General features: G+C 70.9%; 212 protein-coding genes, 2 tRNA genes and 2 pseudogenes (2 of these 216 cut by a window edge). 126 read left to right on the top strand and 90 right to left on the bottom strand.

Annotated elements, in window-relative coordinates; genetic code table 11:
• The 5 genes from J3A75_RS19820 to J3A75_RS19800 all read right to left on the bottom strand — a co-directional run.
• Positions 1–239, bottom strand: partial view of an urease accessory protein UreF gene (locus J3A75_RS19820; RefSeq protein WP_234740626.1) — the start only. The gene continues 472 nt to the left of window position 1, outside the view; only the first 239 of its 711 coding nucleotides appear in the window; it begins with the start codon at positions 237–239; its stop codon lies off the left edge, out of view.
• Positions 205–699, bottom strand: coding sequence for an urease accessory protein UreE (locus tag J3A75_RS19815; protein WP_070999755.1), 495 nt, complete (start codon positions 697–699; stop codon positions 205–207). Before J3A75_RS19815 ends, J3A75_RS19820 begins: the two co-directional genes overlap by 35 nt.
• 12 nt (positions 700–711) lie before the next feature.
• Positions 712–2439 carry an urease subunit alpha gene (ureC, locus tag J3A75_RS19810; RefSeq protein WP_070999754.1) on the bottom strand — a complete coding sequence of 576 codons (1728 nt, stop codon included), beginning with the start codon at positions 2437–2439 and terminating at the stop codon, positions 712–714.
• Positions 2440–2441: 2 nt separating this feature from the next.
• Entirely contained in the window at positions 2442–3062 is a 621-nt protein-coding gene (locus tag J3A75_RS19805; protein WP_042673510.1) for an urease subunit gamma, read from the bottom strand.
• A gap of 148 nt (positions 3063–3210) precedes the next feature.
• Positions 3211–4224, bottom strand: coding sequence for a LysR family transcriptional regulator (locus J3A75_RS19800; protein ID WP_070999753.1), 1014 nt, complete (start codon positions 4222–4224; stop codon positions 3211–3213).
• 97 nt (positions 4225–4321) lie between these two features.
• Between J3A75_RS19800 and J3A75_RS37265 the strand changes: the two genes are divergently transcribed.
• The 3 genes from J3A75_RS37265 to J3A75_RS19785 are packed head-to-tail and all read left to right on the top strand — an operon-like array spanning position 4322 to position 6394.
• Positions 4322–5575, top strand: coding sequence for a GNAT family N-acetyltransferase (locus tag J3A75_RS37265; protein ID WP_012319814.1), 1254 nt, complete (start codon positions 4322–4324; stop codon positions 5573–5575).
• Positions 5572–6186 carry a cysteine hydrolase family protein gene (locus J3A75_RS19790; protein WP_024829671.1) on the top strand — a complete coding sequence of 205 codons (615 nt, stop codon included), beginning with the start codon at positions 5572–5574 and terminating at the stop codon, positions 6184–6186. Before J3A75_RS37265 ends, J3A75_RS19790 begins: the two co-directional genes overlap by 4 nt.
• Entirely contained in the window at positions 6179–6394 is a 216-nt protein-coding gene (locus J3A75_RS19785; protein ID WP_012319812.1) for a hypothetical protein, read from the top strand. The genes J3A75_RS19790 and J3A75_RS19785 overlap by 8 nt, the downstream gene beginning before the upstream one ends.
• Here the strand turns inward: J3A75_RS19785 and J3A75_RS19780 are convergent, their stop codons facing one another.
• From J3A75_RS19780 to J3A75_RS19770, 3 genes are all read right to left on the bottom strand, one after another.
• On the bottom strand, positions 6395–6574 hold the full coding sequence (locus J3A75_RS19780; RefSeq protein ID WP_012319811.1) for a hypothetical protein: 180 nt from the start codon (positions 6572–6574) through the stop codon (positions 6395–6397).
• Positions 6575–6806: 232 nt separating this feature from the next.
• A complete protein-coding gene (locus J3A75_RS19775; protein WP_159392758.1) occupies positions 6807–6959 on the bottom strand; it encodes a hypothetical protein in 153 nt (50 codons plus the stop codon).
• 65 nt (positions 6960–7024) lie between these two features.
• Complete coding sequence (locus tag J3A75_RS19770) at positions 7025–7252, bottom strand: hypothetical protein (RefSeq protein ID WP_029357482.1); 228 nt, start codon at positions 7250–7252, stop codon at positions 7025–7027.
• A gap of 254 nt (positions 7253–7506) precedes the next feature.
• Here J3A75_RS19770 and J3A75_RS19765 point away from each other — a divergent pair, with 254 nt between their 5' ends.
• From J3A75_RS19765 to J3A75_RS19740, 6 genes are all read left to right on the top strand, one after another.
• Positions 7507–8760, top strand: a complete 1254-nt coding sequence (locus J3A75_RS19765) for an efflux RND transporter periplasmic adaptor subunit (RefSeq protein ID WP_070999751.1) — start codon at positions 7507–7509, stop codon at positions 8758–8760.
• 49 nt (positions 8761–8809) lie between these two features.
• Entirely contained in the window at positions 8810–11974 is a 3165-nt protein-coding gene (locus J3A75_RS19760) for an efflux RND transporter permease subunit (protein WP_070999749.1), read from the top strand.
• Between the two features lie 158 nt (positions 11975–12132).
• On the top strand, positions 12133–13269 hold the full coding sequence (locus J3A75_RS19755; RefSeq protein ID WP_209650699.1) for a CaiB/BaiF CoA-transferase family protein: 1137 nt from the start codon (positions 12133–12135) through the stop codon (positions 13267–13269).
• A 43-nt stretch (positions 13270–13312) separates the two neighbouring features.
• Entirely contained in the window at positions 13313–14062 is a 750-nt protein-coding gene (locus J3A75_RS19750; RefSeq protein ID WP_070999745.1) for an SDR family oxidoreductase, read from the top strand.
• A 10-nt stretch (positions 14063–14072) separates the two neighbouring features.
• Complete coding sequence (locus J3A75_RS19745) at positions 14073–15221, top strand: acyl-CoA dehydrogenase family protein (protein ID WP_012319805.1); 1149 nt, start codon at positions 14073–14075, stop codon at positions 15219–15221.
• A 1-nt stretch (position 15222) separates the two neighbouring features.
• Entirely contained in the window at positions 15223–16056 is an 834-nt protein-coding gene (locus J3A75_RS19740) for a MaoC family dehydratase N-terminal domain-containing protein (RefSeq protein ID WP_070999742.1), read from the top strand.
• Between the two features lie 154 nt (positions 16057–16210).
• On the opposite strand, the gene J3A75_RS19735 is transcribed toward J3A75_RS19740, so the two are convergent.
• Together J3A75_RS19735 and ade are read right to left on the bottom strand one after the other, a co-directional pair.
• On the bottom strand, positions 16211–16636 hold the full coding sequence (locus tag J3A75_RS19735; RefSeq protein WP_053620953.1) for an organic hydroperoxide resistance protein: 426 nt from the start codon (positions 16634–16636) through the stop codon (positions 16211–16213).
• A gap of 86 nt (positions 16637–16722) precedes the next feature.
• Entirely contained in the window at positions 16723–18444 is a 1722-nt protein-coding gene (ade, locus tag J3A75_RS19730) for an adenine deaminase (protein WP_070999738.1), read from the bottom strand.
• Positions 18445–18571: 127 nt separating this feature from the next.
• Between ade and ilvD the strand changes: the two genes are divergently transcribed.
• A complete protein-coding gene (gene ilvD / locus J3A75_RS19725; RefSeq protein ID WP_012319801.1) occupies positions 18572–20401 on the top strand; it encodes a dihydroxy-acid dehydratase in 1830 nt (609 codons plus the stop codon).
• Here the strand turns inward: ilvD and J3A75_RS19720 are convergent, their stop codons facing one another.
• The 3 genes from J3A75_RS19720 to J3A75_RS19710 all read right to left on the bottom strand — a co-directional run bounded on the left by J3A75_RS19720 (position 20402) and on the right by J3A75_RS19710 (position 23169).
• Complete coding sequence (locus tag J3A75_RS19720) at positions 20402–21094, bottom strand: GDSL-type esterase/lipase family protein (protein WP_209650698.1); 693 nt, start codon at positions 21092–21094, stop codon at positions 20402–20404. It lies immediately after the preceding gene.
• 3 nt (positions 21095–21097) lie between these two features.
• Positions 21098–22120, bottom strand: a complete 1023-nt coding sequence (locus J3A75_RS19715; protein ID WP_063110850.1) for a lipase — start codon at positions 22118–22120, stop codon at positions 21098–21100.
• 77 nt (positions 22121–22197) lie between these two features.
• Positions 22198–23169, bottom strand: coding sequence for a GDP-L-fucose synthase family protein (locus tag J3A75_RS19710; RefSeq protein WP_116655615.1), 972 nt, complete (start codon positions 23167–23169; stop codon positions 22198–22200).
• 320 nt (positions 23170–23489) lie between these two features.
• On the opposite strand from J3A75_RS19710, the gene J3A75_RS19705 reads away from it, so the two are divergent.
• From J3A75_RS19705 to J3A75_RS19690, 4 genes are all read left to right on the top strand, one after another.
• Positions 23490–24974 carry a hypothetical protein gene (locus J3A75_RS19705; protein WP_245364411.1) on the top strand — a complete coding sequence of 495 codons (1485 nt, stop codon included), beginning with the start codon at positions 23490–23492 and terminating at the stop codon, positions 24972–24974.
• A gap of 74 nt (positions 24975–25048) precedes the next feature.
• The gene (locus tag J3A75_RS19700; protein WP_070999735.1) at positions 25049–26572 is read left to right on the top strand and encodes a phytoene desaturase; all 1524 of its coding nucleotides are present in this window, start codon (positions 25049–25051) and stop codon (positions 26570–26572) included.
• Entirely contained in the window at positions 26553–27623 is a 1071-nt protein-coding gene (locus J3A75_RS19695; protein ID WP_209650696.1) for a phytoene/squalene synthase family protein, read from the top strand. Before J3A75_RS19700 ends, J3A75_RS19695 begins: the two co-directional genes overlap by 20 nt.
• Before the next feature lie 22 nt (positions 27624–27645).
• A complete protein-coding gene (locus tag J3A75_RS19690) occupies positions 27646–27906 on the top strand; it encodes a hypothetical protein (RefSeq protein ID WP_209650967.1) in 261 nt (86 codons plus the stop codon).
• Between the two features lie 145 nt (positions 27907–28051).
• Here J3A75_RS19690 and J3A75_RS19685 read toward each other — a convergent pair whose 3' ends face one another.
• Positions 28052–28924 carry a PhzF family phenazine biosynthesis protein gene (locus J3A75_RS19685; RefSeq protein WP_209650695.1) on the bottom strand — a complete coding sequence of 291 codons (873 nt, stop codon included), beginning with the start codon at positions 28922–28924 and terminating at the stop codon, positions 28052–28054.
• A gap of 10 nt (positions 28925–28934) precedes the next feature.
• Entirely contained in the window at positions 28935–29858 is a 924-nt protein-coding gene (gene hemC / locus J3A75_RS19680) for a hydroxymethylbilane synthase (protein ID WP_053622164.1), read from the bottom strand.
• 184 nt (positions 29859–30042) lie between these two features.
• On the opposite strand from hemC, the gene J3A75_RS19675 reads away from it, so the two are divergent.
• The 3 genes from J3A75_RS19675 (at position 30043) to J3A75_RS19665 (ending at position 32246) form a co-directional block, all read left to right on the top strand.
• The gene (locus J3A75_RS19675; RefSeq protein ID WP_024829683.1) at positions 30043–30963 is read left to right on the top strand and encodes a metallophosphoesterase; all 921 of its coding nucleotides are present in this window, start codon (positions 30043–30045) and stop codon (positions 30961–30963) included.
• A gap of 189 nt (positions 30964–31152) precedes the next feature.
• Entirely contained in the window at positions 31153–31707 is a 555-nt protein-coding gene (locus J3A75_RS19670; RefSeq protein WP_024829684.1) for a TerB family tellurite resistance protein, read from the top strand.
• A gap of 77 nt (positions 31708–31784) precedes the next feature.
• Positions 31785–32246: a hypothetical protein gene (locus J3A75_RS19665; protein WP_024829685.1), complete on the top strand. Its 462-nt coding sequence runs from the start codon at positions 31785–31787 to the stop codon at positions 32244–32246.
• 36 nt (positions 32247–32282) lie between these two features.
• Here J3A75_RS19665 and J3A75_RS19660 read toward each other — a convergent pair whose 3' ends face one another.
• Positions 32283–33815, bottom strand: a complete 1533-nt coding sequence (locus tag J3A75_RS19660) for an acyl-CoA carboxylase subunit beta (RefSeq protein ID WP_012319788.1) — start codon at positions 33813–33815, stop codon at positions 32283–32285.
• A gap of 157 nt (positions 33816–33972) precedes the next feature.
• Positions 33973–34047: transfer RNA gene (locus tag J3A75_RS19655), tRNA-Val, on the bottom strand.
• 258 nt (positions 34048–34305) lie between these two features.
• Here J3A75_RS19655 and J3A75_RS19650 point away from each other — a divergent pair.
• Together J3A75_RS19650 and J3A75_RS19645 are read left to right on the top strand one after the other, a co-directional pair.
• Positions 34306–34647 (top strand): SelT/SelW/SelH family protein, encoded by a 342-nt coding sequence (locus tag J3A75_RS19650; protein WP_245295785.1) that lies wholly within the window; start codon positions 34306–34308, stop codon positions 34645–34647.
• A 55-nt stretch (positions 34648–34702) separates the two neighbouring features.
• Entirely contained in the window at positions 34703–36919 is a 2217-nt protein-coding gene (locus J3A75_RS19645) for a sensor histidine kinase (protein ID WP_012319786.1), read from the top strand.
• 24 nt (positions 36920–36943) lie between these two features.
• Here J3A75_RS19645 and J3A75_RS19640 read toward each other — a convergent pair whose 3' ends face one another.
• Genes J3A75_RS19640 through J3A75_RS19605 form a run of 8 tightly spaced genes read right to left on the bottom strand, consistent with a single transcriptional unit; the run spans position 36944 to position 48252 of the window.
• Complete coding sequence (locus tag J3A75_RS19640; RefSeq protein WP_024829687.1) at positions 36944–38092, bottom strand: ABC transporter permease; 1149 nt, start codon at positions 38090–38092, stop codon at positions 36944–36946.
• An 11-nt stretch (positions 38093–38103) separates the two neighbouring features.
• The gene (locus J3A75_RS19635; RefSeq protein ID WP_012319784.1) at positions 38104–39120 is read right to left on the bottom strand and encodes an ABC transporter permease; all 1017 of its coding nucleotides are present in this window, start codon (positions 39118–39120) and stop codon (positions 38104–38106) included.
• Positions 39117–41084 carry an ABC transporter substrate-binding protein gene (locus tag J3A75_RS19630; RefSeq protein ID WP_070999729.1) on the bottom strand — a complete coding sequence of 656 codons (1968 nt, stop codon included), beginning with the start codon at positions 41082–41084 and terminating at the stop codon, positions 39117–39119. The genes J3A75_RS19635 and J3A75_RS19630 overlap by 4 nt, the downstream gene beginning before the upstream one ends.
• Complete coding sequence (locus J3A75_RS19625; protein WP_209650694.1) at positions 41081–41947, bottom strand: hypothetical protein; 867 nt, start codon at positions 41945–41947, stop codon at positions 41081–41083. Before J3A75_RS19625 ends, J3A75_RS19630 begins: the two co-directional genes overlap by 4 nt.
• On the bottom strand, positions 41947–43788 hold the full coding sequence (locus tag J3A75_RS19620) for an ABC transporter ATP-binding protein (RefSeq protein ID WP_070999727.1): 1842 nt from the start codon (positions 43786–43788) through the stop codon (positions 41947–41949). Before J3A75_RS19620 ends, J3A75_RS19625 begins: the two co-directional genes overlap by 1 nt.
• The gene (locus J3A75_RS19615) at positions 43785–45737 is read right to left on the bottom strand and encodes a glycosyltransferase (protein WP_070999725.1); all 1953 of its coding nucleotides are present in this window, start codon (positions 45735–45737) and stop codon (positions 43785–43787) included. The genes J3A75_RS19620 and J3A75_RS19615 overlap by 4 nt, the downstream gene beginning before the upstream one ends.
• Complete coding sequence (locus J3A75_RS19610) at positions 45725–47005, bottom strand: glycosyltransferase family 4 protein (RefSeq protein WP_076729732.1); 1281 nt, start codon at positions 47003–47005, stop codon at positions 45725–45727. The genes J3A75_RS19615 and J3A75_RS19610 overlap by 13 nt, the downstream gene beginning before the upstream one ends.
• Positions 47002–48252 (bottom strand): glycosyltransferase family protein, encoded by a 1251-nt coding sequence (locus J3A75_RS19605; RefSeq protein WP_012319778.1) that lies wholly within the window; start codon positions 48250–48252, stop codon positions 47002–47004. The genes J3A75_RS19610 and J3A75_RS19605 overlap by 4 nt, the downstream gene beginning before the upstream one ends.
• 147 nt (positions 48253–48399) lie before the next feature.
• On the opposite strand from J3A75_RS19605, the gene J3A75_RS19600 reads away from it, so the two are divergent.
• Positions 48400–49734 (top strand): glycosyltransferase family 87 protein, encoded by a 1335-nt coding sequence (locus J3A75_RS19600; RefSeq protein WP_070999721.1) that lies wholly within the window; start codon positions 48400–48402, stop codon positions 49732–49734.
• Here the strand turns inward: J3A75_RS19600 and J3A75_RS19595 are convergent.
• Positions 49694–50554, bottom strand: coding sequence for a carotenoid 1,2-hydratase (locus tag J3A75_RS19595; RefSeq protein WP_029357447.1), 861 nt, complete (start codon positions 50552–50554; stop codon positions 49694–49696). The two genes, J3A75_RS19600 and J3A75_RS19595, sit on opposite strands and share 41 nt — an antisense overlap.
• The gene (crtD, locus tag J3A75_RS19590) at positions 50551–52086 is read right to left on the bottom strand and encodes a 1-hydroxycarotenoid 3,4-desaturase CrtD (protein ID WP_209650693.1); all 1536 of its coding nucleotides are present in this window, start codon (positions 52084–52086) and stop codon (positions 50551–50553) included. The genes J3A75_RS19595 and crtD overlap by 4 nt, the downstream gene beginning before the upstream one ends.
• A 107-nt stretch (positions 52087–52193) precedes the next feature.
• On the opposite strand from crtD, the gene J3A75_RS19585 reads away from it, so the two are divergent.
• The 15 genes from J3A75_RS19585 (at position 52194) to J3A75_RS19515 (ending at position 66709) form a co-directional block, all read left to right on the top strand.
• Positions 52194–53063, top strand: coding sequence for a polyprenyl synthetase family protein (locus J3A75_RS19585; protein ID WP_012319774.1), 870 nt, complete (start codon positions 52194–52196; stop codon positions 53061–53063).
• Between the two features lie 29 nt (positions 53064–53092).
• Positions 53093–54220, top strand: a complete 1128-nt coding sequence (locus J3A75_RS19580; protein ID WP_083374362.1) for a methyltransferase — start codon at positions 53093–53095, stop codon at positions 54218–54220.
• A gap of 94 nt (positions 54221–54314) precedes the next feature.
• Positions 54315–55253, top strand: coding sequence for a chlorophyll synthesis pathway protein BchC (gene bchC / locus J3A75_RS19575; protein ID WP_070999714.1), 939 nt, complete (start codon positions 54315–54317; stop codon positions 55251–55253).
• Positions 55250–56254: a chlorophyllide a reductase iron protein subunit X gene (locus J3A75_RS19570; protein ID WP_024829698.1), complete on the top strand. Its 1005-nt coding sequence runs from the start codon at positions 55250–55252 to the stop codon at positions 56252–56254. The genes bchC and J3A75_RS19570 overlap by 4 nt, the downstream gene beginning before the upstream one ends.
• 5 nt (positions 56255–56259) lie before the next feature.
• Positions 56260–57789: a chlorophyllide a reductase subunit Y gene (gene bchY, locus J3A75_RS19565; protein ID WP_012319770.1), complete on the top strand. Its 1530-nt coding sequence runs from the start codon at positions 56260–56262 to the stop codon at positions 57787–57789.
• Positions 57789–59255 carry a chlorophyllide a reductase subunit Z gene (gene bchZ, locus J3A75_RS19560; protein WP_209650692.1) on the top strand — a complete coding sequence of 489 codons (1467 nt, stop codon included), beginning with the start codon at positions 57789–57791 and terminating at the stop codon, positions 59253–59255. The genes bchY and bchZ overlap by 1 nt, the downstream gene beginning before the upstream one ends.
• Before the next feature lie 35 nt (positions 59256–59290).
• On the top strand, positions 59291–59512 hold the full coding sequence (locus J3A75_RS19555; protein WP_012319768.1) for a hypothetical protein: 222 nt from the start codon (positions 59291–59293) through the stop codon (positions 59510–59512).
• Between the two features lie 127 nt (positions 59513–59639).
• Positions 59640–59876, top strand: a complete 237-nt coding sequence (pufB, locus tag J3A75_RS19550; protein WP_012319767.1) for a light-harvesting antenna LH1, beta subunit — start codon at positions 59640–59642, stop codon at positions 59874–59876.
• A 10-nt stretch (positions 59877–59886) separates the two neighbouring features.
• The gene (gene pufA, locus J3A75_RS19545) at positions 59887–60078 is read left to right on the top strand and encodes a light-harvesting antenna LH1, alpha subunit (RefSeq protein WP_012319766.1); all 192 of its coding nucleotides are present in this window, start codon (positions 59887–59889) and stop codon (positions 60076–60078) included.
• 80 nt (positions 60079–60158) lie between these two features.
• The gene (gene pufL / locus J3A75_RS19540) at positions 60159–60983 is read left to right on the top strand and encodes a photosynthetic reaction center subunit L (protein WP_012319765.1); all 825 of its coding nucleotides are present in this window, start codon (positions 60159–60161) and stop codon (positions 60981–60983) included.
• Between the two features lie 80 nt (positions 60984–61063).
• Positions 61064–62044 (top strand): photosynthetic reaction center subunit M, encoded by a 981-nt coding sequence (pufM, locus tag J3A75_RS19535; protein WP_012319764.1) that lies wholly within the window; start codon positions 61064–61066, stop codon positions 62042–62044.
• Positions 62045–62054: 10 nt separating this feature from the next.
• Positions 62055–63158: a photosynthetic reaction center cytochrome PufC gene (gene pufC, locus J3A75_RS19530; protein WP_043073917.1), complete on the top strand. Its 1104-nt coding sequence runs from the start codon at positions 62055–62057 to the stop codon at positions 63156–63158.
• A gap of 110 nt (positions 63159–63268) precedes the next feature.
• Entirely contained in the window at positions 63269–63412 is a 144-nt protein-coding gene (locus tag J3A75_RS19525) for a DUF3096 domain-containing protein (RefSeq protein ID WP_012319762.1), read from the top strand.
• A 165-nt stretch (positions 63413–63577) separates the two neighbouring features.
• Positions 63578–66268 carry a pyruvate, phosphate dikinase gene (gene ppdK, locus J3A75_RS19520; RefSeq protein ID WP_209650691.1) on the top strand — a complete coding sequence of 897 codons (2691 nt, stop codon included), beginning with the start codon at positions 63578–63580 and terminating at the stop codon, positions 66266–66268.
• A gap of 189 nt (positions 66269–66457) precedes the next feature.
• Entirely contained in the window at positions 66458–66709 is a 252-nt protein-coding gene (locus tag J3A75_RS19515; RefSeq protein ID WP_012319760.1) for a hypothetical protein, read from the top strand.
• A 90-nt stretch (positions 66710–66799) separates the two neighbouring features.
• On the opposite strand, the gene J3A75_RS19510 is transcribed toward J3A75_RS19515, so the two are convergent.
• From J3A75_RS19510 to J3A75_RS19500, 3 genes are all read right to left on the bottom strand, one after another.
• On the bottom strand, positions 66800–68299 hold the full coding sequence (locus J3A75_RS19510; protein ID WP_209650690.1) for a DUF882 domain-containing protein: 1500 nt from the start codon (positions 68297–68299) through the stop codon (positions 66800–66802).
• 142 nt (positions 68300–68441) lie between these two features.
• Positions 68442–70466, bottom strand: coding sequence for a murein L,D-transpeptidase (locus J3A75_RS19505; protein ID WP_058606810.1), 2025 nt, complete (start codon positions 70464–70466; stop codon positions 68442–68444).
• A 246-nt stretch (positions 70467–70712) separates the two neighbouring features.
• Positions 70713–72197 carry a sigma-54-dependent transcriptional regulator gene (locus J3A75_RS19500; protein ID WP_012319757.1) on the bottom strand — a complete coding sequence of 495 codons (1485 nt, stop codon included), beginning with the start codon at positions 72195–72197 and terminating at the stop codon, positions 70713–70715.
• A 249-nt stretch (positions 72198–72446) separates the two neighbouring features.
• Between J3A75_RS19500 and J3A75_RS19495 the strand changes: the two genes are divergently transcribed.
• The 7 genes from J3A75_RS19495 to recJ all read left to right on the top strand — a co-directional run bounded on the left by J3A75_RS19495 (position 72447) and on the right by recJ (position 81473).
• On the top strand, positions 72447–74318 hold the full coding sequence (locus tag J3A75_RS19495; RefSeq protein WP_012319756.1) for a M3 family oligoendopeptidase: 1872 nt from the start codon (positions 72447–72449) through the stop codon (positions 74316–74318).
• Between the two features lie 109 nt (positions 74319–74427).
• Positions 74428–75789, top strand: a complete 1362-nt coding sequence (locus J3A75_RS19490) for an ABC1 kinase family protein (RefSeq protein WP_012319755.1) — start codon at positions 74428–74430, stop codon at positions 75787–75789.
• A 122-nt stretch (positions 75790–75911) separates the two neighbouring features.
• Complete coding sequence (locus J3A75_RS19485; protein ID WP_012319754.1) at positions 75912–76205, top strand: aa3-type cytochrome c oxidase subunit IV; 294 nt, start codon at positions 75912–75914, stop codon at positions 76203–76205.
• A 206-nt stretch (positions 76206–76411) separates the two neighbouring features.
• Entirely contained in the window at positions 76412–77641 is a 1230-nt protein-coding gene (locus J3A75_RS19480; protein WP_070999705.1) for a Re/Si-specific NAD(P)(+) transhydrogenase subunit alpha, read from the top strand.
• Between the two features lie 24 nt (positions 77642–77665).
• Complete coding sequence (locus tag J3A75_RS19475) at positions 77666–78121, top strand: proton-translocating transhydrogenase family protein (protein WP_012319752.1); 456 nt, start codon at positions 77666–77668, stop codon at positions 78119–78121.
• A gap of 4 nt (positions 78122–78125) precedes the next feature.
• Positions 78126–79523: an NAD(P)(+) transhydrogenase (Re/Si-specific) subunit beta gene (locus J3A75_RS19470; RefSeq protein WP_012319751.1), complete on the top strand. Its 1398-nt coding sequence runs from the start codon at positions 78126–78128 to the stop codon at positions 79521–79523.
• 132 nt (positions 79524–79655) lie between these two features.
• Positions 79656–81473, top strand: coding sequence for a single-stranded-DNA-specific exonuclease RecJ (recJ, locus tag J3A75_RS19465; protein WP_083374488.1), 1818 nt, complete (start codon positions 79656–79658; stop codon positions 81471–81473).
• Between the two features lie 11 nt (positions 81474–81484).
• Here the strand turns inward: recJ and J3A75_RS19460 are convergent, their stop codons facing one another.
• The 4 genes from J3A75_RS19460 to J3A75_RS19445 form a co-directional block, all read right to left on the bottom strand.
• Positions 81485–81979 (bottom strand): CAP domain-containing protein, encoded by a 495-nt coding sequence (locus tag J3A75_RS19460; protein ID WP_012319749.1) that lies wholly within the window; start codon positions 81977–81979, stop codon positions 81485–81487.
• 126 nt (positions 81980–82105) lie between these two features.
• A complete protein-coding gene (locus tag J3A75_RS19455; RefSeq protein ID WP_245295961.1) occupies positions 82106–83074 on the bottom strand; it encodes an HD-GYP domain-containing protein in 969 nt (322 codons plus the stop codon).
• A gap of 213 nt (positions 83075–83287) precedes the next feature.
• Positions 83288–83437 (bottom strand): hypothetical protein, encoded by a 150-nt coding sequence (locus J3A75_RS19450; protein ID WP_164891374.1) that lies wholly within the window; start codon positions 83435–83437, stop codon positions 83288–83290.
• Between the two features lie 394 nt (positions 83438–83831).
• Entirely contained in the window at positions 83832–84524 is a 693-nt protein-coding gene (locus tag J3A75_RS19445) for a GntR family transcriptional regulator (protein WP_012319746.1), read from the bottom strand.
• 488 nt (positions 84525–85012) lie between these two features.
• On the opposite strand from J3A75_RS19445, the gene oxlT reads away from it, so the two are divergent.
• Together oxlT and J3A75_RS19435 are read left to right on the top strand one after the other, a co-directional pair.
• Positions 85013–86290, top strand: a complete 1278-nt coding sequence (gene oxlT, locus J3A75_RS19440; RefSeq protein ID WP_012319745.1) for an oxalate/formate MFS antiporter — start codon at positions 85013–85015, stop codon at positions 86288–86290.
• Positions 86291–86405: 115 nt separating this feature from the next.
• Positions 86406–87077 (top strand): class II aldolase/adducin family protein, encoded by a 672-nt coding sequence (locus J3A75_RS19435; RefSeq protein ID WP_029357432.1) that lies wholly within the window; start codon positions 86406–86408, stop codon positions 87075–87077.
• Positions 87078–87089: 12 nt separating this feature from the next.
• Here the strand turns inward: J3A75_RS19435 and J3A75_RS19430 are convergent, their stop codons facing one another.
• Both J3A75_RS19430 and frc read right to left on the bottom strand, forming a co-directional pair.
• Positions 87090–88022, bottom strand: coding sequence for a methionyl-tRNA formyltransferase (locus J3A75_RS19430; protein WP_029357431.1), 933 nt, complete (start codon positions 88020–88022; stop codon positions 87090–87092).
• 189 nt (positions 88023–88211) lie between these two features.
• Positions 88212–89489, bottom strand: coding sequence for a formyl-CoA transferase (frc, locus tag J3A75_RS19425; RefSeq protein ID WP_012319742.1), 1278 nt, complete (start codon positions 89487–89489; stop codon positions 88212–88214).
• A 473-nt stretch (positions 89490–89962) separates the two neighbouring features.
• Between frc and J3A75_RS19420 the strand changes: the two genes are divergently transcribed.
• Positions 89963–90241: a hypothetical protein gene (locus tag J3A75_RS19420; protein ID WP_012319741.1), complete on the top strand. Its 279-nt coding sequence runs from the start codon at positions 89963–89965 to the stop codon at positions 90239–90241.
• A 5-nt stretch (positions 90242–90246) separates the two neighbouring features.
• Here J3A75_RS19420 and J3A75_RS19415 read toward each other — a convergent pair whose 3' ends face one another.
• A complete protein-coding gene (locus tag J3A75_RS19415) occupies positions 90247–90939 on the bottom strand; it encodes a hypothetical protein (RefSeq protein ID WP_053622150.1) in 693 nt (230 codons plus the stop codon).
• Between the two features lie 440 nt (positions 90940–91379).
• Here J3A75_RS19415 and J3A75_RS19410 point away from each other — a divergent pair, with 440 nt between their 5' ends.
• The 3 genes from J3A75_RS19410 to J3A75_RS19400 are packed head-to-tail and all read left to right on the top strand — an operon-like array spanning position 91380 to position 94773.
• Positions 91380–93263 (top strand): MHYT domain-containing protein, encoded by a 1884-nt coding sequence (locus J3A75_RS19410; protein ID WP_209650689.1) that lies wholly within the window; start codon positions 91380–91382, stop codon positions 93261–93263.
• Entirely contained in the window at positions 93260–93712 is a 453-nt protein-coding gene (locus tag J3A75_RS19405) for a response regulator (protein WP_012319738.1), read from the top strand. The genes J3A75_RS19410 and J3A75_RS19405 overlap by 4 nt, the downstream gene beginning before the upstream one ends.
• Positions 93709–94773, top strand: a complete 1065-nt coding sequence (locus tag J3A75_RS19400) for a sensor histidine kinase (RefSeq protein WP_012319737.1) — start codon at positions 93709–93711, stop codon at positions 94771–94773. Before J3A75_RS19405 ends, J3A75_RS19400 begins: the two co-directional genes overlap by 4 nt.
• A gap of 22 nt (positions 94774–94795) precedes the next feature.
• Here J3A75_RS19400 and J3A75_RS19395 read toward each other — a convergent pair whose 3' ends face one another.
• Positions 94796–95359 (bottom strand): TetR/AcrR family transcriptional regulator, encoded by a 564-nt coding sequence (locus J3A75_RS19395; RefSeq protein WP_012319736.1) that lies wholly within the window; start codon positions 95357–95359, stop codon positions 94796–94798.
• 97 nt (positions 95360–95456) lie between these two features.
• Between J3A75_RS19395 and J3A75_RS19390 the strand changes: the two genes are divergently transcribed.
• From J3A75_RS19390 to J3A75_RS19375, 4 genes are all read left to right on the top strand, one after another.
• Complete coding sequence (locus J3A75_RS19390; RefSeq protein ID WP_053622148.1) at positions 95457–96560, top strand: efflux RND transporter periplasmic adaptor subunit; 1104 nt, start codon at positions 95457–95459, stop codon at positions 96558–96560.
• Positions 96557–97651: an efflux RND transporter periplasmic adaptor subunit gene (locus J3A75_RS19385; protein ID WP_209650688.1), complete on the top strand. Its 1095-nt coding sequence runs from the start codon at positions 96557–96559 to the stop codon at positions 97649–97651. Before J3A75_RS19390 ends, J3A75_RS19385 begins: the two co-directional genes overlap by 4 nt.
• 22 nt (positions 97652–97673) lie before the next feature.
• Positions 97674–100739, top strand: a complete 3066-nt coding sequence (locus J3A75_RS19380) for an efflux RND transporter permease subunit (protein ID WP_012319733.1) — start codon at positions 97674–97676, stop codon at positions 100737–100739.
• 178 nt (positions 100740–100917) lie between these two features.
• On the top strand, positions 100918–101139 hold the full coding sequence (locus J3A75_RS19375; RefSeq protein WP_012319732.1) for a hypothetical protein: 222 nt from the start codon (positions 100918–100920) through the stop codon (positions 101137–101139).
• A 13-nt stretch (positions 101140–101152) separates the two neighbouring features.
• On the opposite strand, the gene J3A75_RS19370 is transcribed toward J3A75_RS19375, so the two are convergent.
• A complete protein-coding gene (locus J3A75_RS19370) occupies positions 101153–101530 on the bottom strand; it encodes a 4a-hydroxytetrahydrobiopterin dehydratase (RefSeq protein ID WP_012319731.1) in 378 nt (125 codons plus the stop codon).
• A gap of 185 nt (positions 101531–101715) precedes the next feature.
• Here J3A75_RS19370 and J3A75_RS19365 point away from each other — a divergent pair, with 185 nt between their 5' ends.
• From J3A75_RS19365 to J3A75_RS19345, 5 genes and pseudogenes are all read left to right on the top strand, one after another.
• Positions 101716–102696, top strand: a complete 981-nt coding sequence (locus J3A75_RS19365) for an ABC transporter substrate-binding protein (protein ID WP_024829714.1) — start codon at positions 101716–101718, stop codon at positions 102694–102696.
• 51 nt (positions 102697–102747) lie between these two features.
• A complete protein-coding gene (locus tag J3A75_RS19360; protein ID WP_012319729.1) occupies positions 102748–103485 on the top strand; it encodes an ABC transporter permease in 738 nt (245 codons plus the stop codon).
• On the top strand, positions 103466–104200 hold the full coding sequence (locus J3A75_RS19355; protein WP_209650687.1) for an ABC transporter ATP-binding protein: 735 nt from the start codon (positions 103466–103468) through the stop codon (positions 104198–104200). The genes J3A75_RS19360 and J3A75_RS19355 overlap by 20 nt, the downstream gene beginning before the upstream one ends.
• 177 nt (positions 104201–104377) lie before the next feature.
• A complete protein-coding gene (locus J3A75_RS19350) occupies positions 104378–105208 on the top strand; it encodes an isocitrate lyase/phosphoenolpyruvate mutase family protein (protein WP_209650686.1) in 831 nt (276 codons plus the stop codon).
• Positions 105209–105460: 252 nt separating this feature from the next.
• Positions 105461–106691 (top strand): annotated as a pseudogene (locus tag J3A75_RS19345) (MFS transporter).
• A 76-nt stretch (positions 106692–106767) separates the two neighbouring features.
• On the opposite strand, the gene J3A75_RS19340 reads toward J3A75_RS19345, so the two are convergent.
• The 3 genes from J3A75_RS19340 to J3A75_RS19330 form a co-directional block, all read right to left on the bottom strand.
• A complete protein-coding gene (locus tag J3A75_RS19340) occupies positions 106768–107283 on the bottom strand; it encodes a DUF2165 family protein (RefSeq protein ID WP_116655635.1) in 516 nt (171 codons plus the stop codon).
• Positions 107284–107352: 69 nt separating this feature from the next.
• Entirely contained in the window at positions 107353–109269 is a 1917-nt protein-coding gene (locus J3A75_RS19335; protein WP_209650685.1) for a hypothetical protein, read from the bottom strand.
• 145 nt (positions 109270–109414) lie between these two features.
• Positions 109415–109741 carry a HesB/IscA family protein gene (locus J3A75_RS19330; RefSeq protein WP_012319723.1) on the bottom strand — a complete coding sequence of 109 codons (327 nt, stop codon included), beginning with the start codon at positions 109739–109741 and terminating at the stop codon, positions 109415–109417.
• A gap of 153 nt (positions 109742–109894) precedes the next feature.
• Between J3A75_RS19330 and J3A75_RS19325 the strand changes: the two genes are divergently transcribed.
• On the top strand, positions 109895–111142 hold the full coding sequence (locus tag J3A75_RS19325) for a deoxyguanosinetriphosphate triphosphohydrolase (RefSeq protein WP_012319722.1): 1248 nt from the start codon (positions 109895–109897) through the stop codon (positions 111140–111142).
• Positions 111143–111166: 24 nt separating this feature from the next.
• Here the strand turns inward: J3A75_RS19325 and J3A75_RS19320 are convergent, their stop codons facing one another.
• Complete coding sequence (locus J3A75_RS19320) at positions 111167–111598, bottom strand: hypothetical protein (protein WP_029357420.1); 432 nt, start codon at positions 111596–111598, stop codon at positions 111167–111169.
• Positions 111599–111877: 279 nt separating this feature from the next.
• Between J3A75_RS19320 and argS the strand changes: the two genes are divergently transcribed.
• From argS to tatC, 6 genes are all read left to right on the top strand, one after another.
• Positions 111878–113629: an arginine--tRNA ligase gene (argS, locus tag J3A75_RS19315; protein WP_070999687.1), complete on the top strand. Its 1752-nt coding sequence runs from the start codon at positions 111878–111880 to the stop codon at positions 113627–113629.
• Between the two features lie 48 nt (positions 113630–113677).
• A complete protein-coding gene (locus tag J3A75_RS19310; protein ID WP_070999685.1) occupies positions 113678–115057 on the top strand; it encodes an SPOR domain-containing protein in 1380 nt (459 codons plus the stop codon).
• A 249-nt stretch (positions 115058–115306) separates the two neighbouring features.
• A complete protein-coding gene (gene nagZ / locus J3A75_RS19305) occupies positions 115307–116311 on the top strand; it encodes a beta-N-acetylhexosaminidase (RefSeq protein WP_043073955.1) in 1005 nt (334 codons plus the stop codon).
• Between the two features lie 157 nt (positions 116312–116468).
• Positions 116469–116741, top strand: a complete 273-nt coding sequence (locus J3A75_RS19300) for a twin-arginine translocase TatA/TatE family subunit (RefSeq protein ID WP_012319717.1) — start codon at positions 116469–116471, stop codon at positions 116739–116741.
• 103 nt (positions 116742–116844) lie between these two features.
• Positions 116845–117441, top strand: a complete 597-nt coding sequence (gene tatB, locus J3A75_RS19295; protein WP_029357415.1) for a Sec-independent protein translocase protein TatB — start codon at positions 116845–116847, stop codon at positions 117439–117441.
• Complete coding sequence (tatC, locus tag J3A75_RS19290) at positions 117438–118238, top strand: twin-arginine translocase subunit TatC (protein ID WP_012319715.1); 801 nt, start codon at positions 117438–117440, stop codon at positions 118236–118238. The genes tatB and tatC overlap by 4 nt, the downstream gene beginning before the upstream one ends.
• A gap of 19 nt (positions 118239–118257) precedes the next feature.
• Here the strand turns inward: tatC and J3A75_RS19285 are convergent, their stop codons facing one another.
• Both J3A75_RS19285 and tyrS read right to left on the bottom strand, forming a co-directional pair.
• The gene (locus tag J3A75_RS19285) at positions 118258–118941 is read right to left on the bottom strand and encodes a response regulator (RefSeq protein WP_012319714.1); all 684 of its coding nucleotides are present in this window, start codon (positions 118939–118941) and stop codon (positions 118258–118260) included.
• Between the two features lie 40 nt (positions 118942–118981).
• Positions 118982–120253: a tyrosine--tRNA ligase gene (tyrS, locus tag J3A75_RS19280; protein WP_070999683.1), complete on the bottom strand. Its 1272-nt coding sequence runs from the start codon at positions 120251–120253 to the stop codon at positions 118982–118984.
• A gap of 123 nt (positions 120254–120376) precedes the next feature.
• Between tyrS and J3A75_RS19275 the strand changes: the two genes are divergently transcribed.
• The 4 genes from J3A75_RS19275 to ribB all read left to right on the top strand — a co-directional run bounded on the left by J3A75_RS19275 (position 120377) and on the right by ribB (position 124449).
• On the top strand, positions 120377–121510 hold the full coding sequence (locus J3A75_RS19275) for an anhydro-N-acetylmuramic acid kinase (RefSeq protein WP_024829728.1): 1134 nt from the start codon (positions 120377–120379) through the stop codon (positions 121508–121510).
• Entirely contained in the window at positions 121507–122124 is a 618-nt protein-coding gene (locus tag J3A75_RS19270; protein ID WP_043073903.1) for a DUF3578 domain-containing protein, read from the top strand. Before J3A75_RS19275 ends, J3A75_RS19270 begins: the two co-directional genes overlap by 4 nt.
• Positions 122125–122239: 115 nt before the next feature.
• Positions 122240–123340, top strand: coding sequence for a chorismate synthase (gene aroC / locus J3A75_RS19265; protein ID WP_029357410.1), 1101 nt, complete (start codon positions 122240–122242; stop codon positions 123338–123340).
• A gap of 32 nt (positions 123341–123372) precedes the next feature.
• Entirely contained in the window at positions 123373–124449 is a 1077-nt protein-coding gene (ribB, locus tag J3A75_RS19260) for a 3,4-dihydroxy-2-butanone-4-phosphate synthase (RefSeq protein ID WP_012319708.1), read from the top strand.
• 20 nt (positions 124450–124469) lie between these two features.
• Here ribB and J3A75_RS19255 read toward each other — a convergent pair whose 3' ends face one another.
• Positions 124470–125087, bottom strand: a complete 618-nt coding sequence (locus tag J3A75_RS19255) for a LysE family translocator (protein ID WP_024829731.1) — start codon at positions 125085–125087, stop codon at positions 124470–124472.
• A gap of 132 nt (positions 125088–125219) precedes the next feature.
• Positions 125220–126149 carry a histone deacetylase family protein gene (locus tag J3A75_RS19250; protein ID WP_012319706.1) on the bottom strand — a complete coding sequence of 310 codons (930 nt, stop codon included), beginning with the start codon at positions 126147–126149 and terminating at the stop codon, positions 125220–125222.
• 183 nt (positions 126150–126332) lie between these two features.
• On the opposite strand from J3A75_RS19250, the gene J3A75_RS19245 reads away from it, so the two are divergent.
• The 8 genes from J3A75_RS19245 (at position 126333) to J3A75_RS19210 (ending at position 132968) form a co-directional block, all read left to right on the top strand.
• Positions 126333–126911, top strand: coding sequence for a L,D-transpeptidase (locus J3A75_RS19245; protein WP_024829733.1), 579 nt, complete (start codon positions 126333–126335; stop codon positions 126909–126911).
• 162 nt (positions 126912–127073) lie between these two features.
• Positions 127074–127514: a hypothetical protein gene (locus tag J3A75_RS19240; protein WP_012319704.1), complete on the top strand. Its 441-nt coding sequence runs from the start codon at positions 127074–127076 to the stop codon at positions 127512–127514.
• A 100-nt stretch (positions 127515–127614) separates the two neighbouring features.
• Positions 127615–129618: an acetyl/propionyl/methylcrotonyl-CoA carboxylase subunit alpha gene (locus J3A75_RS19235; RefSeq protein ID WP_059408885.1), complete on the top strand. Its 2004-nt coding sequence runs from the start codon at positions 127615–127617 to the stop codon at positions 129616–129618.
• Positions 129619–130024: 406 nt separating this feature from the next.
• Positions 130025–130456 carry a gamma-glutamylcyclotransferase family protein gene (locus tag J3A75_RS19230; RefSeq protein WP_012319701.1) on the top strand — a complete coding sequence of 144 codons (432 nt, stop codon included), beginning with the start codon at positions 130025–130027 and terminating at the stop codon, positions 130454–130456.
• A 146-nt stretch (positions 130457–130602) separates the two neighbouring features.
• On the top strand, positions 130603–131451 hold the full coding sequence (locus tag J3A75_RS19225; protein WP_012319700.1) for a formate/nitrite transporter family protein: 849 nt from the start codon (positions 130603–130605) through the stop codon (positions 131449–131451).
• Between the two features lie 56 nt (positions 131452–131507).
• Complete coding sequence (locus J3A75_RS19220; RefSeq protein ID WP_012319699.1) at positions 131508–131792, top strand: acylphosphatase; 285 nt, start codon at positions 131508–131510, stop codon at positions 131790–131792.
• A 79-nt stretch (positions 131793–131871) separates the two neighbouring features.
• Entirely contained in the window at positions 131872–132645 is a 774-nt protein-coding gene (locus tag J3A75_RS19215; protein WP_012319698.1) for a DUF599 domain-containing protein, read from the top strand.
• On the top strand, positions 132642–132968 hold the full coding sequence (locus tag J3A75_RS19210) for a DUF3253 domain-containing protein (protein WP_012319697.1): 327 nt from the start codon (positions 132642–132644) through the stop codon (positions 132966–132968). Before J3A75_RS19215 ends, J3A75_RS19210 begins: the two co-directional genes overlap by 4 nt.
• Here J3A75_RS19210 and J3A75_RS19205 read toward each other — a convergent pair.
• The 5 genes from J3A75_RS19205 to epmA all read right to left on the bottom strand — a co-directional run bounded on the left by J3A75_RS19205 (position 132887) and on the right by epmA (position 137211).
• Positions 132887–133732: a YdcF family protein gene (locus J3A75_RS19205; protein ID WP_012319696.1), complete on the bottom strand. Its 846-nt coding sequence runs from the start codon at positions 133730–133732 to the stop codon at positions 132887–132889. The two genes, J3A75_RS19210 and J3A75_RS19205, sit on opposite strands and share 82 nt — an antisense overlap.
• A gap of 5 nt (positions 133733–133737) precedes the next feature.
• Positions 133738–134388, bottom strand: coding sequence for a dimethylmenaquinone methyltransferase (locus J3A75_RS19200; protein WP_053622133.1), 651 nt, complete (start codon positions 134386–134388; stop codon positions 133738–133740).
• 99 nt (positions 134389–134487) lie between these two features.
• Positions 134488–135099 (bottom strand): glutathione S-transferase family protein, encoded by a 612-nt coding sequence (locus J3A75_RS19195; protein ID WP_070999679.1) that lies wholly within the window; start codon positions 135097–135099, stop codon positions 134488–134490.
• A gap of 16 nt (positions 135100–135115) precedes the next feature.
• A complete protein-coding gene (locus J3A75_RS19190; RefSeq protein WP_012319693.1) occupies positions 135116–136159 on the bottom strand; it encodes a lysine-2,3-aminomutase-like protein in 1044 nt (347 codons plus the stop codon).
• Positions 136156–137211: an EF-P lysine aminoacylase EpmA gene (gene epmA, locus J3A75_RS19185; protein ID WP_209650684.1), complete on the bottom strand. Its 1056-nt coding sequence runs from the start codon at positions 137209–137211 to the stop codon at positions 136156–136158. The genes J3A75_RS19190 and epmA overlap by 4 nt, the downstream gene beginning before the upstream one ends.
• Positions 137212–137402: 191 nt before the next feature.
• Between epmA and efp the strand changes: the two genes are divergently transcribed.
• Entirely contained in the window at positions 137403–138026 is a 624-nt protein-coding gene (gene efp, locus J3A75_RS19180) for an elongation factor P (protein ID WP_197739341.1), read from the top strand.
• Between the two features lie 46 nt (positions 138027–138072).
• Here efp and J3A75_RS19175 read toward each other — a convergent pair whose 3' ends face one another.
• A complete protein-coding gene (locus J3A75_RS19175; RefSeq protein ID WP_059408889.1) occupies positions 138073–139092 on the bottom strand; it encodes a heparan-alpha-glucosaminide N-acetyltransferase in 1020 nt (339 codons plus the stop codon).
• A gap of 398 nt (positions 139093–139490) precedes the next feature.
• On the opposite strand from J3A75_RS19175, the gene J3A75_RS19170 reads away from it, so the two are divergent.
• The 8 genes from J3A75_RS19170 to J3A75_RS19135 all read left to right on the top strand — a co-directional run bounded on the left by J3A75_RS19170 (position 139491) and on the right by J3A75_RS19135 (position 144665).
• Entirely contained in the window at positions 139491–140051 is a 561-nt protein-coding gene (locus tag J3A75_RS19170; protein WP_085985313.1) for a cold-shock protein, read from the top strand.
• Between the two features lie 149 nt (positions 140052–140200).
• Positions 140201–140695 carry a DUF192 domain-containing protein gene (locus J3A75_RS19165; RefSeq protein ID WP_209650683.1) on the top strand — a complete coding sequence of 165 codons (495 nt, stop codon included), beginning with the start codon at positions 140201–140203 and terminating at the stop codon, positions 140693–140695.
• Between the two features lie 122 nt (positions 140696–140817).
• Entirely contained in the window at positions 140818–141222 is a 405-nt protein-coding gene (locus J3A75_RS19160) for a hypothetical protein (RefSeq protein WP_012319687.1), read from the top strand.
• A gap of 80 nt (positions 141223–141302) precedes the next feature.
• The gene (locus J3A75_RS19155; protein WP_012319686.1) at positions 141303–142175 is read left to right on the top strand and encodes a dienelactone hydrolase family protein; all 873 of its coding nucleotides are present in this window, start codon (positions 141303–141305) and stop codon (positions 142173–142175) included.
• Between the two features lie 190 nt (positions 142176–142365).
• Positions 142366–142821, top strand: a complete 456-nt coding sequence (locus J3A75_RS19150; protein WP_012319685.1) for a response regulator — start codon at positions 142366–142368, stop codon at positions 142819–142821.
• A 78-nt stretch (positions 142822–142899) separates the two neighbouring features.
• Positions 142900–143100: a hypothetical protein gene (locus tag J3A75_RS19145; protein WP_070999676.1), complete on the top strand. Its 201-nt coding sequence runs from the start codon at positions 142900–142902 to the stop codon at positions 143098–143100.
• 114 nt (positions 143101–143214) lie between these two features.
• Positions 143215–144390, top strand: coding sequence for a chlorophyllase/cutinase-like alpha/beta fold protein (locus tag J3A75_RS19140; RefSeq protein WP_012319683.1), 1176 nt, complete (start codon positions 143215–143217; stop codon positions 144388–144390).
• A gap of 74 nt (positions 144391–144464) precedes the next feature.
• On the top strand, positions 144465–144665 hold the full coding sequence (locus J3A75_RS19135) for a hypothetical protein (protein WP_012319682.1): 201 nt from the start codon (positions 144465–144467) through the stop codon (positions 144663–144665).
• A gap of 3 nt (positions 144666–144668) precedes the next feature.
• Here J3A75_RS19135 and J3A75_RS19130 read toward each other — a convergent pair whose 3' ends face one another.
• Genes J3A75_RS19130 through J3A75_RS19100 form a run of 7 tightly spaced genes read right to left on the bottom strand, consistent with a single transcriptional unit; the run spans position 144669 to position 150159 of the window.
• On the bottom strand, positions 144669–145625 hold the full coding sequence (locus J3A75_RS19130; protein WP_209650682.1) for a YncE family protein: 957 nt from the start codon (positions 145623–145625) through the stop codon (positions 144669–144671).
• Positions 145622–146155 carry an SRPBCC family protein gene (locus tag J3A75_RS19125; RefSeq protein WP_012319680.1) on the bottom strand — a complete coding sequence of 178 codons (534 nt, stop codon included), beginning with the start codon at positions 146153–146155 and terminating at the stop codon, positions 145622–145624. The genes J3A75_RS19130 and J3A75_RS19125 overlap by 4 nt, the downstream gene beginning before the upstream one ends.
• A gap of 21 nt (positions 146156–146176) precedes the next feature.
• Complete coding sequence (locus tag J3A75_RS19120) at positions 146177–146767, bottom strand: DUF447 domain-containing protein (RefSeq protein ID WP_209650681.1); 591 nt, start codon at positions 146765–146767, stop codon at positions 146177–146179.
• Positions 146768–146771: 4 nt separating this feature from the next.
• Positions 146772–148334, bottom strand: a complete 1563-nt coding sequence (locus tag J3A75_RS19115; protein WP_029361497.1) for a DUF6513 domain-containing protein — start codon at positions 148332–148334, stop codon at positions 146772–146774.
• Complete coding sequence (locus tag J3A75_RS19110) at positions 148331–148906, bottom strand: uridylate kinase (RefSeq protein ID WP_012319677.1); 576 nt, start codon at positions 148904–148906, stop codon at positions 148331–148333. Before J3A75_RS19110 ends, J3A75_RS19115 begins: the two co-directional genes overlap by 4 nt.
• Positions 148903–149604 carry a (5-formylfuran-3-yl)methyl phosphate synthase gene (locus J3A75_RS19105; protein WP_012319676.1) on the bottom strand — a complete coding sequence of 234 codons (702 nt, stop codon included), beginning with the start codon at positions 149602–149604 and terminating at the stop codon, positions 148903–148905. The genes J3A75_RS19110 and J3A75_RS19105 overlap by 4 nt, the downstream gene beginning before the upstream one ends.
• A 27-nt stretch (positions 149605–149631) precedes the next feature.
• Entirely contained in the window at positions 149632–150159 is a 528-nt protein-coding gene (locus tag J3A75_RS19100) for a DUF3280 domain-containing protein (RefSeq protein WP_043073953.1), read from the bottom strand.
• Between the two features lie 186 nt (positions 150160–150345).
• Between J3A75_RS19100 and J3A75_RS19095 the strand changes: the two genes are divergently transcribed.
• The 9 genes from J3A75_RS19095 to J3A75_RS19055 all read left to right on the top strand — a co-directional run bounded on the left by J3A75_RS19095 (position 150346) and on the right by J3A75_RS19055 (position 159137).
• A complete protein-coding gene (locus J3A75_RS19095; RefSeq protein WP_209650680.1) occupies positions 150346–151617 on the top strand; it encodes an ABC transporter substrate-binding protein in 1272 nt (423 codons plus the stop codon).
• Between the two features lie 121 nt (positions 151618–151738).
• Positions 151739–152722 carry a YVTN family beta-propeller repeat protein gene (locus J3A75_RS19090; RefSeq protein WP_012319673.1) on the top strand — a complete coding sequence of 328 codons (984 nt, stop codon included), beginning with the start codon at positions 151739–151741 and terminating at the stop codon, positions 152720–152722.
• Between the two features lie 67 nt (positions 152723–152789).
• On the top strand, positions 152790–153224 hold the full coding sequence (locus J3A75_RS19085) for a hypothetical protein (protein ID WP_012319672.1): 435 nt from the start codon (positions 152790–152792) through the stop codon (positions 153222–153224).
• Complete coding sequence (locus J3A75_RS19080; RefSeq protein WP_012319671.1) at positions 153224–153466, top strand: hypothetical protein; 243 nt, start codon at positions 153224–153226, stop codon at positions 153464–153466. The genes J3A75_RS19085 and J3A75_RS19080 overlap by 1 nt, the downstream gene beginning before the upstream one ends.
• Positions 153463–154212, top strand: coding sequence for an ABC transporter ATP-binding protein (locus tag J3A75_RS19075; RefSeq protein WP_012319670.1), 750 nt, complete (start codon positions 153463–153465; stop codon positions 154210–154212). Before J3A75_RS19080 ends, J3A75_RS19075 begins: the two co-directional genes overlap by 4 nt.
• Positions 154209–155102 carry an ABC transporter permease gene (locus J3A75_RS19070; RefSeq protein ID WP_012319669.1) on the top strand — a complete coding sequence of 298 codons (894 nt, stop codon included), beginning with the start codon at positions 154209–154211 and terminating at the stop codon, positions 155100–155102. Before J3A75_RS19075 ends, J3A75_RS19070 begins: the two co-directional genes overlap by 4 nt.
• Positions 155103–155115: 13 nt before the next feature.
• Positions 155116–155754 (top strand): hypothetical protein, encoded by a 639-nt coding sequence (locus J3A75_RS19065; protein ID WP_070999672.1) that lies wholly within the window; start codon positions 155116–155118, stop codon positions 155752–155754.
• 246 nt (positions 155755–156000) lie between these two features.
• Positions 156001–158571 (top strand): TonB-dependent receptor, encoded by a 2571-nt coding sequence (locus tag J3A75_RS19060; RefSeq protein WP_070999670.1) that lies wholly within the window; start codon positions 156001–156003, stop codon positions 158569–158571.
• A 212-nt stretch (positions 158572–158783) separates the two neighbouring features.
• Positions 158784–159137 carry a hypothetical protein gene (locus J3A75_RS19055; protein ID WP_012319666.1) on the top strand — a complete coding sequence of 118 codons (354 nt, stop codon included), beginning with the start codon at positions 158784–158786 and terminating at the stop codon, positions 159135–159137.
• A 42-nt stretch (positions 159138–159179) separates the two neighbouring features.
• On the opposite strand, the gene J3A75_RS19050 is transcribed toward J3A75_RS19055, so the two are convergent.
• The 4 genes from J3A75_RS19050 to J3A75_RS19035 all read right to left on the bottom strand — a co-directional run bounded on the left by J3A75_RS19050 (position 159180) and on the right by J3A75_RS19035 (position 164143).
• Positions 159180–160697, bottom strand: a complete 1518-nt coding sequence (locus J3A75_RS19050; RefSeq protein WP_070999668.1) for an undecaprenyl-phosphate glucose phosphotransferase — start codon at positions 160695–160697, stop codon at positions 159180–159182.
• Positions 160698–160840: 143 nt separating this feature from the next.
• Entirely contained in the window at positions 160841–162040 is a 1200-nt protein-coding gene (locus J3A75_RS19045; protein WP_058606789.1) for a glycosyltransferase family 4 protein, read from the bottom strand.
• 141 nt (positions 162041–162181) lie between these two features.
• Positions 162182–162865, bottom strand: a complete 684-nt coding sequence (gene trhA, locus J3A75_RS19040) for a PAQR family membrane homeostasis protein TrhA (protein ID WP_012319663.1) — start codon at positions 162863–162865, stop codon at positions 162182–162184.
• Between the two features lie 150 nt (positions 162866–163015).
• Positions 163016–164143 carry a COX15/CtaA family protein gene (locus tag J3A75_RS19035; protein ID WP_373866304.1) on the bottom strand — a complete coding sequence of 376 codons (1128 nt, stop codon included), beginning with the start codon at positions 164141–164143 and terminating at the stop codon, positions 163016–163018.
• A gap of 185 nt (positions 164144–164328) precedes the next feature.
• Here J3A75_RS19035 and J3A75_RS19030 point away from each other — a divergent pair, with 185 nt between their 5' ends.
• Both J3A75_RS19030 and J3A75_RS19025 read left to right on the top strand, forming a co-directional pair.
• A complete protein-coding gene (locus tag J3A75_RS19030) occupies positions 164329–164535 on the top strand; it encodes a DUF2842 domain-containing protein (RefSeq protein WP_012319661.1) in 207 nt (68 codons plus the stop codon).
• A 65-nt stretch (positions 164536–164600) separates the two neighbouring features.
• Positions 164601–164966, top strand: coding sequence for a hypothetical protein (locus J3A75_RS19025; RefSeq protein ID WP_012319660.1), 366 nt, complete (start codon positions 164601–164603; stop codon positions 164964–164966).
• Positions 164967–164990: 24 nt separating this feature from the next.
• Here J3A75_RS19025 and aat read toward each other — a convergent pair whose 3' ends face one another.
• From aat to J3A75_RS19005, 4 genes are all read right to left on the bottom strand, one after another.
• Positions 164991–165674: a leucyl/phenylalanyl-tRNA--protein transferase gene (gene aat / locus J3A75_RS19020; RefSeq protein ID WP_012319659.1), complete on the bottom strand. Its 684-nt coding sequence runs from the start codon at positions 165672–165674 to the stop codon at positions 164991–164993.
• Positions 165675–165753: 79 nt separating this feature from the next.
• Positions 165754–167106: an acetyl-CoA carboxylase biotin carboxylase subunit gene (gene accC / locus J3A75_RS19015; RefSeq protein WP_012319658.1), complete on the bottom strand. Its 1353-nt coding sequence runs from the start codon at positions 167104–167106 to the stop codon at positions 165754–165756.
• Positions 167107–167210: 104 nt separating this feature from the next.
• Positions 167211–167684, bottom strand: coding sequence for an acetyl-CoA carboxylase biotin carboxyl carrier protein (gene accB, locus J3A75_RS19010; RefSeq protein ID WP_058606788.1), 474 nt, complete (start codon positions 167682–167684; stop codon positions 167211–167213).
• Positions 167685–167841: 157 nt separating this feature from the next.
• Positions 167842–168624: a DsbA family protein gene (locus J3A75_RS19005; RefSeq protein ID WP_012319656.1), complete on the bottom strand. Its 783-nt coding sequence runs from the start codon at positions 168622–168624 to the stop codon at positions 167842–167844.
• 284 nt (positions 168625–168908) lie between these two features.
• Here J3A75_RS19005 and J3A75_RS19000 point away from each other — a divergent pair, with 284 nt between their 5' ends.
• Entirely contained in the window at positions 168909–170063 is a 1155-nt protein-coding gene (locus J3A75_RS19000) for a pyridoxal phosphate-dependent aminotransferase (protein ID WP_053622121.1), read from the top strand.
• 4 nt (positions 170064–170067) lie between these two features.
• Here the strand turns inward: J3A75_RS19000 and gph are convergent, their stop codons facing one another.
• A complete protein-coding gene (gph, locus tag J3A75_RS18995) occupies positions 170068–170760 on the bottom strand; it encodes a phosphoglycolate phosphatase (protein WP_012319654.1) in 693 nt (230 codons plus the stop codon).
• Between the two features lie 171 nt (positions 170761–170931).
• Between gph and J3A75_RS18990 the strand changes: the two genes are divergently transcribed.
• The 7 genes from J3A75_RS18990 to J3A75_RS18960 all read left to right on the top strand — a co-directional run bounded on the left by J3A75_RS18990 (position 170932) and on the right by J3A75_RS18960 (position 177412).
• Complete coding sequence (locus J3A75_RS18990) at positions 170932–171408, top strand: hypothetical protein (RefSeq protein ID WP_070999666.1); 477 nt, start codon at positions 170932–170934, stop codon at positions 171406–171408.
• Positions 171409–171538: 130 nt separating this feature from the next.
• Entirely contained in the window at positions 171539–172252 is a 714-nt protein-coding gene (gene rpiA, locus J3A75_RS18985; protein WP_012319652.1) for a ribose-5-phosphate isomerase RpiA, read from the top strand.
• Between the two features lie 44 nt (positions 172253–172296).
• On the top strand, positions 172297–172887 hold the full coding sequence (locus J3A75_RS18980; RefSeq protein WP_012319651.1) for a DUF2059 domain-containing protein: 591 nt from the start codon (positions 172297–172299) through the stop codon (positions 172885–172887).
• A 60-nt stretch (positions 172888–172947) separates the two neighbouring features.
• A complete protein-coding gene (locus tag J3A75_RS18975; RefSeq protein ID WP_071000691.1) occupies positions 172948–174150 on the top strand; it encodes an O-antigen ligase family protein in 1203 nt (400 codons plus the stop codon).
• Positions 174147–175529, top strand: a complete 1383-nt coding sequence (gene gor, locus J3A75_RS18970; RefSeq protein WP_209650679.1) for a glutathione-disulfide reductase — start codon at positions 174147–174149, stop codon at positions 175527–175529. Before J3A75_RS18975 ends, gor begins: the two co-directional genes overlap by 4 nt.
• Before the next feature lie 55 nt (positions 175530–175584).
• Positions 175585–175902, top strand: coding sequence for an RNA polymerase sigma factor region1.1 domain-containing protein (locus J3A75_RS18965; RefSeq protein WP_012319648.1), 318 nt, complete (start codon positions 175585–175587; stop codon positions 175900–175902).
• A 127-nt stretch (positions 175903–176029) separates the two neighbouring features.
• On the top strand, positions 176030–177412 hold the full coding sequence (locus J3A75_RS18960) for a class II 3-deoxy-7-phosphoheptulonate synthase (RefSeq protein ID WP_012319647.1): 1383 nt from the start codon (positions 176030–176032) through the stop codon (positions 177410–177412).
• 86 nt (positions 177413–177498) lie between these two features.
• Here J3A75_RS18960 and J3A75_RS18955 read toward each other — a convergent pair whose 3' ends face one another.
• From J3A75_RS18955 to J3A75_RS18945, 3 genes are all read right to left on the bottom strand, one after another.
• A complete protein-coding gene (locus J3A75_RS18955) occupies positions 177499–180381 on the bottom strand; it encodes an EAL domain-containing protein (RefSeq protein ID WP_070999664.1) in 2883 nt (960 codons plus the stop codon).
• A gap of 357 nt (positions 180382–180738) precedes the next feature.
• The gene (locus J3A75_RS18950) at positions 180739–182013 is read right to left on the bottom strand and encodes an efflux RND transporter periplasmic adaptor subunit (protein ID WP_058606785.1); all 1275 of its coding nucleotides are present in this window, start codon (positions 182011–182013) and stop codon (positions 180739–180741) included.
• A gap of 101 nt (positions 182014–182114) precedes the next feature.
• Positions 182115–182816: a sulfate transporter family protein gene (locus J3A75_RS18945; protein ID WP_012319644.1), complete on the bottom strand. Its 702-nt coding sequence runs from the start codon at positions 182814–182816 to the stop codon at positions 182115–182117.
• A 230-nt stretch (positions 182817–183046) separates the two neighbouring features.
• Between J3A75_RS18945 and J3A75_RS18940 the strand changes: the two genes are divergently transcribed.
• Both J3A75_RS18940 and J3A75_RS18935 read left to right on the top strand, forming a co-directional pair.
• On the top strand, positions 183047–184306 hold the full coding sequence (locus J3A75_RS18940; RefSeq protein ID WP_245295974.1) for a flavin monoamine oxidase family protein: 1260 nt from the start codon (positions 183047–183049) through the stop codon (positions 184304–184306).
• A gap of 87 nt (positions 184307–184393) precedes the next feature.
• Positions 184394–185020 carry a Crp/Fnr family transcriptional regulator gene (locus J3A75_RS18935; protein WP_012319642.1) on the top strand — a complete coding sequence of 209 codons (627 nt, stop codon included), beginning with the start codon at positions 184394–184396 and terminating at the stop codon, positions 185018–185020.
• An 18-nt stretch (positions 185021–185038) separates the two neighbouring features.
• On the opposite strand, the gene J3A75_RS18930 is transcribed toward J3A75_RS18935, so the two are convergent.
• Positions 185039–186037 carry a 2-hydroxyacid dehydrogenase gene (locus J3A75_RS18930; protein WP_012319641.1) on the bottom strand — a complete coding sequence of 333 codons (999 nt, stop codon included), beginning with the start codon at positions 186035–186037 and terminating at the stop codon, positions 185039–185041.
• Positions 186038–186307: 270 nt separating this feature from the next.
• Here J3A75_RS18930 and J3A75_RS18925 point away from each other — a divergent pair, with 270 nt between their 5' ends.
• A complete protein-coding gene (locus tag J3A75_RS18925; protein WP_012319640.1) occupies positions 186308–186871 on the top strand; it encodes an SH3 domain-containing protein in 564 nt (187 codons plus the stop codon).
• Between the two features lie 106 nt (positions 186872–186977).
• Here J3A75_RS18925 and irr read toward each other — a convergent pair whose 3' ends face one another.
• Complete coding sequence (gene irr, locus J3A75_RS18920; protein ID WP_012319639.1) at positions 186978–187493, bottom strand: Fur family transcriptional regulator Irr; 516 nt, start codon at positions 187491–187493, stop codon at positions 186978–186980.
• Between the two features lie 215 nt (positions 187494–187708).
• Here irr and fabA point away from each other — a divergent pair, with 215 nt between their 5' ends.
• From fabA to fabI, 3 genes are all read left to right on the top strand, one after another.
• Positions 187709–188245 (top strand): 3-hydroxyacyl-[acyl-carrier-protein] dehydratase FabA, encoded by a 537-nt coding sequence (gene fabA / locus J3A75_RS18915; protein ID WP_012319638.1) that lies wholly within the window; start codon positions 187709–187711, stop codon positions 188243–188245.
• Positions 188246–188384: 139 nt separating this feature from the next.
• A complete protein-coding gene (fabB, locus tag J3A75_RS18910) occupies positions 188385–189611 on the top strand; it encodes a beta-ketoacyl-ACP synthase I (RefSeq protein ID WP_012319637.1) in 1227 nt (408 codons plus the stop codon).
• Positions 189612–189977: 366 nt separating this feature from the next.
• Entirely contained in the window at positions 189978–190808 is an 831-nt protein-coding gene (gene fabI / locus J3A75_RS18905) for an enoyl-ACP reductase FabI (protein WP_012319635.1), read from the top strand.
• A gap of 6 nt (positions 190809–190814) precedes the next feature.
• On the opposite strand, the gene J3A75_RS18900 is transcribed toward fabI, so the two are convergent.
• Positions 190815–191066 carry a hypothetical protein gene (locus J3A75_RS18900; protein ID WP_053622117.1) on the bottom strand — a complete coding sequence of 84 codons (252 nt, stop codon included), beginning with the start codon at positions 191064–191066 and terminating at the stop codon, positions 190815–190817.
• Between the two features lie 138 nt (positions 191067–191204).
• Here J3A75_RS18900 and J3A75_RS18895 point away from each other — a divergent pair, with 138 nt between their 5' ends.
• Together J3A75_RS18895 and J3A75_RS18890 are read left to right on the top strand one after the other, a co-directional pair.
• Positions 191205–191444, top strand: coding sequence for a hypothetical protein (locus J3A75_RS18895; protein WP_012319633.1), 240 nt, complete (start codon positions 191205–191207; stop codon positions 191442–191444).
• A gap of 52 nt (positions 191445–191496) precedes the next feature.
• Positions 191497–193008, top strand: coding sequence for a DUF6880 family protein (locus tag J3A75_RS18890; RefSeq protein WP_070999662.1), 1512 nt, complete (start codon positions 191497–191499; stop codon positions 193006–193008).
• Positions 193009–193033: 25 nt separating this feature from the next.
• Here J3A75_RS18890 and J3A75_RS18885 read toward each other — a convergent pair whose 3' ends face one another.
• Both J3A75_RS18885 and J3A75_RS18880 read right to left on the bottom strand, forming a co-directional pair.
• The gene (locus tag J3A75_RS18885; protein WP_070999660.1) at positions 193034–193396 is read right to left on the bottom strand and encodes a DUF427 domain-containing protein; all 363 of its coding nucleotides are present in this window, start codon (positions 193394–193396) and stop codon (positions 193034–193036) included.
• The gene (locus J3A75_RS18880) at positions 193393–194283 is read right to left on the bottom strand and encodes a methyltransferase domain-containing protein (RefSeq protein ID WP_029360596.1); all 891 of its coding nucleotides are present in this window, start codon (positions 194281–194283) and stop codon (positions 193393–193395) included. The genes J3A75_RS18885 and J3A75_RS18880 overlap by 4 nt, the downstream gene beginning before the upstream one ends.
• A 149-nt stretch (positions 194284–194432) precedes the next feature.
• Here J3A75_RS18880 and J3A75_RS18875 point away from each other — a divergent pair, with 149 nt between their 5' ends.
• Positions 194433–194678, top strand: a complete 246-nt coding sequence (locus tag J3A75_RS18875; RefSeq protein WP_012319629.1) for a hypothetical protein — start codon at positions 194433–194435, stop codon at positions 194676–194678.
• Positions 194679–194706: 28 nt separating this feature from the next.
• Positions 194707–195468, top strand: a complete 762-nt coding sequence (locus J3A75_RS18870) for a ComF family protein (RefSeq protein WP_012319628.1) — start codon at positions 194707–194709, stop codon at positions 195466–195468.
• A 64-nt stretch (positions 195469–195532) separates the two neighbouring features.
• Here J3A75_RS18870 and J3A75_RS18865 read toward each other — a convergent pair whose 3' ends face one another.
• Positions 195533–196126, bottom strand: a complete 594-nt coding sequence (locus J3A75_RS18865; protein WP_012319627.1) for a GNAT family N-acetyltransferase — start codon at positions 196124–196126, stop codon at positions 195533–195535.
• 321 nt (positions 196127–196447) lie between these two features.
• On the opposite strand from J3A75_RS18865, the gene zapE reads away from it, so the two are divergent.
• A complete protein-coding gene (gene zapE / locus J3A75_RS18860; RefSeq protein WP_024829764.1) occupies positions 196448–197680 on the top strand; it encodes a cell division protein ZapE in 1233 nt (410 codons plus the stop codon).
• Positions 197677–200652 (top strand): response regulator, encoded by a 2976-nt coding sequence (locus tag J3A75_RS18855; protein WP_199825844.1) that lies wholly within the window; start codon positions 197677–197679, stop codon positions 200650–200652. The genes zapE and J3A75_RS18855 overlap by 4 nt, the downstream gene beginning before the upstream one ends.
• A gap of 52 nt (positions 200653–200704) precedes the next feature.
• Here the strand turns inward: J3A75_RS18855 and ubiB are convergent, their stop codons facing one another.
• From ubiB to J3A75_RS18835, 4 genes are all read right to left on the bottom strand, one after another.
• On the bottom strand, positions 200705–202267 hold the full coding sequence (gene ubiB, locus J3A75_RS18850) for a 2-polyprenylphenol 6-hydroxylase (RefSeq protein ID WP_043073869.1): 1563 nt from the start codon (positions 202265–202267) through the stop codon (positions 200705–200707).
• Positions 202268–202298: 31 nt separating this feature from the next.
• Positions 202299–203084: a bifunctional demethylmenaquinone methyltransferase/2-methoxy-6-polyprenyl-1,4-benzoquinol methylase UbiE gene (gene ubiE, locus J3A75_RS18845; protein ID WP_012319623.1), complete on the bottom strand. Its 786-nt coding sequence runs from the start codon at positions 203082–203084 to the stop codon at positions 202299–202301.
• A 113-nt stretch (positions 203085–203197) separates the two neighbouring features.
• Positions 203198–204307: a 3-isopropylmalate dehydrogenase gene (leuB, locus tag J3A75_RS18840; protein WP_070999658.1), complete on the bottom strand. Its 1110-nt coding sequence runs from the start codon at positions 204305–204307 to the stop codon at positions 203198–203200.
• 141 nt (positions 204308–204448) lie between these two features.
• Positions 204449–205186 (bottom strand): carbonic anhydrase, encoded by a 738-nt coding sequence (locus tag J3A75_RS18835; protein ID WP_012319621.1) that lies wholly within the window; start codon positions 205184–205186, stop codon positions 204449–204451.
• Positions 205187–205446: 260 nt separating this feature from the next.
• Between J3A75_RS18835 and J3A75_RS18830 the strand changes: the two genes are divergently transcribed.
• The 5 genes from J3A75_RS18830 to J3A75_RS18805 all read left to right on the top strand — a co-directional run bounded on the left by J3A75_RS18830 (position 205447) and on the right by J3A75_RS18805 (position 211021).
• Positions 205447–206238, top strand: a complete 792-nt coding sequence (locus J3A75_RS18830; RefSeq protein ID WP_029360599.1) for a hypothetical protein — start codon at positions 205447–205449, stop codon at positions 206236–206238.
• Between the two features lie 330 nt (positions 206239–206568).
• The gene (locus tag J3A75_RS18825; protein ID WP_012319619.1) at positions 206569–208134 is read left to right on the top strand and encodes a 2-isopropylmalate synthase; all 1566 of its coding nucleotides are present in this window, start codon (positions 206569–206571) and stop codon (positions 208132–208134) included.
• Between the two features lie 100 nt (positions 208135–208234).
• Positions 208235–208310: transfer RNA gene (locus J3A75_RS18820), tRNA-Lys, on the top strand.
• A 603-nt stretch (positions 208311–208913) separates the two neighbouring features.
• Positions 208914–209117, top strand: coding sequence for a hypothetical protein (locus tag J3A75_RS18810; protein WP_012319471.1), 204 nt, complete (start codon positions 208914–208916; stop codon positions 209115–209117).
• A 686-nt stretch (positions 209118–209803) separates the two neighbouring features.
• A complete protein-coding gene (locus J3A75_RS18805; protein ID WP_070999578.1) occupies positions 209804–211021 on the top strand; it encodes a flagellin in 1218 nt (405 codons plus the stop codon).
• A gap of 1284 nt (positions 211022–212305) precedes the next feature.
• Here the strand turns inward: J3A75_RS18805 and J3A75_RS18800 are convergent.
• The 6 genes and pseudogenes from J3A75_RS18800 to J3A75_RS18780 form a co-directional block, all read right to left on the bottom strand.
• Positions 212306–213523, bottom strand: a complete 1218-nt coding sequence (locus J3A75_RS18800; RefSeq protein ID WP_209650678.1) for a flagellin — start codon at positions 213521–213523, stop codon at positions 212306–212308.
• A gap of 503 nt (positions 213524–214026) precedes the next feature.
• A pseudogene (locus J3A75_RS36595) lies at positions 214027–214181 on the bottom strand (MucR family transcriptional regulator); the annotation flags it as partial.
• 2 nt (positions 214182–214183) lie between these two features.
• Entirely contained in the window at positions 214184–214594 is a 411-nt protein-coding gene (locus tag J3A75_RS18795; RefSeq protein WP_043073785.1) for a response regulator, read from the bottom strand.
• 1260 nt (positions 214595–215854) lie between these two features.
• Entirely contained in the window at positions 215855–216058 is a 204-nt protein-coding gene (locus J3A75_RS18790) for a hypothetical protein (RefSeq protein ID WP_053621627.1), read from the bottom strand.
• 275 nt (positions 216059–216333) lie between these two features.
• Entirely contained in the window at positions 216334–217008 is a 675-nt protein-coding gene (locus J3A75_RS18785; protein WP_127991022.1) for a hypothetical protein, read from the bottom strand.
• Between the two features lie 323 nt (positions 217009–217331).
• Positions 217332–217565 (bottom strand): integrase arm-type DNA-binding domain-containing protein, encoded by a 234-nt coding sequence (locus tag J3A75_RS18780; RefSeq protein ID WP_070999576.1) that lies wholly within the window; start codon positions 217563–217565, stop codon positions 217332–217334.
• Positions 217566–218135: 570 nt separating this feature from the next.
• Here J3A75_RS18780 and J3A75_RS18775 point away from each other — a divergent pair.
• Entirely contained in the window at positions 218136–218408 is a 273-nt protein-coding gene (locus tag J3A75_RS18775; protein WP_012319463.1) for a hypothetical protein, read from the top strand.
• A 242-nt stretch (positions 218409–218650) separates the two neighbouring features.
• On the opposite strand, the gene J3A75_RS18770 is transcribed toward J3A75_RS18775, so the two are convergent.
• Positions 218651–218944, bottom strand: a complete 294-nt coding sequence (locus J3A75_RS18770; protein WP_012319462.1) for a hypothetical protein — start codon at positions 218942–218944, stop codon at positions 218651–218653.
• A 584-nt stretch (positions 218945–219528) separates the two neighbouring features.
• Positions 219529–220041: a CYTH domain-containing protein gene (locus J3A75_RS18765; protein WP_012319461.1), complete on the bottom strand. Its 513-nt coding sequence runs from the start codon at positions 220039–220041 to the stop codon at positions 219529–219531.
• A gap of 640 nt (positions 220042–220681) precedes the next feature.
• On the opposite strand from J3A75_RS18765, the gene J3A75_RS18760 reads away from it, so the two are divergent.
• The 4 genes from J3A75_RS18760 to J3A75_RS18745 all read left to right on the top strand — a co-directional run.
• Complete coding sequence (locus tag J3A75_RS18760) at positions 220682–221998, top strand: glycine betaine/L-proline ABC transporter ATP-binding protein (protein ID WP_070999574.1); 1317 nt, start codon at positions 220682–220684, stop codon at positions 221996–221998.
• Positions 221914–222765 (top strand): ABC transporter permease, encoded by an 852-nt coding sequence (locus J3A75_RS18755; protein WP_059410067.1) that lies wholly within the window; start codon positions 221914–221916, stop codon positions 222763–222765. The genes J3A75_RS18760 and J3A75_RS18755 overlap by 85 nt, the downstream gene beginning before the upstream one ends.
• 122 nt (positions 222766–222887) lie before the next feature.
• Positions 222888–223724 carry a glycine betaine ABC transporter substrate-binding protein gene (locus tag J3A75_RS18750; RefSeq protein WP_058607008.1) on the top strand — a complete coding sequence of 279 codons (837 nt, stop codon included), beginning with the start codon at positions 222888–222890 and terminating at the stop codon, positions 223722–223724.
• Between the two features lie 129 nt (positions 223725–223853).
• A protein-coding gene (locus tag J3A75_RS18745) for a hypothetical protein (RefSeq protein WP_058607009.1) crosses the window boundary here: on the top strand, positions 223854–223919 show its start. Its footprint extends 1227 nt past the window's final position; 66 of the gene's 1293 nt are visible here — the first part of the coding sequence; the start codon lies at positions 223854–223856; its stop codon lies beyond the right edge, outside the window.

Raw genomic sequence — 223919 nt, 5'->3', positions numbered from 1 at the left:
GCCGCCGCGTGGGCCTGGGCTGCCAGGATCAGGTCGTTGCGCAGGGCGCCGCGCTCGCAGACGTCGCGGAGCCACGCCGTCAGGCTCGCCTCGTCGCGGACATCGCCCGCTTCGACCGCCCATTCCAGCCCGTGCGAGTAGGCGTAGGCGCCGACCGGGTAGCCGGGCGACAGCCACGCCATCAGGCGCAGCGCCTCCAGGGCCTCAGCCGGCGGCATGGTCGTGATGGTGGCCGCCATGCGGGTGCGCGTGGTCGTGCCCGTGCCCGCCGGAATAGGCGCCGCCCTCCGGCCGGAACGGGCGTTCCACCGGCTCGGCGGTGCCGCCGAGGCCCCGGACCATCTCGGCGAGGACGTGGTCTTGCGCGATCCAGACCGCGTCCGACCCGATCTCGGCGGCGATGTGCCGGTTGCCGATGTGCCAGATCAGGCGCTTGAGGGCGTGATCGCTGGGGGCCCGGATCTCGAGCAGGCGCTCCGGTGCGGCCTCGACCCAGACGAGGCGGCCGTCCTGCAGGACCAGGGCATCGCCGTCCTCCAGCACGGCCGGCTCCGGCAGATCCAGCAGGAATCCCAGCCCCCCGGCGCCGCGCATGGCGACGCGGCGGCGGTGGCGGTCGCCGTGATCGAGGACGACGCGGTCAACGATCTCGCCGCCCGACAGGGCGTCGCGGCGGACAATGCGGGTGGCGCGGATCATGGATGGCCGCGCTCAGAACAGGAAGTAGCGCTGCGCCATCGGCAGGACCTCGGCCGGCTCGCAGACCAGCAGCTCGCCGTCGGCGCGCACGTCGTAGGTCTCCGGATCGACCTCGATGACCGGCGTCGCGTCATTCAGCACCATGCTCTTCTTCGAGATGCCGCCGCGGACGTTCTCCACCGCGACCAGTTCCTTCTGCACGCCCAGCCGCTCCCGAAGGCCGTCCTCCACCGCCGCCCGGGAGACGAAGGTGAGGGCGGTGGCGAAGGGCGCCCGTCCGTAGGCGCCGAACATCGGCCGGTAATGCACCGGCTGCGGCGTCGGGATCGAGGCGTTCGGGTCGCCCATGGGCGCGGCCGCGATGCTGCCGCCCTTCAGCACGAGGTCGGGCTTCACGCCGAAGAAGGCCGGCGTCCACAGCACGAGGTCGGCGAGCTTGCCGGGCTCCACCGAGCCGATGTGCCGGGAGATGCCGTGCGCGATCGCCGGGTTGATCGTGTACTTGGCGACGTAGCGGCGCGCCCGCAGGTTGTCGGTGCCGGACGTGTCTCCGGGCAGGGCGCCCCGCTGGCGCTTCATCTTGTCGGCCGTCTGCCACGTGCGGATGATGACCTCGCCGACGCGGCCCATGGCTTGGCTGTCGGAGGACATCATCGAGAGCGCGCCGATATCGTGCAGGATGTCCTCGGCCGCGATGGTCTCGCGCCGGATCCGGCTCTCCGCGAAGGCGAGGTCCTCGGGGATCGACGGGTCGAGGTGGTGGCATACCATGAGCATGTCGAGATGCTCGTCGATCGTGTTCCACGTGTAGGGCCGCGTCGGGTTCGTGGACGACGGCAGCACGTTCGGCAGCCCGGCCACCTTGATGATGTCCGGCGCGTGGCCGCCGCCCGCGCCCTCGGTGTGGAAGGCGTGAATGGTCCGGCCCTTGAAGGCCGCGATCGTGTCCTCGACGAAGCCCGACTCGTTGAGCGTGTCGGTGTGGATCATGACCTGGATGTCGTGGGCGTCCGCCACCGACAGGCAGGTGTCGATCGCCGCGGGCGTGGTGCCCCAGTCCTCGTGCAGCTTCAGCGCGCAGGCGCCCGCCCGGACCATCTCGACGAGGCTCTCCGGCCGGGACGCGTTGCCCTTGCCGGCGAAGGCGAGGTTCATCGGGAACGCGTCCGCCGCCTCGATCATCCGGGCGATGTGCCAGGGGCCCGGCGTGCAGGTGGTGGCGAAGGTGCCGTGCGCCGGCCCCGTGCCGCCGCCGAGCATCGTGGTGATGCCCGAGCAGAGCGCCTCCTCGATCTGCTGCGGGCAGATGAAGTGGATGTGGCTGTCGAAGCCGCCCGCCGTCAGGATCTTGCCCTCGCCGGCGATGACCTCGGTGCCCGGCCCGACCACGATGTCGACCCCGGGCTGCACGTCCGGGTTGCCGGCCTTGCCGAGCCGGAAGATCCGGCCGCGCACGATGCCGACATCGCACTTCACGATGCCCCAGTGGTCGAGGACCACCGCGTTGGTGATCACCGTGTCGACGGCGCCGTCGGCGTTCGTGGCCTGGCTCTGGCCCATGCCGTCGCGGATGACCTTGCCGCCTCCGAACTTCACCTCCTCGCCGTAGGTGGTGAAGTCGCGCTCGACCGTGATCTCAAGGCCGGTATCGGCGAGGCGGACGCGGTCGCCGACCGTCGGGCCGAACATGTCGGCGTAGGCCGAACGCGGCAGGCTGGCGGGCTTGGGCGTGTTGGCCATGGTCAGAGCTTGCCCATCACGTCGCCGCGGAACCCGTAGACGGTGCGCCCGCCGGAGAGCGGCACCAGCGCCACCTCCCGCGTCGATCCCGGCTCGAACCGCACGGCGGTGCCGGGCGCGATGTCGAGGCGCTTGCCGCGGGCCTGCTCGCGCGGGAATACGAGGCCCGGATTGACCTCGAAGAAGTGATAGTGCGATCCGACCTGGATCGGCCGGTCGCCGACGTTGGCGACCTCGATCACGGTCCGCTCGGCGCCGGGGTTGAACACGATCTCGCCCGGCAGCGTCGTCACCGCGCCGGGAATGTCGGAAGAGGCCGCGCCGCGGATCGGATGGTGCACGGTGACGAGCTTCGTGCCGTCCGGGAAGGTCGCCTCGACCTGGATGTCGTGGATCATCTCGGGCACGCCCTCCATGACCTGATCGGCGGTCAGCACGGTGGCGCCGGCCTGCATCAGGTCGGCCACGGTGCGGCCGTCCCGCGCGCCCTCGACCACGAAGTCGGTGATCAGCGCCACCGATTCCGGATGGTTGAGCTTCACGCCGCGGGCGAGGCGATTCCGCGCCACCTGCGCCGCCATGGCGATGAGCAACTTGTCCTTCTCTCGGGGCGTCAGCAGCACGGGCAACCTCGTCGTCGCGGCGGCCGGAGCAAGGATCATGCGCGCGGCGCGGTCAAGGGCGGGCTTCGGCCGTTGCAGGACCCGGACCACCGACGGTCGGCGCCCGCGCGCGGAGGCGCGCCGGGATCACGGCGCAGTCACGGCGCAGTCACGGCGCCATGGCGATGAAGCCGGCGAATAGGTCCGACAGGGCCTCGCCCTTCACGGCACCCGGCAGATCGCGGGGGTGGATGAACTCGTCGCGGAACCAGGGATAGCGCTTCGGATCGAAGGAGGCCCGCAGCCAGTCGATCGTCCGCCGCACGCGGGTGATCCGCTCGGCGTCCGGGTGATAGGTCAGCCAGATGTCGATGCTGAATCGGCCGAGATTGTCCACCGGGACGACCTGGGCGCCGATCGCGCTGGCATAGGTCGGCAGCAGGCCGATTCCGGCCCCCTTGGCGATGGCCCAGTAATACGCGCTGCTGACGTTGACCCTCAGCGTGATCGGGACCTTCGCGGGGAAGCCCGGGACCGACCGCACGTAGTCCTCGAGGGCGACGGTCTGGCCGCCGTCCTGCACCACGATCCGGTGACGCTCGAGATCCTCCGGGCGCGCCGGGAGCCCGTAGGTCTCCTCGTAGCTCCGCGCGGCGTACGGCACCATGTGGATCCGGCCGATCTTGACGATGCGCAGGTCCGGGCTGGTCGGCCGCGTCAGCTGGATGGCGACGTCGGCCTCCAGCCTGAGGACGTCGGCGGATTCCATCGCGCAGCGCAGGTCGACGGTCAGGCGCGGGTTGGCGCGCTGGAACTCGACGAGGCGCGGCGCGAGCCAGAAGGCCCCCAGCCCCTCCGTCACGGCGATCCGCACCTCGCCGGTCTCGGCGAAGGGCGCGCCCTCGCCGGTGCGCACGAGGCTGAAGGCGGCCGCCTCCATGCGGCCGGCGGCCTCGAGGATCGCGTGGCCCTCGGCGGTGAGGCGGATGCCGTCGACGTGGCGGGTCAGCAACGGCGCGCCGATCAGCGCCTCGAGATCGTCGATCCGGCGCCGCACCGAGTTCACCGACAGGCCGAGCTTCGTGGCCGCCGAGCGGAAGCTGCCGGACCGCTGGAGCGCCAGGAAGACCCGGATGCTCTGCCAGTCGGGCATCGGATCCCGGCTCGCCTCCGCCTGTTCCATCGACGGAACACCCCTGTTTCAAATTTTGCACATACAGCCAGAGCGCTAGATGCGAAGTGCTTAACCGTCAATCCGTACCCGAATGACAGGTCATCCGATGACGGTACACATTGCTCGCGCGCAGTTCGTCGCCAAGGACGCCGATCAACTCGGTACAGCGCTAGTCTCTCCCGAGCCGCGGCACGCGCTGAATGCGCTCGAGGTCGGCCGAATTGCCCGGCACCTCGTCATCTTCACGCCGACCCCGGACGATCTGGCGCGGCTGATCGCGGCGGCGCGCGCGGATCTACCCGATCTCGCGCCCCTGCGCACCGTTCAGCGGGTGATGTCGATCAATCCCGACAGCGTCCTGGCGATCGCCCAGCGCCACCGGTTCGACGCCGCGGATCCGCGGGGCGAGGGGTTCGTGGCCTGCCTGATGCTGAACGCCGACGGCATGGCGGCGCTCAAGGCCGGGACGCTCGACGCGTCCGATCCGCCCGCCGCGATGCTGGCCGGCCAGCACGAACGTCCGGCCGGGATCTACGTCTGGGCCGTCTACGCGCGGCGGCGCCTCTCCGGCGGAGTCGGCCTCGTCTTCGATCGTCTGTCGAGCCCGACCTACCGGGGCGTGGACTTCTACGCCCGCGCGGCCACACCCGAGGGGGCCGATCTCCTGTCGGCCCTCGGCTTCGCGGCACGGACCTCCGCCGGCGGGACCCTGTACCATTTCGCCCGCGGTCCGAAGGCGGAGCCGGCGCCCCCGTACGACAGTCACCGGCCGGGCGCGACCGGCATCAGCGTCGCGGTCGCGCGGAACATGGAGGACCTGTCCCGGGTGATCGCCCTGCGCGCCGCCGTCTACATGGCGGAGCAGGCCTGCCCGTACGAGGAGGAGTTCGACGGCAACGACCTCTCGGCGACGCACCTGATCGGCTATGTCGGCGACGAGCCGGCGGGCTGCCTGCGCATCCGGTTCTTCGCCGATTTCGCCAAGATCGAGCGCCTCGCGGTCCGGGCCGAGTTCCGCAACACGCGCCTGTCCTTCGCGCTGGTCCGCGCCGGGATCGAGCTCGCCCGGGTGAAGGGCTACCGCCGGCTCTACGGCCACGCCCAGAAACGCCTCGTCGGCTTCTGGAGCCGCTTCGGCTTCCGGGTCTTCGAGGGCGCGCAGGAGCTGGTCTTCTCGGATTTCGACTACGTCGAGATGCTGATGGAGGCGGAGCCGCACCCGCAGGCCATCGCGCTCGGCGCCGACCCCTACGTCATCATCCGGCCGGAGGGCCGCTGGCACCGGGCGGGCGCCCTCGACCGTTCGCGCAGCCGCGCCGTGACCCGCCCCTCCGTCGACCGCGCGGTCGCGGCGCGATGAACAGGCCGATCAACCCGGCGCTGTATCGCCGGCCGCGCAGCGTCCCGGTCCTGGTGCTGGTGGACATGCAGCAGGAATACGAGGTCGCCGGGCGCCCGCTCGCCCTGGCGGGGATCGAGCCCGCCCTCTCGAACTGCCGCCGCGCGCTCGCGCATGCCCGCGCGAGCGGCATGCAGGTGGTCTATGTCCGCTGGGTCGGCGCGCCGCTGTTCCAGGCGGGCAGCCGCTTCGTGCGCTGGATCGAGGGCTTCGAGCCCCACGGCTGCGACATGATCTTCGACCGGGATCGCCCGTCCTGCTACGCCAGCCCCGCCTTCGCGGACGCGATGGAGCGCGGCTCCCCGCCGCTGGTCATCGCGGGCTTCGCCGGCGAGTCGTCCTGCCTCGCGACCGCGATCGACGGCTTCCACCGCGGACAGGACGTGACCTTCCTGTCCGATGCCTCCGCCAGCCACGACCTCGACGGCATCTCCGCCGACGAGATCCACCGGTCGGTGAGCGCGGTGATGCGGGTGTTCGGCGACGTCACGGACACGCAGTCCTGGATCGCGGCCTCCGCGCCGTTCAAGCCCCTGCCCACAGCGTCGAGCCCCACGCACGCCAATGACTGACCGAAGCCAGAACGACGGGATTCCGGACGGGGGCCGGGGCGGCGACGAGGATGTGGACCTGCGTCTCGGCCGCCACGTGATCGAGCTGCTGCAGGCGGCGCGGGACGCCGGCGAGCCGACGCTGATCGCGCAGGCCGAGGCCATGGCGATGGCGGTCGGGTTCGTGCTGGCGAGCCGGTTGCCGGGCGCAGAGCCGGAGACCGCGTGATCAGTCGGCCGCGTCCTCGCCGCCGATGAGGCGCATGGCCCGCAGGCGCGCGGTCCGCTCGTCGCGCGCGCCCCTGTCGGCGTCGAGGGCACGCCACAAGGCGAGGAGGTCGCTCGCGTGTGTCGTATCGATGGTTTCGTCGGCGTCGTGCGCCATCTCGGCGTGATCGAAGGCGTCCATGTTCAAAGTCCCGCGCCTTGAGATGCGGTGCGCTAACAGGACATCCGCGCGATCGTCCAGCCCGAAAGATAGGCAGATCTTGTACAAGCCGGCGCGATCGTCACGCCCGGCACGATTCACTGCCGGCAAACTGATCCTCGGGCCGGCGCGAGGCGCGGCACGGATCCTCGACCGTGTCCGCGTCACAGGAGCGGCGCGTCGAATGCCCAAGACCCCACGGCAGGGCGGCATTTCAATCGAGGATCAGCCCTTGGGCGAAGTCGAAATCTGACAATTCAACAGTCGAGCGGCGCTCTTCTCCCGATTCGAACTGTTTGGAAAGAGCCCGATCCCGCGCAAGCCCGGTGATACCCTCAGAAACATCTCGGACACCGAACTGTGCCAATCCCGATCGGCAGAGGCCTGCGCCGGCTGCCGGGTCGGCTCTCCCGCGAGCCGAGACCGGCCGCGTCAGGCCCGGGATTGCGTCAGCGCGGCGATGATGGATTCGACCACCTCGATCTGCCCCTGTACGGCGACCAGCCGCGGCCCGGCCTCCGCGCCGTCGCCCAGCACGAAGGTGCCCTTCTGCCGGCGCGTGTCGCGCAGCTTGCGCACCGACGCGACGATGATCTGCCGCTCCTCGATCAGCGCGTCGCGCAGCTCGTTCAGGCCGTCCAGTTCCAGTGTCGGGGTCATGCGGCGTCCCGGTCCTACATCCCCGACGCGACCGCGGCGGGCACTCCGCGCCTCAGCGCCGGGCGCGAATCATCCGGACAGGGCGTCCGGCGGAGCGACGCGGCGCTCGGTCCGCGGCGGTAGCACGGTTTCCACTCACGGAACATTGCGGCGATCCGGGACGTGCCGCGATGTCTGGAGCGCGCATTGTATGCTATTGAATGCAAAATTATCCCGGCAGGCGAAGCGCGGGATCATCGGGCGGACAGCGGCGCATGCTGAGTGAGGACGTGCACGACCGCGGCGGGTCCCGCGCGGACCGGACGGTCGCGGACCGGGGCCTCGGCGACGCGGATCGCGCCGGGACCGGACCGGCGAAGAAGCGCTCCGGCGCGGCCGGCCTGATCCTGCTGCTGCTCGCCGTCGCAGGCGGCGGCGCCTACGGCTACACGCGCCTGAACCAGCCCGCGGTGAAGACCGGGACGGCCGCCCCGCTGCCGGTACCCGTCACCCTCGGCACGGTGGAGCAGGGACCGTTCGCCCTCGTGTCGAACGGCCTCGGCACCGTCCAGGCGTACAACACGGTCCAGGTGCGCACGCGCGTCGACGGCGAGATCCACCAGGTGGCGTTCCGCGAGGGTCAGACCGTCCACAAGGGCGACGTGCTGGTGCAGATCGATCCGCGGCCCTACCAGGCGGCGCTCGATCAGGCGAAGGCCAAGAAGGAGCAGGACACGGCCAATCTCGGCAACGCGAAGGCGGACCTCGTCCGCTACACCGGGCTCGGCGCCTACGCCTCCCGGCAGCAGACCGAGACGCAGACAGCCCTGGTCGCCCAGCTCACCGCGCAGGTGGCGTCCGACCAGGCCGCCATCGACAACGCCACCACGCAGCTCGGCTACGCCACGATCCGCGCGCCGATCGACGGCGTCACGGGGTTCCGGCAGGTCGATATCGGCAACATCGTCAACGCGGCCGGACAGACCCCGATCGTGACGATCACGCAGGTCGAGCCGATCTTCGTGGTGTTCACGGCCCCGGAGGACCAGCTGCCCGCGATCACCGCGGCCCTGAAGGCCGGCGACGTGCCGGTGGAGGCGTGGACCTCGGACGGGCTGACCAAGCTCGCGGACGGCAAGCTCGCCCTGTTCAACAACCAAGTCGACACCGCCACCGGCACGATCCGCCTCAAGGCCGTCTTCGAGAACAGGACTCACGCGCTGTGGCCGGGCCTGTCGGTCTCGACCAAGATGCGGATCGGCACCGTCGCGGTCGCCACGACGGTGCCGGACAACGCGATCCAGCACGGGCCCGACGGCCTGTTCGCCTTCGTGGTGGACGATGCCAGCCGGGCGCACCAGCGCGCGCTGAAGGCGGGCCGCTCGGATTCGGGACGGACGCGCGTTCTCAGCGGCGACCTCCGGCCCGGCGAGCGGGTGATCGTCGCCGGCCAGTACAAGGTGCAGGACGGCAGCCTCGTGGCCGACCCGCACGCGGCCCACACCGCGCAGGCGGAGGCGGTCCAGTGACGCGCGCGGCACGCCTCACGGCGGGCGCGTCCCAGCGCGGGGCGCGGCCATGAAGGGCGGCATCTCGGCGCCGTTCATCCGGTTCCCGGTGGCGACCACGCTGATCATGGTCGGCATCCTGTTCCTCGGGATCGTGGCCTACCCGCTGCTGGGCGTCGCGCCGCTGCCGCAGGTGGATTTCCCGACGATCCAGGTGACCGCGCAGCTGCCCGGGGCCAGCCCGGAGACGATGGCCTCGTCGGTGGCGCAGCCCCTGGAGCGGCAGTTCTCGCAGATCCCGGGCGTGTCGCAGATGACCTCGACGAGCTCCCTCGGGATCTCGACGGTCACGGTCCAGTTCGACCTCAACCGCAACATCGACGGCGCGGCGAGCGACATCCAGGCGGCGATCAACGCCGCCAGCGGCCAGCTCCCGAAGAACCTCCCGACCCCGCCGACCTACCGCAAGGTCAACCCGGCCGATTCGCCGATCCTGCTGCTCTCGGCCACCTCCGACAGCATGCCGCTGATCGACGTCGACGACGCGGTCGACGTCCAGCTCGCCCAGCGGATCAGCCAGATCTCGGGCGTCGCCCAGGTCTTCATCGGCGGCCAGCAGAAGCCCGCCGTGCGGATCCAGATCGACCCGGCCAAGCTCGTCGCCAAGGGGCTGTCGCTGGAGGACGTGCGCGCGCAGCTCACCCTCACCACCGTCAACAACCCGAAGGGCAGCATCGACGGCGGCAGCCACAGCTACACCATCTACGCCAACGACCAGCTCACCGCGGCGCAGAACTGGAACGACGTGATCGTGGCCTATCGCGACGGCGCGCCGCTGCGCGTGCGCGACATCGGCCGGGCCGTCGCCGGTCCCGAGGACACCAAGCAGGCCGGCTGGACCAACGGCAAGCGCGGCATCTTCCTGGTCGTGTTCAAGCAGCCCGGCGCCAACGTGATCGACACGGTGGACAGCATCAAGGCCCAGCTGCCGCGCCTGACCGCCACCCTCCCGGCCGCCATCAAGGTCGGCATCCTGAGCGACCGCACGCAGACGATTCGCGCCTCGGTCGAGGACGTGCAGTTCACCCTGCTGCTGACCATCGTGCTGGTCGTCGGGGTGATCTTCGTCTTCCTGCGCAGCTTCTGGGCGACCGTGATCCCGAGCGTGACTGTGCCGCTCGCGCTGCTCGGCGCCTGCGCGCTGATGTGGATGGCGGGCTACACCCTCGACAACCTCTCGCTGATGGCCCTGACCATCTCGGTGGGCTTCGTGGTCGACGACGCCATCGTCGTGCTGGAGAACATCAGCCGCTACGTCGAGGAGGGGATGCGGCCCATGGAGGCCGCGTTCAAGGGCGCGGGCGAGATCGGCTTCACCATCGTGTCGATCTCGGTGTCGCTGATCGCCGTGCTGATCCCGCTCCTGCTGATGGGGGGCATCATCGGCCGGCTGTTCCGCGAGTTCGCCGTGGTGCTGTCGATGACCATCGCGGTCTCGGCCTTCGTGTCCCTGACTCTGACCCCGATGATGGCCTCGCGGTTGCTGAAGGCCCACGATGCCGAGCGTCACGGCCGCCTCTACCGGATGAGCGAGGCCGCCTTCGACTGGCTGCTCGCGGTCTACGCCGACGCCCTCGACGTCGCCCTGCGCTTCCGCCGCGTCACGCTGCTGGTCTTCTTCGCCACCCTGGCGCTGACCGGCTACCTGTTCGTGGCGATCCCGAAGGGCTTCTTCCCGCAGCAGGACACCGGTTTCATGATCGGCGTCACCGAGGCGGGCCAGGACATCTCCTTCTCGGCGATGAAGGCGCTGCAGGAGAAGGTCGGCGCGATCGTCCAGGCCGATCCGGCGGTGGCCACGGTCGGCATGTCGCTCGGCGGCAACGGCCAGGCGCTCAATTCCGGGCGCATGTACATCACGCTCAAGCCGCGCGAGGAGCGCGACGTCAACGCCTTCCAGGTGATCGGCCGTCTGCGCCCGAAGCTGGAGCGCGTCGAGGGCATCCGGACCTTCATCCAGGCGACGCAGGACGTGCGCACCGGCGGCCGCACCTCGCGGACGCAGTTCGAGTACACCCTCCAGGACCCGGACCTCGCCGAGCTGAACACCTGGGCGCCGCGCATCCTCGACAAGATGAAGACGCTGCCGGAGCTGCGCGACGTCGCCACCGACCAGCAGACCCGGGGCACGACGCTGACGCTGTCGATCGACCGCGACGCCGCCTCGCGCTACGGCATCACGCCCCAGCTCATCGATGACACGCTCTACGACGCGTTCGGCCAGCGCCAGATCGCGCAGTACTTCACGCAGCTGAACAGCTACCACGTGGTGCTGGAGGTGCTGCCGGCGCTCCAGGGCAGCGTCGAGAGCCTGGACAAGATCTACATCAAGGCGCCGATCGGCGGCGGGCAGGTGCCGCTCGCGGCCTTCGCCCACTGGTCGACGGACCCGGTGGCGCCCCTGGCGGTGAACCACCAGGGCCAGTTCCCGGCGGTGACGATCAGCTTCAACCTCGCCCCCGACGTCGCCCTGGGGCAGGCCACGGAGGCGATCGGCCGGGCGATGCGGGAGCTGCAGGTGCCGCCGACCGTGGTGAGCGGCTTCCAGGGCACCGCCCAGGCCTTCCAGCAGTCGCTCTCGACGGTGCCGCTGCTGATCCTGGCGGCCCTGTTCGTCGTCTACCTGATCCTCGGCATCCTCTACGAGAGCTTCATCCACCCGCTCACGATCCTCTCGACCCTGCCGTCGGCCGGCGTCGGCGCCCTGGCGGTGCTGATGTGGGCGGGGTTCGATTTCAGCCTGATCGCGCTCATCGGCATCATCCTCCTGATCGGCATCGTGAAGAAGAACGGCATCATGCTAGTCGACTTCGCGATCGTGGCCGAGCGCGAGGAGGGTCTCTCGCCCGAGGTCGCGATCCGGAAGGCGGCGCTGCTGCGCTTCCGGCCGATCCTGATGACCACGATGGCGGCCCTGCTCGGCGGCATCCCGCTGATGGTCGCCACCGGGACCGGCTCGGAGATCCGGCAGCCGCTCGGCTTCGCCATGGTCGGCGGCCTCGCGGTCAGCCAGGTGCTGACGCTGTTCACCACGCCGGTGATCTACATCTACCTGGACCGGCTGGCGCACCGCTTCTCGTTCCGCGACAAGCCGCGGGCGGTGGACGCGGCGCTCGAGGACCCCGAGCCGGTGGAGGAGGTTCGTGGGCCGCCGGCGCTGCGCGCGGCGGAGTGAGGCCGACCGCCGCCTCCGGGCGCTGAGCGTCGCGGGACAGGCGCCGCGAAGCCGACGGCCGGGCGGCCCTGTCACCGCAACACGCTTGGCGGGGGAGCTCGCCGTTCCAGTTCATTCGCTGCCGGCCCTATGAGACCGCGCGACGCCGAAGGATCCGGATGAGCCAGAACCTGCCGCTGCGAGGGCTCACCGTGCTCGCCCTGGAGCAGGCGGTCGCCGCGCCCTACTGCACCTCGCGGCTCGCCGATGCCGGGGCCCGGGTCATCAAGATCGAGCGGCCGGAGGGTGATTTCGCCCGCGGCTACGACTCGGCGGTCAACGGGCTGGCGAGCTACTTCGTCTGGCTCAACCGCGGCAAGGAGAGCCTCGTCGCCGACATCAAGGATCCGGCCGATGCCCGCCTGCTGCACGCGATCCTCGCGCAGGCCGACGTGTTCGTGCAGAATCTCGCCCCCGGCGCGGCCGCCCGGGCGGGCTTCGGCACGGCGGAGCTGCGGGCGCGCTATCCGCGGCTGATCACCGTCGACATCTCCGGTTACGGCACCGGCAACGCCTACAGCGACATGAAGGCCTACGACCTGCTGGTCCAGGCCGAGAGCGGGCTCGCCGGGATCACCGGACATCCGGCCGGACCCGGGCGCGTCGGCGTCTCCGTCTGCGACGTCGCCTGCGGGATGGACGCCCACGCCGCCGTTCTCGAGGCGCTGATCGCCCGCGGGATCACCGGACAGGGCTGCGCCCTGGAGGTCAGCCTGTTCAGCGGCGCCGCCGACTGGATGAACGTGCCGCTGCTCTACTTCGAGGGGACGGGGCAGGTCCCGCGGCGGGTCGGCCTCGCGCATCCCTCGATCTGCCCCTACGGCGCCTTCCCCACGGCCGACGGCAGCCTGGTGCTGATCTCGATCCAGAACGAGCGCGAGTGGGCGAGTTTCTGCGCCGGCGTCCTCGGGGAGCCCGACCTCGCCCGGGCCGAGGGCTTCGCGTCCAACAATGCCCGGGTGGCCAACCGCGCCGCGGTCGACCTGCGCGTCGGCGCCGAGCTGGTGCGGCTCAGCCGCGACGCGGCCGCCGCCCGGCTGAAGGCGGCGGGCACCGCCTACGGCTTCGTCAACACGCTGGCGGATCTCGCCGCGCACCCGGCGCTGATCCACGCGGAGGTCCGGACGCCTTCGGGGCCGGCCCGGATCGTGGCGCCGCCGGTGCTGATCGACGGCGAGGTCCGCGCCCTCGGCCCGGTTCCGGCGATCGACGAGCACGGGGCGCGGATCCGGGAGGAATTCGGTCGCCGCGACTGAGGACTGCGATACGACGGCAGAACATGAACGGCGGGAGGAGACGATGAGACTGGACGGCAAGATCGCGCTCGTGACGGGGGCTGGCAGCGGCTTCGGTGCCGGGATCGCCCAGCGCTTCGCCGCGGAGGGCGCCAAGGTCGCCTGCGTCGACATCGACGGCGCGGCGGCCGAGCGTGTCGCCGCGGCACTCGGCGACAATGCCATCGCGATCGCCGCCGATGTCGGCTTGGCCGCCGACGTCGCCGCCAGCGTCGCCGAGACGCGGCAGCGCTTCGGCGTGCCGAACGTTCTCGTCAACAACGCCGGCACCACCCATCGCAACAAGCCGCTGATGGAGGTGACCGAGGAGGACTTCGACCGGGTCTTCCGGGTCAACGTGAAGTCGATCTTCCACTACGTCCGGGAAGTCGCCCCGCTGATGCGCGACGCCGGCGGCGGCGCGATCCTGAATGTCAGCTCGACGGCGGCGCTGCGGCCGCGCCCGGGGCTGACGTGGTACAACGCCTCCAAGGGGGCGGCGAGCCTCGCCTCGAAATCCCTCGCCCTGGAACTGGCGCCCTGGAAGATCCGGGTGAACGCCCTCTGCCCGGTCATGGGCGCCACGGGGCTCCTCGAGCACTTCATGGGCGTCCTCGACACGCCCGAGAATCGCGACCGCTTCATCGCCACGATCCCGCTCGGGCGCCTGTCGGAGGCGAGCGACATCGCGGCGGCGGCCCTGTTCCTCGCCTCCGACGAGGCGGCGTTCATCACCGGCGTCGATCTGCCGGTCGACGGCGGTCGCACGGCCTGAGGAGTTCCCGATGGAATCCTATACCGAGATCCGCGAGGCGGTCGCCAAGCTCTGCGCCGGCTTCCCGGGACCGTACTGGCGGGCCCTCGACCGTGAGATGGCCTACCCGACCGCGTTCGTGAACGCGCTGACCGAGAGCGGCTACCTGTCGGTGCTGATCCCCGAGGCGTACGGCGGCTCCGGCCTGCCGCTCTCGGCCGCCGCCGCGATCCTCGAGGAGGTGCAGCGGGCGGGTTGCAACGGCGGCGCCTGCCACGCTCAGATGTACACGATGGGGACGCTGCTTCGGCACGGCTCGGAGGCGCAGAAGGCCGAGTACCTGCCGGCCATCGCGGAGGGCCGCCTGCGGCTCCAGGCCTTCGGCGTGACCGAGCCGACCTCCGGCACCGACACCGGCAGCCTGAAGACGACGGCGCGCCTGGAGGGCGACCACTACGTCGTCAACGGCCAGAAGATCTGGACCAGCCGCGCCGAGCACTCGGACCTGATGCTGCTCCTCGCCCGCACCACGCCGAAGGCCGAGGGCATGAAGCGCACGGACGGGCTGTCGGTGCTCCTCGTCGACATGCGCGCGGCGAAGGGCAACGGCCTCACGATCCGGCCGATCCGCACCATGATGAACCACGCCACCACCGAGGTCTTCTTCGACAATCTCCGGGTGCCGGCGCAGAACCTCATCGGCGAGGAGGGCAGGGGCTTCCGCTACATCCTGTCCGGCATGAATGCCGAGCGGATCCTGATCGCCGCCGAGTGCGTCGGCGACGCCAAGTGGTTCATCGACAGGGCCCGCGCCTATGCCGGAGAGCGGTCCGTGTTCGGCCGGCCGATCGGCGCCAACCAGGGTGTGCAGTTCCCGATCGCGAAGGCCTACGCGAACATGCGCGCGGCCGAACTCATGGTCCGCGAGGCGCTGACCCTCTACGAGGGCGGCGCCAATCCCGGGGCCGAGGCTAACATGGCCAAGATGCTCGCCGCCGACGCCTCCTTCGAGGCGGCCAACGCCTGCATCCAGACCCATGGCGGCTTCGGATTCGCCGAGGAGTACGACGTGGAGCGCAAGTTCCGCGAGACGCGCCTCTATCAGGTCGCCCCGATCTCCACGAACCTGATCCTCGCCTACCTGTCCGAGCACGTCCTCGGCCTGCCGCGGTCGTACTGAGATGACCGATCTCACTGCCTGGATCGGCCGGACGCGAGAGGCGTCCGACCTCGTCACCCCGCGCCTCCTCGCGGAGTTCCGCGCGACCTTCGCGCCTCACCTGGCGCCGGTCTCCGACGGGATCGCGCCACCGGCGCTGCACTGGTGCCTCGCGCCCGAGACGCCACCGGCCGATGCCCTCGGTCCGGACGGCCACGCCGCCAAGGGCGGCTTCCTGCCGCCCGTGCCGCTGCCCCGGCGGATGTGGGCGGGGGGCGAGATCGAGACGGGCTCGGGCCTGCGCGCGGGGGACGCGGTGACGCGCACCGAGACCGTGCGGGACGTCGCCTTCAAGAGCGGTCGGAGCGGGAGCCTGTGCTTCGTCACCGTCGACCACACGGTGGCGACAGGACGGGGCGTCGCGATCCGCGAGCGGCAGGACATCGTCTACCGCGAGGCGGCGGGTGCGCAGACCGGAACAAGTGCTGCGCCCGAGCGCGACGATCCCGAAGCATACGCGGCGATCTGGGACGTATCGGCGACGCCGACGCTGCTGTTCCGCTACTCGGCGATGACTTTCAACGGCCACCGCTTCCACTACGATCAGCCCTACGCGACGCGGGTGGAGGGCTACGCCGACCTCGTCGTTCACGGCCCGATGCAGGCCACGCTGCTGATGAACCTCGCCGCGACGCTCCTGGGACACGGGCCGCGGAAATTCGTGTATCGCGGGGTGTCGCCGATGACCGCCAACCAAATCTTCCGGGTCTGCGGGCGAGTCTGCGGGACGGTGTTCGAGGGCGTGACGCTCGACGCGGCGGGCCATGTCTGCATGCGGGCCCGGGGCGACGCGTGAGAGGCCGGACCGCTCGGTCCGCGCCTGGGATCAGCCGGGGATCAGTGCCGTCGGCGCGCCGCGCGTGGCCGGCGGCGTCGCATCGGCCCGCGGATGCGTCGACGGGCCGAGTGGGGCGCGGGCCGCGCGGACGCGCGGCCCGCGCCGAGCGGGCTCAGGCCAGCTTCAGACCGACGTTGACGTTGCCGCGGGTCGCGTTGGAGTACGGGCAGACCTGGTGAGCGGCGTCGACGAGCTTCTGCGCGTCGGCGCGGTCGAGGCCCGGCAGGCTGATCGTCAGGTCGGCGGTGATGCCGAAGCCGCCCTCGGAGCGCGGGCCGATGCCGACTTCTGCGGTGACGCTGGTGTCGGCCGGGACCTTCAGCTGCAGCGACGGCGCGACGGCCTTCATGGCGCCCAGGAAGCAGGCCGAGTAGCCGGACGCGAAGAGCTGCTCCGGATTCGCGCCCGGACCGCCCGCGCCGCCGAGCTCCTTCGGGGTCGAGAGCTTGACCTCGAAGCTGCCGTCGGCCGTCCGAGCGGCGCCGTCGCGGCCGCCGGTGGCAGTGGCGGAGGTGCGGTACTTCACGTCTACGGGCATGGGACTCTCCGGTTTGGGGGATGCCGCCGGCATGTAGGTGCCGACTCGCTTCCGCACAGCCCAGTTAGATTGCGCGCAATCTAATTTCAAGGGTCGATCAGCGCGAAGCGGTCGACATCCACGAGACCCCGGTCGGTGATCTTGAGGTGAGGAATGACGGGCAGGGGCAGGAACGCGACCTGCAGGAAGGGCTCGGGGAGGACGACATCGAGGCTTCGCGCCGCGTCGCGCAGGGTTACGAGGGATCGCCGGATGGTTTCGAACGGCATCAGGCTCATCAGGCCGGCCACCGGCAGCGCGATCTCGGCCAGCACGCGGCCGCCCTCGACCACCACGAAGCCGCCCTCGATCTCTCCGAGCCGGTTCACCGCCACGGCCATGTCGGCATCGTCCGCCCCGACCACCGTGATGTTGTGGCTGTCGTGCCCGACCGACGAGGCGATGGCCCCGCGCCGGAGGCCGAATCCTTTGACGAACGCGACGCCGATGCCGCGCCCGCCCGGTGCCGTGCGGCCGTGGCGCTCGACGACGGCGACCTTGATGACGTCCTGACCCAGGTCGATCCGGCGCTCGCCGCCGGAATAGGGCAAGGTGAGGTCGTGGCGCAGAGTGATGATCTTGCCGGGCACCACCCCGATCACCGGCGTCGACGGACCGGAGCCCGGCGCGGCAAAGTCCGCCGCCGTCACGCGCCGCGCCCGCACGCTCCGGCGACCGATTGGCTCGACCGGCGCGCGCGCGTCGAAGAGCGCTGCGTCGACCGGGCGCCCCGCGCTGAGCACCCGCGACACCGCGCAGGCGGCGAGATCGTCGAGGACCACGAGATCGGCGCGCTGGCCGGGCGCGACGAGGCCCCGGTCGTGCAGCCCGAAGGCGCGGGCCGCCGACCAGGACGCCGCGCGGTAGGCGGCCAGCGGCGGCACGCCGAGGGCGATGGCCGTGCGGACGACGAAGTCGAGATGGCCCTCCTCGGCGATGTCGAGGGGATTCCGGTCATCGGTGCAGAAGGCCAGGAACGGCGCCGTCCGCTCGGTCAGGATCGGCGCGAGGGCGTGCAGGTCCTTGCAGACCGAGCCCTCCCGGATCAGCACGGTCATGCCCTTCGAGAGCTTCTCGCGGGCCTCCTCGGGCGAGGTTGCCTCGTGCTCGGTGCGGATGCCGGCGGCGATGTAGCCGTTGAGCCCGAGGCCGCGCAGGAGCGGCGCGTGCCCGTCGATGTGCCGCCCTTGGAAGGCGGCGAGCTTGTCCAGCACGCCCGGATCCGCCGCCAGCACGCCCGGGAAGTTCATGAACTCGGCGAGGCCGATCACCCTCGGATGGGCCGCGAAGGGGGCGAGATCCTGCGCCTCGATCCGGGCGCCGGAGGTCTCCAGATGGTCGGTGGCGGGGACGCAGGAGGAGAGCTGCACGCGCAGGTCCATCGCCAGGGTCTCGGCGGATCTCAGGAACCACGTGAAGGCGTCGGTGCCGAGCACGTTGGCCATCTCGTGCGGGTCGCAGATCCCGGTGGTGACGCCGTGCGGCAGGACGCACCGCTCATATTCCTGCGGCGGCATCAGCGACGATTCGACGTGGAAATGGGTGTCGATGAAGCCCGGCACCACGACCTTGCCGGACACGTCGATCTCCCGGGCGCCGCGGTACTGCCCGAAGGTCCCGACGATCCGGTCGCCGCAGATCGCGATGTCGGAGGCGACGAGGTCGCCCGTGACGAGGTCGAGGAAGCGGCCGCCCTTCAGGACGAGGTCGGCGTCGACGCGGCCCTGACCCTGCGCGATGGCCCGCCGGAGGAAATCCACCTGTGTCATCGCGAGTCGCCCCTCCGCCCTGCCATCCGCCAGAAGCATGCCACGGGTGCCAGCCCCTCCGCGACGCTTGCGGATGCGCGGGCGCGGGCGCAGAAGCCGCTCACCTTTGAACTGGTCGAAGCTCTCGATGCCCGCCTATCGCTCACGCACCACCACCCACGGCCGCAACATGGCCGGCGCCCGCGGCCTCTGGCGCGCCACCGGCATGAAGGACTCGGACTTCGGCAAGCCGATCATCGCCGTGGTGAACTCCTTCACGCAGTTCGTGCCGGGCCACGTCCACCTCAAGGATCTCGGCCAGCTCGTCGCGCGGGAGATCGAGGCGGCCGGCGGCGTCGCCAAGGAGTTCAACACCATCGCGGTCGATGACGGCATCGCGATGGGCCACGACGGGATGCTGTACTCGCTGCCGTCCCGCGAATTGATCGCCGATTCCGTCGAGTACATGGTCAACGCGCACTGCGCCGACGCGATGGTGTGCATCTCGAACTGCGACAAGATCACCCCCGGCATGCTGATGGCGACTTTGCGCCTCAACATCCCGACCGTGTTCGTCTCCGGCGGCCCGATGGAGGCCGGCAAGGTCCAGCTGCCGGGCATCGCCAAGAAGGTCGACCTCGTCGACGCGATGATCGCCGCCGCCGACGACCGGATCTCCGACGAGGACGTCGCCGTCATCGAGCGCTCCGCCTGCCCGACCTGCGGCTCCTGCTCGGGCATGTTCACGGCGAACTCGATGAACTGCCTCACCGAGGCCCTCGGGCTGGCGCTGCCGGGCAACGGCTCGGTGCTCGCCACCCACGCCGACCGCAAGCGCCTCTTCGTCGAGGCCGGCCACCTGATCGTCGATCTGGCCCGCCGCCACTACGAGCAGGACGACGCCGGCGTGCTGCCGCGCGCGGTCGCGAGCTTCCGGGCGTTCGAGAACGCCATGACCCTCGACATCGCCATGGGCGGGTCGACCAACACGGTGCTGCACCTGCTGGCCGCCGCCCACGAGGGCGAGGTGCCCTTCACCATGGCGGACATCGACCGGCTGTCGCGGCGTGTGCCGGTGCTGTGCAAGGTCGCCCCGGCAGTGGCCAACGTCCACATGGAGGACGTGCATCGCGCCGGCGGGATCATGGGCATCCTGGGCGAGCTCGACCGGGCCGGCCTGATCGACACCAGCGTCGGCAACGTCTCGGCCGGGACGCTCGGCGCCGCGCTCGCCCGCTGGGACGTGCGCGGCGAACCGGCCGCCTCGGTGAAGACCTTCTACCAAGCGGCGCCGGGCGGCGTGCCGACCCAGGTGGCGTTCAGTCAGGAATCCCGGTTCGACGCGCTCGATCTCGACCGCGAGGGCGGCGTCATCCGCGACGCGGCACACGCCTATTCGCAGGATGGCGGCCTCGCCGTGCTCTACGGCAACCTCGCCGAGCAGGGCTGTATCGTGAAGACCGCGGGCGTCGACGCCTCGATTCTGACCTTCACGGGCACCGCCCGCGTGTTCGAGAGCCAGGACGCGGCCGTCGACGGCATCCTCAACGGCAAGGTGACGGCGGGCGAGGTCGTGCTGATCCGCTACGAGGGTCCCCGCGGCGGTCCCGGCATGCAGGAGATGCTCTACCCGACGAGCTACCTGAAATCGAAGGGGCTCGGGAAGGCCTGCGCCCTCGTCACCGACGGGCGGTTCTCCGGCGGGTCGTCGGGCCTCTCCATCGGGCACGTCTCGCCGGAGGCCGCCGAGGGCGGCCTGATCGGCCTCGTGCGCGACGGCGACCGGATCGCCATCGACATCCCGAACCGGCGAATCCAGCTCGAGGTCGACCAGGCAGAACTGGATCAGCGGCGCAGCGCCCAGGAGGCTGCGGGCTGGCAGCCGGCGAAGCCGCGCAAGCGCAAGGTCAGCGCGGCGCTGCGCGCCTACGCTCTGCTCACGACGAGCGCGGCGCACGGCGCGGTTCGCCGGGTCTGATCAGCGGAGTTCGAGAACCAGGGCGGTGATGGCGGCCAGCAGCGCCGCCGCTGCCACCGCGAGGCCGGTGAGGCGCGCGCGAAGGGACCCTGTCGTCTCGGCGGGCGGTTCTCTCGCGGGCAGGACGGGCCCGGCATCCGGGATCCGCCCCAGGGCTCGGAGCATCAGCGGCTCGATCGCCGCGTAGCCCGCCGGGCTCAGGTGAAGCCCGTCCGTCCCGTAGTCGGGCCGGAGCCCACCGGTCTCCGTCGCCAGCACGGCGTGATAGTCGATGAACGTCGCGCCATGCTCGTGGGCATGGTCGCGGAGCCACGCGTTGACCGCCGCGATCATGGCGGGTGCGTCCCGCACCTCCGGGTTCCACGGGATCCCGTCCACCGGCGTCAGCGAGCCGATCCAGGCCTTCACGCCCAGGGCGCGGGCCTCGTCGAGCATGCCGGCGAGCGTCCGGCAGATCTCCTCGACCGGGACGAAGACGCCCTCGTTGCGGCCGATATCGTTGACACCGCACAGGAGATGCACGCCCCAGGCTTCGGTCTCCGCGAGGTCGCGGGCGAACCGCATGGTGATCCAGCGCGCCGTCTGGCCGGAGCCACCGCAGGGGATGAGGTCGTAAGCCTCGAAGGTGCCGGCTCGATGGAAGCCCCAGAGCTCCGTGATCGAGTCCCCGACGAAGACGATCGGTCCGGCCATGGCTCAGGCAGGCGTCGCCATGCCGATTGTCTCGATCACCTCCGCCTGGAGGCGGTCCGCCATCATCTGGCGCCCCTCCGAGGTCACGTGGACGATGTCGGTGAACAGGGGACGGGTCTCGGCCTCGAACAGCCGGCTCAGATCCCGCGCCGCGAAGACCCGATCGGCCGCGTCCAGTCGCCCGAGGACGCTCTCGAAGCGCTCGTACTGGCGGTCGAGATAGGCGAGGAACGCGCCGGACGCGACGCCGGCCTCCGCGGCCGCGTGCGTCTCCTTGCGGACGACCGTCGGCTGCAGGAGAAACCGCACGGGTGCGCCGATCCCCGGCGCGAGCCGCGCGAGGCGCTTCAGCGCCAGCTCGAACTGCCGCACCACCTCCCATTCCCAGATGTCGGACTGCCAGTTCGTCAGCGCGCGCAGGTTCTCGAGGCGGTTGAAGATCATCGCCTGCAGGCCGTCATACGACAGGGCCCCCGCGTCGTCGGCGGACTTCCTCGGATCGAAGAAGTAATCGTACAGGCTCTCGTTCGCGAAGTGATTGTATGGGACGCCTGCCCGCGGATCGAAGCTCCAGGGCTGGAAGATGTCGGTCGCGCCGCCGACGATCAGGATGACGTCGGGCTGCAGGTCCATCAGCCGCGTCGTGATCAGGGCGATCATCTGGTTCAGGCAGGCCGAGACCGCGCCGAAATTGTACACCCGCGCGCCCGGCCCGTGCGCCTGGTTCAGCCCGGTCTCCAGCCGCCCGGGCACGGTGTCGGCGAAGACCTGGCCGTCGATCAGGGTGCTGTCGCCGACCACGAAGACCCGCAGCGTCTCGGAGGGCGGCCGCGCGTCCGCGTGCGCGTCGTTGCGGTACCCGAGGGCGTCGTAGCGCCATCCCTGACCGGACGCCTCCGTCAGCGGCTTGCCGGCGAAATGCGCGTAGGGTGCGGGAAACCGGCTGTTGGCGTCGAAGTTCTGGAAGCTCTGCAGGAACTTCCGCCGTCGCGCGTCCGCGCTGTCGTCGGGCGGCCGGTGGGCCATGGTCCGTCTCCTCCCCGGGCGGGGACCCGGTGGCTGTGCGATCATCGGTGAACCGAGCGGCGGGGCGGAGGGCCCGCTCAGCTCCGCAGGGTCGCGTGGTTCTCCAGGAACCAGCCGTAGGTCTGGCGCAGGCCGTCCTCGAGGGCGATCTCCGGTTGCCAGCCCATCGCCCGCAGCCGCGACACGTCCATCAGCTTGCGCGGCGTGCCGTCCGGCTTGGTCGCGTCGAACGCCAGTTCGCCCGCGTAGCCGATCACCCGCGCGAGCGCCTCGGCGAGCTGACGGATGGTGCAATCCTCGCCGGTCCCGACGTTGATGTGCGACAGGTCGGGGCGGGTGTTCGCGGCGTAGACCGCGTCGTCCATCTCCATCACGTAGACGCTGGCCCGCGCCATGTCGTCGACGTGCAGGAACTCGCGCATGGCGCGGCCGGTGCCCCAGACCGTGACCTTCGCCAGACCCTCCTGCTTCGCCTCGTGGAAGCGGCGCATCAGCGCCGGCAGCACGTGGGCGTTCTCGGGATGGAAGTTGTCGTTCGGCCCGTAGAGGTTGGTCGGCATGACGCTGCGATAGCGGCGCCCGTACTGGCGATTGTAGCTCTCGCACATCTTGATCCCCGCGATCTTGGCGATCGCGTAGGGTTCGTTGGTCGGCTCGAGCAGCCCGGTGAGCAGGGCGTCCTCGCGCATCGGCTGCGGGGCGAGCTTCGGGTAGATGCAGGACGAGCCGAGGAACAGCAGCCGGTCGACATCGTGCGTGTGCGCGGCGTCGATCAGGTTCGACTGGATCAGCAGGTTCTCGTGGATGAACTCGGCCGGGTAGGTGTTGTTGGCGTGGATGCCGCCGACGCGGGCGGCGGCGAGGTAGACCTGATCGATGCGGTTCTCGGCGAAGAAGCGCCGGACCGCCGCCTGATCCAGGAGGTCGAGGGTCCGGCGGTCGGCCGTGAGGATCCGCTCGTGACCGAGCTCACGCAGGCGACGCACGATCGCCGAGCCCACCATCCCCCGATGGCCCGCCACGAAAATGGTCTGACCTCGACCGTCCATCACGCAACCGTTCCCTGCCGAAAGCTCGGAATTCCAAGCCCCTATAGCCCCTTTGCGGCGCGATATCGCCGCGCAAACACGCGTTTTCTGAGGCGGGCCGCGGCGCCCGCGCGGGCGCTCGCGGACAGCGTCACTGTACGCGAAACGACGGATCCAAATACAACCGAAAGTTAGCGTTAATCATTCTACCAGAAGCTGCATCTCGTACCTGCTCACCGACCAGCGGATGGCAGGGCCGGTTCGGAAACGCCCCCGGCCGCGCAGCAATGGAGTTCCAGATGCGTCCCTTGACCGTCGTCCCGGCTGTGCCGCGGACTGCGATGCTCTCTGCCATCCGTCCGGGCGCCGCCCGCGCGATCCCGATCGCAACCGGCCTCCTCCTCTGCACCGCCCTGGCGACGCCCGCCCGGGCACAGCTCCTCCGCGGCACGCTCGATACAACCACGAATGGCATCCTCGGCACCGGGCTGACCGTCGGCACGAGCAGCCCCGGTAGCGGGGTCCTCGGGACTGGCCTCAATGTCGGGACCACGACCGGCGGCAGTGTTCTCGGCACCGGCGTGACGGTGGGCACCACCGCTCCCGGAAGCGGAGTACTCGGAACGGGGCTCAACGTCGGGACCACCGGCGGGGGCGTGCTCGGGACCGGCGTGCTCGTCGGCACGACCGGTCCGGGAGATGGGCTGCTCGGCACCGGGCTCACTCTGGGAACCGCGGGCGGGACCGGGACCGGAGGCTGCGGCACCTGCGGCGGCGGTGGTGCGACTCCCGGAGGCGGTGGTGGGACTGGCGGAGGCGGAACCGGTGGTGGGGGAACCGGAGGCGGCTCCAATCAGGGCATCTACATCATCACCGGCAACGTGACGCAGTCCCAAGGTCAGACTGTCATCAACGAGCTGAGGCTCTCGCAGCTCACCAGCGTCACGGGCGTCGCCGCCAACAACACCAGCAACCAGGCCGCGCCGATCGCCGTCGGCAGCGACGCGCTGGCCGTGGGCTACGGCTCGAGCGCGGCCGGGACCGCCTCGACCGCCGTCGGCACGGGCGCCAGCGCGGCCAACACCGGCAGCGTCGCCCTCGGCTACGCGGCGAGCGCCCAGGGGCTCGGCGGAACGGCGATCGGCACGGCGTCCGCGGCGTCCGGGGCCGGGAGCACCGCCCTGGGCTTCGTCGCCGGCGCGACCGGAACCGGCTCGACCGCCGTCGGTGCGGCCGCCTCGGCGGCCGGCAACAACAGCGTGGCGCTCGGCAACGGGGCGGCCGCCAATCAGGCCAACACGATCGCCATCGGCGCCAACGTGAAGACGACCCAGGCCAATCAAGTGGCGATCGGCAATTCCGCCAACACCTACAGGCTGGCCGGCATTGCCTCGCAGGCGAGCGCCGCTGCGCAGAGCGGAGCGACGGCCTTCGTGACCACGGACGCGAACGGCAACCTCGCGGCCTCGGCCTACGGACCCTCGACGATCGCCGGCCTCGGCAACCGGATCGACTCGGTGCAGGCGCAGGTCAACAACCTGGAAGCCAAGACCGACTCGGTCCAGCGCTACGCGATCCAGACCCGCAAGGAGGCCCGGCAGGGCGTCGCCATGGCGATCGCGATGGCGACCGCACCCATGCCGTCGGCGCCCGGCAAGACGACATGGGCCACCAACGGCGCGACCTACCGGGGCGAATGGGCCGGTGGCCTCGCGGTGGCGCACCGGTTGCCGACCTGCTGCGTCCCGATCGCCGTGACCGCGGGCGTGGCCTACGGCGGCGACAACGCTGTCGGCGTTCGCGCCGGTCTCGCGGGCGAGTTCTGAACGGTCTGCGCAGAGATAGGTCGCGCACGTTTCCGGCCTTGCGCGCCGGGAAAGGACCGCGATAGTGTCAACCGATGCTGACACTCGCGGTCGACCACCGGGTTGCGCAAGAGATCGATCGGCGCCCGCACGCCGTCATGGTCGGCTCGGGCTTCGGCGGTCTCGCCGCGGCGGTCCGGCTGGGCGCCCGCGGCTACCGCGTGACCGTGCTCGAGCGCCTCGTGCAGCCGGGGGGACGCGCCCGCGTCCACCGGCAGGACGGCTTCACCTTCGACGCCGGTCCGACCATCGTCACCGCGCCGCAGCTGTTCGAGGAACTCTGGCAGCTCGCCGGTCGCAGGCTCGCCGACGACGTGACGCTAGTGCCGATGGATCCGTTCTACCGGATCCGCTTCGCCGACGGGACGTCCTTCGCCTACAGCGGCGACGTGGACCGGATGCGCGCCGAGGTGGCACGCTTCGCGCCCGACGATGTCGCGGGCTACGAGCGCTTCATGGCACACAGCCGCGCCGTGTGCCGGATCGGGTTCGAGCAGCTCGGTCACGTGCCCTTCGGCAGCGTCGGCGCGATGCTGAAGATCGCGCCGGACCTGCTGCGCCTCTCGGGCCACCGCTCGGTGCACGACGTGGTGGCGCGTTTCATCCGCGACGAGCGGCTGCGGACGGTGTTCAGCTTCCATCCGCTCCTGATCGGGGGAAACCCGTTCCGGGCCAGCGCCATCTACTGCCTGATCGCCGACCTCGAGCGGCGCTGGGGCGTCCACTTCGCGATGGGCGGAACCGGCCAGCTGGTCGACGGTCTGGTGCGGCTGATCCGGTCGCAGGGCGGTCGCCTGCGCCTCGGCGTCGAGGTCGCGCGCATCCGGGTGGAGGAGGGGGCGGCGACGGGCGTGGACCTGACGAGCGGCGAGACGATCGCCGCCGACGTCGTGGTGTCCAACGCCGACTCGGCCGTGACGCACGCGCGTCTGCTGCCGGAGGCGCAGCGATGGAGCCCGGGGCGGTTCCAGCGCGCCCGCTCGTCGATGGGGCTGTTCGTCTGGTACTTCGGCACCGCGCGGCGCTACCCGGAGGTGGATCACCACACGATCCTGCTCGGGCCGCGATACCGCGGCCTGCTCGCGGACATCTTCGATCGCAAGGTGCTGGCCGAGGATGCGAGCCTGTACCTGCACCGGCCGACCGCGACCGATCCGAGCCTCGCCCCGCCGGGATGCGACGCCTTCTACGTGCTGGCCCCGGTTCCCAACCTCGCCGGCGGCCAGGATTGGCAGACCCTCGCCGAACCGTATCGGCGCCGGATCGCCGCGATGCTGGAGGCGAGCGTGATGCCCGGCCTGTCGGAGGCCATCGTGACCTCGAAGGTGACGACGCCGCTGGATTTCCAGGACGACTTCCTGAGCTACCGCGGATCGGGCTTCGGCCTGGAGCCGGTGCTGACGCAATCGGCCTGGTTCCGTCCGCACAACCGGTCGAGCGCGGTCCGCAATCTCTACCTCGTCGGGGCCGGCACGCATCCGGGTGCGGGCCTCCCCGGGGTGCTCTCCTCCGCCCGCATCCTCGACAGCGTGGTCCCCGATGCCCGCGTTACCGCCTGAATTCGCCGCCGCAGCCGACCGGACCGCCTGCCGGATGGCGATCCGGGCCGGCTCGAAGAGCTTCTTCGCGGCCGGCCGATTGCTGCCGGCGGATATGCGCGAGGCGGCCTACGGCCTCTACGCCTTCTGCCGGCTGTCGGACGACCTCGTCGACGATGCGGCGAGCCCGGCCGAGAGGCGCAGCGCCGTGGCGCGGCTCGAGAGCAGGATCGGCCAAGCCTATGCCGGCCGCCCCGCCGACGCCCCGGCTGACCGCGCCTTCGCGGAGATCGTCACGGCCCACGCGATCCCGGAGGCGCTTCCGCGCGCGCTGATCGAAGGCTTCGCGTGGGATGCCGAGGGCCGGCGCTACGCCGATCTCGGGGCGCTCCACGCTTACGCCGCCCGGGTGGCGGGCTCTGTCGGGGCGATGATGGCCCTGATCATGGCAACCCGCGATCCCGACGCGCTCGCCCGCGCCTGCGATCTCGGCGCAGCGATGCAGCTCACCAACATCGCGCGCGACGTCGGCGAGGACGCGCGGATGGGCCGCCTCTACCTGCCGCTGGACTGGATGCGGGAGGCCGGACTCGATCCGGACGCCTTCCTCGCCGATCCGCGGCCGAGCCCGGCGCTGGCCGGCACCGTGGCCCGTCTCCTCGCCGAGGCGGACAACCTCTACGCCCGCGCGGAGGCCGGGATCGCGGTGCTGCCCAGCGGCTGCCGGCCCTCGATCCGGGCGGCGGGGCTGATCTATGCCGAGATCGGCAAGGTCGTGGCGGCGCAAGGCTACGATTCGGTTCGCCACCGCGCCCGCGTCACGACGGGGCGGAAGCTCGCGCTGATCGCCCGCGCGCTCCGCACGCCCGCGGACGCGGCCGGCCTCGGCGCGCCGCCGCTTCCCGAGACGGCGTTCCTGATCGAGGCGGTAACGGCGCAGCCGTTCCTGCCGATGCGCGGGCGAACGCCGCTGCGGCCCTGGTACGACGTCAGCGGCCGGGTCGTGCACGTCCTCGACCTGATCGAGCGGATGCGCGAGCGCGAGGCGTTCGGCCGCTCCGCATCGTCCTGATCGGCGCGGCGGAGGCTCCCGGGTGAGCGATGGAGCGTTCGCCGCCCACGATATCGGCCTCGTCTTCGCCCCCGCGCTGGGCGTCGGGGTCTGGCAGCAAATCGCGGTCCGCTCCAGCATCCGCCGCGATCTGGACGGCGAAGCGGATCGAAGCGACCGCGACGGACGCCGGCCCCTCCAAGGTGTGACGGCTCGGCGCAAACCTCCCCGCGATCCGGCCGCGCTCATCCACCGCGATCTCGCCCTTTCCGGCCGGATACCGCGCCAGGCACGGGCGGATTAGGCCTTCCACGAGGCCCAGGGCGCCTCGACGTTGATGATGTCGCGCCGGCTCACGTCCGACGGCGTCGCCGCCTCGCGAACGTCGACGATGTGCTACGTCGTCGAGCCCTCCGATCTTCCCGAGACGGGCGCGGGTCGTCCCCGTCCTAGTGGCTGGACCTGTCGAGAGCGACGTCGCCCTCCAGCAGACACCCGACCGGGCGCCCGTCCGCGAAGCCGAGCCGCACCCGGATTTCGGACAGGCGGCGCATGGCCCGGCCCTGCAGGATCCGGATCGGACGGTCGTCCGGCTCGATGAGGCCGTCCTGCAGCAGCCCGAAGGCCAGGGCCGCGGCGGCGATGCCCGTGGCGGCATCCTCGGGATAGCCGGACGCGCGGGGGAATTGCCGCGCCTCGAACAGCCGGGCCGGCCCGTCGAGCACGGCGTAGGGATACAGCCCGGTCGAGCCGATCCGCGCGCAGGCGGCCTCGACGGCGTCGCTCGCGGGCGCCAGGGCGTTGAGTGCGGCCGCATCGCGCATCGGCACGAGCGTCTTGACCCGCGAGGTCACGGCGTTGTGGACCGGCCGCGCGGCGAGGGCATCGCGCCCGGACCCGAGCGCCGCCTGGACGTCGGCGCTCTGCTCGTCCGTCAGCGGCCGCACGCGGCCGACCGGCTGCGTGATCGCGACGCTCCAGAGATCCGCGCCGCGCGAGCTCACGAACCCCGTCACGGAGCCGCTGCCGGTCGCGATCCGGACCGACGCTTCCGGAATCCGCCCCTCGCGAGCGAGCACCCACAGGACGCCGATGGTGGCGTGGGCACACATCTCCATCTCGTGGTTCGGCACGAAGAAGCGCAGGCGCAGATCATGGGCGGCATCCTCCGCCGGCAGCGCGAAGCCCGATTCGTGGCCGTAGCGCCGCGCGACGTCGCGCATGACGGACGCGTCGAGGTCCCGCGCGTCGGTCACGACGGGGCAGGGATTGCCGCCCGCGCCCGCGTGCGTGAAGACGTCGACCAGGGTCACGGGCGGCATCGGCCGGATCTCACTGGAGGTGGCGGGTGTAGGTGTCGCCGGCCGCCGCCTTGAGCGCGGCCCCCGCCTCGCGGCCGATGCGCTCTGCCTCCGCGACGAGCCCCTGCCGGGACGCGGCCCAGTGGCGGCTGCCGTCGGGCAGGAACAGAAGCCCGTCGATCCGCAGGCTATCCCCGTCGATCTGCGCGAGGGCCGCGATGGGGGTCCGGCAGGACCCGTCGAGTTCCGCGAGCAGCGCCCGCTCGGCCGAGACCGCGACGGTGGTCCGCTCGCACGCGATCGGCGCCAGGAGGTCGCGGATCACCGCGTCGTCCGCGCGACACTCGATCCCCAGGGCACCCTGCGCCACGGCCGGCAGCATCTCCTCGACCGAGAGGACGCTGCGCGCCATGCTTTCCAGGCCGAGACGCTGCAGGCCCGCCAGGGCGAGGAGCGTCGCGTCGCACTCGCTGGCCTCGAGCTTGCGCATCCGCGTGTTGGCGTTGCCCCGCAGCGGCACGACTCGGAGATCGGGCCGCCGCATCAGCACCTGCGCGCCGCGGCGGAGCGACGAGGTCCCGACCCGCGCGCCCGGCGCCAGCCCCGCCAGACCGTCGGCGTGCGGCGACAGGAACGCGTCCCGCGGGTCGTCGCGCTCGAGGATGCAGGCGATGGTGAGGCCGTCGGGGAGCCAGGTCTCCACGTCCTTCATGGAATGCACGGCGACGTCGACCTCGCCGGCGAACAGGGCCTGCTCCAACTCCTTGGTGAACAGGCCCTTGCCGCCGATCTCGGACAGGGGCCGGTCCAGGATCTTGTCGGCCACGGTGGTCACGACCACCAGCTCGGTCTCCAAGCCCGGATTGGCCGCCACGATCCGGTCACGCACCATCCCGGTCTGCGCGAGCGCCATCGGAGAGCCGCGGGTGCCGATGCGCAGGGGGCGGTTCAACATCTGGTTCCGGATCACTTCGCTGGACGGGACACCGCCTTATAGACCGAGCGCGGCGGCAGGCCACATTCCGTCAACCGGTTTCGGGCCAGGGTCCCGCGGCCGTTCAGTCGGTCCCGCCCCGCTTTCGCCGGACTGCGCGCCTAGCGGGACACGGCGGGTTATCGAGTCAACAGGTCGTATCGCGATGCTGATCATGCCGAGCCGACGGCAGTTCCTGGGCGGGCTCGGCGTGGGGGCCGGCCTGACCGCCGCGACGGGCGTCTACGCCTTCGACGTCGAGCCGCTGCACCGGCTGGTGGTGACGTCCTACGCGCCGACCCTGCCGCGCTGGGATCCGGCGCTGCGCCTGCGGGTGGCGGTGCTGGCGGATTTTCACATCTGCGAGCCGTACATGCCGTTCGACCGGGTGGCGGAGATCGTCGCGGCCACCAACGCCCTCGAGCCGGATCTGGTCCTGCTGCTCGGCGACTACCCGGCCGGGCGAATCGCGTGGCGCAAGCTGCCGCTCGATCAGTTCGCCCGGATGATGACCGAGCTCAAGGCGCCCCTCGGCACGCACGCGATCCTCGGCAACCACGATTGGTGGGACGACCACGCGGTCCAGCGGGCCGGCCGGGGCGTGCCGGCGGTCCGGCGCCTGCTGGAGGCGCAGGGCATTCCGGTGCTGGAGAATCAGGCCGTGCGCCTCGTGAAGGACGGGCGGCCGTTCTGGCTGGCCGGGCTCGGCGACCAGCAGCCGTTCTTGAACGCTTGGAGCACCTTCAGCCTCGCGGACCTGCCGCGAACCTTGCAGGCGGTCACGGACTCGGCGCCCGTGATCCTGATGGCCCACGAGCCCGACATCTTCGTCTCGGTGCCCGACCGCGTGTCGCTGACCCTCGCCGGCCACACTCACGGCGGCCAGGTCCGCCTGTTCGGCCACGCGCCCGCCATCCGCAAGGTGCGCGGGCACGACTATTCCTACGGCCACGTCGTCCAGGACGGCCGCCACATGATCGTCTCGGGCGGCTTCGGGATGAGCCGCATCCCCGTCCGGATGGGCGTTCCGCCGGAGATCGTTCTCCTCGAACTCGGCAAGGCGGACACGTCCGCGGCGGCCAGCTGAGCGGCGGGCGCAACGAACTTCACTGTTGACCCATGTATCAGTGAAGTACACCTCGGTCGCGCGCAATAAATTCTTTTCCTGTGTCCACGTATCCGCGATGCATTCCGGTAATCGTCAGGCATTGACGCTGGTTTGACACGCCGAGATGCCCGTGAGACCGTCCCGCGTCGATTCGATCTGGGGACGCCCATGCCGATTTTGCTCGGCCTCATCGGGATCATCGTTGCGGGACTGTTCTGGATCTTGCGGACGCACGGGACCGTGAAGGGCCTGCAGGAGGTCAACCGGGACACGAAGGGCCTCCAGCGCCGCGCTGTCTCGACCTTCGAGAACCTCGTGGGGACGCCGTTGCAGCGCGTCCGCGATCCGCGCCTGGCGGCGGTCATCCTGATGATCCAGCTGGTCCGAACGGGCAGCCCCCTGACCGCCAGCGAGAAGACACGGATCCTCGAATACATGGAGACGCCGCTGGCGGTGGATCGGATCTCCGCGACCTTCGAGCGGGCCTGGGGCTATACGCAGGCGCGGCTACCGTTCTCGCAGGTCGCCGACACCCTGGCGCCGCTGCTGCGCGACGCGCTGACGCCGGCCGAGCGGGGCGAGCTGATCGCGATGCTGACCCAGGTGGCCGGCGCGCATTCCCCGCCCAGCGAGTTGCAGCGCGAGGGCATCGCCCGCCTCAAGCGGCGCCTCCTCGTCGGAGAGGGACCCGTCCTGGTCCAGAGGCGGGGCGAATCCGCCTGATCCGGATCGGAGCGGGGCCAGGCGCGCCGGAACGCCGCGCCGCTCGCCTTTCCGGATCGCCGCGCTACCTCGCGGGCATGCGCGCGCTCCTGCCTCTCATCGTCTTCACCGCCCTCTCGGCCGGCGCCGGCGCCGCTCGGGCACAATCCTGCGACGCGCTGGTCGACAAGGTCACGGCCGAGACGGAGGCCAAGACGGCCGAGCGCCGGAGCGATTATGCCAGCTTCACCGCCGGTCCGGACATGACCCTGACGCTGGCCTGTGGCGGGCCGGACCTGTCCTCGGTGGGCGCGCAGTTTCGCGGCGCCAACCCGCCGGACCGCTACTACGACCTGTTCGGGCACGCCGGGCACGCGGTGACCGGCATCGACGCCGCCGTGATCACCGAGGCCGCGCATCGTGCCCAGGCGACGGCCACGAAGCTCCGGCACAGCAACGTCGACCTCGGCGGTGCCCGGGTCACCTGTTCGGCGATGGTCTCGCCCGACAAGGGTCCGCTGACGCTGTGCGCGGTGATCGAGAACAGCAACCGGAGCTGAGGCCGGCGGCCACAGCCGCCGGCCCGGGCACCCGCCTCAGAGCGGGATGTTGTCGTGCTTCTTCCAGGGCTGCTCCATCTTCTTGGTGCGGAGCATGCCGAGGGCCTTGGCGATCCGGCGACGGGTCGAGTGCGGCATGATCACCTCGTCGATATAGCCGCGCTCGGCCGCGACGAAGGGTGAGAGGAACCGGTCCTCGTACTCGCCGGTGCGCGCCGCGATCTTCTCCGGATCACCGATCTCGCTCCGGAAGATGATCTCGACCGCGCCCTTCGCGCCCATCACGGCGATCTGCGCCGTCGGCCACGCGTAGTTCACGTCCGCGCCGACGTGCTTCGACGCCATGACGTCGTAGGCGCCGCCGAAGGCCTTGCGGGTGATGATGGTGACCAGCGGCACCGTCGCCTGCGAGTAGGCGAAGAGCAGCTTGGCGCCGTGCTTGATCAGGCCGCCGTACTCCTGCGCCGTGCCCGGCAGGAAGCCCGGCACGTCCACGAAGGTGACGATCGGGATGCCGAAGGCGTCGCAGTAGCGCACGAAGCGCGCGGCCTTCCGCGAGGCGTCCGAATCGAGCACGCCCGCGAGCACCAGCGGCTGGTTGGCCACGAAGCCGACCGTGCGGCCCTCGATCCGGCCGAACCCGGTGATGATGTTGCGCGCGTAGGCGGACTGGATCTCGAAAAAGTCACCCTCGTCCACGACGCGGCGGATCAGCTCGCCCATGTCGTAGGGCTTGTTCGGGTTGTCCGGGATCAGCGTGTCGAGGGACGCGTCGATCCGGCTGACGTCGTCGAAGCTCTCCAGCTCCGGCACGCCGTCGATGTTGTTGGCCGGCAGGAAGTCGAGGAGGCGACGGATCTGCAGGATCGCCTCGACGTCGTTCTCGAAGGAACCGTCCGCGATCGACGACTTGGTCGTGTGAACCTTGGCACCGCCGAGTTCCTCGGCGGTCACGACCTCGTTGGTGACGGTCTTCACCACGTCGGGGCCGGTCACGAACATGTAGCTCGTGTCGCGGACCATGAAGATGAAGTCGGTCATGGCCGGCGAGTAGACGTCGCCGCCCGCGCACGGCCCCATGATCACCGAGATCTGCGGGATGACGCCCGAGGCCATGACGTTGCGGCGGAACACCTCGCCGTAGCCGCCGAGCGCCGCGACGCCTTCCTGGATGCGCGCGCCGCCGGCATCGAAGATGCCGATGATCGGGGCGCGCATCTTCAGCGCCATGTCCTGCACCTTCACGATCTTCTGGGCATGCGCCTCCGAGAGGGAGCCGCCGAACACCGTGAAGTCCTTCGAGAAGAGGAAGACCGTGCGGCCGTTGATCGTGCCCCAGCCGGTGACGACGCCGTCACCCGGGATCTTCTGCTTCTCCATGCCGAAATCGGTGGAGCGATGCTGCACGAACATGTCGAACTCTTCGAACGACCCGTGGTCGAGGAGGAGTTCGATCCGCTCGCGCGCCGTCAGCTTGCCGCGCTTGTGCTGCGCCTCGACGCGCTTCTCTCCGCCGCCGAGCCGGGCCTGCGCCCGACGCTCTTCGAGCTTGTCGAGGATATCCTTCATGGCTGTTCCCGCCCTTCCCCTGCCCGTGGCCTGCGACCCGGATCGGGCCGGGTCCAAGCTTATGCGTTCACCGATCGAGCGCCCTTAGCACGCGGTTTTCGGGTGGCAAACCGACGCGGGGCGCGGCGGGATCAGACCTTCGGGGGATGGGGGATAATGGTGGACGGTGCAGGGATCGAACCTGCGACCTTTCCCGTGTGAAGGGAACGCACTACCGCTGTGCTAACCGTCCGTACCGGCGAGTCGCCTGAGCGCACGCCATCGTCGCTCGCCCTCGGGGGCGCCGCGACCCGGTGGCGGGCCTTCTAGTGCGCGGCAGGCCGCGCCGTCAAGCGCGGCCGGCGATGTTTGGCGACAACCGGACGAGCGCCCGGAAGGCCTGTCAGAACCCGGTTCGCCCGGGCGCGGCGCAGCCGAAGCCGGCCTGGGGCTCGCCATCGTGTGCGCGGGCGAGGTTGACAAGGCCGCCGTGCCGGTGCGCTCTGCGGGCATGCACGATGGCCCAGCGGGCGCGGAGCCCGGCAGCGACGTGACGGCGGAGGGCGCGGCGGGGCCGGGCCGGCCGCGCGTCGCGATCATTTACTGCACGCAGTGCAACTGGCTGCTGCGCGCGGCCTGGATGGCGCAGGAACTCCTCTCGACCTTCCGGGACGACCTCGGCGAGGTCGCCCTGGTGCCGGCCACCGGCGGCACCTTCCGCATCGAGCTGGGCGCGGCCCTCCTGTGGGAACGGGTGCGCGACGGCGGCTTTCCGGACGTGAAGGCGCTGAAGCAGCGGGTGCGCGACCACCTCGACCCGGCGCGCGATCTCGGTCATATCGACCGGTCATGAGGCGAGGGAACGGCGACGAGCCCGCGGGGCGCGGCGGGCCGGGGACGGACCCCGCTTGAGTCCGGACCATCATGCCGAGGGCGCGGGCGTCCCCGCGGTGATCCCCGCGCGCCGTTCCTGGCTGTCGCGGCGGCTGCACCGCTTCGGGCGCAACGGCTTCTCGACCCAGGTCTACCTGATCGCGCTGGTGATCGCGCTGATCGGTCCCGGCCTGCTGTTCACCAGCATCCTGCTGATGCGCTACGCCTCCGCGGAACGGGCGCGGTTCGAGCAGGACGCCCGCGAGAACGTGCGCGGCATCGGCCTGTCTCTGGACCGCGACACCGCCGGCCTCGTGTCGGTGCTGCAGACGCTGGCGACCTCGCCGCGGATCCGGCAGGGCGAGTTCGAGGCGTTCGACGCCCAGGCGCGCCTCGTCCGCGAATCGATCGACCTGGACGTGCTCCTGCGCCGGCCGAACGGTCAGGAGGTGGTCAACACCGGCGTGCCGCGCGGCGCGCCGATGCCGATCGTCACGCTTCCCTTCGACCAGGATCTGGCCCGCGGCACGCAGCGCGCCATGGTGAGCGGCTACGTGCCCGGACCGATGCCGGGCGAGGCCACCTACGCGGTCGGCGTGCCGGTGATGGTCGACGGCGAGGTCGGGTACATCCTGAGCTTCACCGTGCCCCTGTCCCGCCTGCAGGGCATCCTGTCCCGCGAGGTCGTCCCGGGCTGGACGACGGGGATCAGCGACCGGTCCGGCATCGTCCTGGCGCGCCTGCCGGATCCCGAGGCGGTGGTCGGCAAGCAGCGCCTCGCCAGCCTCCGCCAGGTGCAGTCGTCGACGCCCGGCGTCTGGGAGGGCCAGGACCGCCAGCACAAGCCGGTGGTGGTGATCGAGGCGCGCTCGCGGCTGACCGGCTGGATGGTCGCGACCAGCATCCCGCAGGCCCTCGTCGACGCGCGGGTGCGGCGCTGGATCTGGGCCTTCGCGGGGTTCGGCCTGCTGGTGCTCGCCACCTCGTCGCTCCTGGCGGTGAACCTCTGGTCGCGAGTCTCGCGCCCCCTCCGGTTGTTGGCGGCGTCCGGGCCGGCCCTGGCCCGGGGCGAGGCGATCCCGCGCGTGTCGTCGCCGGTGCACGAGATCCAGCGGCTCGGGGTCGTGCTGTCGGAGGCGTCGCTGCGGCTGCGCACGCGGGAGGAGGAGCGCGACCGGGCGCTGGCCGAGACCAAGCGCGGCCTGAGCGCCCTCAGCGAGAGCGAGGCGCGCTTCAGGCACATGGCCGATTCGGCCCCGGCCCTGATCTGGATGACCGACGAGACCGGCGCAGTCAGCTTCGCCAACCTTCATTTCGAGCACCTGTTCGGGCTGCCGGCCGCGCAGTTCAACGATGACGGCTGGCACCAGATCGTGCATCCCGACGACCTGGAGAACTTCCGGACGGCCTTCACCGAGGCGTTCGAGGCCCGGATCCCGTTCCGCACCGAGGCGCGGGTGATCGACCGGACGGGCGCGGTGCGCTGGCTCCAGTGCGAGGGCGTGCCGCGGCTCGACGACGCCCAGAATTTCCTGGGCTACACCGGCTGCAACATCGACATCACCGACACGAAGAACGCCGAGGAGCACCTGCTGCTCCTGATCCACGAGCTGAACCACCGGGTGAAGAACACCCTCGCGACGGTGCAGTCGATCGCGGCCCAGTCCCTGCGCGGGCTGGAGGGCGCGGAGGCCGACGCGGCGCGCGCCGCCTTCGAGGCGCGCCTCCTCGCCCTGGCGCGGGTGCACGACGTCCTCACCCGGGAGAGCTGGGAGGGTGCGGAACTCTCCGCCGTCGTGGCGGACGCGATCCGGCCGCTGGAGGCCGGCGACGGCCGGACCTCGCGGTTCCAGGTCTCGGGACCGGCCCTGCGTCTGCCGCCGCGGCTGGCGCTGTCCATCGCCATGGCCCTGCACGAGCTCGGCACGAACGCCGTCAAGTACGGCGCGCTCTCGACTGAGGGCGGCACGGTCGAGATCTCCTGGACGGTGCGGCGCCTGGAGGAGATGCAGCTCTCGCTCCGCTGGTCCGAACGCGGCGGCCCGCCGGTCAAGAAGCCGACACGGACCGGATTCGGCTCGCGCCTGATCGAGCGCAGCTTGGCGCGCGAGCTCGCCGGCGAGGTCGTGCTGAGCTACGAGCCGACCGGCGTGGTCTGCACCATCGACGCCCCCGTGCCGCCGCCGGGTCTCTTGGAGCGCAAGGGCGTCGCCGCCCCGACGCGGATCGCGCCGCTGCCGCTCGCCGGGTAGGCCGGCCCAGCGCGGCGCCTCCCGTCAGTGATACGGATCCGCCGCGTCGCGCAGACCGTCACCCATGAAGTTGAACGCGAGCACGGTCACCAGCACGGGCAGGACCGGCAGGAGCAGCCAGGGATAGAGCTGCACCGCCGCGAGATTCTGCGCCTCGTTGAGCAGCACGCCCCAGCTGGTCACCGGCGGTCTGAGGCCGAGGCCCAGGAATGACAGGGCTGTCTCGCCGAGGATCATGGTCGGGATCGACAGGGTCGCCGAGGCGATCAGGTGACTCATGAAGTTGGGGATCAGGTGCCGGCCGATCACACGGGTGGGCGAGGCGCCCATCAACTCGGCGGCCTGGACGAAATCCTCCTCGCGCAGGGCCAGGAGCTTGCCGCGCACCGCCCGCGCCAGCCCCGGCCAGTCGAGCAGGCCGAGGATCACCGTGATACCGAAGAAGATCAGCAGCGGACTCCAGTTCGGCGGCAGCGCCGCCGAGAGGGCGAGCCAGAGCGGCAGCTCCGGCAGGGAGCGCACCACCTCGATCAGCCGCTGCACCCCGGCATCGACGATACCGCCGAAATAGCCCGCGATGCCGCCGAAGAAGAGCCCCAGCGCGAATGAGATGGCGACGCCCACGAGGCCGATGGTGAGCGAGATCCGCGCCCCGTAGATCATGCGCGAGAACAGGTCACGCCCGAGCTTGTCGGTGCCGAGGAGGAACAGCGTGCCGTTCTCCGGCGGGCAGACGAGATGTAGATCGGTGTGGACGAGCCCGAGCCAGTCGTAGCCGTCGCCCCGGCAGAGGAAGCGCAATGGCTGCGGGGCGGACGCGTCCACCTTGTAGTCCCGGCGGAACGTGTCGAGGTCCAGGTGGGCCCGGTAGGGGTAGACGAACGGCCCGACGAAGCGGCCCTCGTGGAACAGGTGGACGCCCTGCGGCGGCGCGTAGAGGAAATCGCCGTTGCGGCGGGCCTGCCCGTAGGGCGCCAGCTGCTCGACGAACGGTACCGTGGCGTAGAGCGCGAGCAGGATCAGGGCCGAGGCCACGGCGAGGCGGTGGCGCAGGAACTTCCGGAGGATGAGCCGCCACGCGGAGGCCGTGGCGACCGTGCTCTCGGCCCGGGCCTCGGGCTCGAAGGGTGCCGGATCGACGAAATGTCCGGATGCGGGAAGCGCGTCGGTCATCGCGGGGCGGGTCATCGCAGGCCCATGCGGATGCGCGGATCGAGCCAGACCAGGATCAGGTCCGAGATCAGCATGCCGACGAGGGTCAGGGCCGCGACGAACATCAGGATGAACCCGGCCATGAACTGGTCCTGGCTGCGCAGGGCCTCGAGGAGCAGCGGCCCGACGGTCGGCAGGCTGAGCACCAGGGAGACCAGCACCGAACCCGAGACGAGGTGCGGCAGCAGGTTGCCGATATCCGCCACGAACGGGTTCAGCGACATCCGGAACGGGTATTTCAGCAGCGCCTGCAGGGGCGGCAGACCCTTGGCGCGGGCGGTGACGGTGTAGGGCTTGGCCAGTTCGTCGAGCAGGTTAGCGCGCATGCGCCGGATCATGGCCGCGGTCCCGCCGAGGCCGATCACCAGCGTCGGCACGATCAGGTGCGCCATGAGCGAGCGGAGCTTCTCCCAGGTCCAGGGCTGGTTGGTGAGGGCCGAATCGTAGAGCCCCCCGATCGACAGCCCGAACCACCGGTTGGCGTAGAACAGCAGGATCAGGGCGAGCAGGAAGCCCGGCACCGCGAGGCCGACATAGCCGAGCAGGGTGACGACGGCGTCGCCGAACGTGTTGCGGTGCGTCGCGGAGTAGATTGCCGCCGGGATCGCTACGAGGTGGACGAACACCACCGCCGTCAGGTTGATCAGCAGGGTGAGCCACAGGGCGTCGCCGACGACGTCCGCCACCGGCTTGTCGTACTCGAACGACCAGCCCCAGTCGCCCTGAAGCAGCCCCGAGAACCCGACCGACCCGGGCAGCACGCCGATCCACATCAGGTATTGCTGCCAGACCGGCCGGTCGAGCCCGTACTGCTTGATGAGCAGCTCGGCCTTCGCCACGGAACTGGCGTCGCCGGTGGCCCGCAGCTCCATGATCCGGTTGGTCAGGTAGTCACCGGGCGGCAGCTTGATGATCACGAAGACGAGGGCCGAGATGACCAGCAGCGTCACCGCCATGGTGACGACGCGGCGAAGGATCTGGGCGATCACTGGGCCTCCGCGCGCTTGTCGGCGCCAGACTCGGCGCCCTTGTCCCAGAACAGCTCGTCGAGGCGCTGCACGCCGATCATCGCGGTGGGCTCCCAGGAATAGAGGGCGCGCTTCGGGAGGTTGATCAGGCGATCGGCGCCGACCACCGGCTGGAGCGCGCCCGCCACCGTGCCGATCACCCACGTGTTGCGCGCGTGGTTCATCAGCATCTCGCGCCAGATCGCGGCCTGCCGGCCGGCATCGTCGGTGTGGCGCCACTCCCGATCGAGCTCGATGAGGCGTTGGACTTCCGGGACGTCGCAGGGCTCGCCGCTCTTGCCGCGGCTCTCGACGTTCATGCTCCACAACGGCCAGGAATAGTGCTCCGGCTGGGCCGGGCTCAGCTCGGTCGGCGGCATGATCGCGGTCGGGACGGCCAGATCGAGGCCCTGGGCGGCCACCATGACGGTGACACCCGCGATGGAGCGCCGGTGCAGGTTCGTGCGCTCCTGCGGCTTGGTGATCAGGCGGATGCCGACCTCGCGCCAGAATTCCGTGATGAGGAGCAGCGCGTCGAGCACCATCTCGGCTTCGCCGTCGCTCTCCACCACCAGCTCCAGCGCGCGCCCGCCGGGCAGCAGCCGGGTGCCGGACCCGTCGCGGGCCGTCAGCCCGATCTCGTCCAGCAGCTTGGCGGCCCGGGCCGGGTCGTAGGACGCGTGGAGGGTCCGCATCTCGGGCTCGAACAGCGCGCTCTCCGGCACGATCGTGTCGTTGCCCTCGGTACCCAGGCCGAACAGGAGCGTGTTGTTCAGGGTGCGCCGATCGATGGCGAGCGACAGGGCGTGCCGGTAACGCACGTCGCGGTTGAGCTGCCGCCACGCCGGATCCGTCGTGGTGAGGTTGGGGTAGAGCGCGATCTCCGAGCCGCGGGCCACGGGCCACAGGTTGGTGCGATAGCGATGCGCCGCCTCACCCTCCTTGAGACTCGGGATATCGGGCATCATCAGGCCGCGGAACATCAGGTCCGCCTCGCCTGCGTTGGTCTTGGCGACCAGGAGGCCCTGGGAGGCCACGTCCATCACGATCGTGTCGACGTAGGGCAGCTGCGTACCAGCCGTGTCGACCCGGTGGTAGCTGCGGTTGCGCTCGAACCGGAACCGGGTGGCCGGCGAGCGGGTCCGCGGCACCCAGCCCTGCAGGGTTGGGCAGTCCGGGTTGTTCAGCTCGTAATTGTCGTCGAGACGATTGTGCAGGGCCGCCCAGCTGCGGAGCTTGAGCGCCTTGGCCTTCGCGTCGGCCGCATCCTTCCCGATGTAGCGGGCGTGATACGGCTTGAGGTAGTGCGACGGCCGGTAGATCAGCGGGTCGCGCGGCGCCGCCAGGGCCGGCAGGAACATCGGGTTCGGCCGATCCCAACTGTAGCGGACGGTGACCGGATCGAGGAACTCGACCGTCGGCAGCTTGCCGTCCACGCGGAAGAAGGCCGGCGGCCCGTCGGGGCTCAGCGCCTTCTCGTTGGCGACATCCTCCCAGTAGTAGCGGAAATCCTCCGTGGTGAACGGGTGCCCGTCCGACCAGCGGTGGCCCTGGCGAAGCGTGAAGGTGAAGCGGCCGCCCTCGACATCGACGCGCTCCAGCACGTCGGGCCGCAGGTTGAGATCGGCATCGTAGCCGATGAGGCGGGTGTAGCCGTAGACCGACAGGTAGCGGACGTCCCGTGCCTTGGCGATCAGGGTCCGGATCGTGCCGCCGGCGCTGCCGAGGCGGCGTCCGTGGGCGGCGAGGTCGGCCACGTAAGGGGTGGCCGGCAGCCCGGGCGCGTCGGCCGGCGGGGTGTCGGCGAAGGCCCGCGACGGCGCACGCGCCCAGATCGCCGCGGCGCCGAGCCCGGCGAGGAGGGCGCGGCGGGACACGGTACCGTCCCCTTCGTTCCGGTGCGGGAGAGCGGACGGGACGACGTCCCCCGGGCCCCAGGTCGTCATGGGCTGCCCCGCAACGTCACGGAGGTGAGCCGGGCGGGCGAGTAGCCGGTCGCCCTGTGCAGGTCGTCGAACGCGTGGGACCGGGCGATCAGCCCGGCGGCCTGCCGCACCAGGACGTCGTCGGCCGGCTGCTCGAAGTGGCGGCCGTTCCGCGTCCAGCGGATCGGCTCCGGGCTCCGCTCGGGCCCGGTGATCATCGCGATGGTCGGATGCGCGGGGCCACCATGGGCGTGGATCCGGTGCCCGGCCGCGTCGTCGTCGAAGAGCAGTCGGGTCAGCCCGCGGGCCTGCGCCTCGACGACCCGCCGGCCCTGCGCGACGTGGTCGTCGAAGAACGCCACCGTCCGCGCCGGGTCGAGCACAGCCCAGTCGGCGGTCGACCAGTCGGCGGTGCTGTAGCGCGCCTGCCGGTCGCGGTACTGGAGGCCCGACAGGTCCGGATCGTGGCAGAAGATCCGCGCCCGCGGGCGGGCCTGCCGGATCACCCAGGTGGTGAGGCCTCGGAAGACGCCCGATTCGATCACGAAGTCGGGCCGCAGCGCGCGCATGGCGACGTAGAGCTGCAGCGCACCGTTGAAGCCGCTACCGCCGCGCCGCTGCCGGACGGGGGCTGTCGGAATCAGATCCCAGAACGCCCGGACGTGCCCGAGCACGTCGCCGTCGGGGACGAGGCCGGCGGCGGCGAGATCGCGTTCCAGGATGGCGGCTGCCGATTCGAGCAGGGTCGCCACCTCGCGCGGCGAGGTCGGCCGGTGACACCAGTCGGGGGCGGCCGGGACGAGGTCGTAGCCCAGGCGGTCGAAGAAGGGCGACAGCACCTTGCGGCGCAGGCGCTCCAGCATCACGGGCGGCCGGGCCTGCATCACGCGGCCTCCGCCCTGGGGGCGGCGCCGAAGCGCACCCGGTGGCCGGTCTCGACCGCGCGCATCGCGCCGGCCTCGTCGGGAGCCAGGCGGAAGGGCTCCTCCCAGCGGGTCGGGTCGTTGCGGTCGGCGGCGACGGCCGCGAAATCCAGGGGATGGTCCAGGCTCGGATCGGGCACGGCGGCGAGCAGCGCCCGCGTGTAGGGATGGACGGGCCGGCGGAACAGGGCCGCGCGCGGCGCCTCCTCGACGATGCGGCCCCGGCACATCACGCTGATGGTGTCCGCCATGTAGTCGATCACTGCCAGATTGTGGGAAACGATGAGGTAGGAGAGGCCCAGGGCGGCCTGGAGGTCCTTGAGCAGGTTCAGGATCTGCGCCTGGACCGAGACGTCGAGGGCCGAGACCGGCTCGTCAAGCACCAGCAGCCGCGGCTTCGGGGCCAGCGCCCGGGCGATGCCGATGCGCTGCCGCTGCCCGCCCGAGAAGGCGTGCGGGTAGCGGCCGAGACCGCTCGGCTCCAGGCCGACCATGGCCATCAGGGCGCGGCAGCGCTCCCGCCGCTCCGCCGCCGGGACCCCGTGGATCTCCATCGGCTCCGACAGGATCTGCCGGACGGTCATGCGCGGGTCGAGGGACGCGTAGGGGTCCTGAAACACGAACTGGACCGTGCGGCGGTACGCGAAGAGGGCGTCGCCGTTCAGAGCGTGGACGTCCCGCGGGCCGCTGCCGTCGTCGAACAGGATCCGCCCGGAATCGGGCCGGAGCGCCCGCATGATCATCTTCGAGACCGTGGTCTTACCCGACCCGGACTCGCCGACGAGCCCCAGCGTCTGGCCCGCCGCGAGGCTCAAGGACACGTCGGACACGGCGTGGACGATCCGCGGCTTCTGCCACAGCCGACCGGCGCGCAGCGTGAAGTTCTTGCTCACCCCCTCTACCTGCAGGATCGGCCCGGCCAGCGGCGCGGGCGTCTGGCCGGGCGGGATCTCGGCCTTGGCCGGGCGGATCGGCGTCAGCCGCTCGCCGGGCGCCATATCGAATCGCGGCACGGCGTGGAGGAGCGCGCGGAGATAGGCGTGGCCCGGCGCGCGCATCACCGTGTCGCGCGGGCCCGCCTCCACCAGGCGGCCGCGGTAGAGGACGGCCACGTCGTGGGCGATGTTGGCGACCACGCCGAGATCGTGGGTGATCAGCAGGATCGCCATCCCGGTCTCGTCCTGGAGCCGGGCCAGCAGGGCGAGGATCTGGGCCTGCGTGGTGACGTCGAGGGCGGTGGTCGGCTCGTCGGCGACCAGGAGCGCGGGTTTCAGGATCAGCGCCATGGCGATCATGGCGCGCTGGCGCAGGCCGCCGGACAGCTCGAACGGGTAGGTCCGCAGGGCGCGATGCGGGTCGGGGAAGCCGACCCGGGCGAGAGCCTCCTCGGTCCGGGCATCGGCCTCCTTGCGGTCCGCCCCGGTATGGATCCGCAGCGCCTCGCCGATCTGGTCGCCCACCGTGTGGAGGGGTGACAGGCAGGTCATCGGCTCCTGGAAGATCATCGCGATGCGCTGGCCGCGTATCGCCCGCATCGTCTCGCCCTCGGACGGGAGTCGCGCGATGTCGGTCTCGGTCTCGCCGTCCCGGAACAGGATCCGGCCGCGGGTGATGGCGGCGGCGGGCGGCAGGATCCGCAGGATCGCCTGCGCGGTCACCGACTTGCCCGAGCCGGACTCGCCGACCAGCGCGAGGGTCCGGCCGCGGTGGACGTCGAGGGACAGGCCGTGCAGGGCCTCGAATTGACCGCTCTCCGTGCGGAACGCGACCGCGAGGTCGCGGATGGACAATAGCGGGCTCAACCCGTCCTCGCGATCTGTGAGACCTGAGACTTAGATACCGCCGGCCCCATGTCCATCGCGGCCGCGCCGAAGTGTCCCCGAAGATCCAAGACCTGTATCGCCGGATGCCGCAGGAGCTTGTCCACCAGCGCGCCGACGAAGTCCCAGACGGCCTCATCGTGGATGCGGTGGTGGGTGAGAAGGCCGAGCGGCCGCTCCGGCGCGCCGGCGATGTCGGCGGCGAGGCCGCGCAGCAGGCAGTCGGGATCGATCAGGCCCCGGGTACCACGCCAGTCGATCGGGTCGAGGGTGGCGTCGAGGCGGAGCAGCCCCGGGATCGGCGGACCCGGCACGGCCGAGAGGCCGCGATAGCCGAGATCCGGGAGGGCGGCGGCGAGGTCGGGCGCGACGCGGTTCCACGGCGGCACGAAAACCGGCAGCAGCGACGCCTCCGGCAGCCGCTGCCGGGCGATTTGCAGGCCGGCAGCGGCGTCGGCCATCAGGGCCTCGAGGGGCCGGTGCGCGCCGAACTCCGCCCGCTTCTCGCCCGGCGGGGCATGATTGCGATGGGCGCGGCCGTGGACGGCGACCGAGACGCCGGCAGCCGTTTCGAGCCGCCGCGAGAGGGAGGACTCGATCTTGGTCGGAATCGCGGCGAGGAGCAGCGGGACGCCGTGCCCTGCGGCGAGAGCGACGAGCCGGTCGAGTCGCGGACCGCCCGCGACCGCGTCGTCGTCGCGCCAGAACAGCCGAACGCGCTGGCCCCGCGCCGCGACGGCATCGAGGGCGCTGTGGACGGCGTCGAAGGCCGGATCCGCTGCCGGGAGGCGGCCGCGCCGCCCGCGCTCGCCCGCGTGCAGGGCCTCGGCCAGCGCGACCGTACGCGCGGCGCCGTCCAGATCGATCCTGTGGTCCCCGGGCGCAGGGAGGGCACTTTGCGACGCGATGGCCCGCACCAGGCTCTCGGGCGTCAGCGCCGATTCGGGCAGCACCCGGGCGAGTCGCCGGGCGGCGAGGCGCTCGGCACGCAGGCGCTGCTCGGTCTCGCCGCCGGCCTCGAAGGGTACCAGGACGGCAGGTGTCCGGGTAACGAGGAGATCGACGGCCGTGTTGTAGCCGCACTGGCTGACCGAGACGGCGGCGCCGGACAGGAGGGCGCGATAGTCGGGTCGGGCGCGACCGAGGATGCCGGGCTCCAGACCGTGGCCGATCTGGGACAGCGCCGCCTCGGGCACGCCGTGGCCGGCCAGGATCCGCCAGCCGAGATCCGGCCGCTGCCGGGCCGCATCGGCGGCCGCACGCAGCAGGACGAACCCCGCCGGCCCGGATCCGGCGGCGACCAGCACGCCGGAGCGGTGCGAGGCCGGCGCTGGAGCGGTCCCCTCATCCACGTATCCGGTGTAGCGGACCTTCGCGGCGGTCGCCGCGTCGAGGGGCCACGAGGCCTCGAGCGGGATGAGCGCCGGATCGCCGTGGACCAGCACGGCGTCGTAGAGGTCCGCAACCCGCGCGTGCGACTCGGCGATGCGCTGCGGCTTGGTCGAGGCCACGAGGACGTCGCGCACGGAGGCGAGGACGAGCGGGCGCCGCCGCAGGGCGCGAGCCGCGTCCACCAATGCCATGAACTCGGGCGCCAGGGCGCGCCGGCCGAACGGGAACAGCTCGGTGACGACCGCGTCCGGCCCGAAGGCTGCCAGAGCCTCGATCATCAGGCTGCGGCGGCGCTCGAGCAGTGCCGGCCCGGCCGGGTGTCCGTCGGGGTCCAGCAGCGTCGAGAAATCCGTGCCGGCGATCCGGAGCGGCGGCAGCTGCACGAGGCGCAGGCCGTCGGAGCGGACCATCGGTGCCGGGACGCCGCCCGAGACCAGCATCGTCTCGTGGCCGGCCGCCGCGAAGGCGCGGGCGATGGCGGCCGAACGGGTGAGGTGCCCCGCGCCGAGCAGATGCGTGACCGCGATCAGGACGCGCACGCGGTCAGCTCCGGTTCGTGAGCGGCCGCGTCCTGCGGCAGACCCGCGGAGGCGCGCAGCCGGCCGGCGATCAGCGCGATCGCCGCTTCCGCGGAGAAGTCCTGCACGAGCCGGGCCAAGGCCGCCGCGCCGAGCCGCTGGCGGTAGCCAGGATCGCCCGCGAGACGGGTGAGAGCGTCGGCGAGCGCCGCCGGCTCGCCGGGCGGGACCAGGACGCCGTGGACCCCGTCGGTGATGAACTCCGGCGTGCCGGCGAAGGCGGTCGCCAGGATCGGGAGCGCCTGACTCGCGGCCTCCATCAGCACGTTCGGCAGGCCGTCTCGGTCGCCGCCAGGCGCGGGCTTCGTCGGCAGGACGAAGAGGTCGGCCGCGCGCATGGCCTCGATCACCGCGGGCTGCGCCAGCGCGCCGCGGAAACGGACCCGCTCCGCGAGGCCGCCGGCAGCGATCCGGGCCTCCAGGGCGTCGCGGAGGTCGCCGCCGCCGATCAGGTCGAGCCGCCAGTGCAGGTGCGCGGGCAGGGCGGCGAGAGCGTCGATGAGGTCGTCGTGCCCCTTCTTGGCGACCATGCGACCGACGCAGAGGAGCCGGAGGGCGCGGTCCGGATCCGTCCCGTCGCGCAACTCGCGCGGCGGCGGCGGTGCCGGAAAGCGAGTCAGGTCGAGCCCGTGATAGGCGAGCTGCGTCCGGCCCGGCGCGAGGGCCTGCAGGCGGGCGAGCCCGTCGCGGGTGCAGGTCACGCCCCATTCGGCGTCGCGCAGCTTCTCGGTCAGCTCCCAGTCGGGCGTCGTCCAGATGTCCTTGGCGTGCGCCGAGAAGCTCCACCGGCGCCCGGTCAGGAGCGCGGCGTAGCGGGCAACGCTGGCGGGCGTGTGGAGGAAGTGCACGTGGATATGGGCGACCTCGGCCGGCAATTCCCGGGCGAGGACCAGTGCCTGCCCGAGGCGCCGCAGCCGCGACGCCGTCGGGTCGCGCCGGAGATCGCGGGCGAACAGCGCCAGCAGCGCGGGCAGGTTCGGCCGGCGGAGTGCCGCGCCCAGCCCGCGAAGCACCCGCAGCGGCGCGTCGCGCAGGTATTCGGGCAGGTAGGCAGCGCCGGCGCGGATCTGCGCGTGCATCGGGTGGCGCGCCCGGTCGGTCGGGCGCCGGAGCGACCAGATCTCGAGGGCCAGGCCGGACCGTTCCAGCGCCAGCAACTCCTGGGCGATGAAGGTCTCGGAGAGCCGCGGGTAGCCCTTCAGCACCACGGCGACCCGCTTGGCGCTCACGAATAGGCCTGCAGGCACGGGCGGGCTGCGGCGTCCGCGCCGCCGCGCGCGGTGAGCGCCCTGACGCGGCGCGCGACCGCGTCGAGGCCGTCGAGCAGACCCGGCACCAGCACCCGCGACGGCGGGTCCTGTCCCGGCAAGTCGCGGAGTGCCGTCGCCATGCGCGCCGGCGCCCGGCCTTCCGCCTCCATCAGCACCCGCGCGAGGCCGAGCCGCTCGGCCGCGAGCGCCCGGATCGCCTGCTCCCGCCGCGGCTCGGTCCGGGGCACGAGGACCGCCCGGCGGTCAAAGGACAGGATCTCGCAGAAGGTGTTGTAGCCCCCCATAGCGACCACGCCGGTGGCCTTGCGCATCAGGAACTCGATCTCGCTGTCGAAGGTGATGGCCGCGATCCGGTCGCCGAGGCGGCGGATGCGCGCCGCGAACCCGTCCCGGGTCCCGGCATCGAGGAAGGGACCGAAGGCGATGAGCGCGGGGAGGGGAATCGCGGGATCGGCCTCGTAGGCGGCGATCACCCAGTCGATCAGGGCTGCCCCGTCGCCGCCACCGCCCGGCGTCACCAGGATGAAGGGGCCGTCGGCCACCGGCGGCTCCTCGCGGCCAGCGCGGCGTTCCGGGAGCTCCCGGCGAAGATAGCCGGTGTAGATCAGGCGCGCGTCGATGCGGGCGGCCATGTCGGGCTCCATCGGCAGCGCCGCCAGGGGCTCGTGGATGCGGCTCAGCCCGTAGACCCAGATCTCGTCGTAGAATCGCGCCATCGTCTCGGCCGCACCCTTGCGCTCCCATTCGGGGACGAGGCGGTCGGCGTCGTCGAGGACGTCGCGCAGGCCCAGGACGAGGCGGATGTCGCGTTCGGCGGCCTGCTCCAGCACAGGCAGCAGCTCGCCGTGGAAGCCGGCCGGTTCCTTGTCGACGATGATCAGGTCGGGCCGAAAGGCGGCGCAGGCCTGGGCGATGATCGCGGAGCGCTGCTCGACGGTGCGCGCCAGCGGGGTCGCGCCGTCCAGGCTGGCATAGCCGCCGTCGGCGAACTTGGTCACCGGCGGCAGCCGGACCGTGCGAACGCCCGGCGCGAAGGCGAAGCGGTCGACCACCGGCGAGCCCGAGACGATCATCGCCCGGGCGCTGCGGTTGCTCGCCACGATCGCGTTGGCGATCGCCCGCGAGCGGCGCAGATGCCCGAGCCCGAAGGTATCGTGGCTGTAGATCAGGACGCGCGGGGCCGATGACGGCTCGTCCAGTCGCATCGATGTGATCGCCCCGGTTGACGGCGCGAGGATCGCAGCCGCCGCCCTCTTGCACAAGCCGGGCCGGGCCGCAAACACCCCTGTTAACGGGCCCGGAACCGCGCGCGCCTAGGCTGTCGCGGAATCCGGTCGCGGAAATCCTCCGTCATGCCTGCGCCCATCGAGACCCGCGCGCCGGGCCCACCGACCGCACGCGCCGCCGCGCTCTGGTCAGATCTCGCCGATCTCCTGAGCAGCGACGCCCGTCTGTCCGCGTTCGCCAGGCGGGCGGCCTGGGTGCTGGTCCCGTTCGGCCTCGCCATGGTCCTTCTGGTCTACGGCACCGGCCCGGAGCCGCAACGCAACTGGTACGGCGACCCGCTCGGCAACGATTTCGTCCAGGTCTGGGTGGCGGGCCGTTCGGCACTGGTAGGTCGTGGAGCTGAGCCCTACGACCTGCCGGTGCATCTGGCGAACCTGAAGGCGGCCTGCGGTCAGGAATGTCGGTTCGCCTGGCACTATCCGCCGGTGTTCCTCCTGCCGGCGGCCGCGATGGCGCTGCTGGACTTGCGGCCGGCCTACCTGCTCTGGACCGCGCTCTCCCTCGCCCTGTTCGCCCTCGCGATGCGGGTAGCGGCCGGCCGGCGGGACGCGGCCGTCGTCGCGCTCGCGCACCCGCTGGTGCTCTGCAACCTCGCCTACGGCCAGAACGGCCTGTTCACCGCGTCGCTGCTCACCCTCGGCGCGGTCCTCGCCGATCGCCGCCCGTGGCTGGCCGGGCTCTGCTTCGGCCTGCTGGCCTACAAGCCGCACTTCGCGGCGCTGGCCCCCATGCTCCTGCTGGTGACGGGGCGGCGAGACTGCTTGGCCGCCTGCGTTTCGACGGTGCTGGCCCTCTGCCTCGCGTCCCTCGCGCTGTTCGGGACGGCGCCCTGGATCGGCTTCTTCGGAACGCTGGGGGATACGAACCGGATCATCCTGCAGAACGCGGCGGCGGGCCTCGACCTCAATGCCAGCGCGTTCGGAGCGGTGCGCCTGCTCGGCGGGCCGATGGCCGTCGCCTGGACGGCGCAGGGCATCGTCGCCGCGTTGGCGCTCGGCCTCGCCTGCCGCGCCTGGTGCCGGCCCACCGACCCGACGCTCCGGGCGGCCGCGCTCGTCGTCTCCGCGCCGCTGCTGTCGCCCTACCTCCCGGTCTACGACCTGGCGCCCCTCGTGCCGGCCGCGCTCCTGCTGGCGCTCGCCGCGCACCGGGCCGGCGGCTTGCGGCCGCACGAGCGGGCCCTCCTGTGCGCTGTGCCGCTCTTCGCGGTCGTCCGAGAGGCGGCGGGGCTGACCGGATTCCCGCTCGGCCTTGTGCTGAGCCTCGCGACGTTCGCCTGCGTCGCCGGACGCGTCCGGCCGTGGAGCGCCGCCCCGGGCCGGCAGCCATCCGGGACCGGCGGCCTCGACGTCCGCACTCTCACCGCGCCAGCGGCCGCGGGATCCGGAACGGCAGCATGAGCCGCACCATCGGGTTTCGGAACCGGTCGAGCGACAGGCTCTCGTGCATGGCCCGCACCGGCTCGCCGCAGAGCGTCGAGGCGAGCAGCGAGCGGGCGTAGAACGGCGTGTCCTCGTAGGTCGCGAGCACCCGCGATCGGCCGCCGTCGCTGCGGGTCTCCCGCGGCATCCGCCAGAAGCGCGTCGCCGGAAGCGTCGCGCCGGGCGGAGGCCGGATCTCGCGGCGGCTGCCGTCAGCGGAGAACCTGAGCGATAGGTTCTGACCGCCGCCGTCGCGGTGATGCACGTCGTACAGGATCGCCGCGCCGTCCGGCAGATCGGCCCGGCACCATGTCCATCGCGCGAACGCGGCCTCCAGGGGCTCGTCGCCGTCGTTGGTGTCGAAGTAGCCGCTGCCGCTCCAGCGGAGGTCCGGCTGGTCGAAGTCGACCTCGACCCGCGAGGACGGCGACATCGGCCACCAGCGGTGGCGGCCAGCCCGGTCGAGATGGAACGGGCCCCCCGTGAACCCGCGCGGCTCGAGGCGCACCGTGCCGCGGATCCTGCGGGGCAGGGGAGCTCCGCGCTCGTCGATCCGCACCGTCAGCGCGGTGCCGTCCCAGTGCATGGCACTGGGTCCGACGGCGATGTGGTCGGCGCTGCGCGACAGGCTGGCGGCGCGGCGCTCGGTCATGGCGAAGCGGCCGCGGTCGCCGTAGAGCACCACGTTCATGGCGCAGTGGGCGAAGGGGTCCTTCTCGGCGCTCCAGGCGTAGTAGGGCGAGAACACGCTGCCGATGAAGGCGATGATCGTGAGGCCCTGGCGGCCGTCGTCGCTCACCGCATCGACGTACCACCACGCGTAGCCGCCCCGCGCGACCGCGCCATCGAATCGCGGTCGTCCAGGATCGCTGCCGCTGCCAGCCGCCCCGACTGCGCCGCCATCGGCACGCCCGGACCCGGATGGATCGAGCCCCCCGCGAGGTACAGGCCCGGCAGCGCCGTCCGCGCGCCCGCGCGCTTGAAAGTCGTCGCCCAGCCCTGCGCCGCCCGTCCGTAGAGGGCCCCGCCCGTCCCGGGGAAGAGGGCGTCGAAGTCCCGCGGCGTCGTCGTGACCGCCGACCACGTGAAGTCCAGGGTGAGCCCGCAGGCCTCCAGCCGGCGGAACAGGTTCCTCTCGCATCTCTCGGTCTCCGGCGGCGTGAGCGGTCGCTCCCGGCCGTCCGCCGGAGCGTTGACGAGCAGGAGCAGACGTTCCGGCCCCTGGGGCGCGGCACCCGCCGCGTCCCGGTCCTGGGCACAGACGTAAACGGTGGGGTCGTCGGGCAGGCGACGGGCGCGCAGGAGCGTGTCGAACTCGGCCCGGTAGTCGCGCGAGAAGAAGACCGTGTGGTGCGCCAGAGGGAAACCCGCGGACTCCGCCTCCGCGCAGATCGTGACGGCGGAGAGGGAGCGCTCGCCGGGCGCGAGCCGCTCGCCGGCCGCGGCGGCCTCGGGCCCGAGCAGGCCCGCACCCAGGGCCGCGCAGTCCGCGTTGCAGACGACGTGGTCGGCGGCCACCGTCGCGCCGTCCGTCAGGCGCACGCCAGTGACCCGGCCGCCGTCCGTGAGGATCCGCGCGACCTCCGCGCCGTAGCGGAAGGTCGCGCCCCGCTCGACGGCCAGATCGGCCACCGCCCGCGCGAGGCCGCTGAGTCCCCCCGCGACGGTCCAGACGCCGGCCTGCTCGACATGGGCGACGAGCATCAGCGTCGCCGGCGCGGTGAAGGGCGAGGCGCCGCAATAGGTGGCGTAGCGGCCGAACAGCTGGCGCAGCCGCGGGTCGCGGAAATACGCGCCCAGCGCCGACCAGAGGGTCGCGAAGGGCTGGATCCGCCAGAGATCGCCGAGGCCCGACAGCCCGACCCGCTGCGCGAGGCCGGCGGGCCCAGTCCGGCCTTCGCGGATGAACGGACCCTCGAGGGTGCGGTAGACCTCGGCCGACCGGGCACAGAAGCGCCGGTAGCCCTCCGCCTCGCGCGGTCCCGCGAGGGCCGCGATCGCGTCCGCCGTCGCGTCGATATCGGCGAAGAGGTCCAAACGCTCGTCCCGGCTCCACGCGTGGCGGGCGAGGAGCCGCGCCGGTGCCAGGGCGACGCGGTCGCCGAGCTCGGCGCCGCACTCGGCGAACAGCTCGTCGAAGACCCAGCGCATCGTGAACACGGTCGGACCGGCCTCGACGGCGCGATCTCCGACCGGGACGGCGCGCATCTTCCCGCCGGGATGCGGCGCGCGCTCGAGAACCGTCGTGTCGATACCGGCATGGGCGAGCCGCAGGGCGGCGGCGAGGCCACCGATCCCGGCACCGATCACGACGACGCGCTCCTGCGCCACGGCCGCTCCGAACTCCCCCGACCACGGGATTGATCTCGCCTCGCCGAAGTGTCAATAAGAAATGACACCTGTCGCTGACAACCGCATACAACACGGGAGGCAACGCGATGGAGTCCGGTCAGCGGATCGAGATGGCGCTCGATCGCGCCGTTGCGCACGCGGAGGCGCCCGGCGCGCCGCCCCTTCTGGCGGAGGCTCTCCGCTACGCGGTGTTTCCCGGCGGCCACCGGATCCGACCGCGCCTGTGCCTCTCGGTGGCCCGCGCCTGCGGCGACGACGACCCGGCAGGATCCGTCGCGGCCGCCGCCGCCATCGAGTTCCTGCACTGCGCTTCCCTGGTCCACGACGACCTGCCGTGCTTCGACGACGCGCCGATGCGGCGGCAGAAGCCCTCCGTCCACGTCGCCTTCGGCGAGCCGATCGCCGTCCTGACCGGCGACGCCCTCATCGTCCTCGCCTTCGAGACCCTGGCGCGATCCGTCGGGCGGCATCCGGCGCGCCTCGGCCGCCTCGTCGGGCTTCTCGGCCGCGCCGCCGGGTCGCCGTCGGGCATCGCGGCCGGGCAGGCCTGGGAATCGGAGGCGCATATCAGCCTGAGCGACTACCAGCAGGCGAAGACCGGCGCGCTGTTCGCCGCCGCCACCGTGGCAGGCGCTGCCGCGGCGGGGGCTGAGCCGGAGCCCTGGCGTCGCCTCGGCGAGTGCCTGGGAGAGGCCTATCAGGTCGCCGACGACCTGCGCGACGTCGCCTGCCGGCAGGAGGAGATCGGCAAGCCCGCCGGGCGCGACGCGACGCTGGGCCGCCCCAACGCCGCAGCCCTCCTGGGCACCGGCGGGGCGATGGAGCGCCTGTCCCGGCTGACACGCGAGGCGGTCGCGGCGATCCCGGCCTGTCCGGGCGCGGCCGCGCTCACCGCCGAGATCGAGGCGCAGGCGCGGCTGTTCCTGCCCGCGAGCCTGCGGGCGGTGGTGGCCTGAGCGCCGGATCGCTCCCCGGAGCCGGCACGGTGCCGCCTGCCCCGTCCGCCTGGGCGGACAGGTGGCTCGCGTGGCGCAATCGCCTGGTCGCGAGCCCCCGCTTCCAGCGCTGGGCGGCGGGTTTTCCGCTGACGCGCCGCGTCGCACAGCGCAACACGCGCGCGCTGTTCGACCTCTGCGCCGGCTTCGTCTACGCGCAGGTTCTGACCGCCTGCATCCGCCTCAACCTGTTCGCGATCCTGGCCGAGGGCCCCCTGACCGTCGACGCGCTGGCGCGGCGGCTCGACCTTCCGCCGGACGCAGCGCGACGCCTGCTGCGCGCCGCCGAGTCCCTCGGGCTGCTGCGCGCCCTGTCGGGCGACCGTTTCGGGCTGGCCGACCTGGGAGCCGCGCTCGTCGGCAATCCCGGCATCGCCGCCATGATCGAGCATCACGCGCTGCTCTACGCCGACCTCGCGGATCCGGTCGCCCTGCTGCGCGGACAGGCTCAGCCGACCCGCCTCGCGGGCTACTGGCCCTATGCGGCGGGGGCGGCGGGCGACGCGCACGCGGTGGCCCCCTACAGCAGTCTGATGGGCGCCTCGCAGGCGCTGATCGCCGATGACGTGCTCGACGCCTGCGACCTGTCGCGCGTCCGGCACCTCATGGATGTCGGCGGGGGCGAGGGCGCCTTCCTGCGGGCGGTTGCGGCGCGGCACGCGACACCCCGCCTGACCCTGTTCGACCTGCCGGCCGTCGCCGACCGCGCCGCCGCGCGCCTCGGGCAATCCGACCTCCGCGAGAGGATTGCCTGCCGCGGCGGCGACTTCCACGACGGACTGCCCGCGGGCGCCGACACGATCTCGCTGGTGCGGATCGTCCACGATCACGACGACGCGCCGGCCCAGGCGCTGCTGGGCGCGGCCTACGCGGCGCTGCCGCCGGGCGGCACGCTGCTCATCGCGGAGCCGATGGCCGGGACGCCGGGCGCGGAGCCGGTCGGCGACGCCTATTTCGGTTTCTATCTCCTGGCGATGGGCTCCGGCCGACCGCGCCGGGCCGAGGAACTGCGCGCGATGCTCGCGGCCGCAGGATTCACCGCCACACGCGAACATCCGACACGACGCCCTCTCCTCGCGCGGGTGCTGAGAGCCCGAAAAACGGGCGCTCAAAAGTAAGTGTGACTTGACGCTGACTTGTGTCTATCTAGGATGACACAGAGCGGCTTCGTACCGGAGAGAGTCGCGACGCAAAGGGTGGACAGTTCCAGCCATGGACGCTCTGGCCGTCATTCTGGAAAACCCGGAGCACCTCTCGGTTCAGCGCCTGGCCCTGACGCCGCCCGGCGATGCGGACGCGGTCGTGGCAGTGGCGTGGAGCGGGATCAGCACCGGCACCGAGCGCCTGCTCTGGTCGGGGCGGATGCCGCCCTTTCCGGGCATGGGCTACCCGCTGGTGCCGGGATACGAATCGGTCGGCACCGTCGTGGAGGCGGACTCGGGCGCCTCGGTCCGTGTCGGCCAGACCGTCTACGTCCCGGGGGCCCGCTGCTTCGGCGCTGTCCGCGGCCTGTTCGGTGGCGCGGCGTCCCATCTGGTCGCGCCGGCCGCGCGCCTCGTGCCGGTGGACGGGGCCCTGGGTGAGCGGGCCTGCCTCCTGGCGCTGGCAGCGACCGCCCATCGCGCCCTCGGGCGCCTCGTTCCCGGCGCGACGCCGCTCATCGTCGGGCACGGGGTGCTCGGCCGGCTGCTCGCCCGGCTGACGCTGGCGGCGGGCGCCGCGCCCACCGTCTGGGAAACCGACCCCGTCCGCGCGTTGGGCGACCACGGCTACGCCGTCGTTGCGCCCGACGCGGATCCGCGCCGCGACTACGCGACGATCACGGATGTCAGCGGGAACGCCGCCGGCCTCGATGACCTGATCGCCCGCCTGGCACCGGGAGGCGAGATCGTCCTCGCCGGTTTCTACGAGGCGCCCCTCAGCTTCGCCTTCCCGCCCGCCTTCATGCGCGAGGCCCGGATCCGGATCTCCGCGGAGTTCCGGCCCGAGGACACGGCCGCGGTGACGCGGCTGATCGACGACGGTCGGCTCTCGCTCGACGGGCTGATCACCCACCGTGCCCCGGCGGCACAGGCCCAGGACGCCTACCGCACCGCGTTCGCGGATCCGGGCTGCCTGAAGATGATCCTCGACTGGAGGGACGCCGCGTGAACGTTCAGCTCAACAAGGCCGCCCTGTCCCAAGCGACCCAGCTCCGCGCCGAGGCCGCGATCGAGCCCGACGCGGTCGCCACCGCGCCGGCGAAGAAAGAGACGCAGATCATCGCGATCTACGGCAAGGGAGGCATCGGCAAGTCGTTCACGCTCGCCAATCTGAGCTACATGATGGCCCAGCAGGGCAAGAAGGTCCTGCTGATCGGCTGCGATCCGAAGAGCGACACCACGTCCCTCCTCTTCGGCGGCAAGGCCTGCCCGACCATCATCGAGACCTCGACCAGGAAGAAGCTCGCGGGCGAGTCGGTCGCGATCGGCGACGTCTGCTTCAAGCGCGACGGCGTCTACGCCATGGAGCTCGGCGGCCCCGAGGTCGGGCGCGGCTGCGGCGGGCGCGGCATCATCCACGGCTTCGAGCTGCTCGAGAAGCTCGGCTTCCACGAATGGGGCTTCGACTTCGTCCTGCTGGACTTCCTGGGCGACGTGGTCTGCGGCGGCTTCGGCCTGCCGATCGCGCGCGACATGTGCCAGAAGGTCATCGTCGTCGGCTCGAACGACCTGCAGTCGCTCTACGTCGCCAACAACGTCTGCTCGGCGGTTGAGTATTTCCGCAAGCTCGGCGGCAATGTCGGCGTCGGCGGCCTCGTGATCAACAAGGACGACGGCACCGGCGAGGCCCAGGCCTTCGCGGAGGCCGCCGGCATCCCGGTCCTGGCCTCGATCCCGGCCGACGACGACATCCGCCGCAAGAGCGCGAATTACGAGATCATCGGCAAGCCGGAGGGGCGCTGGGGCACCCTGTTCGCGGAGCTCGCCGCGAACGTCGCCGAGGCCGCGCCGCATCGCCCGACGCCGCTCACGCAGGACGGGCTGCTCGGCCTGTTCTCCAGCGAGACCACCGGCCGCGACGTGGTCCTGGTCCCCGCGACCCACGAGGACATGTGCGGGGTCGCCCAGGTGTCCAAGCCGTCCCTCGAAGTCGTCTACGACGAGGTCTGACGCGCATGGCCGTCTCCCTCGACATCGCCGATCTCCGCGCCCGCCAGGCGCCGGCCAACGTCGACTTGGCCGCCGCGCAGAGCGACGGCCTGGGCTGCCACGCCGGCAAGGACGCGATGGTGGCGGCCGCCGAGGCCGCCGGCATGTCGGAGACCCTGGCGCAGCTCCGCAGCGACTATCCGCAGGGACCGCACGACCAGCCGCAGAGCATGTGCCCGGCCTTCGGCTCGCTGCGCGTCGGACTGCGCATGCGGCGCACGGCGACGATCCTGTCGGGCTCGGCCTGCTGCGTGTACGGCCTGACCTTCACGTCGCACTTCTACGGCGCGCGGCGCAGCGTCGGCTACGTGCCGTTCAACTCCGAGACGCTCGTCACCGGCAAGCTGTTCGAGGACATCCGCGAGGCGGTCCACGCCACCGCGAAGCCGGAGGAGTACGACGCCGTCGTCGTCATCAACCTCTGCGTCCCGACCGCGTCCGGCGTGCCGTTGCGCCTGCTGCCGAAGGAGATCGACGGCGTCCGGGTGATCGGCATCGACGTGCCGGGCTTCGGCGTGCCGACCCACGCCGAGGCCAAGGACGTCCTGGCCGGCGCGATGCTGAAGGTCGCGCGCTCGGAAGCCGAGCAGGGCCCCGTTGCGGCGCCGCGCGGTGGCCGTTCCGAGCGCCCCAGCGTGGCGCTCCTCGGCGAGGTCTTCCCGGCCGATCCGGTGGTGATCGGATCGCTCCTGGAGCCGCTGGGGCTGTCTGCCGGCCCGGTGGTGCCGACCCGCGAGTGGCGCGAACTCTACGCGGCCCTCGACTGCGCCGCGGTGGCGGCGATCCACCCGTTCTACACGGCCTCGATCCGCGAGTTCGAGGCGGCGGGCCGCCCGATCGTCGGCTCGGCCCCTGTCGGCGTTGACGGCACCGCCGACTGGCTGGACCGGATCGGCGAGGCCTGCGGGGTCGCGCGGGCAACCGTCGAGGCGGCCAAGAACACGATCCTGCCCGGCATCCGCGGGGCGCTCGGCGCGATGCCGATCAGGGGTCGGATCACGCTCTCGGGCTACGAGGGGTCGGAGCTGCTCGTGGCGCGCCTCCTCGTCGAGAGCGGCGCCGAGGTTCCCTACGTCGGCACGGCCTGCCCGCGCACGCCCTGGTCAGAGGCGGATCGCGACTGGCTGGAGGCCCGCGGCACGCAGGTGCATTACCGCGCCTCGCTGGAGGACGATCTCTACGCCTTCGAGTCGCTAAAGCCCGATCTCGCCATCGGCACGACGCCGGTGGTGCAGCGGGCCAAGGAGCGCGGCACCCCGGCGCTCTACTTCACCAACCTGATCTCGGCGCGCCCGCTGATGGGTGCGGCCGGCGCGGGCTCGCTCGCCACGGTGATCAACGCGGCGCTGGGCAACAGGGCGCGGTTCGACGCCATGCGCGACTTCTTCGAAGGCGTCGGCACCGGACACGCCGCCGGCGTCTGGCAAGAGGTGCCGCAGAAGCGCCAGGGACCGAAGATCGAGGGCCCCAAGACGCCGATCGGGGAGATGGCCTGATGCTGATCCTCGATCACGACCGGGCCGGTGGCTACTGGGGCGCGGTCTACGTCTTCACGGCGATCAAGGGCCTGCAGGTCGTCATCGACGGCCCCGTGGGCTGCGAGAACCTGCCGGTCACCTCGGTGCTGCACTACACTGACGCGCTGCCGCCGCACGAATTGCCGATCGTCGTCACCGGTCTCGCCGAGGAGGAGCTCGGCCGCCACGGCACCGAGGGCGCGATGAAGCGCGCCCACGCGACCCTCGATCCGGGCCAGCCCAGCGTGGTGGTCACCGGCTCCATCGCCGAGATGATTGGCGGCGGCGTGACGCCGGAGGGCACGGGCCTCCAGCGCTTCCTGCCGCGCACCATCGACGAGGACCAGTGGCAGGCCGCCGACCGGGCGATGCGCTGGCTCTGGCAGGAATACGGCGCCAAGAGATTCGCCAAGAAGGGCATCCCGGCCCGGCCCGAGAAGAAGCCCGGCGAGAAGCCGCGGGTGAACTTGATCGGCCCGGCCTACGGCACGTTCAACATGCCCTCGGACCTCGCCGAGATCCGCCGACTGGTCGAGGGGATCGGCGCCGAGGTGAACTTGACTTTCCCCCTCGGCGCGCACCTCGCCGACGTGCCGAAGCTCGTCAACGCCGACGCCAACATCTGCCTGTACCGGGAGTTCGGCCGGCTGCTCTGCGAGGATCTTGGGCGGCCCTACCTGCAGGCGCCGATCGGCATCCTCTCGACGACCAAGTTCCTGCGCTCGCTCGGCGAGATCCTGGGCCTCGATCCCGAGCCGTTCATCGAGCGGGAGCGGCACACGACCATCAAGCCGGTCTGGGATCTCTGGCGCTCGGTGACCCAGGACTTCTTCGGCACCGCGAGCTTCGGCATCGTCGCCACCGAGACCTACGCGCGCAGCGTTCGCCACTTCCTCGAAGACGAGATGGGCCTGCCCTGCCACTTCGCCTTCGGGCGCTCGGCCGGGCTGAAGCCCGACAACGCCGCGGTCCGCGCCGCCGTCGCGGCCAGGCCGCCCCTGGTGCTGTTCGGTTCGTTCAACGAGCGGATGTACCTCGCCGAGACCGGGGCCCGGGCGGCCTACGTCCCGGCCTCCTTCCCCGGCGCGATCATCCGGCGGCACACCGGCACGCCGTTCATGGGCTACGCCGGGGCGACCTACCTGGTTCAGGAGGTCTGCAACGCCCTGTTCGACACCCTCTTCCACATCCTGCCGCTCGCCCGCGACATGGACAAGGTCGAGGCGACTCCGACCCGGCGCCACGCCGAGCTGCCGTGGGACGAGGCCGCCCGGCAGGCGCTCGACGCCCTGGTCGAGGCCCAGCCGGTGCTCGCCCGCATCTCCGCCGCCAAGCGCCTGCGCGACGCCGCCGAGCGGGCCGCCCGCGACACCGAGGCCGCCGCCGTGGCGCCCACCCACGTGGCGCGCGCCCGGGCCGCCCTCGTCGCGGGAGCCCCCGCATGAGCCGCCTTTCTGTTTCACCCAGAGGAGACCTGACGATGCGAACGATGGTCCCGACCGGCCGCCAGCACCAGGAGGCGGTCCAGTTCCGACTGATCCTGGCGGCGACCTACCCGTTCTTCCTCGCCGCCGCGGCGCTGAACCGGTTCCGGCCGAGCCGCGAGACGGCCCGCCCGGGCCTGACGCCGGCGCGCCGCTCGGTCTTCGGCGAGGCCCGCGCCATGGCGGTTCAGGCGATCCCCTTCGCCTTCATGGGCTGACACGCCCCTGAGCGAGACGCTTCCGTCCGGTCACGCGGGGGAAGTCGGGCCGTGATCGCCGAGAGGCATCGCGGCTGAACCCGTCGCGTCTCGCCAGAGGCGCGGCCAACACACGGAGGTCTGAACGATGGCGAGTGGACCCGTCACAACAGAGAGACCGAGCAGCCTGTCCGGGCTGACGGAACCGGAAGCCAAGGAGTTCCACGCGATCTTCCTGACGAGCTTCCTCATCTTCACGGCGATCGCCGTGGTCGCCCACATCCTCGTCTGGCTGTGGCGTCCGTGGCTCCCCGGACCGCAGGGCTACGCCTCTCTCGAGGGCGTCCGCGACGCGGCCCACGCCCTCGTCACGATGATCGGCTGAGGAGGATCGGATGCACAAGGTTTGGTTGCTCTTCGATCCGCGGCGCACGCTGGTGGCTCTGTTCACCTTCCTCTTCATCCTGGCGCTGCTGATCCACTTCATCCTGCTCTCGACCGACCGGTTCAACTGGCTGGACGGCCCGAGAAACAACAAGGCGGCGGAGAATACCATCACGCTCGCCCTGCCGCAGATGCCGGCCTGACCGCCGGTCCGGACCGCGGCGCGCGAGGGCCGCGGTCACCCTTCCTTCCTCTTCTCCGGCCTGACTGAGGAGCAGCCGCCATGGCGATGCTGAGCTTCGAGCGCAAATACAGGGTCCGCGGCGGCACCTTGCTCGGCGGCGACCTGTTCGACTTCTGGGTCGGGCCGTTCTTCGTCGGTTTCTTCGGCGTGGTCGGGATGTTCTTCACGGTACTGGGCACCGCGCTCGTCATCTACGGCGCGGCGATCGGACCGACCTGGAACGTCTGGCAGATCAACATCGCGCCGCCCGACATCAGCTACGGCCTGCGGCTGGCGCCGCTCAAGGAGGGCGGTCTCTGGCAGATCATCACCATGTGCGCGCTGGGCTCGTTCGTGTGCTGGGCGCTGCGCGAGGTCGAGATCTGTCGCAAGCTCGGCATCGGCTACCACGTGCCCGTGGCCTTCGGGATGGCGATCTTCGCCTACTTCACCCTCGTGGTGATCCGGCCGCTGCTGATGGGCGCCTGGGGCTACGGCTTCCCGTACGGCATCCTCAGTCACCTCGATTGGGTGTCCAACACCGGCTACCAGTATCTCCACTTCCACTACAACCCGGCCCACATGCTGGCCGTGACGTTCTTCTTCACGACGACTTTGGCCCTGGCGATGCACGGCGGCCTGATCCTGTCGGCGACCAATCCGAAGAAGGGCGAGACCGTCAAGACGCCCGAGCACGAGGACACGTTCTTCCGCGACACGATCGGCTACTCGATCGGCACGCTCGGCGTTCACCGCCTCGGCCTGTTCCTGGCCCTGTCGGCGGGATTCTGGAGCGCGGTCTGCATCGTCATCAGCGGGCCGTTCTGGACGCAGGGCTGGCCGCAATGGTGGGGCTGGTGGCTCAACCTGCCGGTGTGGCGATGATTGATCGCACGGGATCGGAACGAGGGGACTAACGCGGGTCGCCGCCGCTCGGTGCGCGGCACTCCGGGGGAGGGCAGGCCATGGCCTATTACCAGAACATCTTCACGCAGGTTCAGGTGCGCCCGCTGGTACCGGAGCACGGCGTCCCGGTGGCGGTCGACGACCGCGTCGGCAAGCCGTTCAACAGCTACCTGTTCGGGCTCATCGGCAACAGCCAGGTCGGACCGATCTACATCGGCTATATCGCGGCGCTGTCGATCACCTGCGGCCTGATCGCCTTCGAGATCATCGGGCTCAACATGTGGGCGTCGGTGAACTGGGATCCGGTCCAGTTCGTCCGGCAGCTGCCGTGGCTGGCCCTGGAGCCGCCCCTGCCGAAATACGGGCTGAAGGTGCTCCCGCCCCTCAACGAGGGCGGCTGGTGGCTCATCGCCGGCTTCTTTCTGACGGCCTCGATCCTGCTCTGGTGGGTTCACCTCTACCGGCGGGCGCGGGCACTCGGGCTGGGCACCCACGTGCCGTGGGCCTTCGCGTCGGCCATCTGGCTCTATCTCGTCCTCGGCTTCATCCGGCCGCTCCTGATGGGTTCGTGGTCGGAAGCCGTGCCCTTCGGCATCTTCCCGCACCTCGACTGGACCGCGGCCTTCTCGCTCCGCTACGGGAACCTGTTCTACAACCCGTTCCACATGCTCTCGATCACGTTCCTCTACGGATCGACGCTGCTGTTCGCCATGCATGGGGGCACGATCCTGGCCTGCTCGCGCTACGGCGCGGAGCGCGAGATCGACCAGATCGTCGACCGCGGCACGGCCACCGAGCGCGCCGCCCTGTTCTGGCGCTGGACCATGGGCTTCAACGCCACGATGGAGTCGATCCACCGCTGGGCGTGGTGGTTCGCCGTGCTGACGACGCTGACCGGCGGCATCGGCATCCTGCTCACCGGGACCGTGGTCGACAACTGGTACCTCTGGGCCGTCAAGCACGGCGTCGCGCCCTCCTACCCGCAGGTCTACGGCCCGATCGTGGATCCCGCCCATCTCGCACCCGGCATGAAGCCGTGAGGAGGCCGTCATGAAGACGATTCTGGCGGTCGCCGGCGGGGCGCTGGCCCTCTTCCTCACCATCGCGATGTTCGGCGGCGCCGGCTGGACCCATCCGCCGATGGCGAACAAGCAGACCGGCTTCCGCGGGACGGGGATGGACCTGATCCGCACAAGAGCCGGCAACGAGGCGCTGTCGGACGCCAACAGGGCGCCCGCGCCGGCCGATCCGGCCGAGGCGGGCGGCGACAAGGCCTCGGCCGTCTATCAGAACGTCCAAGTTCTAGGCGATCTCTCGGCCGAGCAGTTCAACCGTCTGATGGTGTCGATCACCGAGTGGGTCGCGCCGCAGCAGGGCTGCACCTACTGCCACAGCACCGAGAACATGGCGTCCGACGAACTCTACCAGAAGCGCGTCGCCCGCCGCATGATCCAGATGACGCAGTACATCAACGCCACGTGGAAGGAGAATCACGTCCATCAGGCGGGGGTGACCTGCTACACCTGCCACCGCGGCAACCCGGTGCCGGCCAATATCTGGTTCGACCACCCGGTTCAGGGGGCGGGGCGCTTCATCCCGCGCAACAACAGCCAGAACCTGGCCTCCGCGGAAGTCGGCAACACCTCGCTGCCGTACGACGTCTATCAGGCCTTCTACCAGCACAAGGAGACGTCGGAGGACGCGGTCCGGGTCAACGCGACCACGGCGCTGCCCGAGACGAAGGGCAAGCCGATCCAGGACGCGGAGAAGACCTTCGCGATCATGATCAGCATGTCGCAGTCGCTCGGGGTGAACTGCACCTTCTGCCACAACACCCGCTCGGTCGCGCAGTGGGACACCAGCACGCCCAACCGCGTCCATGCCTGGTACGGCATCCGCATGGTGCGTGACCTCAACCAGGACTACATGGAGCCGCTGACCTCGACATTCCCGCGCAACCGGCTCGGGATCCTGGGCGACGCGCCGAAGATCAACTGCGCCACTTGCCACAACGGCGCCAACAAGCCGCTCAACGGCGCCAACGTGATCGAACCCTATCCGGAGCTGTCGCGCCCGACGATCGCCGTGAGCCTGCCGACCGGCGAGGCCAAGGACCCGATCCCCGGGACCGAGACCCCGACGCCGAAGCCCTGATCGGGCCCGGAGCGGCCGGACCGACCGGCCGCTCCGCTCAAGCTACAGGGAACCTCCGTGAGGTAGGGGCGTCGATACCGGCGGCCAAGCTCGGCCCTGCGGAGGCGCCCGTGACCATCACCATCTCGAACCTCCAGCCGCTGATCGCGATCCTGGCCGGGATCCTGATCCTCGTGATGCCGCGGCTGCTCAACTACATCGTCGCGATCTACCTGATCGTCGTCGGCGTGATCGGGCTCGGAATCCTGCATTGAGGGGTTGCGCCCGCACCGTGGGGTCGCGGGCCTGACAGACCGTCGAACCCGTCAGCCACGCACGCACAGGGCCATCGCGCGTTCATCTTGCGTTGCGTTGCGGGATGGTCCAACCCCGCCCATCAGCTCGGCCGGCGCCGGGCACCAGATACGGACGGGATCGACATGGCGACCGGCAGCGCGAAGTGGGTCTATGCCTTCGGCGACGGCAAGGCGGAGGGCAAGTCGCAGATGCGCGACTTACTCGGCGGCAAGGGCGCCAATCTGGCCGAGATGTCCAACCTGGGCCTGCCCGTCCCGCCCGGCTTCACCATCACCACCGAGGTCTGCACCTACTTCTACGATCACGGCAAGGCCTACCCGCCGGAGCTGAAGGACCAGGTCTCGGCCGCGCTCGCGCAGGTCGGCGCGCTCACCGGCCGCAAGTTCGGCGACTCGACCAATCCGCTGCTCGTCTCGGTCCGCTCGGGCGCCCGGGCCTCGATGCCCGGCATGATGGACACGGTGCTCAATCTCGGCCTCAACGACGAGACCGTCCTGGCCCTCGCCAAGGAGGCCGACGACGAGCGCTTCGCCTACGATTCCTATCGCCGCTTCATCACCATGTACTCCAACGTCGTCCTCGGCGTTGAGCACCACGCCTTCGAGGAGGCGCTGGAGCAGTACAAGGAAGGCAAGGGCTTCGACCTCGACACCGAGCTCGGCGCCGGCGACTGGAAGACCCTAATCCAGACCTACAAGAAGATCGTGCGCGACGAGCACGGCTCCGACTTCCCGCAGGGGGCGGACGACCAGCTCTGGGGCGCGATCGGCGCCGTGTTCAATTCCTGGATGATTCCCCGCGCGAAGAAGTACCGGGAGCTAAACAACATCCCGGAGAGCTGGGGCACGGCCGTCAACGTGCAGGCCATGGTGTTCGGCAACATGGGCGACACCTCGGCCACCGGCGTCGCCTTCACCCGCAATCCCTCCACCGGCGAGAAGGCGCTGTACGGCGAGTTCCTGATCAACGCGCAGGGCGAGGACGTGGTGGCGGGCATCCGCACGCCGCAGAACATCACCGAGAAGGCGCGGGAAGAGGCCGGAAGCGACAAGCCTTCGATGGAGAAGGCCATGCCCGAGAGCTTCGCGGAGCTGACCCGGATCTACGGGATCCTGGAGTCGCATTACCGTGACATGCAGGACATGGAGTTCACCATCGAGAAGGGGAAGCTCTGGATGCTCCAGACCCGCAACGGCAAGCGCACGGCCAAGGCCGCCCTGCGCATCGCCGTCGATCTGGCGGGCGAGGGGCTGATCTCCCGCGAGGAGGCGATCGGCCGCGTCGAGCCCGGCGCCCTCGATCAGCTCCTGCACCCGACGATCGACCCGAAGGCCGAGCGCAAGGTCATCGCCTCCGGCCTGCCGGCCTCGCCCGGCGCGGCGACCGGCGAGATCGTGTTCAACTCCGAGGACGCGGAGGCGCACCGCAAGGCCGAGCGCAAGTGCATCCTGGTGCGGATCGAGACCTCGCCCGAGGACATCCACGGCATGCACGCCGCCGAGGGCATCCTCACCACCCGCGGCGGCATGACCAGCCACGCGGCCGTCGTCGCGCGCGGCATGGGCAAGCCCTGCGTCTCCGGCGTCGGCTCGATCCGGATCGACTACAAGGCGCAGACCCTCACGGTCGGAGGCACGACGCTGAAGGCCGGCGACAAGATCACCATCGACGGCTCCACCGGTCAGGTGATCCAGGGTGAGGTGAAGATGCTGGAGCCCGAGCTCTCCGGCGATTTCGCCACGCTGATGGAGTGGGCGGACGCGTTCCGGGCCATGAAGGTCCGGGCGAACGCCGACACCCCGACCGATGCGCGCACCGCCCGCAACTTCGGCGCCGAGGGCATCGGCCTCTGCCGCACGGAGCACATGTTCTTCGAGGGCGACCGCATCATCGCGGTGCGCGAGATGATCCTGGCGGACGACGCCGAGGGCCGCCGCGCGGCGCTGGCGAAGATCCTGCCCTACCAGCGCCAGGACTTCCTGGAGCTGTTCACGATCATGTCCGGCCTGCCGGTCACGATCCGCCTGCTCGACCCGCCGCTCCACGAGTTCCTGCCGCACACCGACGCCGAGGTCGCCGAAGTCGTGAAGGCGACGGGCGTCTCCGAGGAGAAGATCCGGCATCGGATGCGCGAGCTCTCCGAGCATAACCCGATGCTCGGCTTCCGCGGCTGCCGCCTGGCGATCGCCTTCCCGGAGATCGCCGAGATGCAGGCCCGAGCCATCTTCGAGGCCGCCGTCCAGGCTGCCGCGGACACCGGCCAGGCAGTGACGCCCGAAGTCATGGTGCCGCTGGTCTTCACCCGCGCCGAGTTCGACATCGTGAAGGCCCGCATCGACGCCATGGCGAGGGCCGTGTCCGAGGAGAAGGGCGCGACCCTCGACTACCAAGTCGGCACGATGATCGAGCTGCCGCGCGCCGCCCTTAAGGCCGGCGAGATCGCCGAGACCGCGGAGTTCTTCTCCTTCGGCACCAACGACCTGACGCAGACGGCGCTCGGCATCTCCCGCGACGACGCCGCCACCTTCCTGGGGCCCTACACCCAGAAGGGCATCCTGCCGGCCGATCCGTTCATCACGATCGATCAGGAGGGCGTGGGCGAGCTGGTGCGCATCGGCGTGGAGCGCGGCCGCAAGACGCGTCCGGAGATCAAGCTCGGCATCTGCGGCGAGCACGGCGGCGACCCCGCCTCGGTGGGCTTCTGCCAGGAGGTCGGGCTCGATTACGTGTCCTGCTCGCCCTATCGGGTGCCGATCGCCCGGCTCGCGGCCGCCCAGGCAGCGCTGGGCAAGGTCGCCGGCAAGGAAGGCTGAGGCCGGTCCGGGGGGCGCCGAGCGCGTCCCCCTTTCGGCTATCAACCGTCCGGACGAGGATCAGTGGAAAAACTCGCCTTTCGGTCGAACTCGCCTCCTCGTGAGGCGTTCTTCGGTTGAATGGGTACACCCGATGTGCGCCTTATCGGCCCGCGTCGGGTTCAGCATCGCCCGTCAGAGTCGGCCGCCATGTCTCACAGCCCATCGCCGCTGTGCCTCGCCGAGACCGGAGCGGTCGCGTCCGTCCCCAGCGTCGCCGTTCGCGCCTACCTCGCCCTCGTCGCCGGTCTCGGCGGTCTCGTCACGGCAGTGATGCTGATGATGTCCGTCGCGGCCAATAGCGGCAACGAGGCGGAGCGCATCTCGGCGACGCAGGAGGACAGCTACGCGACCACGCTCGTCGGCGCGCTGGCGGTCAACCTCTCCAAGCCCCTGCGCTGAGCTCGCCGGTCACTCCGTGCGACCCACGGGACACGGCCGATTCGCAGCTTCGCAGCTTCGACGGCGGGTGCTCTGAACGCGCCGCGCGGTTCACCGCGCCCCTGAGACAGGGCGCGCGGCAGAGCCGGTGAAACGGCTGGGCAGATCGTCGCCCGGGCTGCGGGGACTGAACCGCGTCGTGACCCGGTCGGGCGCCGCGCCGACCACCGCATCGGGCGCGGTGCCGCGCAGCCGCGTGGTGGCCACGTGCACGGGAACAGCCCGGCTCGCCGGGGCCGCGCCCGGACCGGCCGAGACGGAATCGAACAGGGCCCGCAGCTGTGCCTTCGCGTCCGCGTCCGGCGCCACGAGAGCGCGCGCGCGCGCCGAGAGCGGTGCCGCCGGCTTGTCGAGGGCGCGGATCTCGCCCGCGGGCGCGAGGTTGGCCATCCCGCGCTCCAGCGCCGCGAACTGCACCGGACGCGGCGGCGGCAGCGGCATGGTCAGGCTCGCCGCGACGGCGGCCATATCGGTGGGGCGCCGCGGTGGGAGCGGTGCCGTGACGGCGGTCACCGTATCGTCGACGGCAACCGGCTGACTGGCGGTCAGGAGCGACTTGGCGTCGGCGGGCTTGGACTCGACACCCTTCGCCTGCGCGCGCTCCGCCAGCGAGCCGCGCAGGGCGTCGTCGGCCGCTGGCGCCGCGTAGGCGAGGGCCGCGCGCGCGCCCACCGGATCCTGCGGATCGGCGCTCGCCACGGCGACGACGGGCGCGCGCCGCGCTCGCTTCGCAGTCTCCACCGGGGCCGGCATCGGCGCGGGCTCCGGCGCGTACCGTCCGCCGCCGAACAGGCTGGCCAGGAAGCCGAACAGGCCGGGCCCGTCCTCCTCCTCGCCGCTGGCCATCTGCGTCGTGAGGCCCGCCACGGTGCCGCCACGGGCCAGGATCTCGGCCTTGGCCTCCTCGTAGCGGGGGAAGGGGCGGTTGTCGCTCGGGAGCAGCACGGTCTTGCCGTCCGGGAACAGCCGGGCGAGCTGATCGTGGGTCATGCGCGGCCACATGCGCACTGACCCCACGTCGAGGTGTACGAAGGGCGTTCCGGCATGGGGATACCAGCCGACGCCGCCGCGCTGCATCCGGAGACCGACCTCGCGGATCCGGTCGATCGACACGTCCGGCAGGAAGAAGTCCATCGCCTTGCCGAGCATGTGCTGGCTGTACTCGGCCACCATCTTGGACCGGCGGCGCAGCATCGCGTTGGTGCCCGGCGACCGGTAGGCCGACACGACGTGGATCGGCTGGGTCGCACCGACCTGGCGATAGGCCTCCCAGACCGTATCGAACAGCCGCGGGTCCATCTTGGTCGGCTCGTTGACCCGCCAGTCGCGGAGGAGCCAGTTCAGTTGCTCGAGGGCCGCGCGGTCGTACCGGCCATCGCGCTTGAACGTGATGGTCGCGCTCTCTTGCGTGTGCGTGTGATAGATCGTCAGGGAGCGCGTGTCGCCGTTGGCGACCGCGTCCTCGGTCTCGGCCGTCCCGGCGATCAGTCCGAGCACCAGGCCGGATAGGGCGAGGGTGAGATGGCGAAGGGCGCGCGGGAGACTGGGCACGACGGTCCTGATCCTCTCCCGACAGCCTGACCCGACGCTTGTTGAACCGGGTTCGCGACCGAAACGGCTAAGGCTCGACCGTGGCGAAAACGTGCCCGGCTGTGCGGCCTCGCACGCGAAAGTTGCTGGTGGAGCCGGTGGACTACCACCACCCGCGCGGCGCCGCCTGCTGCGGCGCGGGCGTCCAGAGACCCGGCTCGCCGTATTCCGGCGCGCTGTCGGCCCGGGCGGCGCGGCGCAGGGGGCGGCGCGGCGCGTCCGCCTCCTCGTAGCGTCCGGTCGGCCACGCGTCAGCACCCGCGAGCGGGCGCTCGGGGGCGCGGCGATGGACCGTCCGGGTCGCGGGCGGCTTGGGAGCGCGCTCGGCCTTGCGCCGCGGCGGCTCGTCCGGCAGCCGGGCGATCGCAGGCCCGCCACCGCCCGGCAGCCCGAGGGCCGCGCGCATCGGCGCGTCGTAGCCGTAGAGGTCCGGCAGGGTGCGGTAGGTGCCACCGTCGTCCACGAAGGCGGTGAAGTAGGCGAGGTGGACCGGCAGCTTCTCCGGCAGCCGGATCGTGCGCTCACCCTTGCCGATCAGCTTCTTCAACCGGTCCTCGGACCAGTTCGGCAGCACCACGTCGGCGAGGCGGAACGGATCGTCGACGCGCACGCAGCCGTGGCTGAAATCGCGCTTCGAGGCGGAGAACAGCGAGCGGTTCGGCGTGTCGTGCAGGTAGACCGCGTGCTGGTTCGGGAACATGAACTTGATGAAGCCGAGGGCGTTGCGCTCCCCCGGGGGCTGGCGCAGCGAGATGTGCCCGCCGCGACGGACGACCTCGTAGCCGCCCCAGGTCTTGCCGCCGTAGCCGGCGAGCTTCGGCGCCATCGTCTTCAGGATCGAGGGCGGAACGTACCAGGACGGGTTGACGACCGCGTACTCCATCATCCCGGAGAACAGCGGCGTGCGCGATTCCGGCTTGCCGACGATGACCCGCGCCTCGTCGCGCATGACGCCGCCCCGGTAAGCGCGCAGGCGATATTCCGGCACGTTGACCAAGATGTAATCCGAGCCGAGGTCGCCCGGCAGCCAGCGCCAACGCTCCATGTTGACGATGAGCTCGGCCTCTCCGCCCGTCGGGCGCGCCGTGCGGCCGGCATCGGCGAGGGCCAGGACCGTCTGGACGTTCAGGGTGCCGTTGCCCGGCAGCCCGCGGCCGCGCTGGAACTTCGCCACCGCGTCGGCCACGCCCGAATCGTACTCCTCCGGTTCGCCGGGACCCTTGTCCAGGGTCGCGGCCGGACGGTTCTCGAGGTTGAAATGCGCCCGCAGCAGCGGGACGCGGGCATCGCGCATGCCGACGCGGAGAACCGGCCCGGCCGGGAGGCGCAGCGGCTTGACGGCGGTCGGCGCCGGTCCGCGCAGGGCGGCGAGCCGCGCCTTCAGCGCCAGGTAACCCGGGGTTGCGGGATTGTAGGCCTGCAGCGCCTCGCCGGCCTTCGCGCCGGCCTCGTCGAGCTTCGCCAGGACGTCGTTCCCGGCGGGAAGATCGAGGTGCGGGGTGATCAGCCGCGAGATGGAGGCCAGGTTGATCCGGCCGCCGCGGGCATCCCGGGCATAGAGCACCGCCGCCGCGGACAGGCGCAGGTCGGCGTCGGCGACCGCCTTCTCGTCGGGCTTATCGGCGAGGGTCGGGACCGTGTAGGCGCGAGGTTCGAGACCGTCCTCGGCGGCGGCCGCCAGCCGCGCCGAGACCGCCTTCGCGGCGTCGGTCCAGGCTCCGCCGGAGATCCAGAGCGGCTTGAAGCTGCGGGCCTCGTAGAAGCTCCGGATCGCGTCGCGCTCCTTGCCGGTGAGACGCAGCAGAAGGGGGGCGGGATCCGCGAATCGTGCGAAGACCGCCGCGCCGAGCGGGTCCGTCGGGGCGACCGGAACCGCGGCGGCGGGGGCCGGGGCCGGCTCGGCCGCCGGCGCCTCCGGCTTGTAGTCGGGCAGGGCCGTCGTGGCGGGCGCCCCCGGATCCGCCTGCGCGGGCGCGGCCGGCGCAGGCGAGGCAACGGCCGGGGCTGCGGGGACATCGGCGGTCGGCTGGTCCAGTGCGGCCGTCGCGGCACGGGGGGAGCCGGCCGGGGCCAGCGTGCCGCCGAGGAGGGCGGCCAGCGCGATGAGGCTGGAGCGCGGGACGCGCATCGTAATCTCCCGGGGTGCGGCGGCAGGACCGCACGCTCAGATTGTGATTATCCGCGCAAGCGTGGCTTTCAGCAACCGCAGTTATCGCGAATAGAAGGCTGGTCCTGCAGATGAATGTGTCATTTCTGATACCGCTCAGCTTACGATCCGCTCAATGATCTGCCGGCCAGGTGCAGCAGGGCCGAGAATTTCACTGACCGTTGCCGAAACGAATGCGCGCGGTGCGCTAGCGCACGCCGCGCACGATCAGGCCGCATCCTCGGTTTTAGCGTCGTCCTCCAGGCCCAGATCCTTGAGCTTGCGGTAGAGCGTGGACCGGCCGATGCCGAGGCGGCGCGAGACCTCCGACATCCGCTGCCGGTAGAACTGGAGCGCGAAGCGGATGATCTCCGCTTCGAGGACGTCCATCGGCTTCATCTCGCCGGTCTCCTCGGCGACGAGCGACATGGCGTGCGGATCGCGGACCTCGACGCGGACGATCTCGCGCACCGGCTCGGGGGCGTAGGCCGGCATCTGCGGCTGGACCGGCGCCGCCGGGATCCGGACGTCGAAGCCTTCGACCTGCGCGGCGATCTGCGGGAATTCGGAGACAGTCAGTTCGTCGCCGTCTGCCAGCACCACGGCGCGGAACAGGGCATTCTCCAGCTGCCGGACGTTGCCCGGCCAGGGATAGCGCGTGAGCAGGGCCATCGCCTCCGGGCTGATCGCCCGCACGCGCTTGCCTTCCTCGGCCGAGAACCGCGCGCAGAACGAGCGGACGAGATCCGGGATGTCCTCGCGGCGCGCCCGCAAGGGGGGCAGCGTCATCGGGAAGACGTTGAGGCGGTAATAGAGGTCCTCGCGGAACTTGCCCTGCTTCACGAGGTCGAGCAGCGACCGGTTCGTCGCCGAGACGAGCCGGATGTCCACCCGCACCGAGCGCTTGCCGCCGACGGGATCGACCTCGCCCTCCTGGAGGGCGCGCAGCAGCTTGACCTGCGCGTCGAGGGGCAACTCGCCGATCTCGTCGAGGAACAGCGTCCCGCCCGAGGCCTCGACGAACTTGCCGGCGTGCTTCTCGGTAGCGCCGGTGAACGCCCCCTTCTCGTGGCCGAACAGGGTGGATTCCACCAGGTTCTCCGGGATCGCCCCGCAATTGACCGTCACGAACGGCTTGCCGCGCCGGTCGCCCGAGCCCTGGATCGCCCGGGCCAGGACCTCCTTGCCGACGCCGGACTCGCCCTCGATCAGCACCGGGATGTTCGACTTCGCGGCCCGCTCGGCGAGGCGGATCACCCGCTCCATGTCGGGGCTCTTCGAGGTGAGATCCTTGAAGGTGAGCGCCCCGGAGGCGCGGCGGCGCATGCGGCGCACCTCCTCCTCGAGCGTGTCGACCCGCAGGGCGTTCTTGATCGAGACCTGGAGCCGCTCCGCGCCCGCGGGCTTGACCACGAAATCCACCGCGCCGGCCCGCATCGCGCTGACCACCGTGTCGATGGACCCGTTAGAGGTCTGGACGATGACCGGCGTGGCGAGGCCGCTCTTGCGCATCTCGGCCAGGACACCCAGCCCGTCGAGCCCCGGCATGACGAGGTCGAGGAGCACGACATCCGCCCCCTCGGATCTCAGAAGGCTCAGCGCGTCCGCGCCCGTCTCGGCGATCCGCGCCTCGAAGCCGAAACGGCGCACGGCCGCCTCGGCCAGGCGCCGCTGGACCGGATCGTCATCCACGATGAGCACGGTGGCGGACATAGCGGCTCCCTGAACGGCGCACGAAGGCCGGACACGCGACGCGGGTTCGACCCGCTCGCGGCCTCCGATTCGGCGACTGTTTCGTTTCGAGCCGCAGGGTGACCGACACTCGTAAAGTGCCGCTTAACGACGTTCGCGGCGCGTCGTCACCGATCGCGCGCCGGTCCGACGGACCGCCCGCGTTGAACGCGTGGCGGCACGCTCGATATCAGGGTACGGGGCCGGAGCCCTTGGAGAGGATTGCACACCATGATGCCGAGCCACACCGCCTCGCCGGTGACTGTCCGCCTGCCGGAGGGCGTGAGTGCCGCGCGCGCCGCCGCGAAGGCTGCCGACCTCGGCCATCTTCCGGAATGGGACCTCACGGATCTCTATTCCGGCCTCGATGATCCGAACTTCTCCGGCGACATGACTCGCGCCGAGGAGGAGTGCCGCCGCTTCTCCGAGACCTATGCCGGCCGGATCGCCGAGCTCGCCGCCGGGCCGGACGCGTCCGCGCGTCTGGCCGAGGCGGTGCGGACCTACGAGGGCATCGAGGACCTGCTCGGCAAGCTCATGTCGTTCGCGGGGCTCGTGTATTCCGGCGACACCACCGACGAGGCGCGGGCCAAGTTCTACGGCGACACCCGCGAGCGGCTGACCGGCGCCTCGGCGGATCTCCTCTTCTTCGCCCTGGAGCTGAACCGCGTCGACGACGCCGCGATGAACGCCGCGATGGCCGGAGGGCCGCTCGCGCACTACGCCCCGTGGATCGAGGACCTGCGGCGCGAGAAGCCGCACCAGCTCGATGACCGCACCGAGAAGCTGTTTCTCGAGAAGTCGGTCACGTCGAACGCCGCCTGGGACCGGCTGTTCAACGAGACGATCGCCTCGCTGCGCTTCACCGTGCAGGGCGAGGAGATGCCGCTGGAGCCGACGCTCAACAAGCTTCAGGATCCGGACGGCGCGGTCCGCAAGGAGGCGGCCGGCGCGATCAGCGCGGTGCTGCGCGGCCAGCTGCGGGTCTTCACGCTCATCACCAACACGCTGGCGAAGGACAAAGAGATCAGCGACCGCTGGCGCGGGTTCAAGGACGTGGCCGACGCGCGCCACCTGTCGAATCGGGTCGAGCCCGAGGTGGTGGAAGCACTCGTCGACGCGGTGCGGGCGGCCTATCCCCGGCTGTCCCACCGCTACTACACGCTCAAAGCGAAGTGGTTCGGGCAGGAGGCGCTGCCCTACTGGGACCGCAACGCGCCGCTGCCGCGCGTCGAGCAGCGCACGATCCCGTGGACGGAGGCCCGCGACACGGTGCTGTCCGCCTACGACGCGTTCTCGCCGAAGATGGCGGGGATCGCGCGGCGCTTCTTCGACGAGCGCTGGATCGACGCGCCGACCCGTCCGGGCAAGGCGCCGGGCGCCTTCGCGCATCCGACCGTGCCCTCCGTCCACCCCTACGTGCTGGTCAACTACCAGGGCAAGCCGCGGGACGTGATGACGCTGGCGCACGAGCTCGGGCACGGCGTCCACCAGGTGCTCGCCGGGCCGAACGGCGCCCTGATGGCGCCGACGCCCCTGACCCTCGCCGAGACGGCGAGCGTGTTCGGCGAGATGCTGACCTTCCGTCGGCTCCTCGCCGCGACCACCGACACGACCCAGCGCCGTGCCATGCTCGCCGCCAAGGTCGAGGACATGATCAACACGGTGGTGCGCCAGATCGCGTTCTACTCGTTCGAGCGGAAGGTCCATCTCGCCCGCGCCAAGGGCGAGCTGACCACCGACCAGATCAACGCGCTGTGGCTGTCCGTCCAGGCGGAATCGCTCGGTCCGGCGATCACGCTGGATTCAGGCTACGAGCCGTTCTGGGCCTACATCCCGCATTTCATCCACTCCCCGTTCTACGTCTACGCCTACGCGTTCGGCGACTGCCTGGTGAACTCGCTCTACGGCGTCTACGCCCGGGCGGAGGAGGGCTTCGTGGACCGCTACTTCGCGCTGCTCTCGGCCGGCGGCTCGAAGCCCTACGGCGAGCTGCTCGCGCCCTTCGGCCTCGACGCCAAGGATCCGGGCTTCTGGCAGATCGGTCTCGGGATGATCGAGAGCATGATCGTCGAGCTGGAGAGCATGGAAGGTCGGGCCTGAGCGGGGCGCCGAGGGCTCGGCCGATGCCCGCGGCGCAGGGACCCACGCCCCTGGTTCGCGGCCGGGGGCGGCTTATCTGCGGATCATCGTCAGACGAGCAGATCGAGTGATGGCCGAGACCGACCGCGAAGCCAACCGCTTCTCCGCCCGCGCCGGGCGCTACGCCAGCGTGGGCGCCAATGTCGGCGGTGTCGCCGCCCGGATGGCCATGGCGCGGCTGTTCGGAAAGGAGGGCACCACCAACGCCGCCGCCCTGGCGCAGGCGCTGGGCGGCCTGAAGGGGCCGATCATGAAGGTGGCCCAATTGCTGGCCACCGTCCCGGACCTGCTCCCGCCGGAATATGCCACCGAGCTGCAGAAGCTCCAGGCCGACGCGCCGCCGATGGGCGCGGCCTTCGTCCGACGCCGGATGCAGTCGGAACTCGGCGCCGGCTGGCAGGCGCGATTCGGGAGCTTCGACCTCAAGCCCGCGGCCGCGGCCTCGCTGGGGCAGGTCCACCGCGCGACCACCGAGGACGGCGAGCGGCTCGCCTGCAAGCTGCAATATCCGGACATGCAATCGGCCGTGGAGGCCGACCTCAAGCAGCTGGAGGTCGCGTTCGCGCTGCACCGCCGGATGAACACGTGGCTCGATACGCGCGAGATCGCGAAGGAGATCGGCGCCCGGGTGCGCGAGGAACTCGACTACGAGCGCGAGGCCAAGCACGCGGCGCTCTACGGGGCCGTGCTGAAGGACATCGCCGCGGTGCGCGTGCCGCGCGTCTTCCCTGAGCTCTCGACGAAGCGCCTGCTCACGCTCGGCTGGCTCGACGGAGACAAGATCCTGGGCTTCGCCGACGAGCCCGTCGAAGTGCGTAACCGGATCGCTCAGGCGATGTTCAAGGCGTGGTGGCACCCGTTCAGCCGGGCGGCGGTGATCCACGGCGACCCGCATCTCGGCAATTACACGGTCTTCTCTGACGCCGGAGAGGCCGCCGGGATCAACCTGCTGGATTACGGCTGCGTCCGGATCTTCCATCCGCGATTCGTCGGCGGCGTCGTGGACCTCTATCGCGGCCTGCTGGAGAACGACGACGCCCGCATCGTCCACGCCTACGAGGTCTGGGGTTTCAAGGATCTCGACAAGGAGAAGATCGAGATCCTGAACATCTGGGCCCGCTTCATCTACGGGCCGCTGCTCGAGGACCGCACCCGCACCGTCGCGGACGGGGTGAAGCCAGGGGAGTACGGTCGGCGGCAGGCCTTCCAGGTCCATCAGGCCCTGAAGGAGCGGGGACCGGTGACGGTGCCGCAGGAATTCGTCTTCATGGATCGTGCCGCCGTGGGTCTGGGCGCCGTGTTCCTCCACCTCAGGTCGGAACTCAACTACCACCGGTTGTTCGAAGCCGAGATCGAGCATTTCTCGCTGGACGAACTCACGAAGCGTCAGGGTCGGGTGCTCGCCGAGGCGGACCTGCCGAAACCGGCCTGAGTCGGCGCGAAGATCCACCGAGAGAGCGATCAACTTGCGTGCGTCCGATTGCGGCAGGTAAACGCTTGAGCTACATCCGACCGCGACCGCAAGAAGTCGCGTCTTAGGGAAACGAGCGCACGATGGCCGAGAGTGACACGGTGGCCGGGCACACCTACAGCCCGGCGATGGACGCGAAGACTCACGAGCAGACCTATCGCGGGTTCGTCCGGTTCGTCGAAATCGCCACCGGCGTCGTGATCTGCTGGGTGCTGGCCCTCGCCATCGGCGGGATCCGCGAAGCTTGGCTGCTGGCCATCGTCGGCGTGATCGCTTCGGGAGCCGCGGGCGCGGTGGGCGCTCTCGCACCGGCCGTCGGGTGGAAGGCCCCGCTGGTCGTCGGGATTCTGCTGGTCCTGTACCTGTTCTTCGCCTGAAATGTTCGAGGGCGGTGGCGTTAAGCGCCGCCGCGGATGACGAGCCCGCTCGCGATCGCCGGGCGGGTCGCTGACGCATTGTTGGCAATTAAATTGAGCGCAAGTTACATTCCGGCCGCTTCCAACGCGGTATCGTAGGTCCGCCTCTCGAAAAGCGTCGCCGGTTCGCGCATTCGAAGGCCGAGCTTTTCCAGGGGAACCCTCGCATGCGCATTTCTGTGCTGTCCGAGACGGACTCCGCGGAGCCGCGCGTCGCCGCGGTTCCTGAGACCGTCAAGAAGTTCAAATCTCTCGGTGCTGACGTCGTGGTGCAGTCCGGAGCGGGCCAGAGGGCCGGCATTCTGGATTCCGAGTACGAGGCCGCCGGCGCCGGCATAGCGGGGAGCGCCGCCGATGCCGCCAGGGATGCCGACCTCGTGCTGAAGGTCCGGCGCCCGAGCGCCGAAGAGCTGCCGCAGTTGAAGCGTGGCGCCACCGTGATCGCGATCATGGACCCCTACGGCAACGAGGAAGCCTTGAGGGCGATGGCCGAGGCCGGCGTCGACGGCTTCGCCATGGAGCTGATGCCCCGCATCACCCGCGCGCAGGTGATGGACGTCCTGTCCTCGCAGGCGAATCTCGCCGGTTACCGCGCGGTCGTCGACGGCGCCGCCGAGTACGGCCGGGCGATGCCGATGATGATGACCGCCGCCGGCACGGTGCCGGCCGCCCGCGTGTTCGTCATGGGCGTCGGCGTGGCCGGCCTCCAGGCCATCGCGACCGCCCGACGCCTCGGCGCGGTCGTCACCGCCACCGATGTCCGGCCCGCCACCAAGGAGCAGGTCGAATCGCTGGGCGCCAAGTTCGTCGCCGTCGAGGACGACGAGTTCAAGCAGGCCGAGACCGCCGGCGGTTACGCCAAGGAGATGTCGGCCGAGTATCAGAAGAAGCAGGCAGAGCTGGTCAAGGGCCACATTGCCAAGCAGGATATCGTCATCACCACCGCGCTGATCCCCGGCCGGCCGGCGCCGAAGCTGGTCTCCGAGGAGATGGTGGCGTCGATGAAGCCGGGTTCGGTGCTGGTCGACCTCGCGGTGGAGCGCGGCGGCAACGTCGCCGGCGCCAAGGCCGGCGAGGTCGTCACGAACGACCGCGGCGTGAAGATCGTCGGCCACGTCAATGTGCCGGGGCGGCTCGCCGCCACGTCGTCGAGCCTCTACGCCCGCAACCTCTACGCCTTCGTCGAGACCCTGATCGACAAGGAGTCGAAGGCGCTGGCCATCAACTGGGACGACGAGCTGGTGAAGGCCACGAACCTCACCCGCGACGGCGCGGTCGTGCACGCGTCCTTCCAGCCCAAGACCGATGGCGCAGCCTCGGAAGCCGCCTCCGTGGGGCTGGCCAAGTCGGAGGCCAACAAGGCGTCCGGCACGGCCGCCCCGGCGGGCGCGCAGTGAAGCCCGGCCGAGAGGAGTAGCAGAATGGCAAACGTCATCGTCCCTCCCGATCAGGCCGCCGATCAGGCCCGCGTGCTGGCCGACGCCGCGCGCGCGGCGGCCGCGGTGGCGCGCAACGCCGCCGACCAGGCGCAGATCATCGCCGACGGCATGGGCCACGGGCTGAGCGCCGCCACGGGCGGCGCGGTCGATCCCACGGTGTTCCGGCTCGCGATCTTCGTGCTGGCGATCTTCGTCGGATACTACGTGGTCTGGTCGGTGACCCCGGCCCTGCACACCCCGCTCATGTCGGTCACCAACGCGATCTCGTCGGTGATCATCGTGGGCGCGATCCTGGCGGTCGGCGTTCCGCTGATCGAGAAGGGCACCGGGCTGGCCCGGTTCTTCGGCTTCATCGGCATCGTGCTCGCCAGCGTGAACATCTTCGGCGGCTTCCTCGTCACGCAACGCATGCTCGGCATGTACAAGAAGAAGGGCTGAGCCGGTGTCAGAGAACGTCTCCTCCCTTCTCTATATCGTCGCCGGCGTCCTGTTCATCATGGCGCTGCGGGGGCTCTCGCACCCCACAACCTCCCGGCAGGGCAACCTGTACGGCATGGTCGGAATGGGGCTCGCGATCCTGACGACGCTCGTCGGCCACCCGCCGGCGGGTGCCGGCGCCTGGATCCTCGTGCTGCTGGGCCTCGGCATCGGCGGCGGCGCGGGCGCGGTGATCGCCAAGCGCGTGCCGATGACCGCGATGCCGCAGCTCGTAGCGGCGTTCCACTCGCTGGTCGGCCTCGCGGCCGTCTTCGTGGCGGCGGGCGCACTCTACGCGCCGCAGGCCTTCGGCATCATCGAGAACGGCCACTTCCACAAGCAGTCGCTCTTCGAGATGGGTCTCGGCGTCGCCATCGGCGCCATCACCTTCACCGGCTCGGTGATCGCGTTCGCCAAGCTCGACGGTCGCATGTCCGGCAAGCCGATCATGCTGCCCCAGCGCCACCTGATCAACGCGCTGCTGGCCGCCGGCCTCGTGCTGCTGATCGCCCTGTTCATCGGCACCGAGTCGAAGGCGATCTTCTGGCTGATCGTCATCGCCTCGCTCGTGCTGGGCGGGCTCATCATCATCCCGATCGGCGGCGCCGACATGCCGGTGGTCGTGTCGATGCTCAACTCCTACTCGGGCTGGGCGGCGGCGGGCATCGGCTTCACCCTGGGCAACCTCGCGCTGATCATCACCGGCTCGCTGGTCGGATCCTCGGGCGCGATCCTGTCGTACATCATGTGCCACGCGATGAACCGGTCGTTCATCTCGGTCATCCTCGGCGGCTTCGGCGGCGACACGGCCGCGGCCGGCACCGGTCAGGTCGAGACCCGGCCCGTGAAGCAGGGTTCGGCCGACGACGCGGCCTACATTATGAAGAACGCCGAGCGGGTCATCATCGTCCCGGGCTACGGCATGGCGGTCGCCCAGGCGCAGCATTCGCTGCGCGAGATGGCCGACATGCTGAAGAAGGAGGGCGTCGACGTGAAGTACGCCATCCATCCGGTGGCGGGCCGCATGCCGGGCCACATGAACGTGCTGCTGGCCGAGGCCAACGTGCCCTACGACGAGGTGTTCGAGCTGGAGGACATCAACGGCGAGTTCCCGCAGGCGGACGTCGCCTTCGTGATCGGCGCCAACGACGTGACGAACCCGGCTGCCAAGACCGACAAGGCCTCGCCGATCTACGGCATGCCGATCCTGGACGTGGAGAAGGCCAAGACCGTGCTGTTCATCAAGCGCGGCATGGGCTCCGGCTACGCGGGCGTCGAGAACGAGGTGTTCTTCCGCGACAACACCATGATGCTGTTCGGCGACGCCAAGAAGGTCGTCGACAACATCCTGAAGTCGCTCTGAGACTCAGGTCTCCGGCAGATCCGACGGGCGGGCAGCGATGCCCGCCCTTTTTCGTTGTGCCGGATCGCGTTCGCCGTCGCTGTTGCGGCGAGGCGCAAGATTCCCCGCGCGGCCCGGTGTAGGGTGGCGCCCGTGTCGTCCGCTCCGCTCCTCGCCGAACCGCCGCCCTTCCTGGGTGTCGCCGCCTCCGTGACCGGTCGGCGCTGGCAGGAGCGCTGCGGCGGCGCGGCCGTCCAGAATCAGATCGCCAAGATGGTCCAGGCCCACGGCCTCCCGGAGTTGCTGGCCCGGGTCCTGGCGGGACGGGGCATCGTCCCGGAAGCGGCGCCCCGTCACCTCGCGCCGCGGCTGCGGGACCTGATGCCGGATCCGCACACGCTGCTCGATATGGAGGCGGCCGTCCGCCGCCTCGTCCGCGCCGTGAAGCGCGGGGAGACGGTGGCGGTGTTCGGCGACTACGATGTCGACGGCGCCGCGAGCGCGGCGCTCCTCGCCGGCTATCTCCGCAACCTGGGACTGCGCGCGCCGATCCACATCCCCGACCGGATCACCGAGGGCTACGGCCCCAACGTCGCGGCGATCACCGCGCTGGCGGCGGAGGGCGCGACACTCCTCGTCTGCGTCGATTGCGGGACGAGCGGCCACGCGCCGCTGGAGGAGGCCGAGAAATCCGGTCTCGACGTCATCGTCCTCGACCACCACGCGGCTTCCGAGATCCTCCCCCCCGCCCGCGCCGTGGTCAATCCGAATCGCCTCGACGACCTGTCGGGCCTCGGCCATCTCTGCGCCGCCGGCATCGTCTTCCTGACCCTGGTGGCGCTGAACCGCGCCCTGCGGCAGGAGGGCTTCTTCGGCAGCCATCGTCCCGAACCGCAGCTCACCGATGCCCTCGACCTCGTGGCGCTGGCGACCGTGGCCGACGTCGTGCCTCTCACGGGCCTCAACCGGGCCTTCGTGACCCAGGGGCTCACGGTCATGCGCCATCGCGGCCGCACCGGGCTCGCGGCGCTGCTGGACGCGGCCTCGCTCGGCGAGCCTCCGGAAGCGTGGCATCTCGGCTTCGTGCTCGGGCCGCGCATCAATGCCGGCGGGCGCATCGGCGACTCGGCCCTGGGCGCCCGCCTGCTGACCACGGCGGACCCGGGCGAGGCGGCCCGGATCGCCGCCGACCTCGATCGCCTCAACCGCGAGCGTCAGGCGATCGAGGCGCAGGCCGTCCTGGAGGCCGAGGCCGAGATGGACCGGGCCCTGACGCTCGATCCGGCCCGTACCGTGCTGGTGACTGCCAGCGCCGAGTGGCACCCCGGCATCGTCGGCCTCATCGCCTCCCGGCTGAAGGAGCGCTTCAACCGGCCGGCCTTCGCGTTCGCGATCCGTCCGGACGGGACCGCCACGGGCTCGGGGCGCTCGATCCCGGGCGCGGATCTGGGGCTCGCGGTCCGCGCCTGCGTGGAGGCCCGGCTCGCCAGCAAGGGCGGCGGCCATGCCATGGCGGCCGGCGTGACCGTGCGGGCCGACGACATCCCCCGCTTCGAGGCGCATCTGGCGATGCTGCTCGGGGCGAGCGTCGCGGTGGCCCGGACCGCCGATGCCCTGCTGATCGACGGCGGCCTCAGCGCCGGCGGCGCCACTGCGGAGACGGTCCGGCTGCTGCAGCGGGCCGGCCCGTTCGGCCAGGGTGCGCCCGAGCCGATCTTCGCGCTGGGCCGGCACCGCCTCGTCGACGCCGGTCTGGTCGGCTCCAGCCATGTCAGGGCCCGGCTGCGCAGCCGCGACGGGCAGGTGGTGGGAGCGATCTGTTTCCGCGCCGCCGAACGACCGCTCGGCCTGGCCTTGCTGAACGGGATCGGCCGGGAGATGCACGTGGCCGGGACCCTGTCCTGCGACCGCTGGCGCGGCGCCGAGCGCGCCCAGCTCCGGATCGTCGATCTGGCGCCGTCCGAATCCTGAGACGTCCGGCGTCAGCCGCCGGCCATCACGAGCGCCCAGAAGCGCTTGTACCGGGTGGTCGGGGCATCGACCCGGGCGATCCCGATCCTGCGGATCTGCGGCAGCAGCATGTTCCTGTTGTGCTCGGGACTCGCCTTCCAGCGGGCGAGCACCTGCTCCAGGGTCTCGGACCCGGCGCTGAGATTCTCGGCCGCCCAGGATCTCGCGAGACCGGCCGACGCCATGCGCGAGGTGAAGCTGCCGCCGACATCGTGGCTGAGCTGGCCGTGGCGGGCGTTGTTGCCGGCCTGGAAGGCCGCCGCCTTCACGAGAGCCGAGTCGACCACGACCGGGCTCAGGCCGTGCTGGACCCGGTAGGCCGAGATCGCCGCGGCGGCCGCGACCTCGTCGAGCACGGCGGTGTGCGTCGCGTTCTCGACGGGAGTCTCGGGCAGGACCGAGAGACCGCCGCACCCGGCGAGGGCCAGCGGGAGGGCGACAGCGAGGGCGAGACTGAGCTTGGGCACGGTCCGGTCGGCAAATCGTGTGACGGGATCGCCTCCCTCCGGCGCGGTTGCGGCGAAAGCGCGGCGCGCGGCGCGCCCGGACCATCCCGCCGAACAGCGTGGCGCCGGCGCCACGCCGGGCCCGGATCAGGCCGCCAGGGCGCTGCCCTTGAGCATGGAGGGCGCGAAGGCGCGCAGGAGATCCGGATCCAAATGCCCGGTGTTGTCGGCCATGATCGACAGCGCCTCCGCGGGAGTGGCAGGCTGCCGATAGGTGCGCCGCTCGGTCAGGGCGGAGAACACGTCGCAGATCGTCACGATCCGCACGAGGTCCGAGATCGCCGCACCGGACAGCCGATCGGGATAGCCCTTCCCGTCAAGACGCTCGTGGTGGTGAAGGACCACGTCGATCACCGCCTCCTCGAAATCGCCGTGCACGCGAAGCAGATCGGCGCCGATATCGGGATGGCGCTGCATGAGGCGCGATTCCTCGGGATTGAGCGGTCCCGGCTTGTTGAGGATCTCCGCGGGGATGCGCGCCTTGCCGATGTCGTGCAGCAGCGCCGAGCGCACCAGCAACGCGAGGTCGGTCTGACCGAGGCCGATCTGCGAGCCGAAGGTGGCGGCGTGGCCGGCGACGCCGAGGGTGTGCTGGTAAACGCCGATCTCGTGGCGCCACACCGCGGTGAGCCACTCGGCGATCCCGACCTCCGAGACGGCCGCGAGGACCAGCTCGGTTCCGCGATCCGCGTCGGCGCGCTGCAGACGGGCGCCGAGGGCGGCGCTGTCGAAGATCTCGGCGACGACGGCGGTGGCGCCCGAGACGCGCTCCAGGAGCCGACGCTGCCGCAACTCGGCGGAGCGCGTCGCCTCCTCGATCATGGCGAAGACATTCGCCAATACAAGCTGGCGGGGCGACGCGGCCGGCAGCTGACGGAGGTAGCGAGCGGCCGGCAGGGGTTCGCCGCGCACGAGAACGAGGCGCGGGACCGGCGGTCCGTGATGGGCGAGGGTGGATTGCAGCTCGGCGCTACGGGCCGGCGGCAGGTCCAGGATGACGAGATGTGGCCGCCCCGACGGCAGCGGGACGCCGGGCGGAATCGCACGACAGTCCATCACTAGCGCGATCGCGCGCTCGAGGGCCGATCGTTCGGACGGACGATCCGAGACGATCAGGACGAAAGGCCCGTCCGAGAAACGCGATGCGGGGCCGAGGGCCAACGCGGTAGCTCCTCGCCCGCACGGTCAACGATCGGTTCACCCTACGCGTAAAATTTGAGGAAAGCGTTAACCCTACGCATTCTCAGACGCTGCGGACCGGCCTTGTCCTCAGGCGAGCTTCGCGGACGCGACGTCGGCGGCGGGCTCGACGGTCGCGTGACCACCCTCCGCGGCGGAGAGGAAGTCCGCGAACTTCACGGTCAGCAACGCCTGGCAGGCGGCGAAGGCGACAAAGATGGCGAGGAAGCTGGCGATCATCGGACTATCCGGCGCGGTTTCGAACGGGACATGTTGCGATGCGATACGTGTCATGCCGCGGCGCAACTTGGTATGCCAGATTACGAATACCGTTCATGCCGTGCATGCATGGAGAGCGCGTGCACGCCCGCTCGCGACGGTTTTCCCTCGGCGCCATGCTCTCGATCGGATAGGTGGCGCGCCACGTTTGAGCGCTCCGCGGCCGGATTTTTTGCAGCGCCGCAACGATCGTGCACGATTCGATTTGAGATCCCGTTAGACCGGGTCTCGACTGTGCATCGGAGCCGACAGACGCGACGTCGATGATGCCGCGCAAGTGCGCGCAGGCGTGCTGACGGATGAGCCGCGACGCAATCCCGGTCTCATCGCCGCCGGTCGTGAGCTCGGGCGGCGATCAGTCCAGGTAGTCGCCGTAGGTGTCGACGTGTTGCGCGAGACCGAGACCGTGCTCGCGGACGAGCCTCTCGGCCAGATCTGCATCGCGGGCTTCGAGCGCCGAGATGATGGCGACGTGCTCCCGTATCGAGCGCTCCGCTCGGTCGCCCTGCCGGAGCGCGGTGCTGCGGATGCCGCGGACATGCATCAGCAGATTGCTGGTCAGATCGGCGATCGCCTCGCAGTGACCCAGCGCGATGATGCGCTGGTGGAAGCGGATGTTCGCATCGGAGTACTCGTCGATGTGCTCGGACGGCTGCCCCTCGAAGAATTCAGGGAACGATTCGCGCAACGAGCGCAGTTGCGCGTCGGTGGCGCGCGCGCAGGCGAGACGGGCCGCCATGCTCTCCAGCGCCGTCCACGCGTGGATCATGCTGACGATCTCGCGCTTGTTCTTCTTGATCACGAAGACACCGCGCCGCGCTTCGGAGCGGACGAAGCCCTCCTGCTCAAGAACCGTCAGGGCCTCGCGCACCGGCGTGCGGCTGACACCGAGATCCTGCGACAGCTTCCGCTCGTCGAGACGCACCTCGTCCGGACGCCCGTAGATGTCCATGTTGGTGATGGCCGTTTTGAGCGCCTCGTAGGCCAATGTCCGGAGACTGGAGCTGGCGACGATGGGCTTCACGCTCAGCGGTTCGGAATTCGACATCCCTCGTCCAGTCGGCTCACACGCATGATGTCCCGCACGCATTCTCTGTCGTGCGCTCTCAAACGACCTAACCCAAACCTTTGCAAGATCCTAGTCGATTGCGGCGCGGTCCCACAGACCTGTGACCTTTGCCGCCTTCCGGCACGTTAGAAGTGGCGCGAACGCAACCGAAATCCGGGCCCCTCGCAGCCACGTGCGAGGCACGTTCGAGCCAAGTGTTTAATCCAACCCGGCTGAGGTGTGTTTTTTTGCAGGTTCGATTGACAGCCTGGGATTAAATCAGCACCATCTTGCTGGCATACCGTCGACCATCAGACATCATCGTCCGGTGCCAGGCGGGTGGCGGCTACTACAGAGATTATTTGCCCGCGGGCCAAGAATTTTTCTAAGAATTCCGGTCAAGTTGTTCTGCCAAGCTGCGCTCTGGCAAGGCATAAAGCTGGCCTGAGCGCGAACGCCAACAATAATACTGTCCAGGAGGGAACGGTATGTCCGAGATCGTCAAACCGGTGGGGCGCGGCCGCTGGCTGCAACTCGCCTTCGGCGTCGTCTGCATGTGCATGATCGCCAACATGCAGTACGGCTGGACCTTCTTCGTGAGCCCGATGCAGGAGCGCCACGGCTGGGATCGCGCGGCGATCCAGGTGGCCTTCACGCTGTTCGTCGTCACCGAGACCTGGCTGGTCCCGATCGAGGGCTGGTTCGTCGATAAGTACGGCCCGCGGATCGTCACGCTGTTCGGCGGTCTGCTCTGCGCCATCGCTTGGGTGATCAACTCCTACGCGGATTCGCTCACCGTCCTCTACATCGCGGCCGCGATCGGCGGCACCGGTGCGGGTGCGGTCTACGGAACCTGTGTCGGCAACTCGCTGAAGTGGTTCCCCGATCGCCGCGGCCTGGCCGCCGGCATCACCGCCATGGGTTTCGGCGCGGGTTCGGCGCTGACGGTCGTGCCGATCCAGGCGATGATCAAGTCCCAGGGCTACGAGGCGGCCTTCTTCTACTTCGGCATCGGGCAGGGCGTGATCGTCATGCTGATCGCGCTGTTCCTGCGCGCGCCGGCCAAGGGTCAGGTTCCGGAGGTCGCCCGGGTCAGCCAGTCGAAGCGGGACTACAAGCCGTCCGAGATGGTCCGCACGCCGATCTTCTGGGTCATGTACGCGATGTTCGTCATGATGGCCGCCGGCGGTCTGATGGCCACCGCGCAGCTCGGCCCGATCGCCAAGGACTTCAAGATCGCCGACGTCCCGGTCTCGCTCCTCGGGATCACGCTGCCGGCGCTGACCTTCGCGGCCACGCTCGACCGGGTGCTCAACGGCGTGACGCGTCCGTTCTTCGGCTGGGTCTCCGACCATATCGGCCGCGAGAACACGATGTTCCTGTCCTTCGCGATCGAGGGCCTGGGCATCTACGCGCTGAGCCAGTTCGGCCAGAACCCGATCGCCTTCGTGCTGCTGACGGGGCTCGTCTTCTTCGCCTGGGGCGAGATCTACTCGCTGTTCCCGGCGACCTGCGGCGACACGTTCGGGTCGAAATACGCGGCGACGAATGCCGGCCTGCTCTACACGGCCAAGGGCACCGCGGCGCTGATCGTCCCCTACACCAGCGTGCTCACGACCATGACCGGGAGCTGGCACACGGTGTTCCTGGCGGCCGCGGCCCTCAACATCCTGGCGGCCCTGCTGGCGCTGTTCGTCCTCAAGCCGATGCGCGCCGCCTACACCAAGAAGCCCGAGGCGGGCCTCGCGCCGGTGCTGGCGCAGTAGCAGGCCCCGGTCGTCCGGCGCCGCGACGCCGAACCGACGTGATGAGCCCGGCGCCGTCTTTACGGCGCCGGGCTTCCTGCATACCGGGAACCGGGCCTTCCGGAGACCGGGCATCATGGACAGAGACGAGCGGATCGCGCGGGAGAGCGTCGTGGCGGCGGCGCGGGCGCTCGACGCCCAGGGGCTGAACCGCGGCACCTCGGGCAATGTCTCGGTGCGCTTCCGCGACGGGCTCCTGATCACTCCGTCCGGCATGCCCACCGACCGGACCGGACCGGACGACGTGGTCCGGTTGGACCTCGACGGCACGCACCCGCCGGACCAGAAGCCCTCGTCGGAATGGCGCTTCCACCGAGACATCCTGGCGTCCCGTCCGGGATTCCACGCGGTGGTCCACGCGCATCCGGTCTACTGCACCGCCTTCGCGATGTGCGGGGAGGCCATCCCGGCGGTCCACTACATGATCGCGGCCTTCGGCGGCCCGACAGTGCGTTGCGCGCCTTACGCGCCGTACGGCACGGCGGAACTCTCGGACCTCGCCCTCGCGGCGCTCGTCGACCGCAACGTCTGCCTCCTCGCCAACCACGGCATGATCGCGGCCGGCGCGAGCCTGGAGAAGGCGCTGTGGCTCGCCGTCGAGCTGGAAACGCTCTGCCAGCAATACGCCGTCGCGCGGCAGATCGGGACGCCGATCATCCTGTCCGACGACGAGATCGGCGCCACGGTCGAGCGCTTCCGCGGCTACGGTCTGAACGCGGCGCGGCAGACCGCGCCGGAGACGACCTGACGCGAGGTTGGCCTAGCGCCCCAGGATCTGTCCGACCGCCAGTCCGGCTTCCCGGGCGAACTCGGCCGCCGCGACCTTCTTGCCGCCCTCCGCCTTGACCTTGCGGACTTCGATCTGGCCGCCCTGGGCGCAGACGCTGAATCCCTGATCGTCGACGGCGATCACCTCGCCGGGCTTGCCGACGACGTCGGCGAGCTTGCGGATGCGATGCAGGCTGCAGTCGAAGATCTGCAGCTTCTTGCCGTCGTGGGTGGTCCAGGCGCCGGGCGCCGGGTTGGCCGAGCGGATCAGGTTGTAGATCTGCTCGGCGTGGGAGGACCAGTGGATCTCCGCCTCGGCGGCGCGGAACCAGCCCTCGTAGCTCGCTGCGTCCTCGTCCTGATCGATCTCGACATGCTGGCCGGCCACGACGAGATCGGCTGCCTCGAGCATGGCCGCAACGCCCATCGGGAACAGGTTGTCGAAGTAGACGTCGCCCAGGGTCGCGTCGGCGCCGATCGGGCAGGATTTCTGCAGGATCACCGGGCCCTCGTCGAGGCCGTCGGTAGGCCGGAAGATGGTCAGGCCGGTCTGCAACTCGCCCCGGGCGATCGGCCAGTTGATCGACGACGGGCCGCGGTAACGCGGGAGCAGGCTCGGATGATACTGGATGGTGCCGTGCGTCGGGATGTTGACGAAGCTCTGCGGCGCGAACTGGAGCACGTAGGCCATGATGCCGATATCGGCGTTCAGGCCGCGCATCGCGGCCTCGGCCTCGGGGCTCTTCAAGCTGGGAAACTGGAAGACCGTCAGCCCCTTCTCGACGGCCGCCGTCTTCAGGACGTCCGGCTTGGCGCCGGGCTTCTCGGGCGCGCAGAACACCGCGGCAACCTCATCGCCTCGCTCGAGGAACGCCTCCAGGACCGCTTTTCCGAAATCCTGTTGACCGATGAAGGCGATGCGCATGCAGGCTCCTGGGTGTCGTCCGGGCCCTGCGCGGGACCGGGATGGAACGGACCGAGCGCTGGCTCGGCGGCGCGACCGTGCCCTGGCCGTCGAACGGCGTCACCCGGAATCCGGGGCCGCGCGGCACGCGCGCCCCCGGATTGTAACTTCAGCGATCCGGAGCCTCGGCCGCGGCTCGCCGGAGACCGATCACTCGGCCGCGATCTTCTGGACCGCGCCGATCGCGCCGGACTCGGAGATCTCGCCGACCTCGGCCTCGGAGTAGCCGAGCACGGAGCGCAGGATCTCCTCGGTGTGCTCGCCGAGGAGCGGCGAGCGGGTCACCTCGCTCGGGCTCGCCGACAGCTTGATGGGATTGCCGACCGTCAGGTACTTGCCGCGGGTCGGGTGATCGACCTCCACGATGGTGCCGGTCTTCCGCAGCGACTCGTCCTCGGCGATCTCCTTCATCGACAGGATCGGGCCGCAGGGGATGTCGTACTTGTTCAGGGTGTCCATCACCTCGAACTTGGACACCTTCATTGTCCAGGCCTCGATCCGCGTGAAGATCTCGTTGAGATGCGGCAGGCGGGCCTTCGGGGTGGCGTAGTTCGGATCGGTCTTCCAATCCGGCTCACCGATGATGTCGCAGATCGGCTCCCAGACGGCGGCCTGGGTGATGACGTAGATATAGGCGTTCGGATCCTGCTCCCAGCCCTTGCAGCGCAGGATGCGGCCCGGCTGACCGCCACCCGAATCGTTGCCCGCGCGCGGGGTCGCCTCGCCGAAGGGGATGCCCTCGCCGAACTGGCTGTACTCCTTGAGCGGCCCGTGCGCGAGCCGCTGCTGGTCGCGCAGCTTCACCCGGCACAGGTTCAGCACGCCGTCCTGCATGGCGCAGTCGACCTTCTGGCCGAGGCCGCTCTGGGTCCGATGATAGAGCGCCGTGACGATGCCGAGGGCGAGGTGCAAGCCCGTGCCGGAATCACCGATCTGCGCGCCCGTCACCATCGGGATGCCGTCGCGGAAGCCCGTCGTCGAGGCGGAGCCGCCGGCGCACTGCGCGACGTTCTCGTAGACCTTGCAATCTTCGTAGCGGCCCGGACCGAAGCCCTTCACGGAGGCCAGGATCATCCGCGGGTTGGCCTCGTGGATCTTCTCCCAGGTCAGGCCCATGCGGGCGAGGGCGCCGGGCGCGAAATTCTCGACGAGGACATCGCATTCCTTGATCAGGCGCCAGAGAACCTCCTTGCCCTTGGGGTTCTTCGAGTCGAGCGTGATCGACCGCTTGTTGTGGTTCAGCATCGTGAAATAGAGGCTGTCCACGTCCGGGATGTCCTGAAGCTGCTGGCGCGTGGCGTCGCCGACGCCCGGCCGCTCGACCTTGATGACGTCGGCGCCGAACCAGGCCAGGAGCTGCGTACAGGTCGGACCGGATTGAACGTGGGTGAAGTCCAGGATGCGGACGCCTTCGAGGGCCTTGGTCATGATCGGTCTCGGAGCTGGAGTCGGTGTGGGGATGACGGAGGGCGGCTCAGGCCGCGCGGGATACCGATTCGATGCCTGCACGGGCCCGTGACGCGCGTGCCGCGACGCCGGGGCAGGGGCCTTCCATCCTCGAACGGATCATGTCTGTTCTCCCTCCCGAAGCGCGGTCTCGTCGTATCGCGACACCGTCACGCGGACTCGGGGTGACGAGTCCGCCAATTTGTATACCACATGCCATCTGGCGGACGCGAGTGCCTATTGTGGACGTCTCCGGTGACGGCCGATGCCGGAGCGTAAGCCGGGGCGCGCCGACGCTCAACACGCGGCACAGCGCGAACGCGCGTCGCCGGCAGCGCCCCCTTGGCATTCCGGGACAGGCGGTCCATGATTTCGCCAAAATTGCCTCTGGCTGCGGGATGAAAAGCGTGCCGCAGCCGTAGGGGGCACGATGTAACGCTGCACGAGGAACGCCCATGCTCGCCAGCACCAGCCTGATCAAGTCGTCCTGGATCGCCGTCGACGTCGCCCACGACCGCGCCGAGCGCGTTCTCGTGGTCGAGACTTACATTGCCGTGAGCCCGCTGGAACCGAATTACGACGCCGCGCAGTACGAGCGCGTGCTCGCCTGCGTCCAGAAGGTGCTCAAGACCCATCCGGAGATCGACCGTGCGTCGATCCTGAGCATGCATCGCGGCTCCGGCTGCACGGCGCTGTTCCGAGACACGCCCGCGAAGCAGCCCGCGGCCGCCTGAGGTGCTCAGGCCTCGCCGCTCTCGGTCGGTCGGGACAGATCCGGCGGCTCGAGGGCGACGCGGGCCGCGTGGAACCACCACAGCGGGATGTCGCGATTGGCCTTCGCCAGTTCCGACGCCCATCCCTCCTTGGGCATGACGTCGGCGCGATCGGCGAAGAGGCGCAGCGCCGCCTCCGCGCGCTCCCGTCGGCACCGCTCCTCGATCGCTCGCCGCTCGGCCTCGGCGCGGGCGTCGGTCTGCTCGATGAGGCGCCGGGTCGCGAGATCGTCGGCGTCGAAGGCGAATTGCTGCCAGAACGCCTCCGCCTCCCGGGCGACGTCGCGCTCGCGGCGCAGCGTCACGAGCGCCTCTTCCGCGGCACTCCGCGCCGTCTCGGCCGCTTCGGCGCGGGCGAGGAGGCGGTTGTTGGCCTCGAGGAGTTCCCGCTCGCGCTCGGGCGACATCCGCTGCCGGCGCAGCACCCGCAACTCCTCCTCGTCGGCCCGTCGGGCCGCCAGCAGATCCGCCAGCGGGCCGGCCGCGAGGGCGTCGGCGGATCGACGATAGCGCTCGCGGAGACCGGGGTGCCGGGCCTCCAGGTCCGGGTCGGTCCAGAGGGCGCGATCCTCTCCCTCCGTCCGCTCAGACTCGTACAGAGCCTGCGCCAGGGCCTCGCGCAGGTCGTCCGGAAATCGTGCCGCCGCGTGTCCGTTCATGAACCTGCATTCGCGTTGAGCGATCGACAGAACCTAGAACGCGGGCGGACGCCGGGAGAGACCATCGCCGTGTGACGCACGCGAATTTTTCGTCGCGGCCCAGCCGCGCGTCGGCGTCGGGCGCCGATCGTGACCTGTCCGCCGAGACGCGCAGACTGCAATCGCCGCTCCGCCTCGACCCGGCCATGCGCGCACCCCGTCCGCTTGCCTACGCCGGGGCGGGTCCAAGGTGGATCGTGGCCGAACCTGCTTGCCCGGACCTGTCGCGCGCCCGCAGGCAGAGCCCCGGCCGCGGACCCGCACCCATCCCGGCCCCGCCCTCGGGCCTCGCGGCACAGTCTCGGTATCTCGGAGACTTGGCCGGCTCCGAATCGCGATGGCGCCCGCCATCTACCCGGGATACATCGCGAGGAGCGCCCCTCACGCGTCGATCGCAGTCGATGGTCCATATTGGCTACAACCCGGCGCTGGTCGCCCTGTCGATCGGCCTCGCCGTCTTCGCGTCCTACACCGCGCTGGACCTGGGGGCGCGGATCCGCGGGCCCGTCGCGGGGCCGCGCTGGCCATGGATCGCCGGTGCCGCACTCGCCATGGGCGGCGGCATCTGGTCGATGCACTTCGTCGGCATGCTGGCCTTCGAGATGGGCATGCCGGCCGCCTACGACATCGGCCTCACCCTCCTGTCTCTCGCGATCGCCGTCGCGGTGACCGGGGCCGCCTTCCTGTGGGTGGCGCGCGTCGGCGAGGGGCCGGGCGGACTTCTCGTGGCCGGCCCCCTGATGGGTCTGGGCGTCGCCGGCATGCATTACACCGGCATGGCGGCGCTCCGGATCCCGGGCGACCTCGCCTACAGCCCGGCGGTGGTCGCGCTCTCGGTGGCGATCGCCGTGACCGCGGCGACCGCGGCCCTGTGGCTCTCCTTCCGGCAGCACGGCGTCTGGCAGAAGCTCGCCGCGGCGTGTGTGATGGGCCTCGCGGTGGCGGGGATGCACTACACCGGCATGGCCGCGGCGACGATCACCGCCGAGGCGGCCGGCGCCCACGCCGCCCACGTGGCCACCGGCGTTCCGGGCCAGCAGAACCTCGCCCTCTACGTCGCCGGCGCGACGTTCCTCATCCTGTTCCTCGCGATGCTCGCCTCCTCGCTGGACCAGCAGCGCGTGCAGCGCGAACTCCAGGCGAGCGAGGCGCGGTTCCGCGCCGCCGTGCAGGCGGTGCGCGGCGTGCTCTGGACCAACGATGCCGAGGGCCGGATGCTCGGCGAGCAGCCGGGCTGGAGCGCGATCACCGGTCAGACGCGGGACCAGTATCAGGGCTACGGCTGGGCCGACGCGGTCCATCCCGACGACATGGAATTGTCCATCGAGACCTGGAACGCGACCGTCCGGGCACGGCGTACCTACGTCCACGAGCACCGGGTCCGGTCCCGCGACGGAACGTGGCGACATTTCGCGATCCGCGCCATCCCGGTCTTCGACGCGCGGGGCGAGATCCGCGAGTGGGTCGGCGTCCACACGGACATCACCGAGCAGAGACTGGCCGAATCCGATCTGCGCGAGTCCAACGAGGAGATCCAGCGCTACGCCTACATCGTCAGCCACGACCTCCGCGCGCCGCTGGTCAACGTGATGGGATTCACGAGCGAACTGGAGGCGACCCGGACCGAGATCGCCGCGGCCCTCCGGGGACATCCGGAGGCGGATCGGCTCGACGCCGATCTCGGCGAGGCGCTCGGCTTCATCAAGGCGGCGGTGAACCGGATGGAAGGGCTGATCGCCGCCATCCTGAAGCTCTCCCGGGAGGGGCGGCGACAGTTCTCGCCCGAGCCCCTCGACATGACCGGCCTGCTCCGCGGCGTGGCCGATGCCCAGCGGCATCAGGCGGAGGCGGTCGGCGCCACGGTGACGATCGCCCGCGACCTGCCCGAGATCGTCGCCGACCGGCTCGCGATCGAGCAGGTCTTCGGCAACCTGCTGGACAACGCCGTGAAATACCTCGACCCGAGTCGGCCCGGACGCATCACCGTGACGGCCAAGGCCGTGGGCGAGCGCGGTGTCTGCTTCTCCGTCGCCGACAACGGTCGGGGCATCGCCGCCCGGGACCACGCCCGCGTCTTCGAGCTTTTCCGCCGATCGGGCACACAGGACCGCCCGGGCGAGGGGATCGGCCTGGCCCACGTGAAGGCGCTGGTGCGCTCGTTCGGCGGCCGGATCGAGATCCGTTCAGAACTCGGCGTCGGCACGACGTTCGACGTGACCTTGCCGCGCGGGACAGCTACAGCGGTCCGGTTAGACCCTGAACCGGCGCCCATCGCCGCCGAATGAGCGTGGAGCCGCCCGTGCACCCCGTCAGCATCGTGATGATCGAGGATGACGAGGGACATGCGCGCCTGATCGAGCGGAACATTCGCCGCGCCGGCGTCAACAACGACATCGTGCAGTTCCGGAACGGCACGTCGGCGCTGGACTATCTGCTCGGCGCGGACGGCTCCGGCGAGGCGAGCGCCCGACGTCACCTGCTGATCCTGCTCGATCTCAACCTGCCGGACATGACCGGCCTCGACATCCTCGAGAAGGTCAAGGCGAACCCGCACACGCGGCGGTCACCGGTGGTGGTGCTGACCACGACGGACGACAGCCGCGAGATCCAGCGCTGCTACGATCTCGGGGCCAACGTCTACATCACCAAGCCGGTGAGCTACGACGGCTTCGCGAACGCGATCCGCCAGCTCGGGCTGTTCTTCTCGGTCATGCAGGTTCCGCAGAACCCATGAGTGCCGGGCGTGCCAGCGTGGGCGGCACCGCTGCGGCGGCACGCATCCTCTACATCGACGACGATCCCGGCCTCGGCCGCCTGGTCCGGCGCGCCCTGGAGGCGCGCGGCTACGCCGTCGAGCTCTGTCCCGACGGTGCCGCGGGGCTGGCGCGACTGGCGCAGGGCGGGATCGACGCCGTCGCCCTCGACCACCACATGCCCGGGCAGACGGGCCTCGACCTGCTGCCGGAGATCCGCGCGCTGCCCGAGGCGCCGCCGGTCATCTACGTGACCGGTTCCGAGGACAGCCGCGTCGCCGTGGCGGCCCTGAAGGCGGGGGCGGTGGACTACGTCTGGAAGGACGTCCAGGGGCAGTTCCGGGAGCTGCTCGGCGAGGCCGTCGCCACCGCCCTCCGGCAGGAGAGCCTGCGGCGCGACAAGGAGCGGGCCGAGGCCGAGATGCGCGAGGCGCGCGACCGCGCCGAGCTGCTGCTGCGCGAGGTCAATCACCGCGTGGCCAACTCCCTGGCCCTCGTCGCCGCCCTGGCGCACATGCAGCGCAACGCCGTCACGGATCCGGCCGCCAAGGCGGCGCTCGACGAGATGCAGGCCCGGATCTCGGCGATCGCCGGCATCCACCGGCGCCTCTACACCTCGGACGACGTCGAGTCCGTCGAGCTCGACGCCTACCTGCAGAGCCTCGTCGAGGAATTGCAGGCCGCCATGCGGGCGAGCGGGCGGGACCACGCGATCCGCCTCCGGGCCGAGCCGGTGCGGCTCTCGACCGACAAGGCTGTCTCGGTCGGCGTGGTCGTGACCGAGCTCGTCACCAACGCTTACAAGTACGCCTACCCGGTCGGCACCTCGGGCGAGATCCGCGTGGCGGTCGAGCGGGACGCCGCCGACACCGTGCTGCTCGCCGTCGAGGACGACGGCATCGGCTGGACCGGGGAGGGCGAGATCCGCGGCACCGGGCTCGGGTCGCGCATCGTGCGCGCCATGGCGTCGAACCTGCGCTCGGCCCTGTCGTACGCCCCCGGCCGTCCCGGCACCCGGGCGATCCTGGCGTTCCAAGCCTGAGCCCGAGGCTGAGCGTCGGGCTCTAGCCGCCCGCTCGCCCGGCGATGCGGTCGAGCGCGTCGAGCATCGGCGCCAGGGTGTCCTCGTCGAGTTGCTGGAAGCCCAGCGCCCGGCTCATGAACAGGCCCAAGATGGCGAAGTACAGGACCGAGCCCTCGCCCGGGGGCGCGCCCTCGATCCGTCCGAGCTGGTCCAGCTGATCCGCGACGAAAGCCTGAAAGTCCTTCTGCGCTTCCGGCGATTCCATCGATGCCAGGAGGAGCGCGCGCGCGGCTTCGTTATCCTCGCAATAGTGCCCGCGGATATGGGCCACCATCGCTCTGGGCAGTTGCGACGGGCCGGCCGGGATCTCCCGCGCGCAGGCATCGATCTCCGCGCGCACGTCCGCGAGCTTGCGGGCGACCAGCGCCGCCACCAGCGCGTCCTTGGACGCGTAATGGTGCAGAACCCCGCCTTTGCTCAGCCCGGCCTCGACCGCGACCGCGTCGATCGTCAGCCCGCGGACGCCCCCCTTCAGGAGAACGGCCGCGGCCGCCTCCAGGATGATCTCGGGCCGCGCCGCCAGTCGCTGTCGCTTCACCTGCATCACAAGCCTGCACTAAAGACCGTCTGGACGGTATGTAATGGATGGCGTAGGAACGCGCCACGCAATTCGCACGAATCGCGCCGACGCAGTCGATCGCATGAACCGCATCGCCTTCCTTCCATCGACATCCGTTCTGCTGGTGTTAACCGCGCTCGCTTCGATCGGGTGCGCCCGAGCCGAGCCGGAAACGGCTTTCGATCCGGCTCTGGCCCGGGTGCGGGTGGTGCAGGCGCACCGGACGCCGCTGGCGCTCGACGTCGTGGTGACCGGCGACATCCAGGCCCAGGCGCAGGTGAACGTGTCGTTCCGGACGAACGGAAAGGTCGCCGAGCGGCGCGTCGAGGTCGGCGACCACGTCGCCGCCAATCAGGTCCTCGCCGTCCTCGAACCCCTGACGCAGCAGGCCAATCTCGACAACGCCAAGGCCGCCCTCGCTTCGGCCGAGGCGCTGCTGACACAGGCCAAGATGTCCTACGAGCGTCAGAAGCAGCTCCTCGCCGGCGGCTTCACCACCCGCTCGACCTACGACAACGCCGAGCAGGAGCTGCGCACGACCCAGGCGGCGGTCGACTCGGCCAAGGCGGCGCTGGGGACCGCGCAGGAGCAGTTCTCGTACACGGAGCTGCGCGCGGGGGTGTCCGGCGTGGTGACGAGCCGCAGCTTCGAGGTCGGCCAAGTCGTCCAGGCGGGCCAGACCGTGCTGGTCGTGGCGCAGGACGGGCCCCGCGACGCGGTCTTCAACGTCTACGAATCGCTGCTGGCCCAGCCGCCGGCCGGCGACACCATCGCGGTGGCCCTCCAGTCGGACCCGTCCGTCACCGCGGTCGGGACCGTGCGGGAGATCTCGCCCACGGTGGACGCCGCGAGCGGCACGGTGCGGGTCAAGATCGGTCTGAAGGCGACGCCCGCCGCCATGGGGCTCGGCGCCGTCGTCGTCGGCCGCGGCCGCTTCGCGCCGCACGAAGCGGTCGTCCTGCCCTGGTCGGCACTGTACCGCTACGACGGGCGGCCCTCGGTGTGGATCTACGATCCGGACCGCAGGACCGTCTCGGTGCGCGCGGTGGAGATCGACCGCTTCGGGCCCGACATCATCGCGCTGAAGCGCGGCGTCGAGCCGGGCGAGCGCGTGGTCGTCGCCGGCATCCAGTTCCTGCGCCCCGGCCAGACCGTCGCGGCCGCCGAGATCGGAGACCGCCCATGAAGACGCGCGCGTATCTCGCGCTCGGACTCGTCACGGCGGCGCTTGCCGGCTGCAACGGTCCCGGCGAGGAGGGCGGCGAGGCCGCTGCCGTCCGTCCGGTGCTGACGCAGGTGGTCGCGCCGAAGGACAGCATCACGTTCGGGCCGTTCGCCGGCACGATCGAGCCGCGCTACCAGGCGCAGCTCGGCTTCCAGATTCCCGGCCGCATGGTGGCTCGGGACGTCACGGTCGGCGACCTCGTCACCCGGGGCCAGCGCCTCGCCGCCCTCGACACCATCGTGACCCGCTTCGACCTGACCCGCGCCGAGGCCGACCTCGCCGACGCGAAGGCGCAGGCCGAGAACGCCGAGGCTGCGGAGGCGCGGACCCGGCGCCTGATGTCCGGCAACGCCGTTTCCCAGGCGACCCTCGATCAGGCGGTCGCCAAGCGCGAGACCGCCCGGGCCCGGGTGGATCAGGCGATGGCGAGCCTCCAGAAGGCCCGCGACCAGATGGGCTACACCGAGCTGAAGGCCGAGTTCGACGGCGTCGTGACCCAGCGCCTCGCCGAGGTCGGCCAGGTGCTCAGCGCCGGCCAGGGTGTCGTGACCGTGGCGCGGCCGGACGTCCGCGAGGCCGTGGTCGACATTCCCGAAGCCCATGCCGGGGCCCTGCCGGCGGACGGCGTCTTCACCGTCGCGCTCCAGAGCGCGCCGGAGCTGACGGCGCGCGGGCGCGTCCGCGAGATCGCGCCGCTCGCCGAGTCGGGGACGCGGTCCAAGCGCATCCGGATCACCCTGGACGATCCCGGCCCGGCCTTCCGGCTCGGCGCGACCATCAACGTGTCGCTCATGCGCAAGGTCCCGCCCACCGTACGGCTGCCCGCCTCGGCGCTGCTCGAGGACGGCGCCCGCCGCTCGGTCTGGGTCGTGTCGCCCGACGGGAAGTCGGTGTCGCGCCGCGACGTCACCGTGGCCGCGGCGCGGGACAACGCGGACGACGGCCGCGTCGCGGTCGTCGACGGTCTGAAGGCCGGCGAGCGCGTCGTCGTGGCCGGCGTCCACGTCCTCAAGGAAGGCCAGGCCGTGCGCCTGACCGACGGCGCCGTCTGATCCGGCCGCACGGGGTTTTCGCGTGAAGGACTTCAACCTTTCCGACTGGGCGCTCGAGCACCGCTCGTTCGTCTGGTTCCTGATGCTGGTCTCGCTGGTCGCGGGCCTGATGGCCTATACCCGCCTCGGCCGCGAGGAGGATCCGCCTTTCACCATCAAGACCATGGTGGTGCAGACCACGTGGCCGGGCGCGACCATCAAGGACACCCTCGATCAGGTCACCGACCGGGTCGAGAAGGAGCTCCAGCAGCTCAACGGTCTCGACTACGTCCGCAGCTACACGACCCCCGGATCGTCGACGGTGTTCGTCCAGTTCCGCGACACCCTCAAGAAGAACGAGATCCAGCCGGCCTTCTACCAAGTGCGCAAGCGGCTCGGCGACATCAAGGGCCAGTTCCCGGAGGGCGTCCAGGGCCCGTTCTTCAACGACGAGTTCGGCGACGTCTACGGCAACATCTACGCCTTCACGGCCGACGGCCTGACGCACCGGCAGTTGCGCGACTACGTCGAGGGCATCCGCACCGAGGTCCTGCGGGTACCCAACATCGGCAAGACCCAGCTGATCGGCACGCAGGACGAGACGATCTACCTCGACTTCTCCACCCGGAAACTGGCCGGCTACGGCATCGATTTCCAGGCCCTGATCAAGGCCCTGCAGGCGCAGAACGCGGTCTCGGCCTCGGGCGTCGTCCAGGCCGGGCCGGAGCGCATCTCGCTGCGGGTCAGCGGTTCCTTCGCCTCCGAGGCCTCGCTCCAGGATTTCAACCTGCGGGTCAATGACCGCTTCTTCCGCCTCGCCGACATCGCCGAGATCAGCCGCGGCTACGAGGACCCGCCCGCACCGCTGTTCCGGGTGGACGGCAAGCCCGCGATCGGCCTCGCCATCGCGATGCGTCCGGGCGCCAACCTGCTGCATTTCGGCGAGGCGCTGAAGGAGCGCATGCGGCGGATCGAGTCGACGCTGCCGGTGGGCGTCGGCGTCCACCTCGTGTCGGACCAGCCCAAGCAGGTCGAGCACGCGGTCGGCGGCTTCACTGAGGCCCTGGTCGAGGCCGTGATCATCGTGCTGGCGGTGAGCTTCGTGAGCCTCGGCGTCCGCGCCGGCCTCGTCGTCTCGGTGTCGATCCCGCTCGTGCTCGCCATCGTGTTCGTGGTCATGCAGATCATGGACGTCACCCTGCAGCGCATCTCCCTCGGCGCGCTGATCATCGCGCTGGGCCTCCTGGTCGACGACGCCATGATCACCGTCGAGATGATGGTGGCCCGCCTGGAGCGCGGCGACACGCTCCGGAAGGCCGCCACCTTCGCCTACACGTCGACGGCATTCCCCATGCTCACCGGGACCCTCGTCACCGTGGCGGGCTTCCTGCCGATCGGCTTCAACGGCTCCGGCGCCGGCGAGTACACCTACTCGCTGTTCGTGGTGATCGCGGCCGCGCTGCTCGTCTCCTGGGTCGTGGCGGTCCTGTTCGCGCCGCTCGTCGGCGTGACGCTCCTGCCGAAGACCATGAAGCACCACACCGAGAAGCAGGGCATCTTCACCCGCCTGTTCGTCCGGGCGCTCCGGATCGCCATGCGCTGGCACTGGACGACGGTGGTGGTCTGCCTCGGGCTGATGGCGGCGGCCATCGTCGGGATGGGCCACGTGCAACAGCAGTTCTTCCCGTCCTCGGACCGGTCCGAGGTGCTGGTCGACCTGACCCTGCCGCAGAACGCCACCATCGCCGAGACCCGGGCGCAGATGGACCGGTTCGAGGCGAACCTGAAGGGCGACCCGGACGTGACGAGCTGGTCGTCCTACGTCGGTGAGGGCGCGGTGCGCTTCTACCTTCCCCTCGACCAGCAGCTCGCCAACGCGTTCTTCGGGCAGATCGTCATCGTCACGAAGTCGCTGGAGGTGCGAGACCGCGTGATGGCGCGCCTCCAGACCATCGGCCTGCGCGACTTCGTCGGCACCGACGTGCTGGTGCAGCCCCTCAGCCTCGGACCGCCCGTCGGCCGGCCGGTGCAGTACCGTCTCAGCGGCCCGAACATGGAGACGGTGCGTCGCCTCTCGCTCGACCTCGCCAACGTGGTCGCGGCCGACAAGCGCCTCGACGTGCCGACCTTCGACTGGAACGAGCCCGGCAAGGTCCTGCGGGTCGAGATCCTCCAGGACAAGGCGCGCCAGCTCGGCGTCACCAGCCAGGACGTCGCCGGCATCCTGAACGGGATCGAGGGCGGGCAGGCGATCACGCAGGTCCGCGACTCGATCTACCTGGTCAACGTCGTCGGCCGCGCCCGCGCGGCCGAGCGGTCCTCCCTGGACACGCTGCAATCGCTGCAGGTCGGTCTCGCGAACGGCACGGTGGTGCCCGTGCTCGCCTTCGCGCGGATCGGCTACGATCTCGAGCAGCCGATCGTCTGGCGCCGCGACCGCCTGCCGACCGTGACGGTGCGCGCCACGATCCACGACGCGACCCAGCCGGCCACCATCGTGGCCGCCCTGCAGCCCGGCATCGACGCCTTCATCAAGGCGCTCCCGGAGGGATACACGGTCCAGACCGGCGGCGCCGTCGAGGAATCCGCCAAGGGCCAGGGGCCGATCGCCGCCGTAGTCCCGGTCATGCTGCTCGCCATGGCGTTCCTGCTGATGATGCAGCTCCAGAGCTTCGGAAGGATGCTCCTCGTCTTCACGGTCGCGCCGCTCGGCCTGATCGGCGTCGTGCCGGCGCTGCTCCTGTTCGACAAGCCGATGGGCTTCGTCGCCATCCTGGGCATCCTGGCGCTCATCGGGATCATCATCCGCAACGCGGTGATCCTGGTGAGCCAGATCGAGGAGTTCCGGGACGAGGGGATGGCGCCCTGGGAGGCGGTGTTCGAGGCGACGCACCACCGCATGCGGCCGATCCTCCTGACCGCCGCGGCGGCGAGCCTGGGCCTGATCCCGATCGCCCGCGAGGTGTTCTGGGGGCCGATGGCCTTCGCGATGATCGGCGGGATCCTGGCGGCGACCTTCCTGACGCTGCTGTTCCTGCCGGCCCTCTACATCGGCTGCTACCGCATCCGCCCGGAGGCGAGCGGCACGCCCACGGCTCACGCCGGCTGATCCGCCGGTTCACGCGATCGCAGCGCCTGCGGGCGCTGCGAGAAACGGTCGGCCCGCCCCTCCGCCCCCTCAGGGCGGGCCGACCGTGACGATCTTTCGCGCGGGCGGGGCCGCGTCGCCGGAAACCCGACGGTGCTCCGGCGCGTAGGGTGCGACGGAAACGAGGACCGTCCCGCCCATGAACGCCTTCATCGCCGTCGTCCTGGTCTGCGCCAACGGGATCGCCCAGGATTCCTGCACGGACGCCCAGGCGCTCGAAGTGCGCAAGGTCCGGGTCGCCAACGAGCTCGGCTGCGCCACCGGCTGGCAGGAGATCATCGCCCGCACCGAGCTGCGCGAGGAGATCGGCAAGACCGCCTACCTGAAGACGGAGTGCCGCCGGGTGAAGGAGCCCCGGTGACGCCGGCGGGCCGCTACTTCTCGTACTTGATGTAGGCGAAGCGCGGATCCGTCGGGGTGCCCTCGAGCCCCTGTCCCTCCAGGCCCGGCTGCCAGGACACGACCTCCTCGATCTTCCGGGCGAGGGCGAAGTCCTTGTCGGTGATGCCCTTGGCCGCGTGGTTCATCAGCCGGACCTCGACCCAGGCGTACGATGCCGTGATGTCGGGATGGTGCCACGCCGCCTCGGCGAGGTGCCCGACCGTGTTGATCACCATCAGGGTGCTCTTCCAGCCGGACGTCTTGTAGGTGCGCCGGATCCACCCGTCCTCCAGGCGCCACGCGGGCAGCTCGGCCTTCAGCCGCGCCTCCACGGTCGCCTGGTCCAGTGCGCCTTCGCGTCGCTCGCTCATGATCCCGTCTCCGATGAAGCCGTCGCGGCCGAGGGTGCCGCCGCGGCCAGTTGCGCGCAAGCGTGTTTGCCACGGTGGACGGAAACCGGTGTGAGCCCTATGACCTTTTGCCAATGGCGTCCGGCTCGGTCGGCACTCCAGTCTGCCGCCGCTGAAGACTGCGCAATACGATGGGAGAAGGCGTGATGCTGTCACGGCGCGCGATGCTCGCCGGGGGCCTGCTCGGCGGCCTCGGCCTGCGGGCGGCGCGCGCCGACGTGCCCACGATCCGACTCGGGAGCCTGCCCTTCGGCACGTCCACCTGGGAGGCGGCGGTGATCAAGGCCCGCGGCCTCGACACGGCCAACGGCTTCGCGCTCGACGCGGTCAAGCTCGCGGGCAACGACGCGGCCCGGATCAGCTTCATCGGCGGGCAGGTCGACACGATCATCGGCGACCTGCTCTGGGCCGCGCGCCTCGGCAACGACGGCCAGGCGGTGCGCTTCATCCCGTACTCGACCTCCGAGGGCGGCGTCATGGTTCCGGGCGACAGCCCGGTGAAGAGCCTCAAGGATCTCGCGGGCAAGCGCCTCGGGGTGGCCGGCGGCCCCCTGGACAAGAACTGGCTGCTCCTCCGGGCACAGGCCAAGGACGCGGCCGGCATCGACCTCGAGCAGGCCGCCGAGATCGCCTACGGCGCGCCGCCGCTGATCACGCTGAAGCTGGAGCAGGGCGCCCTCGACGCGGCGCTGACCTACTGGACCTACTGCGCCCGGCTGAAGGCCAAGGGGTACCGGCAGCTCGTCGGCGCGGAAGACATCATGCACGCCCTCGGGGTCCCCGGAGACGTGGCGCTGATCGGCTACCTGTTCCAGGACGCCACCGTGAAGGAGAAGCCCGCGGCCGTGGCGGCCTTCGCCCGGGCCTCGCGCGCCGCCAAGGACATGCTCGCGTCCGACCCGAGCACGTGGCAGATCGTGCGCCCGCTGATGGCGGCGGAGGACGAGGCAACCTTCGAGGCCCTGAAGCACGATTTCCTGGCCGGCATCCCGCGCCGCTCCACCGCGGAGGAGCGCGCCGACGCCGAGAAGCTCTACGCGGTGATGGCGCGGCTCGGCGGCGCCCGCCTCGTCGGCAAGGGCGACGCGCTCCCGCCGGACCTCTACTACACCGGCCGCAATGGTTGAGGCCCCCGTCCGGCGGGCGCGCGCGGCGGCCGTCCCGAGCACCGGGACCGCATGGGCGCGCTGACCCGCATCGCGTCCCTGGCCGTGCTCCTCGCCGCCTGGCAGATCGCCGCGCTCGAGGCGGGCTCGCGCCTGCTGCCGGCGCCCCTGGCGGTGCTGCGCTTCATCGTTCAGGAGGCGGAGCGCGGCGATCTCGCCCACAACGTGGGCATGACGCTGCTCCGCGTGGCGATCTCCTTCACCGTGGCGATGATCCTCGGCGTCGTCCTCGGCGTGGCGCTCGGACGGTCCAAGGCCGCCGACCTCATCCTCGACACGCCGCTGCTCGTCCTCCTCAACACGCCGGCCCTGGTGATCACGGTCCTGGCCTACGTGTGGGTGGGGCTCACCGAGACCGCCGCGATCCTGGCGGTGGTGCTCAACAAGCTCCCGAACGTCGCGGTGATCGTGCGCGAGGGGGCGCGGAACCTCGATCCCGGGCTCGACGAGATGGCCCGCGCCTACCGGCTCGACCGGCGCAGCTGGGCCCTCGACATCCTGATCCCGCAGCTCCAGCCCTACATGGTGACGGCGGCGCGGTCGGGCCTGTCGCTCGCCTGGAAGATCGTGCTGGTGGTGGAGTTGCTCGGGCGCCCGGACGGGGTCGGCTTCGCGATCAACTACTACTTCGTCCAGAGCACCGACGTGGCGGCGATCATCGGCTACAGCCTCGTCTTCATGGCCGTGATGATCGGCATCGACGTCCTCCTGCTGCAGCGGCTCGAAGCCTATGTCCGCCGCTGGCGCTGAGCCCGTACTCCAGGTCGCGATCGCGTCGAAATGGTACCGGCCCGCCCGGGCCGAGCCGGTCGAGGCCGTTCGGAACCTCACCTTCGGCGTCGCCGCCGGGGAGATCGTCTGCCTGATCGGGCCGTCGGGCGCCGGGAAGACCACCACCCTGCGGATCCTGCTCGGGCTCGACACCGCGTTCGAGGGCCGCGTCTCCGGCGCGGACCGGGCGGGCATCGTGTTCCAGGAGCCGCGGCTGCTGCCCTGGCGCAGCGTCGAGCACAATGTCCGCCTCGGCCTGCCCCGGGCGCGGCGGAACCGCGATCTCGACGACCTGTTCGCGCGGCTCGGCCTGACGGCGTGGCGGACGCGCTACCCGAAGGCCCTGTCGCTGGGGATGCAGCGGCGCGTGGCTCTGGCGCGCGCGCTGGCCGACGGGCCGCGGGTCCTCGTGCTCGACGAGCCGTTCGTGTCCCTCGACGACGCCGCCGCCGCCGAGCTGCGCGGTCTCGTGGTGGACACGGTGGACCGGGCCGGCATGAGCGTCCTGATGGTCACGCACAACGTCGCCGAGGCGATCGGGATCGCCGACCGCCTGCTGCTGGTCTCGCGGCGCCCGGCGAGCCTCATCGCCGACGTGCGCCTCGACCGGCCGCGCCGCGACCGCGACCGCGCCTGGGCCGAGACGACCCGGGCGAACCTCGCCGCGCGGCATCCCGAGATCATCGCGCAGTGAGGCGGGCTGCGCCGGTCGTTCGGACGAACCCGCGCGTCCGGATCGCGCGCTGAGGTCCGGGCGCCGCCGGAACCGAAGGACCATCCGACTTCGGCCCCGACGTCGGTCGTTCCGGTGCCACACCCGCCGTTTCCCCGGGCCGCCCGAGCAGCGTAGGATCGATCCACGGGGGTGCGCATGGCCGACCTAGAGGCGAAACATCGGGTCTTCGTGGCGCTGCACGAGCGGCCGGGCGCGTTCGTCGTGGCCAACCCATGGGACGCGGGTTCGTCGCGGATCCTGACCGCCCTCGGTCACGAGGCGCTGGCGACGACGAGCGCCGGGTTCGCGTTCGCCGTCGGACGGCGGGACTCCACCGCCTCGCTGTCGCGCGACGCGATCCTGGAGAACGCCCGCGCCATCGTGGACGCGACCCACCTGCCCGTGACGGCCGATCTGGAGGACGGGTTCGGGACCGACCCGGAGGCGTGCGCGCTGACGATCGCCCGGGCCTCAGAGATCGGGCTGGTCGGCGGCTCGATCGAGGACGCCACGGGCGACGCCGCCAGTCCGATCTTCGATTTCGGTCACGCCGTCGAGCGAGTCGCCGCCGCGGCCGAGGCCGCGCGCCGGCTCCCGTTCGTGCTGACCGCGCGCGCCGAGAACCACCTGTGCGGGCGGCCCGACCTCGACGACACGATCCGCCGCCTCCAGGCCTTCGAGGAGGCGGGAGCGCACGTCCTCTACGCGCCGAACCTGCCGGACCTCGAGGCCATTCGGGCGGTCTGTGCCGCGGTCAGCCGCCCGGTGAACGTCGTCGCCGGGCTGTCGCCCCGGCAGTACACGGTGGCCGAGCTGGAGGCGGCGGGCGTCAAGCGGATCAGCGTCGGCGGGTCTTTCGCGCGGGCGGCCCTCGGCGGTCTCGCGCGCGCGGCGCGGGAGGTGCTGGATCGGGGCACGTTCACCTACGCGGCGGAGGCGATGTCGGGAAGCGAGGCGAGATCGTACATGGCGGAGGCGACTCGGTAGGGGCGACCGCTCGGCATCGCGGTCCTTCATCCCGCAACCCGGCGAACGAGCGCCGCCGGGCCGATCGGCCCGAACGCTCGAGCCGAAGCCGACGACCGAGAGACACGGTTTGTCACCGCGTCGAGCTACGCACGGGCGGGCGACCGCTATACCGATGCGCCCGTCGGACCCGATCCGTCCGCGGTCGACCCCGGGCATCGCGGGTCGCCGCTCCGCCCGACCGTGGCGACCCACCGAGACCCGAGCCTCCCGATGTCCCGCACGTCCCCTACGGCCATCGCCCTCGAACCCGTCGCCGCCGAACGGTCGGGGACCGGCAACGTGGTCCGACTGGCCGTCGCGCAGGCCCTCGCCGGGGCGAACTCGACGGTCGTGTTCGCGACGGGCGCGGTCGTCGGCAACATGCTCGCGCCCAGCAAGGTCCTCGCCACGCTGCCGATCTCGATCTTCGTCGTCGGGATGGCCGCCTGCGCCCTGCCGACCGGCAGCATCGCCAGGCGCTACGGGCGCCGCACCGTCTTCATGGTCGGCACCGGCTGCGGTGTGCTCGTCGGCCTGCTCTCGGCCTGGGCGATCGTCGCGGCCGACTTCTGGCTGTTCTGCGCGGCGATGTTCCTCGGCGGCGCCTACGCCGCCGTGGTCTTCTCGTTCCGCTTCGCCGCGGCGGACTGCGTTCCGGCCGAACGGCGGCCGCGGGCGCTGTCGGCGGTCATGGCGGGCGGCGTCTTCGGCGGCGTGATCGGGCCGCAGCTCGTCACCCACACCATGAACCTGTCGCCCCCCCCACCTGTTCGCGGCCACCTTCCTGGCCCAGGCGGCCGTCGCCGGTGCGGCCGCCCTCGTCCTGGCGGGCGTTCGCCTGCCGCGGCCGGCCGCAGAGACCGTCTCAGGCGGGCGACCGCTGGCCGCCATCCTGGGGCAGCCGCGCTTCGTGATCGCGGTGATCTGCGGGGCCGTGTCCTACCTGCTGATGAATTTCGTGATGACGGCCGCCCCGCTGGCCATGCGCCTGTGCGGTCACGCGCAGGAGGATGCCAATCTCGGCCTGCAATGGCACGTCATCGCCATGTACGGTCCGAGCTTCTTCACCGGGCGGCTGATCACGCGCTTCGGCGCGTCCCGCGTGGTGGCGACCGGCCTCGCCTTGACGGGCGCGGCCGCGCTCGTCGGGCTCGCCGGCGCGGATGTCGGCCATTTCTGGCTGTCCCTCGTCCTCCTCGGCGTCGGCTGGAACTTCGGCTTCGTCGGCGCCTCCGCGATGGTGCTGGACTGCCATCGCCCGGAGGAGCGGACGCGGGTGCAGTCGATCAACGACTTCATCGTGTTCGGGATGGTGGCCCTGGGCTCATTCTCGTCCGGCGGCCTTCTGACGAGCTACGGCTGGGACACGGTTCTCTGGGTCTCGTTCGCGCCCCTGGCGCTGGCCGCGACGGCGCTCGCACGCACGATGGGCCGCGGCGCGCCGCGGCCCGGCGGAGCATGAGCGCGGCGCGGCGGCCGGGCCCCGAACGGACCCCGCGGACGCGTGCCCCGATGGTCGCGGAGTCGGTCGCGCGGTCTCAGCCCCCGCGGATTCCGTCCGGATCCCCGGCCTCGGGCAGGGCGACGTAGATCAGCACGCCGAGCACCGTCATGGCGAAGCGGAAGGCGGATTCCTGGCCGTTCCAGACCTTCGACATCCACATGCCGAACCACTCGCCGCCGATGCCCAGGAATCCGCCCTGCCAGACCAGGAAGCCGAGGCTGAGGCCCGCGATCGCCCAGGTCTTGGCCCGGGCGAACGCGCCGCGCGGGGCCCGCAGTCGCGCGAGCATCAGCGCCACGCCGATCCAGAGCAGGAGCGCTGTCAGCGCCTCCGCGACGACGATCAGCGTGAAGGCGCCGCGCTGCAGCACGGGATCCGTGATGGAGCGGTCGGCGATCCCCGAATCCGGCAGGATCGTATCCATCGACAGCACGTGCTGCACGAAGGCGAGGTTCACCGCGGGCTCCACGACGTTGCCGTACACGACCAGGGTGCAGGTCAGCGCCAGGGCGCCGACGAGGGCGGCCTTCGAGAGGCGGATGGCGAGCATGAACTGGCCCTCCTGACACGCGGGCGTCGGGACCGGCCAGGGACAGGGGCCGTCCGGTCCCGGCGTCTCTCAGTTCGCCTTCGCCTCGACCTCGAGCCGGTCGAGGACGGCGGCCGGCGAGCGCGCCGCGCCGAGGTCGATGAAGCCGATCCCCGCAGGCTCCTTCGACTTGGCGTGCACCACGAGCTTGCCGGGCTTCATCACGAACTGGCCCATGGCGGCGCCGATCCCCTTGGCCGCCGCGCTGTTGCCGAGGATGATCGGCACGCCGAGCAGGCTGGCAGTGACGTATTCCTTGCGCAGTTCGTCCGGCTTGAGGCTGAGATCCTTCGACTGCGCGGCGAGGAAGCGCTCGAACAGGCCGGCATTCTCCACCGTCAGGTCGAGGGTCTTGGCGCTCCCCGAGAACATCACCATCGTCGCCGCCGGCAGGGTGCCGGAGAACAGCTCGGGCCCGATGCCTCCCAGCGTGCCGGAGAGGCGAACCGTGCCGATGTCGCGCCCGGAGATCGTGACCTCGCGCAGGGCGAGGTCGCGGGCCTTCTCGTCGAGGCTCGCGTCGGCCACGAGGTTGAGGTCGAGGTCCCGGTAGCCGTAGGCCGGCAACAGGCCGACGAGCGGCGCACCCGCGAGCAGGTCCGCGGGCAGGCTCAGGCCGGAGAGGCTGATGCGGGTCGCGCTGGGCACGCCCTCGGTCAGGGGGCCGAAGGCCAAGGCCGCCTCGCGCAGGGCGATGCGGGGAGCCGGCCGCGGCGACACCGTGACCGCGAGGGGATCCCCGGTCTTATCGGCCGGCCTCGGCTCGGGCGTCCGCGCCGACCGGCCCGGCTCGGGCAGGGCGCCGCGGGCCGGGGGCCGGACGTCGCGGGGCGGCGCCCGCTCGGGCTCAGCCTCGGGCGGCAGATCGATCGACAGGTCGGTGAGGGTGAGCGTGCCGAGCTTCGGCGTCAGCCGGCGCATCTCGACGTCGGAGAACCCGGCCCCGCCCGTCGGCTCGGCGGCGATGCCCTGGAGGGTCGCGACGGTCGGCGCCAGGGACGTCCCCAGGGCGGCGACGCGGCCGACATGGATCCGCAGCGCGCCGCGGGTCATCGACAGGTTGTCCAAGATGGTGCCGCCCTCCGGGCCCGCCGACGTGTAGGCGGCCCGGCCGATCTCGAACAGCACCGGCCCCTTCGGGTCGGTGTCGCTGACGCTCAGGCCCTGCATCTCGAGGGTGCCGACCGAGGTGGCGTCGATGAGATCGGCGGCGGCGGCGGCCAGCGGGCGCCGGTCGCTGGATCCGTCGAAGCCGTTGGCCACGATGGCGAAGGCGCCGCCCCAGCCGTCCGGCACCTGCCGGCCGCCGAGGTCCCGGCCGTCGAGGCGGGCGATCTTCACGGTGGTGCCGCGCGCGTCGGAGTAGGTGACGTCCGAGACCTGGACGGCGCCGTAGACGCGCTGGACCGGTCCCTTGCCGTCGCCGGGCACCGTGTAGAGCCGGCTGAGCGCCGCGAGATCCAGGTCCGTGGCGCGCACCTGACCGTAGGTTCCGGACCCGCGGTTCGGGCCCGCGACGGAACTGACGGTCGCGCCGGCCGCCGTCAGCTCGCCGACGCGGCCGGCCCGGATGTCGCGGGCGACCACGTCGCGGTAGGTGACGGTCTGCCGGTTGTCGCCGGGACCCGCGTTCTCGGAGGTCAGGACCGGGACTGTCAGGCTGCCGGCGTCGAGACGGGCGAGCCGCTGCTCCCAGGGCACGTTGGAATCGGGCCGCAGGATCGCCGCGAGATCCTCCTTGGAGAGGCGCGTGCCGCTCGCCGTCAGCTTCGGCGCCTTCAGCAGCGTGCCGCCGAGCGGGATCACCACGTCGTTAACGGTCACGTCCTGGACGGCGGCGGCGCCCTCCTGCGCGGCGAGCGGCGCCGGCGCGAGGCAGAGGAGGGCCAGCATGGCGGCCGTCGCCCGGGCCGACCGGAGGCGGAGACGGGCCTTCGGGTGGTTCATGGCAGCGTCCGGACCAGGGCTCTCGCGGGAATGCCCTAGCCGTGCCGCGTTTTGCCGGGCGAGGCAATCGCGCGCGCCGGCCCGGGCGATCGAGCCGGGACCGGTGTCGTACGGACGCAACGGCGCGGCGGCGCCGCGCCGCGTGCTACAACGAGAAGGAGGTGCCGCAGCCGCAGGAAGCGGTGGCGAGCGGGTTCTCGATCTTGAAGGACTGCCCGATGAGGTCGTTCACGAAGTCGATGGTCGAGCCGCTCATGTACTCGAGCGAGACCGGATCGACGATCACGGTGGCGCCGTCGCGCTCGATCGCTACGTCCTGCGCCTCGCGGGCACGGGTGATGTCGAAGGCGTAGGAGAAGCCCGAGCAGCCGCCGCCGTTGACACTGATCCGCAGCGACGAACCGGCCGGCTCCGACACCATGATCTCGTTGATGCGCTTGGCCGCGCGGGCGGTCAGGGTGATCTCAGCCATCGGTCTCTGGCCACGCATTCGTTCGGTGGACGGCGCGCCCGGCCCGTTGCCGAGTGCGCCCTGACCCACAAGATATGAGCCGCAAGCCCGCGCCGCAACGCGCCGGGCGGGGAGCCGTCATGAGCAGGGTGCGTGAGTTCGAGAGCGGATGCCGTGCGACCGAACGGTGAGCGCTGGCGCGCGCCCTACGCCACCGACCCGGCCCGGACCCGGGGACGCCTGATCCCGGAAGCCGGGTCGCCGACCCGCAGCGATTTCCAGCGCGACCGCGACCGGATCATCCACTCGACGGCGTTCCGGCGGCTGAAGCACAAGACGCAGGTCTTCGTCCATCACGAGGGCGACCATTACCGCACCCGTCTGACCCACACCCTGGAGGTGAGCCAGATCGGCCGGGCGCTCGCGCGCGCGCTCGGCCTCGACGAGGATCTCGCGGAGGCGCTGGCCCTCAGTCACGACCTCGGCCACACCTGCTTCGGTCACACCGGCGAGGACGCCCTCGACGCCTGCATGGCGCGCCACGGCGGCTTCGATCACAACGCCCAGGCGCTGCGGATCGTGACGCGGCTGGAGCGGCGCTACGCCGGGTTCGACGGGCTGAACCTCGCCTGGGAGACGCTGGAGGGCCTCGTCAAGCACAACGGCCCGCTGCTCACCGCGGACGGCCGGCCGACGCCCCGCTACGCCGCCCGCGGCATCCCGGCGGCGATCCTCGAGTACGACGCGCTGAACCCCCTCGACCTGTGGAGCCAGGCCGGCCCCGAGGCCCAGGCCGCCTCCCTGGCCGACGACATCGCCTACGCCGCCCACGACCTCGACGACGGGTTGCGCGCCGGGCTGTTCGAGATCCCGGAGCTGCGGGCGGTCCCCTTCCTGGCCGGACTGCTCGACGAGATCGACCGGCTGCATCCGGGCCTGGAGCCGTCGCGGATGATCCACGAACTCGCCCGGCGGGTGATCACCCGCTTCGTCGAGGACGTCATCCGCGAGGGCGGCCGCCGCATCGCCGCCCTGGACCCGGGCCGCGTCGAGGACATCCGGAACGCGGACCAGCCGGTCATCGTGTTCTCGCCGGAGATCGCGGCGGCCGACGCCGACATCATGCGCTTCCTGTGGGAGCGGATGTACCGGCATCCGGGCGTGGTGGCGGTGCGGAAGAAGGCCGACGCCATCGTCAACGACCTGTTCGCCGCGTTCACCGCGGCGCCCTCCCGAATGCCGGAGGAGTGGAGCGCCGGCCTCGAAGGCACCACCGAGGCGCGGGTCGCCCGCCGGGTCGCCGACTACATCGCCGGCATGACCGACACCTACGCGGTCCTGGCGCATCGCAAGCTCTACGCGACGACGCCGGACCTGCACTGGGAGCTGCCCAGCCGGGGGCTGCCCCTCGCCGAGCCCTGAGGGCCCGGCGCGGGGCGGTTCGGATCAGCAGCCGCAGCCGCAGGTGAAGCTGCCGTAGCACCCGCCGTAGCCGTAGCCACCGTAGGCGGCGGGGTAGCCGTAGCCGTACCCGCCGTAGGCGGCCGGGTAGCCGTACCCGTAACCACCGTAGCCGTAGCCGCCGTAGACGCTCCCGGCGGCGAGTCCGAGCCCGAGGCCGATCCCCGCGCCGGCCAGCCCGTAGCCGAGGGCACCGCCGTAGCCGCGACGGTAGCCGTACCCGTAGCCGCGCCCGTAGAAGCCGCGGGCCGCGTAGCCGCCGCGGTAGCCGTAGCCGCCCCGGAAACCGCCGCGGTAAGCGCCGCCGTGGAAGCCGCCACCGTGGAATCCGCCGCCGCGGAAGCCGCCCGCCTCGGCACTCGGCGCGGCCAGGATGAGGGCGCAGAGCGCCGTCCCCGCAATCGTCAAGGTCTTCATCAGTAACTCCGCGATCGGCACACTCACGATCGGCGGCGATGACACCGCTTCGTCTCGGTCAAGACAAGACGGACACTGCGCGATCCGTATTCGTCGCGCGGGATAACGCCGCGTCGGCGCCCACGTGGTTACCGGGGCGATGCCGCGAACGCGGACTCCGCGGGGCCGGCGCGCGGCCCGGCGCCGTGACACCCTCCCGCCCCCTTGCTAGACCGCCGGGGCGGGCGCCGGCCGGACGGGCCGGGCGACGAGACCCCCGCGCGAGCGAGATCGAGACCCATGAACATCTTCGCCCTGTTCGAGGCGCGCGTGCGCGAGGCCGTGGAGGCGCTGACCCGCGCCGGCCACCTGCCCGAGGGCCTCGACCTGGGCCGCGTGGTGGTCGAGCCGCCCCGCGACGCCTCGCACGGCGACCTCGCCACGAACGCCGCCCTGGTCCTTGCCAAGGAGGCGCGGGCCAACCCGAAGGCGCTGGGCGAGTCCCTGGCGGCCGAGCTCCGCGCGGATCCGCGGATCGTCGAGGCGAGCCTCGCCGGGCCGGGCTTCATCAATCTCCGGCTCGACCCCGCGATCTTCCACGCGGTCGTACGCGACGCCCTGGAGGCCCCGGAGGCGTTCGGCCGCGCGCGGCTGCCCGGCGGCCCGATCAACGTCGAGTACGTGTCGGCGAACCCGACGGGGCCGATGCATGTCGGCCACGGCCGGGGCGCGGTGTTCGGCGACGCCCTGTGCAACCTGCTCGTCGCGGCCGGCCGGCAGGTGACGCGCGAATACTACATCAACGATGCCGGCGTTCAGGTCGATGTGCTGGCCCGCTCGGCCTTCCAGCGCTACCGCGAGGCCCTCGGCGAGCCCTTCGCCATCGCGGAGGGCCTCTATCCGGGCGACTACCTGAAGCCCGTGGGCGCCCGGCTGGCCGAGACGCACGGCCGCGCGCTCCTCGACAAGCCCGAGGCGGAGTGGCTGCCCACGGTGCGCGAGACCGCGCTCGGCATGATGATGGACATGATCCGGGCCGACCTGGCGGCGATCGGCATCCGCCACGACGTCTTCTTCTCCGAGCGCACGCTTCAGGAGAGCGGGGCCGTGAAGGCCCTGCTCGCGGAGCTGCGCGCCAAGGGCCTCGTCTACGAGGGTCGCCTTCCGCCGCCCAAGGGGCAGCTGCCGGAGGACTGGGAGGACCGCGAGCAGACGCTGTTTCGCACCAAGGAATTCGGCGACGACAGCGACCGGCCGCTGCTGAAGTCGGACGGCTCGTACACGTATTTCGCCTCCGACATCGCCTACCACCGCGCCAAGTACCTCGCCGGCGCGACCGAGCTGATCGACGTCCTCGGCGCCGATCACGGCGGCTACGTGAAGCGCATGCAGGCCGCCGTGAAGGCGGTCAGCGACGGCAAGGCCACGCTCGACGTCAAGCTCTGCCAGCTGGTGCGGCTGTTGCGCGCAGGCGAGCCGGTCAAGATGTCGAAGCGGGCCGGCGAGTTCGTGACCCTGCGCGACGTGATCGACGAGGTCGGCCGCGACGCGATCCGGTTCATGATGCTCTACCGGAAGAACGACGCGACCCTGGATTTCGACCTCGCCAAGGTGCTGGAGCAGTCGAAGGACAACCCGGTCTTCTACGTCCAGTACGCCCATGCCCGCGTCCGCTCGGTGCAGCGGCAGGCCCGCGAGGCGTTCCCGGACGCCGACCTCTCGGCCGCCGCGCTGGCCCGCGAGGCGGACCTCGCCGTGCTGAGCGACCCGGGCGAGATCGAGATGATGCGCCTCATCGCGCAGTACCCGCGGGTCCTCGAATCCGCGGCGCTGGCGCACGAGCCGCACAGGATCGCCTTCCACCTCTATGAACTGGCCTCCGCGCTGCATAGTTTCTGGAACAAGGGCAAAGACTTGCCGCAATTACGGTTTGTTAATGCAACCGACCGAAAGTCGACGTGGGCCCGGCTGGCGCTCGTCGAAGCTCTGCGGAGCACGCTGGCGGCCGGCCTTGCGATTCTCGGTGTGACCGCGCCGGACGAGATGCGATAGGCCCGAGTGCATCGGGCCGGTCTTCGGCGTTGATGTGAGGATGCTGCCATGACGAACGCTTCGCGCGCTCAGGTCGATTTGGACGCCCTCGCGCGCGATCTGCGTCAGGATAAGGGCCAGACGCCGCAGGCGTCCGGCAAGGCCGACCCGCTGGCGGAACTCGCCCGCATCGTCGGCCAGGACGATCCGTTCCGCGCGCTGCTCGCCGCCCGCGACGAGATGCGCGCCGTGGCGCCCGCCGCGCCGCAGCAGGCGGGCTGGAATGCCCGGGTCGAGCCGAGCTTCGCCCCGGAGGCCGCCAAGGCGACGCCGGCCGACGCGTTCGACCAGTATCTCGCCTCCGTGGAACAGGACACGCACCGCGAGGGCTCCGGCTACGCCGCGGAGAGCGGCCCGACCGCCACCGGCGACGACGAGACCTACGCGGACAGCCGCGCGCTCCGTCGCGCCAATCCGCGGCGGCGCCTCGTCTCCGTGGGCGCCGGCGTGGCCGTGGTGGCGATCGCCGTCACCGGGGCGCTCACCTACAAGGGCCTGAGCAACTCGGGCCACGGCGGCGTGCCGGTGGTCCAGGCCGATTCCACACCCCTCAAAGTCGCCCCGAAGGTGGCCGACGGCGTCGAGATCCCGGATCAGAACCGGCAGATCTACGACCCGAAGGGCAAGAAGGACGGCCAAATCAAGATCGTGAACCGCGAGGAGCAGCCCCTCGACGTGGCCGAGGCCGCGCGGGCGGCCCAGGGCCCGTCGCAGCCGACCGGCGCCCAGGGCGGCACGACGCCGGGCAACGGCCCGTTCGAGGCGTTCGGTGAACCGCGCCGCGTGCGCACCGTCGCGGTCAAGCCCGAGGCGCCGCCCGCGCCGCCGCCGCGGGAGCAGCAGGCCGCCGATGCCGGGCCGGCCCCGATCCCCACCATGGTCCTGCCGAGCGACGAGCCGGCGGCCCCGCCGCCCGCGAAGTCCAAGCCCGTCCGCCAGACCGCCGCCGCCATGCCGGCGGCCACCGCGACGCCCGTCGACGCGCAGCCGGAAGCCGCGGTCGAGCAGCCGGCGCCCAAGCCGGTGGCCTTGAAGCCGCCGCCGAAGGCCGCCCAGCGCATCGCCGCCGTCGCCCCGCCCGGCGCGGCCGCGCCCGACACCACCGCCAGCACCACGACCGACGACGACGCCGTGAAGTCCGGCCCGGTGAGTGGCTTCTCGGTGCAGCTCGGGGTACGCAGCTCCGCCGCCGAGGCGAAGGCCGCGTTCCGACAGATGCAGGCCAAGTACTCGCAGCTCGCCGGCAAGCCCGAGCTGATCCGGCAGGCTGAGGTCAACGGCAAGACGATCTACCGCGTCCGCGTCGGACCGCTGGAGAAGGCCCAGGCCGCGAGCCTGTGCAGCGCCCTGCAGGGCGAGGGCGGCCAGTGCTTCGTGGCCAAGAACTGAACCCCTGACGTCGCGCCGCGGACGGGACATTGCGCCCGTCCGCGGTGATCCGCGCCGCACGATCGACCGAGTCCGCACGGCAACACGGGCGGTGCGATCGCCCCGGCCGGCGCCCCCGGGCCGCGGTTTGGTCTTGCCCACTCCCCGTTCCCGCCCGACTCTGTCGCCATCGATACGAACCGCCCGGCGGTCTCCGCCGTCCACGCGCCGTCGTCGCGCCGCCACCGAGCAGTGTCCGAGCCGTTCCTGATGACCTCCCGCGCCCTGATCCTCGGCTGCTCCGGTAAGTCGCTCTTGGCGGAGGAGAGGGCCTTCTTCCGGGACGTGAAGCCCTGGGGCTTCATCCTGTTCAAGCGCAACATCGGCACGCCCGACGAGGTCCGCGCCCTCACCGGCGCGCTTCGGGACTGCGTCGGCTCCGAGCAGGCGCCGGTCCTGATCGACCAGGAAGGCGGCCGGGTCCAGCGCATGGGGCCGCCCCACTGGCCGGCCTACCCCGCCGGCGGCCGCTACGGCCGCCTGAACGGCAGCGCCGCCACGGTCGCCCGCCTCGGGGCGCGCCTCATGGCGCACGACCTCGCCGAAGTCGGGATCAACGTCGACTGTGCCCCCGTCCTCGACGTGCCGGCGCCGGGCTCGCACGACATCATCGGTGACCGCGCCTACGGGACGAGCCCGGAGCGGGTGGCCGAGATCGGGCGCGCCGTGGCCGAGGGCCTGATGGCCGGCGGCGTCCTGCCGGTGATGAAGCACATTCCCGGGCACGGGCGCGCCACCTGCGACAGCCACCACGGCCTCCCGGTGGTCGACGCGACCCGCGCGGATCTCGCGGGTCAGGATTTCCGGACCTTCCGGGCGCTCGCCGACCTGCCGATGGCGATGAGCGCGCACGTCGTCTTCACCGCCATCGATCCCGACCGGCCGGCCACCCAGTCGGCGACCGTCATCCGCGACATCATCCGCGGCGCCATCGGCTTCGACGGCCTGCTGATGACCGACGACCTGTCCATGCACGCGCTGACCGGCACGTTCCGCGACCGGACGGAGCGCGCCTTCGCGGCGGGGATCGATGTCGGGCTCCACTGCAACGGCGGGATGGACGAGATGCGGGCCGTGGCCGAGGCGGCGCCCGAACTCACCGGCGCGGCCGCCCGCCGCGCCGCCGCCGCGCTGGCGCGGCTCGACCCCGCTGGCGACGGGCTGGACGTCGCGGAGGCCCGGGACCGCTTCGCCGCGGCCCTCGCGGCCGCCTGACCTGAGACACCTTGCGGCCTTCCACCGCGGCCTTCCACCGGCCGTGGCATCGCCTCTGCTTGTGTTCGGGCGGCGCGATCCCTAGGTTCGCCCCGAAATCCTCAACCGGACGTGGCGTCACGCTCCCGCTTCTTCGGGGCGCCCGCAGGAGGTTGCCATGGGCAGCATGAGTATCTGGCACTGGGTCATCGTCGCGGTCATCGTGATGCTGCTGTTCGGACGCGGCAAGGTGTCCGACCTGATGGGCGACGTCGCGAAGGGCATCAAAGCCTTCAAGAAGGGCATGGCCGAGGACGAGACGCCGCCGGCGGTCCAGGCCGCGCCGCCCCCGGCCGAGCCGGTCCGCACCATCCCGCACGCTACCGAGACGAGCCCCGGAACCGCGATCCCGGCGAGCCATCTCCCCGGCGGCGAGCGCAAGCCGGTCTGACGGCGAGCTGGACTGTAGGACTGTCAGAGCGCGCGCGCTCGTGTAGAGCCTGACGGGGTCCGGCCGCCGTGCCGGATCTCGGGGCAGCAGGACCGTCGACGACATGCTGGACATGAGCTGGGGCGAGGTGATGCTGATCGGCGGCGTCGCCCTCATCGTCATCGGGCCGAAGGATCTGCCGAAGGCGCTGCGCACCGTCGGGCAGATCACGTCGAAGCTGCGCCGCATGGCCGGCGAGTTTCAGATGCAGTTCAACGAGGCGATCCGCGAGGCGGAACTCGACGACGTCCGCCGCGAGGTCGACGGGATCCGCAACACCGTCCGCACGGCGGGCTCGACCTTCAATCCGGTGCAGACGATCCGCGACGAGCTGAAGGGCGCCGTCGAGGGCCGGGCCAAGATGGGTCCGGAGAAGATGGGTCCGGAGAAGCCCGGCCCCGAGACTCCTTCCGTCGAGACCCGGTCCCTGGCCGATGCCACGGCGCAGCTGAAGGCCGAGCAGGAAGCCGCGGCGCCTCACGCCGCCGGGACGCATCCGGACACGTCCGCCGCTGGGGCGACCCGGCAACCGGCGACCGAAGCCGCGGAGGCGCCCCTGCCCGTACCCGGATCGGTGGACGATCCGTTCGGGCCTCCGCCCGACCCGCCCGCCGCGCACCCCGCCTCCGAAGAGTCCAAGAACGGCACGACGGCCCGATGATCAGCGAGGCGGACGAGGCCGAGATCGAGGCGTCGCGGGCGCCCCTGCTCGAGCACCTGATCGAATTGCGCGCGCGGCTGATCAAGTCACTGATCGCGTTCGTGCTGATGTTCTTCGCGTGCTTCTTCTTCTCGCGCGATATCTACAACGTGCTGGTCTACCCCTACGTGTCGATCGTGGGCGCGCAGAACGCCGAGCTGATCGCCACGCACTTCCTCGAGCAGGTGTTCACCAACATCAAGCTCAGCGTCTTCGGCGCGGCCTTCCTGGCTTTTCCCGTGATCGCCACGCAGATCTACGCCTTCGTGGCGCCGGGCCTCTACCGCAACGAGCGCAAGGCGTTCCTCCCCTACCTGGTCGCCACGCCGATCTTCTTCGTCCTCGGCGCGCTGGTGGTGTTCTTCCTGGCGATGCCCCTGCTGATCAAGTTCTCGGTGTCGCTCCAGCAGGTTGGCGTGGCCGGCGAGCCGACGATCAAGCTGCTCCCGAAGGTCGACGAGTACCTGTCGCTGATCATGACGCTGATCTTCGCGTTCGGCATCGCGTTCCAGCTGCCGGTCATCCTGACGCTGCTCGGGCAGATCGGGATCATCGACGCTGCCTTCCTGCGCGAGAAGCGCCGCTACGCGATCGTGCTGGTCTTCGTCGCCGCCGCGATCCTGACGCCGCCGGACGTGATCTCGCAGCTCTCCCTCGCGATCCCGATGCTGCTCCTCTACGAGGCTTCGGTGTTCTCGGTGGCGCGGGTCGAGAAGCTGCGGGCGGCGCGGCGCGCGGCGGAAGGCCTCGAGCCGTGAGGCGGCCGGCGCGCCGGACTCAGTCCGGCGCGCGCAGGCGGTAGCCCACGCCGGTCTCGGTGAGCAGGTAGCGCGGGCGCTCCGGGTCCGGCTCGAGCTTCTGGCGCAGCTGCCGGATGTAAACGCGCAGGTACTGCGGATCCGACGAGGCCGGCGCGTGGCGCATGAGCTGCGCGTGGGTGAGCACCTTGCCGGCATGCTGCACCAGCACGCGCAGGAACTCGTACTCTCGCGGCGACAGCTTGACGTCCCGCTCGCCCACCCGGACGACGCGTCGGACGAGATCGACCGAGAGGTCGTCGACCCGGAAGACAGGCCGCTCGCCCTGCATGGCGAGGCGGTGGCGCAGGGCCGTGCGGATGCGCGCCAGCAGCTCGTTCATGCCGAACGGCTTGGTGACGTAGTCGTCTGCACCGAGATCGAGGGCCTCGACCTTGCCGCGCTCGTCGTCGCGGCTCGACAGGATCACGACCGGCAGGTCGGGCCAGCGCTCGCGGATCGCCGCCAGGAGGGCGTGGCCGGCCATGTCGGGCAGGCCGAGGTCGAGGATCGCGAGATCCACCCCGCCGGCCTCCAGGGCGGCGAGGGCCGCGGCCCCGTCCGCGGCCTCGACGACCGCGTAATCCTGCGTCCCGAGGCCGGTTCGGAGCAGCCGGCGGATCGGCGGCTCGTCGTCGATCACCAGGATGCGGGCGGCACTCACTTGGGCCGCCCCTCGTGGCGGATCCGGGCGGCCGGACGGGTCATTCCGGCCGAAGCAGCACGTGCCGCTTCTTGCCGAAGGAGAGCTTGATCACGCCGTCCGCGGTCACGTCGCCGCGGCCGAGGACTGCCTTCTCGTCCGTGACCGGCACGTCGTTGACCCGCAGCCCGCCGCCCTTGATCTGCCGCCGCGCCTCGCTGGTGGAGGGCACGAGCTTGGCGACCTCCGGCCCGAAGGCCGTCAGCACCCCGAGCCCGGCCTCCAGGGTCGCGGACGGCACGGTCACGCTCGGGAGGTCGGCGGCGAGCGTGCCCTCGACGAAGGTCTTGCGGGCGGTCTCGGCTGCGGCCTCCGCGGCCTCGCGGCCGTGCATCAGCGCGGTGGCCTCGGTGGCGAGCACCGTCTTGGCCGCGTTGATCTCGGAGCCGGCGAGGGCGGCGAGGCGCGCGATCTCCGCCATGGGCAGCAGGGTGAACAGCTTGAGGAAACGGGCGACGTCCGCGTCCTCGGTGTTCCGCCAGAACTGCCAGTAATCGTAGGGCTTCAGCATGTCCGGGTTGAGCCAGACGGCGCCGGCCGCGGTCTTGCCCATCTTGGCACCCGACGACGTAGTCAGGAGCGGGCAGGTCAGGGCGTAGAGCTGCGGCGTGCCCATGCGGCGGCCGAGATCGATGCCGTTGACGATGTTGCCCCACTGGTCCGACCCGCCCATCTGCATGACGCAGCCGTAGCGGCGGTTCAGCTCCACGAAGTCGTAGGACTGGAGGATCATGTAGTTGAACTCGAGGAACGACAGTTCCTGGTCGCGCTCCAGGCGCAGGCGCACGCTGTCCATCGACAGCATGCGGTTCACCGAGAAATGGCGCCCCACATCGCGCAGCATCTCGATGTAGTTGAGCTTCGTCAGCCACTCGGCGTTGTCGACCATCACGGCGTCGTTCGCGCCTTCTCCGAAGCGCAGGAACCGGTCGAAGGTCTTACGGATCTCGGCCTTGTTGGCGTCGATCTGCTCGACGGTCAGGATCTTCCGTGTCTCGTCACGGCCGGACGGGTCGCCGACCCGGGTGGTGCCGCCGCCCATCAGGGCGATCGGCTTGCCTCCGGTGGCCTGCAGCCAGTGCAGCATCATGATCGACAGAAGGTGCCCGACATGGAGCGAGGGCGCCGTGCAGTCGTAGCCGACATAGGTCGTGAGCCGGCCCTCGAGGGCCGCCGCGTCGATGCCGGCGAGGTCCGAGGTCTGGTGAATATAGCCGCGCTCGGTCAGGATCCGCAGGAAGTCGGATTTCGGCGCGAAGCTCTCGGCGGTCATGGATGCGATCTCGGGTCGCGCGCTGGCGCGACAGGCCGAGGCCCCGCATGCTAGCTCGCGCTGGGTTCAGGATACGGCGCGCTCTTAGCAGGGCGTTGGCCGAAAGGCACGGGGCAGGACGGCATGGCGATGATGCGCGCGATCGGACTGATGAGCGGCACCTCGCTGGACGGCGTGGACATCGCGCTGATCGAGACCGACGGCGAGCGGGTCCACGTGGTCAAGGGCCACAACAACTTCCTCGAGCCGCTGGGGCCCACCGGCTACCGCGGCTACGCCGACGACGAGAAGACGCTGCTGCGCGCCGCCACCAAGGACGCCGAGTCCGTGCTCCATCCCGGCGACCGGCCCGGGCGACTGCCGGAAGCCGAGGCCTTCGTCACCCTCGCCCACGCCGAGGCCGTGGAGCGCTTCCTGGAGGAGCACGGCCTGACCGCCTCCGAGATCGACGTGATCGGCTTCCACGGGCAGACCGTGATCCACCGTCCGGACCAGCGAATCTCGATCCAGATCGGCGACGGCCAGGCACTGGCGACCCGGCTCGGCATCCCGGTCGTAGCGGACCTGCGCCGGGCCGATATCGAGGCGGGCGGGCAGGGGGCGCCGCTGGTCCCGGTGTTCCACAAGGCGCTGGCCGAGGCGTCGGGCTTCGACGGGCCCTTCGGCATCCTCAACATCGGCGGCGTGGCCAACGCGACGCTGATCGACTCGAAGGGCGGCGTCATCGCCTTCGACACCGGACCCGGCAACGCGCTGATCGACGAGTGGATGCAGGAGCGCGAGGGCAAGAACCTCGACGACGGCGGCCGCACCGCCGCCCGCGGACGGCCCGACGAGCAGCTGCTGGCCTGGCTCCTCACCCACCCGTTCTTCTTCCGCAAGCCGCCGAAGTCGCTGGACCGGAACTGGTTCTCCCACAAGCTCGCCGGCCAGCTCTCCACCGAGGACGGCGCCGCGACGCTGACGGCCTTCACGGCACGGGCCGTGGCCCGCGCCCTCGACCATGCCCCCGAGGTCCCGACCCGCTGGATCGTGGCCGGCGGCGGCGCCCGCAACGGCGAGCTGGTGCGCCTCCTGAACTACCACCTGCGCGCCGAGATCACGACCGCGGACGCGATCGGCTGGTCCTCCGCCTACCTCGAGGCGCAGGCCTTCGCGTACCTGGCGGTGCGCTCGCTCCGCGGCCTGCCGATCACCTTCCCGTCGACCACCGGGGTGCGCGAGGCCATCACCGGCGGGGTGCTGGCGCGGCCGTGAGCCTCGGCTACGCGCTGCGGCGGATCGTCGAGGAGTACCCGCTCGCCCGGCTCGATCCGCCGGCCGGCCACCCGTTGGCCACCGTCATCCGCAAGGGCGCGCCGGACGAGCTGCGCGCGGCGCTGGCGCCGATCGACGGGCCGTTCCTCGTGAAGGGCAGCCCGGGGCGCGGGAGCAAGTGGGCGGCGGTCCCCTGGATCGCCGTGTTCGATCCCGCCGTCACCACCAGCGCGACGCGGGGCTACTACCTCGTCTACCTGTTCCCCGCGCATCGCGAGGCGGTACACCTCTCGCTGGCGCAGGGAACGGTGGCGGCGATCCGGAGCCACGGCCCGGCGGCGGCCGGCACCCATCTCCGCACCAGCGGCGCGGCGCTGCGGGCGCGGCTCTCGGACTTCGCCGGCGCGCTGCCGAACGCGACGATCACACTCGGCAGTGCGGGCGAATTGCCGGAGGGCTACGAGGCCGCCCACATCCTCGGCCTGACCTACGACCTGGCCGATCTCGGCGACGAGCGCCGGCTGCGCCGGGATCTCGCCGCGGCGGTCGCGGCGTACCGGGCGCTGAAGGCGCGGGGCGGGCTCGATCTGCCCGGTCCGCCGAGGGCACCATGAGGCCTCAGGCCGCTCCGGCCCGTCGCCGAGCGCGGCAGCCTCAGCGCGTCTGCCCGGCCGCCCTGCACGGACCGCGTTTGTGCCCCCGGCGCTCCCGCGCTAAGGCAGCCGCGCCATGTCGCACAACACCTTCGGCCACCTGTTCCGCGTCACGACCTTCGGCGAGAGCCACGGAGTCGCGCTCGGCTGCGTCGTCGACGGCTGCCCCCCGGGCCTGCCCCTGGAGGCCGAGGAGATCCAGGCCGAGCTGGATCGCCGGAAGCCCGGCCAGTCGCGCTTCACGACCCAGCGCCGCGAACCCGATCAGGTGAAGATCCTGTCCGGCGTGTTCGCGGACGACCGCACCGGCGGCCGCCAGCTCACCACCGGCACGCCGATCGCGCTGATGATCGAGAACACGGATCAGCGCTCGAAGGACTACTCGGAGATCCGCGACAGCTACCGTCCCGGCCACGCCGACTACACCTACGACGTGAAGTACGGCATCCGTGACTATCGCGGCGGCGGCCGGTCCTCGGCGCGGGAGACCGCCGCGCGGGTCGCGGCCGGCGCCGTGGCGCGCAAGGTCATTCCGGGCGTGACCATCCGGGCGGCCCTGGTGCAGATGGGCCCGCACGCCATCGACCGATCCCGCTGGGACTGGGACGCGGTCGGCAACAACCCGTTCTTCTGCCCCGATGCCGAGACGGCTTCCTTCTACGAGACCTATCTCGACGGGCTCCGGAAGGACGGCTCGTCGGTCGGCGCCGTCATTGAGGTCGTGGCCGAGGGCGTGCCGCCCGGCCTCGGCGCGCCGGTCTACGGCAAGCTGGACGCGGACCTCGCCGCCGCGATGATGTCGATCAACGCCGTGAAGGGCGTGGAGATCGGCGACGGCTTCGCCGCGGCAACCCTGCGCGGCGAGGACAACGCGGATGAGATGCGCGCCGGGAACGGCGGCCGGCCGCGCTTCCTGGCGAACCACGCGGGCGGCATCCTGGGCGGCATCTCCAACGGCGAGCCGGTCGTGGTGCGCTTCGCCGTCAAGCCGACCTCCTCGATCCTGACGCCGCGCCGCTCGGTCACGCGCGACGGCGCCGAGGTGGATCTCGTCACCAAGGGCCGGCACGATCCCTGTGTCGGCATCCGCGCCGTGCCGGTCGCGGAGGCCATGATGGCCTGCGTGCTGGCCGATCACTATCTGCGCCATCGCGGACAGGTCGGATCCCAGCCCTGATCCGGGTCCGTCCCAACGATTCGAGAATGCCCGTGCCCCACTGCTCCGTCACAGAGGCCATCGCGGCCTTCGCCCGCGGCGAGATCGTGGTCGTCACCGACGACGACGACCGCGAGAACGAGGGCGACCTCGTCGTCGCAGCCTCGCTCTGCACGCCGGAGAAGATGGCGTTCATCATCCGCAACACCTGCGGCATCGTCTGCGCGCCGCTCACGCAGAGCGAGGCGCGGCGGCTCCACCTCGCGCCCATGGTGGCGTCGAACGACGCCCCCCTGGGCACGGCCTTCACCGTCACGGTCGACGTCAAGCACGGCCTGACGACGGGGATCTCGGCGGAGCAGCGCTGCAACACGGTGCGGGCGCTCGCCAACGGCAACATGGGCGCGGGCGACTTCGTGCGGCCAGGCCACGTCTTCCCGCTCATCGCCCGCGACGGCGGCGTGCTCATGCGCTCGGGCCACACGGAGGCGGCGGTCGACCTGTGCCGCCTCGCCGAGCTGCCGCCCGTCGGCGTGATCTGCGAACTCGCCAACGACGACGGTACGGTGATGAAGGGGCCGCAGATCGAGGCCTTCGCCGAGAAACACGGCCTCAAGCAGGTCTCGGTGGCCGACCTCATCGCCTACCGACAGGCGCGCGACCGGCTGGTGGAGCGGGTCGGCCACTTCACGGTCCGCTCGAACCACGGCGACGTGAACGCCTACGTGTTCTCGACGCCCTTCGAGTCGATCCAGCAATTCGCCTTCGTGATGGGCGAGATCGGCGACGGTCGGGACGTGCTGGTGCGCCTGCACCGCTCCAACGTCGCCGCCGACGTGATCGGCGGCGGCAAGCAGATCGACGCCGTGCTGAAGCGCTTCGCGGCCGCCGGCCGCGGCGTGCTGGTCTATCTCCGGGACGGAACCGCTGGCGTGCCGGTCAAGAACGTCACCGAGGAGGGGACGGAGGCGCTGCGGGCGCGGCAATGGCGCGAGATCGGGCTCGGCGCCCAGATTCTGCGCGATCTGGGTGTTGTCTCCATCCGCAACCTCGCGACCTCGTCGCGCTCCTATGTCGGCCTCTCGGGCTTCGGCATCGAGCTCCTGGGCGACGAGCCTCTCGAAGGCTGAGGCAGGACCGGGACGCCCGGTCAAGCGCGGCGCAGGACGGTCCAGACCGCGGCGCCGGCCATGATGGCGGCGGCACCGCGGTTCAGCCGCGCGCGGAAAGCCGGCCGTCGCAGCGACTCGCGCGCCCGCGCCGCGAGCGCCGCGTAGGGCGTCGTCACGGCGAGCAGGATCGCGGCTGTGACGATGACGAGGGTCGCGAAATCCGCCGCCGTCACGCCGCGCAGGTCGACGAGCGTGGGCAGGATCGCGAGGTAGAAGACGATCGTCTTCGGGTTGCCCAGGGTGACGGTCAGCCCGGCGACGAAGCTGGCCAGCGGCCGGTCGCGGGCCGCTGCCTCGACCCGGGCCCCCGCTCCGGCCGCGCGCCAGAGGCGGCACGCTAAGTAGGCCAGGTAGAGCGCCGCACCGTAGCGAACGACGACGAAGACCGCGCCGAACGCCTCGGCGACGAGCGACAGGCCGAAGATGGCGGCGGCCAGGTACGTCAGGTCGCCCAGGATCAGGCCGGCAGCGAAAGCCATTGCGGCGCCGAAGCCCGCGCCCAGGGCCCGGGCGACCAGGGCGACGATTCCGGGCCCGGGGATCGCGGCCGCGACGCCGAGGGCGAGCGCGTAGGTCAGGAATCCCGCCGGCGTCATCGCCCCGAACCCGCGCGAGCGCCGGGGGCGCGCCGATGCACCGGCGGCATCGTTCGGTTCCGTGGCGGCATGGCTGCGATCTCCCCCGAGCCGCCGATTATGGCTTGCCGGCGGACGGCCGCAACGGCCGCGTCAGCGCCCCATCAGGGCGTCGACATGGGCCGCCACCGACTTGCCGAGCCCTTCGAGGCTGTAGCCGCCCTCGAGGATCGAGACGATCCGGCCGCCCGCGCAGCGCTCCGCGAGGTCCATCAGGCGGCGGGTCGCCCAGCCGAAATCCTCGGCCTCGAGGCGCAGGTTGGCCAGAGGATCCAGCTTGTGCGCGTCGAAGCCGGCGGAGATCACGATGACGTCGGGCCGGAAGGCTTCCAGACGCGACAGGATTCCGGTCTCGAAGGCCTCCCGGAAGACCTCGCCGTCGTCGTTCGGCCGCAGCGGCACGTTGACGATCGTGTCCTTCTCGCCGCGCTCGGAGGGCGACCCGGTCCCGGGATAGAGCGGCATCTGGTGAGTCGAGCAGTAGAGCACCGAGGCGTCGTTCCAGAAGATGTCCTGACTGCCGTTGCCGTGGTGGACGTCCCAATCCACCAGGGCCACCCGCTCGGCGCCGTGCTTCTGCCGGGCGTGGCGGGCCGCGATGGCGGCGTGGTTGAACAGGCAGAAGCCCATCGCGCGGGTCCGCTCGGCGTGGTGGCCGGGCGGGCGCATGGCCACGAAGGCGTTGCGGCACTCGCCGCCGACGACCGCGTCGACCGCGTGCATCCCTCCGCCCACCGCGCGGAGCGTCGCCTCCAGGCTGCCCGCCGACAGGATCGTGTCGGAATCGATGCCGACCATGCCGTGCTCGGGCACCGCCGCCACCAGGGCGTCCACGTAAGCGCGCGGATGCGCGAGGGTGACGGCCTCGATCTCGCCGCGGGGCGCCGTGGCCCGCACGAGACCGGCGAAGCGCTCGTCCTCCAGGGCCCGCTCCACGGCGCGCATCCGGGCCGGCCGCTCCGGATGCCCCTCGGGAACCTCGTGATCGAAGCTGGCGGGATGGCTCACGTAGAGGGTGGTCACGAGGGTCGCTCCCGGATGCTCGCCTGTCGCGCACCGGCAACAGGAGCCGGCAATGTGCCACGGGCCCAACGCGCGGACTACGGCGGGGTGCCGTTGCCCCCTTATGGTTGCGCGATTCGTCAACGGGACGGATCCGGATCGCCGATCCTCCGTCCGCGGCCGCGACGATCCTCGAGGCGGGACATGCGCATCATCTCGGTACTCGGCTGCGCCCTGCTCCTGGCAGGCTGCACCTTCAAGGGCGTGCCCGATCCCGCCCTCTCGGCCCGCGACGCCGAGTACATGGCCCTCGTCCCAGAGGCCGAGTTCGATCCGCACTTCGCGCGCTACGAGATCGCCGACCCGACCCGGGAGGCGCCCGGCACGATCGTGGTCGAGACCAAGGAGCGCCAGCTCTACCTCGTCCTGCCGAACGGCCGGGCGATGCGCTACGGCGTCTCGGTGGGCGACGAGGCCTATGGCTGGACCGGCACCGCCCGGATCGACCGCAAGGCGGAATGGCCGGCCTGGAATCCGCCGGCCGAGATGATCAAGCGCTGGCCGCACGTCCACGCCATGCAGGGCGGCCCGATGAATCCGCTCGGCGCCCGGGCCCTGTACCTGTCGGATCGCGGCCGCGACACGCTCTATCGGATCCACGGCACCAACGAGCCGGAGAAGATCGGTCAGGCGGTCTCCTCCGGCTGCATCCGGATGCGCAACATCGACGTGGTCGACCTCTACAACCGGGTCCCCGTCGGGGCCACGGTCATCGTCCGGTAACGCAACCGGTCAACGTCCCAATAAGCCTGCTTGCTCGGGGGGTGTTTACCTGAACTTCCGTTCAGATCTCGCCATTAACCTCTGGAAGGGGGGCGGTCCCGTAAGTTGAAGACACACAGGGACTAGAGCCGACCGCAACAAAGGTCGGGGAGGCAGGCGATCATGACCACCATTTCCGTTCAACAGTTCTGCAACCATGCTGTCTCGGCCGGCACGATCAGCGACGAGGACCTGCTCGTCCTGAAGCGCGAAGTTCTCCCGGACGGCCTGATGAGCCGCGAGGACGCCGACCTGCTGATCGCCCTCGAGCGGGCGGTGATCGGCTCCGACGCCTTCGCCGACTTCCTGGTCGCCTCGGTCGTCGACTTCGCGGTGTGGGGCTCGCGCCCGACCGGCTACATCGACCGCGACGTCGCCGCGTGGCTCGCCGCCTCCCTCAGCGGCCGCGACGGCCCGAGCGCCGTGGGTGCCCGGATCGCCATGGAAGTGGTCCGCGAGGCCGAGAGCAGCGCCGAATCGCTGGTCGCCTTCGCCCTGGAGGCCAACCGTCGCGTCCGCGACACGGCCCAGGCCCCCCGCATGACCTTCGCCCTGGCCGCCTGAGCCTCAGACCAAGGCGCAGCTTCCGTCCGCGGCGCAACTGATCTATCGGGACAGTCAAGCCGGTGCGCAATCCGGCGATCTCGAAAGCAGTGCGCCAGCGATGTTCGACAAGATCCTGATTGCCAACCGGGGCGAGATCGCCTGCCGGGTGATCAAGACGGCCCGGAGGATGGGCATCAAGACCGTAGCGGTCTACTCGGATGCCGATCGCGACGCCGTGCACGTCGCCATGGCCGACGAGGCCGTGCATATCGGGCCCGCTGCCGCGTCCGAATCGTACCTCGTAATCGAGAAGATCGTCGAGGCCTGCAAGAAGACCGGCGCCCAGGCCGTGCATCCCGGCTACGGCTTCCTCTCCGAGCGCGAAGCCTTCCCGAAGGCGCTCGAGGCCGCCGGCATCGTGTTCATCGGCCCGAACCCGGGGGCCATCGCCGCCATGGGCGACAAGATCGAGTCGAAGAAGGCGGCAGCCGCCGCCGAGGTCTCGACCGTTCCGGGATTCCTCGGCGTGATCGAATCACCCGAGCACGCCAGGAAGATCGCCGACGAGATCGGCTACCCGGTGATGATCAAGGCGTCCGCTGGCGGCGGCGGCAAGGGCATGCGCATCGCCTACTCGGGCGAGGAAGTGGCGGAGGGCTTCGCCCGCGCGAAGTCGGAGGCGGCCTCCTCCTTCGGCGACGACCGGGTCTTCATCGAGAAGTTCATCACCGACCCGCGCCACATCGAGATCCAGCTGATCGGCGACAAGCACGGCAACGTTGTCTACCTCGGCGAGCGCGAGTGCTCGATCCAGCGCCGTAACCAGAAGGTGATCGAGGAGGCGCCGTCGCCGCTCCTCGACAAGAAGACCCGCCGCAAGATGGGCGAGCAGGCGGTCGCGCTCGCCAAGGCGGTGAACTACGATTCGGCCGGGACGGTCGAGTTCGTCGCCGGGCAGGACAAGTCGTTCTACTTCCTGGAGATGAACACCCGTCTGCAGGTCGAGCACCCGGTCACCGAGATGATCACCGGCCTCGACCTCGTCGAGCTGATGATCCGGGTCGCGGCCGGCGAGAAGCTTCCGATCACTCAGGACGACGTGAAGCTGAACGGCTGGGCGGTGGAGAGCCGCGTCTACGCCGAGGACCCGACCCGCAACTTCCTGCCCTCGATCGGCCGGCTGACCACCTACCGTCCGCCGGAGGAGGGCCAGCAGGGCACGGCGATCGTGCGCAACGATACCGGCGTGGAGGAGGGCGGCGAGATCGCCATCCACTACGACCCGATGATCGCCAAGCTGGTCACCTGGGCGCCGACCCGGGCGGAGGCGGTGGCTGCCCAGGCCGAGGCCCTCGACGCCTTCGCGATCGACGGCATCCGCCACAACATCCCGTTCCTCTCGGCGCTGATGGCCCATCCGCGCTGGCAGGAGGGCCGGCTGTCCACAGGCTTCATCGCCGAGGAATTCCCCGAGGGCTTCACGGCGCCGGAGCCGGCCGGCCCGGTGGCGGTCCGCATGATGGCCGCCGCGGCGGCGATCGACCACAAGCTCAACCAGCGCAAGCGCGGCATCTCCGGGCAGATGCGCGCGCCCGGCCTCTTCGCCTTCGAGCGTGAGCGCGTCGTGATCCTGGCGGGCCAAGCCTTCCCGGTGACGGTCGAGCCGGAGGGCGAGGACATCCTCGTCACCCGCGACGACGGCGCGGCGCTCGCGGTGGCGAGTGCGTGGCGCCCGGGCGAGCCGGTCTGGATCGGCACGATCGGCTCGGAGCGGGTGGCGATCCAGGTGCGCAGCCTCCTCAACGGCGTGTTCCTGCAGCATGCCGGCGCGGCCGCCGAGGCCCGGGTCTACACCCGGCGCGAAGCGGAACTCGCCGCCCTGATGCCGGTGAAGGAGCAGGCGGGCTCGGGCAAGCAGGTGCTCTGCCCGATGCCCGGTCTCGTGAAGCAGATCCTCGTCACCGAGGGCCAGGAGGTGAAGAACGGCGAGCCGATCGCGGTCGTCGAGGCGATGAAGATGGAGAACGTGCTCCGCGCCGAGCGCGACGCCACGGTGGGGAAGATCCACGCCAAGGAGGGCGACAGCCTCGCCGTCGACGCGGTGATCCTGGAATTCGCCTGATCGCGGCGCGCGTCGCGCTCGCGGCCCTGACTGCGTTCGCGACGCGCAGACGAGATTGTCGGCGCCGGCGCCGCGCACCATCGCCGTCGCGTCCGCGGTGATCGGCTTCGTCACGCCGATCACCGCCCTAGGCTTCGGGATCGCGGATGCGCCTGCCCGGCGGCCGGCGACCGCCTTCTTCGCGGCGATCTGGCCTTGCGCGGCGATGCCCCGGCCTCGGGCCGGGAGGCGCGTGCTTCGAAGCATCAGACCCTGTATTCGGGCGAGATCGTCGTGACATGCGTGAGTCGCGCCGTCACGCTGGCGCTCGCCGCTGCGGCCATGCGCGCCAACGGGTGGTCCGCGCAGCGCGACGCGCGCGGGTCTGTGCAATAAGTCTGAAGCTCGGCCAACGAATCGCGGCTGCATGCCCCTCTATTTCGCCTACGGCGCCAACATGGATGCCGCCGCGATGGCGCTGCGCTGCCCGGTTTCGCGGCTGATCGGCGGCGGACATCTGCCGCGCCACCGCTTCATCATCATGCGCGAGGGCTACGCCTCCGTGGTGCCCGATCCCCGACGCACCGTCTGGGGCGTCCTGTGGGAGCTGGCTGTCGACGACGTCCCGGCGCTCGACCGCTACGAGGGCGTCGCCGGCGGCCTCTACACCAAGGCGGCGCTCCCGGTCCGCACGGGAGAGGGCGTCAAGCGCGCCCTGATCTATCGCGGGTGCTCGACCGCGCCCGGCCGCCCGCGGCCCGGATACCTGGAGGCGGTCGTCGCGGCGGGGCGCGCGGCGCAGCTGCCCCCGGCCTATCTGCGGGAGCTCGGCACCTGGGCCCGCGGCCTGCCGGCCTGAGCGCCGCGCAGTTGGTACGCGACATGCTTGCCCACGATCGAGCTGGGGGGCGAACGGCAGCACCGCGCCCGGCCAGCCATCCGTGATTGCGCGGCGCGCCCGTCGGTCAACGACGATCGGCGTGCGCCCGCGAGGGAGAGTTGTGCATGTCGTATCTGGCGCCCGCCGATTTCGTGAAGAAGGCCGTCGATGCCGGTGAGGCAAAGGTCTTCATGGCCACCAAGGACACGTTCATCCGGGCCTACATGGCCGGCGCGATCCTGGCGCTCGCCGCTGCCTTCGCGGTGACCATCAATCAGACGACCGGCCAGCCGCTGGTGGCGGCCCTGCTGTTCCCGGTCGGCTTCTCGATGCTGTACCTGCTCGGCTACGACCTGTTCACCGGCGTCTGCGTGCTCACCCCGCTCGCCCTCATCGACAAGCGCCCCGGCGTCACCGTGGCCGGCGTCGCCCGCAACTGGGTGCTGGTCTTCTTCGGCAACTTCGCGGGCGCCCTGACCACGGCGGTGATGATGTCGATCGTCTTCACCTTCGGCTTCGCCACCGAGCCGAACGCCGTCGGCAAGCTCATCGCCGGCATCGGCGAGGCCAGGACCCTCGGCTACGAGAAGTACGGCGCCTCCGGCATGCTGACGCTCTTCGTCCGCGCCATGCTGTGCAACTGGATGGTCTCGACCGGCGTCATCGGCGCCATGCTGTCGACCTCGGTGCCCGGCAAGGTCATCGCCATGTGGATGCCGATCACGGTGTTCTTCTTCATGACCTTCGAGCACTCGGTGGTGAACATGTTCCTGTTCCCGTCGGCGATCCTCATGGGCGGCCACCTGACGGTCATGGACTACCTGCTCTGGAACGAGATCCCGACGCTGATCGGTAACATCGTGGGCGGCATCGCCTTCACCGGCCTGATGCTCTACTCCACCCATGTCCGCACCGGCGCGACGCGGAGCCAGACCCTGGCTGCCGGCGTCCGTCGCCCGATCGCGGCCGAGTAAGGCCCCTCCGGCCCGCGCCGCCCGGCGCGGGCCCCGTCAGACGAGACCGCGCCCGCATGAGTGAGACCCGGACGATCTCCGTCATCGTCACCGGTCGCGTCCAGGGCGTGTCCTACCGGGCCTGGACGCAGTCCGAGGCCCGCGCCCGCGGCCTCGCTGGCACGGTGCGCAACCGCGACGACGGCTCGGTCGAGGCGGTCTTCAGCGGCGCGCCGGAGGCCGTGGCGGAGATGGAGGCCCTGTGCCGGTCGGGTCCGCCGGGCGCGCGCGTGGCCGACGTGACCGCGCGGGACGGCGGCGACGTGCCGACCGGCGGCGCGTTCCGGATCCTGCGCGACTGACAACGGCGCCGCGGGTTCAGCGCGCGCCCGCGGACTGGTATGGCGGACCGCCCCTTCACGCATCCGCCATCCGGAGACCATGACCGACCTGTCCGCCGGCAGCGCCGCCTTCTCGCACCTCGATCTCGCGGCGCTGCTCTACTTCATCCTCGCCTGGATCGCCTACGGCCTGTCCGTCGGCCGATTGCGCGGCAGGATGGTCTCCCTCAGCCAGATCATGAACGGCCACCGGGCCAACTGGGCGCGCCAGGTCATCGGCCGCGACAACCGGGTGGTCGACACGCAGATCAACGCCTCGCTGCAGAACGGCACGGCGTTCTTCGCCTCGACCTCGCTCATCGCCCTGGGCTCGGTCCTGACCCTGTCGCGCTCCGGGGACGATGTCCTGAACCTGTTCGCCACGCTGCCGTTCGGGACGGCGGCCAACCGCCTGACCTGGGAGCTGAAGGTCGCCGGCCTCGCACTGATCTTCGTCTACGCCTTCTTCAAATTCGCCTGGGCCTACAGGCTGTTCAATTACACGGCGATCCTGCTCGGCGCCGTGCCGCACAAGGGATCCGGCACGAGCGAGATCGAGATGCTGCGGGCGGTGCGGCGGCTCGCGGCCATGAACGTCAGCGCCGGGCGTCACTTCGCCCGCGGGCAGCGGGCGTTCTTCTTCGCGCTCGCCTATCTCGGCTGGTTCATCAGCCCCTACGTGCTGTTCGTCTCGACGACCGCCGTCGTGATCATCATGTGGCGCCGCCAATTCGCCTCGGAGATCCGCAAGGCGCTCCTGGAAGCCGGGGAGGGACCTCACGAGGGGCCGCTCGAGGCTCCGCTCCTGTCGCCCGCCGAGGAGGCCCGCACATGACCGACCCACGACCCGACGACGCCGCGATCGAGACGACGATGCTGCGCCTCGTGGCCGAGCGCGGCGCCGACAAGACGGTCTGTCCCTCGGAAGTCGCCCGCGCCCTCGGCGGCCCGCACCCGGACGGCTGGGGTCCGCTGATGCAGCCCGTGCGACGGGTCGCGGTGCGACTGGCCCACGCGGGGCAGATCGCGATCCTGCGGAAGGGGAGACCCGTCGACCCGGACGATTTCCGCGGGATCTACCGATTGTCGCTGCCGGTTTCCGGCGCGGCCTCGGAAGCCCCCTCGGCATCCGGGCCCGGCAGCCAGTCCGGCGTGTAGCCGGACAGGCGATAGGCGACGAGGCCGATCCACTCCTTGACGGCCAAATCGAACTGGAGCAGCCCGTCCGACGCGAAGCCGTGGAAGTGCGCGACGTCGCTCCAGCCGCGGGTCCGGTAATCTACCGGGAAGGCGTCCACCGCGAAGCCGGCTTGGCGGAAGCAGCCGACCGCCCGAGGCATGTGCCAGGCCGAGGTCACGAGCAGCCAGCGCTCGCCGGGCTTCGGCTTCACCAGGGCCGCCGAGAAGGCGGCGTTCTCGTGGGTGTTGCGCGAGCGGTTCTCCAGGATCAGGCGCGTCCGCGGCACGCCGATCACGTCCGCCTGCCGGCTCACGATGTCGGCTTCGGCCATGCCGCCCGCGATGAAGCCGCTGCCACCGGAGAAGACCAGCCGCGCCGCCGGGTAGCGCCGGGCGAGGTCGCCGAGATAGATCGGCCGCTCGCCGGCATCGTTGACGACGATCTGGCGACGCGCCTCTGACAGACCCGCCTCGATGCCGCCACCCAGCACGATGATCCCGGTCGGGGCCGGGCCGTCGTCCGGATAGGCCGGGAAGCGCTGCTCGAGCGGGATCAGGGCCACGTCCGAGAGGGGCGCCAGTCCGGCGGCGCCGAGCAGGAAACTGCCCAGCAGCGCGAGGCCGAGACCGCTCCTCCGCCAGCGCGTCACCGCCGCGACGGCGATCCCGAGCAGGATCGCGAAGATGCAGAAATTCGACGGGGTGATCAGGAAGAAGATCACCTTCGAGGCGGGGAAGAACACGGGGCTCAGGCCGGCCTCGTCTCGGCCTCGAACCGGGCGAGGGCCGCGGCGTCCGGCGGGAGGAGGCTCGCGAGGTCCGCGCCGCGCTCGACCTCGCGCTGGATCCAGAGGTCGAGGCGCTGCTGCTCCACGGCCTCCAGGGCGACGCGCTCGGCGAGCGCCGCCGGCACCGCGACGAGGCCGGTCGTATCGCCGACCAGGATATCGCCGGGATGGATGGCGGCACCGCCGCAGGCGACGCGCTCCTGCGTGCCGACCAGGGCCAGGGCCCCGGTGGCCGCGACCGTCCGGCACCAGGCGGGGAGGCCGACCTCCTCCGGCAGGGCCGCGTCGGTGATCAGACCGGCGGCGCCGCGCTGGGCAAGGCGCGCCGCCAGGATCGCCCCGAAGGGAAGGACGAGGCCGGAGGATCCCGCATCGATGACCACGACGGCCCCCTCGGGGACGGCGTCGACGGCGGCGGCGAGATCACCCGCGGCGTCGTCGCGGGCCGGGATCATCCGCATCGTGTAGGCGGCTCCGACCACGGTCGCGCTCCCCCGCGCCGAGAGACCGTGCGGGGTGCAGGCCTTCACCCCGGCCCGCGCCAGGGCGCGGGCGAGGCTCGCCGGGGTCACGGCGGAGAGCGCGTCGCGCAGGGTCGGGTCGATCGCCATCGGGGGCTCCGTGAAAGGCCGGTCCGGATCCGGGCGGCGCGGTCGAGGAAGGTGGATCGCGCGGGCGCGCCGGCAAGGCTCGGGGCGCCGCGGCGACCGTCAGGCGATGGGCTCGCCGAGCGCCCGGGCGGCACCGGGGCGGGCCGCGACCCGCTCGTACCAGCGACGCAGCGCCGGGCGCTCGATCCGCTCGGTCGGAAGGTTCAGCCAGCGATGCGCCGCGCAGCCGAGAGCGATGTCGGCGATGCTGAAGCTGTCGCCGACCACGTAGGTCCGGCCCTCGAGATGATGGTCGAGGATCTCGGCCATGGCCTCGCTCTTCTCGACCGAGGCGGCGATCAGGCCGCGGTCCGGATCGGCCGCGCGGTAGAGCTGCCAGAACGCGTCGCGCATGGCCGGCGTGAAGCTCGTGGCCTGCCAGTCGAGCCACTGCTCGACTTGGGCGCGCGCCCGCGGATCCGCCGGCAGGGCCAGGGCCGGGCCGGTCGCCGCGAGGTAGCGGAGGATCGCGTTGGACTCCCAGAGGACGAAACCGTCCTCTTCCAGGGTCGGAACGAGGCCGTTCGGGTTCATCGTACGGTAGCCGGGGTCGTTGACGACCCCGTGGGCGCCGCCGGCCTCGACCCGGTCGTACGGCAAGCCCGTCTCGTCGAGTCCCCACACCGCCTTCTGCACGTTCACCGAGGTGAGGCGGCCCCAAAGCCTGCGCATAATCGAAGAGTCTCCGTCACGCCTTCGGCGGGTAGGCGTGGTCCTGCCCGCCCGGATCGGTCACGCGCACCCCGTCGGGGGTGTCGCGCAGGTAGCCGGGTCCGATCGGCACCTTGCCGTGGCCGCCGGGAATGTCGAGCACGTAGGTCGGCTGGGCGAGGCCGGAGAGGCGGCCGCGCAGCGCGCGCATCAGCGCCTGCCCCTCGGCCACGTCCGTGCGCAGGTGGGCCGTCCCGGGCGCGAGGTCGCCGTGGTGGAGGTAGTACGGCTTGATCCGGTTCTCGACGAGGGTCCGCATCAGCGCCTCGAGGGTCGCGGCCTCGTCATTGACGCCGCGCAGGAGCACCGACTGGCCGACCAGGGGAATGCCGGCATCGACCAGCCGGGCGCAGGCGGCGCTGGCGGCGGCGGTGAATTCCCGCGGATGGTTGGCGTGGACGGCGACGAAGACCGCGCGCCCGAACCGCTTGAGCGCCCGAACGAGGGCGTCGGAGACGAGGTCGGGCTTCACCACGGGCACGCGCGTGTGGACCCGCATGACCCGGACGTGGGCGATGGCGGCGAGGCGCTCGGCGATGACGCCGAGCCGGCGCGGCGAGAGCGCGAACGGGTCGCCGCCGGTGAGCACCACCTCCCAGATCCGCGGGTCCTGCGCGATGTAGGCGAGGGCGGCGTCGAGTTCGGCGTCGGTGAGCGTCCCGAGCCCGTCGGGCCCGACCATCTCCCGGCGGAAGCAGAAGCGGCAGTAGACCGGGCAGACGTGGAGCGGCTTCAGCAGCACGCGGTCCGGGTAGCGGTGCACGATTCCGGTCACCGGGGCGTGGGCGGCATCGCCGATCGGGTCGGCGCGCTCCTCCGGCGTCGCGACGGCCTCCGCGACCCGGGGCACGAACTGGCGGCCGATCGGATCGTCGGGATCCTGCGGGTCGATCAGCTCGGCCATGTCGGGCGTCACCGAGACGGCGTAGCGCGCGAGGACGGCGCCGAGGGCGTCGGCCTCCGCCCCGGAGATCAGGCCGGCGGAGAGGAGGTCGTCCGCGCTGCGCAGCGCCCGGTTCATGGCCGCGTCTCCGCCACCGGTGTCCAGATCACATCCTCGACCCGGCTTGCCCCGCAGGCGAGCATCGCCAAGCGGTCGAAGCCCAGGGCGATCCCGGACGCTTCCGGCATGACGGCGAGCGCCGCGAGGAACTCGTCGTCGATCGGGTAGCGCTCGCCGTAGACGCGCTGCTTCTCGGCCATCTCGGCCTCGAACCGGCGGCGCTGCTCCGCCGGGTCGGTCAGCTCGCCGAAGGCGTTGGCCAGCTCGACGCCGCAGGCGTAGAGCTCGAAGCGCTCGGCCACGCGCGGGTCGTGCGGCGCCGGCCGGGCGAGGGCGGCCTCGCTGATCGGGTACTCGCACAGGATGGTCGGGCGGCCGAGGCCGAGATGCGGCTCGACCCGCGCGACGAGGACGCGGGAGAACAGGTCGGCCCAGGTATCGTCCGGCGCGACCCGGAGCCCGGCCCCCGCGACGGCGGCGGCCAGGGCCTCGCGGTCCGTCCCGCCGCCCGGCGCGACGCTCGCCAGGAGATCGATCCCGGCGAAGCGGTCGAAGGCCTCGGCCAGGGTCAGGCGCTCCGGCTCGGCGAAGGGGTCCGTCTCCCGGCCGCGGAAGGCGAAGCAGCGGGCGCCCGCGGTCTCGGCCGCGCCGGCGAGCAGGTCGGCGCAGTCCGCCATCAGCGCCGTGTAGGGGGCGCCGGCCCGGTACCACTCGAGCATCGTGAACTCGGGATGGTGCAGCGGCCCGCGCTCGCGGTTGCGGAACACCCGGGCGACGCTGAACAGCCGCGTCTCGCCCGCGGCCAGGAGCTTCTTGCAGGCGAATTCCGGCGAGGTGTGCAGGTAGAGCGGCGTGCGGGCGCCGCTCGCCCCGATGGCTTCCGTGGCGAAGGCCGACAGATGCGCCTCGTTGCCGGGCGAGACCTGCAGGCAGGCGGCCTCGGCCTCGACGAAGTCGCGGTCCGCGAACCACCCGCGGAACGCCGCGAGGACGCGGTTGCGCAGGAGCAGCGCCGGGCGCCGGTCGGCGTGGCGACCGGCCGTCCACCAGGGGGAGGCGGCTCCGGTCACGACCGGCCTCCGCGCCGGGGCGGGACCGGCCGGCTCCGACCGGGCGGCGTGGCGTTCTGGAGCACTCTCATCCTCGGCCCTGACTGGCTCCGGACCGCGGAGACGCGCCGCGGCCGAGGCGCGTTGCCATCGACGGTTCATGCCCGCCCGCTGGCAACCGCGGCGCAGATGCGATAGTGGCGGGGTCCGAGATGCAGCGCCCGCGCTTGGCGCGTGCCGGCCCCCATGTCAATGCAGGACGCAATTCCGTGAAGGTGATCGCCTCAACGCTCCGTAAGGGCAACGTCGTCGAGAAGGACGGCAAGCTCTACGTGATCCTGTTCGCCGAGAACATCCACCCCGGCAAGGGCACTCCGGTGACCCAGCTCGACATGCGCCGGATCACGGACGGCGTGAAGGTGTCCGAGCGCTACCGGACCACCGAGCAGGTCGAGCGCGCCTTCGTGGAGGATCGCGAGCACACCTTCCTCTACAGCGACGGCGAGGGGTTCCACTTCATGAACCCCGAGAACTACGAGCAGATCGCGGTGCCGGAGGACGTGGTCGGCGACGCCGCCCCGTATCTCCAGGAGGGCATGGCGGTGATGCTCTCCGTCCATAACGGCGTCCCGCTGACCATCGAGCTGCCCCAGCGCGTGACCCTGGAGGTCGCCGAGACCGAGCCGGTCCTGAAGGGCCAGACCGCCTCGTCGTCCTACAAGCCCGCGACCCTGTCGAACGGCGTGCGCACGACCGTGCCGCCCCACATCGCCGCCGGCACCCGCGTCGTCGTCATGACGGCCGACGGCTCCTACGTCGAGCGCGCCAAGGACTGATCCGGTCCCCGCCGGCGGCCGGCCCCGAAAGGTCGGACGCCGGCCATCACCGCGCGGATCGCGCGGCGGCCTCCAGGGTGGCGTAGCAGCCCTGCGAGATCGCCTGCGCGCGCAGGCGCTCCGTCCCGCTGAAGGGCCGGCCATCCTCCCGGAACAGATCCTCGCGCAGCAGCGCCTCCGATGTGCAGCGGGCCGCGATGCGGCAGAGCGGCGGCTCGCCGCCGGTGCGCGCGCAGATCGTCACGTAGTCGGCGCGGAACGCCCGCAGCCCGGCGCGCGGATTGGCACCCACCACCGTCACCAGCCCGGTCAGCAGCGCCAGCAGCAGCGGCTGGTGGACGAGGTAGATCGCGAGGCTGTGGCGGCCCGCGACGGTGGCGGCGCGGCCGAGCCGCGTGCGCGGCGCCCAGGCTCCCAGACGTGAACGGGCGAGCCGCGGCAGCGCCAGCCGACCCAGGACGATCCCGGCAAGCACCAGCCCGAACCACGGGAAGAGCGGCACATAGTCGTTCGTCCGCGGCACGACCGAGCCCAGGCCGAGGAAGAACAGGGCCGGCGCGTCGAGGATCGGCGCGTGCACGACGTGCGGCGCGGCAAGCACGGCTGCGGACGCGAGGGCGGTGACCGGAATCGGCAGGAAGAGGAACGGCAGCCCGAGCAGGCTCGAGACCGCGATGCAGTGGAGCACGCCGAAGAACACGAAGGCGTCCGGGAACATGACCCAGGTGCCGAGGGTCACGAGGAGCGCCGCCCCGCCGATCCGCGCGAACCGCAGGAGGGTCGGCCGGGGCCGGATCCCGCGACCGTTCATCAGCACGAGGCCGACGCCGACCAGGACCAGGAAGCTGCCGGCGATCATCTCGGCGGCGTGCCGTCCCGTCGGGGTCAGCGCGTAGTTCTCCGCGGTCAGCCGCAGATGACCGAGATCCCAGAGCGTGTGATAGCTCGCCATCGCCAGCAGGGCGGTCGCCCGGGCCGCGTCGATGACCGGCAGGCGACGCGGCGGAGAGGGGATCGCGGCCGGCGGCGCGGAGACGGGGCGATCGAGGGTGACGTCGACGGACATGATGGTTCACCCAAACCATGTCGGGGCCGCCCTTTCCATCGCGGCCTGCACCGGAGAGCTCGCCCGGGCCCGAATCGGGTGCCGCGGCTCTCAGAAACGTGAACGCCACCGGGGCCGGCACGCGCCGCCGAGGCGGGCCTCGCGGGATCCGGAAAACCCCTCGACGGTCCCGGCGCTTAAACACCGCTCACGCCGTAGCCTGCGACCGATCGACTGTTGCGATCCGGCCTCCTTGCGCCGAGATTGCAACTTGGCGGCCCTGTTCTGCCGGTCAAATGGGCTTCCCGGACATCAGGACTTCGTTAATCTTCCCGGGAGAGCGCGCGGCGTGATTCGGTGTAGGTTGCTCGGCCATGTCTGACGAACGCGGATCCGGGCCCGAGAACCCCGAGCGGGGGATGATCGCCCGTACCGGCGAGACGGGACAGCACGAGGATGAGGCGCTCGACCTCGTCGAGGTGGCCGGCCGCATCAAGTGGTTCGACGTTTCGAAGGGCTTCGGGTTCATCGTGCCCGACGACGGCGCGCCCGACATCCTGCTCCACGTCACCTGCCTGCGGCGCGACGGCTACCAGGCCGCCAGCGAGGGCGCCCGCATCGTCGTGGAGGCCGTGGAGCGGCCCCGCGGCTGGCAGGCCTTCCGGGTGATCTCCCTCGATCAGGCGACGGCGGTGCATCCCTCCGAGCTGCCGATGCCGCGCACGCACGTCACCGTAACGCCGACCAGCGGGCTCGAGACCGCCGTCGTGAAGTGGTTCAACCGCCTCCGCGGGTTCGGATTCCTGACGCGCGGCGACGGGACGCCGGACATCTTCGTGCACATGGAGACGCTGCGGCGCTACGGTATCGCCGAGCTGAAGCCCGGCGAGTCCGTACTGGTCCGCTACGGCGACGGCTCGAAAGGCGTGATGGCGGCCGAGGTGCGGCTGATCGACGGAGCCATGCCCTCGTCCCACTGAGGACGCGTTTTCCCGCCAAGCACAGTGCGTCCTATCTCCTTGGTGGGGCTCGGAAAACCCGGGATCGGATTCCCCTCGCGCGCATCCTGGTCTATCACCGGGCGACGGACCCCGCGGTCCGCGCGCCATCCCACGAGAGGCATGAGCCTGTGAGATCCCTCTTCCGCACGGCCCGGGCGGCCGCCATCGCCTGCCTCGCCCTGACCGCGATCGCGCCGGCCCCCGCCGCCGTCGCGCAGGCGGCCGCCCGGGCCGCCACGGCCAGATCGGAGCCGCTGACGATCGTCACGAAGGCCGGGCCGAAGCGCTTCGACGTCGAGGTGATGCGCGACGACGCCGCCCGCGCCCGCGGCCTGATGTTCCGCCGCCACATGGCGGCCGACCACGGCATGCTGTTCGACTTCGAGCAGGACCAGCCCGTGACCATGTGGATGAAGAACACCTACCTGCCGCTCGACATGGTGTTCATCCGCCCCGACGGGACCATCAGCCGGATCGCGGCCGATACCGAGCCCCTGTCCACGGCGATCATCTCCTCGGGCGGCCCGGTCCTGGCGGTGCTGGAGCTGAACGCCGGCACCGCGGCGAAGCTCGGGATCGCGCCCGGAGACCGGATCGAGCACGCCATGTTCAAGACCCGCTGAGGCCAGCCTCCGGGCTTTCGCGAACGCACCGGGAACAAGCGCCTTGACCCCCGCCGAATTCCGCGCCAGTGTTCCGGCAATGTTCCGGTGCGCCGGAAGGCTGGTGCAGGGCGGAGGACCCGATGGGCAACGCGGCTGAGGTCGAACTGTTCGGCAACGACGACTGGTCGGTGCAGGCGGACGGGATCGAGCACCGCGAGACCGGCTATTTCATCGCCCGCACGGCGCTGGCGATGCGCCGATCCGAGGGCCTGTGGGACTGGCCGCTTCAGATGGCCGAGAAGCGCTGGTGCCGGCCGAGCCTGTTCCGCGAGGCGTTCCTCGCGGCCCTCGACCGGTTCGGCATCCAGCGGGACGCCGAGCTGATCCGGTCCTTCGCGCTGGGCTACGGCATCCGCGCCGTGGTCGCCCCGGCCGCCGAGACCTTCGTCAGCCTGGGCGACATGCTGAAGCCACGCGAGATCGCCGCGCCCGTGCGCGCTCCGGCCCCGCGGCCGGTCCGGGCCCTGGCGGCTGCCGGGGCCTGACGGCCCGGTAACGGCGGGCGATTTGACCCGGGCCGCCGCGCGCGGGTAGCCCTCATCCTCGAACCGAGGGAGAGAGCACCATGGCGGATCACGACCGGGCCGGACTCGACGGGCTGATCACGCCGCCCCTGTCGCGGCGGGGCTTCGTGATGACGAGCCTGATGAGCGGCCTGACGCTCGCGACCACCCGCGTCGAGGCCCAGGTGATCCACACGGACAGTGCGGGCATCGAGGCCGGCGAGGTGAAGATCCCGGCCGCGGACGGCCCGATGCCGGCCTACCGGGCGGTTCCGGAGGGCGCGGGCCCGTTCCCGATCGTCCTGGTGATCGAGGAGATCTTCGGCGTCCACGACTACATCAAGGACATCTGTCGCCGGCTCGCGAAGGCCGGTTACTGCGCCGTGGCCCCCGAGCTCTACGCCCGCCAGGGCGACCTCTCGACCATGTCGGATCCCAAGCAGATCATCCGGGACGTCATCGCAAAGACGCCGGACGCGCAGTGGATCGGCGATCTCGACGCGACGGTGGCCTGGGCGGCCTCCGCGGCGAAGGGCGACCCGAACCGTCTGGGCGTCATGGGCTGGTGCCGCGGCGGGCGCGACGCGTGGCTCTACGCGGCCCATCGTCGCGACCTGAAGGCGGCCGTGGCCTGGTACGGACCGATCGGCGGCGAGCGGACCGACATCCAGCCGCGCACCGCCGGAGACGTGGCGGCCGAGATCCACGCCCCGCTCCTCGCCCTCTACGGCGGGGCCGATGCCGGGATCCCCGTGGCGGCGGTCGAGGAGGCGCGCGACCGCGCCAAGGCGGCGGGCAAGAGTGTCGAGCTCGTGATCTACCCGGAGGCGCCGCACGGCTTCCACGCGGATTACCGTCCGAGCTACCGGCGCGAGGCCGCGGAGGATGGCTGGGCGCGCGCGCTGGCCTTCCTGAAATCGCACGGCGTCGGCTGAATAGACGCCTCAGGACGCCCGATCGAGCGCGTTCCGGGACGGCTGTGTTACCCAAGACACGGCCACAACTTCACAATCGTGCAAGGATCCAAGGAGGATCTGTGCCCGCGCGGGTCTGGCCCTTCGCGGCGCTCGGGCGTTGAACCGATCGAAGCGACCGCCGTTCAGCCCCTGTAGAGTGTCCTGGTCCATGAGCGATTCGGTACAGCCTGGCCAGAAGCCCGTGATCCTCGTCGTGGAGGACCAGCCCGACGAGCGCTTCCTCGCGGCCACGCTGCTGGAGGATACCGGCTTCACGGTGATCGAGGCCGAGACCGCCGACCGCGCCCTGGCCATCCTCAACGATCGCGCCGACGAAGTCAGCGTCGTCTTTTCGGACGTTCGCACCCCCGGGCCGATCGGCGGCTTCGAGCTCGCGCGGATCATCGGCGTCACCTGGCCGCGCGTGCGGGTCCTGCTGACTTCGGGCGATGCGGGCGACCAGCCGAGCGACCTTCGCGTCTCCGCCACCTTCATCCCGAAGCCCTGGCGCGCCGAGGACATTCTCGCCTGGGTGGAGCAGGCCGCGGGGCGGCCCTCCACCGGGTCCGGACCGTCCGTTATCGGACCGGGGGGCAAAATAATCCCGTCCGGTCTGGAAACCTGACGCGGCCCCACAGTTGTACGCCACTCCGGTGCGCGCCGCGCCCGGACTTGCGCAGTACAACTGATCCACGACGCCGCCATGAAGATCGTCTCAGCCAACCATGCCGATTCTCTCCGCCGGCCCGGCGCGCGGGATACGGTGGAATCCGCCGTTCTCGACACGGTTCGCGAAGGTCTGCTCACGGTCTACGGCGCCGCGGATGGCGACATCCCGGCCGAGTTGGCGGCCCTCGCGCAGCGGCTCGACCGCGCGGGTCCGTCGGCCTGCGGCCACGTCTAGGTCCCACCGCCGAGCTTGACGGGAGACTGGGACAGCGGGTCGCCAAGACGAGAGAATCTGCTATTCAGCGCTTTCTGACCTGCCGACGCAGTGCGTCTCTCAGTCGAGTCCTGGATGCGTCTCTCAGTCCTTCGCGGATCGTTCACAGCCGCCGCGATCATGACCCTGGCCGGTCTGGTGTCCGTTCAGGCGGCGACCCCGCCGGCCCAGCCCGCCGACGGTGCGGGCGGTGTCGGTGACCGCAAGGCGACGGTGACCAAGCGGCTTCTCGGCCGCGGCACGGCCTCCACCTACGCGTTCTACGCCGCGGGCGCGGCCCCCGAGGCGGGGCGGCCGGTCGCGATCTTTCTGCACGGGTGGGGTGCGGTCAATCCGCAGAGCTACGGCGGCTGGATCGACCATCTCGCGCGCCAGGGCTGGCTCGTCCTCTACCCGCGGTTCCAAGAGGTGAACCGGACCCGTCCGGCCGACGCGCCCGCCATCGCCGAGTCCCTGGTCAAGGCGGCCCTCGCCGAGATCTCGACGGACGGCGAGGCGAAGCCCGACCTCGGCCGCGTCGCGATGATCGGCCACCTGGCCGGGGCGCCGCTCGCCATGGATCTTGCGGCCGCCGCCAAGGCGCAGGGGCTGCCGGTTCCGAAGCTGATCTTCGCGGTCACGCCCGGCGGCATCGCCAGCGGGCCGAAATCCCGCGGTATCGCCCTCACCGACCTGTCGGCGATCGATCCCGCCACGCTGCTCGTGACCATGGTCGGCGACAAGGACACCCGGGCCGCCGATCTCGCGGCGAAGCGCCTCCTGCGCGAGGCGAGCGCCGTGCCGCTGGAGCGCAAGCTCTTCGTGCGGGCCCTCTCGGACGACCACGGCTTCCCGGCCCTGACGGCGACCCTGGCAGCCCCCGCGGGGGTCGACACCGCCTACGACGGCGGTGCCATCAAGCCGGGCCCGGAGCCGAAGGACGCGCCCAAGGACGCCGCGAAGCCGCCGCCGTTCCGCTGGTCCGCCGACATGGCGCTGTCCGGCGAGCAGCAGACCCTGGTCTCGCAGATCAACCTCGCCCGGGTCGACGCGCTCGATTACCTCGGGTTCTGGAAGACCTTCGATCTCGCCGCCGCCGCCGCCTTCGCCGGGTCGGACGCGACGGCGCTGAAGAACAATCCGCGCCTCGCCGACATGGAGCGCTGGAGCGACGGTTGGCCGGTGAAGCGGCTCGCCGTCGAGACGCCGCGGCCCACGCCGGCCGCGCAGGCCGGGACGCCGGCACCCGCACCCGCCGGCCGCAAGCGCTGAGATCGGCGACCGCGACAGCTTGGCCTTGGCGCGCGGCTTGCTAATCTCCCCCCGTCCGACACGGGAGGGAGATCATGCCCGAGTTCGTCGCCAGCCTGCTCGCCGCGGCCGCCTTCTGCCTGACGCTGCTCGCCCTGAACGCGCTGACACGGCTGCTGATCCAGGCGCATGTCGCCCCCTCGGATCTCGGCGAGAGCGGCTTGCTGCAGGTCGGCGGCGCGCTCCTGGTGGCCCGCGCGGCCTACCGTCGGGCACCCCGGCGCCACCCGGGCTGACGCTCAGCGCAGGAACGCGCCGAACGAGCGGGGGCCGTTGCCGGTCGGGATGGTCGCCAGCACCGTGAGCGTCTTCGAGTCGAGGATGCTCAGCGTGTTGTCGCCCCAGTTGGCGACGTAGAGGCGGCCGTCGGAATCCGCCGCGATCCCTTCCGGATGGTCGCCGACATCGACGTCCGCGATGGGCTTGAGCGTGGCGAGATCGAAGGCCGTGACGCTGCCGGCATACTGGTCCGTGACGAAGCCGCGCCCTCCCGCGAGGGCGATGACGTAGGGGCGGCGGCCGGTCGGGACGCGGCCGATCTCCCGCCCCGTCCGGAGATCCAGGACGGAGACGTCGTCGCCGGTGACGTTGGCCGTGTAGGCGCGCGCCGCCGCGGCATCGAGCGTGATGCCGAACGGATGCTGCCCCACCGGGATGACCTTGGTCTCCCGACGGGTCGCCGCGTCGACGACCGAGACCGTGTCGGCCTCGCGGTTGGCGACGTAGAGCGTCGCCCCGTCGGGACTGACGGCGATTCCCGAGGGCGAGGCGCCCACCGCGATCTCGCCGTCCGGGACCAGCGCCCCGTCGCGCTCGGTCAGCACGAACAGGCGGTGCCCGTACCAGTCGGCGACGTAGACCGTGCCGCCGCGCGGGTCGGCCGCGACGCCGAGCGGGCCGCCGGGCAGCGGCACCTCGGCCAGGACCTTGCCGACATCGAGGTCGAGGATGGCGAGACCGTGCCCTTCCGGGCGCGTGACGTAGGCGCGCCGGCGATCGGGCGACAGCGCGATCCCGGCCGGGGCGCCGTCGACGGGGATGCGGCGCACCACCGTCCCGGCGGCCAGATCGACGATCTCGACCGCGCCGCCGAGCTGGGCGGTGACGATGGCCTCCCGGGCCGGTTCGGCCCGGGAGGCGGTCGCGACGAGGACGAGGCCGGCGGCGAGGGCCGCGCGGCCCCGAGCCGGGCTCACGAGCCCTTCTCGACCTTGGCCTTCAGGTTGGCGAGGCTCGCCTTGATCCAGTCGCCCACGCCCTTCTCGGAGGCCTCGTCGTTCAGATCCGGCGGCGGATCGTTGTTCATGTAGCCGCGATAGAAGGCGGCCTTCCACTCGACCTTCGACTTGGCGTTGCCCTCGGGCTCGACCGTGATCGTCGCCGAATAGTCGTTCGCCGGAAGATCCTTCACGTCAACTTTGTCGATGTAGTAGGAGAACATCTTGTCCTCCGGCTTGTACTTGTTGCTGGTCTCGGAGATCTGGTTTCCGTTCTTGAGCGTCAGCACGCGCTTGAACTTGCCGGCCGGGTCGCCGGTCAGCTCGGTCTTGGTCACGTTCTGCATCCAGTCGGCATTCTTCAGGTCGCCGACCACGGCCCAGACCTTGTCGGCGGGGGCGTTGATCTCGATCGACTCGGTGATCTTGCGCCGGGTCGGCCCGTGGGCCTGCGCGGTCGCCGCCACCAGGGCCGCCGTGGCCGCCAGGGCCAGGGTGATTTTCTTCATCTTGTCCTTCTCCTCCCGCCCTCAGCGGTCGTCGCGATCGAGGACGCGCGCCTCGGGGCCGAGCGCCGCCGCGACCTTGTCCTCGATCCAACCCCAGGCCTCGCGCTCGCGCGGTCCCGCGGTCTTGCCGATGGCGATGGCGAGGTAGGCCATCTCCGTCAACACCTTCTCGGGCTCCAGCATGTGGAGCCGGGTCGAAAGAATGGCGGCCTCCAGGACGGCCGCCTGCGCGCGGTTATAGCCGATGAACGGCGCGTGCGCGGCGCTGTGGACCATCCGGCCGCGGAAGCGCGGCCGGGTCTCGTGGGCCTCGACGGAGGCGACCGCGAACTCCGCGTGGCCGAAACTGTCGGCGAGGCGGCGGCCCTCGATCGCCGCGCACGGCAGCGTCGGCCATTCGCGCCGGCCGGTCACCGCGCCGGCGATCACCCGGATGTCGCGCGGGCTCGAGGCCGCGAAGCAGGGATTGGCCTCCAGGTTGGCGATGGTCGGCGACGGCCGGAACGGCGCGAGGACGTAGACCTCCGCCTCGCCGATCAGCCCGAACGGGACGAGGTGCAGCTCCCCCGACGGGGACAGGGTCGTGACGACGGTCTCGAGGATCAGCGGCATGGCCTCACGCCTTGTCGGCGGGGACGAGACGCCCGCAGACCAGCTTGGCCGGCGGGTCCTGCGGGCCCTCGGGCGCGCCCGCGGCGCGCGCCTCGCCGTCCGGGATCGTCTCGGGCGCGGTCGCGCCGGCCTCGGGCCCGACCAGGCGGGCGTCGCGCGTGCCGGGCGCCGGCGCGTCGGGTCCGGAATGGCGGGTATGGCCGGCCTTCTTGAAGGCGGTGGCATCCTCGACATCGGCGTCGGCCGCGCAGCCCCAGTCGAGCGCCTCGTCCTGGACGTAGCGCTTGCCGAGGCGCCACGCCGTCTCGGCCTTGGCGAGTTCGGCGCCGAGGTAGAAGGCGTGGGCGCCGTCGCTCGCGACGTCGAGTTCGGGGAAGAAGGCCATCGCGTCGGTGCCGACCCTGTGGATGTCGCGGTTGTAGAGGTGGATCCCGTCCTCGGCGATCACGATCCGGTAATTCGGGTCGCGCACCTCGGCGGCCGCCTGGGCGATCTCGTCGGCGGTCTGCACGAACGGGCGCTTGTCGTGGAGGGCGAGCAGCGCCCGGCCGTAGCCCTTCGGCAGCGCCGAATCGGCTTTTGCCGCGTACATGACCCGCCGGGCGGCGTCGTGCTCCTCGACGGTGCGGCGGGTGTGGTTGGAGACCTGCACGATCAGCGCGTTGCGGATCGACAGTTCCGAGCACATGCCGACGAGCAGCGCGGTGACGCCGAGGGAGTCGGCCTCGGTCAGCTCGGTCAGGTTGCCGGTGCCCATCATCATGTCGATATCGGGCCAGCGGGCGCGGGTGTCGCGGTAGCGCGCGATCGAGTCGACGAAGCCGTGGTGGATCGGCTCGAGGATCGGGTCCGCCATGAACGGACGCCCCGCCTTGAGCATGCGCTCGATCGCCCGATCGAGGGAGGGCAGGTCGTCGGGCCGCATCGGCACGAGGATCGGCACCGCGTCGGTCTCGAAGGCGAGATCGAGGGTCTCCTCGTTCAGGCTCAGCAGGAAATCGGCGCCGGCGCCGGCGCCCCGGACCAGTTCCTCGCTCGAGAAGGAATCGACGCTGACCTTCAGGCCGGCGCCCTTCAGCGCGCGCACGGAATCCTCGAGGTGCGGGAACGGGGTATCGGGCAGCCCGCCGAGATCGATGACGTCCGCGCCGCGCCCGGCGAGATCGAGCCCCTTGGCGAGGATCTGGTCGACGCTCATCTTCGACGCGTCCACGATCTCCGAGAAGATCCGGAGGTCGTGCCGGGACAGGTCGACCTTGCGGGCGGTCAGGCCGAGCCAGGCCGGCAGGTCGACCACCTCGTCGGGTCCGCGCTCGACCGGGACGCCGAAATGCGCCGCGAGATGCTCGGGATTCGCCCGGCACCGGCCCGGCAGGACGATCCGCGTGGCGCCCTCGGGCAGGACGACCCGCCTGCGGATGATCTCCTCGGTCATCAGCGCCGCGACCTTCACCCCCGCATCCGCGATGCTCCAGCGCAGCGTCTGAGGGAGCCCCGCCGCGACCTTCTCGAGCCGCGCCCGGGCGAGACGGCCGGTCACGAAGACGATGTGCTCGGGGGTGCTCACGCGGCGGCCCTCGTTTCGACCGCGACGCGGCGGTGCGGTCCCCAGATCTCGATCGTCCCCCCGTATCCCGCCGCGAAGCCGGGGAAGGCAGCGTCCACGATCCCGTCCCGCGCCAGCGCGGCCGGGTCGAGGCCCGGCGGCGCGTCGACGGATTTCACCAGGGCGCAGCGCTCCGCCCGGACCCGCGCGGCGAGCCAGAGGGCGAGGCTGTCCGAGGTGACGTCCCACGTCTCAGGAATGTCCGGGTGGCCGGCCCGGAGCGCGCGCGGGTTCCAGATCCGGATCCGCGCGGGCGCGGCCTCCGCCCAGGGCTCCAGGCTCTGCACCAGCCGCGGCTCGATCCCGCGGAAGATGCCGGCCGCGTCGCTCATGGCGTCGAGCGCCCGGCGATGGGCCTCGGCGTCGCCGAAGCGCTCCCGCGCCTGCGCGGCCCGGACGGCGTCCGCGAAGGCGCCGCCGCCCGGCACCACGATGCAGCGACCGTGCGCGCCGTCGCCGATCGCCTCCAGCAGGGCGCGGCGGCGATGCGGATCCGCCTCGAGGCTGCCGCCGATCTTGACGACGGTGGTCACGCCGCGTCCTGCCGGCTCGGACGCAGGGCGCGCAGCGCCTCGGCCACGCGCAGGGGATCGATGCCGTTGCGGCGGTCGAAATCCCGGCACAGGCCGCCGCGGAAGCCGAGGTAATCCGGCCGGTGCGCGCAGAGGCCCGGAATGTCGATCACCCGGAGCGACCCGGCGAGGCCGCTCATCAGGCCGTGCGCCCGGCAGGCGGCGGTGAAGGCCGAGAGATCGGAGGGCGCGGCGAGATCCGGCAGGCGGGCGCCGGTCTTGCCGGCGGTGTCGATCATGGCGCCGGCGAAGCCGGCCGCCGCGAGGGCGGGCACGTGCCGGGCCGCCGGCCCGTCCTCGGCGAACAGCACGGCGATCAGCCGGCCCGGCGCGGCCGCGACCCGATCCGCCAGGGCCGACGCGTCCCGGAGCTCGGCCGGCGCGAGGCCGACCTTCACCCAGTCGACGCCGGTCCGCGCCAGGGCGGCGACGGACTCGGCCGCCGGATCGGCCACCGCGCTCGTCGCGGCACCGCCGGACACCCGGGCGACGATCTCACGCACGATGTCCTCATCCAGGGCGCCGAGCGCCCCGCGCTCCGGATCCTTGGCGTCGATCAGGTCGGCGCCGGCGAGGCGGGCGGCCTCGGCCTCGGCCGGGTCGCGGACGCTGACGAGGAGCCGGGGCAGTGGGTGTTGCGGGATGGAGGACGCGGACACGAAACACTCGGACTTGAACGGGCGGTCTCATGACTTCCCGGGCAGCGGCTCGGCGAGCAGGCGGTTCTTCACCACCCAACGCATCGCGTGCGCCCAGGTATCGTCGGTGTCGGCCCGGATCGTCACCTGCCCGCCGCGCACCACCTTGCCGGTATCGGCCTCGGCGATCGAGACGCTCAGGTTGAAGATCTGACCGGACCCCTTCTCCACATAACCGGTCACGACGAGGTCCGCACCCAGGCTCTTGGCGATGTCCGCCGCGCACCCGTTGCATTTGAACAGCGGGCCCTCCTTCGCCACGACGTCGGCCTTGGGCGCGGTGTCGACGATCTCCAGCCCGGCCTTGTCGCGCAGGGCGTTGCGGAGCTCGTCGGTGACGAGGGTCAGTTTCCGGACATCCACCGGCCGCGTCCGGGTGCCGTAGGAGGCGCCGGGGTCGAACAGCTCGACCGGGAACACGGCGGCCTTCTCGCCGGCGCTGGCCGCGCCAGGCAGGGCGGCCCACAGGGCGACGACGCTGCAGGCGAGCGCGGCGCGGAGAGACGTGTGGCGCATCGGCGGGAGCTTCCTCTCGAGGCGTTCGACCGCCCGAGGCGGCGGCATCGTTCCCGCCATAGGTCGGGCGAAGGGACAATTTGGCAATGTACTTCCGCGCCCGCCTATCCCACGACGGTAACGTGAACGTCGGGACGACACGCCGCGGTTGAGCGGCCTGAGCGGAAGCTGATAGAGGCCGCCCACATGCACCATCCTGCACCCGACACGGCCCTCCGGCCCACGACGCGCCCGTCCTGGCTGCGCGCCGCCGCCGTCGCGCTGGCCCTCGCTCCGGCGGCGGCGCGGGCCGAGGATCCGGCGCCGGCCGCGGCGGCGCAACCGGCCCAGTCCGCCGCTCCGCAGGCGCTCGAGACCCGTATCGGCCTGATCTACCGGCCGCAGCCCGCGCCCTCCTCGTACGATGCCGAGGCGGCGCCGGAGGACGAGGGCCTAGCCGGCGCCAAGATGGGCATCACCGACAACAACACCACCGGCCGCTTCACCAAGCAGACCTACGTCCTCGACGAGGTCGCCCTGACCGACGACAGGCCGGACGCCGTGGCGGCCGCCAAGGATCTGATCGGCAAGGGCGTGCGCTACCTGGTCCTGGCGCTGCCCGCGGACGCCGTCCTGGCCGTGGCCGACGCCGTCAAGGATTCCGGCGCGGTCGTCCTCAACGCTGGGGCGCCCGACGACCGCCTGCGCGGCGCCGAGTGCCGCGCCAACGTGTTCCACATCCTGCCGTCGCGGGCCATGCTGACGGACGCCCTGGCGCAGTACCTCACGGTGATGCGCTGGCGGAAGCTCTTCCTGATCGTCGGCCCGACGGACGCCGACAAGGCCTACGCCGACGCGATGCGCAACTCGGCGCGGAAGTTCGCGCTGAAGATCACCGCCGAGAAGCCCTGGACCTTCGGTCCCCTCGCCAAGGCGCGCGGCGACACGCCGACCCGGGCGGAGGCCATGGTCTTCACCCGGGGCCTCGACTACGACATGGCCATCGTGGCCGACGAGGAGGGCGACTGGGGCGACTACGTTCCCTACCGCACCGTCGATCCGCGGCCCGTCGGCGGCACCCAGGCGCTGACGCCGACGACCTGGTCGCCCGTACTCGAGACCTGGGGCGCCGCGCAGGCCCAGAACCGGTTCCGGCGGCTCGCCTCGCGGCTGATGCGCCCGCTCGACTACCAGGTCTGGGCGGCGGTGCGGACGGTGGGCGAGGCCGTGACGGCCAAGAAGACCAACGACCCCGCCGTGATCGCCCCGTACCTCGTCGAGCCCGCCTTCACGCTGCCGGCCTACAAGGGCGTGCCCCTGAGCTTCCGGCCCTGGGACCACCAGCTCCGCCAGGCGATCATCGTGGTGCAGCCCAAGGCGCTGGTCTCCGTCGCGCCCGAGCAGGGGTTCCTGCACCAGCGCACGCCCCTCGACACGCTGGGCGTCGACCTCCCGGAGACCACCTGCAAGTTCAAGTGAGCCGGGGGCCTGCGGCGATGGCGAGCGGCCAGGGCCCTCGCAACGCGCGGGAATCGCACTACAAACGTCCCCCGAGAATGTCCGTCCAGGACGCCGGGCCGTCGCAAGGGAAGGAAGTCGTATGAGCCGCCGCGTCGAGGCATGTCTGACTGGGGTCGCCCTCGGTGCGTGGTTCGCCCTGTGCGGGCCGGCCGCGGCCTTCACCGCCTATGTCACCAACGAGAAGGGCAACTCGGTCAGCGTCATCGACACCGCCACGATGGCCGTGACGGCGACGTGGAAGGTCGGGCGGCGCCCGCGCGGCGTGACCGTCTCCAAGGACGGCAAGGAGCTGTTCGTCTGCGCGAGCGACGACGACCGGATCGACGTGCTCGACACGAGCACCGGCAAGGTGGTGCGCTCGCTGCGGTCCGGGCCGGATCCGGAGCAGTTCATCCTCGACGCCTCCGGAAACCCGCTCTACGTGGCCAACGAGGACGACAGCCAGGTCACGATCATCGACATCGAGAAGAACAAGGTGCTCGCCGAGGTGCCGGTGGGCGTCGAGCCGGAGGGGATGGGCCTGTCGCCGGACGGGAAGATCCTCGTCAACACCTCCGAGACGACCAACATGGCCCACTTCATCGACACCAAGACCTTCCAGGTCATCGACAACGTGCTGGTCGACGCCCGGCCGCGCTTCGCCGAGTTCACCGCCGACGGCAAGTACCTGTGGGTCTCGGCGGAGGTCGGCGGCACGGTGAGCGTGATCGACGTCGCCCAGCGCCGCGTGATCAAGAAGATCACCTTCAAGATCCCGAGCGTGAACGACGAGGCGATCCAGCCGGTGGGGATCCGGATCACCAAGGACGGTACCAAGGCCTTCGTGGCGCTCGGGCCGGCGAACCGCGTCGCCGTGATCGACGCCAAGACCTACGCGGTCGAGAAGTACCTGCCGGTCGGCCAGCGCGTCTGGCAGCTGGCCTTCACGCCGGACCAGAAGCAGCTGTTCACCACGAACGGCACCTCCAACGACGTCTCGGTGATCGACGTGGCCGCCGAGAAGGTGGTGAAGAGCATCCCGGTCGGGCTCCTGCCCTGGGGCGTGGCGATCTCGCCGAACTGATCCGCGCGACCTCCGGGCGCCAAGCGAGGACGGCCGCGCGCGAAGCGGCCCTAGGGTGGAACACGACATGACGCGCATGTTTCGAACGGCGGCCCTCGGCCTGGCAGGGCTGCTCGCCGCGGCACCGGCCAGTGCCCTCGACCTGACCAAGAAGCGGGAGAACCTGCCCGACCTCGTCCTGGGCGACGATCAGGGCAACGACTTCGTGGTCGAGAACAAGGACATCACGCTGGAATCCGGCAAGGCCTATCGCCTGCGGATCGTCGCCAAGGGGCGCCAGGAATACAAGTTCTACGCGCCGGAGTTCTTCCGCTACATCTGGTTCAACCAGATCGTGATCGAGCACAAGGAGATCCACGGCGGCGGGCCGCCCGATCACCTGGAGTTCGACGATCCCGGCGAGATCGCCATCGAGTTCGTCGCGATCAAGCCCGGCACCTACACCTGGTCGGTGCACGGCCTGGAGGCCAAAGGCATGACCGGCACGCTGACGGTGAAGTGATGCGCGCCCTCCTGCTCTCCGCCAGCCTGCTCGCCGCCGGTCCGGCCCTCGCGGCCGACGATGCCTCCTCCTGCGCCGAGGGCATCACGATGATCCGCGACGCGCTCGCCCTGAACCCGCCCGAGACGGCGGTGCCGAAGCTCAAGAAGGCCCTGCGGGTCGCGGAGCGGGAGCAGAAGGAGGGCGAGTTCGACGAGTGCCTCGACGCCGTGACCGACGCCCGGAAGGTCCTGGGCCGATGAGCGCGTCCGAGTCGGCGGCCCTCCTGATCGAGCATGTCGGCCACCGGTTCGGCGCCCGCGCCGCGCTGGACGACGTCTCGATCACGGTGGAGCGCGGGCACTTCGCCGCGCTGCTGGGGCCGAACGGCGCCGGCAAGACGACGCTGTTCTCGGTCATCACCCGGCTCTACAACAACCAGACCGGACGGGTCTCGATCTTCGGCCACGCCCTCGATCGCGAGCCGTCCCGGGCGTTGGCGCGGCTCGGCGTCGTGTTCCAGGCCCGGACGCTCGACACCGACCTCACCGTGGAGCAGAATCTCCTCTACCACGCGAGCCTGCACGGCATCGCCCGCGGCGCCGCCAAGGGGCGCGTCGGCGCGCTGCTCGACCGCGTCGGTCTGGCGGACAGGCGCCACGACAAGGTGCGCACGCTCTCGGGCGGCCAGTCGCGCCGGATCGAGATCGCCCGCTCGCTGATCCACCGCCCCGACCTGCTGCTCCTCGACGAGCCCACCGTCGGCCTCGACCTCGAGTCGCGGGCCGACATCGTGGCGATCGTCCGCGCCCTGGTGCGCGAGGAGGGATTGTCGGTGCTCTGGGCGACCCACATCTTCGAGGAGATCGCGGACGACGACGACGCCGTGGTGCTGCACCGGGGCCGGATCGTCGCCCGGGGCCGGGCCGGCGGGATCGGCCGGCCGGGCGAGGCGCTCGCCGACGCGTTCCGGCGCCTGGTCGCCGAGCCGGGGAGGGCGGCGGCATGACCAATCCGACATCCTACGCCACCCGGATCGGCGCGGCCCCGCCACGCGGTCAGGCGGAGCGGATCGGGCGCCTCGACGCGGTCGGCTACCTGATCTGCCTCGGCGGCATCGTCCGCCGCGAGCTGCTGCGCTTCTTCCATCAGAAGGAGCGGTTCTTCTCGGCGCTGGTCCGGCCGCTGGTCTGGCTGTTCATCTTCGCGGCGGGCTTCCGCAACACGCTCGGCGTGTCCATCGAGCCGCCCTACCAGACCTACGTGCTCTACGAGGTCTACGTGGTGCCGGGCCTCGCCGTGATGATCCAGCTGTTCAACGGCATGCAATCGTCGCTGTCCATGGTCTACGACCGCGAGGTCGGCTCGATGAAGGTGCTGCTCACCTCGCCCTATCCGCGGTGGCTTCTCCTGCTCGCCAAGCTGATCGCCGGCGTCGCCGTCTCGATCGTGCAGGCCTACGCCTTCCTGGCCGTGGCGTTCTTCTGGGAGAGCGACATCCCCTGGCTCGGCTACCTGACGGCCCTGCCGGCCTTCCTGGCCACCGGCCTCATGCTCGGAGCGATCGGGCTGTTCCTCTCCTCGCTGGTCCGCCAGCTCGAGAACTTCGCCAGCGTGATGAACTTCGTGATCTTCCCGATGTTCTTCGCCTCGTCGGCCCTCTACCCACTGTGGCGGATCCGGGAATCCTCCGAGACGCTGTACTGGATCTGCCAGCTGAACCCGTTCAGCCACGCGGTCCAGCTCGTCCGCTACGCGCTCTACGTCCAGTTCGAGCCGGTCGCCTGCGCCGTGGTGGTGGGCGTGGGGCTCGCCTTCTTCGGCATGGCGGTGGTCGCCTACGACCCCGGCCGTGGCATCATGGCCCGGCGCGGCGGCCCGGCCGGCGACAACACCTGATGGAGTCCGCCCAATGAACGTCCTCCTGACCCGCATCCTCGGCCCGGCGCTGGGGCTGGCGCTCCTCGCCGGTCCCGCCCTGGCCCAGCCGAAGCCGGATCCGGACTGGCCCTGCGTCCAGCGCAAGGTCGCGACCCTGAGCCCCGGCCAGTTCTGGACCGGCCCCGACGTGGAGGCGGCCGGCGACTGGGGCAGCGACAACGACGCCGCCGCCCTGGCGCAGAAGATCGCGTCCCGCCGCACGGACCTCTCGCAGGTCGGACCGCTCCTCGACACGTTCGCGCAGAAATTCGGCTCCGACAAGGACGCGAAGGACAAGGCCCTGACGCGCGTCTACGCGGGCGTGTTCGAGGTGCTGAACGGCGAGCGCAACAAGGTGGTCGGCGGCATCGCCCGCTACGCGCAGGGCCAGCGCCGGATGGCCGAGCGGATCCGCGACGAGGCCGATAAGATCAGCCAGGTCAAGGACGCGCCGAGCGCCTCTGACGCGACCGAGCTCCCGAAGGACCAGTCCGAGCTGGAGACGAAGTTCGCCTGGGATCGCCGGATCTTCCAGGAGCGGAGCCAGTCGCTGACCTATGTCTGCGAGGTTCCGCAGCTGCTCGAACAGCGGCTCGGTGAGATCGCGCGCCTGATTCAGGCTCGCCTGTGACCTGCGCCGGCCGTCATTGCCAAATTATCCCGGTCGGGTTGCCAAAACATCCCTAAGTGGCTGAAATCTTTACCGAAACTGTTGCTGTTTAACCACGTGACGCCGCGTTCGGTCGACGCGGGCCGGAAATGAGGCCGAAACGCGTCTCACGTGTTCTTGAACCAATTGTGCGTGATCCCGGCACCCGCCAAGAGAGACCCAAGCTCGGCAGTCACGAGCACGTGTTTGGGTTTGAGGGGGTAGGGGATGTCACTTCGGGCGCTTCGGAGCAGCCTGGTCGCGTCGGCATCGGTTCTCGCCGGGACGGTCCTTCCCGCGGCGGTGCAGGCTCAGCAATCGGTGACGCTCGGCGAGATCAGCGTCGTCTCGACGTCGCCGGTCGGGGCCGGCGGCGGCAGTTCGAGCCAGGCGCAGATCTTCAACGGGCCCGGCCCGGTGCCGCCGGCCGGCTCGGTGGGACCGAGCGCCGGCGTGCGGCTGCGCGGCTCCGAGCAGCCCCTCTACAAGATCCCCAGCACCGTCGAGTCGGTCACGGCGAGCGATCTCACGATCGATCGCGCCAGCGACAACCTGACCACGACGCTGGCCCGGCGCACGCCCGGCATCAACGTCTCCGACTCGCAGGGCAACAACAACCGCGTCGACATCACCTACCGCGGCTTCACGGCCTCGCCCGTGCAGGGCGTGCCGCAGGGTCTCGCCGTCTACCAGAACGGCGTGCGCATCAACGAGGCCTTCGGCGACATCGTCAATTTCGACCTCATCCCCCCGCAGGCGATCCAGCGCATCGACGTCGTCACCGGAAACCCGGTCTTCGGCCTCAACGCCCTCGGCGGCGCGGTCAACATCCAGATGAAGAACGGCTTCACCTGGCAGGGCACCGAGATCTCGGCCTGGGGCGGCTCGGACGCGCGCACCGCCGGCTACCTCGAGTACGGCAAGGTCTCCGGCCCCTGGAGCGTCTACTTCACCGGCGACGGCCTGAACGACCGCGGCTGGCGCTACGAGAGCCCGAGCACGATCGGCCGGCTCTACGGCGACATCGGCTACCGCTCGCAGGATTCGGAGTTCCACCTGATCGGGCTCGCCGCCCGCAGCTTCTACGGTGCGGCCGCCGCCACGCCGGTGGACTTCACCCACCGCGACCCGCGGGCGATCTTCACCTACCCGCAGACCACCACCACCGAGGTAGGCACGCTCCAGCTCACCGGCCGGGTCGACATCTCGCCGACCTGGGACCTCGCCGGCAACGCCTATTTCCGCCGCTTCAGCCAGACCTACGTCGACGGCAACGACGGCAACTTCGAGAACTGCAGCACGCGCTCCAGCTTCCGCGGCAACCTCTGCTTCGAGGATGACGGCTTCAGCCCGGCGGCCGGCCAGTCGCAGACCGCGTTCCGCAACCAGTTCCTGATCCTGGGCCAGCAGAACCAGCGCATCCCGTTCCGGTCCGGCATCCCGTACGGCACGCTGGACACGACCCGGACGGAAGCCACCGGCTTCGGCGGCTCGCTCCAGGCCGCCAACCGCGACCGGATCTTCGGCCTGTCCAACAGCTTCGTGGTCGGTGGCAGCATCGATGCGGCCAACTACGGGTTCAAGTCGTCCAGCACCCTGGGCGTCATCAACCCGAACCTGTCGATCACCACCGATCCGAGCAACCCGTTCTACGGCAACATCCCGGGCCTCGGCACGCCGCAGCTGCGGACCGCGGGCGCGCTCGGCATCGCGCCGAGCTCGGTCAACGGCTCTAATCTCTACATGGGCCTCTACACCCTCGACACGCTCGACGTGACCGACCGGCTGTCGCTGACCGCCGGCGCCCGGCTCAACTTCGCGCGCATCCAGAGCGAGGATCTGACCGGCTTCTCGCCGGACGTGACCGGCACGCACTACTTCAACAAGATCAACCCGGTCGCCGGCCTGACCTACCGGTTCTTCGACGCGCTCAACCTCTACGGCAGCTACTCGGAATCGAACCGCGCCCCGACCCCGCTGGAGCTGGCCTGCGCAAACCCGGACCGGCCGTGCCTGCTGCCGAACTCGCTGGTGGCCGACCCGCCGCTCAAGCAGGTCACCGGGCGGACCTACGAGGTCGGATTCCGCGGCCAGCTGCCGAACACCTATGACGGCGGCATCATCACCTACAAGATCGGCGCCTTCCGCACCGACCTCGCCAACGACATCCTGTCGCTGGCCACCCCCGGCAACACCGCCCGCGCCTACTTCGTCAACGTGCCGTCGACGCAGCGGCAGGGCATCGAGGTCGGCGGCGAGTACACGGCCGATTACCTGCGGGTCTACGCCAACTACGCCCTGGTCGACGCGACCTTCCAGTTCAACGGCACCCTGTCGTCGCCCAACAACCCGCTCGCGGATGACGGCGCGATCCAGGTCCGCAAGGGCAACGTCGTGCCGCTGGTGCCGACCCACCAGATCAAGGCCGGCTTCGACTACTTCGTCACGCCCGACTGGCAGTTCGGCCTCTACCTCCAGGCCTTCTCGTCGTCCTACTTCCGCGGCGACGAGTCGAACCTGAACCGCAAGCTGCCGCCCTACTACGTGCTGAACTTCCAGACCAAGTACCAGGTCACGAAGAACCTCGAGGTGTTCGGCCTCATCACCAACCTGACCAACAACCGCTACGCCACGTTCGGCACCTTCGCCGAGCCGGGCGCGGTGGCCGGCAACCTGCGGATCAGCGATCCGCGGACCACGACCCTGGCGCAGCCCTTCTCGGTCTACGCCGGCATCCGCTACGCCTTCGGCGCCGATCCGGTGCCGATGTCGCCGGAGCCGATCATCCGGAAGTACTGACCCGTCCGCGATGGCGAGGGGCGGGCGCCTCCCGCGGCCTGAGGGCCGCGCGGGGCGCCCGTCGCGTTCCGGGGCTGGCGCATGCGGCCTCCTGTCTCGGGAACGGGCCCGTTCGTCCGGCGTCTCCCCGGTAGCCGCACCGGCGCATCACCGCCCCTCGCGCACGAGGGGCCGGCGCCGGCCGCACCCCGACACCGTGGAGCCTCGTCCCGATGATCATCCGTTTCGCCGTTGCAGCCCTCGCCCTGGCGGCCGCGACGCCTGCCCTGGCGACCCCGTGCTCTGACGAGGTCGATACGCTGCAGCGGCGGCTCGACAGCGCCGGCGCCGCCGCGGTGACCGGGACGACCCCGCCCGGCGGCACGACGTCGTCCAACTCGCCCAAGGCCCTCGACACGCCGCCGGCGCTCACCAAGTCCGACGCCGCCGTGAAGCCCACAGCCTCGGGCGTCGAGGAGGCCAAGAAGCTGGTCGCCCAGGCGCGCCAGCAGGACAAGTCCGGGGACGCCCAGGGCTGCCGCGACACGATCATGAAGGCCAAGGAGAAGGCCGGCGCCCTGCCGTAGCGGCGCGCACGGCCGGCACCGCTCCGGTGCCGGCCCCACCGCTCAGTAGGCGTTCTCGGTCCTGAACAGCGCGAACGGCGTGGTCAGCAGGATCTGCAGGTCGAGCAGTACCGACCAGTTCTCTATGTAATAGAGGTCGTGCTCGACGCGCCGCTGCAGCTTCTCCGAGGTGTCGGTCTCGCCGCGCCAGCCGTTGACCTGAGCCCAGCCGGTGATGCCGGGCTTGACCTTGTGGCGGGCGAAGTAGCCGTCGACCACCTGATCGTACAGGGTGTTGGCGGCTTTCGCCTGGAGCGCGTGCGGTCGCGGGCCGACCAGCGACAGGTCGCCCTTGAGCACGTTGAACAGCTGCGGCAGCTCGTCGAGCGAGGTCTTCCGGATGAACCGGCCGACCGGTGTCACGCGCGGGTCGCCCCGGGTCACCATCCGGGCCGCGCCGGCGTCGCACTGATCCACGTACATCGAGCGGAACTTGTAGACCTCGATCAGCTCGTTGTTGAAGCCGTGGCGCTTCTGCCGGAACAGCACGGGCCCGCGCGACGTGAGCTTCACCGCGAGGGCGATCGCCAGCATGAGCGGCGACAGCGCCAGCAGCATCATCAGGCCGACGCAGCGGTCGAACAGCGCCTTCACCACGACGTCCCAATCGGCGATCGGACGGTCGAACACGTCCAGCACCGGGACCGAGCCGAGATACGAGTAGCTGCGCGGGCGCAGGCGCAGCTTGGCGGCGTGCGCCGAGAGCCGGATGTCGATCGGCAGGACCCAGAGCTTGGCGAGCATCTGGAGGATCCGCGCCTCCGCGGTGATCGGGATCGTGAACACGATCAGGTCGAGCCGGGCGTGCCGCGCGTAGGCGACGAGGTCGTCGACGTTGCCGAGCTTCGGGTGCCCCGCCACCACGTCGGAGGACCGGTCGGCGTTGCGGTCGTCGAACACGCCGACGATGCGGATGCCGCTCTCGCTCTGCGTCTCCAGGGCGGCGATCAGGTCCTCGGCGGGCTGGCCGCCGCCCACGATCGCGGTGCGCCGGTCGAACCGTCCGGCCCGGGTCTGGGCGTCGATGATGCGGAAGAGCACGAAGCGCCCGAGCAGCAGCGCCGCGAGGCCGGTGCCGAAGAAGGTCGCGAGCCAGAGCCGCGAGTAATGGTCGGCCACCTTAGCCAGCACGAGTCCGGCGGCGACCATCAGGAAGGTCATCGACCACGCCGCGATCAGCCGGATGGCGGTCTTGAAGAAGCTCCGGAAGGCGGCGACCCGGTAGCCGCCCGACGCCTGGATCAGCGTCACGGTGATCACCGCGATCATGCCGATCGCGCCCGCGTAGGTCAGCCCGAACGGGACGCGCCCGCGGAGCATCAGCAGGTGCAGCAACGCGCCCAGGCCGAAGATCAGCGTGCATTCCAGGGCGCGCACCAGCCCGGCCACAACGACGGGTGAGATCGCCGTCGGCTCCGGCGCGGCGGTCTCGGCGAGCGGCGCGCCGCCGGCGGCCGGGACCGAGGACGCCTCCATCGGGACGGCGGCCTCCAGGAGATCGCGGATGTCGAACGCGCTCATCGATCGGCTCCCCCCGAGCCTTGCGGTCGCTGCCTCGAAGGAAGCTTGGCACGGGGCGTTGTGGGAACATTTAAGAGCGAGGGTGCCGCCGCCTTTTCCACCGCGGCGCACAGGCCCCGATCCTCTTCCGGCAGGTCTCGCCGTCAGGCGGTCCGGGCTCCGGCGATCGCCCGCGGCGCGGGATCGCGGCGCTCCGCGCGGGCCTCGAAGGCCGCAGCGTAGCCGGAGACAACCTCGCTGCCCATGCGGTCCAGGGAGAAGCGCTGCCGGATCGAGGCGCTCAGGCCCTGGGTCCGCGCGGCCAGGGCCTCCGGCGCGGCGTCGAGAACGCGACGGATCCCCTCGGCGAGCGCCGCCGGGTCCCGCGACGGGACGAGGTCGCGGGCGGCCGCGCCGAAGATTTCCGGAATTCCGCCGACCCGGGTGGCGACCAGCGGCTGCGCCGCCGCGGCGGCCTCCAGCACGACGTAGGGCAGCGACTCCGCGAGCGATGGGACGACGAGGATCCGGCCGCGGGCCAGCACGGAGCGGATCGCCTGCGGCGGCTCGAACGCCACCGCGTCGGCGAGGCCGAGGCGGGCCACGGATTCCCGCAGGATCTCGGCGTCCGGCCCGGATCCGACCAGGAGCAGGCGCAGCGCCCGACCCTCGGCCCGCAGCCGGACCAGCGCCTCGAGCAGGTAGGGCAGCCCCTTGGCCTCCCGCAGCTCACCGACATAGAGCAGGTCGAAGGGCTCGGCGACGCGGTCGAGCGGCGCGAACTCGGCCTCGGCGATGCCGTTGTGCACGATCCGCGTCACCCGCTCGGGACCGCCGACGAAGCTCCGGTGGCGGCCCGCGACGTACTCGCTCTCGAACAGGAACGCGTCCGTGCGGCGGGCGAGCACCGCCTCGGCCCCCATGTAGAGGCGGTGCAGTGGGCTGCCCGGCCGGTAATTGTAGCTGCCCCCGTGCGGCGTGTAGGCCCGGATCGCCGGACCCGCCGCGGCGAGCCGGGCATAGGCGCCGCCCTTGGCCCCGTGTCCGTGCAGCACGTCCGCGCCGACCTCCGCGGCGCGCTGGGCGACGGCGCGCAGACAGGACCAGTCCGACGGGTGCGGATTCCGGCGCATCGGCAGCCGGACGAGGCCGAGATCCAGGCAGGGCATCAGGTCCGCCAGGGCGCCCGCGGCGCGGTCACCGCCGGTGCTGGAGTCGCAGACGAGGCCGACATGGTGTCCCGCGGCCGCCTGGAGGCGGGCGAGATCCATCACGTGCCGGAACAATCCGCCCACGGGCGCCCGGAACACGTGCAGGATCCGGTAACGGTGAGCGAGGCCAGAGTCGTTCGTCTTCGGGACCACGGTCCAGCTCCCGGGAATATCAGTCCCCGAGTTGTGGTGCACCCGCGGTCGCGGGAAACTTAAAGCAGGTCGCCCGCGCTCGACCTTTTCAGCGGAACGGTAACCGGAGTTTTACGCGCGACGTCGCAATCGATTGCGACGCTAGGTCATCGGCGAGCCGTTCAGGCTGGCCCAGATCGTCCCGTAATGGCAGGCCGTGGCGGCGAGGACGAAGCCGTGCCAGATCGCGTTCTGGAAGGGCAGGGTCCGCCAGACGTGGAACACGACGCCGATCGAGTAGAGCGCCCCGCCGATGCCGAGCAGCCACAGGGCCGTGGGCTGAAGCGCCGCGATCACCGACTCGTAGGCGAACAGCCCGCTCCAGCCGAGCATCAGGTAGAGCCCGATCGACAGGCGGTCGAACCGGCCCGGCAGGAAGAGCTTCACCGCGATCCCGATCAGCGCCACCAGCCAGATCATCGCCAAGAGGGCGTAGGCCCGCGGCCCCGATCCCACGAGGGCGACCAGCGGCGTGTAGGTCCCGGCGATCATCAGGTAGATCAGGGCGTGGTCGGCGCGGCGCAGGAGCCATTTGCGCGGGCTGACCGGATAGAGATTGTAGAGGGCTGAGACGCCGAGCATCAGGACGAGGGCCGTGGCGTAGACGACCACCGCCGCCCGCTCGCCGAGCCCGAGATGCGCCGTGACCGCGGTCGCCACCAGGGCCACAGCACCGGCGAAGCCGAGCAGCACGCCGAGACCGTGGATCACGCCATCCGCCATGATCTCCCGCGGCGTGTAGTGCCAGGTCAGGGAGAGCGGTCGACCATCCTCCGCGAGAGACATCTTGAAGCCTCCTGCAACGCGTGCAGCTTAAAGCTTGAGAAGTCTTGGTCGTTCCATGTGCAGATTGCTGATGGGGAGTTATCCCAAGGTTCCACTGAAAGCGGTAAAAGTCTCGTGCGGCGCAGCGAGACCGCTGCACCGCACGAAAGCCTAGATCCGGCCTCCGGCCAGACCCTCGAACCCCAGCGGCGGCTCGGCGGCGGCGGGCTCGACCAGGCCGAACCCGCGGCTGAGCCGGGCATGGACGGTGGCCATCGTCAGCACCGCCATGGCGAGCACCTGATGCGCGAGCGCCGCCCAGAGGGGGACGGCGAGGAGAAGCGTCGCGATCCCCAGCGCCATCTGGGCGAGGACGAGGATCACGACGCCCGCGGCCCGCCCGGCCGCGCTCTTCGGGCCGGTGAGCCGGGCATCGACGGCGTGCAGAACCGCCACGACGAACACGAGGTAGGCCGTCACCCGATGGTCGAACTGAACGAGGGCGTGGTTGTCCACGAAGTTCTCGATCCACGGCCGGATCGCGAAGAGGCTGTCCAGCGGCGGGACGAGCTGGCCGTCCATGGTCGGCCAGGTGTTGTAGACGAGGCCGGCATGCGAGCCGGCGACGAGGCCGCCGAGGAAGATCTGCACCAGGACCAGGATCGGCAGCAGCAGGGCGGTAGCCCGCAGCCGTGCCGGGGCCGGCGCAAGGACGCCGCGGCGCTCGCCCGCGGCCAGCCAGACCAGGCCGGCCAGGATGAGGCTCGCGGTGGTGAGGTGCAGGGCGAGCTTGAGCGGCGCCACGGCCGTCATGCCGGGCTGAAGGCCCGAGGCGACCATGATCCAACCGATGGCGCCCTGGAGGCCGCCGAGCAGGCCGAGGCCGAGCAGGCCGAGACCGAGCCGCCGGCTGATGCGGCCCTGCCACCAGAACAGGATCAGCGGCAGGAAGAACACGAGGCCGATCACGCGGCCGAGCAGGCGATGGCCCCATTCCCAGCCGTACAGCACCTTGAACGCCGACAATCCCATCCCCTGGTTGAGGATGTTGTATTGCGGCGTGTCCCTGTACTTGGCGAACTCGGCCGCCCAGTCGGCCTCGGTGAGCGGCGGGATCGCGCCCGTGACGGGGCGCCACTCGGTGATCGACAGGCCGGACCCGGTCAGCCGCGTCGCGCCGCCGACCGCCACCATGGCGACCACCAGGGCCGCGACCACGTAGAGCCAGGTCCGCACCGCCCCCGACCGCCGGTCGCCCGCGCCACTCATGTCCATGCACGTCCCTTCCGCGGATGCCAGGATGCGCCCGCCTGACCCGGGTTAGGGGATGTCCGAACGACCAGCAACGGCGCCGGCGCCGCAGCCCGCGTCAGCGGGCGCGTTGCCAACCGGATCCCGGAGCGGTAGCCGTCGCCTGTCCGCGCCCGCAGCGCCGGCCGCCAGGCCAGCGGCCCAGTCCGAAGGCGCGGCCCAGGAAGTCAACCATGCGCCGCCGCACCCGGACCCTGATCGGCACCCTCGCCATCCTGGTCTTCGTCTGCCTGTACGGCCCCCTGGCGATGACCCTGGCCGATAGCCGCATCTCCGAGACGCCGGCGGCGGTGCAGGCGGTGATCTACTCGATTCTCGGCATCGCGTGGATCTTCCCGCTGATGCCGCTGATCCGGTGGATGGAGCGGCCCGATCGCTGAGTCCAACCCTCGATTTTGCCGCACTCGGGGATCACAAGCCTGCCGTCCCCGCTCGAGACCCCTCCGTGCACCGCCCGACTCTCTGCCTCAAGCCGCTGGCTGCCCTCGTCGTGCTGCTCGCGCCCGTTCCGGCCCTGGCGCAGGGGACACCGCGCTCCATCGGCGAATGCGAGCGCCTCAAGAACGACCTCGCCTACAACCAGTGTCTCGCCATGTTCGGCCCAGCGGCCAAGAACGTCGCCGGCGGCTACGCCTCGGCCGACACGACGGTCGCCGCGGCGGCCACGCCCGCGGCCGCCATGGCCGAGCCGATCCCGCAGGTGGACGAGGCGGTCGAGGCCAGCACCGGCCGCCGGCGGCGCTACCGGTCCGTGCGCGGCCGGCAATACGCCTCGTTCTCGACCGGCTACCGCCACCGGCGTCGGCGCTAGGGCCGGCTCGCGCCGGTCGCGGCCCTAGCGGGCATCCGGCGCTTCGAGCGCCGCGAGGACCTGCGCGCCCGGCACCGAGCCGTCTCCGGGCCAGACGCCCCAATCGGCGACCTGATCCAGGGCGTCGGCGAGGCGACGCTTGTAGACGTGCCGCGGCACCTCCTCGGCGCCGAACTGCGTCAGGTGTTCGGTGACGAACTGAGTATCGGCGAGCCGGTAGCCCCCGGCGCGCAGGCGGGCCATCAGGTGGACGAGGGCGACCTTCGAGGCGTCGCGGACCTCGTGGAACATGCTCTCGCCGAAGAAGGCGGCCCCCAGCGAGACGCCGTAGAGGCCGCCGACGAGCCGGCCGTCGGCGCCCGCGTAGACCTCGACCGTGTGGACGTGGCCGATGTCGAACAGGGCACCGTAGAGTTCGCGGATCCGCCCGTTGATCCAGGTGCGCTCGCTGTCCCGGCGGGGCGCGGCGCAGCCGTCGATCACGCCGTCGAAATCGGTGTCGCAGCGGACCACGAACTGGTCGGACCGCACCGTCCGGGCGAGGCGCCGGGGAACGCGGAACGCGTCGAGGGGGAGAACGCCGCGCGCCTTGGGCTCGACCCAGTAGAGCGTGGGGTCGTCGGCATCCTCCGCCATCGGGAAGATGCCCGCCGCGTAGGCCTTCAGCAGGATCTCGGGGGTGATGTCCACGCGGGCGGTGTCGTGCATGCCGTGAATGTCGCGCGCGGCCGGCGCGAAGACCAGATCCCGCGCGCGCCGCTCTCGCCGCAGCCCCGCCCGGTTCCGGTCAGGCTTTCATGCCGCCGTCTTCCAGGAAATGCTCCAGCCAGTGGATGTCGTAAAGGCCGTTCTGCACGTCCGGGTTACGGACCAGGGTCCGGAACAGCGGCAGCGTCGTGTCGATCCCGTCAATGACGAACTCGTCCAGGGCCCGGCGCAGACGCATGAGGCACTCGTTGCGGGTCCGGCCGTGGACGATCAGCTTGCCGATGAGCGAATCGTAGTTCGGCGGGATGCGGTAGCCCTGGAACGCCGCCGAATCGACCCGGACGCCGAGGCCGCCGGGCGTGTGGTAGTGGGTGATCTCGCCGGGCGAGGGCCGGAAGGTCTCCGGGTGCTCGGCGTTGATCCGGCACTCGATGGCGTGGCCCTCGACCTTGATGTCCGCCTGGCTCACCGAGAGCGGGCCGCCCGAGGCGACCTGGATCTGCTCGATGACGAGGTCGATCCCGGTGATCATCTCGGTGACCGGATGCTCGACCTGGATACGGGTATTCATCTCGATGAAGTAGAACCGCCCGTCCTCGTAGAGGAACTCGATCGTGCCGGCGCCCAGATAGCCGAGCTCCTTCATCGCGTTGGCGCAGATGCCGCCGATCTCGGCGCGCATCGACTCGTTGAGCGCCGGCGAGCCGCCTTCCTCCCAGACCTTCTGGTGGCGGCGCTGGAGGGAGCAGTCGCGCTCGGCGAGGTGCACGGCACCGCCGCGGCCGTCGCCGAGCACTTGGACCTCGATGTGGCGCGGCTTCTCCAGGTACTTCTCGAGATAGACCGCGTCGTCCCCGAAGGCGGCCTTCGCCTCGGACTTGGCCATGCCGATCGCCTGCTCCAGCTCGGCCTCGGAACGCGCCACCTTCATGCCGCGGCCGCCGCCGCCCGCCGCCGCCTTGACGAGGACGGGGTAGCCGATCTCGGCGGCCACGCGCTTGGCGGTGTCGGCGTCCTCGACCCCGCCCTCGGAGCCCGGCACGCAGGGGATGCCGAGCTTCAGCGCCGTGCGCTTCGCCTCGATCTTGTCGCCCATGGTGCGGATGTGCTGCGCCTTGGGGCCGATGAAGCCGATCTGGTGGTGGGCCAGCACCTCGGCGAAGCGGGCATTTTCCGACAGGAAGCCGTAGCCGGGATGCACGGCATCGGCCCCGGTGATCTCACAGGCCGCGATGATCGACGGGATGTTGAGGTAGCTGTCGCGGGCGGCCGGCGGCCCGATGCAGACGCTCTCGTCGGCGAGGCGCACGTGCATGGCGTCGGCGTCGGCTGTGGAGTGGACCGCCACGGTGGCGATCCCGAGCTCCTTCGCCGCCCGCAGGATGCGCAGGGCGATCTCGCCGCGGTTCGCGATCAGGATCTTGTCGAACATCGGACCCGTTAGGGCGTCCTGGCGATCCCGGACCGCGCAGGATGCTCTATCCTCTCGTGTTGCGGCGTCGTCCGGGACTGGGCGGCGAGCGCCCGGCGGACGTCCTAGGTGATGACGAGCAGGGCCTCGCCGAACTCGACCGGCTGACCGTCCTCGACGAAGATGGCGCTGATCGTGCCGGCGCGGGGGGCCACGATCTCGTTGAAGGTCTTCATCGCCTCGATCAGCAGCAGCTTGTCGCCGACCTCGACCTTCGAGCCGACGTCCACGAACGCCTTGGCGTCGGGCGAGGGCCGGAGATAGGCGGTCCCGACCATCGGCGAGGGCACGGTGCCGGGCTGCGCGCGGGCCGGCTCGGCCGGGGCGAGGGGGGACGAGGCGGCGGGCGCCGCCGGCGGCGCGGCGACGGCCGCGAGCGGGGCCGGCGCCGCGACCTGCACGCTCACGGGTTCGAGCCGCCGCGCGACGCGGATGCGCAGGTCGCCCTTCTCGACCTCGATCTCGGAGAGGCCGGTCTCGGTGACGAGGTTGGCGAGCTCGCGCACGAGCTCGGGATCGATGGCGTCGTTCTTTGGCATCCGGCCTACTTCGTCTCGCGGCACATCGGTGCGTCCATCCGGGCTCGGCCCTGGACCCCCACCGCGGCCCTGCGGCTGGCGGCTCTTAGACGAAGGCGCCCCGGCGCGACAAGGCTGCGCGGAACGCCTTCGGGGTCCCTCGGTCCGTTCCGTCAGCTCAGCAGGAGGCGTGGCCGCACTGGCGCACGTCGGCGATGGTCTTGCGCATCGGCTCGACGCCGACGGCACCCGGGATCACCTCGTCGCCGATGATGAAGGCGGGCGTGCCCGAGAGGCCCAGGCGGTCGCCCAGGCCGCGGTTCTCGCTGAGCGCGGCCTTCACCTCGGGGGAGGCCATGTCCTTCTGCAGCTTGGCGGTGTCCACGCCCATGTCCTTGGCGACCTGGATCGCCCGGGCGCCGTTCACGCGGCCCTTGGTCTCCAGCAGCTTCTGGTGGAACTCGAACAGCTTGTCGCCCTTGAGCTGCTGGCGCACCGCGACGGCGACCTGGCTGGCCTCCAGCGATTCCGGGCCGAGCACCGGGAAGTCCTTGATGACGACCCGCAGCTTCGGGTCGGACTTGATCAGCGCCTGGACGTCGCCCAGCGCCTTGCGGCAGTAGCCGCAATTGTAGTCGAAGAATTCGACCAGCGTGACGTCGCCCGTCGGGTTGCCGGCGACGACGTCGTGGGGCCCGTTGATGAGGGCCTCGCGCGATTCCTTGAGGGCGGCGGCCTGGGCGAGGCGCTGCGTCTCGGCCTGCTGCTTCTCGGCCTCGGCGAGGGCCTCCTGAAGCACCTCGGGATGCTTGATCAGGTAGTCCTTGACGATCGCCTCGATGCCGGCGCGCTGCGCGTCCGTGAACGGCGCGGCGGGGGGCGTCGCGGTCTGAGCGAGAGCGGGGACGGCGACGAGGCCGAGCGCCAGGACCAGCGCGGGCAGGGGGCGGATGAAGGGCATAGATCCTCGCTTGCGCGGCGGGGCGGCCCGCGCGTGGCGCGAGCGGTAGGGGCTGGGTTAGGCGTTTTCGCGGCGTCCGGTCAAATCCCGCGGTGGCCGCGGCGCGCGGTGCGGCAGCGCTCGCCGCGGCCACCGCTCCGCCTGCCGAGCCGAGGGGCCGCCTCCGCGGATCGACGGCCCCGCCGTCGCGGGGGCGCGCGGCCGAACCCGGCTCCGGCTTGAGGCAGGGGCCGCGAGCGTCTAACCCCCGCGGCGCCAGCTTCGTCCGGCGCAGAGCAGACCCCATGATCCCGATCTCCCGGCGCGCCGCCGCCGTCCAGCCGTTCCTCGCGATGGATGTCATGGCGGCCGCCGCCGCCAAGGCGCGGGCGGGCAGCGACGTGGTGCGGATGGAGGTCGGCCAGCCGTCGGCGCCGGCGCCCCGAGCCGTGATCGCGGCCGCACAGGCTGCGCTCGCCAGCGGCCGCGTCCCCTACACCGAGGCCCTGGGCCTGCCGTCCCTGCGGGCCCGCATCGCCCGGGACTACGCGGAGCGGCACGGCGTCGCGGTGAGCCCGGAGCGGGTGGTGATCACCACCGGATCCTCGGCGGGCTTTGTGCTCGCCTTCATGAGCCTGTTCGATTCCGGCGCCCGGGTCGCCGTCCCTCAGCCGGGCTATCCGGCCTATCGCAGCATCCTGGCCGCCCTCGACCTCGTGCCGGCGCCGATGGTGCTGCGCGCCGAGGACCGCTTCGCGCCGACCGCGGCTTTGCTGCGCGAGACCCACGCCCGCGCGCCGGTCGCCGGGGCGCTGGTGATGAGCCCGGCCAACCCGTCCGGCACGGTGATCACGGAGGGCGCCCTGCAGGATCTCTGCGCGGCGGCGCGCGGCCTCGGCCTGCCGCTGATCTCCGACGAGATCTATCACGGCCTCAGCTACGGCGAGCCCACCGTCACGGCGCTGCGCTTCGACCCCGACGCCGTCGTGATCAACTCGTTCTCGAAGTACCACTGCATGACCGGCTGGCGCGTCGGCTGGATGGTCGTGCCGGAGGCGCTGGTCCGCCCGATCGAGCGGCTGGCGCAGAACCTCTACATCTCGGCGCCCTACCTGTCGCAGGTCGGCGCGCTGGCGGCCTTCGACGCGACGGACGAGCTGGACGCCGTTCGCGACGGCTACGCGCGCAACCGCGCGATCCTGCTGGACGCCCTGCCGGGCCTCGGCCTCGGCCGCGTGCACCCGGCAGACGGCGCCTTCTACCTCTACGCAGACGTCTCGAACCTCACCAACGACGCCGCGGATTTCTGCCGGCGCATGCTCGACGAGGCGCACGTCGCGTCGACGCCCGGCCTCGACTTCGACCCGGACGTGGGCAACCACCACGTCCGCTTCTCCTTCGCGGGCTCGGAGGCCGAGTGCCGCGAGGCGGTGGCGCGGCTGAAGGCGTGGCTGCGCTGACCGGTCAGGCCGCCGGCACGAGCGCGCCGACCGCCTCGACCAGCTCCGAGAAGTGCTCGATCACCCGGTCGGGGCCGAGTTCGGCGACCGGCCGGTCGGTGTAACCGAAGGTGACCGCCACCACCGGGATGCCGGCGGCCTTGGCGGTGTCGATGTCGGTCCGGGAATCGCCCACCATGACGGCGCGGGCCGGGTCACCGGCGGCGCGGGCGATGGTGCCCGTCAGGTGGCGGGGATCGGGCTTGGCTTGCGGGAAGGTGTCCCGGCCGCAGATCGCCGCGAAGCGGTGGCCGATCCCGAGGAGGCGCAGCAGCTCGACCGACTGTCCCTCGTACTTGTTGGTGCAGACCGCGAGCCGGAAGCCGGCCGCCTCGAGGGCGTCGAGCGCCTCGACGACGCCCGGGAAGAGGTGGGACGTGTCGGCGAGATGCGCGCCGTAATGGGCGATGAAGGCGTCGAAGAGCCGGTCGTGGTCCTCCGGCGACAGCGGCCGCCCCTCGGCCTCGAAGCCGCGCCGGATCAGCGCCCGGGCACCGGCGCCGATCAGCCCGCGCGCCTGCGAGAGGGGCAGTTCGGCCAGCCCCTCGCGCTTCATCAGCACGTTCAGGGTGCCGATCAGGTCGCCCGCGGTCTCCGCGAGGGTCCCGTCCAGGTCGAACACGGCGATCGGGGGTTTGCGCGTCGGTTCGGTGGACATGCGGGACAGGCTCCGGGCTCGGCTGGATCTCGAACGGCGTCGCTATCGGGGTGGGGGAACCGGGGCAAGCCAGCCTTCGGTGTGCGGCGGGGCGCGGATCGTCTCACCGAGCGCCCCAGACTCGCCCGAAAGCGCGGACAAACGCAGCGCGTACCAGCCCCGGGACCCGCGATGAAACCCTCCCTGCCCTTCCTGCTGCCGCTCCTGGCCGCCTGCGCCGCGCTGCAAGCCCTGCCGGCGGCCGCGACCTCCTTCGAGTTCGTTCCCGCCCCGCAGACCGACCTGAACCGGATGTACCGGGTCGACAAGGTGACCGGCGAGGTGACCTCCTGCCAGTACGGGCTCCAGGAATCGGCGGGCGGCATCGGCCAGACGGTGTGCTTCGGGCCGGGGGAGGGCGCCGGGCCGCAGACCCCGTCGGAATACGGGCTGGTCGCGAGCCGGCACACCCGCGAGGCCGGCGTCTTCCGCGTGAACTACCGGACCGGCGAGATGAGCATCTGCTTCGTGCTGGTGAAGAAGGAGCAGGTCGTCTGCACCCAGCAGGGCAAGCCCGGCGCCGAGGGCGCGTCCGACACCCCGCTCACCGGTCCGGCCCCCGGTCGCGCCGGCGCCAGCGCCACCCCGACACAGGGCGGCCGCCCGTGACGCGGACGTGCGGGCGCGGGCGTTCCGGTCGGCCCGGTCCCGTGCTACGGGCCGCCCGACGCTCACGGAAAGACCGGCTGCCCATGACCCGCGCTCCCTCGCTCACCCTCGCCGACCGGGCGGTGTCCCGGTGAGCGGGCCGGACCTGCGGCGGGCCGCGGCCGCCCGCGCCCTCGACCTCGTCGAGCCGGGCATGCGGCTCGGCCTCGGCACGGGCTCCACGGCGGCGGCCTTCGTGGCGCTCCTCGGCGAGCGCGTCCGTGCCGGCCTCGACATCGTCGGCGTACCGACCTCCGAGGCCACGCGCGCGCAGGCCGAGAGCCTGGGCATCCGCCTCGCAACCCTGGACGAGCAGCCCGAGCTCGACCTGACCATCGACGGCGCCGACGAGGTCGACGACCGGCTCCGCCTGATCAAGGGCGGCGGCGCGGCGCTCCTGCGCGAGAAGATCGTCGCCTGCGCGAGCCGCCGCATGGTGGTGATCGCCGACGCGGCCAAGCACGTGGCGCGGCTCGGCGCCTTCCCGCTCCCGGTCGAGGTCAATCCCTTCGGCCTCAAGGCCACGCACCGCGCCGTCGAGGCGGCGGTCGCGGGGGCCGGCTGCTCCGGTGACGTCCGGCTGCGCGCCCAGGCCGATGGCAAGCCCCTGGTCACGGACGGGGGCCATTACATCCTCGACGCGCGCCTCGGTGCGATTCCCGATCCGGAGGCCCTCGGCGCCGCCCTCTGGGCCGTGCCGGGCGTCGTCGAGCACGGCCTGTTCCTCGGCATCGCCGACGCCGCGATCCTGGCGGCGGCGCGGGACGGGCAGGCCGAGGTCACCGTTCTCGGCAGCCTCACCTGAGGCGCCGCCCTCCATCGCCGGCCATCCTCGCAAGAAAGTCCAGCATGTCCCGTCGACCCACCGCCGTGCCAGGCCTCCTCAGCCTCGCGCTCGGCCTCGCGCTCCTGGCGCTCCCCCACGCGGCGGCCGCGCAGCCGCAGAAGGCCGCGCAGGCCAAGCCGGCGGCGCAGCCGGCCGCCGGCACCCCCGCGGCCAACAGCCCGGCCGCGGCCACCTACACGCCGGCCCACCTCGCGCTGGCCCGCGAGGTGATGCTCAGCTCCGGCATCGCCCGGTCGTTCGACTCGGTGCTGCCCGCCTTCGCCGACCAGATCCGGAAGCAGACGGTCACCCGCCCCGAGCTCTCCAAGGACCTCGAGGAGGTCCTGGCCTCGCTGCAGCCGGAGATGGAGCTGCAGAAGCAGCGCATGATCGACATCGCGGCGCGCACCTACGCGTCGAAGTTCTCCGAAGCCGAGCTGAAGGAGATCGCGACCTTCTTCCGCTCGCCCGCCGGCAAGCACTACGTGGAGGCGCAGCCGCAGCTCCTCGACGAGATGGTGCAGGAGATGCAGGACTGGACGCAGGACGTCTCGGAATACGTCATGGTCCGCGTCCGCGCCGAGATGGGCAAGCGCGGGCACCAGATGCAGTGAGGGCGGCCGCTTCTGCGGGCGGATCGCCGTGAGAGACCGTCCGTGAACGCGGCCGGCCGCATGTACGCGGCGGGCGGCGCGCTGCTCGCGGCCACGCCGCTCGCCATGGTGCTCGCCAACCGGTCGAGCCCGCTGGTCGTCGGCCTGGCGGCGCTCGCCTTCCTGGCCGGACGCTGGGCGGAGGACGCGTCCGCCCTGCGCGGCGCGCTGCTGTCCCCGCTGCGGACGCCGCTCGCCGGCGCGGCGCTCGCCTTCCTGGCCTGGGCGCTGGTCTCCCTGGCCTGGAGCCCGTTCCCGGTCGTCTCCCTGCGGGTGCTGGGCGAGTTCCTCCCGACGCTGCTCGCCGCCTACCTGCTGGCCTGCCTGGCGCCCGGGCGGATCCCGGCCTTCGCGCCGCGGCTCGGCGCGATCGCGATCGGGCTGTCGGGACTCCTGATCGCGGCGGATCTCGCCGCCGATCTCGTCCTGGAGCGGGCGCTCGGGCGCCGGGTCGCCGCCTTCGTGCACAACCGGCCGGCCCTGACCCTCGACCTCGTGGCCGGCCCGCTGGCACTCGTGCTCTGGAAGGGCCGCGCCCGCGGGCTCGCCGCCGCGACGCTCGCCTTCGCGGGCCTCGGCGTGCTCCGCTCGATCAGCGGCGCCGCCCAGCTCGGCCTCCTGGCGGGTGCCGCGACGGCCACCCTGGCGCGGCTCCTGCCCCCGCGGGTCGGCCTGGGACTCGCCGGCCTCGGTCTCGGTCTCGCCGTGGCGCTCGCTCCGGTCGAGGGCGACCTCCTCGCCCGCGCCATGCCGGAAGCCGCCCACGAGCGCCTCGTCCAGTCCTCGTCCCGGGCCCGGGTCGCGATCGCGCGCAGCTTCGGGGCCGCGGTGGCGGCCGATCCCTGGCGCGGCGCGGGCGTCGGCACGAGCGCGCACTTCGCCGAGACGCCGGTCGCCCGAACGGTGCCGCCGGAGATGCGCGTCCTCCTCGGGGTCGGGCACCCGCACAACAGCTTCCTGCAGGTCTGGGCCGAGCTCGGCCTGCCCGGCGCGATCCTCGCGGCCCTGACGCTGCTGCTGCTGCTCGCGCGGATCGCGCCGCTGCCGCGGCCGGACCGCGCCGCGGCCCTCGGCCTCCTGGCCTGCGCGGCGGCGATCGCCTTCGTCGAGCACAACGGCTGGGCGGCGTGGTGGACGGCGGGGCTCGGCGCTGCCATCACCTGGATGCGCGCGGCCTCTCCGGCCGGCGCGCGCGAGAGATCCGAGCGGGACGGTCCGGCATGAGCGCGTTCGACGTCGACCTCTTCGTCATCGGCGGCGGGTCCGGTGGTGTCCGCGCGGCGCGGATCGCGGCCGGGTACGGCGCGCGGGTGATGCTGGCCGAGGAGTACCGGGTGGGCGGCACCTGCGTGATCCGCGGCTGCGTGCCGAAGAAGCTGATGGTCTATGCCGGCCGCTTCGCCGACGAGTTCGAGGACGCCGCGGGCTTCGGCTGGACCGTGGAGAAGCCCCGCTTCGACTGGGGCACCCTCAAGACGCGGTGCGACGCGGAGGTGACCCGGCTCGAGGGCATCTACGACGCCAACCTGATCCGCGCCGGCGTCGAGATCGTGCCCGAGCGGGCGGTGATCGAGGATCCCCACACGGTCCGCCTCGTGGCGTCCGGCCGCACGGTCCGCGCCGAGCGGATCCTGGTGGCGGTCGGCGCGCATCCCGTGAAGGAGCCGGCGGTGCCGGGGATCGACCTGGCGATCACCTCGAACGAGGTGTTCGAGCTGGAGAGCCTGCCGGAGCGGATCCTGGTGATCGGCGGCGGCTACATCGCGGTGGAATTCGCCGGCGTCTTCGCGGCGCTCGGCAGCCGCACGACGCTGCTGCACCGGGGCGACAGGCTGCTGCGCGGGTTCGACGACGAGATCCGCGACGCCCTGGCCGAGGCCTACGGCCAGCGAATGGACCTGCGGCTCGGTCGCACGCTGCGGCGCGTCGAGCGCCGGGACGGCGGGCTGTGCGCGCAGCTCGACGACGGCAGCGACATCCTGGTGGATCAGGTGCTCGTCGCGACGGGCCGGCGGCCGAACGTCGAGGGCCTCGGCCTCGACCGCGTCGGCATCGCGACCGACGCCGCCGGCGCGATCCCGGTTGACGCCTTCTCGCAGACCCGAGTTCCCTCGATCTACGCGGTGGGCGATGTGACCAACCGCGCCAACCTCACGCCGGTGGCGATCCGCGAGGGCCACGCCTTCGCCGACACGGTCTACGGCGGCAAGCCCGCCTGCGTCGATCATCGCCTGATCCCGACCGCGGTGTTCTCGACCCCCGAGATCGGCGTCGTCGGCCACAACGAGGCGGCCGCCCGCGAGATCTACGGCAAGATCGACGTCTACAAGGCGCGCTTCCGCCCGATGAAGGCGACCCTGTCCGGCCGCGAGGAGCGGATCCTCATGAAGGTGCTGGTCGACTGCGCCAGCGACCGGGTGGTGGGCGTCCACATCTTCGGCCACGACGCCGGAGAAGTCATCCAGGCGGTGGGGATCGCCGTGACCATGGGCGCCACGAAGGCGGATTTCGACCGGACCATCGCGGTCCATCCGACCGCCGCCGAGGAGCTCGTGACCATGCGGGTCCCGGAAGTCACCAAGCACCCGGTCGGCGTCGGCTGAGACCTCCGCGCGGCCGGGGCCTCGACGCGGTGCGCGACCGAGCCATATCAGGGGCATGGGCAAGCAGGGCACCGGCAAGGGACGACGCGAGGACGACGCGCACGCGCGGCGGCAGGCGGTCATCGACGGCCTGCTGGAGGACGCCCTGCGGCCGGCCTTCCACCGGCCGCCGAGCCACGAGGCGCTCTCGCCGGACATCCGGCAGGCGATCGACCGTCTCCTCGCCAAGGCGGAGGCGCAGCGCAGCCGCAACCTGACCTACGACGACCTGGAGGAGGCCTTGCCGCCCCGGGACGTCTCGGCCGAGGACCTGGAGGCGATCTTCTGGATCCTGGCCGAGCACGGGATCGAGGTCGAGGACGGCGAGGCCTGACGCGAGACCCGACTCCGGGACGCGCCTGCCCCCCTCTCGCGGCACTCGCATGTCCGCGGGAACCTCTCTATAAGCCGCGCTTCGCGCGTAGGGCGCGATCGCACGAAGGGGTGCGCGGAGAGAGGTCATGGGCGAGCGTTGGACACCGAAGAGCTGGAGGCATCTGCCGATCGAGCAGGTCCCGGCCTATCCGGACGCCGCCGCCCTGGGTGCCGTCGAGTCGCAGATCGCGAGCTTTCCGCCGCTCGTTTTCGCCGGTGAGGCCCGCAAGCTGAAGGCCGCGCTCGCGCGCGTCGCCGCGGGCCAGGCCTTCCTGCTCCAGGGCGGCGACTGCGCGGAGAGCTTCGACGAGCACTCCGCCGACAACATCCGCGACTTCTTCCGGGTGTTCCTGCAGATGGCGATGGTGCTGACCTTCGCGGGCGGCTCGCCGGTGGTGAAGGTCGGGCGCATCGCCGGGCAGTTCGCCAAGCCGCGCTCGTCGCCCACCGAGACTCTCGACGGCGTGAGCCTGCCGAGCTACCGCGGCGACATCGTCAACGGCATCGGCTTCTCGGAGGAGGCGCGGGTCCCGGATCCCCGCCGGCAGCTCGAGGCCTACCGCCAGTCGGCCGCGACGCTGAACCTGCTGCGCGCCTTCGCCACCGGCGGTTACGCGAACCTCGAGAACGCGCATCGCTGGATGCTGGGGTTCGTGAAGGATTCGCCGCAATCCTCGCGCTACCAGGACGTGGCCGGCCGCATGACCGACGCCCTCGACTTCATGCGGGCGATCGGTATCAACCCGGAGACGCATCCGGAAGTGCGGACCACCGACTTCTACACCAGCCACGAGGCCCTGCTGCTCGGCTACGAGGAGGCGCTGACCCGCGTCGATTCGACGACCGGCGACTGGTACGCCACCTCCGGCCACATGCTGTGGATCGGCGACCGGACCCGGCAGCCGGACCACGCCCACGTCGAGTACGCCCGCGGCATCAAGAACCCGATCGGCCTGAAGTGCGGCCCGTCCATGAAGGCGGAGGGCCTGATCCGGCTCATCGACCTGCTCAACCCGGAGAACGAGCCGGGGCGCCTCAGCCTGATCTGCCGCTTCGGCGCCGACAAGGTCGGCGACCACCTGCCGGCGCTGATCCGGGCGGTCGAGCGGGAAGGCCGCTCGGTCGTGTGGATCTGCGATCCGATGCACGGCAACACGATCCCGGCCGGCCGCTACAAGACCCGGCCGTTCGAGCGGGTCATGCAGGAGATCGAGGGCTTCTTCGGCGTCCACCGGGCCGAGGGTACCTTCGCGGGCGGCATCCACCTGGAGATGACCGGCAAGGACGTGACCGAGTGCACGGGCGGCGCCCGGGCCCTGACCGCCGACGACCTGCAGGACCGCTACCACACCTACTGCGACCCGCGCCTCAACGCGGAGCAGGCGCTGGAGGTGGCGTTCCGCACGGCCGAGCTGGTGAAGGCCGAGCGCAGCCACGTGGAGCGCCCGCGCCTCGACGCCGCCGAGTAGGGCGGATCACCGGACCGCGCGTCCGGCCGGCCATCGGCGCGCGCTGCCCTTAGCGGGGCGGCGCGCGCCGCCGGACGCCGCGGCGTTCAGGCGATCGCCCGGAGCGCGCCGTTCCAGCGGCGGATGACCGACGCGACCTCCGACACGGGGACGGGGCGGCTGAACAGGTAGCCCTGGACCTCGTCGCAGCCCTCGGCGCGCAGGTGCGCGAGCTGCGCCTCCGTCTCGACGCCCTCGGCGGTCGTCGTCATGCCGAGGCTGGCGCCGAGGCCGATCACCGCCCGCACGATGAAGTCGGTCCCGTCCTTCACGCACAGGTCGCGCACGAAGGACTGGTCGATCTTGATCTTGTCGAAGGGGAACGAGCGCAGGTAGCTGAGCGACGAGTAGCCGGTCCCGAAATCGTCCATCGCCACGCGCACGCCCAGCGCGCGGAGGCTGTGGAGGATCGCCGTCGTGGCGCCGGGATTGGCCACCAGCACCGTCTCGGTGATCTCCAGCTCCAGGCGCCGGCCCGGCAGGCCGGTGCGCCGCAGCGCCTCGCGCACGGCGGTGACGAGGCTCGCCGAGGTGAACTGCACCGCCGAGACGTTGACCGCGACCTTGAGCTCGTCCGGCCAGCGGGCGGCCTCCTCGCAGGCGCGGCGCAGCACCCACTCGCCGAGCGGCACGATCAGCCCGAGCTCCTCGGCGATCGGGATGAACTCGGCCGGCGAGACGAAGCCGCGGACCGGGTGGTTCCAGCGCAGCAGCGCCTCGAAGCCGCAGATCCGGTCCGTCTCGAGGCTGTAGATCGGCTGGTAGTAGACCTCGAACGCCTCCCGGGCGAGGGCGTCGCGCAGGTCGCGCTCCATGATTCGCCGCGCCATGAGGCGGGCATCCATCGCCGGCTCGAAGAAGCGGAAGGCGCCGCGCGCCTCGGTCTTGCCCCGATCGAGGGCGACCTCGGCGTTCTTCAGGAGCTTGTCCGCGTTCGACCCGTCGCTGGGGGCGAGGGTGATGCCGATGGTGAGCCCGACGCTGATCGTGTGGTGCGTGAGGCTGTAGGGCGCGCCGACGACCTCGATGATGCGCCGGGCGAGGATGGCGGCGTCCTCGGGCCGGTCGACGCCGCGCTGGACCACGATGAACTCGTCGGCCCCCAGGCGGGCGACGCAGTCGATCTCGCGCACGCAGGCGGTGAGCCGGTTGGCGACCGCGACGAGCAGCTCGTCGCCGATGCCGTGGCCGAGGGTCTCGTTGACCGGCCGGAAGTCGTCGAGGTCGATGGCGAAGACCGCGAAGCCCTGGTCGCGCCCGGCCTGGGCCACGGCCACGTCGATCTGCTGACCCACCACCACCCGGTTGGGCAGCCCGGTCAGCATGTCGTGATGCGCCATGAAGGCGATGCGGGCCTCGGCCCGGCGGCGCTCGGTGACGTCCTCGTAGGTGGCCACGAAACCGCCATCGGCGGCCTCGCGACGGTCGATGGCGACGATGCGACCGTTGCTCAGTTCCTGGAAATGCGTCTGCCACGCGCCGTTGCTGAAGGCGTCCCGCTGCTGCCGCAGCAGGGCCTCGAGATCGCAGCCGGGGTGGTTGCCGGCCGCTAGGCTGGCGCTCAGGACCTCGAGCGCGGTCATGCCGGGCACGACCGCGCCGGGCGGCAGGCCGTAGATCTCGCTGTAGCGCCGGTTGACCACCATCAGCCGGCTCTGCCCGTCGTAGAGGCAGAGCCCCTGGGACATGGTGTCGAGGGCCGCGTCGAGGCGCAGGTTGGTCTGGGTGAGGCGGCGCTCCTGCTCCTTGAGGACGCTGATGTCGCTGCACACCGCGATGAAGCCGCCCTGCCGGGTGGCGCTGCGGCTCACCCGCAGCCAGCGGCCGTCGGCCAATCGGATGTCTCCGTCCCGGGCCAGGGCCCTGAAGCAATCGTCCAGCACCTCCCGGTGCTTGTCCCGTGGCTGGTCCGCAATCCGCGTCAGGGACAGACCGGCCTCGATGGCGGCATCGAGCCCAACGAAGAAGCGGAGGGCCTGCGCGTTCGCCAGGGCGATCCGGCCGTCGGCATCGACCACCACCACGCCTTCCCGCGACGTCTGCAGCGCGTCCGTCACGAGCGCCTCGGCGACCCGGCGCTGGCTGACCTCGCGCAGCGTCAGCGCCCGGATGGTCGACCGCATCGCCGCGACGGCATCCAGCAGCCTGCTCAGTCCGTCGCGACCGCCGGTGGGGATCCGATCGTCGAGCTGACCGCCCGCGATCCGTTCGGCCGCCTCGGCCGCCGCGCTCACCGATCCGCTGATGCGGCGGGTGAGCAGCCAGGCGATCAGCCCGCAGGCAAGGATCACGAGGGCGACCGCGGCGGCGTGCCATCGGATCGCGCCCACCACCCGCTGCCGCGCCGCCTGCCTGAAGGTGAAGCCGTCGCCGGCCATGACGTTGATCAGGAGATCGATCTGGCCCTCGACGGCGTCGGCCTGCTGTTCGAGGGCCGCCGCCTGATCCGGCCGCACCGTCACGGGGTCGAGCTCGCGGCGCAGGCTCTCCCAGGAAGCCACGCCGGCCTGGACCGCCTGGGCCGTCCGCGCCGCCCGCTCGGACTGGGCACGCTCGGCCGCGATGACGAGATCCTCGGCCAGAACCGCCGAGAGATCGGTGATCTCCGAATCCCGCTTCGCCACCTCGGCACCGTCGCGGGCCTGCATCCGCCGGATGAGGGTCGTGCGCATCTTGGCGAAGTCGGCCGCCGCCGCGCGGGCGAAGCTGATCGACGTCAGGGACTCGTCGTAGGTCCGCGTGGCGAGCCCGCCCACCTGCAAGATCGCCAAGCCGGTCGAGAGCGCGAGCGCGCCCAGGAGGAGGGCGACACAGAGGAATGCGACGCCGACCGCGGCGCGGATCGTCGTGACGCGGCCCGTCAGCGTCGCGGCCGCGCGAGAACGCCCTGCTCGGTCTCCGCAATCCGTCGGCGTCTCGGGGTCTCGCATCGCACCGGTCGCTGGGTCACACGTCCGGCCAGCGATAAATGACACCTGTTAAGAGGCAATTAGCCGGCGGCCTCGCGATCTCAGATCAGTCGCGCACGCCTGGCGCACAGCAATCGGCAGATTCCGCCCAGTCGACCGCGCGATCGCGGAGATCTGCGGCACCGCGTTTCTGCCGCTGGGCGGATCCTGTCGGCCGAGCTCAAGTTTTCATCTTGATTGGCGCGCAGTTCAGCAGCGGATTCGGACGGGCCGCTTGCCGTGATGCCCATGTCGCCGCCTCGACACCGGCGTATCGAACGGTATCCGCCGCGCCGGAGGCCGTATCCGCGGACGCGCACGCGCGGATCAGTCCGGCGTTCACCGCTGAGCCGAGCGGAGCGGCCCGGGCGCGGGCGACGGTTTCAGGGGTTCGACGGACTGGCCGTCGCGCAGGTCCGGGGCGGGGCTGTAGATGATCCGGGTCTCGGCGGGCAGCCCAGATTCCAGCTCCAGCGTGCGCCCGAGATCGCGCCGCACGCGGATCGTCCGCCACGTCACCCGGTCGTCGTCGGTTAGGGTAGCGACCCTGAGGTCGTTGCCGCTGAACACCGTCGCCTCGGCGGGGATCGTCACGCCGGGCTCGGCCCGCGGGATCTTGAGGGTGACGTAGGCGTAGAGCCCGGCCCGCAGCGCCCGATCGGCGTTGGGGACATCCACCTGGGTGGTCAGCGTGCGCGACGCCGCGTTCAGCGCGACGGAGCTGCGCTCCACGAAGCCGTCGAAGCGCCGCCCCGGCATCTGCGGCACGGTGATCTCGGCCCGGACACCGGGCTCGACGCCGACGGCGTCCTTCTGCGGCACGTTGACGGTGATGCGCAGCAGGCTGTCCTGATCCATGCTCAGGAGCGGCGTGCCGCCGTTGTCGGCGCGCACGAGATCGCCGACATCGACGTTGCGCACCGTCACGACGCCGTCGAACGGCGCCACGACCCGCTCGAAGGCGGTAAGTGCCTTCAGGCGGTCGACCACGGCCTCCTGCGCCTTGATGTTGGCGGTCGCGACCTTCACGCCGGCCTCGGCGGCGGCGAGCGCCGCGGCCTGGCTGAGCACGCCCGCCTGGGTGTTGTCGGCATTCTGCCGCGAGGCCCAGCCCTGGACGGCCAGCGTGCTCGTGCGGTTGTTGGTGAGGTTGGCGAGGTTGACGTTGGCGCGGGCCTGCTCGACCTGCGCCCGCGCCTGGAGCAGCTGCGCCTTCAGCTGGCCGACCTGCGCCTCGGCCTGGGCGAGCTGCTGGTCGAGATCCGGGGCGGCGATGCGCAGGAGGAGATCGCCCGCCTTCACCCGCGACCCGATATCGACCCGGCGTTCGGCGACGTAGCCGGTCGCGCGCGCGGCGATCGCCGCCGTTGTGAAGGCCTGCATCTCGCCCGGAAGTACGAGATCGAGGGGGCCCTCGGCGCGCTCGACCGCCACGGTGCGCACCTGGGGCACGAGGGTCTTGATCCGCTCCAGAGTCGCGGTCGCCGCCGCGTCGCGCTGCCAGTGGCCGTAGGCCCCCCAGGCGAGCAGGCCGAGTCCGGCGAGGCCGACCAGCAGGAACGGGGCCTTGCCGGGCGGCGGAGGGACGTCCGCGCCCGCGTCGTGCGCCTTCATCGATCGGCTCTCCGCCCCGGACATCCGGCCGGGTCACGGTGAAGGTAGCGGTCGGCGGCCCGGACGGCCAGCGTGTGGATTGGCCGCATCGGCGCGCCGGCCTAGCGCCCCGGACCGGCCACCAGCAGGCGCCGGCTGAGGCGCTTGTGCAGGTGGACCATCAGGGCGATCCCGAAGAGGGGCGTCAGCAGGTTGAGGATCGGAACGATCATCAGGCCGGCCAGCAGGCACCCGGCGCCGAGCGTCCGGATCGAGAAGGCGCGGCGCATCTCGGCGGCCTCCGGGAGGGGGCGGAACCGGGCCGCCGCCATCTCGAAATACTCGCGGGACAGCAGGTAGGCGTTGGCCGCGAAGAAGGCGGCGATCCCGATCACCGGGATGAAGAAGATCACCAGGGCCGCGAGGTTCACCAGCAGCGTCACGCCGGCGAAGCGCAGGGCGTAGAGCATGGCCGTTCCGAACGGCATGGCGCGTCCGGGCGGCTCGTTCGGGAAATCGGTGCGCTCGACGATCTCGGCCGCGTCGTCCAGGAAGAAGCCCGCCACCAGGATCGAGACCGCCGGCATCAGGTAGGCGAGGGCCACGACGAGACCGAAACCCGCCAGGTAGTAGGCGAGGCTGTCGAGGATCGGGTACTGGGCGGAGATGTGGTGGCTCGCCTGGAACGCCTGGATCAGCCGGGTCAGGCCGAGCCAGATCAGGAGCAGGAGCCCGACCGTCAGGCCGAGGGATTTCCACAGGATCGCGCGCAGCGGCGGCGAGAAGGTCTGGCGCAAAGCCGCCGCGGCGGACTCGACGAGCATCGGGCGAGGATTCCGGCCTGCGCCGGAAGCGGCGCCGGCGCGTTGTGGAGCGGTGCGGCGACCGGTGCAAGATCGGGATCCGTCGCGGGGGCGTCAGGGTGCGGGGAGCGCGCGTGCAGGACACGACAGGACAGGTCTCGGCGCCCCGGGCGTCCGATCGCCGGTGGGTCGACCCGGTCGTCCAGCCGGCCTACAGGCCGCGCCTCGCGCCGCTGCCCGAGCACCCGGAGGTGCTGGTGATCGGCGCCGGCGCCGCCGGCATCGGGGCGGCCCGGACTCTCGCGGCCCGGGGTGTGTCCGTCGCGGTGCTGGAGGCGCGGGACCGCGTCGGCGGTCGCGCCCTGACGGTCTCCCTACGCGGCCACGCCCTCGATCTCGGCGCCCACTGGCTCCATGCCGGACCGATCAATCCCCTCGTGGCGCTCGGCCGCGCGCGCGGCGAGAGGCTCCGGCGGGCCGCGCAGGAGAGCCACGTCTGGGTCGGGGGCCGGCCCGGCCGCGCCGACGATGTCCGGGCCAACGGGCGCGCCTTCGACCGCGCGGACCGCGCCATGACCCGCGGCGCCGCGCGGCCCGGCCCGGACCGGCCGGCCTCCAGCGCCCTGCCGCCCGGGCTCGGCGCCTGGGGCGAGCGGGTCGCGCAGGTGCACGGTCTCGTCTCGGGCCGGCCGCTGGCGGAGGTCTCGCTCCACGATTTCCCCAGCCTGGAATACGGCGACAACTACTTCCTGGCCGACGGTTACGGCAGCTACATCGCCCGCTTGGCGGACGGCCTGCCGGTGGCGCTCGCGACCCCGGTGACGCGGATCGACTGGTCGGGTGGCCGCGTCCGCGCGACCGGCGCGGACGGGACCGTGTACGCCGCCCGCGCGGTCATCGTGACGGTGCCGATGATGGTGCTCCGGGACGGGCCGGCCTTCACGCCGCCGCTGCCGAACGCGGTCCGCGCCGCCATCGACGGCTTCACCACCGGCATCTACGAGCACGCTGTGCTGCACTGGCCGTCGAGCCCGTTCCGCGGCCGCGACCGGCTGGCGGCGATCCACGGCGGACGGCGCGCCCCGCCGGGGCTCCTCACCCGCATCGACGACACGCCGTTCCACTATTACGAGCTCGACCTGCACGAGGCCGCGGCGATCGATGCCGCCGGGTCCGGCGCGGACGGCGTGCGCCGCCACGTCCGCGCGGTCCTGACCGAGCATTTCGGCCGGGCGCGGCTGCGCGACCTGACGATCCCGGCGGTGAGCGCGTGGCGCCACGACCGATGGTCGCGCGGCTCGTGGGCCGTGGTCCCGCCGGGCCACGCACCGGCGCGAAAGGCCCTCCGCGCCTCCGTCGCCGACACCGTCTGGTTCGCCGGCGAGGCCCTGTCCCGCGAGCAGTGGGGCACGGTCGGCGGCGCCTACGAGGAGGGCGTCCGGGCCGCCGAGGCCGTGTCCGCCATCGTACCGGACGGCGCCCGGGAGCGTATCCGGGCGGGCACAGGCTGAGATGGGCAGGCCCCGGAAGCGGCCGGGGCGCTTGCCGCAGCCGGACAAGACGGGCATCCCCCGGCCGAAACGCGACAGGGGGCGGCGATGGATTGGGTCGAGGGCATCGGCTATCTCGGGACGGCGCTGACCATCTCGGCGACGGCCATGAGCACGATGATTCCGCTGCGGATCATCTCGCTCTGCGCGAGCTGCGCCGTGATCACCTACGGCATCATGATCGGCAGCATGCCGGTGGTGCTCACCGAGCTGATCCAGATGCCGTTCAACGCCTACCGGCTCTGGCAGATGCTGCGCCTCGTCCGCGACGTGGAGACGGCCGCCGACAACGACCTGTCCCTCGAGTGGCTGCGGCCCTTCGGCTCGAGACGCCCGTTCGGCATCGGCGAGGTGGTGTTCCGCAAGGGGGATCTCGCCACCGAGATGTACTACATCGAGAGCGGCGTGTTCCGGATCCCGGAGGTCGATCTCGAGGTGCGCCAGGGCGGTATCGTGGGCGAGCTCGGGCTCCTGTCACCGGGCAACGCCCGCACCGCCTCGCTGGTCTGCGTCGAGGCGGGCCACGCGCTGTGCGTGTCCTACTCCGACGTGAAGCAGCTCTACTACCAGAACCCGGAATTCGGGTTCTACTTCCTCAAGCTGACCAGCGAGCGCCTCTTCCAGGGGGTGCAGGGCATGTCCAAGCCCCAGGCGGTGGCCGGCGACGCGCTGTGAGGCGCCGCCGCCCAGGGCTCAGAGCATGCTCGGCAGGATGCGGTCCGGCGGCCGGTGGCCGTCCATGAAGGTCTTGATGTTGATGATGACCTTCTCGCCCATGTCGGTGCGGCTCTCGTAGGTCGCCGAGCCCATGTGGGGCAGGAGGACGACCTTGCCCTGGCGGGCGAGCTTGACGAGCCGGGGGCTGACGGCGGGCTCCTGCTCGAACACGTCGAGGCCGGCCGCCGAGATCTCGCCGCCCTCGATGAGGCGCGCCAGGGCGTTCTCGTCGATCACCTCGCCGCGGGCGGTGTTGACCACGACCGCCTCGGGCTTGAGCAGCTTGAGGCGCCGCGCCGAGAGGAGATGGTACGTCGCGGGCGTGTGCGGGCAGTTCACCGACACGATGTCGACGCGCGCCAGCATCTGGTCGAGGGATTCCCAGTAGGTCGCGTCCAGCGCACTCTCGATGGCGGCCGGCACCCGGCGGCGGTTGTGGTAGTGCACCTGCAGGCCGAAGGCGCGGGCGCGCTTGGCCAGCGCCTGGCCGATGCGGCCCATGCCCACGATGCCGAGGCGCTTGCCGGTGATGCGCCGGCCGAGCATCCAGGTCGGCGACCAGCCGGTGGTCCACTCGTCGTCCGGGATGATCCGCGCGCCCTCGGTGACCCGGCGGGCCACCGCGAGGATCAGCGCCATCGTCATGTCGGCGGTGTCCTCGGTCAGCACGCCGGGCGTGTTGGTGACCGTGATGCCGCGCTCCAGCGCCGCCGCCACGTCGATGTGATCGACGCCGTTGCCGAAATTGGCGATGAGGCGGAGGTTCGGGCCGGCCTGGGCGATCAGCCCGGCATCGATCTCGTCGGTCACGGTGGGGACGAGCACGTCGGCCTCGCGCAGGGCCGACGCCATGGCGTCCGGCGCCATCGGCGCGTCCTCGGAATTGAGCCGGACGTCGAACAGCTCGCGCATCCGCGTCTCGACGGCATCCGGCAGGCGCCGCGTCACGACCACCAGCGGCTTGCGCTTCGACACGTCTCTCTCCCCGTCAGCCCCGCGGCCCTGATCGCGGCTCGCGCCCGGCGGCTCCCGCCCGGACCGCTTCCCGCAAGCGTCCGTTAACCGAACTCGGCCAGACAGGATCGGTCACGGGGCGCCGGTTCCGGAGCCTGTTCCGACCCATCGGCCTCTCTACCAGAGGTGGGCCGGAACACAATCGGATGCGGACCGGTCCGCGCGTCGAACCGGCCCCGCTTTCGACATGTCCGGCGCCCACCAACACCACGTCTGGATAGGGAGACGACCATGCGCGTGTCACGCCTCAGCCTCGCCGTCGCGGCGGTGCTGGTCGGCGGCCTCGCGACCGGTGCCCGCGCGGCGCCGCCCGCCGGCCCCGAGGCCGGGGTCGGGCCGGTGACCAAGCTGCCGCTGCCGCGCTACGCGAGCCTGAAGACCGATCGCGTCAACCTCCGCGAAGGCCCCTCGAAGGATCACCGGACCCTCTGGGTGTTCCAGCGGGCCGGTCTCCCGGTCGAGATCGTGGGCGAGTTCGAGACCTGGCGCCGGATCCGCGATTCGGAGGGCACCGAGGGCTGGGTGCTGCACTCGCTCCTGTCCGGACGCCGCACCGCTATCGTCAACGCCGGCCCCGACAAGGGAGCCGAGAAGGCGGCCGTGTCGCTGCGGGCCAAGGCCGATGACGGCGCCGACGACGAGGCCAAGCTCCAGACGGGCGTGATCGGCAGCGTCAAGAGCTGCACCGGCACGTGGTGCCGCATGATCGTCGCTCTCCCGAACAAGCGGGACGTCGACGGCTACATCCGCCAGAATCGCCTGTGGGGCGTCTACCCGAACGAGGTCGTGGAGTAGCCGGGCGCCGCCGTGCGGCGGTACGCGCTCTCCGGAGTCGCCCAAAAGCGAAGGCCCGGACAATGCCGGGCCTCGCGTCGTCTCCGAAGAGGGTTGGATCCGAGCCTCAGCCCTGGCGGCGGCCCGCCGGACGGCTGCGGCGCAGGCGCACGATCACCTCGACACCGGCGATCTCCATGCCCTCGGGCGCCTCGGGCAGCGAATCGACCGTGATGCCGCAATCCGGCATGTCGATCACCTGGCTCTCGTCCTCCAGGTAGAAGTGGTGGTGCTCGGTCGGGTTCGTGTCGAAATAGGCCTTCGACCCGTCGAGCGCGAGCTGGCGCAGGAGCCCCGCCTCGGTGAACTGGTGCAGGGTGTTGTAGACCGTCGCCAGCGACACCGGCACCTTGGCGCGCATCGCCTCGTCGTAGAGCATCTCCGCCGTCAGGTGGCGGTCGCCGCGACCGAAGAGCAGCCAGCCCAGCGACAGGCGCTGCCGCGTCGGCCGCAGGCCGGCCCGACGCAGGCGGTCGCGCAGGTCGGACAGCGGGCAGCCGCGGCGCGGAGTCCCGTTGGCCTCCAACTGGGGAGCGGGGACCCGGCCGTTGAAGACGGCCTGGAATGGCACCGGTTCGGACATCGCTGGACTGAACGCTCGACGAGGGGCCTGAAGGAACGGATGTCTCCTCAGTATATTGAAGTGGTCGGACAGTCGCAACCCGAGCGTCGCCGCAGGCCCGCGGCTGCAGGCTTTGAAGGCGCGGCGCCCCGTGCTAACCCGCGCGCCAGCCGACGGGCCGAGTATAGTCGCCCGCGACGCGAAGATCGCGCTCATCCGAGGAAACAGCCAACGCAATGCCGCCAGACGCCGAGACACAAGCGCAGGGTGCGAACCGCCGGTCGCACTATTCCTACGAGGATCTTCTGGCCTGCGGGCGCGGCGAACTCTTCGGACCCGGCAACGCGCAATTGCCGCTGCCGCCGATGCTGATGTTCGACCGGATCACGTCCATCGGGACCGAGGGCGGCGCCCACGGCAAGGGGCACGTGACGGCCGAGCTCGATATCCGGCCGGACCTCTGGTTCTTCCCCTGCCATTTTCAGGGCGATCCGGTCATGCCGGGTTGCCTGGGGCTCGACGCCCTGTGGCAGATGCTGGGCTTCCATCTCGGCTGGCTCGGCTCGCCGGGCCGCGGCCGCGCCCTCGGCGTGGGCGAGGTGAAGCTCGCCGGCCAGGTGCTGCCGACGATCAAGAAGGTCGTCTACAACGTCGACGTGAAGCGGGTCCGTCAGGGCAAGCTCGTGCTCGGCATCGGCGACGGCTGGCTCGAGGCGGACGGCGAGCGCGTCTATCAGGTCCAAGACATGCGGGTCGGCCTGTTCCAGAGTTGAGCCGCGTCGCCGCGCGCCCGGCTCGCGGCTCGGCCGCAACGCCGGACGTTCTCGGCGGTTGAGATTGTGTCCGCGTCACCTTAGCTGACCGTGACGCGGCCCGGGCGACCGGGACCGCGACGGAGGTAGTGTCACCATCATGCGCCGTGTCGTCATCACCGGGATGGGCATCGTCTCGTCCATCGGCAACAACACGCAGGAGGTGCTCGCCTCCCTGCGCGAGGCCCGCTCGGGCATCGCGCGCGACGCCAGCTACGCCGAGCACGGCTTCCGCAGCCAGGTCTCCGGCGCCCCCACTCTCGATCCGGAGGGCGTGGTGGACCGGCGCGCGATGCGCTTCCACGGCGGCGGCACCGCCTGGAATCACGTCGCCATGGATCAGGCGATCCAGGATGCCGGCCTGGAGCAGGGCGACGTCTCGAACGAGCGCACCGGCATCATCATGGGCTCGGGCGGCCCCTCGACCCGCGTGATCGTCGAGGCCGCCGCCATCGCGCGGGACAAGGGTCCCAAGCGGATCGGGCCGTTCGCCGTGCCGAAGGCGATGTCGTCGACCGCGTCGGCGACGCTGGCGACGTGGTTCAAGATCCGCGGCGTGAACTACTCAATCTCCTCCGCCTGCGCGACCTCGAACCACTGCATCGGCAACGCCGCCGAGATCATCCAGGGCGGCCGGCAGGACATCATCTTCGCGGGCGGCTGCGAGGATCTCGACTGGACCCTCTCGGTGCTGTTCGACGCCATGGGCGCCATGTCGTCGAAGTACAACGACACACCGTCCCGGGCCTCCCGCGCCTACGACGCCAACCGCGACGGCTTCGTCATCGCGGGCGGCGCGGGCGTGCTGGTCCTCGAGGAGCTGGAGCACGCCAAGGCGCGCGGCGCCCGGATCTACGGCGAGGTCGCGGGCTACGGCGCCACCTCGGACGGGCACGACATGGTCGCGCCGTCGGGCGAGGGCGCCGTGCGCTGCATGCGCCAGGCGCTGGACGGTCTGAAGGGCGCGCGGATCGACTACATCAACCCGCACGCCACCTCGACCCCGGTCGGCGACGACAAGGAGATCGAGGCGATCCGCGAGGTGTTCGGCCGCGGCGAGGATTGCCCGCCGATCTCGGCCACGAAGTCGCTGACCGGCCATTCGCTGGGCGCCACCGGCGTGCAGGAGGCGATCTACAGCCTGCTGATGATGAACAACGGCTTCATCTGCGAGAGCGCGCACATCGACACCCTCGATCCGGCCTTCGCCGACATGCCGATCCTGCAGCAGCGCCGCGACAACGCGCAGCTCGGCCACGTGCTGACCAATTCCTTCGGATTCGGCGGCACCAACGCCACCCTCGTCCTGAAGCACGTCGACGCCTGATCGCCCCACGCGGAACCGCCGGCCTCGGGCCGGCGTTTACCCGCTGTTGAGATCTGGTGGTGGCGATGGGGACTTTCATCTTCGGAACGCTGGGCGGCCTTATGATTGCCGGCGTCGCCGCGATCTACGCCAAGCAGGTCGTGCTGGAAGAAGCGGATACCCACACGGACGGGCATTTCTGAGCCCGGCCGCAGCGCCATCGACGCCCCGCCCGCCGGCGGGGTTTTTTTTGCCCGCCGCCAACCGCCGCCGCGTTTGGATCGCGGCGCGAGCCGCGTTAAGGCAGCCTGCCGCGGTTCGCTCGTCGCGACCGCGGTCCGGGCCCGCTCCGCGGGTCCGGCGTGCTCGGTCAGGATGTGAGTCGGCATGACGGGTTTGATGGCAGGCAAGCGCGGCCTGATCATGGGCGTCGCGAACGATCACTCGATCGCCTGGGGGATCGCCAAGGCGCTGCACGCCCAGGGCGCGCGACTGGCTTTCACCTATCAGGGCGAGGCGCTGGGCCGACGGGTGACGCCGCTCGCCGCCAAGCTCGATTCGGACATCGTGGTGCCCTGCGACGTCGAGGATCTCGCCTCCGTCGACGCGACCTTCGAGGCCCTCGACGCGCGGTTCGACGGCGGTCTCGACTTCGTGGTCCACGCCATCGGTTTCTCCGACAAGGCGCAGCTCAAGGGGCGCTACGTCGACGTGACGACGCGCGAGAACTTCGTGCGCACGATGACGATCTCGTGCTTCTCGTTCACCGAGATCGCGCAGCGCGCGGCCAAGCGGATGAACCAGGGCGGGTCGCTGCTGACCCTGACCTACGGCGGCGCCACCCGGGTCATGCCGAACTACAACGTCATGGGCGTCGCCAAGGCGGCGCTCGAGGCCTCGGTGCGCTACCTGGCGAGCGACCTGGGCCCGGACGGGATCCGGGTCAACGCGCTCTCCGCCGGCCCGATGCGGACCCTGGCGGGCGCCGGGATCGCCGACGCGCGGCTGATGTTCAATCACCAGCGGGCGCACGCGCCGCTGCGGCGCACGGTGAGCCTGGAGGACGTCGGCGGGTCGGCTCTCTACCTGCTGTCGCCGCTCTCGGGCGGCGTCACCGGCGAGGTCCACTTCGTGGATGCCGGCTACAACATCATCTCGATGCCGCGCCCGGACGTGCTGCAGGCGCAGGACGCGGCCGGCGTCGTCGGCGACGCCTGAGGCGCCTCACTCCTCCGGAATGCGCGCCGGGGGCAGGGGACCGGCCGGGACGCCGCGCTCGCCGCGGACTGCCCGCCGCTCCCGCGCGGCGCGCGCCTCCTCGGGCGTCGGCGGCGCGGACGGGTAGTTCGACGCGAAGGGGTTGGGCGGAGCCCCGCGCCCGGAGCCACCGAACAGCTTGTCGAGGAAGCCTTCCTCGGCGCTCGCGGGACGGGCGACGAGGAGAAGGGCGAGGGCGAGGATCGGGCGAAGCTGCATCGTCAACGTCTGCGTGCCGGGACCGCGCCGGGTTAGGTCCACTTTCCGGCAGATCGGAGGCCGAGACCCCGTCGCCTGGAACCGCGGCGCGTCCGGCGGGTTCGCGCACAACGATGACCGGCGCGTACAGGAGGCGTGATGTCCGAGGTTACCTATCGCATCGTCGAGCACGACGGCGGCTTCGCCTACAAGGTCGGCGACGTGTTCTCCGAGACCTTCCCGAGCCGCGAGGAGGCGCTGCAGGCGGCGCAGGCCGCGGCGGCGGAGCAGCAGGTCCCCGGCTCGACCGAGGGGATCCGCTACCAGGATCAGGCCGGCGGCTGGCACGACGAGACCGCGCAGGGCAGCGATCGGCCCACCGCGCGGGTCGTGGAGTAGTCGCGGCGGGCGGGACGGAGATGCGGGATCCGGGGCAACGACGGGGATCGGCGTGGCGCGCGCGCGGCGCGTGACCCCGGCCGAGGCGCAGGCCGGCCGCAGGGCGCCCGCTCTGCCGAAGGGCGCGCGCCGGACGACCCCGTCGCCGGAGACGCTGGCGGCCCTCGGGCCAGACCGGCTGATCGCGCTGATCCTCGGCGAGACCGGGCGTAACCCGGCCTTCAAGAAGCTGGTGAGCGCCGCGCTCGCCTCGCTCCAGGGCCCCGAGGCCGTCGCGGCGATCGTCGATCGGCGCCTGACGGCCCTCGAGGGCGCCCAGGGCTACATCGACTGGCAGAAGCGCCGGACCTTCGCGGCCGATCTCAACACGACCGTGACGGTGATCCTCAACGAGCTGCGTCCCCTCGATCCGGCGGCCGCGCTCGACCGGCTCCGGCGCTTCCTCGACGGCGCCGACGCGGTCCTGAACCGCGTGGACGACAGCACCGGGGCCGTGCAGGGGGTGTTCGACCGCGCCTCCGCGGCCTTCGTGGAGATCGCCGGTTCCCTGCCGCCGGAGGACGCCGCCGGGGTGGCCGCGCGCCTCGTCGAGCCGTTCGCGGCGGATCCGTTCGGGCCCCTCGGGACCGTCCTCGGCGACATGATCCCGCGGCTGCCCGAGCCGGCCCTCGCCGAGATCGACGACCGGCTCGCCGCCGCCGCGGCGGCGCTCCCGCCGGGCGGGGATCCAAGGCGCGAGGCGACGCACCACCGGCAGGCGGCCCGGATCCAGATCCTGCGCCTGCGGCAGACCATCGCCGACCGGCGCGGCGACCCGGACGCCTTCATCGCTCTGGAAGGCCTGATGCTGCCGGGGCGGGAGAACCGCGTCGCGATCGCCCGGCGGCTCCTCGACGCCGGGCGCCCCGCCGAGGCGCTGGACTGGATCCGGCGCATGCAGGACCCGGGCCTGCGCATCGCGACCCGGGCCGACCTGATCGCCGGCTTCGACCTGCGCGGACCGGAACGGGAGCGGCAGGCTCTGGAGATCGAGATCCTCGACGCGCTCGGCCGGGGCGACGAGGCGCAGGCCCTGCGCTGGGGGCGATTCGAGCGCGAGCTCGACGCGCCGATGCTGCGCACCTTCCTCGCCAAGCTTCCGGATTTCGAGGACGAGGAGGCGCTCCAACGCGCCCTCGACCACGCCGAGGCGTTCCCGCAGCCGCACCGGGCTCTCGCCTTCCTGGCGGGTTGGCCGGACCTGCGCCGTGCGGCCGCGCTGGTTGTCGCGCGGCCCGCAATCTGGCAGGGCGACCAGTACGCGGTGCTGGCGCCGGTCGCCGAGGCGCTGGCGCAGCAGCATCCCCGGGCCGCGACGATCCTGTACCGCCGGCTCCTCGATTCCATCCTCGAGACCGGCCGCAGCGCCGCCTACCCGCACGGGGCGCGCTACCTCGCGGAACTCGACGCCCTGGCGCAACGCCTCGCGGCCGGCGACGTCGAGCCGGATCCGCAGGCCTACCGCGCGGCACTGCGGCAGGCGCACGGCCGCAAGCACGGGTTCTGGAGCCTGGTCCGGGACTGATCCGGGACTGATCCGGGCGGGCGGCTCAGTCCTCCAGCACGATGGCGTCGATCCGGTCCGGATAGAACGCCACGTGGTCGCGGATCGCCGCGACGGCCGGGTACGGGTTCCCGTAGCTCCAGACCGCGTCGGAACGACGGGTCCCGTCGACGACGAGATCGTAATAGTGGGCATCGCCCTTGTACGGGCAGTGGCTCGTGCGCGTCGAGGCGACGAAGTGCTCGGCCCGGATGTCGCTCCGCGGGACGTAGAAGACCGGCGGATACCGCGCCTCCTGCAGCCGCAGGGCGTTCCGGGTCTCGGCGACCGCGACGCCCGCCACGACGACGCGGACGCGGCGGGGCTCGGGCTCGACGGTGATCGGGTGGTCCGGTCCGGGACGCTTCACGGCGTGGTCCCTCCTTCGGGCTTCAGCTCGACGGTCCCGAGCGCGTCGGCGAGGCGCGTCTTCGCGGTCCCGGGCCGCAGGGGCTTCTGCTGGGTCTCGTGCGGCACCCAGCCCGAGAGCCACAGCACCTCGAAGGTCGCCCGCACGCGGCCGTCCGGGTCCGCGAACCGTTCGGCGTAGATCTCGGCCGTGCGCAGGAGCGTGGCCCGCCGCAGGGGCGTCCGCCGCCGCTCGGTGAGCACGTTGGTCATGCCCATGGCCCGCAGGTCGCGCATCAGGCCGAACGGGTCGGCGTAGCGGACGGTCAGCGTGTCGGTATCGGCCACCGGGAGCGCGAAGCCCGCGCGCTGCAGCAGTCCGCCGGCCTCGCGCACCGCCGCGAAGGGGGCCACGCGCGGACTGACCCCGCCCTCGACCTCGCTCTCGGCCTGGGCGAAGCTCTGGCGCAGCTCTGTCAGCGTGGCGCCGCCGAGCAGGCATCCGACGAACAGCCCGTCCGGCCGCAGGGCGCGGCGCAGCTGGATCAGCGTGCCCGGCAGGTCGTTCACGGCGTGGAGGGCCAGCAGCGACACGGCGAGGTCCAGGCTCCCGGGCGCCAGCGGCAGCGCCTCGGGATCTCCGACGACCAGGTCGCCGCCCGGCTCGGGCAGGGCCGCGAGGCGGACATGCCGCGCCGCCGGATAGCGCGCGGCGAGCAGCCGGGTCGCCGCGGGACGCGGCGTGGCGAGGTCGAGAACCGAGCCGAAGCTGCGCAGGACTGCGCCGAGCCGGTCGTCGAGATCCTCGGCGAGGCGGTCGAGGAGGAAGCCCGGGTAGCCGAGGCGCCCGGCACGGGCGAGGCGGCGGCGGGCGAGGGGCGTGTCGAACAGGGCGGCGGGAGCATCCATCAGCGGGCAGATGGCATCTGCGGTCGCGTCGCGCCACCGTCCCCGCGCACGGTCTCGTGAGCTGCGCTAGGCTGCTGGAACGACTCGGGAGGGTCGCTGTTCCTGCTGCAACCGGCCCAACGGCCGAGATTCCTCAGGGAGCACACATCATGAAGCGCATGCTCGTCGGGGCCGCCGTGGCCCTCACCACCCTGGCGGCCGCGGGCGGCGCCGAGGCGAAGGGCTGCATCAAGGGCGCCATCGTCGGCGGCATCGCGGGTCACTACGCCGGCCATCACGGCCTCGTTGGCGCCGCGGCCGGCTGCGCCATCGGCCGCCACCGCGCCAACGCGCGCGACCGTCAGGTCGAGCAGCAGCAGATGGCGCCGCAGGCGCGGCCCGTCTCGGCCCAGTAGGCGGGAACTCCGGTCGCGCGTTGCGCGCATGACGGCCCTCCAGGCCGTCGCCACGGCCCTGCGCGGTCTGCCGCGCGGGGTCGTCTCTCTGGTCTACCCGCCCACCTGCGCGGGCTGCGGCAGCGCCACCGCCGATCCGGGCGCCTTCTGCCCGTCGTGCTGGTCGAGCCTGCGCCTGATCGAGGAACCGGTCTGCCAGCGCTACGGCACGCCCTTCGCGCTCGATCTCGGGGTCGGCCCGCTGGTGTCGCCCCGGGCGATCGCGGAACCGCCGGTCTTCGGCCGCGCCCGGGCGGTCGCCCTCTACGATGCCGTGGCGCGACGGATCGTCCATCGCCTGAAATACGAGGACCGGCTCGATCTCGCCGGCGTCATGGCGCGGATGATGGCCGCGAGCGGCCGGACCCTGATCGCCGAGGCCGAGTGCCTCGTTCCGGTGCCGCTCCATCGCGGTCGCCTGTGGCGGCGGCGCTTCAACCAGTCGGCCCTGCTCGCGCGGGCGATCGCCGCTTCGGCGGGACGGCCGTGCGTCGCCACCGCCCTGGTGCGCGTGCGCGCCACGCGATCCCAGGTCGGCCTGAGCCGCGCGGCGCGGGCCGAGAACCTGAGCGGTGCCTTCCGGGTGACGGCCGCCGAACAGCACCGCATCCGCGGACGCCGGGTTCTCCTCGTCGACGACGTCATGACCACCGGCGCCACCGGCAACGCGGCCGCACGGGCGCTCCTGCGCGGCGGGGCGACGTCCGTGGACCTCCTGACCTTCGCCCTCGTCGGCGACCCCGCCGGCTGAGGGGCCGGCCGCCGCGGGCCCGGCACCGGCGACCGGCCTCCTCGCCCGGCCGCGACGCCCGGCCTCAGCGCCCGGCCTGCATCCGCTCCGGAAAGCTCGCCGCCAGGGTGAAGTCGAACGCCTCCGCGATCCCCTCGTACCAGAGCGAGAACGGCGTCGGACGCGCGAGGTGCAGGGCGCCCTCGATCTCGCGACCCTCGTGCTGGAGGGCCGCCCCGTGCTTGGCCGCGAGTCGCAGCATCGGCCCGTTGCCCGACAGGCAGCGGACGTGGAGGTCCTGGACGCCGCGATGCCGCGCCGAGCGGGCGATCCGGGCGAAGAGGGCGGCGCCGATCCCCTGCCGGCGGAAGGTCTGCTCGACCGCGAAGGCCGCCTCCGCGTGCGGCCCCAGGGCGTAGCGGGACGCGCCCGGGCCCATGGGCCGGAGTTCACCGAGACCGCGCAGCACGCCGCCCACGAAGGCGCCGTACATCACGCCCTCCGCGGTCAATGCCTGCGCGGCATAGGCCCGGACTCCGGCCTCGCTGACATTACCCATGAAGCGGCTCGCCCGGGTCTCCGGATCAAGCCGCAGGAAGTAGTCGAGGACCGCCGCGCGATCCGCCGGCCAGAGACGCCGGATGGTGTGGGCCGGCCCATCGAGGGCTTGTACCGCCATGATGAAGCTCCGGTTCGTGCGCGCTGTCGCGCGAAGTGGTCCGGACGCTCCTCCCAGAAGACCGCCGGGGTGTCGCATCCCCGTATCCATTGTGCAATGCAGCAGAGTGCGGGGCCGGCCGTCCGCGTGCCTGCCATGCGCAGGCCGACGGGACACTTCGAAGGGACGTTCGATGGGACGCTTCCCTGCGGCTGTTCGGCCGCGGGCTTGATTCAGGCCGAGCTTGCGCGGCACTGGAACGGGCCCCGGGTCGTTGACCGCCGACGCGGGCGCAAGGGGGTGCCGAACCGGTGCCGCGATCAGCAGCGAGGAACCGGCGGCGTGAACGACAGATCCGGCAAGTCCATCGCACCGTCGCCGGCGGCGCTCGCCGGCGCCGTCTCGCCCGGCCCGGTCCACGAGCGCTACGAGGCGCTGGTCGGCACCGGCGCCATCGAGCGCGATCCGGCCCAGGCGCACTTGGTGCGCGCCCTCGACCGGCTGGTCCTCGACCTTCAGCGCCGCAAGCGGGCCAGCAAGACGAGCGCCCTGGGATGGCTGTTCCGGCGCAAGGACGAGGCCGAGGCGATCAGGGGCCTCTACATCTGGGGCTCGGTCGGGCGCGGGAAGACCATGCTGATGGACCTGTTCCACGAGGCGGCGCCGGAGCCGAAAAGACGGGTCCATTTCCACGGCTTCCTCGCCGACGCGCACGAGCGCATCCACGCCTACCGGCAGGCGCTGAAGGCCGGCACCGTCAAGGGCGACGATCCGATCGGCCCGGTGGCCGACCAGCTCGCCGACGAGGCGACCCTGCTGTGCTTCGACGAGTTCACCGTCACCGACATCGCCGACGCGATGATCCTGGGGCGCCTGTTCAACCACCTGTTCCGGCGCGGCGTCACCGTCGTCGCGACCTCGAACGTCGAGCCGGACCGGCTCTACGAGGGCGGCCTCAACCGGGCGCTGTTCCTGCCCTTCGTGGCGACCCTCAAGGAGCGCGTCGACGTCGTCCGGCTCGATTCCCGGACCGATTTCCGGCTCGAGAAGCTCGGCGGCGCGGCCGTCTACCATGTGCCGGCCGACGCGGCGGCGCGCGCGGCCCTCGATGCCGCCTTCAAGGCCCTGACCGGAAAGGCCCGCGGCCTCCCGACGACGGTCACGGTCCACGGCCGGGCCGTGGCGGTTCCGGAGCAGGCGACCGGGGTAGCCCGGTTCGGCTTCGACGATCTGTGCCGCCAGCCCCTCGGCGCCTCCGACTACATGGCGCTCGCCCGCGCCTACCACACGGTGATCCTGGACGGGATCCCGGTGATGGGGGAGGCGGAGCGGAACGAGGCCAAGCGCTTCATCACGCTGGTCGACACGCTCTACGACCGGCACGTGAAGCTCGTCGCCTCCGCGGCGGCGGAAGCGCAGGACCTCTACACCGCCCAGACCGGCCGCGAGGCCTTCGAGTTCGACCGGACCGTCTCGCGCCTGATCGAGATGCGCTCGCGGGAGTATCTCGGCCAGCCGCACGGCCGGCCGGACTCCGAGGCGTCGGGCGCCAGCACCGGGCTGGTGGAGACGTGAGCGCCCCGTCGCGTGCCGGATCGATCTTCGGGCTGCGTCGGCGCAACTGGCGCGGCGCCGGCCCGCTGGGCTGGCTCCTGGGCTCCCCGGCGGCCTTCCTCCTGCTGATCGTCGCCCTGGGCAGCGGCACGGCCAACTACGTGACCGGCGAGACCGATCGGGCCGCGACCGCCCGGGCGAACGCGACGATCGCCGGGATCGAGCGCCTGATCTCCGAGGTCAAGGACCTGGAGACGGGCGAGCGCGGCTTCGTGCTGGTCGGCAGCGAGGATTACCTCCGCCCGTACACGACTGCCCTCACCAAGATCGACACGGAGCTGACCGGCCTCGGCGCGGCCGCGCAGGACCCGGTGCGGGCCGGCGGTCCGTCGCTGGCCGGGCTGATCGCGCAGAAGCGCGATTTCGCCGCCCGGGTGGTCGAGGCGCGGCGGAACCAGGGCTTCGACGCCGCCATCGACCTCGTCCGGACCGGCGAGGGCAAGCGCCTGATGGACGCGATCCGCGCCGAGGCGGCGGCCCGCCAGGCCGCGACCCTCGAGCAGCTCGCCACCCTGCAGGCGCGCGAGGGCTGGCGCGGGCTCCTGCTCTTCCTGACCTCCGCCGCGGCGGCCCTCGGGGCGATCGTGCTGCTCGCGCGCCTCGCCCTGGTGCGACGGCAGGAATCCCTGCGCATGTCGCGCCTCCTCGACGGCGTGCTCGCCAACGCGCCGGTGGGGCTCGGTTTCCTCGACCGCGACCTGAAGATCCGGCACATGAACCGGGCCCTCGCCACGATGAGCGAGCGCGGCTTCGGGGCCGATCTCGGCGCGCCGATCTGGGCCATGCTCCCGACGCTGCGGGAGGAGCTGGCGCCGAAGCTGGCCGCGGCCCTGACGGAAGGCCTGGTCTCGCCGAACGTGCCGGTCGCGGTGCCGACCCCCTCGGCGCCGGGCGGCGTGCGGCACTTCTCGATGAGCTTCTACCCGCTTCGGGGCGAGGAGAGCGCGGCGGCCGATCAGAGTGTCGAGGGCGTCGGCCTCGTGGTGGTCGACGAGACCATCCGCCACCTCGCGGAGGCCCGGCTCCGGCGGAGCGAGGAGCGCTTCCGCTCGCTGATCGAGGCGAGCGCCGCCATCGTCTGGACCGCCAACCCGGAAGGGAGCCTCCACCGCCGTCAGACCGCCTGGACGCGCTTCACCGGCCAGGACGAGGCCGCCTACGCGGGGCTCGGCTTCCTCGACGCGATTCACCCGGACGACCGTGCGCACACCCGCGCCGCGTGGACCCGCGCGGTCACCAGCCTGGAACCCTACGCCACCGAGCACCGGATGCGCGCCGCCTCCGGCGCCTACCGGCACATGAGCGTGCGGGCCGTCCCGATCCTCGAACCCGACGGCACCCTGCGGGAGTGGGTCGGGACCCACACGGACATCACCGAGCGCAAGGAGGCCGAGGCCGCGATCGAGGCGGCGCGCGCGGCCGCCGAGGCCGCCAACGCGGCCAAGAGCCAGTTCCTGGCCAATATGAGCCACGAGTTGCGCACCCCGCTCTCGGCGGTGATCGGCTATTCCGAGATGGTGCAGGAGGAGCTCGAGGATATCGGCGAGGCCGATCTCGTCACCGACATGAAGAAGATCGAGACCAACGCCCGCCACCTGCTCGGCCTGATCAACGACGTGCTCGACATCTCGAAGATCGAGGCCGACCGGGTCGAGATCTACGCCGAGGACTTCGAGGTCGCCGCCGTGGTGCAGGAGGTGGCGGTGACGGTCGAGGGACTCGTCGCCAAGAAGGGCAACACGCTGGCGCTCGAGCTGGAGCCGGGTCTGGGCAGCGCCCACACCGACGTCACCAAGCTGCGCCAGTGCCTGATCAACCTCCTGAGCAACGCGGCGAAGTTCACCGAGGACGGTCGCATCACCCTGGCGGTCACCCGCGCCGACGGCGCGCTACGCTTCGCCGTGACCGACACCGGCATCGGCATGACGCAGGAGCAGCTCGGCAAGCTGTTCGAGCGGTTCACCCAGGCCGACGCCTCCACGACGCGGCGGTTCGGCGGCACCGGGCTCGGGCTCGCGATCACCCGGGCCTTCGCCGAGATGCTGGGCGGCGCGATCGCGGTCGAGAGCCGGGACGGGGCCGGCACGACCTTCACGCTGACGCTGCCGGCACGCTTCGAGACCGGCGCGGGCGAGGACGCGGGCCCGGCCGCCTCGGATCCCGGAGAGCGGGGGACGATCCTGGTGGTCGACGACGACGCCGCGACCCGCGATCTGCTGGCGCGCTTCCTGGAGCGCGAGGGCTTCGCGGTGACGGTCGCCGAGGACGGGCGGCGCGGGCTCGATCTCGCCCGCAGCCTGCATCCTCGGGCCGTGCTCCTCGACGTCACCATGCCGCAGATGGACGGATGGGCGGTGCTGCGGGCGATCCGGGCCGATCCCGAGATCGGCGCGACGCCGATCGTGATGGTGACGGTTCTGGACGAGCAGAATCTCGCCTTCTCCCTCGGCGCCACCGACTACCTGCAGAAGCCGCTCGACTGGGGCAGCCTGCGCCAGATCGTCGAGCGCTTCCGGCCCGCCTCCGGCGACGGCGCGATCCTCGTGGTCGAGGACGAGGCCGACGTGCGCGACCACGTCTGCGCCTATCTCGCGCGCGAGGGCTTCCCGGTCCGCGAGGCGGAGAACGGTCTGCGCGCCCTCGAATCCCTGGAGGCCGAACGGCCGTCCCTCATCCTCCTCGACCTGATGATGCCGGAGATGGACGGCTTCGCGTTTCTCCGGGCGCTCCGGGCCCGCCCGGACAGCCGCGACGTGCCGGTGGTGGTGCTCACCGCCAAGGACATCACGGCCGAGGATCGCCGCCGTCTGGCCGGTCAGGCCGACCGCGTGCTCGCCAAGGGCTCGACCGGCCTCAACGAGCTCGCCCGCGAGCTGCGCGCCCTGATCCCGGCGACCGAGGACACGGCCGGACCGCGAACCTTGCCCGTCTGAGCGCCCGCGGAGGACGGGCGGTATCGGCCCCGGGTCAGGGACGGGTGCCGCGTCAGAGGCCCCGGAACGCCAGCATCAGCGCGCCGACGGCGATCCCCCACAGGGCCAGCGTCGACCAGATCGCGCGGTAGCGTTCGTTGCGGGCGAAGCGCTCCAGCCGGCGGGCGTCGCCCGTGCCGGCCTCGTCGAGGCGGACCAGCACGCGCTTCAACCGCATGGCGAGGTCCGGAATGTCACCGACGACGTCGGAGATGACCTTGAGCGCTTCCAGGCCGCTCTGCGCCCGGCCGACCGGCCCCATGTTCCGGGCGATCCAGGCGCGCACGACCGGCTCGGCCGTGGTCCACATGTCGAGACGCGGGTCGAGGGAGCGGGCGACGCCCTCCACCACCACCATGGTCTTCTGGAGCATCACCAGCTCGGTGCGGGTGCTCATGTCGAACAGGGCCGTGACGTCGAACAGCAGGGTCAGGACCTTGGCCATCGAGATCTCGTCGGCCCGGCGCTGGTGGATCGGCTCGCCGATCGCGCGGATCGCCTGCGCGAAATCCTCCACGGAGTGGTGGGCCGGCACGTAGCCCGCCTCGAAGTGGACCTTCGCCACCCGGCGATAGTCGCGCAGGATGAAGCCCAGGAGGATCTCGGCGAGGAAGCGGCGCTCGTTCGGGCCGAGGCGGCCCATGATGCCGAAATCGACCGCCACGAGACGGCCCTCGGCGTCGACCAGCAGGTTCCCCTGGTGCATGTCGGCGTGGAAGAAGCCGTCGCGGATCGCGTGCCGCAGGAAGCTCTGGATGACGGTCCGCCCGATGGTCTGCGGATCGTGCCCTTGGGCGGCGAGCTCCGCGGCGCTGTGCAGGCGGGTGCCCTCGATCCACTCGGCCGACAGCACCTCGCGGGCGGTCAGCTCCCATTCCGGCTTCGGCACGCGGAAGTCGGGATCGTCCTTGGTGTTCTCGGCGAGTTCGGAGGCGGCCGCCGCCTCCAGGCGGAAATCCATCTCCATCAGCACCGAGCGCGCGAGGATCTCCACCACCTCGCGCGGCCGCAGCCGCTCCGCCTGCGGGGACAGGGCGTGCACCACCCGGGCCATGAAGCGCATGACCTCGAGGTCGCGCATGAAGCGCTCGCGGACGCCGGGCCGCATCACCTTCACGGCGAGGGCGCGCTGCGTGCCGTCGGGATCCTGCACGATCGCCTTGTGGACCTGCGCGATCGAGGCGGCCGCGATCGGCTCGCTGAACGAGACGAACAGCGCGCTCACGGGCTTGCCGAGGGCGGCCTCGACCGTGCGGAGCGCGACCGCCTGCGGGAAGGGCGGCACCCGGTCCTGCAGCTTCTCCAGGTCGAAGGCGGCGCGCATCCCGACGATGTCGGGCCGCGTCGCCAGGAACTGGCCGAACTTGACGTAGGACGGGCCGAGGCGCGTCATGGCCGCCGACAGCCGGGCGGCCCCGTCGTCGAGGCCAGGCCGCTCGAGGGAGCGGCCGATCCGCAGGGCGAGCCGCAGGTGCGGCGGCAGCTCGGAGGGATCGGCGAAGGCGAGGGCGCCCTCGCGGGCCAGCACGAAGCCGACCCGGGCGCCGCGGAACAGGTTGACGGCAGCGCTGATCACCGGTGCTGGCTCCCGTCGCGCGCGGGGGCGCTCAAGAGACCTTCCAGCCCGAATGGATCGCCACGATCCCGCCCGTGAGCGCCCGGTCGGTGACGTGCCGGAAGCCCGCGCGCTCGATCATGCCCGCGAAGGCGCCGCGGGTCGGGAACTTCCGGATCGACTCCACGAGGTAGCGGTAGGACTCGGCGTCCCCGGCCACCCGGGCGCCGATGCGCGGGATCACGTTGAACGAGTAGGCGTCGTAGATGCGGTCGAGCAGCGGGATGTCGACGGCGGAGAATTCCAGGCAGAGGAAGCGCCCGCCGGGCTTCAGCACGCGCCGCGCCTCGGCGAGGGCCGTCTCGATCCGCGGCACGTTCCGGATGCCGAAGGCGATCGTGTAGGCGTCGAAGGACGCGTCGGGCAGCGGCAGGGCCTCGGCGTTGCCGGTCACGAAGGCGATCCGGTCGCCGGCCTCGTCGACCCTGCGCTCCCGCGCCCGCTCGGCGCCGACCCGCAGCATCGACTCGTTGATGTCGAGGACGGTGACGCGGGTGCGCGGACCGCCGGCGGCCAGCACGCGGAACGCCACGTCGCCGGTCCCGCCGGCGACGTCGAGATGCGCGAAGGCGCGGTTCTGCGGCGGTCGCAGCATCGAGACGAGCTGCGCCTTCCAGGCCCGGTGCAGGCCCGCCGACATCAGGTCGTTCATGATGTCGTAGCGGCGGGCGACCGAGTGGAAGACGCTGTCGACGCGCCCCTGCTTCTCGTCGAGCGCCACGCGCTCGAAGCCGAAATCCGCGCTCGCGCGCTCAGACGCCCCGTCTCCGGCCTTCATGACGCTCCCAATCCTCGATGGGCGCGTCATAGCGAAGGTCGCGCCCGACCGCCATGCGTCGAAACAGGCGGCTGGGGATCGGACCCGGTGCTGCGACGCGCCGAAGGGGTGTCTCAGCCGACCCGGGCGCGGAGCGCGTCCGCCACGGCGCCGGCCATGGCGCGCGTGCCCATCGGGTTGACACCGGCGCCGGCGATGTCGGCGGTGCGCGCGCCGCCCGCGAGGGCGTCGGTGATGGCGCCGTCGAGGGCGTCGGCGGCGTCGCCGAGGCCGAAGGAGTAGCGCAGGCACATGGCGAGCGAGCCGATCATGGCGATCGGGTTGGCCTTGTCCTGGCCGGCGATGTCGGGGGCCGAGCCGTGGACCGGCTCGTAGAGCGCCCGCCGCAGGCCGCTCGCGTCGACCGCCCCGAGGGAGGCCGAGGGCAGCATGCCGAGGGAGCCGGTGAGCATGGCGGCGATGTCGGAGAGCACGTCGCCGAACAGGTTGTCGGTCACCAGCACGTCGAACTGCTTCGGCCGGCGCACCAGCTGCATGGCGCAGTTATCGGCCAGGATGTGCTCCAGCTGCAGGTCGGCGTAGTGCTCGGCGTGCACCCTGGTGACGACCTCCTTCCAGAGGACGCCCGACTTCATCACGTTGTGCTTCTCGGCCGAGGCGACCCGGCCCGAGCGCTTGCCCGCGAGGTCGAAGGCCACGTGGGCGATCCGCTCGATCTCGGCCGTCGTGTAGACCTGGGTGTCGACCGCCCGCTTGGAGCCGTCCTCCAGCGTGGTGATCTCCTTCGGCTCGCCGAAATAGACGCCGCCGGTCAGCTCCCGGACGATCATGATGTCGAGCCCCTCGACCAGCTCGCGCTTCAGCGCCGAGGCCTCGGCCAGGGCCGGGTAGCAGATCGCCGGGCGCAGGTTGGCGAAGAGGTCCAGCTCCTTGCGCAGGCGCAGCAGGCCGGCCTCGGGGCGGTTCTCGTAGGCGACGCCGGCCCATTTCGGTCCGCCGACCGCGCCGAGCAGGATCGCGTCCGCGTCCTTGGCGCGCTGCAGGGTCGCGTCCGCCAGCGGGACGCCGTGCGCGTCGATGGCGCAGCCGCCGACGAGGTCGGTCTCGGTCTCGAAGGTCGCGAGACCGGTCTCCTTGAGGGTGTCGAGCACCACCTGCATGCCGCCGGCGACCTCCGGGCCGATCCCGTCGCCGGGGAGGAGGAGGAGCTTGTAGCTGGCCATGACGGTCTCGCGGGTTCGGTCTCGACGTGCCGGCGGGCTTTATCGAGGCTGCACCGTCATTGGCAAGCATCGGCGTCCAGCATCGGCGTCCCGCATCGGCCGGGCGCCCGCCCGCGCACCGGGGGGATCGCGCCCCCGCGATCAGAGCATCGCGACCCGGCCGGTGCCGATGTCGTAGAAGCCGCCCACGACCTTCACGCGCCCGGCGGCGACGGCCTCCGCGAGGATGGGCCCGGCCTGTTGCAGGCGCCGGACACTGTGCCGAACGTTCTGGGCGATGGCCTCGGCCAGGGGATCCTGCGCCCGCGCCTTCTCGGCCAGGTCCACCGCCGGGCGAATCGCGTCGATCAGTACGGGGAGATGACCGGGAAGGGTCGCGTCGGTCTTCATGACGTCGATCGTCGCCTTCACGGCCCCGCAATCGGAGTGGCCGAGCACGAGGATCAGCGGCGCCCCGAGTACCGACACGCCGTATTCCAGGCTGGCGAGGCCGTCGGTGGTGACGAAGTTGCCGGCGACGCGGACGACGAACAGATCGCCCGGTCCCTGGTCGAAGATGAAGTCCGGGGCGACCCGGGCGTCGGCGCAGCCGACGATGCAGGCGATCGGGTACTGCGCCGCGGCGCGCGCGGCGCGACCGGCCGCGAAGTCCCGATTCGCCGGCGTGTTGGCCACGTAGCGGCCGTTGCCGTCGCGCAGTCGCGTCAGGGCCGCCTCGGGCGTGATGGCGTTCGATCGCGCCCCGTCGAGGGCCGCCTCGGCGCGCCGGATCCCGGCGGAAGCCCCCATCGCGGTACCGGCCGCCGCGGCCGCCAGCAGGCCGCGCCGGGAGAGAGAGGGTCGATGCAGATCGCACACGGTGGACGGTCCCCTTCGCATCTGAGGCCGGCCAGGCCCGGCGGACCGCTCGCTTCGGCAGCGCTGAGACAAGCACTGCGAGTCGTATCCCGGCGCGTTCTTCACCACAGAGTCCAAACTTTGCAGGAAATCCTGGACCTGAGGCCGGGCGCGGGGCATCCCTCCGGTCCGGATCCGGCTGAACCGGGGCACGGATGTTGGACGATCATTTCCGGGATCGGATCGCTCTGCTTCGATCCGAGCGCGGTTTCCGCCCGGCGGTCGCCGGTTACTGCCGGGGCATGATCGAGCCGGCGCAGATAGTTTGGCCCAGCCACAAGCTGCTCAACCAGATCGGGCGCTACGTGGTCTCGTTCATGCTGATCCACAACGACTACGCGTGGCGTCACCACGGCGGCCCCCGCCCCACCCTGACGGCCCTGCAGGCCATGGTGGGATCGAGCCCGCGGCAGACGGCCGGCTTCGTGTCGGCGCTGAAGGCCGGACGCTTCGTCACCGCGGTGGCGGACCGCGGCGACGGGCGGGTGAAATGCCTGCAGGCCGCGCCGGCCCTCGTCACCGAGATCGCGCGCAGCGGGCGCCTGTTCGTCGCCGCCATGGACGCCGTCGAGCGCCGCGACCCCGGCCGCGCCGGGACGCTCGACGGCCCGGACCGGCTCGGGGAACTGGTCCGCCGGTCGGCCGCCCACGTGCTGCGGCACGGCACGCTCATCGCCCCGTTCCCGCGGGTGCTCAAGTTCGCCGGTCGGGACTGCGGCTACCCGCTGCTCACCGCCCTCGTCGGGGCCCACTACGCCGTCACGGTGCCCGGAGCGCCGGCGGCGGTCTCGCTCAGCCTGCGCGGCCTCGCCGAGCGGCTGGACGTGTCGCGGGCCCATATCGGCAATCTGCTCGGCGAGGCTGAGGCGGCGGGATGGATCCGGATCACCGACGGCCGCCTGACAGCCCTCGATCCGACGCTGCTGGCGGAATTCGAGGCCTGGGCCGCCGGGCAGATGCTGTTCTACGACGATCTCGCGGCGGCGATCCTCGCAGCGCCGCCGGCCGCGACCGTCCCGGCCCGCGCGTCCTGACGCCGGTCTCGCTTGTGTTCCGGCCGCTGCGGGGATACCTACGGGCGGCACCGCGCCGTGAGACCGTCCCGCGCGGGCCGCCGACAGGAGAGACGAGCCTTGGCCAGAGCCGGCTCAGCGACCGAGACCGCCCGCGCCGCCTCTACGGCGCTTCGGTCCCGTGCGCGCCGCTCCGGGCTCCTTCTTCCGCTCCTGCTTACCCGCCCCTGAGGGCCGTCCGGGCGCGCGCCTGGGCCTTCAGGGGAGTTCTTTCATTCGCGAATCCGCCCGCGAGGGCACCACGCCGCGCCGCGCCATCCCGTGCCGGGCGGCCCGCGACAGGGTAATGCCATGACCACGACCAGCACCGCCTCCGCCCGCGACCGGATCCTGATCTTCGACACCACGCTGCGCGACGGCGAGCAGTGCCCCGGCGCCACCATGACCTTCGACGAGAAGCTCGCGGTGGCCGAGTTGCTCGACACGATGGGCGTCGACATCATCGAGGCCGGGTTCCCCATCGCGTCGAACGGCGATTTCGAGGCGGTCTCCGAGATCGCCCGCCGGACCAAGCGCGCGACCATCGCGGGCCTCGCCCGCGCCATCCCCGCCGACATCGCCCGGGCCGGCGAGGCCGTGCGCCACGCCAAGCGCGCGCGGATCCACACCTTCGTGTCGACCTCGCCGATCCATCTCGCGCACCAGATGCGCAAGAGCCAGGACGAGGTCGTCGAGATCATCCTGAAGACCGTGGCCCAGGCCCGCGACCTCGTCGAGGACGTGGAGTGGTCGGCGATGGACGCGACCCGCACGCCGCTCGACTACCTGTGCCGCTGCGTCGAGGCGGCGATCAAGGCCGGCGCCACGACGATCAACCTCCCCGATACGGTCGGCTACGCCACGCCGTCGGAGTACCGCGACATGTTCGCGAACGTCCGCGCGCGCGTGCCGAACGCCGACAAGGCCGTGTTCTCGGTCCATTGCCACAACGACCTGGGCCTCGCGATCGCCAATTCCCTGGCGGGCATCGAGGGCGGCGCCCGGCAGGTCGAGTGCACGATCAACGGCATCGGCGAGCGGGCCGGCAACGCCGCGCTCGAGGAGATCGTGATGGCGCTGCGCACCCGCGCGGACGTGCTGCCCTACGAGACCGGCGTCGAATCGACCATGCTGACCCGCGCCTCGAAGCTCGTGAGCCACGCCACGAACTTCCCGGTGCAGTTCAACAAGGCGATCGTCGGCCGCAACGCCTTCGCGCACGAGAGCGGCATCCACCAGGACGGCATGCTCAAGAACGCCGAGACCTACGAGATCATGACGCCCGCTTCGGTCGGGCTGACCAAGACCTCCCTGGTGATGGGCAAGCATTCCGGCCGGGCGGCCTTCCGCTCCAAGCTGGAGGATCTCGGCCTGCACCTGTCCGACAACCAGTTCCAGGACGCCTTCGACCGCTTCAAGGCCTTGGCCGACCGGAAGAAGCACGTCTACGACGAGGACATCGAGGCGCTGGTCGACGAGAACCTCGCCACGGCCCACGACCGGATCCGGCTGGTCTCCCTGTCGGTGATCGCCGGCACCCGCGGCCCGCAGCGCGCGACTTTGCGGATCGCCGACGAGACCGGCACGCGGATCGAGGAGGCGGACGGCAACGGGCCGGTGGACGCGGTGTTCAACGCGATCTCGGCGCTGGTCCCGCACCAGGCGCAGCTGGAGCTCTACCAGGTCCATGCCGTGACCGGCGGCACGGACGCGCAGGCGGAGGTCTCGGTGCGCCTGCGCGACGGCGAGCGCAGCGTCACCGCGCGCGGCGCCGATCCGGACACGCTGGTGGCGTCCGCGAAGGCGTATCTCTCGGCGCTGAACAAGCTGTCGGCCCATTCCGTGCGCGTGCATGCACAGCATGCGGCGGCGGAATGAGAAAAAGCTGCGGCCGGGGCTGGACAGGCCCCGGCCGCGTTGGTATCAGCCCGCCACCCCGGACGGACTTGGTGGCCACCGGGCGGTCGCAGACGCGATCGGGCGCATAGCTCAGTTGGTAGAGCAGCTGACTCTTAATCAGCGGGTCCTAGGTTCGAACCCTAGTGCGCCCACCAAGACTTAGCCTACTTCCTGCTTACCGGATCACGATCCCGGTGAGCGCATGGTAAGCAGGGCGAACCGGTAAGCCCCCCTCTCTGCCTCCCGAACCGCTCTGCGGTCAGCCAGCCTCGACGCGCTTCCTCGGCTCGCGGTAGCGTCGCTTCATGAGCGATGGCCACGATCCGATCAGCGAAGCTGTTGCGGCGCTTCGAGCCCGCGGCACACCGTGGGGCCATGGACAGGCGGGCTGCCCTGTTGGCCGGTCGACGGCGAGACGCTGACGGACGGCGACCTGCTCGCCCTCGCTGTGCGGGTCGGCCTCATGGACTCGACGACGACCACGCTGCAATTGGCCGGCCCATGGCCAGAGAACCCCCGCCCGTCACCGAACTGCGCAAGGCCGCCGAGGTGACCGATCAGGATATCGACGCCGCGGTCGACGCCGTGCTCGCGGATCTGGCAACCGAGGCCTAGCCGCTCGCGAAGGGCTGGACGCTCGACCTCGTCGAGACGCTCCGCACCGACGCGCGCGCCGCCGAGGCGCTGACCACCGAAAAGCCGGCCTGGAAGCGCAACATGGTCCGGACCACGATCCTGTTGGCCCATCCGGTGAAAGAATGAGCGAGACCGATCCGAGCGCCGACCGCGCGGCGACCATCGAACGTCTCTCCGAGCGGCTGAGTGGCTTCGTGCAGGGAATCGGGATGAGCGGCGCGGACGCGCGCGAGATTATTGACCGCGTGATCGCGTCCGACCCTCAAGCCGGGGACGGCGACCTGATGGCGAAGGCGCGCACCTGGATGTTGATCGCGCTGGGATAGCGGCATGGACGCCGCCGCCGACCCGATCATGAAGGCGGTGACCGCGCTTCGGGCCGCCGGCGTCGCAGTGGCGCCGATCGGCGACGAAATCGACCGCTAGCACTGCCGTCCGCTGGTGCCCCAGTCCGGAAGTTCCGCGACGTCCGCTACGGGTGGTTTGCTGCTGGTCCGCTGTTGGACGGCAACCGCATCGAAGCAGACGTCGCTCTTCGGTCTCTGTCTCAGACATCCCGATTGTTGAAGGCCGTTCGTGACCCTCCCGCGGCCGTCTCGCGTCCAGGCAACGAACAAGATGGATGCTCGATTGGATTTTGAATGAGTCGGCCCTGGACTCTCCGACGATAGATCGGCGGATGTCGGCTCGGATAGCGGCAAGGCAATTCGCCGAGTGCGCATGAACGTGGTGTGGCAGATGCGCGTGGCTGACAGGTGCTGCTGAAGACACGCCGGATTGTATCGGTCGCGTCCCAGCCGCCTCAAGTTGCAGCAAATCAACTTCCGGGCGATCGAATGTCCCGCGCCATCAACTTTAAGCAAAGTCCTAGACGCTGACGTCAATTATTGGGCCGTTTACTGTGATATCTTAATTTCTAGATTGTTTCCGAATCCAAGTTGATCTGACATCCGTATTATTGCTCATGAGATTGCCGCAGAAGCGGCATGTTGAGCCAGAAAGATAGAGCCCCATGTCCTCGATCACCCTGTCGGCCGCCACGCGCCAGAACCTGCTGTCGCTGCAGGACACCGCCCAGCTGATGGCGACCACGCAGAACCGCCTCGCCACCGGCAAGACGGTCAACTCCGCCCTCGACAACCCGACCAACTTCTTCACCTCTCAGGCCCTCGACGGCCGCTCCTCGAGCCTGAACTCGCTCCTCGACGGCGTCTCCAACGGCATCCAGTCGATCCAGGCCGCCAACCAGGGCATCACCTCGATCCAGAAGCTCGTGGACCAGGCCAAGTCGATCGCCAACCAGGCGCTCTCGACCCAGCTCTCCACCACCGGCACCGCCGCCAACGCCTACAGCGCCAGCACCGCCTCCCAGACGGTCCTGCTGACGATCAACGGCACCTCGGTCTCCGCCACGGTCGCCGCCTCCTCGAGCATCAGCGCCACCGTCGCGGCCCTGAACTCTGCGGTCAGCTCGGCCTCGACCGCGTCGAGCGGCTCGTTCGGCGCCGGCGCGATCTTCTCGGTCGACAGCACCGGCACCAAGATCGTCCTGAACGCCCAGGCGGACGTCGAATTCCAGAACTCCGGCAGCCAGACGGCGCTCGGCTTCACCGCCTCGGCCACCACCGCCTCGACCTACGGCACCGCCGCCAGCACCGTCGTCTCCAGCGACCTGTCGATCTCGGGCGTGACGCAGCGCGCCTCGCTGGCGAACCAGTACAACAACCTGCTCAACCAGATCACGCAGCTCGCCGGCGACGCCAGCTACAACGGCGTCAACCTCATTGCCGGCAAGGGCAATGACTTGAACATCAAGTTCAACAACACCGGCAGCTCGACCCTCAACGTCGCCTCGGTCGACGCCACGGCGAGCGGTCTCGGTCTGTCGTCGATCACCAGCTCGAACAACTCGTCGAGCCAGAACGGTCTCGGCAACTTCCTGCTGAACTCGGACGTCAACAAGACCCTGGCGACCCTGACCAGCGCCGGCAACACGCTGAACTCCGCGGCGAGCTCCCTGGGCTCGAACCTGTCGGTCGTTCAGAACCGTCAGGACTTCTCCAAGCAGCTGATCAACGTGCTGAGCACGGGTTCGGCCAACCTGACGAACGCCGACCTGAACCAGGAAGCGGCGAACTCGCAGGCGCTGTCGACCCGTCAGTCGATGGGCATCTCGGCCCTGTCGCTGGCCAACTCCGCCCAGCAGGGCGTCCTCCAGCTCCTGCGGTAAGCAACCGTCTTTTCAACTAATGAGGTGGCCGGAGCTCTGCTCCGGCCGCTTTCGATCGAGCGCACATCATGCAAGCGCGCGCGGGTAAAAGCGAAACTGTCATGACCGACTGCCGAACGATCACTCAGCTTCGTCGGGAGCTGGCATCGACAAATTCGACTCGCTCGACAATTGCCAAGTGAGGGCTTGCAGAGCTTCGTGCCAAAATACAATCAGATCAGGACCGCAGAAATTCCCCGATTGAAAAATTTCGAGATAACGCGGATCTTCTCGGCGTGACTTTAGGGCCCGACACGTGAGCACCACTCTGCCAGCAAGGTCGGCTTCTGGGCTTCCGACAGGCTAGGGGTCGCGGCTGGACCGGGTTGAAACCGGACTGCGACCTTCGCCGACCGCGAGCGGAGGCTTGTGGCACCTCGCCGCGTGCCGCGGACTCGTCGTGGACGGCGACTCACGCTAGCCCGGCGTCATGCCGAAGGTCCCATCGTCTCGACGCGCCCGGCCGCGTTTGGACCCTCGCCCTGGCGTGCTGGCGGCGCAGACGTCCGAACCGTCGACCGCCACTGAGTTGGTAGAGCGTGTGGGCATTCCCGGCCGAAAGCCCGGGAGACACCCCGCCGTCGCGCTGGCGCGGCTACAGGCTGACGGCCGCGCGGCCAGCGAGCTGAACCGGAATGTCGCCCGGTGACGTGCTGCGCATCGAGGAGTGCCCTCGATGTCTGCCAACGGACCACCCCGCTCCCGAACTCTTGCGAGCCCATGCCTCAGGCGCTCGCCGCCGGAGCTTCATCGTTCAATATCGTCGCAAGGACGGGATCAATGGAGTCTGGGTAATTTGCAGCCCGTGTGACTACGTCTTCGAGGACGCATTTTTCGACGTAGGCTTCCACTTGCTTGCTGAGGGATACCCCATTGACCCTGGCCAGATGCTCGATGGCCCTGCGCAAATCGTCGCGCACATGAAACGAGATGCTGTTGCGTCGCCGCTCGTGCACAGCGAGTCGTGGGCGGCCAGGCCGACGCGTCGGCTGTTCAGTAGGCGTCGTTGACATGTAGGGCTCGCTGCGCGCGCTGTCCGGATCAGGATCGCTGCTGGGATGACGGAACGCGCGGCATCGGCGAGACCCGATGCAGGAGGGACAGCCCGCTCGGCGCAGGCTGTCAGCGCGCAGGGTTGGAGCCGACCTTGAACGGTCGACGCTCAGCTGGGCCGGGCGCGCGGATCGAATGACAGGCAGCTGGGTCGCTCTGCCCCGGCCGTCATGTCCATCAAGGAGACTGCTCTTACCGCAGGAGCTGGAGGACGCCCTGCTGGGCGGAGTTGGCCAGCGACAGGGCCGAGATGCCCATCGACTGACGGGTCGACAGCGCCTGCGAGTTCGCCGCCTCCTGGTTCAGGTCGGCGTTCGTCAGGTTGGCCGAACCCGTGCTCAGCACGTTGACCAGCTGCTTGGAGAAGTCCTGGCGGTTCTGAACGACCGACAGGTTCGAGCCCAGCGTGCTCGCCGCGGAGTTCAGGCTTGCGTCGGCTTTGGTCAGGGTGGCCAGCGTCTTGTTGACGTCCGAGTTCAGCAGGAAGTTGCCGAGACCGTTCTGGCTGGTCGAGCTGTTCGAGTTGGTGATCGAGGTCAGGCCGAGGCCGTTCGAGGTCGCGTCGACCGAGGCGACGTTGAGGTTGGAGCTGCCGGTGTCGTTGAACTTGATGTTCATGTCATTGCCCTTGCCGGCAATGAGGTTGACGCCGTTGTAGCTGGCGTCGCCGGCGAGCTGCGTGATCTGGTTGAGCAGGTTGTTGTACTGGTTCGCCAGCGAGGCGCGCTGGGCCGTGCCCGAGATCGACAGGTCGCTGGAGACGACAGTGCTGGCGGCGGTGCCGTAGGTCGAGGCGGTGGTCGCCGAGGCGGTGAAGCCGAGCGCCGTCTGGCTGCCGGAGTTCTGAAATTCGACGTCCGCCTGGGCGTTCAGGACGATCTTGGTGCCGGTGCTGTCGGCCGAGAAGATCGCGCCGGCGCCGAAGGCGCCGCTCGACGCGGTCGAGGCCGAGCTGACCGCGGCGTTGAGCGCGGCCACCGTCGCGCTGATGCTCGAGGAGGCGTTGATGGTGGCGGAGACCGAGCTGCCGTTGATCGTCAGCAGGACTGTCTGGGAGGCGGTGCTGGCGCTGTAGGCGCTGGCGGCGGTGCCGGTGGTGGAGAGCTGGGTCGAGAGCGCCTGGTTGGCGATCGACTTGGCCTGGCTGACCAGCTTCTGGATCGAGGTGATGCCCTGGTTGGCGGCCTGGATCGACTGGATGCCGTTGGAGATGCCGTCGAGGAGCGAGTTCAGGCTCGAGGAGCGGCCGTCGAGGGCCTGAGAGGTGAAGAAGTTGGTCGGGTTGTCGAGGGCGGAGTTGACCGTCTTGCCGGTGGCGAGGCGGTTCTGCGTGGTCGCCATCAACTGGGCGGTATCCTGCAGCGAGAGCAGGTTCTGGCGCGTGGCGGCCGACAGGGTGATGGAGGACATGAACTGTTTACTTCCTGGCTGGTTCCACCGATTCGCGGTGAAAGCATTAACCAGAGCCGCGGGTTTACCCTGGGTTAATCACAGACACATTTCAGCAAAGTTTTGTCGGCTGAAACAGGACTGACAGGCGCGAGCCAACATCTTAGCCACTTACGATAAATCAGAAGCCGATGGATTTTACCACTGGTTGCAATTTTGATCATAAATGATCGACCCTGATTCAGCGTCGATCCGCGCCACTGCTACTGTCGCCGCTCCCAACGACCACTCTTCAGATCTTGAATCTGACCAAGGTCAAACAGAGCCGAGTGGAGCCCCTCGCCAATCACCGACAGACGGGGTCACGTCGACCGCATCTTGCAGTGCAGGCAGACTGATGGCTCAGTGGTCAGCGAGCTGCCCCGGAACGTCACCCGGTGGCGCTCCGCGGCGGCGGCGCGCCACGCTTCGACGCTGCTCTAGTCAGGCGAGATAACCCTCGACGAGGTTTGGCGTTTCTGGATCTACGCTTTTCCTGCGGTTCGAGCGGCCGAGCGGTTGACGTGACGGCTCTGCAAGCTTGTAGCGATGGCAGATCGTCTCTCCGAATAGCCGGGAGCCACCATCGGGTAGTCGTAAGGAGGCCCCACTTCGCCCGGTACGTCTCCGGGGTCAGGCCAATCAGTCCTTCAAAGGATCAGGTTTCTGACCGTCTGGAAGCATCTGCTTGAGCCTGTCGCGCACCACTTCCGCGCTGAAGGGCTTGCCGACGAAATGCGCCCCCTCCGGCATCTCGCCGGGACCAGGCTTATGACGCCCCGAGGCTACCAGAATGCTCACGTGAGGCCAGTGTTGGGCAGTCTCGCGTGCCAGCCCGAAGCCATCCATCGCTCCCGGCATATTCACGTCGGTGAAGAGGACGACGATCGAGACATGGTGCCCGTGTAGCACCGCTAGGGCTTCCTCGGCGTTCTCGGCCTCGAAGGTCCGAAATCCCGCATCCTCCAAGATGTCGAGCGCGGTCATGCGGACCAGCACGTCATCGTCGACAACGAGGGCGTAGGGCCGACGATCTGTTGGACTCGGATCCATGCCCTGCCTGCGGCCTGAGGTGGTCGTGGCCACTGGCCCGACAATCTGCATTTGAAGACGCGCGATTGACTACGAAGGGCCCGCACTTCCGATCTAGGTAATCATGCCTGATCCTACGTCAGAGCGGGTTGGCGGCTGATCTGTGGGACGGCGGGAAGCGCGTCTTCCGCGGGCGCTGCACCGGATCCCTCAACGGTGTTGATCAGATCGGCTTCAGAGACTTGGCGTCCGTCTGGATCGCGCACAGTGATGTCACTGTACCCCTTGGCCAAAAAATCTCGCAGCTTCTTAAGCGCCCAGTCTGCAGTCGGGATTGACAGATCACGCTGCCATCAGCTCGCATGCCACGGACTTCATAGACGAGGCGTGCGTTCATCATACATCAATCCCAGCCGCGCCTAGTATCGCGCGCTGCTTCATGATGCTGATGCGATATGTGCGGATGGCTTGATCTAAGTCGCTCGCGCCAGGATCGCTCCCATTGCGGAGGGTCGCCGCCGTTATAGCAAGGGCTTCAATCACCTGTTCGTCCAGCGCAATTGTCAGCGCAATTCGGCGATGAAGGCGATCGGCCCGGATATCGGTAGTTCTTTTTGGCTCCGACATAGCTGCCCAACGGCTATTTGGGGCAATTGTTCGCGGTGAAAATGCGATGGAGCGCTATCAGACATTTCTGAGTGAAGGGCACGAAGAAGCCCGCGCCGGGGCCGGGCGGGCCTTTCTAGATTCAAGCCTCGGGGGATGTGGGGCCGAATCTGGGTCAATGATAACGCGTTCGTCAGCGATGGAAGCCCCGCGCGGCGGTGCCGGCGGGGCTGGAGGAAGCGCGCGCAGATGATGGCGCTCAGCGGCTACTTGCTGCTGCCGCCACCGCCGCCGCCCTGAGGAACAGCGCGCTCAGGCTGGTTGGCATTCCCGGCGGACGACGAGCTGTTAGAAATCGTGTCGGCCGGCTGCCCGGTTGGTGAAGCCGTCACGGCGCCATTGCTACCGGTCGTGCTGTTCTGCGGCGCGACTACGCCCGGCGCGCCAGGAGCGGAGGGTGTAGCGGGAGTCGCCGCGGGAGCCTGTGCAGAGGCCCCGCCTGCGAGGAGGCTGAAGACGGCGGCGGCTGCGAGAACGCGATGGCGCATGAGACCCTTCCTTCGAGTTGAAGGCTGACAAACGCGCTCGCTTGAGAGTTGGTTCGATAGCACGAAGCCAAGGCAGGCTCGAAAGAGCCCCGCGCGGCCGGGCCGGCGGGGCTTCGATGGCGCTATCTTAATTCGCAGCAGCCCTTTGCGCCTCCTCGACCACCCGCACGACTTCCGCGGCGGCCGGGACCTTCTCGGGCTGGAGGATCGACGGGGTCATCTTCAGCATAGACACCACCTCGACGAGAGCTCCGATCTGATCCGGGCCGAACTCCTTCAATCCCCTGGATAAGCACCGCAGGAGCTTCTCGCCGGCGTCGACCTTGGACACGAATGCATCTGGCTGCCTGATATTATGAAGCGCCATGTTGGCGAAGGTCGAGCAACTTCGAGCTGATCGGCGTTCAGGTCCAGCTTCTTGATATCCTCTGGGGCTGGGCGCTTGTAGTAAACCGACCCTCATGGCGCATCGCCTCGCTCCACTTGGCCGAACAGCCTGAAACGATGAAGGGCGCATCGGCGGAGGCCAATGCGCCCGAGGGGACCGGCGAGGACGTTGCGGGCTTCGCTGCCCGCTCGGCGCGCCTTGTCGGCGGCTTGGCGATCTCAGGCGGCCTCGGCGACCTGCGCCAGCACCGGCGGGATCGCCAGATCGAAGCGGGCGAAGATCTCGTCCCAATCCGAGTCGTTCCCGGCCCAGGTGTTGGCCGTCCTGTCCAGCGGGATGAGATGCACGCGCGGATCGGCCGCTGCGTCCGCTTCGAGCTGCGTGAACTGCGGCAGGTAGACGAAGGCCATCTCGAACGGCAGCGCCGGAAAGCGGCTCGCCAGATAGGTGCAGAGGTCGTTGATCTCGGAGATCTTCATGACCTCAGGGTCATTCATGTAGGGCCATGCTCGCGCCTCCCCGTGGTGACCGAGAAAGCGGACAAAAAGCGTTGGCGTCGGCTCGCTCAACATGGATACCATCTTGTTGAACTTGTGTGCGAGCTTGCTCTTTCCTGTCTCTAATGCTTCTTGAGTGATATAGGGGATGACGTTCGCGTCACGCGGGAACTCGTGGTGATAAGAAACGCCGTAATTTTGGCAAATAATCTCAAATTTATTCACGGCGACATCGCTGCACAGGTGCTTGCCCTGCGTTTCGAAGATAGAGCGAACGGCGGAGAAAGGCGTAACCAGCCAGTCGAATAGACTTTTAGGCTGACCCGGGAAGCATCGGTTGATCTGGTGCGTGACTTGGCAGAGCGCACCCAGGCTTACAATCCGCTCGAAGCGCATAGAACATCGTTCCGATTGTGCATTTCGATACGCACAGGTTTTCCACTAACCGAGGGAATGCTCGGCCATTGCCCACGGAACAGCGCCGAAAACGCCGCGGCCACGAGCGAATGTTCAGTTTTGTACCTAGCGGTTGACGCGGATTCAGCGTTGCAACTTAAAGATTCAATCGCAAGGCCGTGAACGGGAAAACCCCGCGTGGCAGCGGCCAGCGGGGCTCATCGGTTGTGAGGTGTTGTGCCGAAGACACGTTGTAGTTGGGTTGTGCACAACCTGACGGGTTCATTGGGCACGAAAAACCGCCGCGGCCGGAGCCGGGCGGTTCAGGTGGTCTCGCAGATGTCCAGATTTCCGAGGGCCACCAAGGCGCGGTCCTTCGCGGGTTGCTTCTCGGCGTGCGGGTCCTCGCCCAGCTTCGCCCGCGCCAATCGTTCGCTCGCCGCCCGCCGGGCATCGGTAGCCGCGAGCAGTCCGACGCGACCGAGGGTCTCCCGCTTGGTCAGACCGATGGCATTGCGGTATTGGACGATCCACTGTCGCGAGCCGCCTGCGCTCACTCGCAGACCGAAGCCGGGAGATCGTCGTCGAACACGACGAGGCGATCCTCTCCGGCCGGGAACTGCGCGGCGGCGGCGGTCTGATTGGTGAGGCGCATTCCGGTAAGCACCCGGTAAGCACCCGGTAAGTAGGCGGAGCGATTTCAGCGGTGCTCGACGTTCGACGATCAGAGGGTACATCGAATTTCGAGAGCGCGATCAAGCTGTCGACGGCGCCGGTAAGCACGACATGCGTGTCCTGGTGCCCGGAGCCTAGTCCTCTTGATCAGCGGGTCCTAGGTTCGAACCCTAGTGCGCCCACCAAGCCTTCCAGGCACGTTGCCGAGCCTCGCGGCATCAAACCCCTCGGGTCTTCTACGCAGCCGGCACGTCGGACAGCGGCGTCGCGCGAAACGCGATCTCGACTTGTCGGCGCCGTCCCGGTTAGCTGCCGGGGTGTGGATCGTCGGGGCAGGAGGGCGCCATGACGGGACTTCGGCTGCGCGTGCCCGTCGCTGGGTGTGGTCCCCGCGTCGATCGCGCGGGCGCGGCACCCCGGCCCTCTCGCGGGCACAGCGGTGGGGAAGCGGAATGACGTCCACGGCTCTCGCCGTCATGATGGCCGGCGTGCTGGGTGCCTTCTGCACGATCGTCTTCGCGGTCGACTGGGTGCCCGGCTCCGTCGTCGGATTGCCGAACCTGCCGAGCCGGCGCGTGATCGGCCTGTGGCTCTACAACGGCGCTCTGTGCCTCGCCCTGGCCGCCTGGCTGGTCTGCACGTACTTCTGCACCGTCGACGGCTACGACGACATCCCCGCGGTGCGCGACAGCTACTGCAAGCCGCGCGCGACGATCGGCGCGTGATCGCTCCTGCTCCGGATGCGGCGGGGTGCCGGGCGCCGTAGCGGCGCGGCTCTCGGCGAGTCCCGCCGGGGTCATGGCCCCTTCCGGTGTCCCAAGTCGGAAGGAGGCGCCCGCGGCCGAGACAGCCGCGCCTCGAGCCCGCCCCCGGACCGAAGTCGGGGCTCGGGCTCGGGCTCGGGCTCGACTCGGACTCGGACTCGGACTCGGCGAGCGTCCCCGTCTCAGCCCGATCGGGAACAGCTCTAGCTCAGCTTGTCGTCGGGCTCGGTGGGCTCCACGCTCGGGCCCAGCGCGCCGCCCGCGGCCGCCTCGGTCCGGCCGTGCTGGTCCCGGCTCGGGACCCCACCAGGCTGCGGGCTGCGCCTGTCATGCGGGTGCATCGCGCGACGGTCGGCGCGGGCCATCTCCTTGTGGGTCGGGATGTACCGCCAGGGCGCCGGCGCAGTCCCCAGGCGAAGCACTGAAGGGGACCGTGTCAGAAACACCGCGAGCAGCACCCACGGAATGACGAACACGGCGAAGGCGGTGAGGCCCATGACGATTCCTCGGAGATTTCAACAGTAACAGTTGAAACTCCGACCGCTCAGTACTGATCCCATTAGCGCCGCACCAATCGATACTGCACCGCAACGCGGCCTTCGAGCTTCGCCACGCAGAACACCGCCGTATCGGCTCGGGAGAACGACGGATCTGCGCGGTGCGGCGCGGGACGCGTGCCAGCCGCGGCGGCGCGCATCCGCCGGTTCGGCGTGCCCCGTGCGGGCTGCGGACCAGATTCGTCGGGCCACCGGCCGAGCCGCATCGCCGACGATCGCGAGTTCCTCACGCAGATGCGGCGCCGTGCGGCTGGCCGCAGCCGCGGCGGCGATCTCGGGCCGGCCCGCGACCACGACGGCGCCGCCCGGGTCGCCGCCGGCTCGCCGAGGACGTTGAGTGTTTGACCGCGCTGCCCGCGCGGCGAAGCGTCGGCGCATCGCCGCCGGACTCGGTCGAGTCACGGATCTCGTCCGCGCGCGGCGGCGGACGGCGATCCCCACCTGGTCGAGGCGTTGGGCTCACGGAGTCAGGTCAAGTACGGCCAGGGTCACCCGCGCGGCGCGACCGGACGCCTGCCCGCCCGCTACGCGGCGACCGGCAGCCGCAAGACGTCGTCCATCGTGATCGGCCGGCCGGCCTCGCAGCAGAGATGCAGCAGGGTCGACTGGCGGAACCGCAGGTCGCCGGTCACCTCCTCGCCGAGCCAGGCGGGCTTGGCGAAGGACTGATCGGCCCGCGCAAGCTCGACTTCGGCCAGGACCATCCCGGCCAGCGAGCCCTGGAAGACGTCGACCTCCCAGGTCAGCCCGTCGTGCGGCACGCAGTACCGGATCTTCTCGATCACGTTGCCGGTGCACACCTGATCGACCATGGCGGCGCCGTCGGCATGCGGGATCTCGTACTCGAACTCGGCGCGGGCGATGCCGTCGCGGGCGCCCTTGACCGTGAGCCAGGCCCGCTCACCGTCGAGGCGCACGCGGACCTTCCCCCGCGCGAAATGACCGACCAAGCCGTCCTTCAGCGGCCGAATGGATGTGGCCGCCGCGCGCCAGCCATCGCCTGCCACGAGGAACTTTCGCTCGATCTCTAACCGCATCCAAGCGCCCATTGCTTCGGCCGGACGCCTCGTAGCCCATCGCGGCCGCCGAGTCAGGCGCCCGGCGATCTCCGGTGCGGACGCGCGGGAGCGGGTCCGATACCGGCACCGCGCGCGGGCGGACACCCGACCGATGCGGCGGCGTCACCCACGAGGGCGCCCGGTCGGCGACGGCCCGCTCGGATCGCCGGGACGGTGGGCGTCAGACCTCGACGACCGGTGCGCGCCGGATACGGCGTGCCAGCGTCGCAGCGCGCATCGGCGGCGTCTCTGATCGCCGCGGGTCCGACGACGCCGCGACCGGGCGCGGACCGCGCCGCCTTCGCGACCGAGTCGATGCCCGCCGGACCGCGCACGTGAAGAGACCGCGCCGCGGGCGGTGGGCCTGCGAAGGAACGCGGCTGTTCCTGCACAATAAGTTCTCAGGTCTGTCTAAATCGGTGCCAATGCTGCAGTGCATTGTGAATTCATGACGGTAAAATTCCGGACGTGTCGTCTTCGAGCCAGAAAGCGTCGCAGGAAGGCAAGCCCGTGAGAGGCCCGCCGGTAGCTTTTCATTGTCATTGATAAAAGGCTCGTCCAGCCCAGGGCAACAAGCGCCGACAGAGAAAATGCAATAGATCGTAGAGGTCGTAACCACATGGGTCGTATTACCTTAGCGGGAGTGAGCAAGATCTTCGGCGCCAATCATGCCGAGGCCATCGCGCTGATCTCCGAAGGGAAACGGAAGGCCGACATTGCCCGGACATGTGGCGCGGTCGTCGGACTCTGCGACATCTCTTTCGACGTGGTCGAGGGCGAGATCCTGGTCCTCATGGGACTGTCCGGGTCGGGGAAATCGACCCTGCTGCGCTGCATGAACCGGCTCGTGGAACCGACCTGCGGACGCATCCTGGTCGACGACGTCGACGTCACGCGCCTCGGCCGGAAGGATCTGCTGGCGTTCCGGCAGAAGACCTTCGGTATGGTCTTCCAGCACTTCGCCCTGCTGCCGAACCGCACCATCCTGTCGAACGTCGCGTTCGGTCTGGAGATCAAGAGACGCCCCCTCCAGCAGCGCAACGACCGCGCGATGGAGGCCATCGCCCTCGTCGGCCTGAAGGGCTGGGAGCACAAGTATCCGCACGAGCTCTCCGGCGGGATGCAGCAGCGGGCAGGCCTCGCCCGCGCCCTCGCGGCCGATGCCGACATCCTGCTGATGGACGAGGCCTTCAGCGCCCTCGACCCGCTGATCCGCCGCGACATGCAGGCCGAGCTGAAGGACCTCCAGCGCACGCTCAGGAAGACGATCGTCTTCGTCTCCCACGACCTCGACGAGGCCGTCGCGCTCGGCGGGCGCATCGTCCTGATGAAGGACGGCGAGGTGGTGCAGATCGGCCAGCCCGAGGAGATCGTGGCGCGGCCCGCGACGGACTACGTCGAGCGCTTCGTGGAGCATATCGACCTGTCCGCGGTCATGCGGACCGAGCACGTGGCGAACCGGGCCGCCGTCGTCCTGGCGCCGACGCTCACCGTGGCCGAGGCGCGCGCGACGGTCGCGGCGGATGACGCCGAGTCGTGGTGCGTGGCCGATCCGGAGGGCCGCTTCGTCGGCCGCGTCCGGCGCGACAGGCTCGCCGCCGCCCGTGCCGGCGAGACCGTGTCGGGCCTCCTCGATCGCGATCCGGTCACCGTGCCGGCGGGAACCTGTCTCGACGCGGTGATGAGCCGGGTCGCCGACGAAGGCGCCGTGGCGGTCGTCGCCGAGGACGGGCGCCTGATCGGCACGCTCACGAGCCGGGACATCGTCCGCGCCCTGGCGGCGCGCCCGGGCACGCACGGTCGGCCGACCCTCAGCGCCGCCCCCCTTCAAAAGCCCACAGGAGCGGAAGGATGGACTGGAACGTCCCGAAATTTCCCCTCGACACGCTCAGCGACGACGGGCTCGATTGGCTCACCGACCATGGCGCTTGGCTGACCCGCGCCGTCAGCCGCTCGGTCTCGAACGGGATCGACACGCTGACGGCGGCCCTCATCTCGGTGCCGCCCTGGGCGGTCATCGCGGTGGCGGCCCTGGCGACCTACAAGGTCGGGGGGCGCAAGGTCGGGCTCCTGACGCTCGCCGGCCTGCTGTTCCTGTGGGATCTCCGGCTCTGGCAGTCCACGGTCGAGACCCTGGTCCTCGTGAGCCTCGCGACCGTGATGGCGCTCCTGATCGGGATCCCGCTGGGCATCTGGTTCGCCCTCAGCCGGTGGGCCTGGAAGGTGTTCTCGCCGGTGCTGGACATGATGCAGACGCTGCCGAGCTTCGTCTATCTCATCCCGGCGCTGCCCTTCTTCGGCCTCGGCGCGGTCTCGGCCTGCTTCGCGACCATCATCTTCTCCGTGCCGCCCGTGATCCGTCTCACGACGCTCGGCATCCGCAACGTGCCGACGGAACTGATCGAGGCGTCCGACGCCTTCGGCGGTTCGGCGACGCAGAAGCTGCTCAAGGTGCAGTTGCCGCTCGCGCTGCCGACCATCATGGCCGGCGTCAACCAGACGATGATGCTCGCCCTGTCCATGGTCGTCATCGCCGCGATGATCGGGGCCGGAGGCCTCGGGCGCGAGGTGTGGCAGTCGATCCAGCGCCTCGAGGCGGGCGCCGGCTTCGAGGCCGGGCTCGGCATCGTGATCCTCGCCGTCATCCTCGACCGCTTCACCCAGGCCCTCGCCGCGCGCGCCCGCCCGCACGGCTCGGCCTGACGGACGCCGCGCCGCCGCCGAAGCCGCCGCCGCCCCGGCTGCTCGCGGCGCCCGGTACCGCCGGGCGCCACCCTGTCGCGCGCCGATTCTCGAAGCCCCGTCCCGCCCTGAAAGGTCCAGTGATGCGCGTTCGAACCCTCAGCGTTCTCCTCTGCTTCGCGCTCACCCTGAGCCCCGCCGAAGCTGCCGGCAAGCAGGTCCGGCTCGCCTACGTGGAATGGGCCGACGCCGTCGCCGCGACGACGATCCTCAAGCAGGTGCTGGAGGAGAAGGGCTACACGGTGAAGACTGTCCCGCTCGCGGCCGCCGCGATGTGGCAGGCGGTGGCCACGGGCGACGCCGATGCCAGCGTCGCCGCGTGGCTCCCGGTGACCCAGGCCGCCTACTACGACAAGCTCAAGGACCGCCTGGAACTGCTCGGACCGAACGTGACCGGGGCGAAGATCGGCTGGGTGGTCCCCGCCTTCTCGCCGCTCACTTCCATCGAGGATCTCAAGACCCGGGCCGCCGAGGTGGACGGCAAGGTGATCGGCATCGACCCGGGAGCCGGGGTGATGAAGAGCTCGGAGGCCGCGATCAAAGCCTATGGCCTGCCGGTTCGGCTCGTGGACGGCAGTGACGCCACGATGACCAGCGCCCTCAAGAACGCGATCCGGCAGAAGAAGGACGTCGTCGTCACCGGCTGGACGCCGCACTGGATGTTCGCCCGCTACGAGCTGAAATACCTCACCGACCCCAAGAAGGTCTTCGGCGAGGACGAGAGCGTCAACACCATCGTCCGCAAGGGCCTCAAGGACGACCTCCCCGAGGTCTACGCCATCCTCAGGAAGTTCAAGCTCGGCATCAAGGACGAGGAAGCCATGATGGCGCAGAACGAGGAGCGCGGCGCCAAGCCGGACGAGACCGCCGCGAAGTGGATCGCCGGGCATCGGGCCACCGTCGACAGCTGGCTGAAGTAAATCCCAGCCTGAAACCGATAAAAAATAACGAAAAACGCCCGCCACGGGATCTACGACGACCTAAAATCCGGGGGCACGACGATGATGAAAGGATTCAGCGCAATCCTGGCTGCCTGTACGGCTGCCACGATGCTGTGCGGTACGGCGCCCCGCGCTCGGGGGCAGAACGGGCAGGCACAGAGCGGGCAGCCGCAG

This window comes from Methylobacterium sp. PvP105 (assembly GCF_017876975.1).
Classification (GTDB): domain Bacteria; phylum Pseudomonadota; class Alphaproteobacteria; order Rhizobiales; family Beijerinckiaceae; genus Methylobacterium; species Methylobacterium radiotolerans.
Note: the sequence above shows the minus strand (reverse complement) of the source record. Positions and strands in the feature narration are given on the sequence as shown.

Excerpts from the sequence above, each read along its gene's own strand:
- J3A75_RS19815 (WP_070999755.1), bottom strand. The coding sequence starts at position 699 with ATGATCCGCGCCACCCGCATTGTCCGCCGCGACGCCCTGTCGGGCGGC.
- ureC (WP_070999754.1), bottom strand. The coding sequence starts at position 2,439 with ATGGCCAACACGCCCAAGCCCGCCAGCCTGCCGCGTTCGGCCTACGCC.
- J3A75_RS19800 (WP_070999753.1), bottom strand. The coding sequence starts at position 4,224 with ATGGAACAGGCGGAGGCGAGCCGGGATCCGATGCCCGACTGGCAGAGC.
- J3A75_RS37265 (WP_012319814.1), top strand. The coding sequence starts at position 4,322 with ATGACGGTACACATTGCTCGCGCGCAGTTCGTCGCCAAGGACGCCGAT.
- J3A75_RS19790 (WP_024829671.1), top strand. The coding sequence starts at position 5,572 with ATGAACAGGCCGATCAACCCGGCGCTGTATCGCCGGCCGCGCAGCGTC.
- J3A75_RS19785 (WP_012319812.1), top strand. The coding sequence starts at position 6,179 with ATGACTGACCGAAGCCAGAACGACGGGATTCCGGACGGGGGCCGGGGC.
- J3A75_RS19780 (WP_012319811.1), bottom strand. The coding sequence starts at position 6,574 with ATGGACGCCTTCGATCACGCCGAGATGGCGCACGACGCCGACGAAACC.
- J3A75_RS19770 (WP_029357482.1), bottom strand. The coding sequence starts at position 7,252 with ATGACCCCGACACTGGAACTGGACGGCCTGAACGAGCTGCGCGACGCG.
- J3A75_RS19765 (WP_070999751.1), top strand. The coding sequence starts at position 7,507 with ATGCTGAGTGAGGACGTGCACGACCGCGGCGGGTCCCGCGCGGACCGG.
- J3A75_RS19760 (WP_070999749.1), top strand. The coding sequence starts at position 8,810 with ATGAAGGGCGGCATCTCGGCGCCGTTCATCCGGTTCCCGGTGGCGACC.
- J3A75_RS19755 (WP_209650699.1), top strand. The coding sequence starts at position 12,133 with ATGAGCCAGAACCTGCCGCTGCGAGGGCTCACCGTGCTCGCCCTGGAG.
- J3A75_RS19750 (WP_070999745.1), top strand. The coding sequence starts at position 13,313 with ATGAGACTGGACGGCAAGATCGCGCTCGTGACGGGGGCTGGCAGCGGC.
- J3A75_RS19745 (WP_012319805.1), top strand. The coding sequence starts at position 14,073 with ATGGAATCCTATACCGAGATCCGCGAGGCGGTCGCCAAGCTCTGCGCC.
- J3A75_RS19740 (WP_070999742.1), top strand. The coding sequence starts at position 15,223 with ATGACCGATCTCACTGCCTGGATCGGCCGGACGCGAGAGGCGTCCGAC.
- J3A75_RS19735 (WP_053620953.1), bottom strand. The coding sequence starts at position 16,636 with ATGCCCGTAGACGTGAAGTACCGCACCTCCGCCACTGCCACCGGCGGC.
- ade (WP_070999738.1), bottom strand. The coding sequence starts at position 18,444 with ATGACACAGGTGGATTTCCTCCGGCGGGCCATCGCGCAGGGTCAGGGC.
- ilvD (WP_012319801.1), top strand. The coding sequence starts at position 18,572 with ATGCCCGCCTATCGCTCACGCACCACCACCCACGGCCGCAACATGGCC.
- J3A75_RS19720 (WP_209650698.1), bottom strand. The coding sequence starts at position 21,094 with ATGGCCGGACCGATCGTCTTCGTCGGGGACTCGATCACGGAGCTCTGG.
- J3A75_RS19715 (WP_063110850.1), bottom strand. The coding sequence starts at position 22,120 with ATGGCCCACCGGCCGCCCGACGACAGCGCGGACGCGCGACGGCGGAAG.
- J3A75_RS19710 (WP_116655615.1), bottom strand. The coding sequence starts at position 23,169 with ATGGACGGTCGAGGTCAGACCATTTTCGTGGCGGGCCATCGGGGGATG.
- J3A75_RS19705 (WP_245364411.1), top strand. The coding sequence starts at position 23,490 with ATGCTCTCTGCCATCCGTCCGGGCGCCGCCCGCGCGATCCCGATCGCA.
- J3A75_RS19700 (WP_070999735.1), top strand. The coding sequence starts at position 25,049 with ATGCTGACACTCGCGGTCGACCACCGGGTTGCGCAAGAGATCGATCGG.
- J3A75_RS19695 (WP_209650696.1), top strand. The coding sequence starts at position 26,553 with ATGCCCGCGTTACCGCCTGAATTCGCCGCCGCAGCCGACCGGACCGCC.
- J3A75_RS19685 (WP_209650695.1), bottom strand. The coding sequence starts at position 28,924 with ATGCCGCCCGTGACCCTGGTCGACGTCTTCACGCACGCGGGCGCGGGC.
- hemC (WP_053622164.1), bottom strand. The coding sequence starts at position 29,858 with ATGTTGAACCGCCCCCTGCGCATCGGCACCCGCGGCTCTCCGATGGCG.
- J3A75_RS19675 (WP_024829683.1), top strand. The coding sequence starts at position 30,043 with ATGCTGATCATGCCGAGCCGACGGCAGTTCCTGGGCGGGCTCGGCGTG.
- J3A75_RS19670 (WP_024829684.1), top strand. The coding sequence starts at position 31,153 with ATGCCGATTTTGCTCGGCCTCATCGGGATCATCGTTGCGGGACTGTTC.
- J3A75_RS19665 (WP_024829685.1), top strand. The coding sequence starts at position 31,785 with ATGCGCGCGCTCCTGCCTCTCATCGTCTTCACCGCCCTCTCGGCCGGC.
- J3A75_RS19660 (WP_012319788.1), bottom strand. The coding sequence starts at position 33,815 with ATGAAGGATATCCTCGACAAGCTCGAAGAGCGTCGGGCGCAGGCCCGG.
- J3A75_RS19650 (WP_245295785.1), top strand. The coding sequence starts at position 34,306 with ATGCACGATGGCCCAGCGGGCGCGGAGCCCGGCAGCGACGTGACGGCG.
- J3A75_RS19640 (WP_024829687.1), bottom strand. The coding sequence starts at position 38,092 with ATGACCGACGCGCTTCCCGCATCCGGACATTTCGTCGATCCGGCACCC.
- J3A75_RS19630 (WP_070999729.1), bottom strand. The coding sequence starts at position 41,084 with ATGACGACCTGGGGCCCGGGGGACGTCGTCCCGTCCGCTCTCCCGCAC.
- J3A75_RS19625 (WP_209650694.1), bottom strand. The coding sequence starts at position 41,947 with ATGCAGGCCCGGCCGCCCGTGATGCTGGAGCGCCTGCGCCGCAAGGTG.
- J3A75_RS19605 (WP_012319778.1), bottom strand. The coding sequence starts at position 48,252 with ATGCGACTGGACGAGCCGTCATCGGCCCCGCGCGTCCTGATCTACAGC.
- J3A75_RS19600 (WP_070999721.1), top strand. The coding sequence starts at position 48,400 with ATGCCTGCGCCCATCGAGACCCGCGCGCCGGGCCCACCGACCGCACGC.
- J3A75_RS19585 (WP_012319774.1), top strand. The coding sequence starts at position 52,194 with ATGGAGTCCGGTCAGCGGATCGAGATGGCGCTCGATCGCGCCGTTGCG.
- bchC (WP_070999714.1), top strand. The coding sequence starts at position 54,315 with ATGGACGCTCTGGCCGTCATTCTGGAAAACCCGGAGCACCTCTCGGTT.
- bchY (WP_012319770.1), top strand. The coding sequence starts at position 56,260 with ATGGCCGTCTCCCTCGACATCGCCGATCTCCGCGCCCGCCAGGCGCCG.
- bchZ (WP_209650692.1), top strand. The coding sequence starts at position 57,789 with ATGCTGATCCTCGATCACGACCGGGCCGGTGGCTACTGGGGCGCGGTC.
- J3A75_RS19555 (WP_012319768.1), top strand. The coding sequence starts at position 59,291 with ATGCGAACGATGGTCCCGACCGGCCGCCAGCACCAGGAGGCGGTCCAG.
- pufB (WP_012319767.1), top strand. The coding sequence starts at position 59,640 with ATGGCGAGTGGACCCGTCACAACAGAGAGACCGAGCAGCCTGTCCGGG.
- pufA (WP_012319766.1), top strand. The coding sequence starts at position 59,887 with ATGCACAAGGTTTGGTTGCTCTTCGATCCGCGGCGCACGCTGGTGGCT.
- pufL (WP_012319765.1), top strand. The coding sequence starts at position 60,159 with ATGGCGATGCTGAGCTTCGAGCGCAAATACAGGGTCCGCGGCGGCACC.
- pufM (WP_012319764.1), top strand. The coding sequence starts at position 61,064 with ATGGCCTATTACCAGAACATCTTCACGCAGGTTCAGGTGCGCCCGCTG.
- pufC (WP_043073917.1), top strand. The coding sequence starts at position 62,055 with ATGAAGACGATTCTGGCGGTCGCCGGCGGGGCGCTGGCCCTCTTCCTC.
- ppdK (WP_209650691.1), top strand. The coding sequence starts at position 63,578 with ATGGCGACCGGCAGCGCGAAGTGGGTCTATGCCTTCGGCGACGGCAAG.
- J3A75_RS19515 (WP_012319760.1), top strand. The coding sequence starts at position 66,458 with ATGTCTCACAGCCCATCGCCGCTGTGCCTCGCCGAGACCGGAGCGGTC.
- J3A75_RS19505 (WP_058606810.1), bottom strand. The coding sequence starts at position 70,466 with ATGCGCGTCCCGCGCTCCAGCCTCATCGCGCTGGCCGCCCTCCTCGGC.
- J3A75_RS19500 (WP_012319757.1), bottom strand. The coding sequence starts at position 72,197 with ATGTCCGCCACCGTGCTCATCGTGGATGACGATCCGGTCCAGCGGCGC.
- J3A75_RS19495 (WP_012319756.1), top strand. The coding sequence starts at position 72,447 with ATGATGCCGAGCCACACCGCCTCGCCGGTGACTGTCCGCCTGCCGGAG.
- J3A75_RS19490 (WP_012319755.1), top strand. The coding sequence starts at position 74,428 with ATGGCCGAGACCGACCGCGAAGCCAACCGCTTCTCCGCCCGCGCCGGG.
- J3A75_RS19485 (WP_012319754.1), top strand. The coding sequence starts at position 75,912 with ATGGCCGAGAGTGACACGGTGGCCGGGCACACCTACAGCCCGGCGATG.
- J3A75_RS19480 (WP_070999705.1), top strand. The coding sequence starts at position 76,412 with ATGCGCATTTCTGTGCTGTCCGAGACGGACTCCGCGGAGCCGCGCGTC.
- J3A75_RS19475 (WP_012319752.1), top strand. The coding sequence starts at position 77,666 with ATGGCAAACGTCATCGTCCCTCCCGATCAGGCCGCCGATCAGGCCCGC.
- J3A75_RS19455 (WP_245295961.1), bottom strand. The coding sequence starts at position 83,074 with ATGGACTGTCGTGCGATTCCGCCCGGCGTCCCGCTGCCGTCGGGGCGG.
- J3A75_RS19450 (WP_164891374.1), bottom strand. The coding sequence starts at position 83,437 with ATGATCGCCAGCTTCCTCGCCATCTTTGTCGCCTTCGCCGCCTGCCAG.
- J3A75_RS19445 (WP_012319746.1), bottom strand. The coding sequence starts at position 84,524 with ATGTCGAATTCCGAACCGCTGAGCGTGAAGCCCATCGTCGCCAGCTCC.
- oxlT (WP_012319745.1), top strand. The coding sequence starts at position 85,013 with ATGTCCGAGATCGTCAAACCGGTGGGGCGCGGCCGCTGGCTGCAACTC.
- J3A75_RS19435 (WP_029357432.1), top strand. The coding sequence starts at position 86,406 with ATGGACAGAGACGAGCGGATCGCGCGGGAGAGCGTCGTGGCGGCGGCG.
- J3A75_RS19430 (WP_029357431.1), bottom strand. The coding sequence starts at position 88,022 with ATGCGCATCGCCTTCATCGGTCAACAGGATTTCGGAAAAGCGGTCCTG.
- frc (WP_012319742.1), bottom strand. The coding sequence starts at position 89,489 with ATGACCAAGGCCCTCGAAGGCGTCCGCATCCTGGACTTCACCCACGTT.
- J3A75_RS19420 (WP_012319741.1), top strand. The coding sequence starts at position 89,963 with ATGCTCGCCAGCACCAGCCTGATCAAGTCGTCCTGGATCGCCGTCGAC.
- J3A75_RS19415 (WP_053622150.1), bottom strand. The coding sequence starts at position 90,939 with ATGAACGGACACGCGGCGGCACGATTTCCGGACGACCTGCGCGAGGCC.
- J3A75_RS19410 (WP_209650689.1), top strand. The coding sequence starts at position 91,380 with ATGGTCCATATTGGCTACAACCCGGCGCTGGTCGCCCTGTCGATCGGC.
- J3A75_RS19405 (WP_012319738.1), top strand. The coding sequence starts at position 93,260 with ATGAGCGTGGAGCCGCCCGTGCACCCCGTCAGCATCGTGATGATCGAG.
- J3A75_RS19400 (WP_012319737.1), top strand. The coding sequence starts at position 93,709 with ATGAGTGCCGGGCGTGCCAGCGTGGGCGGCACCGCTGCGGCGGCACGC.
- J3A75_RS19395 (WP_012319736.1), bottom strand. The coding sequence starts at position 95,359 with ATGCAGGTGAAGCGACAGCGACTGGCGGCGCGGCCCGAGATCATCCTG.
- J3A75_RS19390 (WP_053622148.1), top strand. The coding sequence starts at position 95,457 with ATGAACCGCATCGCCTTCCTTCCATCGACATCCGTTCTGCTGGTGTTA.
- J3A75_RS19385 (WP_209650688.1), top strand. The coding sequence starts at position 96,557 with ATGAAGACGCGCGCGTATCTCGCGCTCGGACTCGTCACGGCGGCGCTT.
- J3A75_RS19375 (WP_012319732.1), top strand. The coding sequence starts at position 100,918 with ATGAACGCCTTCATCGCCGTCGTCCTGGTCTGCGCCAACGGGATCGCC.
- J3A75_RS19370 (WP_012319731.1), bottom strand. The coding sequence starts at position 101,530 with ATGAGCGAGCGACGCGAAGGCGCACTGGACCAGGCGACCGTGGAGGCG.
- J3A75_RS19365 (WP_024829714.1), top strand. The coding sequence starts at position 101,716 with ATGCTGTCACGGCGCGCGATGCTCGCCGGGGGCCTGCTCGGCGGCCTC.
- J3A75_RS19360 (WP_012319729.1), top strand. The coding sequence starts at position 102,748 with ATGGGCGCGCTGACCCGCATCGCGTCCCTGGCCGTGCTCCTCGCCGCC.
- J3A75_RS19355 (WP_209650687.1), top strand. The coding sequence starts at position 103,466 with ATGTCCGCCGCTGGCGCTGAGCCCGTACTCCAGGTCGCGATCGCGTCG.
- J3A75_RS19350 (WP_209650686.1), top strand. The coding sequence starts at position 104,378 with ATGGCCGACCTAGAGGCGAAACATCGGGTCTTCGTGGCGCTGCACGAG.
- J3A75_RS19340 (WP_116655635.1), bottom strand. The coding sequence starts at position 107,283 with ATGCTCGCCATCCGCCTCTCGAAGGCCGCCCTCGTCGGCGCCCTGGCG.
- J3A75_RS19335 (WP_209650685.1), bottom strand. The coding sequence starts at position 109,269 with ATGAACCACCCGAAGGCCCGTCTCCGCCTCCGGTCGGCCCGGGCGACG.
- J3A75_RS19330 (WP_012319723.1), bottom strand. The coding sequence starts at position 109,741 with ATGGCTGAGATCACCCTGACCGCCCGCGCGGCCAAGCGCATCAACGAG.
- J3A75_RS19320 (WP_029357420.1), bottom strand. The coding sequence starts at position 111,598 with ATGAAGACCTTGACGATTGCGGGGACGGCGCTCTGCGCCCTCATCCTG.
- argS (WP_070999687.1), top strand. The coding sequence starts at position 111,878 with ATGAACATCTTCGCCCTGTTCGAGGCGCGCGTGCGCGAGGCCGTGGAG.
- J3A75_RS19310 (WP_070999685.1), top strand. The coding sequence starts at position 113,678 with ATGACGAACGCTTCGCGCGCTCAGGTCGATTTGGACGCCCTCGCGCGC.
- nagZ (WP_043073955.1), top strand. The coding sequence starts at position 115,307 with ATGACCTCCCGCGCCCTGATCCTCGGCTGCTCCGGTAAGTCGCTCTTG.
- J3A75_RS19300 (WP_012319717.1), top strand. The coding sequence starts at position 116,469 with ATGGGCAGCATGAGTATCTGGCACTGGGTCATCGTCGCGGTCATCGTG.
- tatB (WP_029357415.1), top strand. The coding sequence starts at position 116,845 with ATGCTGGACATGAGCTGGGGCGAGGTGATGCTGATCGGCGGCGTCGCC.
- tatC (WP_012319715.1), top strand. The coding sequence starts at position 117,438 with ATGATCAGCGAGGCGGACGAGGCCGAGATCGAGGCGTCGCGGGCGCCC.
- tyrS (WP_070999683.1), bottom strand. The coding sequence starts at position 120,253 with ATGACCGCCGAGAGCTTCGCGCCGAAATCCGACTTCCTGCGGATCCTG.
- J3A75_RS19275 (WP_024829728.1), top strand. The coding sequence starts at position 120,377 with ATGGCGATGATGCGCGCGATCGGACTGATGAGCGGCACCTCGCTGGAC.
- aroC (WP_029357410.1), top strand. The coding sequence starts at position 122,240 with ATGTCGCACAACACCTTCGGCCACCTGTTCCGCGTCACGACCTTCGGC.
- J3A75_RS19255 (WP_024829731.1), bottom strand. The coding sequence starts at position 125,087 with ATGACGCCGGCGGGATTCCTGACCTACGCGCTCGCCCTCGGCGTCGCG.
- J3A75_RS19245 (WP_024829733.1), top strand. The coding sequence starts at position 126,333 with ATGCGCATCATCTCGGTACTCGGCTGCGCCCTGCTCCTGGCAGGCTGC.
- J3A75_RS19240 (WP_012319704.1), top strand. The coding sequence starts at position 127,074 with ATGACCACCATTTCCGTTCAACAGTTCTGCAACCATGCTGTCTCGGCC.
- J3A75_RS19235 (WP_059408885.1), top strand. The coding sequence starts at position 127,615 with ATGTTCGACAAGATCCTGATTGCCAACCGGGGCGAGATCGCCTGCCGG.
- J3A75_RS19230 (WP_012319701.1), top strand. The coding sequence starts at position 130,025 with ATGCCCCTCTATTTCGCCTACGGCGCCAACATGGATGCCGCCGCGATG.
- J3A75_RS19225 (WP_012319700.1), top strand. The coding sequence starts at position 130,603 with ATGTCGTATCTGGCGCCCGCCGATTTCGTGAAGAAGGCCGTCGATGCC.
- J3A75_RS19220 (WP_012319699.1), top strand. The coding sequence starts at position 131,508 with ATGAGTGAGACCCGGACGATCTCCGTCATCGTCACCGGTCGCGTCCAG.
- J3A75_RS19215 (WP_012319698.1), top strand. The coding sequence starts at position 131,872 with ATGACCGACCTGTCCGCCGGCAGCGCCGCCTTCTCGCACCTCGATCTC.
- J3A75_RS19210 (WP_012319697.1), top strand. The coding sequence starts at position 132,642 with ATGACCGACCCACGACCCGACGACGCCGCGATCGAGACGACGATGCTG.
- J3A75_RS19200 (WP_053622133.1), bottom strand. The coding sequence starts at position 134,388 with ATGGCGATCGACCCGACCCTGCGCGACGCGCTCTCCGCCGTGACCCCG.
- J3A75_RS19195 (WP_070999679.1), bottom strand. The coding sequence starts at position 135,099 with ATGCGCAGGCTTTGGGGCCGCCTCACCTCGGTGAACGTGCAGAAGGCG.
- J3A75_RS19190 (WP_012319693.1), bottom strand. The coding sequence starts at position 136,159 with ATGAACCGGGCGCTGCGCAGCGCGGACGACCTCCTCTCCGCCGGCCTG.
- efp (WP_197739341.1), top strand. The coding sequence starts at position 137,403 with ATGCAGCGCCCGCGCTTGGCGCGTGCCGGCCCCCATGTCAATGCAGGA.
- J3A75_RS19175 (WP_059408889.1), bottom strand. The coding sequence starts at position 139,092 with ATGTCCGTCGACGTCACCCTCGATCGCCCCGTCTCCGCGCCGCCGGCC.
- J3A75_RS19170 (WP_085985313.1), top strand. The coding sequence starts at position 139,491 with ATGATCGCCCGTACCGGCGAGACGGGACAGCACGAGGATGAGGCGCTC.
- J3A75_RS19160 (WP_012319687.1), top strand. The coding sequence starts at position 140,818 with ATGGGCAACGCGGCTGAGGTCGAACTGTTCGGCAACGACGACTGGTCG.
- J3A75_RS19155 (WP_012319686.1), top strand. The coding sequence starts at position 141,303 with ATGGCGGATCACGACCGGGCCGGACTCGACGGGCTGATCACGCCGCCC.
- J3A75_RS19150 (WP_012319685.1), top strand. The coding sequence starts at position 142,366 with ATGAGCGATTCGGTACAGCCTGGCCAGAAGCCCGTGATCCTCGTCGTG.
- J3A75_RS19145 (WP_070999676.1), top strand. The coding sequence starts at position 142,900 with ATGAAGATCGTCTCAGCCAACCATGCCGATTCTCTCCGCCGGCCCGGC.
- J3A75_RS19140 (WP_012319683.1), top strand. The coding sequence starts at position 143,215 with ATGCGTCTCTCAGTCCTTCGCGGATCGTTCACAGCCGCCGCGATCATG.
- J3A75_RS19135 (WP_012319682.1), top strand. The coding sequence starts at position 144,465 with ATGCCCGAGTTCGTCGCCAGCCTGCTCGCCGCGGCCGCCTTCTGCCTG.
- J3A75_RS19125 (WP_012319680.1), bottom strand. The coding sequence starts at position 146,155 with ATGAAGAAAATCACCCTGGCCCTGGCGGCCACGGCGGCCCTGGTGGCG.
- J3A75_RS19120 (WP_209650681.1), bottom strand. The coding sequence starts at position 146,767 with ATGCCGCTGATCCTCGAGACCGTCGTCACGACCCTGTCCCCGTCGGGG.
- J3A75_RS19100 (WP_043073953.1), bottom strand. The coding sequence starts at position 150,159 with ATGCGCCACACGTCTCTCCGCGCCGCGCTCGCCTGCAGCGTCGTCGCC.
- J3A75_RS19095 (WP_209650680.1), top strand. The coding sequence starts at position 150,346 with ATGCACCATCCTGCACCCGACACGGCCCTCCGGCCCACGACGCGCCCG.
- J3A75_RS19090 (WP_012319673.1), top strand. The coding sequence starts at position 151,739 with ATGAGCCGCCGCGTCGAGGCATGTCTGACTGGGGTCGCCCTCGGTGCG.
- J3A75_RS19085 (WP_012319672.1), top strand. The coding sequence starts at position 152,790 with ATGACGCGCATGTTTCGAACGGCGGCCCTCGGCCTGGCAGGGCTGCTC.
- J3A75_RS19080 (WP_012319671.1), top strand. The coding sequence starts at position 153,224 with ATGCGCGCCCTCCTGCTCTCCGCCAGCCTGCTCGCCGCCGGTCCGGCC.
- J3A75_RS19075 (WP_012319670.1), top strand. The coding sequence starts at position 153,463 with ATGAGCGCGTCCGAGTCGGCGGCCCTCCTGATCGAGCATGTCGGCCAC.
- J3A75_RS19070 (WP_012319669.1), top strand. The coding sequence starts at position 154,209 with ATGACCAATCCGACATCCTACGCCACCCGGATCGGCGCGGCCCCGCCA.
- J3A75_RS19065 (WP_070999672.1), top strand. The coding sequence starts at position 155,116 with ATGAACGTCCTCCTGACCCGCATCCTCGGCCCGGCGCTGGGGCTGGCG.
- J3A75_RS19060 (WP_070999670.1), top strand. The coding sequence starts at position 156,001 with ATGTCACTTCGGGCGCTTCGGAGCAGCCTGGTCGCGTCGGCATCGGTT.
- J3A75_RS19055 (WP_012319666.1), top strand. The coding sequence starts at position 158,784 with ATGATCATCCGTTTCGCCGTTGCAGCCCTCGCCCTGGCGGCCGCGACG.
- J3A75_RS19050 (WP_070999668.1), bottom strand. The coding sequence starts at position 160,697 with ATGAGCGCGTTCGACATCCGCGATCTCCTGGAGGCCGCCGTCCCGATG.
- trhA (WP_012319663.1), bottom strand. The coding sequence starts at position 162,865 with ATGTCTCTCGCGGAGGATGGTCGACCGCTCTCCCTGACCTGGCACTAC.
- J3A75_RS19030 (WP_012319661.1), top strand. The coding sequence starts at position 164,329 with ATGCGCCGCCGCACCCGGACCCTGATCGGCACCCTCGCCATCCTGGTC.
- aat (WP_012319659.1), bottom strand. The coding sequence starts at position 165,674 with ATGCACGACACCGCCCGCGTGGACATCACCCCCGAGATCCTGCTGAAG.
- accC (WP_012319658.1), bottom strand. The coding sequence starts at position 167,106 with ATGTTCGACAAGATCCTGATCGCGAACCGCGGCGAGATCGCCCTGCGC.
- accB (WP_058606788.1), bottom strand. The coding sequence starts at position 167,684 with ATGCCAAAGAACGACGCCATCGATCCCGAGCTCGTGCGCGAGCTCGCC.
- J3A75_RS19005 (WP_012319656.1), bottom strand. The coding sequence starts at position 168,624 with ATGCCCTTCATCCGCCCCCTGCCCGCGCTGGTCCTGGCGCTCGGCCTC.
- J3A75_RS19000 (WP_053622121.1), top strand. The coding sequence starts at position 168,909 with ATGATCCCGATCTCCCGGCGCGCCGCCGCCGTCCAGCCGTTCCTCGCG.
- gph (WP_012319654.1), bottom strand. The coding sequence starts at position 170,760 with ATGTCCACCGAACCGACGCGCAAACCCCCGATCGCCGTGTTCGACCTG.
- J3A75_RS18990 (WP_070999666.1), top strand. The coding sequence starts at position 170,932 with ATGAAACCCTCCCTGCCCTTCCTGCTGCCGCTCCTGGCCGCCTGCGCC.
- J3A75_RS18980 (WP_012319651.1), top strand. The coding sequence starts at position 172,297 with ATGTCCCGTCGACCCACCGCCGTGCCAGGCCTCCTCAGCCTCGCGCTC.
- J3A75_RS18975 (WP_071000691.1), top strand. The coding sequence starts at position 172,948 with ATGTACGCGGCGGGCGGCGCGCTGCTCGCGGCCACGCCGCTCGCCATG.
- gor (WP_209650679.1), top strand. The coding sequence starts at position 174,147 with ATGAGCGCGTTCGACGTCGACCTCTTCGTCATCGGCGGCGGGTCCGGT.
- J3A75_RS18965 (WP_012319648.1), top strand. The coding sequence starts at position 175,585 with ATGGGCAAGCAGGGCACCGGCAAGGGACGACGCGAGGACGACGCGCAC.
- J3A75_RS18960 (WP_012319647.1), top strand. The coding sequence starts at position 176,030 with ATGGGCGAGCGTTGGACACCGAAGAGCTGGAGGCATCTGCCGATCGAG.
- J3A75_RS18955 (WP_070999664.1), bottom strand. The coding sequence starts at position 180,381 with ATGCGAGACCCCGAGACGCCGACGGATTGCGGAGACCGAGCAGGGCGT.
- J3A75_RS18950 (WP_058606785.1), bottom strand. The coding sequence starts at position 182,013 with ATGAAGGCGCACGACGCGGGCGCGGACGTCCCTCCGCCGCCCGGCAAG.
- J3A75_RS18945 (WP_012319644.1), bottom strand. The coding sequence starts at position 182,816 with ATGCTCGTCGAGTCCGCCGCGGCGGCTTTGCGCCAGACCTTCTCGCCG.
- J3A75_RS18935 (WP_012319642.1), top strand. The coding sequence starts at position 184,394 with ATGGATTGGGTCGAGGGCATCGGCTATCTCGGGACGGCGCTGACCATC.
- J3A75_RS18925 (WP_012319640.1), top strand. The coding sequence starts at position 186,308 with ATGCGCGTGTCACGCCTCAGCCTCGCCGTCGCGGCGGTGCTGGTCGGC.
- irr (WP_012319639.1), bottom strand. The coding sequence starts at position 187,493 with ATGTCCGAACCGGTGCCATTCCAGGCCGTCTTCAACGGCCGGGTCCCC.
- fabA (WP_012319638.1), top strand. The coding sequence starts at position 187,709 with ATGCCGCCAGACGCCGAGACACAAGCGCAGGGTGCGAACCGCCGGTCG.
- fabB (WP_012319637.1), top strand. The coding sequence starts at position 188,385 with ATGCGCCGTGTCGTCATCACCGGGATGGGCATCGTCTCGTCCATCGGC.
- fabI (WP_012319635.1), top strand. The coding sequence starts at position 189,978 with ATGACGGGTTTGATGGCAGGCAAGCGCGGCCTGATCATGGGCGTCGCG.
- J3A75_RS18900 (WP_053622117.1), bottom strand. The coding sequence starts at position 191,066 with ATGCAGCTTCGCCCGATCCTCGCCCTCGCCCTTCTCCTCGTCGCCCGT.
- J3A75_RS18895 (WP_012319633.1), top strand. The coding sequence starts at position 191,205 with ATGTCCGAGGTTACCTATCGCATCGTCGAGCACGACGGCGGCTTCGCC.
- J3A75_RS18880 (WP_029360596.1), bottom strand. The coding sequence starts at position 194,283 with ATGGATGCTCCCGCCGCCCTGTTCGACACGCCCCTCGCCCGCCGCCGC.
- J3A75_RS18875 (WP_012319629.1), top strand. The coding sequence starts at position 194,433 with ATGAAGCGCATGCTCGTCGGGGCCGCCGTGGCCCTCACCACCCTGGCG.
- J3A75_RS18870 (WP_012319628.1), top strand. The coding sequence starts at position 194,707 with ATGACGGCCCTCCAGGCCGTCGCCACGGCCCTGCGCGGTCTGCCGCGC.
- J3A75_RS18865 (WP_012319627.1), bottom strand. The coding sequence starts at position 196,126 with ATGGCGGTACAAGCCCTCGATGGGCCGGCCCACACCATCCGGCGTCTC.
- ubiE (WP_012319623.1), bottom strand. The coding sequence starts at position 203,084 with ATGAAGGCCGGAGACGGGGCGTCTGAGCGCGCGAGCGCGGATTTCGGC.
- leuB (WP_070999658.1), bottom strand. The coding sequence starts at position 204,307 with ATGGCCAGCTACAAGCTCCTCCTCCTCCCCGGCGACGGGATCGGCCCG.
- J3A75_RS18835 (WP_012319621.1), bottom strand. The coding sequence starts at position 205,186 with ATGCGAAGGGGACCGTCCACCGTGTGCGATCTGCATCGACCCTCTCTC.
- J3A75_RS18830 (WP_029360599.1), top strand. The coding sequence starts at position 205,447 with ATGATCGAGCCGGCGCAGATAGTTTGGCCCAGCCACAAGCTGCTCAAC.
- J3A75_RS18825 (WP_012319619.1), top strand. The coding sequence starts at position 206,569 with ATGACCACGACCAGCACCGCCTCCGCCCGCGACCGGATCCTGATCTTC.
- J3A75_RS18810 (WP_012319471.1), top strand. The coding sequence starts at position 208,914 with ATGAGCGAGACCGATCCGAGCGCCGACCGCGCGGCGACCATCGAACGT.
- J3A75_RS18805 (WP_070999578.1), top strand. The coding sequence starts at position 209,804 with ATGTCCTCGATCACCCTGTCGGCCGCCACGCGCCAGAACCTGCTGTCG.
- J3A75_RS18800 (WP_209650678.1), bottom strand. The coding sequence starts at position 213,523 with ATGTCCTCCATCACCCTGTCGGCCGCCACGCGCCAGAACCTGCTCTCG.
- J3A75_RS18795 (WP_043073785.1), bottom strand. The coding sequence starts at position 214,594 with ATGGATCCGAGTCCAACAGATCGTCGGCCCTACGCCCTCGTTGTCGAC.
- J3A75_RS18785 (WP_127991022.1), bottom strand. The coding sequence starts at position 217,008 with ATGCGCTTCGAGCGGATTGTAAGCCTGGGTGCGCTCTGCCAAGTCACG.
- J3A75_RS18775 (WP_012319463.1), top strand. The coding sequence starts at position 218,136 with ATGACGTCCACGGCTCTCGCCGTCATGATGGCCGGCGTGCTGGGTGCC.
- J3A75_RS18770 (WP_012319462.1), bottom strand. The coding sequence starts at position 218,944 with ATGGGCCTCACCGCCTTCGCCGTGTTCGTCATTCCGTGGGTGCTGCTC.
- J3A75_RS18765 (WP_012319461.1), bottom strand. The coding sequence starts at position 220,041 with ATGCGGTTAGAGATCGAGCGAAAGTTCCTCGTGGCAGGCGATGGCTGG.
- J3A75_RS18760 (WP_070999574.1), top strand. The coding sequence starts at position 220,682 with ATGGGTCGTATTACCTTAGCGGGAGTGAGCAAGATCTTCGGCGCCAAT.
- J3A75_RS18755 (WP_059410067.1), top strand. The coding sequence starts at position 221,914 with ATGGACTGGAACGTCCCGAAATTTCCCCTCGACACGCTCAGCGACGAC.
- J3A75_RS18750 (WP_058607008.1), top strand. The coding sequence starts at position 222,888 with ATGCGCGTTCGAACCCTCAGCGTTCTCCTCTGCTTCGCGCTCACCCTG.